Genomic DNA, 163385 nt, shown 5'->3' with positions numbered 1-163385 from the left:
CTGCGCACCGACGCCTATGGCGCCATCCGCGCCAACGAAGGGCTCTACCTCTCCAGCTGGGGCCAGCTCGGGGCCAGTGGTGATCAGCTCGATCTGCGCCCCGCCTTTCAGCAGCTCAGCACCGCACACGAGATGGCAGAATCGCTAAGCCAGAGTGCCGCCGGCCACAACGCCGAGCCGCTGGAGAGCAATGAATCGCTTAAAAAGGCGGGAGAGGATACCCGGTCACCCTACGGCAACAGTGAAGTCGCCGGCGGCGATCAAAGCACCGCCCGCGGCGCCGTCGACAGCGGCGGGCGTGGCCAGAGCCCCGGGTTAAAGGCCCCCTGGCTGCATGCCGCCGCCCCGGCCGGCATGACCCTGAGCACCCCGGAATCCACCCACCTGGCCCAGGGGCACTCGCTGGGCGTGACCTCGGGCGAGGACGTGAGCCTCGCCACCGGGCGCCACCTGATCGCCTCGGTCTCGGAGAAACTCTCCTTCTTTGTGCAACAGGCCGGCATCAAGCTCTTCGCCGCCCGCGGCAGGGTTGATCTCCAGGCTCAGTCCGACAACCTGGAAGCCACCGCCCGCCATAGCGTCGACGTCACCTCCAGCGATCAGAAGATCGACCTGGCCGCCGCCGAAGAGATCCTGCTCGTCAGCGGCGGCGCCTATGTACGCCTCAAGGGCGGCAATATCGAGATCCATGCACCGGGCAAGGTGGATATCAAGGGCGCCAGCAAGAGCTTTACGGGGGGGACAAATTTGATGCGTAGCATGTCAGATATGCCTGATGCTCAAGGGCCATTTGAAGAGTTTTTCATTTTGAAGGATAAATCATCGGGGGACCTCATCGAATATGCAAGATACCGAGTTGAAACTGCCGAAGGCAATGTCATTACGGGACGAAGTGACGGTGAAGGTAAAACTCAAAAAATACTTACAAGCCAGCCCGAAAAAATGAAGATAACGATACTTGATCGGTTTGATGATGCCGAAGGGGAATTATCTTGAGTCAGAGCGCACCCACAAACGGAGAAACCCAAACTAGGCTAAATGCCAAGGGCGAAGACGCTTATCATCAGCCAGCAGATCAGCTTTTTTATATGGTTGGCAAGGACACGATTCTTGCCGTGCCCAGCGACGATATGCCGAAACTTCTAAAAGAGATGCGTCTTCTAGAGAGTGTCATCGAAGCTCAACAGAATGCTATCGATCACCTCAAGAGCTGCCAAGATAAATATATAAAAATTAAGCAGGCCAATTACTTCAGGCCCGATAAGCAAATTATGTTGTCGGAGTCCGATAGTGCCGAATCACTTGAAAATAAAATTATCATCGCACAGGAAACGCTGGACAAAACCAATAAAGCGCTAATCCATGAAATAGAACCGTTAACCAAGCTTAGCGACAACACCAACCACATCAATGAATTGATTCCGATTCAGCGTCGTGGTGCAAATAGTTCTGTGGCTGGATTCAGAATGACCTATGTCCGGTCGGAAAAAATAAAAAACCATTGGCGCAAATATCAGCTCACTTCCAAAAAAGATACAGTTGGCGCTGATAATAGTGTGCTTACTAATGGACAGGTTGATTGGAAAAAACTCAAAAACCAACTTAGTGATATTAGTGGGCAAACCTCAATAAAAACTGATATCCCCTGGTTCGATGACTGGATGAAACTAGAGGATCAAAACAAAGAGCTTTTCCAATGGAGCAAAAATATTAATCAAGATCTTGAAACTGCTCGCTCTTATCAGAGTGGTAAGGATCATGATGTAGATAGTATCAAGGTAGATCTTGGCGCAGAAGCACAATTGATGCGTTGGTCCTATGGTGCGAGTGGCGTTAGTGGCGAAGCTAACCCCTTTAAGAAAAAGGCAGCTATCAAGGCCAGTGGTCATGCAGAGCTTATGCTGGCAGAAGCAAAGGCTTCTATTGACTGCTATGAGCCACCAGGTGGCTATATGATGGCTTTTGGTGATGTAAATCTTGGCATGCTGCGCTCTCACTCTATTTTAAGCGTGGCAGGGGGAGTGGGCGCCAGTATTGCGGCAGAACTTAACATTGATGCAGAGTTCAGCGGCAGTGGGGCCAAAGCGAGAGGTGCGAGGGGAACGTCTCGAAATCGAGGCATCCCCGGAAATAAAACAGTTGATATGGCTGTACCCGATAATAGCCAAGGGGGTGACCTCGGTGCTTTCATTGGTGGTCAACTCGAAGCGACTATCGCAGGTCAGGTTGAATGGAAAAGTCCTGAAAGCAAGAAATTTGAACCCTTTGCTAAAATAGCTCCCGCAGTAGCTTTACAAGGTGGCTTGGGAGGCGAGGCAACGCTGAAGATATCCTATCTTGGAGGAAAATTTAGAATATTTGCAAAAGCAGCTCTTTGTTATGGTGTTGGTGCTAAAGGAAAGTTGACATTAGAGGTTGATGCCAGCTTGATCTACGAGTTCATCAAATGGATAGCTTATCAATTAAAAAACATAAATTATGCTCGCTTGGATTTTATCGAAGATAGTGCATATGAAGTTCTTTCAGACATAATTGTGATGGCTATACAGTATGGCAAGAACGTCCAAAATTTTATGCTGGAAACATCAGGCCAAGTTCGCGAGGCAGCTTTCAGCGCCATTAATGATTTACAAGATAACCTTGAGGCCGCCGGAGAGCGTGGAGAGTTAGTTCAACGCATAAACTCTGACCCAGATATTCTACGCCATACAACACCAGATGCCAAAGGAGCAATATTGTATAGACTAATGCAGAAAAACGCTTTTGATGATTTCGATACTGCTAATCGCACCACAGACGTAAGCGACTTAAACTTTTGGCGCTTCGGTTATATGACCAATCGAAAAAGGGCTATAATCAACGTATTCACTTGGGTTCAATCAAAAGAAGAATATCACAATTTGATGCAGCGCATTACGCAAATGACAGGGGAAAAAACAAGCTTCGAAGAAGGAGAAAAAAAGCTTCTAAACTTTCTTGGTCGTGGAGAGCTTCCTGTTTTCTCAAGCAATTATCCCGAAAACTTGAAAAAATTTTATATGCAACTGCGCGATGTGGCTAACAAAGGTGATCCTATCTATCGTAACGACATGACTGAATATTTAACTCAAAATGACATTAGCACCGATTTTGAAAAGCCTTGTTTTAACGCAACCCAGTGCTTACCGCAAAATAACTCTAGGATTGTATAGATTGAAAGATAATTCAAGGCAGGCATAACATAATTCTCAGCCTGCCTTTTTAAAATTAGTTAATGGCACATCTAAAAGTAGTTTCAAATGCAGAGCGCTTGGACAGAAGCTTTTGTAATTGAGGGCTATCGGACAAGTTTGAAACATCTCTTTTCAAGTCAGGATTTGCTTTACTGCGCCTCATCGTTAACATTTCTTGCTGGCTAGAACCAAACCCACCTCCACGAAGAACTTTTTCTGTGCCATCCTGAGGCCCCATAGGATTTTTTTCTGGGGAGTTTGTGTAGTAGTCCTCGTTATACCAATCATTGACCCATTCCAGCCCATTAAGTCCCATTTGATAAATATCCAGTGAATTTGGTTGTATAGACGCAATTTCAAAAGCCTCGGGATCCTTTCCTTCAACTATAGTTTGTCTAATTTCATCTTCGCTAGGTACATTCTTTCCTCTTTGAAAAGTACCATCGTTGGTTGAAAACGGGGTAAATTTGCCACGGCCTCTGGCTGCATATTCCCATTGGGCCTCAGTAGGCAAAGAATAAGAAAGACCTGTCTGAGCACCTAGCCACTGACAATAGTCATGAGCTTGCTCCCAGTTGACACCAGCAGGCGTATCTGGAGCATAAAATCTTGAGCCAAAATCAGTGATGGTCAACTTAGGCTGGCCAGTAGAATTTGCATATATTTCAAAATCTGAATATGAAACCTGTTCACTACTAATATAGTAATCATCTAAAATTACTTTATGAATATTTTTATCGTCCTTATTAACACTGTAAGGCAGGTTTCCTACCGCCGGATCAATTTGCCCAAAGTCTCCCATTTGAAAGGAGCCGCCTTCAACAAGCACCATGTTGTCTTTCGTCTTCTGGATCAGCTTCTTAACAGCCTCTGTATTTTCTTTACTATCAGCCTGGCTGCCATTACAAGCAGTCATAGTCAGTGCCAGCAGTGAAATAAAAGTAGTTTTATAACGCAACATCAGAGTTTCCTCGCATCCTCTTAGAAACGACAATCCTGCCACAAAAATTTTCATTTAGTGATTGCTTCACTATCAGAATTTTACCAAGTAAGAGCGGTTGGCCCTCTACCGTAGTGCCGGTGGCGGCTGGGGCGGTGTCTTCGTGCCCCGTGTCGGTCAGGAAGTGCTGGTCGACTTCCTCGAGGATGATGCCGACCGCCCCCTGATCACCGGACGCATCTACAACGGCGAACAGAGCCCCGACTGGCACAGCAACGGCCTGCTCTCCGGCTTCGGCAGTCAGTACAACGAACTGGTGTTCGACGACGCCACCGACCAGGAGCGGGTACGGCTCAACTCCGAGCACTCCAAGAGCCAGCTCAACCTCGGCTATCTGATCCACCAGACCGGCAACCACCGCGGCGCCTTCCGCGGCACCGGCTTCGAGCTGCGCACCGACGCCTATGGCGCCATCCGTGCCAACGAGGGGCTCTACCTCTCCAGCTGGGGCCAGCTCGGGGCCAGCGGCGATCAGCTCGATCTGCGTCCTGCCTTTCAGCAGCTCAGCTCCGCCCACGAGCTGGCCGATGCCCTGAGTCAGAGTGCCGCCGGACACAACGCCGAGCCGCTGGAGAGCAATGAATCGCTTAAAAAGGCGGGAGAGGATAGCCAGTCACCCTACGGCAACAGTGAAGTCGCCGGCGGTGATCAAAGCACCGCCCGCGGCGCCGTCGACAGCGGCGGGCGTGGCCAGAGCCCCGGGTTAAAGGCCCCCTGGCTGCACGCCGCTGCCCCGGCCGGCATGACCCTGAGCACCCCGGAATCCACCCATCTGGCCCAGGGCCACTCGCTGGGCGTGACCTCGGGCGAGGACGTGAGCCTCGCCACCGGACGCAACCTGATCGCCTCGGTCTCGGAGAAACTCTCCTTCTTTGTGCAACAGGCCGGCATCAAGCTCTTCGCCGCCCGCGGCAAAGTCGACCTGCAGGCCCAGTCCGACAACCTGGAAGCCACCGCCCGCCACAACGTCGACGTCACCTCCAGCTATCAGAAGATTGATCTGGCTGCTGCCGAGGAGATTCTGCTGGTCAGCGGTGGGGCCTATGTGCGCCTCAAGGGCGGCAATATCGAGATCCATGCACCGGGCAAGGTGGATATCAAGGGCGCCAGCAAGAGCTTTACGGGCGCAGCAGAAATGACGCGCACCTTCCCAGAAATGCCTGAAGGCATTTGCGTGGAGTGCCTCCTTAAAAATCTGTCATCCGGCTCGCCTTTGGTCAGCGTGTCCTGACAGGAGAAATACCATGTGGCTGATAGATCGATATTCACAGGATTGGGCAGAAGAGACGCTGGACTGGATGGATCAATTGTCTCGGCGGCATCCTGAAGCGACTCCGTATTTTCTGATGGATGCTGCTTTTAACAAGGATGCCGTGCTGCCCTTTTTGCGTACCCACGTGGCGCAGGAACACTGGTATGCCCTGTATGCCGACGCACCCAATGCCAGTGACAGGGTGCTGGCTGTTTCCCCTATCCTGATGACGCTGCGCAACCTACCACGCGATCTCCTGATCGAGCTTTTCAGACTGACAGACGGCATGCCCATGCTCAGCCTGATTATCACGCCTGAACCGATGACGGCGCTGATCGAGCGCCTATCTGCCTTTCAGGTGGTCACGGTGCAGGAAATGCGATTTGTATTGCGTCTGAGCGATACCCGTCGGCTCCCACAACTTGTCGGGATGCTGAATGCGCAGCAGCATGCAGAACTTATGGGGCCGACCCTGACATGGTACTACGTGGATCGCGCGACACGCTGGCAAAGCCTGGCCCTGCCGGACTTTGTGGCTGAGCCACCGAGGCGGGTCGCGTTTGATGATGAGCAGACCGCTGATCTGCTGGAAATGAACACCATTGATGCCCTGATGGACACCATGCGGCGCGAGCAGACGGCCTGCTGTCTTGATTGCTTATCGCTTTAGCCGAACCAATGACGCAAGGAAAGATCGCATGACCTTTAAATCTCTGATGACGCTACTACTGATGCTGTTACCGCTTGCTGCCTGTAGTGAAAGCAGTGATAGAAACCGTGTCGGCGTCGGAGTCAGTGGCGTGAACTATACGGACCAGTCATTTGGAGGCTATGCCGTCCGTGAGCCAGGCGCAGAGAAAAGCAGTGCGGGGGGCGAACCGTTGGGGCCCTACAGTGCCGGTGGCGTCATGTGCTGTTACAACCTGCCGAAAGAGTGGCATGAAGGGCTTCAGGTTGAACTGGTGATTCGAATAGGCCTCAAAAGCACCACTTCCGAAGGTCGCTCTCGCGAATTTGCCGAGCGCAAGAAGAATGGCACGGTGAATGACTACATCAAGGTTGACGTACCGCGCTATGACAATGCCGATAACGCCATGCTCTGGGTCGAGATGTTACCCAAGGATCAATACAAGGTCGTGGTCAGTGACGTCGACCCGAATCATGACGACTGGCCGGGGGATATAAAGGGGTGGCCCGTGCCTTCGGATGAGTATCGGAACAAATTGATATTAGAGAAAATTGAGTCGAATGAAGGAGTCATTCGAAGTTTTGAGAAAGGCATTAAGGATCAAAAAGGAACTCCTGACCAAATAGAAGATTACAAACGTCATGTTAAGAATATAAACGAAGAAAATGATAATTTGAGGGAGCTGCTTAAATGAGCGCAAGAATTGCAGATGTTCTCGAAAATTCTTTTGCAGCCCCCTCAAATAGAGGCTCTTTTTTTAGTGTCGATGAACAAAACGTCATACAAAATAAGTATGAGCAGAGAGAAAAAGGTGATAATCCTCTTGCACCCTGCAACACCAATCTCTTTCTGGGCTTCTTCTTTGACGGCACCAACAATAATTTCGCAGACAGTCTGGAGCGAGGCGATAACAGTCAATCCAACGTAGCGCGCCTCTATGGTGCGTTTCCTGGCGTAAGTGTGCCCGGCGTACTGCCGGCGGAGACCGATTGGCAGACCAATGTTGCCGACTATGATAACTACTTCCGGATTTATCTGCCGGGCATCGGTACGCGTTTCGAGCAGGTCGATGATTCAGGAGAAGGCTTCTGGGATGCCATGCTGGGCGGCGGCACCGGTCGGCTGGGACAGGTCCGCATTACTTGGGCCCTGGCGCAAGCGATTAATACAATCAGTCGATATTTTACGGGGTCTCCATTTCTGATCAGCCATCAGCAGGCTGAAAATTTTGGGCAGATGGCGCAGCTGGGCAGCGCTTCATTAAGCAGCCACACCCGGCACGTGGAATACACCTTTCTGCATAGATGGCTCTCTACCCTGCACCAGGCGATTGCGCCACATATGCCGGACAAGGACAACTCCGGGCTGCCGCAGAACAAGGATCCGGGCATTGTCAAAAACATCTATATCTCGACCTTCGGATTTTCACGCGGCTCCGCTCTGGCACGGGTGTTTACCAACTGGCTGATTCAGCTTTGCGAGCTGGATGCCCGCATGACCGGTAACTCGGGACTAACGCTGGGCGGCTTCAGAGTCACGTTCGATTTTCTGGGACTGTTTGACACCGTGGCCTCGGTGGGGATTCCCAGCCTGATTTCCTTTGCCAGCGGTCACTTTTCATGGGCTGATGCAGAAAGAACCCTGAGTATCGACTCACGCGCAGGGCGCTGCCTGCATCTGGTCGCCGCGCATGAAAATCGCCGTTCCTTTCCGCTGGATTCCATCTACAACGACCACTCCATTCCTGCCAATGGCGAAGAGATCGTGTATCCGGGTGTGCATTCTGATATCGGTGGTGGATATGCTCCCCTCTGTCAGGGCAAGGGCGTTGACCCTCTAGGCAAGGACATGCTGTCCCGTATTCCGCTGGCCGAAATGTACCGTCAGGCACGCCTTTCAGGTGTGCCTTTCAAGCTTGAGCAGGCTGAATCCACAGTTATGGATAGTTTTAAGATTGATGCCGCCATGATAGGAGACTTCAATCGGTATATTGAAAAATGCGAAGTCGTTTCGGGTGAAACCGGCGGGATCGTACGTGAACATTGGAAGAAAACCATCGAATGGCGTTTTGATAACTATAGAAAGGGTGGTTTTTCTGTCCTTGATAGTTTTCAAAGAGCCTCTCAGTTTGAAAAGAATATGCTTCGAAGCGCTTACGAAGAATTTAAGCTGGAAGTTGAAAGACTCAACGAGTGGGAGAGATTGAGGGATAGAGGATGGTGGGAGCGAGCCAGAGATATCGTCAGGGATTATATGGTGATGTCTCCAGCATGGTCGTTGTATTCATATGTCGTTGATCGTGGCATCGATCCTTCCGTAGAAGATGACTGGGAAAGGGTATCCGAACTTAAAAAGGAAATGGATGTGCCCGATGCTTCCGTTTCCAGAATGATGGATGAATACGTTCACGATTCCATCGCTGGATTTCTTCCAGAGTGGGAAAGTCGTGATGAGGTCGTTACCTATCTCCAATCACTTATTGTGAGAAGAAATATTGTCGATTCTGATGATTTTGAAAGTCAACGAGGTGTCCATATCAGTGATCAGTGATCAGTGATCAGGAAAGGCAGTATGCCAATCTTTATGAAACAACAGGCAGAATTCCTGACATGGAGGATGTGGGTGGCCGTGAGTCCAATATCTTCGGTGGGGGCTATTTACGTTTCAGACGCATTTACGCAGGCGCGGATGATCAACTTCTGGCGATTCTCGCGCCTGAACACCAGCCAGGATATCGTGAGTCACTTTATGCCGCTAATAGCAATGGAAAGAATATTCAAAACGAAGCGGTATGACTATACCGCTCGTCATATTAGCAATGGTTAACTCAGCTCTGTTATGACTGATTGATCCGTCTAGCGGTCATCAACTTTATTGCCCTTACCCGCCTCCTCTGACGGGCAGAAGGTTCTAAAAGATATGAGCCTTTGCTTCCATGAGGCCCATCTGAGCTTCAACCATCAAAAATCAAAAAACACCGTTTCGCCCTCGCCCTGCAGGCGAATATCAAAACGATAGCGGGGGCCGTTATCTCCCTCTTCACGTCGGGCCAGCAGGGTCTGACGCCGGGTCGGGGATTCGATGGCATTGAAGATCGGACAGCCGGCGTTGGCATCATCTTCGTCTTCAAAGTAGAGCCGGGTGTTGAGGTGAATGTTGATGCCGCGTGCAAATACCATCAGGCTGATGTGCGGGGCCATCTGCCGGCCGTTGGCAAGTGCCACGGCGCCGGGCTTGACGGTCAGAAACTGCCATTCACCGTCGTTTTCCACCGTGGCCGCCGTGCGGCCAAAGCTGTTGAACGGTGCGTCGAGATCGAATCGGGGCTGATATTCGCCGTTGGCATCCGCCTGCCAGGCTTCCAACAATGCATCCCGTACGGTATCGCCGTTCCCATCGATGACCCGACCGACGACCTCGATGCGTTCGCCCTGCGCCTCGTCTCCGGCCATCCGGTTCCAGACTTCCTGCTCCCGCGGCGGCAGGCCGGCGATATCCAGCGCCAACCCGATATGAACGTAAGGGCCGGCCGTCTGTGAGGCGGTCTCCCTCAGCACGCCGTCTGCCATCGGTTGCGCGTTGGGCTGTTGCATGGCTGCTCTCCTGTTCACTTAGCGCTGGTTTTCAAACCAGGTTTGCAATTCACCGCGTACGACCAGATCGAAGCGCCAGGTCAGACAGTCCATGGTGCGGCTGTGCGCCATATCCAGCCGGCCGACCATGGTGGCCACGGCTTCGGGGTCACGCAGTGTCTGAACGATGGGGCACAGCGGGATCAGCGGATCCCCTTCGAAATACATCTGCGTGATCAGGCGGGTCGAGATGGCGGGCCCCATGACCGAGACGTGGATGTGGGCCGGTCGCCAGCTGTTGACGTCATTGGGCCAGGGGTAGGGGCCGGGCTTGATGGTACGAAATCGATACCACCCCTGCTCATCGGTCAGACAGCGCCCCACGCCGCCAAACCCCGGGTCCAGCGGCGCCAGATACTGATCCTTTTTATGCCGGTAGCGCCCGCCGGCATTGGCCTGCCACATCTCTACCAGCGTATGGGGAACCGGCTTGCCAAACTGATCGATCACCCGCCCATGCATGATGATGCGCTCACCGATCGGCAGCCCCGAGCGTTGTGGGTCCTCCCGAAAATTGAGCAGCAGATCGTTGTCATGCGGCCCCATGTGCAGGTGACGAAAATCCGGTCCTGAAAGTTCGGAAAGGGTCGGGGTCTGCAGACTGACCAGTGACTGACGCGGGGAGCGCGCCGCCGAAGTCTTGTAACCGGGCGTATGCGCCGCGGGATGCCAGTTGCGATCGCGCGGTACAAAGCGCCTGTTCTCTATATCCGACATGGCTTGATATCCGACATGGCTTGCGTCTCTTGAATGGATGGAGCGCTCGGCAGGTGGGCAGCGGTACGAAGACATGCCCAACAACAATTTGTTCGCGATATGAACACTTCTTTGTCATACGAACCAAACTATGGAGCCGGTCTGCAAAAGACAATCACCACTTTGGTCGCAGATCGGAGGCAGAGCAGGTCGCCTGCCGTGTCGGAGAACAGCGCGCCCACAAGCACCATTACTGCATGTGGCGCGATAATTGATCCCGCTTTTCAAGCAGTAGCGGCAGAAACGCCTCTCTCAAGCGCTGCTCGGAGACGCGCATGGCATTGGTACTGATATTGATGGCCCCGAGCAGCCGACCGGTCCCGGCATACAGCGGTACAGCCAGGGAGCGCAGACCGGAATCAAGCTCCTGATCCACCACGCAATAGCCATCACGGCGCACCCGGGCAATCTCGTCCCGAAAGGCGGTCATGTCGGTCAGGGTGTATTCGGTATGGGCTTCAAGCGTCACCCCTTCAAGCAGCGCATCAAGCGCGCTTTCTTCCAGCTGCGCCAGCAGGATTCGCCCCATCGAGGTATACAGCGCCGGCAGGCGGGTGCCCACGGATAACGTAATGGCCATCAGGCGATGGCGGGCCGCCGAGCGGGCGGCATAGACCACGTCGAGACCATCAAGCACGCCGAGTGAGGCCGATTCCCCGGTGTGCTCTGTCAGTTCTTCCAGCCCCTGCTGGACCACCGAGTGATAGTTGTTGGCCGACAGAAACGAATAGCCCAGCGACAGCACCCGCGGCGAGAGCTCGAACTGGCGCTTGCGACGCGTCACATAGCCCAGCGAATGCAGGGTCAGCAGAAATCGGCGCGCCCGGGCCCGATTCATGCCGGTGCGGGTCGCCACTTCACTGAGCGTCATGCTGCGATGTTCCTGATCGAAGGCCGAAATGACTTCCAGACCGCTGGCCAGCGCGGTCACAAAATCTCGATCGTCCGGCGTGATCGCGGCATCGTCGTCGCCGTCGGTCGGCTTCACCATCCAGGGGTTCTCCTGAAAGAAGGGGGTCAAGGGCAATCCAAAACGGCCGGCACCAGCACTCGCCAGCCGTCAGAGCGCATGCCAGGATAGGGCTGTTCGCTCAACGTACAAAAGGTCGCAGAGTATCTGGACCAACGCAATAGTGGGGAGACATCATGGCCGTGGCCTTTCTACACCACCCCTTCATGAGCCAGGCAGCACGCCAGCATTTTGACAGCGCGGCCCTGATTGACGCCATGCTCCGCTTTGAGCTGGCGCTGGCCGACAGCGAAGAGCACCACGGCGTCCTGCCCGCCGGTACCAGTGACGCGCTGCGCCGGCATCTGAGCGATCACGCCTTTGATCTTGAGGATCTTGAGGCCGGTACGACCCTGGGCGGCAACGTCGCCATACCCTTTGTGCGCCAAGCCAAGGCGGCGCTGCCAGAAGCGCTGCGCGGCCATTTCCATTTCGCCGCCACCAGCCAGGACGTGCTCGACAGCGCCCTGATGCTGCTGAGCCAGACCCGGCTGCCCACCCTGCTATCGCTCACACGGCGCTGCCTGACCGCACTCGCGGTGCTGATGGATCAACACCGCGATACGCCGATGATCGGGCGCACCCTGATGCAACAGGCGCTGCCCACCACCTTTGGCGTCCGCGCAGCTCAGTGGGCATGGCAGCTCGACGAGGCCAGAGCGCGTCTGGATGACCTTGTCACGGCACGGTTGCCGGTGCAGTTCGGTGGCCCGGTGGGCATCCATAACGGCCTGGAAGACGGGCTAACCATCATGGAAACGCTGGCCGCCTCACTCGGGCTGCGCGCGCCACTGCTGCCCTGGCATACCGATCGTCAGCCAATCCACGCCCTGATCACGGCACTGGATGCACTGGCCGTCGCGACGGACAAGATCGCCTCGGATGTGGCCCTGCTGGCCCAGAGCGAGATCGGCGAGCTCAGCGAACCTGCAGGCGACGGCGTGGGCGGATCGTCGTCAATGGCCCACAAGCGCAACCCGGTACGCTGTGCGCTGATTCGCACCGCGGCCCACCACATCCACGGCCATACCGCCACCGTCATTAATGCCGCCAGTCAGCCGCTGGAGCGCGGCCTGGGCGACTGGCACAGCGAGTGGACGCCGCTCATCGAGAGCCAGCAGCTGCTGGAAGGCGCGCTGACCCAGCTTGCCGTTCTGCTGGAAGGGCTGGAAGTCCACGACGACGTCATGGCGGCAAGACTCGACGCGCCTGGCGTGGCAAGCCGGCAAGACGCCGACAGCCATCATGCGCAGATCGACCGAATACTGGCACACCTGGCCCGTTAGCCGATCTCGACGCTTCCTCATTTGATATGACCTTGTTATAGACCTTGGTCGCACGATCGCTGCCGCCGGCTTTGCTCGCCGGCGGTTTTTTATCTTTTTAAAACAATAATCTGCTGATCAACGCTTGATGTCACTGCGCAGCCGTCGGTCTGGCACCTCCTATTGACGCCCTGTTGAACGCCGCCCTAACCTTGTTCGCAAGGCAAAATTAAAGTTCACATAGCGAACAAAGAGGGCCGTCTCATGGCTGAATTTCTCTCGCTTCACGAGGCCATCGCCCGCCACGTTCACGATGGCGATATCGTAGCGCTGGAAGGATTTACCCACCTCATCCCGTTTGCTGCCGGCCATGAGATCATCCGTCAGAAGCGCCAGAACCTGACGCTGATTCGCATGACACCCGATCTGCTTTATGACCAGATGATCGGTATGGGCTGCGCCTCGAAGCTGATCTTCTCCTGGGGTGGCAATCCGGGCGTCGGCTCCCTGCACCGTCTGCGCGACGCGGTCGAAAAGCACTACCCCGCGAAGCTCGAGATCCTTGAGCACAGCCACGCGGCCATGGCGTGCGCCTGGGAAGCCGGCGCGGCCGGGCTGCCACTGGCCGTACTGCGTGGCTATCTGGGCAGTGACCTGCCGCGGGTCAACCAGGACATTCGCCACATCGACTGCCCCTTTACCGGCGAGCGCCTCGCGGCCATTCCGGCCAACCGGCCCGACGTGACCGTCGTTCATGCCCAGAAGGCGGACCGGGCGGGCAACGTGCTGATCGAGGGCATCATCGGCGTGCAGAAGGAGGCCGTGCTGGCCGCCCGCCGCAGCGTGGTCACCGTCGAGGAAGTCGTGGACAGCCTTGAGGCCACGCCCAATGCCTGCGTATTGCCCGCCTGGGCCATCAGCGCCATTGCGGTGGCTCCCGGCGGCGCGGCGCCCTCCTACACCCACGGCTATTACGCTCGCCGCAACGATGTCTACAAGCAGTGGGACGCCATCGCCCGGGACCGCGATACCTTCCGCCAGTGGATGGAAGACAACGTCATGACCGTCGAAGAAGGAGTGTCTGCATGAGTGATGGATCCCCTGGCCATGACAACACGACGGCCCACGACTACACCGCCACCGAGATGATGACGGTAACCGCCTCGCGCGCACTGACCAATGGCACTACCTGCTTTGTCGGCATCGGCCTGCCCAGTGAAGCCGCCAATCTGGCCCGACTGACCCACGCACCCGATACGGTATTGATCTACGAATCCGGTACCCTGCAGACCCGCCCCGATGTGCTGCCGCTCTCCATCGGCGATGGCGAGTTGTGCGATACGGCGCTGTCGACCGTATCGGTACCGGAGATGTTTCGCTACTGGCTGCAGGGCGGCCGGGTGGATGTCGGCTTTCTCGGCACCGCCCAGATCGACCGCTATGCCAATCTCAACACGACCCTGATCGGCGACTACCGCGAACCGAAGGTACGCCTGCCCGGCGGCGGTGGTGCGCCGGAAATCGCCACCAACTCGCGCGAAGTGTTCGTGATGATCAAGCACTCCGCGCGGGCCTTCGTTGAAGAGGTCGATTTCATCACCAGCCTCGGTTTCGGCCGCGACGGCCGCGCTCGTGACGATCTGCACCCGGAGACCGCCCGCCACACCGGCCGCGGCCCCACGCTGGTGATCACCGATCTGTGCCTGATGCGACCTGACCCAGACACGCACGAGCTGGTGGTCACCTCGATCCACCCGGGCGTCACCCGCGAGCAGATCATCGAGGCCACCGGCTGGTCCGTGCGGTTTGTCAACGCGCCCGAAGCCACGCCCGAGCCGAGCGCGCATGAGGTCCAAGTGCTGCGCGAGCTCAAGGCCCGTACCGAGCGCCATCATGCCGGCCACCACGAGGAGGCAAGCGCATGACGGATGTCTATCTCTGCCATCCCCGACGCACCGCCGTGGGCAAATTCGGCGGCGCGCTTTCAAGCGTGCGCCCCGATGACATGGCCGCCCGCATGTTTGAGGCCGTACTGCGTCAGGCCCCCGGACTCGACCCGGCCGCCATCGATGACGTCATCATGGGCTGCGCCAATCAGGCCGGCGAGGACAACCGCAATGTGGCACGCATGGCGGCGCTGCTGGCCGGCCTGCCGGACAGCGTGCCGGGCACCACCATCAACCGGCTGTGCGGCTCCAGCATGGACGCCATCGGCACCGCGGCGCGGGCGATTCGCGCGGGTGAGGCCGAGCTGATGCTGGCTGGCGGGGTCGAGTCGATGTCGCGCGCGCCCTACGTGATGGGCAAGGCGGACAGCGCCTTCTCCCGCGGCCAGACGATGGAGGACACCACCATCGGCTGGCGCTTCGTCAATCGCTTGATGAAAGCGCGCTTCGGCACGCATTCGATGCCCGAGACGGCCGAGAATGTCGCCGAGCAGTTCAATATTTCGCGCGGGGATCAGGACCGCTTTGCCCTGGCCTCCCAGCAGCGCACCCGACAGGCGCAGGACAGCGGCCGGCTGGCACTCGAGATCGAACCGTTTGAAGTGGCCCGGCGCAAGCAGCCACCGCTGACGTTTGATACCGACGAACACCCGCGCGAGACCACGCTTGAAAAGCTCGCCGGTCTGCCCACGCCCTTTCGTGAGGGCGGCAGCATCACCGCCGGCAACGCCTCCGGCGTCAATGACGGCGCGGTCGCCATGCTGGTGGCCAGTGAGGCCGCGGTGAAGCGCTTCAATCTCACGCCGATGGCCCGCCTGCACGGTATGGCCATCGCCGGGGTCGAGCCGCGCATCATGGGCATGGGACCGGTGCCGGCGACGCAAAAACTGTTACAACGGCTGGGCATGACGCTGGATCAGCTCGACCACATCGAGCTGAACGAAGCCTTTGCCGCCCAGTCACTGGCCTGTCTGCGTGAGCTGGGGATTGCCGACGATGATCCGCGGGTCAATCCCAACGGCGGGGCCATCGCCCTCGGCCATCCGCTGGGCATGTCGGGCGGTCGCCTCATTGCCAGCGCCATGCACGAACTCGATCAGCGCGGCGGCCGATTTGCCCTGTGCACCATGTGCATTGGTGTGGGTCAGGGCATTGCCACGGTGCTGGAGCGGGTCTAGCACCGGCTGACCCCTTCAGTGCCATCGGGAGGTGCCGGCTCTGGTGCCTCCATCCCGGCAACAAGACGATCAGGAGCGCCATATGGCATTCATACAATTTCAGGGCCGTACCATCGCCTGGCGTTTGCTGGGGCCGGAAGCAGCGCCACTGGTCGTGCTGGCCCATCCCCTGGGCATGAGCCAGAGCGTGTGGGATGACGTGCTGCCCACCCTGTTACGCCGCTATCGCGTTCTCACCTGGGATCTGCCGGGCCACGGCGGCAGTGCCCCTACCACCGACACCCCGACCCTCGAGGCACTGGCAGAAGAACTGCTGGCGCTGGTGGCCGAGACTGGCGCCGAGCGCTTTCATTTTGTCGGTACTTCGATCGGCGGTGCGCTGGGCCAGCATCTGCTGGTGCACCACGCCGAGCGTCTGGGCGCCGTGATGCTGACCAATACCGGCGCGACCATCGGCACGCCGGAGAACTGGCACGACCGCGCCACGCGGGTGCGCAGTGAAGGACTGGCCACGATGGCCGGCGAACTGGCGCCACGCTGGTTCAGCACTGCCACGAAAAACAACACCGCGCTGGTCGAGGGTTGGCGTGCCCAGCTGGCCCGCACGGATGATGAAAGCTACGCACGGCTGTGCGACATGCTGGCAAGTGTCGACATGCGCGAGGCGCTCAAGGGTCGCCCCGAGCATGACGATCTCTACCTGCTCGGCGGCAGTGACGATCTCTCCACGCCCCCGGAAACGCTCAGGGCACTGGCCGAAGCGCTGGGTGAGCCCCCGCTGGAGATTGTCGATGAGGTCGGCCACGTTCCATCGGTTGAACAGCCTGAGCTCGTCGCTCAGCGGCTCATGACGTGGCTGGCCCCGCGCCGCGATCATGTCGGCCTGCACGGTATCTCCTTTGACGAAGGGCTCGAGACCCGCAGGCGGGTACTTGGCGCCGAGCATGTCGAGCGCGCCTCGCAAAACGCCACGACGCTCGATTCCCCCTTTCAGCAGATGATCACCCGCTTTGCCTGGGGCGAGCTGTGGGGCAGTCAGGAGCTTTCCGTGACCGAGCGCAGCCTGATCACGCTGGCGATTCTGGCGTCGCTCGGGCGCGACGGCGAGCTGGTGCTGCACCTGAAAACGGCCCATCGCACCGGCGTCACCGAGGCAGAATTGCGTCAGGTCCTGATGCATGTGGCCACCTATGCCGGCGTGCCGGCGGCCAATCACGCCTTTGGGCTGGCGAAACAACACGGCTGGGGCGATCAAAAAGCCGCTCCCTGAGGCGCCTCGCCCTCTGTCCCAAACCTTCGTCTCCGATCCTGTGATCACACACCGGCCGAACCGGGCCGGTGTGTCCTGTCAGTCCCTGCCGCTCTTTTTTAAATCAGCCTCCATATCGCCTGCCCTGATGGATGGGCCATTTTGAAATGATTTGACGTGCGTCAATAAATGAACAGCGTTCGCCTGGCACAATGGGCTCAGGCACTTACAGGGGTCGGGTCAGGCGCATCATGCCTTGAGGGGAGCCCGAACCACTTCAGAAAAACTGTTCAGGGGAACCAGACACATGCGCGCGCTGCCGCTTATTTCCATTGCCGCTCTGGCACTCGGGGCCACCATGGGCACCGCCCAGGCCGCTGAATCCACCTACGGCCAGGGTGACTTTTTCACTCGTGCCGGCCTTGCCAAGGTGTCACCGAAGGATGACAACGGCGATTACGATTCACTGGGTGTGGACAAGGTCGATGTCAAGGACGGCCGGGGCTTCGCCATCACCTTTGGTTATCGCTTTCTCGACAAATGGGGTGTAGAGCTGCTGGCGGCGCAGCGCTTCAAGCATGACTTCGATCTCGACGGGGAACATGGCGGTTCGGTCAAGCACCTGCCCCCGACCCTGACCCTGCAGTATTACCCGCTGGGCGGGACCGATGCGCGCGTGCAGCCTTATGTGGGTGCCGGTATCAACTACACCCGCTTCTCGGCTGAAGACGTCAATATCGAGGGCGCCAGCATGGACATGGACAATTCATGGGGCTGGGCCGGCCAGGTGGGTGTCGACTTGCTGATCAATGATCACTGGGCCATCAATGCCGCCGCCTGGTATCTGGACATTGACTCCAACGTCACGGCCAATGCCGGCGGCGAGACCTACAAGACGCATCTGGATATTGATCCGGTCGTCATCATGAGCGGCATCAGCTACCGCTTCTAATCCACCGACGTTGTAACGATCGACCCTTTTTGCACCGCTCTCGACCGGTGCTGACCCGACGGTTTCGGCCTGCCGTCGGGTTTTTTTATTGTTTCTGCTCCCCCCTCCTTTTCTGCCCCCCCTCTTTATTGTCTTGCATCTCTCACCGCTGTCCTCCCGGGAGGGTGACTGCCGTGCAGAACCCCATCAGTGTTCTTTCATCAAGGCAGGGCTCGAAAACGCAGGACGCTCGCGGTTAATATCGAGACATTGCTTGCCCATCGGAATCTGCTCATGCCCTTGTCCGCCGCCTTTTGCCGTCCCCTGCACCCGATCAAGCGCCTGCGTGATGCGTCACTGCTGATCGCCGTTCTATGGCTGGCCGGTTGCGCCGGCACTCCCGAGATGCAGACCAGTGACATGATGGGCTCCATCTCGGAGCATCAGGATCTCTCGATCGAGCGGGTACTGGTGATGAATTACGCGCGCGATGCGCTGGGGATACCCTATCGCTACGGCGGCACGACGCCTTCTGGGATGGATTGCAGCGGCCTGACCCAGGCCAGCTTTCTGGCTGCCGGCATCGAGATTCCACGCACCTCACAACAGCAGTTTGACGGCCTGGAGCGCATTGATCGCGCCCGTCCCGGCGACCTGATGTTTTTTGGCTCCGGGGGGAGCGTTGGTCACGTCGGGATCTACATGGGCAACAATCAAATGATTCATGCCCCCGGCAGCGGGCGCGAGGTCAGCATCGCGAACCTGGGCAATCGCTATTGGCGTAGCCACTATCGCGGCGCCGCGGCGCCGGCCCCCTGAACGAACGCGCATTACAAGCCAACATCTGTCACGCAAGAGACCTCACATGACATCTTCAACATGCTATCGATGGCTGGCGGTACCCGCTCTGTTACTGACCCTGACCGCCTGTGACCAGAACGGCGATGACCCGAGCGTTGATCAGTCCGATACCACACAGCAGCCCACGGCAGAGACCGCCGGCACGCAACAGACAGATCTGTCGCCGACGTTCGTCAATCGCACGATCACGGCACCGGATTGTCATGGCGATGAGTGCACCAGCGTCGAAGTGCACATGATTCGATTCGACAGCGACCCGCAGCTTTCCAGCGAGATCGAGCGTCGTCTGGTCCATATGGGCAGCCCGATCAGTGACACGGCGGTGGATGAAGACAGCCTGCCCTCGACGATAGACGCCTACGCCGATAGCTTCTTCAATCTGAGCGCCCAGGCAAGCGAAGGGACAGGCCAGCCGAGTCGCTACGATGCCGTCCTTGAAGCCAGGGAGATCGGCCATCACGACGGCCTGCGAATCCTCGAGCTTCAGAGTTATGTCATGACCGGCGGCGCCCACGGTATGCCGCTGGCAGCGTATATGGTCATCGATGAGAAGAGTCGTCAGGTCCTGACGCTGGATGACATGCTGCAGCAGGGTCAGCACCCCGCCTTCGAAGCGGCACTAAAAAACGCCTGGCAGGACTGGATTGAAAACAGTGACCAGGCGCAGGGCCTCGAGCCGCAGGACTGGCCGTTCTCCCCGAGCGACAACGCCGCACCGATGGAAGATGGCATGGCCGTCACCTACGGCGTCTACACGCTCGGGCCCTATGCCATCGGCATGCCGACGCTGACCATTCCCTACAGCGACCTTGAAAACGTGCTCAAGCCGAGGTTTCTGCCCGAATCACCGACCTCCTAGCCTCGTCGGCTCCGGGACCTGTCCCGGGGCCGGCTCATCCGACGTGCCTGCCTGACGGCGCTCAAAACCCATACTTCACGGGATCGCGCCTGCCATCTTTCTCGCCGATGGCTGAGGGGTCTTAAAACTTTCCGATCCCGCTCTGGCGCAACAATCGTCTAACGTCACGCGCTTTGGTGCCATCAGGCACACTTCGGCACACTTGCCCCCGCACGTCCCTACCAGGATTCATGAAGACCCGTCTCTTTTGTCGCCGTCATCGGTTGTTGTCGCTCGTTGTCGTCACCTTGACCTGTGAAGCGGCGCCGCGGCCTCTCGATAACAATATTGCCAGGGAGTAGTGAAGATGCGAGCCATTGCGACCGTCTCTCTCAGCGGTGATCTGGGCGCCAAGCTCGAGGCCGCGGCCCGGGCCGGCTACGATGGCATTGAAATCTTTGAAAACGACCTGCTCTCCTGGGGTGGCACCCCGGAAGACGTACGAGCACTGGCGGCGTCGCTGGGCCTTTCCATCATCGCCCTGCAACCCTTTCGGGATTTCGAGGCCATGCCCGAGCCGCAGCGCCGCCGCAATCTTGCCCGCGCCGAACGCAAGTTCGCCCTGATGAAAGCGCTGGGCACCGACTTCATGCTGGTCTGCAGCAATACGTCACCATCAAGCGTGAACGACGATGCCCGCGCCGCCGAGGATCTGCGCGAACTGGCCCAACGCGCGGCTGCGCATGGTCTGCGTATCGGCTTCGAGGCGCTGGCATGGGGGCGTCATGTCAATGACTACCGCCACGCCTGGGCAATCGTCGAGCGTGCCAATCACCCAGCGCTGGGTCTGGTGCTGGACAGCTTTCATGTGCTGGCACCCGGACTGCCCATCGCACCGATTGCTGATATTCCGGGCGAGCGCATTTTTCTGGTGCATCTGGCCGATGCGCCCCTCATGCAGATGGACCTGCTCAACTGGAGCCGCCACTATCGCTGTTTTCCCGGTCAGGGTGGACTGGACATGGCGGGATTCATGGCGGCGCTGGAACGCACCGGCTACGCCGGGCCGCTGTCGCACGAGATATTCAATACCGATTTTCGTATGGCCTGCGCGCGCGACACGGCCCTTGATGGCATGCGCTCGATGATTCTGGCCGAGCACCTGCGAAACCGGGCGCGGATCTGTGACGCACTCGCGACGCCGCCAGGCTTTCAGGGCATCCATTTTCTGGAGTTCACGCTGGAGGAGGCGCAGGCCAGAGCACTGGGACAGATGCTGTCCATGCTCGGCTTTTGCCATGTCGGCCACCACCGCTCCAAGAACATCGAGCTCTGGCGCCAGGGGAACATCCATATGGTGCTCAACATGGAGTCCCATACCTTTGCGCATACCTATCGACTCATGCACGGCCTTTCGGTGTGTGCCATCGGCTTTCGTGACCACCATCCCGAGCAGACCATGGCGCGTGCACACGCCTATCGGGCCTGCGCCTTTGAAGGCCCCACAGGCCCCGGTGAGCTGCGTCTTCCGGCCATTCGCGGCATCAATGACAGCCTGATTTATCTGGTCGACCCCGATACAGCCCACGACCGACAGTGGCGTACCGACTTCACCCTGCTTGAGACATCTGGCCACCCTGATGCCGGCATCACCGGCATCGATCATCTCTCGACGGCCGTGGCCCCCACGCAGCGACTGCGCTGGCAGCTCTTCTTTCGCACCGTGTTCGATCTCACGGCCAGCACCGAGCACGAAATGGCCGACCCCAATGGTCTGGTCTTCAGTCAGGCGCTGGTCAGCCAGGATCACACCATTCGTCTGGTATTGAATACGTCACCGGCCGGTGAAACGCTGCCGGGACGTTTCATGAGCGAGGGTCGGGGCGGTATTCAGCAGATCGCGCTGGCGACCGACGATATCTTCGCCACGCTTGATCGTCTGAGCGCCAAAGGCCTGAAAATGGTGCCAATACCGGATAACTACTACGACGATCTGGCGGCCCGCCTCGAACTGGACGACGCCCTGCTGGAAGCCATGCGCGTGCGACACATCCTTTATGATCACAGTGAACACGGCGAATTCTTTCACGCCTATACCGATCGGTTTGCCGGACGCTTTCATTTCGAGATCATCGAGCGTCGCGGTAGTTACACCCAGTTTGGTGCGGTCAACGCGTCAATCCGGCTGGCAGCTCAGTCGCGCCTGCACGCAGCGACGGCCCCTTCCTCTTTCGGCACCGATCACTCGTTCGTGCAGTGAGGCGTGGTGCAACCGCATGGATAGCGTGGCACGATGGCATTTTGACCCGGCCTGCGCCGCGTCACGCCCCACCTGCCCGGAGTCACGATGAACGTTTTGATCCTCAACGGCCCCAACCTGAACCTGCTGGGCAAGCGCGAGCCGGATATTTATGGCTCCGAGACGCTTGCCGACATTGAAAACGCCATTCGCCACCGCGCCTTCGACAAGGGCATGGCCACCGATTTTCTACAGACCAATCACGAAGGGGTGATGCTTGATCGTATCCATGAGGGGCGTGAGCAGTTCGATGCCATCATCATCAACCCGGCGGCCTGGTCGCACACCTCGGTGGCGCTGCTGGACGCGCTCAAGGCGTTTGAAGGGCGCGTGATCGAAGTGCATCTGTCCAACATCCACACGCGTGAAGCGTTTCGCCACCACTCCTGGATTTCGGCGCGCGCCGAGGCGGTCATTGCCGGCATGGGGAGCTTTGGCTATCTGGCGGCGATCGATTTTCTGGCGCGCTGACGATTTCAAAAGAGCGTTGAGCGGTCCTGTCATCGTCTCCAGACAAGGATAATTCATGAGCAGCATCGTCGAGGCGCTGGCGCCGCTCTTTGCCCTGATCGCACTGGGTGCGGTGCTGGGCCGGGCGGGCTTTCCCGGTGGTGACTTCTGGCCACGCCTCGAACGCTTTATCTACTACCTGCTGTTTCCGGCGATGCTGGTGGCCACGCTCGCCACAGCTGATGTCAGCCAGGTGTCGGTGCTGCCGCTGGCCATCACGCTGATCGGCACCATGGTCGTGCTGGGTGGGGCGCTGTGGCTGGCGCGTGCTCGTCTTGCGCTGTCGCCGCCGGTATTCACCTCGGCCTTTCAGGGCGTGGTGCGTTTCAACACCTATGTCGGCGTGGCCGGTGCCGCAGCACTATACGGCGAGGCGGGTCTGACGGTGGCAGCCGTTGCTATTGCACTGATGGTGCCCACGGCCAACATCCTGTGTGTGATGGCCTTTATCGTCTCCGGGACGCAGGGGCCGGCCAGCGTCGGCAGGAGTGCGCTGGCACTGGTGCGCAACCCGTTGATTCTGGCCTGTCTGGCAGGCATTTTGCTCAATGTCAGCGGCATCGGTCTGCCCGGTATCAGCCAACCGGCGCTGGAGCTGCTGGGGCAGGCGGCCCTGCCGATGGGTCTGGTGGCGGTGGGCGTGGCGCTGCGCCCTCAGGCGCTGTGGCGCGGGGGTCGAGCGTTCTGGCTGTCGAGCGGACTCAAGCTGGTCATCACCCCGCTGCTGGTGCTGGGCCTGGCATGGCTGGTCGACCTGCACGGCGTGGATCGCCATGTCGCGCTGCTCTTTGCCGCGCTGCCCACCGCAACTTCGGCCTATATCCTGGCCCGACAGCTCGGCGGGGATGCCGAGCTGATGGCCGCCATCATTACCGGGCAAACCCTGCTGGCGATGCTGGTCATGCCCATCATGCTTCAACTGCCTGGCGCCCCCTGATCCACTATGCTTGTGGAAAGACGCTATTTTTCGGGAGGCCGCCCATGGCTGAACTGACGCTTTTCTATGACGGCAACTGTCCGCTCTGCGTCAACGAAATCAATCATTTGAAAAGACTCGACCGTGCGCAGCGTATCGTGTTTGAAAACATTCACGCCGAGGATTTCACGAAGCGCTATCCTGACGTGGATCGCGAGGAAGCCAGTGCTCTCCTGCTGGGCGACGTCCACGGCCAGCGCATTCGTGGGCTGGATGTGACGCATCGCGCCTGGTCACTGGTCGGCCGCGGCTGGCTGACGGCACCGCTGCGCTGGCCACTGATTCGGCCCATCGCTGATCGGGTCTATCTCTGGTTTGCCCCCAGGCGCTATCGCATCTCGGGCTGGCTGACCGGTCGGCAGCGCTGTCAAAGCTGCGAAACCGGCCAGTGCGATATTTCCAAAAAACCCTGACGCCCGCCCCCTTCAAAACCTGCCAGCCAGCATGGCGCCCTGTCTGTTGAACGATTCGAAGACAGGGCGCCAAAGAATGGACCAACGCCGGTTCATCCGCGCCGACGCCGCCAGATTGACCAGGCGATGAGGATCACCAGCGCAACACCTGCACCGACCATGCCCACCCGCGCCAGCATCAGCAGCGGCGAGGTTGCCCCGCCCTGTCGAAGCTCGGCCACCCGGGCCGCATCGGTATGCACATCGCTTCGGCCAAAGGCGTGCATCACGTAGTTGGTAACCTCGGCAATCTCGGTATCAGAGAGTTCCTCGTCAAAGCCGATCATCGCCTGCCCCTGATGCGGCCAGACACCTTCCAGAATCGCCATGCTGACGTTATCGGCCGTGGGCTTTTTCAGCACCGGATGCCCTTTCAGGGCCGGCAGGCCGTTGAGCCCCTCGCCCTGCATACCGTGACAGGTGGCGCAGCTGTCGCGGTAGACCCGCTCGCCCGGGCCGATCTTCTCAAGCGCTGCCGGCGTGTCATTGTCGCGAATCGGGCGCAGACCGGGCGCCGGGGTCGGGGCGCTCGTGTCGGGACTGTCCGGCAGCAGATAGGTCGCGATGGCCTTGATGTCTTCGGGCGTCATGCGCGAGAAGCTCTTGTCGATCGCTTCCAGCATCGGCCCTCCAGCCGTAGCGCCATTGTCGGCATGGCCGGTGGTCAGATATTCGATCAGCTGCTGCTGACTCCACTGGCCGATGCCGGTGTTCGGGTTGGCCGTAATGTCGGGCGCGTACCAGGTCCCCAGCGATGCGCCTTTGAGCGCCTGATCCTGCTTTTCGGCCATCAGCATGTTGCGCGGCGTGTGACAGGTGCTGCAGTGGGTCAGCCCTTCGACCAGGTAGGCCCCGCGATTGAACTGCTCGGATTTGTCCGGGTCGGGCGTAAAGGGCGTCTGGTCCAGAAAGAGCCCGTTCCAGGCCGCCATCGAGAACCGCAGGTTGAACGGGAATGGCAGATCCGTTTTTTCGGGGGCGTCGTCGACGGGCGCCACGCCGTGCATGAAATAGGCATAAAGCGCTGCGATGTCCTCATCGCGCATTCTGGCGTAGGCCGTATAGGGCATGGCCGGATAGAGCTGGCGCCCATCGGCGCGCACGCCATGACGCAGCGCCTGATCAAACTGCTCGAGGCTGTAGCTCCCGATACCTGCCGAGTCGGACGGCGTGATGTTGGTGCTGTAGATCACGCCCAGCGGGCTTGAAATCGCATGCCCGCCGCTGAAGGCCGGTCGCCCCTCCTCGGTATGACAGGCCGCGCAGTCCCCGGCAATGGCCAGGTACTCGCCGCGCTGAATCAGCGCCTGCTGATCATCGGCGCGGGCCACTCCCGCACCCAGTGACAGCGCCAGCATCCCCAGCGACAGCACTATCCTGCCGGCATCAGTCATGTCGGGTCTCCTCGACAATGCGGTCTGCCGTGCGCAGTGCCAGCGCCATGGCGGTCAGGGTCACGTTGCAGGTTCCGACGGTCGGCATGACACCCGTGCCGACCATGAAGAGATTGTCATGGCCATGGGCGCGCCCCCAGGCATCGGTGACGCTGGTGGCCGGATCATGGCCCATGGAGAGCGTGCCGGTGATGTGCTGGCGGTTGGAAAACGCGCCCGGCTTGCTGTGCTGAACGTTGGTGGCGCCCAGCTTTTCGGCAATGCGGTCATAGTACTGCCGCACTTGCTCGGTGCCCTTCTGCTCGTACGCTCCGACGCTCCAGTGCAGGCGCGGCGTGGGCAGGCCCATGTCATCCCTTTTATCGCTCAGGGTGACGCGGTTTTCCGGGTCGGGGAGCTGCTCGAGCGCATTCTTGATGCTCAGGCGACGGGCCGAGCGAAACCGCACCTGCTCTTCAAGTTCGCGGCCAAAGTAGCCCTCCTTGAGCAGCTCTTTCGTGACCGAGGCCACCTTGGAGCCGTTGGAGATATCGATGCGAAAGGGGGCATGCTCGCTGCGAAACTCGCCATCACGGAACTGACCGATCGAGCAGGGGCTTACCGGCCCACGGCCGGGCCAGAGCGGCTCGTCGGCATCGAAGGTCACACCGATGGCCGGGTGATCACAGAGATGGCGCCCGACCATGTCATGGCGGTTGGCGAGGCCCTCCGGAAACTGCTCACTGGCCGACATGAGCAGCAGTCGCGGCGTCTCGATGGCGTTGGCGGCCAGCACGAAGGTCCTGCCGGTCACCCGGTGACGGTTCTTGTCCCAGTCGTAGTAATTCGCCGCCGTGATACGGCCGTCGCGGTCATGCTCAAGCTGATAGACCACCGCTTCGGTGATCACCTCAACGCCGCTGTCCTCGGCCTGCTGCGCGGCGATGCCGCCATGATACTGGGCATCGATCGGGCAGATCGGCATGCAGTTGTTGTTGCCACAGCAGGCGGGCCGGCCATCGTAGCTGCGGCTGTTACGCCCTGTCGCATCATCGATGACCCGAAATTCAGGGGCCAGCCGCTCGGTCACACGCTGCTGCAGCCAGGACGCCGGCACACGTTCCATCGGGAAGGGTTGCTTGCGCGGCGAGCCGTTGTCAGGTTCACCACCAACGCCGGCGATGACTTCAGCCTGGTAGTAATAGTCTTCCAGATCGTCATAGCTGATCGGCCAGTCACGCCCTACGCCGTAAAGGCTTTGAGTGCGAAAGTCATTGGGCACGTTGCGCCACAGCTGCGCCGCCCAGTGCCAGGTGGTGCCGCCGAAGATTCGAATGTACTGCGCCTTGAACGGATGCGGCCCGGCCTGATCCAGATAGTCATTGGGGGTCGGGGTATAGCGCGGCTGCGGGGCCTGCGGTGAGTACGGGTACGGCGACATGAAATCGGATTTGAAGGCTGATTCACGATAGCGTCGAACCAGATCACTGCGCCGGATCTTCGGACCGGATTCCAGCAGCAGCACCGAACGGCCGGTACGGGCCAGGCGCGTCGCCAGCAGCGAGCCGCAGACACCGGCCCCGATGACGACCACGTCAGCGGAAATATCCTTGTTCATTCAGGGCATTACTCTTGAAGGGGGCGAGGCGGTGCCTGCCAGCTGCCACAGGGGCCATAGGAGAAGCTGGGCGGCACCAGCACATCACTCACGGCAACATTGGCCAGGGTATTGACGAAGGAGACGTAGAGCGCCTGATCGCCCTCCCCGACCACGCCCGTATACCATCCCGAAAGCATGGCGCGGGCGGTCGCTTCCTGAGCCGATTGATCCTCGGCAAAGGCCAGACGCGATGACGACAGCAGCGCCGGCTGCGCCTTCAAAAGCGCCTCGAGACGTGACAGTGCCTCGGGAAAATCCTGATCGGTGAGAAGGTGAGCATGCAGCAGTGCCCGGGCAAGATCGCCATCGAGATCCTCCCTGGCCGTCAGCGCGCTGGACACACCCATGAACCTGTCGAGCGTGTTTTGTGTTGCCTCGGAGGATGCCCGGGCACTGCTCAGAAAAAGCGTCTGACCGGCCACACCGGTCAGCGCAAACGCCCCTGCCACCTTGAGGACACGGCGACGTGAAAACTGGGTCATACCTGGGCCTGTTCTACAAAATAAATCGCCAGAGATGGGGGGCTCTGGCGATGGCAGGACAAGTCATGATCGCCGCTGCGATGCCTTGTCACGCCATGTGCACAATGGAAGGCGCGCAAGATACCTTAAATTAACCTTTAGACCAGCCCTCTCATGCGACTTTTTGGCACAGTACCTCCTGTTGTGGCATGACACCTGCCCGTTTTGAGGCCAGACCCGCCACAAGCATGGTCTGATGCGCCCGGATACCGGCGCCATTCTGGCCGTTTCAGGGCCGGGGCCGATACTACTCGGTCGAGAATCGATACACCGTGTGGCTTTCAAGTGTCTCGCCGGGCTGGAGGATGGTTGAGGGAAAATCCGACTGGTTGGGCGAATCCGGAAAATGCTGGGTTTCCAGTGCCAGCCCCGAACGATGACCGTAGGCTCGACCGCTTTTGCCGGTCACACTGCCATCCAGGAAGTTGCCCGAGTAGACCTGTAATCCCGGCTCGGTCGTCAGGACTTCCAGCACCCGCCCGCTTTCAGGCGAAGTAACGCGTGCCGCTCGCTCGGGGGTGGCGGCGGGTTCGCGTCTGAGCACGAAGTTATGATCATAGCCACCCGCTCGGGTCAGCTGTTCGTTATCCGTCTCGATACGTGCCCCGACTGGCGTGGGCGACGTGAAATCAAATGGCGTGCCGGCCACCGGGGCGATCTCGCCGGTCGGGATCAGCGTCTCGTTGACCGGCGTGTATTCGGCAGCCTCAATAGTCATGACATGATCGAGAATGCTGCCACTGCCCTCGCCGTTCAGGTTGAAGTAGCTGTGCTGGGTCAGATTGACCGGCGTGGCCTTCGTGGTGCGGGCGCTGTAATCGATGGCAAGTGCATCGTCATGGGTCAGGGTATATCGGACTTCGACCGACAGCTCGCCCGGATAGCCCTCTTCGCCATCGGCGCTGGTATAGCGCATCACGACACCGCTGCCCTCGCTCGAAGAAAACGGCGTGGCCTGCCAGAGCTTCTGGTTGAAGCCTTCATCGCCCCCGTGCAGATGGTTGGGCCCATCGTTGGTCGCCAGCTGATACGTCTGGCCGTCCAGCGAGAAACGCCCGTCGGCAATGCGGTTGCCATAGCGTCCGATCAGCGCGCCGAAGTAGGGATTGAGCGTTTTGTAGGCCGGCGACAGATAGCCTTCCAGCGAGTCGAAGCCGAGCACGATATCGGCCGTTTTGCCGTCACGGTCCGGCGTCTCGAGCGAGGTGATAATGCCGCCGTACTCGATCACCTCCATGCGCATGTGATGATCGTTGGTGATGCGATAGCCGTGCACGGTGCGCCCGTCGGGCAGCGTACCGAACACGAACTGCTCAACATTCGGCGGCATCGGCGCGGATGCTGCCATCGACTGACCGGTACCGGCGCAGAGCAGACCGGCGCTCAACCCCAGTGCAAACCGCAGGGACTGTCCTTTCATGGCACGCTCCTTTCAAAAAATGACAATGATGACGGCTCAGGCCCGCTGACGCCGCTGCTGCTTCCAGCGGTCGAACAGCACGGCCAGCAGCAGGATGGCGCCGCGCACCAGGTACTGATAGAAGGTCGGGACATTCAAAAGCCCCATGGCATTTTGCACGCACCCCATGATCAGAACGCCCACCAGTACACCGGTGATCGAGGCCACACCGCCGGAGAGCGCCACGCCGCCCAGTACACAGGCCGAAATGACCGCAAGCTCCAGCCCCATCGAGGTGTTCGGATCGCCAAGGCCCATGCGCGAGGTCAGAAGCACCCCGGCGATGCCGGCCACCAGCCCCTGCAGGCCGAATACGATGATCTTGAGCCGACGCACGTTGACCCCGGCCAGCGCCGCGGCCTCCGGATTGCCGCCGGTGGCCAGCACGTTGCGCCCGAAAGCGGTCAGGTTAAGCACCAGCCCGAAGATCACGAAACACAGGATCATGGTCCATACCGGCAGGGTTAGCCCCAGAAAGGAAGCGCTGCCCAGCTCGAAAAAGCCCGGCACGGTGATCATCACCGCATCGCCGCCGGAAGTGATGTAGGCCAGCCCGCGCACGAACTCCATGGCCGCCAGCGTGGCAATCAGCGAGTTGATGCCAAAACGGGCCACCACGAAGCCGTTGAAAACGCCCACCAGCGCGCCGGCGGCGACCCCGCCGAGAGCCCCGATCAGCACGCTTCCCGAGGCGCTGGTAATGACCGCCGCGCTGACGCCGGCAAAGGCGACAGTCGAGGCGACCGACAGATCCACTTCCCCCAGCGCCAGCACCAGCATCATGGTGGTGGCAATGGTGCCGATGATGGTCACCGACAGCAGCAGGCCGACCATGTTGCGCCCGGTCAGAAAGTCGGGGATCGCCACCGCCAGACCGATAAAGAGCACGATGAAGATGGCGATCAGCCCGGAGGTATCCAGCAGGGTACGCAGCGGCTTGATGAGCCCCTGGCGACCGGCGGGACGCGTCGTCTCCGTCTGGCCGCCCTCGGCAGCATGAACACTTTTGTGGCTACTCATGATTTGGTGTCTCCAGACATCGTATTGTTATTGCGCCGGTGGTGGTCGGGACAATCGTGGTCAGGACAGTCCTGCTCAGGAGGGCAGCGCCAGCCCCAGCAGCCGCTCGGGCGTGGCAGTGTCGCGATCAACGATGTCGACCAGCGCCCCATCGCGCATCACGCCAATGCGATCACAGATCGCGCTGACCTCGGTCAGATCGCTCGAGATGACCACCACGGCCTTGCCCTGATCGGCCAGGTCATACAGCAGGTTATAGATATCGCGCCGGGCGCCGACATCGATACCGCGGGTGGGCTCGTCCATCACGAACAGCTCGATCTGCTCCGAAAGCCAGCGCGCCAGAATGACCTTTTGCTGGTTGCCACCGGAGAGCGTGCTGATGCGAGTACGTGGCCCGGGCGTGCGGATGCTCAGCTTTTCGATGTAGTCGCGGGTGTTGTCCAGCTCGCGCTTCGGGTGGCGCCACAGCCCCATGCGCTTGAAGAAACGCCGGCAGCTGATGTTGAGGTTGTCGGTGACGCTGGCGACCGGAAAAATGCCCTGGGACTTGCGATCCTCCGGACACATGGCAATGCCGGCATGGATGGCCTGACCCGGCGAGTTGAACCGCCCGGTGCGACCGTTGAAGTGAATCTCACCGCCCTTCGGGGCTTCCACGCCGCATACCAGCCGCATCAGCTCACTGCGACCGGCACCGACCAGGCCAAACAGGCCGAACACCTCGCCGCGATGCACCTCGAAGCTGACCGGTGCCGTCAGACCGCGCCCTTCGAGACTTTCCACCGTCAGGATGACCTCGCCGATATCGCGGCGGCGATAGCCGTAGACGTCCTCGATATCGCGCCCGACCATTTCGCTGACCAGCTGGTCCTGGGTGAGCCCTGCCATGGTGTCGTGGGTGCAGATATGACGACCGTCACGAAAGACCGTGACGGCGTCGCACATCTCGAACACCTCTTCCATGCGATGAGTGACGTAGAGCACCACCCGGCCCTCATCGCGCAGGCGTTTGACGATGCGCTTGAGCTGGCGTGTCTCCTGCACCGACAGCGAACTGGTCGGCTCGTCAAAGGCAATGATGCGGGCATCACGCAGCAGCGCTCGACCGATCTCGATCATCTGCTGCTGGCCGATCGAGAGATCACGCACCTTCGTGGCCGGATGGACGCTGCCCTCGCCCAGCTCTTCGAGAATGGCCAGCGCCCGCTCGCGCAGCTGCCGGCGATTCACGATGCCGTAGTGCTGGGGCAGTTGCCCCAGCAGCAGGTTCTCCGCGACCGACAGGTTGGGCGAGAGCGTCAGCTCCTGGTAGATGATCGCGATGCCCTGGCGCAGCGCCTCGCGGGCGTTGGCAAACACATGGCGCTCACCGCCGATCCAGAGGGCGCCATCAGTGACCCGATTCACGCCGCTCAATACCTTGAGCAGGGTCGACTTGCCGGCGCCGTTTTCGCCCATCAGGGCGTGAACTTCCCCGGCACGGGCACTGAAGCTCACCCCATCAAGCGCCCGCACGCCGGGAAACTCCACGGTGACGTTTTCAACGGCCAGCCAGGGATCGTGCTCGACGGCCGTGGCAGAGGCACTGCTCATAGCTGCAGTTCCTCGCGGACGTCCTGCCAGTTGTCACGGGTCATCAGCGTCCCGGTCGTTTCAGTATTGGCCGGCGGCTCCTTGCCCTGGGCGATCCACTGATAGAGGTTTTCGGCGCTCTGGCGACCGTGCATGGTCGAGCTGACAGCGACGGTGCCATAGAAGCCGGTGGGCTTTTCACGCGAGAACTCGGCAAAGGCCGCGCCCGAGCCGTTGATGCCCACGCCGATGACCTGATCCGGCGACAGGCCGTACTGTTCGCTGGCGCGCACGCCCCCCAGCACGCTCTCCTCGTTGAGGGCATAAATCACCCAGTGATCGAATTTGCTGTAGCGGGCAAAGATGGGTGAGGCTGCAGAAAAGGCGCTGGTGGTATCGGTATTCTGCTGCGGGGCGTCGATCACGTTGTCCTTGTTGAACCCGGCATCAAGCAGTGCCTGGGTGGCGCCATCGGTGCGCTCACGCGCGGTGGGCAGCTCGTTGTTGGAGATGCGCAGGGCGCCGGTTGTCTCCATGTCCCAGCCTCGGCGCTTCATCTCCTCGGCGATGGCGTTGCCGACCTGCTGACCGATCTTGTAGCCCGACATGCCCAGGTGCGGCACCTCGGTCATGGGCTCGCCGTCGCTGCCGACAAACTGATCGTCCACCGTCACGACCTTCATGTTGTACTGCTTCGCCCGATTGGCGATCGCCATGCCAAGGCGCACGTCCGGCGGACAGATCACGAAACCCTGCGCCCCCTGGGCGTTGAGGTTATCGATGGCGCTGAGCACCTGCTGGCCGTCTTCACCGGCCAGACGCACCACGGTAAAGCCCTGCTCCTGCCCCAGCTCGGTGGCCGCGCGCTGCTCGTTGATAAACCAGGCCTGCTCGGGTTTTTTGACGATAAAGCCGATCTTGACGTTGTCATCGCTGGCATGCGCCATCCCCAGAGGCACGAGGGCCATGAGCGTGGTGGCAATGACGCGGTTCAGGGCGGGTAACAGGGGCATCGTGGACTCCGGGCCCTCGTGGGGCAGTTTGTTGTTCGTGAGTGGCCGGCCGCCGCAACAGACGAGGCATCGACACACAGGGCCAACATACGGTTTGACTCAATTGACGACTAATACGCCATGTAGTGAAAAGCGATACCCGGATTGCTATGAATCAGACGCTGACTCAGCAGACATGGCCCCTGTCACCCGCTCGCCTGCCACGGGCGCTGAGACTAAAGTTACGCTCGACTTAAGCCGCATGCTGCCGGTGCCGGAGTCGGCCGGAATCCCGGTTTCCACAACCATTCCGATATCAAAAAAAAGCCCGGCACCATGGCCGGGCAACATGACAGATTTCTTGAACCGGATGGGATTACTCCCAGGCCATCTCTTCGAGCTCACGCCCGCGCGTTTCCCGCACCATCCTGATGACGAAAAACACCGACAGCAGGGCAAAGAAGGCGTAGATGCCATAGGCCCCGGCCAGACCGATGCCGGCCAGCATGATCGGGAAGGTCATGGTGATGCCGAAGTTGGCCAGCCACTGGAAAAGCCCCGCCACCGCCAGCCCCGAACCGCGCATCTGGTTGGGGAACATTTCGCCGAGCATGACCCACATGACCGGCCCCCAGGAGGCGTTGAAGAACATGACGTAAATGTTGGCCGCCAGCAGCGCCACAATGCCCATGCTGTCGGACAGACGAAGCGAGCCGTCCACGATCGAGGCGGTCGAGAAGGCATAGGCCACGGTCGCCAGGGTCACCGTCATGCCGACCGAGCCGATCCACAGAATCGGCTTGCGGCCGACCTTGTCGATCAGGGCGATCGTGACCAGACACGCCGCAATGCTGACCGCGCCGCTGATGATGTTGATCATCAGCGCGTCGCTTTCGGTAAAGCCGACCGACTGCCACAGCACCGCGCCGTAGTAGAACACCACGTTGATGCCGACCAGCTGCTGGAACACCGCAAGGCCGATCCCCACCCAGACAATGCGATGGACACGCCCGGTCGCACCGTTGATCAGATCGGACAGCCCCGGCGTGCGCTCGCGGTTCAGGGAGGTGCGAATGTCGTCCGCCTTCTGGTCCGCCTCACGCTCGGCCATCAGCGCCTTGAGCACCTTGAGGGCCTTCTTGCCTTCGCCCTTGCTGATCAGAAAGCGCGGACTCTCCGGGATACCCAGCAGTGCCAGAAAGAAGATGGTGGCCGGAATCAGCTCCATCCAGAACATCCAGCGCCAGGCCTCGAAACCGCCCAGAAACTCGGCAGTGGAAGCCCCGGCAACCCGCGCCAGCACGTAGTTGCTGACAAAGGCCATGAAAAGACCGGTAATGATGGCAATCTGCTGGATGGTCGCCAGCCGGCCGCGAATGGCGGCCGGGGCCACCTCGCTGATGTAGGCCGGGGTCATGACGCTGGCCGCCCCGACCGCGATCCCGCCGAGAATGCGGTAGATGACGAACTCGAAGGAGCCCTGAGACACACCGGAGCCCCAGGCGCTGACGATAAAGAAGACAGCCGCCACGATCAGCAGCATCCGCCGCCCGAAGCGATCCGCCAGACGGCCGGCAAAGAAGGCCCCGCCGGCGCAGCCCAGCAGCATCGAGGCCACGTTAAAGCCGGTACCGGCGGCTTCGGAGTTGAAGGCCGCCTGCAGACCATCGACGGTGCCGTTGATGACCCCGCTGTCAAAGCCGAATAGAAAGCCGCCAAGCGCGGCAACACAGCAGATCACGAACACATAGAACTGCTGTTTACGACTGTCTTCATCCTGAACCGAAGTCTCTGACTGCATGGCAAAAGTCTCCTGGGGATTTGTTCTGTCAGAATCGTTGTTATTGAAGATCAAGGGCCGATCCACATTCGGCCTGACCCGAAGTTGCTACAACCAGCCGGCATCGACCCAGTAGTTGTGAGCCGTGCAGCCGCCAGCGGCATCTGAAGCCAGAAAGAGCACCATGGCCGCCACGTGATGCGGATGCAGGCGCACCTTGAGCTTCTGTTCCGCCACGATCTGCGCTTCACCCTCCGGGGTAAACCAGCGTGACTGACGCGGCGTTTTCACATTGCCGGGAATCACACAGTTGACGCGAATACCGTCACTGCCCAGCTCGCTGGCCAGCGCTCGAGTCAGACCTTCAATGGCCGCCTTGGCCGTCTCGTACAGCACCAGGCCGGGCTCGCCCAGATGCCAGCTGATCGAGCCCATGTTGATGATCGAGCCACGCCCCTGCGCCCGCATGCCGGCCGCAACGCCGCGTGCGGCCAGAGCCTGATGGCGTAGATTGACGGCCATGCGATCGTCCCAGTACTCGGGGGTCACATCCTCAAGCGTGTGTCGATCATCATTGGCCGCGTTGTTGACCAGCACCTCTACCGTGCCGATATCAGCCAGCGCCTGCTCGAGCGCCGCCGGATCGGTAAGATCGCAGCGATGAAAATGGACGTGCTCACCCAGCGATTCAGCCAGCAACCCGGCCTCATCAATGATGTCCAGAAAATGCACCTCGGCGCCCTGCTCGGCAAAGGCGCGGACAATACCTTCGCCAATGCCGGAACCGCCGCCGGTCACGACGACGCGGCGCTTTTTCAGATCGGGATAGATCGGGCATGTCATGGCGCTTTTTCCCATCAGGGTCGATTTAATTAAGAGTTCTTACCGGGCAGTGTCTACCGGCCTTCGGGATGCAGCCATTGGACATAGGTCGACGCACGACCATGGTCCAGGATCGGCTTGTCAGGCCCTGGAAGGCGCTCAATATAGATATGATGACCGGCGCCTTGCGGCGCCGTGATCGCAGAGGGCAGTCGCCTGCCTGTTCGTTATCGCCACCCGGGGCCCTGCCGCCATGACCCGACCCGCCAACCCACGCCCTGCCGGCGATCTCCACTCGCTGAAACAGCGCAATCGTCTGGCCATTCTGGACGCACTGCGCTGTCGACCCGACATGACCCGCACCGAGCTGGCCAGAGACACAGGACTGACCAAGGTGACCGTGGGCAGCGCCGTCATGAGCCTGCTGGAGAGCGGCTGGCTCGAGGAGGGCGAGCTGCAGCGCCGACGCGGCGGCCGCCCGGGGCGCTCGCTGTCCCTGAGTGAGCATCACCACCTGCTGCTGGGCGCAGAGATCGGCGTTCACGAGCTGCGGCTTGTGGCCTGTACGCTGTCAGGAGAGACGCTGTTACAGCGCTGTATTGCCCGGGCCGGCACTACGCCTGACGAAGCGGCCGCTCAGCTGGCCGGTGAAATCACCGCGCTGCTGGTCATGGAAGGGCTCAAGGCGCGTCAACTGCTGGGGCTGGGGGTTGCCCTGCCGGGGCCGGTCATGCCCAACGAGCCGCTGCTGGGGCTGGCCCCCAACCTGGGGTGGCACCGGGTGCGCTTTCTGGATCTGCTGGCAGGCCATCTTCCCGAGCTTCCCGGCATCCAGCTAATGGACAACGAGTCCTCGCTGGCCGCCTTTGGCGAGCTCTATTTCGCCCGCGATCATGCACCGGCCTCGCTTTTATTTGTCAGCGCCGATATCGGTATCGGCAGCGGCCTGGTGGAAAATGGCGCACCGCCACGCATCATTCGCGGCGTGCACGGCCTGGCCGGTGAAATCGGCCACACCCTGCTCGACCCGAACGGCGCGCGCTGCCACTGCGGCAATGACGGCTGCGCCGAGACGCTGGTCAGCGGCTGGCGCCTGCGTCAGCAGCTCGATATCGACGAGAGTGACGACCTGATCTCGGCCGTGACGGCGCTGCCGGCATCACGGACCGGCCCTGTGCTCGAACGCGCCGGTCAGGCCCTGGGCATGCTGCTGCACAATCTGCACCACACGCTCAATCCGGCCGCCATCGTGATCGGTGGAACGCTGACCGAACTGGGCCCCGCCTTCATGGCCCCGGCCCTGGCCCGCTTTGCCGCTACCCAGCGTCGGCTGCTGCCCGAAGCGGGGCTCATCACACCGCGGGTGCTTGCCAACAGCCGTCTGGCACCAGCCCGCGGCGCTGCGGCGATGGTCATGGCCAGCGCCCTGGCCGCTCTGGAACTCTCGCCCTGAGCTGACGTCCTTTGCCGACTTTTCCCCAGCATCGCTGTCTTCCCCAGCCCTGGTCAGGTCGACGCATCGTGACGCGGGCTTTACCATTAAAAACTGATATATCCTTTGACCGCCTCCCAGGAAGCCCTCATGTCATTGCTGAAGACGCTCAGACCCGGATTCATTGCGAGAGAGTTCATCACCATGTTTTGCACTTACTTCACCATCGCGGTCGTCGGTTCTCATTACGGGCTGTTAAGCGAAAACAGCATTGAGCACGAACTGTTTATGAGCGCATGGATCGCCACCAGCGTTCAGATCATGAATATTCTTGGATATTACAAAAAGCAGCGGGCAAAAAAATGCCGGGAGAATGGCCATGAGTCGGGGCAGGCCTGACATTCGGATGCTCGCCGCCCCGCCCAAGAGCATCAATCCGATATGTGCATGCGGCCAACGATTTGATAATCCCCGCCTTGATCTCCCTGTTCTCGTGTATGCGAGGCTTTCATGCCAGAGACCCTGCTCGGCAGCAGCCCTTTCACCGCCCGAACGTAAAAAAACCGCTCGACCCTGGCGGGCCGAGCGGTTCTGGTGACTGATCAGTCTCTGGTTTCCCATCATCACACCGGATGATGGGAGACGAGGCACGTTACTTGTTGGCCAGCGACGCCGAAGCGCCATTGCCCTGAGCGGCACCCTTGTCGGACTGCTCGCCCAGCGAGAGCCAGGTGTTGATCACGGTATCCGGGTTGAGCGACAGGCTGTCGATGCCCTCGCTCATCAGCCAGGCGGCAAAGTCCGGGTGGTCCGACGGACCCTGACCGCAGATGCCCACGTACTTGCCCTGACGCTTCGCGGCGCGGATGGCCATCGACAGCAGCGACAGGACCGCATCGTTGCGCTCGTCGAACTGCTCGGAGACCGTACCGGAGTCACGATCCAGTCCCAGGGTGAGCTGGGTCATGTCGTTGGAGCCGATCGAGAAGCCGTCGAAGTACTCGAGGAACTGATCCGCCAGCAGCGCATTGGAGGGCAGCTCGCACATCATGATGACCTTGAGGCCGTTTTCGCCGCGCTTGAGGCCCTGGGCTTCCAGCGTCTCGATGACGTTGCTGGCATCCTTGAGCGTGCGCACGAACGGAATCATGATCTCGACGTTTTCAAGCCCCATGACCTCACGCACCCGCTTGACCGCCTGACACTCGAGCGCGAAGCAGTCGCGGAAATCCGGCGACACGTAGCGACCCGCGCCGCGGAAGCCCAGCATCGGGTTCTCTTCATGCGGCTCGTACTGCTCGCCGCCCACCAGGTTGGCGTACTCGTTGGTCTTGAAGTCCGACAGGCGCACGATGACACGCTTGGGCCAGAACGCCGAGGCCAGCGTTGCTATGCCTTCGGCCAGACGCGCCACGTAGAACTCGACCGGATCGCTGTAGCCGGCAATGCGGCTCTTGATTTCGGCCTGCAGCGCCGGGGTCTGACGATCAAACTCCAGCAGGGCACGCGGGTGGATACCGATCATGCGGTTGATGATGAACTCCAGTCGCGCCAGACCCACGCCCTCGTTAGGGAGCGTTGCAAAGTCGAAGGCGCGGTCGGGGTTGCCGACGTTCATCATCAGCTTGAGCGGCAGCTCCGGCAGATCATCGATGGCAGCGCTCGTGACCTCGAACTCCAGCTCACCCTCGTAGATGTAGCCGGTATCCCCCTCGGCACAGGAGACGGTGACGTGCTGATTGGAGGACAGACGCTCGGTCGCATCGCCACAGCCGACCACCGCCGGAATGCCCAGCTCACGAGCGATGATCGCCGCGTGGCAGGTACGCCCGCCACGGTTGGTCACGATCGCCGCGGCACGTTTCATGATCGGTTCCCAGTCGGGGTCGGTCATGTCGGTGACCAGCACGTCGCCCGGGGCCACATCATGCATCTGGCTGATGTCGGCAATGATCTTCACCGCACCGGCGCCGATGCGCTGACCGATGGCACGGCCCTCGGCCAGAATCGGCCCGCGGGAGCTGAGCTGGTAGCGCTCCATGACCTGCTTGCGCGAGCGTACGGTTTCCGGACGCGCCTGAACGATCAGAAGCTCACCGGTATGGCCATCCTTCGCCCACTCGATGTCCATCGGACGCCCGTAGTGTTTTTCGATCAGCATGGCCTGACGGGCCAGTGCCTCGATCTCGTCATCGCTCAGGCAGAAACGGTCCTGATCGGCGGCATCTACCGGCTCGATGCGCACCTGCTTGCCGTGGGCGCGATCATCGGCGTAGACCATGCGCTCGGCCTTGGTACCCATGCTGCGGCGCACCACCGAGGGACGGTCGGCGGCCAGTGTGGGCTTGTGAACGTAGTACTCGTCCGGGTTGACGGCGCCCTGTACCACCATCTCGCCCAGCCCCCAGGCGGCCGTGATGAACACGACCTGATCAAAGCCGGATTCGGTATCAATGGTGAACATGACGCCCGAAGTGGCCAGGTCCGAACGCACCATGCGCTGAACGCCGGCAGAGAGCGCCACGCCCTTGTGATCGTAGCCCTGGTGGACGCGGTAGGAGATCGCGCGGTCGTTGAACAGCGAGGCAAACACGTGGTGGATCGCCTCGCGTACGGCATCCAGCCCCTGCACGTTGAGGAAGGTCTCCTGCTGTCCGGCGAAGGAGGCATCCGGCATGTCCTCGGCCGTGGCAGAGGAGCGCACCGCAAAGGAGGCGTTCGGGTTGTCGCCGGCCAGCTTCTCGTAGGCCGTGGCGATGGCGTCATCGAGTTCGGCCGTGAAGGGCGTATCGATCACCCACTGACGAATGCGCGTGCCGGCATCGGCCAGCGCCCGGGTATCGTCAATGTCGGTCTCGTCGAGCAGGGCGTGAATGCGCGCATCCAGCCCGCTCTGTTCCAGAAAGCGCCGCCATGCGCCGGCGGTGGTCGCAAACCCGTTGGGCACCTGAACCCCGAGGCTGGCCAGATGGCTGATCATCTCGCCCAGCGAGGCGTTCTTGCCCCCGACACGATTGACATCGTGCATGCCGACCTGGTCGTACCAGAGTACGTCCTCGTCTGCGTCATTCAGGCGATTTTCATCTGTCACCATGCGATCACTCATTTCTCGTCTCTCCCGACAAGCCTTGATGCCAATGTGCCAGTCACCTGCAAGGGTGCCGGCAGTGCCATTTCTGAAATCAACAACGTAAAAAAACGCCGCCCGGTGCGTGCATGGAGTGCCATCGCACGACCGAATAGAAACGACGTTTTTCAAATCCTGCCTGTCATTGGACAGTCGAGCAGAGCGTAATCATTTTCCGCGGCCTGCCATAGCCTTTGAGACAATTTTTAAGGCCAGGAACATTTTGAAAGACTACGACACGTCATTAACACAAAGTATTAAATTGTCGACTTATGTCTTTGAAATTTTTAATTAAACCGACAAGGATTTCAGCGCAAAAATTTACTACATGCTTTGTAGTGCGTGCGCAAATTTGACAAATAAGGTCGCATTGGCGTGGCCACATTTCAGCCCTGACCGTGGTTTAATGCTGGGTAAATCGTGCCTTTTATGCCGGGTAGAGAGGCTCTTATGCCAAAAACAGTGTTTTATATTTCCGATGGCACGGCCATTACCATGGAAGTTCTGGGCCACGCCGTTCTCTCCCAGTTTGATACGGAATTTACCCAGCGTACCTGGCCCTTTGTGGACACCCGGGAACGCGCTATCGAGATTCGCGAGCGCATCGACCGGATCTTTGCCGACACCGGTGAGCGCCCCATCGTCTTTTATTCGATCGTCAGTGATGAAGTCCGCCAGATCATCCTGTCGAGTCACGGCTTTTGCCATGACGTCATCGAATCCGTCATCGCCCCGCTCAGCGAAGAGCTCAACATGGCACCGCATCCGACGCTCCACCGCACCCACGGGCTCAATCAGCGCAATGTGGCACGCTATGACGAGCGTATCGCGGCCATCGACTACGCGCTGGCCCACGATGACGGCCTGTCATTGCGCCATCTCGAGCAGGCCCAGGTGATCCTGATCGGCGTCTCCCGCTGCGGCAAGACGCCCACGAGCCTGTATCTGGCCATGCAGTTCGGTCTGCGGGTCGCCAACTACCCCTTCATCGCCGACGACATGGACCGTCTGGCGCTGCCGCCGGCACTTAAAGAGCAGCGCGGCAAGCTGTTCGGGCTGACCATCAACGCCGACCGGCTCGCCGCCATTCGCAATGAACGGCGCACCGCCAGTACCTATGCATCGCTCAGGCAATGCCGGCTGGAGCTTTCCGAAGTCGAGGCGCTTTATCGTCGGCTGCGCATCCCCTATCTGGATACCACCAACTACTCGGTCGAGGAGATCGCCACACGCCTGATGGATACCCTCGGCATTGATCGGCGTATTTTCTAGCCGAGGAAAAGGACAACGACGGACGGCCCACGATGGCGGGCCGTCGAAAGGGACTGTGGCAAAGAAAGGGAACGCGGCAAAGGATCAGGACGTCAGCAGTTCGGCAAATCGCGCCATGTCGACATTGCCACCACTGACAATCACCCCCACACGCTTGCCCCTGAACTCGGCGGCCATCTGCCGCGCCGCAGCGAAACCGAGACAGCCGGTCGGCTCGGCCACCAGCTTCATGCGCTCGGCCATGAATGACATGCATGCCACCAGCTCGTTATCCGAGGCGGTCAGGATGTCATCGACATCGCGCTGAATGATCGGAAAGGTGATCCGGCCCAGATGCTGAGTCTGGGCTCCATCGGCAATGGTCCGGGGCGTGTCGATATGGACAATCCGACCCGAGCGAAACGATTGCTGCCCATCGTTACCGGCCTCGGGCTCGACCCCATAGACCCGGCAGTCCGGCGACATCGCCCGGGCGACCAGCGCAGAGCCCGACAGCAAACCACCGCCCCCCAGGCAAACGAACAGCGCATCCAGCGAGCCGACCTCTTCGAAGAGCTCCATGGCGGCCGTGCCCTGCCCGCAAATGACATCGGGATGATCATACGGCGGCACCAGTGTCAGACCGTGCTGCTCGGCCAGCGCCCGGCCGATCCCTTCACGATCTTCCGTGTAGCGGTCATACATCACCACGTGGGCACCGTACGCTCTGGTCGCGGTCACCTTGGCACCGGGTGCATCCTCGGGCATGACGATGGTCGCCGGGATCCCCAGAAGCCTGGCGGACAGGGCTATGGCCTGGGCATGGTTGCCGGAAGAGAACGCCACCACGCCGGCGTTTTTCTGCTCGGGACTGAACCTCGATAGCGTATTGAAGGCGCCACGAAACTTGAAAGCGCCCGTGCGCTGCAGGTTCTCGCATTTGAAAAATATCTGCGTCTCCAGCGCCTCATCGACGGTACGCGAGGTCATCACCGGTGTGCGGCGGGCGTGGCCCTCAAGTCGTTTTGATGCCGCCACTACATCGTCAAAGGTGGGAAGATGGTTCATGGGACTCCTCTCTCAGCGCGACTGTCATCTCACGCTTATCGTGGATAATATCGACGCCGCCCGCGGCGCCCCAACGAAGCCAGACAAGACATGATGCCACATCCAGGGTCTGGCTCGAGGTCGACGTTCAGGGTCAGCCCGGCAGCATCAGGTCCGGATGCAGGCCATCGCCGCCCGGCAGCATCAATACCCGGCTACGTTTTACAGCTGGTCATCATGGAGCAAAGATCATGACCCCTTCCCCCTCCGACAAGGCAAAACGCATTGTCGTGCTCGGCACCGGCGGCACCATTGCCGGCTCCTCCTCGAACGCCGGTGCCAATCTTGGCTATACCGCCGGAACGGTATCGGTCAATGACCTGCTGGGGGGCATCGCGGCACCGGATGGTTTTGTCCTGCACGCCGAGCAGGTCGCCCAGCTCGACAGCAAGGACATGGATGCCGCGACCTGGTGCGCCCTGCGTGAACGCTGCGAATACTGGCTGAACCAGGAGGATGTCGCGGGCCTGGTCATCACCCACGGTACCGACACTGTCGAGGAAACGGCGTTTTTCCTGCACTCGACGCTCTCCTCCTCCAGGCCTGTCGTGCTGGCCTGCGCGATGCGTCCTTCTACTGCGTTGATGCCGGACGGTCCACAGAATCTACGCGACGCACTGGCCGTGGCGGCCACCCCTGATGCCGCCGGCGTCACGGTGGTCTGTGCCGGCGAGATACACGGCGCGCTCGACGTGCGCAAGGATCACCCTTACCGCCTGAAGGCGTTCTCCTCCGGTGACAGCGGGCCCATCGGCTACGTGGAGGAAAGCACTGTACGACAGGTACGTGCCTGGCCACGATCGGAAGACCACGATCAGAAAGCCCTGCCGCGTCCCGAGCACTGGCCGCGCGTCGAGATCGTGTTGACCCACGCCGGCGTCAGCGGTGCCCTGATCGATCTGCTGGTGCAGGAACGAGAAAGCGGTGCGTCCGAGCCGGTGGCAGGCATCGTGCTGGGCGCTACCGGCAACGCCAGTCTGCATCAGGCACTTGAACAGGCTGCCCGGCGCGCCATTGAGCGCGGTATCGAGGTGAGGGTCGCTGCACGCTGCAACGAAGGTCAACTGCTGCCCACGCCGGAGGCTCCCTTCACGATCATGGCGGCGCTCTCGCCGGTGAAGGCCAGAATCGCCCTGATGCTCGAGCTGTGCCGCGGTCAAGACCGATGAGCGCTGCTGACCGCCGCGGCGCCCTTGAGCCTTGATCCGTCATTGACCCTTGATCAGCCGCCGGCGGCATTGAAGGCAAAATCGACCGGCACCGGTGAATCGATCGTGTGCACAGGGCCTTTCAGCGCGCCGCTTTGCGGGTCGATGTTGAACACCTTGATGGTGTCGCTGTTCTGGTTGCCGACATAAAGAAATCGCCCGGTGGGGTCCAGGTTCATGCCGCGCGGGATCTCGCCGCCGCTGGAAACCCAGCCGGTGTTGATCAGCTGCCCGCTGTCATCGTCTACCCGGAACACCGCAATGCTGTTCATGCCGCGATTGGTGGCGTAGAGAAAACGCCCCTGCGGATGGATGCGAAGCTCGGCAGTGGTATTGCTGCCGGTGGGCACTTCTCCCGGGTTGTCAGGATTGAACATTGGCCGTCCGAATTCACTGTCGACCGGCAGGGTCGATACCGAAGATGTGATGGCCCCCCGCCCCGTGATCATCATGTGCGCGTGCGCGCCTTCCTGACGGACCCCATCCGGCCCCTGCCCGTTGGGCGGCGATTCGACCAGGTCGCTCATCTCGAGAATCTCGCCGTTATCTCCCAGCGGAAAGACCGAGAAGCTGCCGGTGCCGTAGTTGGCCGCGAACAGGTAGCGCCCGGAGGGATGCACCGAGCAGTGACAGGTCCATGTCCCCCCGGTAAGCCGGGTATTGATAAAGGTCAGTTCACCACTGTCCGGGGCGATGCGATAGGCACTCACCCGTCCCAGGGGGTTGCCGTCGGCATCCGGGCCAAGCTCATTGACGCTGTAGAGATAACGACGATCCGGTGACAGAGCCAGAAAGGAGGGGTTTTCCGCCGCCATGGTCTGTACTGGCGTCAGCCCGCCCTGCACCGGGTCCATGCGAAAGACATAAATCCCGCGAGCCCGGCTCGGGGCCACACCCCCCGGTGCGGTATTGGGGCCGGTATAGGTGCCGACATAGACGTATTGCGCGCCACTGCCACTGGAAGCGGCCATCGCGCCGGTGGCTGACAACATCGGATACAGCGCCATGGCACCGGCGGCCATTCCCATCCCCTTGAGAAGTCGACGACGAATCTCGTCGATCAGTACGTGGTCGGTATCGCCTGACTGCCCGTTCATGTCATGTCCTGCCCGGTCGAGGAAAGCCTCAAGCATTGGCCCTCCCTCCCGAACCGACAATCCAGACCTTGGTGTACCTTCCGACATGGCGCGGTGAACGATCGGCATCAACGGCCCGCGCAATATTGTTCAATACGTCGCCTCCGGGACCCGGCAGGCTCTGCGCCTCAACAATGTCGGAGGTTGTACCGTGTCCCCTGCCCTGCTGCTCTCCATGGCCGCCTTCGCGCTGGCCGCCTCGCTGACACCCGGCCCCGTCAACCTCGTGGCGCTGAATGCCGGACTCAATCACGGTTTCAGATCGAGCCTGCGCCACGTCACGGGGGCAAGCCTCGGTTTTACCCTGCTGCTGGTGTTGATCGGACTGGGGCTTCAGTCGCTGTTTGAGACGCTGCCGCTGGCCGGTGTGGTGCTGCGCTGGGTCGGCGTGGCCTTTCTACTCTACATGGCCGCAATGCTTGCGCTTTCCAAAGACCGTGAAGCGAATGCCGTACCGTCAGCGGCGCCCTCATTCTGGCAGGGCGCGCTGATGCAGTGGCTCAACCCCGAGGCGTGGGTAGCCTCCGCCGCGGCCGTCAGCGCCTATACCCGGGAGGTCATCCATCTGGCGGTGCTGGCCGTCATCTTTTTGATCCTGTGTCAGGCCAGCGTCAGCATCTGGGCGGCGATGGGACACTGGCTGGGCGCACGCCTGACCCGGGCACACCATCTGCGACGGCTCAATCAAGCGATGGCGGCGCTGCTGGTGGCCAGTGCACTGGCCATGGCCCTGATGTCGCCCGGCGATACTGCCGGGGCGTCGCCGCCGTCACTTTTTTGAAGGTGCGTTGAAAGTGGGCCTGATCGGCAAAGCGACAGGCGAGCGCAGTCTCGGCAATGTCCGCACCGCGCCTGAGCGCACGCTGGCCCCAGCGAATGCGACAGTCGATCAAAAAGGCGTGGGGCGTGATGCCGTAGTCACGGCGAAAGCCGCGAATGAGGGTAAAGCGTGAGCATCCCACTGCATGGGCCACCTGCTCGAGACTCAGGGAGGAGAGACAGTGCTGTCGAATGAACGCCGCCGCGCGGGCCGTGATGTCGCGCTCGCGCGAATCGGTGTGGGGTGAGATGCCCAGCACCTCGAGCGCCTGATCGATCACGGCTTCGATCTCGCCAGCCTGCGGCGACTGACCTGAATCGAACAACCTTTCGGCCAGTTCAACAAGCGCCTGATAAAGCACCGGATCGCGACTGACACGCTGGACCAGCGGCTGAAAGGCTTTCTGACAGCCCGGCTGACGTGCCGCCAGCCACTGCGGATCGATATAGAGCATGAGATAGGACCAGGGGGCGGCGTCGCTCGGATTGCAGGCGTGTATCTCGCCCGGGTTCATCGCCACGATGCTTCCCCGTGACACCGCCGCCACGTGCTCGCGCCCGTCATGACGGTACTCGTAGTGGCTGTGTCCGCCCAGCACCGCGCCCAGCGACAGGGTGTCGTGGCTGTGGCGGGCATAGCGCACCGCGCGGGCGTCACGGGTCAGGCGCGCCTCCAGCCATGGCACATCCGGGTGGCGCCAGAACCGCATGTCATGAACGTGTCGCGCCATTGATGGGTGTCCGTTTTGCTGATCCCGTATCGGTTATACCCGAATATCCGCCGGTCCGCGTATTTCAACTTCGATACGCACGCCGGTATCGCGCTCTTCATTGGAGAAGCCATCAAACGTGCTCAGATCGCCGAAATCCAGCCCGGTCAGCGCCTCGATGCGTGCCACGCTGCGCTGATAGGTGCGGTACTGTCCGAACACGAACCCCAGCTGGTCCAGCCCGTCGCCCTGTTCGATCATGTAGGCCGTGGCCGAGGGGCGACCGTCATCGCCCATGAAGGCCACCACCTTCCAGTAGGCCTCGGGAATCCGGATGCCGCGATAGAGACGATCATCCGGGTCGAAAATCGGACCGGAGAACACCGTGATGCGCTGGCGATCAGCGCGGGCATTGTCGAGCAGATAGTCCTCAAGGCCCAGCCAGGTCTGCTGGTTAAAGCCCGCGAGCTGTGGTGTGGCATTGGTGAAATAAAAGGTGTCGTCATTGGCCTGCTCGGCCTCGTCACCCCAGTTGGGCGCGGTGCGGCGGACCAGATGACCGCGATCGAGCGGATTGCGGCTGTAAAGATCCGGCCCGGCCTGTAGCGATGGATCAATACGCGGATCAAAGCGCCAGTGATCACTGCCGCGGGGGACGCTGACCAGCGCGCTGCTGTCGATATTCACTGCCGTAAACAAAGCCAGCCGTCGGCTTCGAGACATGACCAGCGAAAAATGGGTGTAATCGAGCCGCCCGTCCTCTCGCCCGAGGACCGGGGTGACATCTTCGGCCAGCGCCTCGTAGGGTAACGGCAGGGGTACCGGCATGTCCTTGAGAAAGTCCGGGGCATAGCCCTGGCGCGTGGATAGTTCTTCCACGGTGGCGGTACGTGCCGTGGGTGGCTCGGCCAGCACCATGGCGGTGGGGTCGATCAAACGGCGCATGTCACGAAGAACGGGGCGGTGCTCGGCATGGGTCATGGGGCGCTCCCTGGCAGGTGATGTTTCAAGCCTGGCAGAGATGGCGCTCAGGGTTGAGCCGTTTCAAGAGATCGCCGGGTGAGATGGTCATACAGCGCGTCGGCCGGCATGGGGCGGCCGAAGAGATAGCCCTGACCGAAGTGACAACCCTGCTGCGTCAGATTTTCGGCCAGACGCGCTTCCTCGATGCCCTCGGCCACCACCGCCATGCCCAGTGACCGGCCCATGGCGATTATCAGGCGCACGAGATTGTCCTGACGAATCTCTTCGGCCTCGAAAAAGGAGCGATCAATCTTGATCTTGTCGACATCCAGCCGGGCGAGATGATAAAGCCCGGAATAGCCGGTACCGAAGTCATCCAGCGACACGCGCACGCCCATCTCGTGCAGCCGGTTGAGGTTCTGCTGCACCACGCCCAGCCGCTCGATGAGCACGTTTTCGGTGATTTCGACCTCAAGGCGCTCGGCCGGAAATCCGTGTGACTCGAGCAGTGCCGCCATCTGCGCCGTGAAGTCCTCGTTTTCCAGATAGGAAGCGGTGATATTGACCGCCAGAAAGCAGGTGCCGGGCCACTGCCGGACGTCACGCATTGCGCGATCCAGCAGCTGACGGGTCATCGCCGGCATCAGCCCCAGCGTTTCAATCAATGGGATGAACTCATCGGGCGGTACCAGACCGCGCTCGGGATGCTGCCAGCGGGCCAGGATTTCAACGCCTACCGTGTCACGGCTTTCAAGCGCCACCACCGGCTGATAGAACGGTACGATCTCGCCATGGTCCAGCGCCTGACGCAGACGCTGGGCGCGTTTGGCCTCCTCCTGCTGTGCCTCGTTCAGACAGTCGCTTTGCATCCGTATTGTCTCGCCGGCCCGTCTGGCGTCATGCATGGCACCGTAGGCCGTCGCCAGCAGCTGATCTGCCGTCAAAGCGTGCTGGGGGGCAACAGCAATACCGATGGTCGTATCCAGCGCAACCCGCCGGTGGCCGCAGACCAGCGGTTGCCTGACCTGTCGCTGCAGCGCCCGGGCCTGATCGAGCAGCTCGCTCGCACTCAGTGCGCCGGTCAGGGCAATCACGAACTCATCGCCTCCCGGGCGCCCCAGAAGCGGATCCCCCACGGTGCGGATACTGTTGAGCCGACCGGCAATGCGTCGAAGGGCATAGTCCCCTGCGGTGTTGCCGTGGGTATCGTTGATGGTCTGAAAGTCCTGAATATCGATGACCAGCAGGGCCGTCTGCTCCAGCTGCGGATGCAACCGGGCGTGCAGCCGGGTCATGAAATATCGCCGGTTCATCAGCCCGGTCAGGGCATCGTAGCGGGTCAGATGATTATTGCGCGCGCGCGCGGCCAGAAGCTCGCGATAGCGCCGCCGCAGCCGCCAGATCAGGCGCAGGGACAAAAGTCCCGGCAGCGCCATGGCAATGCCGGCAAATCCGGTACAGGTCAGAATGAAGCGCCAGCGAGCAGCGGTATCAAGATCCGGTGGCTCGCCCCAGCCCATGAAATGAAAGACCAGTGTCTCCAGCCAGAACTCCCAGATCAGGGCAATCAGAAAGAGTGTGGCGAGCGTGGCAGCAAAGAGCGCAAGCCACTGGCGCAGAAGATAACCTTTGGTTCGCATGAGCAGAAGTACCGAAGCGGCGTGGCGAGACTGACAGTATTTTTAAGAAAAAACTAATACCGAGACAGACCTATCGGCCGCTACTGTAGTCTTCTAAACCCCGCGTTCATACCTTTGTAGGACAGGCGTTTCCCCACCGAAAAGAACTGGCTGAAAACCCGCGCCTGTCGATGCCGGCGCCGGTTGAGTCAGGGCGGGGTTGAAAGAGTCGAGCGAGAATCGACGGGGTCAGGCCCGCGAGTGCCGATTGATCCGGCCGCGCATGCGCTCGCGCAGGGAGGGCGCCGCCAGGCGATGCAGATCGTGAGGCGTACAACGCACGACCCGGCCGTGCATCCTGATCAGGCAGTCACTGCCCTCAATGCGCACCGGATGTATATCGCGCTGCACCAGTCTTTCCATTTCCTGCGACGTCAGACCCAGCATGAGCGTTGCTCCGTAACCGTGGATGGCATCTGTCAGGCGCAGCATGGCCAGTACGGATGTCACGGTGATGACGTCTTGATAACAGTGTCATGACTTCGAACGCCGACAGCGCTCGGAGCAGTAGATCACGCTGTCCCAGTTGCGGGCCCACTTCCTGCGCCAGGTGAAGGGGCGACCGCACACCGGGCAGGTCTTGGTCGGCAGGTCGGATTTTTTCTGCATCAATGTGCTCGTGCCGGGTCTGGCGTGGATGTCATGGCAGGCGTGCCGATCCAGTTCAGGATGCCGAGCTGCTCGGGAATATCCTCACTGAGCAGGTGCGTGAGCGACAGCGCACTGGCCGAGCGGCAGCCGCCGTCGTGTAGAAGCTGTGCCTGACGGCCATTACGCCCGGTCCAGGTCACGGTGTAGTGCGACATGTCGGTAATGCGTACCCCGCAGCCGCTGGAGTCGCGCTGCTGATCCATCACCGGCTGCCAGGGGGCGAGGGTACGCTGAAGCTGCGTGAACGCCTGCGCGCCGTTTTGTCGGGCCTGCTTGCCGTAGACCTGTGTATGCTGCCGACCAATAAACGTGGTAGTGCCATCGGCGCGCACCTCAACGGAATAGACCGGGCAGAAGCCGTGACACGGACCGACCTCATAGCGAATGCTTTCCAGATCACCGGCGCGCGATTGAGCGCTGTCGCGCAGATCCGTCGGGCGAACCTGACCGCTACCACCGGCGCATCCCGCCAGCAGGACAGCACTCGCCACAAGCGCGGACAGACAAAGGGTGTTCATGGATATCTCCCGAAAACAGGCCGCATCGAACGAGGCGGCATCTTTCAAGCGTAGACCGACACGCTCAGGCCTTGCCCGGCGGGTGCAGGTTTTCGCCCCAGCGCGGCATGCCGTCGATCTCGATATCGAACAGGTCGAGCGCGCGCGCCACGCTGTGATCGACCATCTCCTCGAGGGTGGCCGGCCGGGCATAGAAGGCCGGCACCGGGGGAAACAGAATGGCGCCCATTTCGGTCAGGGTGGTCATGGTACGCAGATGCCCCAGATGCAGCGGCGTCTCCCGCAGCATCAGCACCAGCCGGCGGCGCTCCTTGAGCACCACGTCGGCGGCGCGCGAGACCAGGTTGGTCGTGGTGCCGGCGGCGATCTCCGACATGGTCTTGACCGAGCAGGGCGCGACCAGCATGCCCAGCGTGCGAAAGGAGCCGGAGGCAAGTGAGGCGCCGATATCGCCGACCGGGTGCACTTCATCGGCCAGCGCGAACAGCTGCTCACGGGTGATGCCGGTCTCGTAACGACGGGTCAGCTCGGCGGATTTTGATACCACCAGATGCGTTTCAATCTCCAGCGGCCTGAGCAGCTCCAGGGCGCGCGCGCCGTAAACAAAACCGGTCGCACCGGTAATGGCGATGATCAGGCGACGGCGAGTCATCAGGGCTCCCTGAGGTCGTATAAAAGGACGTCAGCCCATTGTAGCCGGGCGCGGCGTCATTCACATTGATGCAGCGTGTGGTCCCTTGATAGATCAAACACGGCGAGATCCTCGGCCAGCATCAGCGTGGCGCCAAAGTGCGCGCGTGCTTCCTGCTCGATCTCGTCGATGCAGTACGCCCCTCCCGGACGGCTGGCGTAGCGCGGACTGAAATGGGTCAGGATCAGTCCCGCAAGCCCGGCCCCTTCAGCAAAGGCGGCAATGCGTGCGGCACTGCTGTGGCCGTGATCCGTGCCCTGACGCTCGATCACTGCCTCGGTATAGGTGGCCTCGTGCACCAGAACATCCGCTTCCCGACAGATCGATGCCAGCAGATCGGGCGTATCGTTATCGCCGGCCACTACCAGCCGCCGCGGCGTGCGCGAGGGCAGACGATAGTCTGCGCCGTCAAGATGGCGCCCATGATCATCGACCGCCGTCTCGCCGCGCTGAAGCTGACCCCAGATCAGCCCCGGCGCAATCCCTTCCGCCATGAGCAGCGCCGTATCCAGCGACGCCTCGATATGGCGCTCCTCAAAGGCATAGGCGTAGCACTCCACCACATGAGAAAGCGGCGTGGCGCGTACGGTGACATCGGCAAGGCTCAAGGGCGCCTCGACCAGCGTCGAGGCCTCGACGTGGATCAGCTCGAAGTCGAAAAACAGCCCGGTGGTGGCCTTCATTGCCTCGATATACTCCCGCACGGCCGGCGGCCCTACCAGGGTCAGCGGGGCCCGGCGCCCGGCCATCGAGGCGCTGGCCAGCAGTCCCGGCAGGCCGTAGCAGTGATCGGCGTGAATATGGGTGATCAGCACCGCCTCGAGCCGGGCCAGGCTCAGAGGCGTGCGCATCAGCTGATACTGGGTGCCCTCGCCGCAGTCGATAAGCGTCCAACGCCGCTGGCCTTCGGCCTGAAGGGCCAGGGCACTGACATGGCGGGTTCGGGTGGGCATGCCGGCAGAGGTGCCCAGAAAGCGCAGTTGCATGACAGGACCTTGTGGTATCAAACGAGTGCGGTATTGAACGAGACAGGGTGATGATCATCATGCCGGACGCTATGCTGGAAAGCACTCATGTCAACGCCTGAACGAGGAGCAGATGATGAAACAGTGGTTCATGCCGGCCCTTCTGGCCGCGGCACTGACGGGAGGTGGCGCGCAGGCGGGCGAGATCAACCCGGCCGCCAACCCGCTGCTGGCCGACAAGTGGCAGTCGCGCCCGCTGATCATGGTGCCCCCGAGCGCTGACAACAGCGACTACGAGCGCATGCGCGGCATTATCGAAACGCAGCGTGACGCCTTCAATGATCGTGAAATGGTGCTCTACACGGTCGAAAACGGCGACGGCATGAAAAATGGCCAGGCGCTGACCGAGGCCGAAACCGATGCGCTGCTTCACTCGCTGGATCTTTCATCGCAGGGACCGCTGACCACGGTGCTGGTCGGCAAGGACGGCGGCAAGAAGGTCGAGCAGCAGGGCTTTGTCGACCCGCGCCAGCTGTTCGACACGATCGACAACATGCCGATGCGCCGCGCGCGTCAGTAGGCCGCCACCAGGCAGGCCATCAACAGATAACAACCGCCGGGAGAGCCATGATGCGCTGCGCGATTCTCGATGACTATCAGCATGCGGCACTTGCCATGGCTGACTGGACACGGCTTGAAGGCCGCGTGGCCATCACGGTCTTTCACGACCATGTTGGTGATGAAGAGGCGCTGGTCGAACGGCTCTCGCCTTTCGAGGCCATCGTCATCATGCGCGAGCGCACGCCTTTTCCGGCCTCCCTGCTGGCGCGCCTGCCGGAGCTTGAGCTGCTCATCACTTCAGGGATGCGCAACGCCGCCGTCGATCTCGAGGCGGCGCGCGCGCGGGGCATCACGGTGTGCGGCACCGACAGCCATCCGGCGCCGCCGACGGAGCTTGCCTGGGCGCTGATACTGGGGCTTGCACGTCATCTCCCTGCCGAGCATCACCACTTCACCACCGGTGGCCCCTGGCAGAGCACGGTGGGCATGACGCTGGCCGGCCGTACGCTGGGCCTTCTGGGGCTCGGCAGGATCGGTACGCGCATGGCGATCATTGCTCAAGCCTTTGGCATGAACGTGCTGGCCTGGAGCGAGCATCTGACGGCGGCGCGCTGCGATGAGGTGGGCGTCAGGCTTGCCGAATCCAAACGGGCGCTGTTGAGCGCCAGCGATATCGTGTCGATTCATCTGGTGCTGAGCGAGCGCACCCGTCACCTGATCGACCGCCAGGCGCTTGCGTGGATGTCGCCTTCGGCGCTTTTGATCAACACCTCACGCGCGGCAATCGTCGATCAGAGCGCGCTGATCGAGGCGCTCGAGGAAGGCCGGATTGCCGGCGCGGGGCTGGATGTCTTCGAGCAGGAGCCGCTGTCGCTCGATCATCCCCTGCGCCGACTGCCCGGTGTGCTGGCCACGCCGCATCTGGGCTACGTCAGCGACACCAGCTATCGCACCTGGTTTGGCCAGACGGTTGAAAATCTTGAGGCCTGGCTTGCCGGCACGCCAATCAGGCGCCTCTGACCGGGTCTGACTACATCTGGCGCGGGACCGGGTCGCTGTCCACGTCCTGTGAATAGCGCCGTGTCTCGTTGGCAAAGTCATAAAAACCCGGCTTTTCCGTCATGTAGATCTCTTCGGTCATCACCATGCAGGACTGGTCATCGAAGGTGCCGGCCGTAAATGCGTAGGCGTTGTCCGAAGTGTGGCGAAAATAGAGCTGGCTGCCGCAGCGCAGGCAGAAACCGCGCTCGCCCTGATCGGAGGAGTGATGGATCCCGACCGGCGAGGCCTCGTCAAAGACCGGCTCACCCTCACAGACCACGCCCAGCATGGGGCCACCCGTGGCCTTGCGACACAGCGAACAGTGACAGACATGCACCTCGCCGCCATGGCGCACCGTAAACCGCACCTGACCACACAGACAGCCACCTGCCCTTTCCGTAATCTCGGTCATGCTCCCTCCCTGAATGCATTGTCCTGCAATGATGATTACCGTTGGTGCCTGATGTCCGAACTCGAACCTCCGATGTGGCACCCTTCAGCACGCTCAGCACCCGGCTATCATGCCTGACGCACGAGCCATCACCATATGCTTTAAAGCTGATAAAAGCATTACGGGATGACGGATCATCACCGCACTCGGAGCCGGTGGCCTGCTACGCTCAAGAAGATATTTCAACCTGATCTCCGGAGTCGCGCATGACCATGGAACTCTACCTGCTGGGCTGGACGCTGGTGCTTGCCATCGTTCAGATCATGCTGCCTGCAATGTATCGCAACCGTGAAACCGGCATTGATTACAATGCCGGTCCACGCGACAAGGAAGGCCCACCGATGGGTGTGGTAACCGGGCGGCTCTTTCGCGCGCAGAAAAACCTGTTTGAAACCCTGCCGCTGTTTATCGGTGCCATCCTGATTGCTCATGTCGGCCAGCAGGAAGGGGCGATGACAGCCTGGGGTGCCTGGCTCTATTTTCTCGCCCGCATCGCCTACGTACCGCTTTACGCCATGGGCATCCCCTACATCCGCTCGATGGTCTGGGGCATCAGCCTGCTCGGGCTCGTGCTGGTGATCCTGCCCGTAATCTTCTAGGGGGATTCTTCAGGCCTCGCAGCGCCAGCATCACAACGCCCGGTGTGACCGGGCGTTGTAACGGGACAGCCCCTGTGTCAGGACGCCTCGTATAACAGACATAAAAATGCCGCCTTGAAGGGCGGCATTTCGGAATGACTTGTATGGCTCGCCGCGTATCAGGCGGAGACGCGCTGGCCCATCTGCTGATCGTTGATGGGGCGGCTCTCGCGGGCCATCATGAGCGTCAGCGTTCTGGACTTGTTGAGCGTCTGCATGGCGAAAGACGGTGAGTTCAGGTCGTTCCAGTGACCCACGGTGTCCAGAAACTCGCCGCACTCGGAGCAGGTGATCTCGTCCCACTCGTTGCAGGTATCCATCGGAGTGTGTTGATCGTGACCACAGCGTGTGCAGGAGATGTAATGTGTCATGATTCAATTCCTTCCCTGGTGGTGTCACCGGCCTTCCTGGCCGGTATCAGTGGCAATCCTTGCCGTGGCCATCCTGGCCCGATTCTGCGGCAGTCCCTGCCGTGGCGCTCCTCGCCATTCGGATCAACGTCCCTGTTGATCCCGGGTCAGCGTCCCTGCTGACCGTGTAGACACACTCTGGCATAGTGCCGGGCAATGTACAAGCCTTGTACACTATAATTTTTTGTAACCGTTAAACTCAGGCCAGGAAAGGATTTTCATCACGTCATGCATGACATTTTGACGACGATCTGCTGACACGCCTGCCGTTTTTTTTCATGTCTTGTACAACACTGTTTTCTTATTCCGCCATCGCCGCTATCCGCGCCATGACGACCCTGCAGGCAGAAGCTGCCGTGCCCTACGCCATTGATGACGGTTGATCCAGATTTTCGGGTCCGAAGGAATCCGGCAGCAGGGCTTCCATGTCGTAACGCTTGAGCGGTCGGCCGTCACCATCCACCACCACAATCTCGGTGCCGGGGGTAGCGAACTCGCGAATCCGCTGACGACAATCCCCGCAGGGCGTGCACAGCGCCTCGCCGGGGCCGATGATGTAGATCGCCCTGATCCGGCGCTCGCCGGAGGCGACCAGCGAGGCTATGGCACCGGCCTCGGCACAAAGGCCCTTGTAGTTGGCACTTTCCACGTTACAGCCGGTATGGATCACATCACCTTCGCTGACCAGAAGCGCGCCTACCGGATGGCGGGAATAGGGGGCGTAGGCGTTGTCACGTACGGCAATGAGCTGCTGGCGCAGCTTTTCGGGAAGCGGAGCAAGGGCGGGCTCGGTCATGAGACTCTCCTGACAGTCGAAAGTCGCCATTGTCGCAGCCCCTTTGAGCGGGGAACAGTCACGCCATATGGCGTTCGGATCGGTCAATGACCGATACCGGCGTCGCCCATGCTCTGCCCGGCGGCGCAACGAGAACAGGATTTTCAATAGCGACGGTTAGGATGAAAGGGTCGGACCATTTGATCCATTGCCCGCGGACGACCGGCCTGCTCAAGTGAGCGTTTCGACCGCGATCCGGCACTGATGCGCTCAAGGAGATTTGACATGGCAGCCCATGACGCGACCGCCCGGCACTCACGCGGTCTGACGCTTGCAACCCTCGGTATTGTGGTTCTGAGCTTTGACAGCCTGCTGGTAAGACTGGCCGCCACCGACGGCTGGAACATTGCCTTCTGGCGCGGCGCGCTGATGGCGCTCATCATGGGCGCGCTCTACTGCCAGCCCCGGCGGCTGGCCACCCTCAACGCCCAACGCGGGGCATCGCTGATCTCCGCCGGGCTGCTGGCCGCGATCTCGCTGCTGTTCGTGATGGCAGTAATGCATACCCGGGTGGCCAATGTCGTGGTCATCCTGAGTACGGCACCACTGTTTGCAGCGATCTTTACCCGCCTGTTCCTGCAGGAACGGGTCGCGACGAGAACCTGGGTGGCAATCGGTCTGGCCATGCTGGGACTGGTGATCGTCTTTGCCGGCTCGCTGACCGGGGAGGGTCTGCTCGGCGATCTCTACGCGCTCGGCGCCGCCATGGCGGTCGGCGCCAATCTGACGCTGCTGCGACGCTATCCGGTGCTGGATCGGCTGCCGCTGATCGCCGGCGGCGGCGTGATCACGGCCGTGATCGCCTGGCCGATGGCCACGCCGCTGGCACTCGAACCCCGCAGCTATCTCGTGCTCGCCCTCATGGGACTGGTGCAGATGCCGCTGGCCACGGCGCTGATCAACAACGCCACCCGCTATCTGCCCTCCGCTGAGGTGGCGCTTTTTTACCTGGTCGAGGCCATTCTCGGCACGCTCTGGGTCTGGTGGCTGCTCGGTGAAAACCCGCCCGAGGCCACGCTCTATGGCGGCCTGCTGACGCTGGTAACGCTGCTGGTCAACGGCTGGCTGGGACTGCGCCGCGCCCGCGGCCGCCGGATTGCGGCCGCATCCTATACCGGGTGATTTACCCGGATACGGCCGCGAAGGTTACCGACTCGCCAGCGCCCCGGCCATTGTTGAATTCGTGCCGGGCTCAGGGGGTTCCTGCGTGCGACGCCCCTGGAACTGTTCGGGCCGGATAACGGCCTCCAGCAGCTGTCGCGCCTCCGGCTGCCAGAGCACGATATCGGCCGGACCGCGCGGGACAAACTTCAGCGACTTGCGCTTTTGCACCAGCGCCATCACCGGCACATCGAGTGCCGCGCCGATATGCAGCGGCCCGGAATCCGGACTGATCATATAGCGGGCATGGTGCAGCATGGCGGCGAAGGTACGTAGCGGCCGGGGCCGGCAGAGCGCGCCATACTGCCCCGCGCTGACCCTTTGCTCGAGCGTGTCGGCATGGCGCAGCTCCTCGGGGCCGACAAACACCACGTAGCGCTGCCCGGCGGATTCAAGGGCATCGATGCTCTCCTGCCAGAAGCTCAGGGGCAGTCGCTTGTCGAGATGCCCGCCGACAAACAGGGCCACAAAGGGGGTCGCGCGGCCGGTGTCATCGAAGTCGATCCCCAGCTCTTCAAGTTCGCCGCGGCCGATGCTGCGCTCGCCGTTGCTCAGGGTCATCAGCGGGCGATCGCGACAGGGCGTGCCCAGGGCCCGGGCAAACATCTGCGGAATGTCATAGGCGTGCGCCTGCTCACCGTTGACCTCGATATCGAACCAGTGCTGGCCGCGCTTGCCCTTGCCCATGGTATAGCGGCTCTTGATGCAGCGGGCGAAGATCAGACCGGTCAGCGAGCTGGGCCCGGCCTGCACGGCCAGATCGTATTTTTCCTTTCTCAGGCGCCGGAGCATGGCGGGAAAGCGCCAGGGACGGGTAATGGCATCGCGTGACAGGGTCAGAAGATGGTCCACGCGCTGATGGCGAAAGAGCGTTTGCGTGTTGTCGGTGGTGAGCAGATCAATCTGCGCCTCGGGAAAGCGCTGTCGAAACGTTTCAATAATGGGCGACATGATCAGGGCGTTGCCGATGCGATAGTTGGGCCGTACCAGCAGTATCTTGATCGGTCCGTTGAGGCTATCGATCTCCACCGTGTCATTTTTTTGCAAGCATTTTGTCACAAGGGCGGTCATGCCTCGCCGCGCGCCCTTCTCGATACCCTGCGCCATTTTCTTTAAAAAAGTGTTGGTCCGAATCGCTGTTTTCAAAGACATCGAATCACCTGATCAGGGCATGTCAGGCAGGAAAACCCCACCTTAATTAACGGTTTATTAAAAACTTTCGCGCCACATTACCGACGTTAAAAGACCACAATGTCAGCAAGACGTTCCAGGTTTCAAGAAACTCTTCCTGAAAAAACAGGCTTTAAAATGAAGAAATTATTAAAACAAGTATTCTGATATTTTCTAAATCAAGAGCGCCTTTTATATTGCCGATTAACGTCCTTTAATCAAACAATGTTTTTAAATATCCGGGCGATTCACCCGGTGCTTTTTCGCTGAAGGACCGGCGTTGCCATACCCGGTCTGCTTTTGTCACACCGGCACCTGCCGAGACCCGCAAAAGACAGGGCCGCCTGTCCGGGTCTATGCTGAACATCATCACCAATACGGGGGGAACGACTCTTGACTACAGGCAAGAAGGTAGAGCGTGACGTCGATTGCTGGCTGACCGACATGGATGGCGTGCTGGTGCACGAGAACAAGGCCATTCCCGGAGCGGCGGAGCTGATCCATCAGTGGCGGGAGAAGCAAAAGCCGTTTCTGGTACTGACCAACAACTCGATCTATACCCCGCGCGATCTCAGCGCCCGGCTGGCACGCAGCGGCATCGATGTGCCCGAAGAGCAGCTCTGGACCTCGGCGCTGGCAACCGCCGCCTTTTTAAAGGATCAGTCTCCCAATGGGTCGGCCTTTGTCATCGGCGAGGCCGGGATTACCACCGCCATGCATGAAGCGGGCTTTGTCATGACCGACACCGACCCGGACTACGTGGTGCTGGGTGAAACCCGGACCTATTCGTTTGAAGCGATCACGCGCGCCATTCGCCTGATCAATGAAGGGGCCCGCTTTATTGTCACCAATCCGGACGTGACCAGCCCCAGCCAAGAAGGCCCGCTACCGGCTACCGGTGCCGTGGCCGCACTGATCACCAGCGCCACCAAGCGCGAGCCCTATGTGGTCGGCAAGCCCAACCCGATGATGTTTCGCTCGGCGCTTAACAAGCTGGGCGCGCACTCCATGCGTACCGGCATGATCGGCGATCGCATGGATACTGACGTGGTCGCCGGTATCGAGGCCGGGCTTCATACCGTGCTGGTACTGACCGGCATCGCCGACCGCTCCGAGGTCGAACGCTACCCGTTCAGACCCAAGGAGATTCTCGATTCGGTGGCCGATCTGCTGGAAAATGACAGACCCCGAAAGGGCGCACAAAAGTCTGAAAACAACGCGCCGGGCTCTGATACCGTGGAATGACGCAACGCCCGGGCAGCGCTTTGCAGGACAGGCTCCCTGCCCGGGCGCATTCTGTTTTATCGACGCCCAACGCTCATTTTCTGCCATTGCCATGCAGGAATCCGAAAGCGATGCTGTCAGGCACGTCATCTCCTTCGGAGTCCTGTCATGCTGACCCTGCGCCCCGGCCATGAACGTGGTCATGCCGATCACGGCTGGCTCGAAAGCCATCACTCCTTTTCCTTTGCCGGTTATGTCGATCCGGATCATGTACACTTCGGCCCCCTGCGGGTGATCAATGAAGACCGCGTGGCCCCCGGTGGCGGCTTTAGCCAGCACGGTCATCGTGACATGGAGATCTTTTCCTGGGTGCTTTCCGGCGAGCTGGCCCATCGCGACACGCTGGGCAACAGCGCCAGCATTGGCCCGGGACGCGTGCAGCTGATGACCACCGGTACCGGCGTGGAGCACAGCGAGTTCAATCACAGCGATCACGAGCCGGTGCATTTTCTGCAGACCTGGCTCTTCCCACGCGAAACAGGGCTGGCACCGCGCTACAGCGAGGCGGACTTTCCCGCCGCATCCAGACACAACCAGCTGCGCCTGATCCTCTCACCCGATGGCCGCGACGGGTCACTGCGCATCGAGCAGGACGCCTTCATTTATGCCACGCTTCTGAACGGTGATACCGCGCTGACCCACCCGCTGGCGCCCGGCCGACGCGGCTATCTCCATCTCATTCGGGGCCAGCTTGAGGTCAACGGTCAGCCTCTCGAGGGCGGTGATGCGCTGATGCTGGAGGAAGAAACGCAGATCACGCTGGCCCGCGGCCGCGACGCCGAAGCGCTGGTCTTCGATCTGCCCTGAATCGACAATCTGCCCTGAATCGTCAGTCTGCCCTGAATCGACAAAGGACCTCGTTGTGTTCGATGATCACGTCAGATCATGGTTATTACTGCGAGGGCATCATGGCAGCATCGAATCAACCGGCATCCCGCCTGGCCACCGTCTACAACTACGGCTCGATCAACATCGATCACGTCTATCGCGTACCGCATCTGGTGCGACCGGGTGAAACGCTCTCCAGCACCGACTATCAGATCGTGCTGGGGGGCAAGGGCGCCAATCAGACCATCGCCCTGGCACGCGCCGGTGGGCAGGCAAGCCACTGGGGGCAGCTCGGCCGGGCTGATGACTGGGCGCTGGAGACGCTAAAGGACGCCGGCGCCAACATCGACAACGTGGCGCTGCTTGAAAGCGCCAGCGGCCACACCGTCATTCAGGTCGACGACGACGGAGAAAACGCCATCGTGCTGTTTGGCGGCACCAATCAGCGCTTCACGCCCGAGCGGATCGGCGAGCTGATCAACGGCGCCGACAGCGACGGCTGGCTGCTGCTGCAAAACGAGTGCAACGCCATCGAGGACGTCATTCGTCAGGCGCTGGCGCGCGGGCTGAAGGTCGCCTTCAATCCGGCGCCGATGACACCGGCCATTCGTGAACTGCCCCTGAGTGAGCTGTCACTGCTGTTCGTCAATCGCGGCGAAGCGGCCGCGCTGGTCGAGCTGGAAGAGGACAGCGATGCCGATACCCTGATCGAAGCGTTGCAAACGGCGCTGCCGGGCGTCAATATCGTGCTGACGCTGGGCTCGGAAGGGGCGTGGCGCCTCGATGGCGAACGCGGTGACACCCTTTATCAGCCGGCGCGGCCGGTCCAGGCCGTCGACACCACCGGTGCCGGCGACACCTTCATCGGCTATTATATGGCCGCCCTGCAGGCGGGCTTTGACGACACCACCTGCCTGGAGCGGGCCACCGCAGCCGCCGCGCTGGCCGTGCAGCGTGCCGGCGCGGCCACCGGCATTCCCACCGTCGAGGAGGTCGAGACCTTTCTGCAGGTGGCCGCTCGCCAGCCGTAGTGGCCGCTCCCGGGAGACTCATGGCAGCAAGAATGCGCCTGACCATAAAAAAGCCCCGCCGATGGCGGGGCCTTTTGCATGCAGACCGGGCGATGTGACTACTGACCGGTCATCTCCGTGAGCATGGTTTCGATCAGGTCAAGGCCTTCGTTGAGGACCTCGTCACTGATGGTAACCGGCATCAAAAAGCGGATCGTGTTGCCGAAAATACCGCAGGAGAGCAGGATCAGGCCGCGTTCACGCGCCGTTTTGCAGAGTTTGCCGGCAAGCTCGGCATCCGGCTCGCCGTCGGGGCGGACCAGGTCGATGGCCGCCATGGCCCCCAGATGACGCGAATTGCGCACGACATCAAAGCTGCGCTCCCACTGCTGGAACCGCTCGCCGAGCTTCTCGCCCAGTGCCAGGCTCTTCTCGAGGATGTTCTCCTCTTCGAACACCTCCAGTACGGCCAGCACGGCAGCGCAGGACACCGGGCTACCGGTGTAGGTACCGCCGAGCGAATTACCGCCCGAAGCATCCATCACGCGGTCGGTGCCGACCACGGCAGAAATCGGCATACCATCGCCCATGCTCTTGGCCATGGTCATGATGTCAGGCTCGACGCCGGTGTGCTCGATGGCGAACAGCTTGCCGGTACGGCCAAAGCCGGACTGAACCTCGTCAACGATCAGCAAAATGCCGTGCTCGTCGCAGATCTCGCGCAGCGCCTTCATGAAGCTCGGCGACGCGGCATGGAAACCGCCTTCGCCCAGCACCGGCTCGATGACGATCGCGGCGGTGTCCTTCGGATTGGCATCGGTCTTGAAGGTCATTTTCAGCCCGCGCAGCGCCTCTTCCTCGCTGACACCGATTGATTCGACCGGATAGGGCGCGCGATAGACCTGTCCCGGCATCGGGCCAAAGTCGGTACGATAGGGCGCGACCTTGCCGTTCATGGCCATGGTCATGAAGGTACGACCGTGATAACCGCCGGTGAAGCAGATCACACCCGAACGACCGGTCGCCGCACGCGCCACCTTCACGGCGTTTTCCAGCGCCTCGGCACCGGAGTTGGCCAGCATGACCTTGGCATGCCCACGTACCGGCGTGAGGTGGCTGAGCTTCTCGGCCACCTTCACGTAACCTTCATAAGGCATGACCGTCTGGCAGGTGTGCATGACTCGATCGAGCTGCGCCTTGACCGCCTCGACCACCTTCGGGTGGCGATGGCCGATGTTGAGCACGCCGATACCGCCGGCAAAGTCGATAAAGCGCTTGCCATCGACGTCCCACAGCTCGGCGTTTTCGGCGCGGTCGGCGAAATGGCCGTCCATGCTTGCCGCGCCGTTGGCGACATAGCGTTTTTTCAGCTCATTGAGTTCACTATTATTCATGCGCGATCTCCTTTGATGTGCAGCGATTAAAGGCCGCCAAGACAGACATACTTGAGCTCGGTAAACTCCTCCAGTCCATGGTGCGAACCTTCCCGACCCAGCCCTGACTCCTTGATTCCGCCAAAGGGTGCCAGCTCGGTCGACAACAACCCTTCGTTGACGGCCACCATGCCGTACTCCAGCGCTTCCATCACATGCCAGATGCGCTTGTAGTCGCGGGCATAGAAGTAGGCCGCCAGGCCAAAGGGCGTATCGTTGGCCATCGCGATGGCCTGATCATCCTGGTCAAAGCGAAAGACGGCTGCCAACGGCCCGAAGGTCTCCTCATGGGCGACGGCCATATCGGGCGTCACATCGGCCAGCACGGTCGGGGCGTAGAACGAGTGTCCCAGCGCGTGCTTCTCTCCGCCCTCCACCAGTCGAGCGCCCTTGCCAAGCGCATCGCTGACGTGATCACTGATCTTGTCAACGGCGCCCTGATTGATCAGCGGCCCGATCGTGGTGCCTTCCTCGAGACCGTTGCCGACCCTGAGTTCACGAACACGGGCGGCCAGTTTCTCGACGAAGGCGTCGTACACGCCGGACTGCACCAGAAAGCGATTGGTGCAGACGCAGGTCTGACCGGCGTTGCGGTATTTCGACGCGATGGCGCCCTCGACAGCAGCATCGAGATCGGCATCGTCAAAAACGATAAAGGGCGCGTTGCCGCCCAGCTCCATGGCGGTCTTCTTGACCGTGGAGGCACACTGCGCCAGCAGCGTCTTGCCCACCGGGGTCGAGCCTGTGAAGGAGACCTTGCGCACCCGCGGGTCCGTGGTCAGCACCTCGCCCACGGCGGCGGGACTCTGGGCGGTGACCACATTGATGGCGCCTTGCGGGATACCGGCTTCCAGCGCCAGCGCGGCCAGCGCCAGGGCGGTCAGCGGCGTGGCCTCGGCCGGTTTGATCACCACCGTGCAGCCGGCGGCCAGCGCCGGGGCACACTTGCGGGTGATCATCGCCAGCGGAAAGTTCCAGGGCGTAATGGCCGCGACCACGCCGATCGGCTCGCGCACCACCAGAATCCGCTTGTCCGCGCCGTGACCCGGCAGGGTTTCGCCGGCGATGCGCTTGGCCTCTTCAGCGTAGAATTCGATGAACGAGGCGCCATAGCCGACTTCCCCGCGGGACTCTGCCAGCGGCTTGCCCTGCTCAAGCGTCATCAGGCGCGCCAGTCTGTCGGTGTTTTCAACTACCAGATCGAACCAGCGACGCAGCAGCCGAGAGCGCTCCTTTGCCGGCGTTTTTCGCCAGTCCGCCAGTGCCGTCTCGGCCGCGCCGACCGCCTCACGGGTCTCCTCGGCACCCAGGTCGGCCACATTGGCGATCAGTTCGCCGGTGGCCGGGTTGTTGACCGCAAACTGTCGAGCGCCTTCCTTCCAGTGCCCGCCGATCAGCGCGGCGGCCCGCTGGCTTTTGAATTCAATGTCCTGCATGTGGACCAACCTCACTTTTCAAGGATTCAGCGCTGATAAACGTCCTGCATGACCCGGTCACTGAACGCCCGCCCGTAGCGATTGAGCGCGAAGAAATACATTGCAAACCCGAAGACCATCCAGCCGCCGAACACCCCCCACTCGATGCCGGTCAGCGCCGACGGACTGCCCGGCAGGTACAAAAAGACCATGCCCAGCGAGAGCACGACCGCCAGCACGCCGACCACCTGACCGTTGCCCACCTTGAAGGGACGTTCCATTTCGGGCTCGCGCTTTCGAAGCACCAGAAAGGAGAGCGCCACGACCAGATAGGCGATCACGATGCCCAGACCGCCGGCATCCACCAGCCACACCATGGCCGGACGGCCCAGAAAGGGCGCGATCGCCGACAACAGCCCCATCATGATGATGGCGTTGGTGGGCGTCTTGTACTTCGGATGCAGCCTGCCGAGAAAGGCCGGTAGCATGCCGGAGTGCGCCAGCGCATAGATCGCCCGCGACCCGCCGATATAGAATGCGTTCCAGCTGGTGATGATGCCGGCGATGCCCGCCAGTACCATCAGCTTGCTGCCCCAGACGCTGCCCATGACAGCCGCCATGGCATCCGGCACCGACAGCGACGTGCCCTGCAGCGCGTCGTGATCGAGCATCAGACTGGTCCCCAGCACGATCAGCGCATACCAGACCACTGCCATCAGCACCGAGGCGATCAGCACCTTGCCGATATCACGAAACGGCAGATCGATCTCCTCGGCGGCCTGCGGGATGACGTCAAAGCCCACAAACAGGAAGGGCACCATGATCAGCACCGCCATGATGCCGCCGACAAATCCGCCGTTGGCCTCATGGTTAAACAGCGGCGTCATGTTGGCCGCCTCGCCGGTAAAGAGCGCGCCGGTGATGAACAGCACGCCCACGACCAGAATCAGCCCGGTCACCAGCTTCTGGATCAGCGCCGCGGTGGTGATGCCGACATAGTTGATCGCCATCATGATCAGTGAGCCGATGACGCCGACCGCGACCCAGCTGGCCTTGACGTCCCAGCCGGCCACCGTCCAGAGATGGCCCACGTCATAGCCGGGGAAAAGCTGCTCGACCACGGTGGGCAGGGCCACCGCTTCAAAGGACACGACGCTCATGTAGCCCAGCACGATACTCCAGGTACAGACGAAGGAGGCGAAGTGCCCCAGGGCGCGATAGCTGTAGACGTGTTCACCGCCCACCTTGGGCATGGCGGCTGCCAGTTCAGCGTAGGTCAGTCCCACCAGCAGCACGGCAATGCCGCCGATGATGAAGGCGATGATCGCGCCGAGGCTGCCGGCATCGAGAATCGCTCCGCCGGTCAGAACGATCCAGCCCCAGCCGATCATGGCGCCAAAGGCCAGGGCCAGTACGTCCGCGCGGGCCAGAACGCGTACCAGTTCGCGTGATGTTGTGGTGCTCTGCATAGTGTTATCCGTAATTGTTATGGACAGTCAGGGCAGTCGGAGTCTCTGTTGGGCATCGGGCCTTGTTGTTGCTCCTGAACACACGCTACCACTGTCCGGCGCTTGAGAGGTGGACCACTCGGGCGTTTGACTGGACCACTGCGCGGCCCGCCGACCATAATGACGCTCCACGCCCTGCCGGAAGGGATTTTGACCATGCTGCGATCCGTTGAAGAGGCGCTGGGCGACATCGATGACGCCTGGCAGCGCCAGCCCGCCCGGCTGAGCAAGCAGGTACGTCTGGAGCAGGCGCTGATCGAGCTGATCGAATCCCTCTGGGAGGACGGCCAGCGTCTGCCGGCCCATCGCCATATCTGTCAGCGACTGGGACTGGCCCGCAGCACGCTGGCCGGCGTCATGGAAAACCTGCAGAGCCGCGGACTGCTGGTGACCCAGCACGGGCGCGGCAGCTGGACCCAGCGAAGTGTCACTGCCACCGAACACGCGACCACACCGGAGGCCGGACTTTCGCAGCGCGCCCGGGCGCTTTTGCATACGGCTGCCGTCAGCCCGGTGCAAAGCGGTGCCTTCGTGCCCGGCATTCCCGACATTGCCCGCTTTCCGATGCGGCGCTGGCGCGCGCTCTACGCCACCCTGACCGTGCCGCACAACGCGCTGCTGCTCTCCTACTCCAGCGGCGGCTACGGCCCGCTGAAACGCGCCATTGCCGATTTTCTGCGCCGCTGGCGCGGCATCGAGTGTGCGCTCGAGCAGATCATTATCACCGATGGCACCCACCACGGCCTCGAGCTGTGCGCGCTGGCCCTTGCCGATCACGGCGACCGGGTGGTGATGGATTCCCCCTGCTATTGGGGCGCACGCAACGTCTTTCAGGCCGCCGGGCTGGCCATCTCGCGGTGTCGCTGGCAGCCCGGCGTCGGCTATCGGGATCTGCCGAAGGCTGCGCATGCCCCGCGTCTGCTGTATCTGACCGGCGCGCGCCACTACCCCTTGAGCGTTTACATGCCGGTGGAGGACAAGCGCGCACTGGTCGAGCGCCTCGCCCCCGAAGTGATCATCGAGGACGACTACGAGTTCTTTGACCGCCGCCACCGCGATCTGCTCTTCTCTCCCGACAATGGCCGCTGCCTGCTGGCCGGCTCGTTTTCCAAGCTGATGTTTCCGGGGCTGCGACTCGGGTATCTGGTCGTGCCGCGCACGCTGAGCGGCGCCATCAACCGGGTCAGAAGTGAAGTGTTTCGTGAAGGCCGCATGCTGGATCAGGCCGTGCTGGCACAGTTCATGGCCGATGGCGACCTGGACCGCTGGTGTCGGCGCATCAACCGCGATTACCTTCAGCGCCAGCAGACCCTGCATGACCTTCTGGTCGATCTGCCGGGCGTGGTCGATGTCTCGCCGCCGGCCGGCACCATCACGCTGTGCGTCATGCTCGCCGAGCAGATCGATGACGTGCGCCTGAGCCGCTATCTGCTCAATCAATACCGGCTGGTGGTCAGACCGTTGAGCCTGGTCTGCAGCGACGATGATCCGCGCCGCGGCCTGGTGCTGGGGGTCGGCATGGTAGAGGGCGAGACGCTGGAGCGGCTGGGCCGCCAGCTCGCCGAGGGCATTCGCCGATTTGTCGAGCGCCCCTGAGCGCCACGCCCCACGGGAAGCCATCCCGGATCATGATCACGCGTTCTGACCGAGGATATTTCCTGTCGAATCTGCATTTCCTGTCGAATCTGCATGGCCTGTCGACGCCTCATCGGGCGTGGCCGGCACCTCATCGCGGATACGCGCTTCCGTCTCGGGGTCGAACGCCACCATGCGCGAGACATCAAAGGCAAAACGGGTCGACTGGCCCGGGCTCAACGGCGCACCGGGACGCATACGCGCGTTGATGCTGCGCCCGCCCAGTTGGGTCACCACGTAGAGATCGGCACCGGTGGGCTCGACCAGCGCGATCTCAAGTGTGGCCTCATGGATGTCGCCATCCTCGCGGTTGGCGCTGGCCGGATCTGTGATCGCCTCCGGACGCAGGCCAAGCATCACGTCGCGGTCACACCACGCCTCGAGCGCGGCGCGATCCCGCACGATCGGCAGCGTGACATCGCCCGCAGGGGCGGCGATGCGGGCCACCAGCCTTCCCTCGTGGCGTGTGATGCGGGCGGTGACCAGATTCATCGACGGCGAGCCCATGAACCCCGCCACGAAAAGGTTATTGGGATCGTCGTAGACCGCCTGCGGCGTGCCCAGCTGCTGCAGCTCACCGCCGCGCATCACGGCGATGCGCGTGGCCAGCGTCATCGCCTCGATCTGATCGTGGGTCACATAGACGATGGTGGTGCCCAGGCGCTGATGGAGCTGCTTGATCTCGGTGCGCATGTCGACGCGCAGTTTGGCATCCAGATTCGACAGTGGCTCGTCGAACAGAAAGAGCTGCGGTTCGCGCACCAGCGCGCGCCCCATCGCCACGCGCTGACGCTGCCCACCGGAGAGCTGGGCCGGCTTGCGATCCAGCAGGTTCTCGATCTGCAAGAGCTCGGCGGCGCGCTGGATCGCCTCGCGGCGTCTGGCCTTCGCAACCTTGCGCATCTCGAGCCCGAAGCCGATGTTGCCGGCCACCGTCATGCTGGGATAAAGCGCATAGGACTGAAACACCATGGCGATATCGCGCCGTGACGGATGCACATCGTTGATCCGCTCGCCGTTGAGCAAAAGCTCGCCTTCGCTGATGGCATCAAGCCCCGCGATCATGTTCAAAAGGGTCGACTTGCCACAGCCGGACGGTCCGACCAGCACCAGAAAATCGCCCTTCTCGATGGCAATGTCGATGCCCTTGAGCACGTGGGTGTCGCCAAAGCGCTTGTGGACGTTGTGAATATGTAAAAAGCTCATGAGTGCCTCAGCCCTTGACCGATCCCGACATCAGACCGCGCAGAAAGTATTTGCCCGCCAGGATATAGACGATCAGCGTCGGCACCGCCGCCACCATCGCCGCCGCCATGTTGACGTTGTACGCCTTCACCCCGGTGGAGCTGTTGACCAGGTTGTTGAGCGCCACCGTGATCGGCGCGCTGTCGCCGGAGGTAAAGGAGACGCCGAACAGGAAGTCGTTCCAGACGTTGGTAAACTGCCAGATGATCGTCACCACGATGATCGGCACCGAAGCCGGCAGCAGAATGCGAAAGAAGATGGTGAAAAAACCGGCGCCATCGAGCTTGGCAGCGCGCACCAGCTCGTCGGGGAAGCTCTCGTAGAAGTTGCGGAAAAAAAGCGTCGTGAAGCCGATCCCGTAGACGATGTGCACCAGCACCAGCCCCGTGGTGCTGTTGGCGATGTGCAGGATGCCGAGCACCCGCGCCATCGGCAGCAAAATGATCTGAAACGGAATGAAGCAGCTGAATAGGATCAATCCGAAGACGATCTTGTGGCCGCGAAAGCGCCATTTGGTCAGCACGTAGCCGTTGAACGCACCCAGAAGCCCCGAGATCAGCACCGCCGGCACCACGATTTTGATGCTGTTGAAGAAATAGCCGTGCACGCCGCTGCACTCGAGCCCGATGCAGGCACTGCCCCACGCTTCGCGCCACGGCGCAAACGTCCATGTGTCGGGCAGCGCCAGCATATTGCCCTGATGGATCTCTTCAAGCGGCTTGAACGAGGTCACCAGCATCACGTAAAGCGGCATCAGATAGAGGATCGCAAAGACCGCGAGCACGGCGTAGAGCAGCGCCCGACCCAGCGTGTTGCGACGCGCAACGGTAGCTCCGGCACTCATGATCGCGACTCCCGCAGCTCGCTGTAGAGATAGGGGATGATCAGCGCGGCGATCACCGCCAGCATGAATACGGCACTGGCCGCAGCGATGCCCATTTCGTTGCGCGAAAACGCATAGGAGTACATGAAGGTCGCCGGCACCGCGGTCGCATTGCCCGGCCCGCCGCCGGTCATGGCGACGATCAGGTCAAAGCTCTTGATCGCCAGATGCGCCAGCACCACGATCGCGCTCAAAAACACCGGGCGCAGCTGGGGAATGATGATGCGGCCGTAGATTTTCCAGGTCGGCGCGCCATCGATCTGAGCGGCCTTGATCATTTCGCCGTCGATGCCCCGAAGCCCGGCCAGAAACATCGCCATGATGAAGCCGGTCGCCTGCCAGACCGCCGCGATCACCACGGTGTAGATCGCCATATTGGCGTCGATCAGCCAGTTGAAGCTGAAACTTTCCCAGCCCAGCGAATGCATGGTGCGCTCAAGCCCCAGCCCCGGGTTGAGAAACCACTGCCACGCCGTGCCGGTAACAATGAACGACAGCGCCATCGGATAGAGATAGATGGTGCGCAGCGCTCCTTCGGCGCGGATGCGCTGATCCAGCAGGATCGCCAGCAACAGGCCCAGCGCCGTACAGGTGACGATATAGAGCAGTCCGAACACCCAGATGTTGTGCAGCGCGATGCCCCAGGTCCATGAGGACCACAGCCGCGACCACTGCCGGGTGCCCGCCCAGGTATAGTCCGGCAGCATTCCCGAGTTGCTGAACGAGATGTATGTCGTCCAGAGAATGAAGCCGTAAACGAAAAAAAGCACCAGCACGAACGAAGGCGACAGCACGAGTCTGGGCAGCCAGTGCTGCAGGCGCTCGCGCGCGCCGCCTCGCAGGGAGGGGGGGGTCGACATCGATCACCTCGGATTCAGGATCATGGCCCCGCCGGAGCTGGCGGGGCCGGACGGATCAAATCAGGCTGATCAGGAGCGCGCGCCCTGTACGACCATTGCCAGCTGCTCGGCGGCCACATCACTGGGCATGTCGCTGTTGACGAACGAGGAGACGATGTCAAAGACCGCGTTCTTGACGCTGGCCGGCGCGGCGTAGCCGTGCGCCATGCTGCCCATCAGCGTGTCGCTCTCGGCGGCCGCCTTCGCCTGCTCATAGCCGCGCTGGGCACAGGCATCGAGCTTGTCGGCCAAGAGGTCGGTACGCGCTGGCACCGAGCCCTTGAGCTGGCTGAAGGTCATCTGGAATTCCGGCGAGCCGATGATTTCGGCCATGGTGCGCTGCATCGCCTGCTGCTGATCGTTGTCATTCTTGAACATGATCATCAGGTCGCTGTTAAAGGTCACCGCGTCCTGCGTGCCCGGCGTGCGAAAGCACATGAAGTCCTGCTCCGGCTCGAGACCGGCATTGAGGAACTCGCCCTTGGCCCAGTCGCCCATGATCTGATAAAGCGCATCGCCGTTGATGACCATCGCCGTGGCCAGATTCCAGTCACGGCCCGGAGAGTTGTCGTCCTTGTACTGCAAAAGCTCCCGGAAGCGATCAAACGACCTGATCATGGTGTCGGAATCGAGCGCTTCGGGGTCGAGATCGATCATGGCGCGGCGATAGAAGTCGGCACCGCCGGTCGCCAGCACCACGTTCTCGAACACGGTCGCGTCCTGCCAGGGCTGTCCGCCATAGGCCAGACCGGTATGACCGGCGTCCTGGGCCTTCTTCATCGAGGCCATGAATTCTTCCCAGCTACCGGGCTGCTGGATGCCGAGCTCATCCATCATCGACTTGTTGGCCCACACCCAGTTGGTCGAGTGAATTTCAAACGGTGCGGCGATCCAGTGACCGTCGCTTTTGGCAAAGTGCTGGATCGGCTGCGGGAAGACCTCGTCCCAATTGCCGGCGCTGGCCACATCATCCAGCGAGCTCAGCGCATCGCGGTCTGCCCAGTCCTGGGCGTCATAGCCCAGCACCTGCGCCGCCGTTGGCGGGTTGTTGGAGGTGATGCGCGAGCGCAGCACGGCCATGGCATTGGTGCCGGCACCGCCGGCGACCGGCATGTTCTGCCAGCCGATACCGTCGTCGGCCAGCTGGTCCTTGAGCGCGCCCAGCGCCTTGGCCTCTCCGCCGGAGGTCCACCAGTTGAGCACTTCGACCTCGCCCTTACCGGTGCTCTCCTGAGCGAAAGCCGTCGACGACAGCGCAATGGCCAGCGGTATGACACCGGCCATCAGGCACTTGTTGAACATGATTGTCATGGCGTGCGTCCCTTGTGTTGTTGTTAAGCAGGGTTTCAGTCAAGGTGGGTCGGTGTTGTTGTGTCGGGGCTCTACGGTGACTGCCGCGGACCCGGTCTGTCACAAACTATTACTCAGGCATTAGCGCCTCACAATACAACCATTGACCAAGGGCCCTCGCCTTGAGCCGCTCACCCCCTGCGCGCGCTCTTGCATGAGACGCACTGCTATGATGGCGGTTTCTGACGGGCAGAATGATCTGCCGCTCACCTTTTGATACTGGAGGCACCATGGCGCAGCAGCCCGCTGTCACCGCTCCCCCACCGCTGATCTGCTTTCAGGGCAACTGTGCCGGTCGCAACGCACTGGGCATGACTGGTGCGCTCGCGCTGGGCCGGCAGCTCGCGACGACGCTCGACATTCCCCTGCAGACACTGGGCGCCGCGGGCCAGGCGCTGCCGGGTGACTGGCAGCAGGTGCTCAGGGCCATTACGCCCGACTTCCTGTCGATCGCTCGCTATCTTGAGAAAACGCTGGCCGCCGGCAAGCGTCCGGTCCTGACCATGAGCCGCTGCGCCGGGGGGCTGGCGACCCTGCCGGTGGTCGCCCGTCAGTACCCCGAGGCCTGCATCGTCTGGTTCGATGCCCATGGCGATCTCAACACGCCGGAAACCTCGGCGTCGGGCTATCTCGGTGGCATGGTGATTGCCGGCGCCGCAGGACTCTGGGACAGCGGGCTGGGCAGCCATCTGGCGCTGGATCAGGTCATTCTGGCCGGCGCCCATCAGCTCGACCCCGGCGAGCAGGCGCTGATCGATGACGGGCGTCTTCGCCACCTGACGCCGGCCGAGCTGAGCGTCGAGTCGCTCAAGCGCGCCATCAACGGCCGCCCGGTCTATATCCATATCGATTGCGACGTGCTCGAACCCGGCGTCGTGCCCACCGATTACCAGGTCAAAGGAGGGCTTGCGTCCGAGACCCTGACCGCGCTGATGACGGCGCTGGCCGAGGAGAATGTGGTCGGCCTGGAAGTGGCCGAGCTTCAGTCCCACTGGCCGGACAGCGAGACGCCGGCGGATCTGACGACGCTGGTCGAGATATTGAAACCCGTGGCGCAGAAGCTGCTGGTTGAAGCACCGCCATGCGCGCGCTGATCCACGATTTCGAGACCGCGGGCGGCAGCGCCCGTCACTGCGGTGTCGTGCAGCTGGCGGTGCTGGGCGGCGTATTGCATACCGACGGCCGGTTTGAATCGCAGTGGCAGCACAGCGCCCACTACCACCCGGGCGGGTCGATTGACCCGGCCACCACCCGAGTGCACGGCATTCATGACGAGGATGTCGCTCAATGTCCCGACTATCGCCATGGCATCCCGCCGGTCTACCGGGAGGCCACCCGTCAGGGATTTGATGCGCTGGTAATGGGCTACAGCAATACCGGCTTTGACAACGTGATCGCCCGCCGGCTGGGCTGTCGCCCGAGGCGCAGCCTGGATCTGTTCATTCCCGCCTATCGACTCAAAAAGCGCGACGGTCTGGAAAGTGCCTCGCTGGGCCACATGTATCGCGAGCTGACCGGCGGTGAGCCGACCCATGCTCACGAGGCGCTTTTCGATGTCACCATGACCGCAGCGCTGGTCACGCCGCTGATGGCGCGTTTCGGCTTTGAGGACTTCGCCAGCTTTCTCGACTGGGCCACCGTCGGGCAACCGGTGCCCGGCCTGCGCCTGCGCTTCGGGCCATCACGGGGCAAAACGATCGAGTCACTCGATGACGATGCCCTGACCGCTGCGCTGAACGGCTGGCGCGGCGGTAATATCGATGTGCATGCCTCACTGGACGCTGAATACACCCGGCGCGGCCTGACCCTGCGACCCGAGCAGGGCCGTCTTTTTTGAATTGCCTTCCGAAAGGATCACGTCATGACGCCCGTCATTCAGGAAGAACCCACCGGCTGCGGCATCGCCGCCTGCGCAGCGCTGGCCGGGCTTGACTACGACACGGCCCGAACCCGCGCCGCCGCGCTGGGCATTCATGCCAACGATCGCACGCTCTGGTCACAGACGTCGCATGTCAGGGCACTGCTGGCACACCTGGGCATCGAGGTGCTTGAAGGGGAACAGCCCTTTATCGGCTGGGACGCACTACCGGGCCGGGCGCTGCTGGCCATCAAGTGGCGCCTCATCGACGGGGTGCCCTTCTGGCACTGGGTAGTGTTCGTGCGCGAGGCGGGAGAGAGTGTGGTGCTGGATTCGAAGGCAGCGCTCAGACACAACGTGCGCCGTGACTTCGGCCGCATGAAACCGAAATGGTTTATAACCATCGGTCCGAACTGAAAAAACCGGAGCCCAGGGGCTCCGGTTTTATCCGCAACGGCATGGTCGAATCAGATGTCCAGATTCGCGACCAGGGCGTTTTGCTCGATGAAGTCACGACGCGGCTCGACTTCATCACCCATCAGGGTATTGAACATCATGTCGGCGCCGATGGCGTCCTCGATGGACACCCTGAGCATGCGACGGCTGTCCGGGTCCATGGTGGTTTCCCACAGCTGATCCGGATTCATCTCGCCCAGGCCCTTGTAGCGCTGGATGCTGAAGCCGCGGCTGGCCTCGGCCATCAGCCAGGTGAGAATGTCGTGGAAATTCTCGACCGATTTCGAACGCTCGCCGCGGGCGACGTAGGCGCCCTCTTCCAGCAGGCCATCCAATGCCTGATTGAGCGCCACCATGGCGGCATAATCGGCTGACTGGAAAAAGCCCAGCCCCAGAGGATAGTCGGTTTCCACGCCGTGGGCGTTGAGCGTAGCCGCCGGCAAAAAGAGCCCCCGCTCCTCGTTGTATACCAGGCGGAAGGTATAGCGCGGGCCGCCTTCATAGGCGATGCGTTCGTCCAGATCGGCCTGCAGCGTCTCGATCCAGCCCTGCATGGCGTTTTGATCCGCCAGCATCTCCTCGCTGACCGGCGCGGCATAGATCAGACGCTTGAGCACGTCGGCCGGGTAGACGCGGGCCAGACGATCGAGACGATCCATCACGTCGCGGTACTGATGCACCAGCTTCTCGAGATGCTCACCGCCGATGCCGGGGGCGTCGGCGTTGACGTGCAGCTGCGCACCGTCAAGGGCGGTGGTGGTCAGGTGCTGGATCAGCGCGGCCTCGTCCTTGAGATACATCTCGTTCTTGCCGCGCTTGATCTTGTACAGCGGCGGCTGGGCGATGAAGACGTGGCCGCGCTCGATCAGTTCCGGCATCTGACGGAAGAAGAAGGTCAAGAGCAGGGTGCGGATATGCGAGCCGTCGACATCGGCGTCGGTCATGATGATGATCGAGTGATAGCGCAGCTTGTCGGCGTTGAACTCCTCGCGGCCGATACCACAGCCCAGCGCGGTGATCAGGGTGCCCACCTCGGCGGAGGAGAGCATCTTGTCAAAGCGCGCCTTCTCGACGTTGAGGATCTTGCCCTTGAGCGGCAGGATCGCCTGGGTGCGGCGATCGCGGCCCTGCTTGGCGCTGCCGCCGGCAGAGTCACCCTCGACCAGGTAGAGCTCCGAGCGGGTCGGGTCCTTCTCCTGACAGTCGGCCAGCTTGCCGGGCAGGCCGGCAATGTCGAGCGCGCCCTTGCGGCGGGTCATCTCGCGCGCCTTGCGGGCGGCGTCACGGGCACGGGCGGCGTCGAGCATCTTGTTGACGATCGCCTTCGCCTCGTTCGGGTTTTCCAGCAGATAATCGGACAGCTGACGACTCATCTCCTGCTCGACGGCCGTCTTGACCTCGGAGGAGACCAGCTTGTCCTTGGTCTGCGAGGAGAACTTGGGATCGGGCACCTTGACCGAGATGATCGCGGTCAGACCTTCACGGGCATCGTCGCCGGAGGTGGTCACCTTGGACTTCTTCTGCAGCTCCTCGGCCTCGATGTAGCTGTTGAGGCTGCGGGTCAGCGCGCCGCGAAAACCCGCCATGTGCGTGCCGCCGTCGCGCTGGGGAATGTTGTTGGTGTAGCAGAAGATGTTTTCGCTGTAGCTGTCGTTCCACTGCATCGCCACTTCCACCGCGATGCCGTCCTCACGCTCGGCATTGAAGTGGAACACCGGATTGATGATGGTGCGATTGGTGTTGAGGTGATCAACGAAAGCGCGCAGACCACCCTCGTAGTGGAACAGCTCCTCGCGGCCGTCGCGCTCGTCGAGCAGACGGATCGCCACACCGGAGTTCAAAAACGACAGCTCCCTGAGGCGCTTGGCCAGAATGTCGTAGTGAAACTCGATGTTGGCAAACGTCTCCGCCGAGGGCTTGAAGTGAATCTGGGTGCCGGAGCGCTCGGTGTCGCCGACAACCGCCAGCGGCGACTGTGGCACGCCATGTTGATAGACCTGCTCGTGCACCTGGTTCTTGCGCCAGATGGTCAGCTTGAGCTGCTCGGAAAGCGCGTTGACCACCGATACGCCCACGCCGTGCAGGCCACCGGACACCTTATAGGAGTTGTCATCGAACTTGCCGCCGGCGTGAAGCACGGTCATGATCACTTCCGCCGCCGAGACCCCTTCGGAGTGGATATCGGTCGGGATACCACGGCCGTCATCGGAGACGGTGATCGACTCATCGGGGTGGATGGCGACCCGGATTTCGCTGCAGTGTCCGGCCAGCGCTTCGTCGATCGAGTTATCGACGATCTCGAACACCATGTGGTGCAGACCGGTGCCGTCATCGGTATCGCCGATATACATGCCCGGGCGCTTGCGTACCGCGTCCAGCCCCTTAAGAACCTTGATACTCGATGAGTCGTAAGCCTGTGGTTCGCTCATTGATGCTCCCGGGTCATCGTGCCGTCGGCAGGTGTGCCAGACGACCGTGTTTCACGTGAAACCTTCTGACGTCAGTGGCATCGCTCCAGTGCCCCTCGAGCGAGGCGGGTTCGATACCGGTCAGAAAGGTCTGACAATTCATCTGTTCCAGCAGCCGGCAAAAGGCGCGACGGTGCTGCATATCGAGTTCGGCGGCCAGATCATCGATCAGGTAAAGGCAGCGGTGGCGCCCTTCCTGCTCCAGAAGCCGACCCTGCGCCAGTTTCATGGCGCTGACCACCAGCTTCTGCTGGCCTCTGGACAGCACCTCGGCGGCCGGATAGCGCCCCATGCGCAGACGCAGATCGGCGCGCTGGGCGCCCTGCTGGGTAAACTTCATCTGCCGATCAGTCGCTACGCTCTCGAGCAGTATCTCCTCGAGCGCACGGTTTTTATCCCAGCCGCGATGGTAGCGCAGGCTCAATTCCGGCAGCTCGATCAGCTCGGCAAGCGTTGCGTTGAACACATCGCTAAAGCGCGCCATCCAGTCACTGCGCATGCTGTCGAGCCGATCGCTCCAGCGCGCCAGTTCGCGGCTCCAGAGCGCCAGCGACTGCTCATCAATTCTATCATGTCTGAGCAGCGCATTCCGATGTTTGAGCGCCCGTCTTGCGCGGCGCCAGACCTCAAAAAAATCGGGATGAACGTAGAACACGCCCCAGTCGAGAAATTCCCGTCGCGCCGCCGGTGCGCCCTCGATCAGGCGAAAGGCGTCCGGGTTGATCAGCTGCATGGGCAGATGGCGCGCCAGCTCGGCGATGCGTTCCACCCTTTCGCCGGCCACTCGCACGCTGAGGCCGTCACCGTCGCGACGACGCTCCACACCCAGCGGCAGCACCGGATCGCCGCTCAGGCGGCCAAAGAGCGTCAGCGTGTCCTGATCGTGGGTGATGGCGTGCTTGAGCTGACGGGTGCGAAACGAGCGCCCCATGCCCAGAATGTGCAGGCCCTCGAGCAGACTGGTCTTGCCGCTGCCGTTGTCGCCGAAAATCAGATTGACGTGCGCCCCGGGCTGCCATGTGACCGCCGGCAGGTTGCGCAGGCCCTGAAAGTGCAGATGTTCAAGCGGCATGGCGATCCGAAGGGGACGCGCGCCCGGCCGGAGCCGGGCGCTGTTGTGACAGACGATTGCGACAGACGATCTGGCAGGAGGATCAGAGCCGCATCGGCATGACGACGTACATGGCGTCGCCGCCACCGGGGGCTTCCAGCAGCGCACTGCTGTTGGGATCGGACAGCGTCAGCTGAACCTGATCGGTGTCCAGTACGCTGAGCACGTCGATCAGATAGCCGACATTGAAGCCGATCTCCAGCGCGCTGCCGCTGTAATCGATCGCCACGTTCTCTTCGGCCTCTTCCTGCTCGGGGTTATTGGCCAGCACCCGCAGGTTGCCCGCCTCCAGATTAAGGCGCACGCCGCGGTACTTCTCATTGGAGAGAATGGCGGTTCGCGAGAGCACCTGACGCAGCTCGCTGCGCTCGGCCAGAATCTGCTTGTCGCCGCCTTTCGGGATGACCCGCTCGTAGTCCGGGAACTTGCCGTCCACCAGCCGCGAGGTGAAGGTGTAGGCACCGGTGCGCACGCGCAGGTGGCTGGCGCCCAGCATCAGCGTGACCGGCTCGTCACTGTCGTCGAGCAGACGCGAGAGCTCGACCACGCCCTTGCGCGGCAGGATCAGACGCTGCGGCTCTTCGAGGGCAATCTCGGCGCTGCGCGAGCAGACCGCCAGACGGTGACCGTCGGTGGCCACGGTGCGCACCAGATGGTCACGCAGCTCAAAGAGCATGCCGTTGAGGTAGTAGCGTACGTCCTGCTGGGCCATCGCAAAGCCGGTGGCGTCGATGAGCTGCTTGAGCGTGCGACGCGGCAGCGTCAGCTCGGCGTTGACCTGACCTTCATCGATGCTCGGGAACTCGGCGGCCGGCAGGGTCGACAGCGTAAAGCGCGAGCGCCCCGAGCGCAGCAGCGCCCGGTTTTCCTCAATGGTCAGGGTAATCTCGGACTGATCGGGCAGCGACTTGCAGATGTCCATCAGCTTGCGCGCCGGAACGGTCACCGAGCCGCTCTCCTCGATGCTCGAGGGCGCTACGCGGCCGATCAGCTCGACCTCGAGGTCGGTGCCGGTCAGCGACAGCTCCTCGTTGTCTGCGCTCAGCAGGACGTTGGAGAGCACCGGCAGGGTCTGACGGCGCTCGACCACCCCGGCCACCAGCGTCAGCGGGCGCAGCAGGGCTTCACGCGAAATGGAAAATTTCATGGGGCTCCACTCTTTTCAGGCTCTTGTTCCGGCCACGGTGTTGTCGTGTCGGTCACGGCGGATGACGTTGCGGCGGGCTCGCTCACCGGAACAGCCATCAGCTGGTCAAAAGACGCAGCAGGTTCTTGTAGTCCTCGCGGATGTCGGAGCTCTCTTCGCGCAGCTCCACCACCTTGCGACAGGCGTGCAGTACCGTGGTGTGATCGCGCCCGCCAAAGGCGTCGCCGATCTCGGGCAGACTGTGGTTGGTCAGTTCCTTGGCCAGCGCCATGGCGACCTGCCGCGGCCGGGCCACCGAGCGCGAACGGCGCTTGGAGTGCAGATCGGCCACCTTGATCTTGTAGTACTCGGCCACGGTGCGCTGGATGTTGTCCACGCCGACCTGCTTGTCCTGCAGCGCCAGCAGGTCCTTGAGCGACTCGCGGATGAACTCCTGGTTGATTGGCTGCCCCATGAAGTGGGAGTCGGCGATCACCTTCTTGAGGGCGCCTTCCAGTTCGCGCACGTTGGAGCGGATCTTCTGGGCGATGAAAAACGCCGCATCGTGCGGCAGATCGGCCTTCGCCTGCTCGGCCTTTTTCATCAGAATCGCCACGCGTGTTTCCAGCTCCGGTGGCTCGATCGCCACCGTCAGCCCCCAGCCAAAGCGCGATTTCAGGCGCTCCTCGACGCCACTGATCTCCTTGGGGTAGCGGTCCGAGGTCAGAATCATCTGCTGACCACCTTCCAGCAGCGCATTGAAGGTGTGGAAGAACTCCTCCTGGGAGCGCTCCTTGCCGGCAAAGAACTGGATATCATCGATAAGAAGCGCATCGACACTGCGATAAAAACGCTTGAAGTCGTTGATGGCGTTGAGCTGCAGCGCCTTGACCATGTCGGCCACGAAACGCTCGGAGTGCAGATAGACCACCCGGGCGTTGTCGCGCAGGCCGGCCAGATGGTTGCCCACCGCGTGCATCAGGTGCGTTTTACCCAGCCCCACGCCACCGTACAGAAACAGCGGGTTGTAGGCACCGCCGGGGTTTTCGGCCACCTGACGCGAGGCGGCCCGCGCCAGCTGGTTGGACTTGCCCTCGACAAAGGTTTCAAAGGTGAAGCCGGGGTTGAGACCGCTCTGGTGGCGAATGCTGCCCTCGACCTGCACCTGACGCTCGCCGCTGTCGCTGCGCCGCCCGCCGGTCGTGTTGCCGGAGGGCGGCGCGGCCGGAATCTCACGCTCATCCTGATAGTCACCGCGCGGGGAGGTCGGCGGCGAGGGCGGCATGGGGGCCGAAGCAGTGCGGGTCACGCCTGCCGACCAGGTTTCCGGTGCCGGCTGACCGGCGCTGCCCTGCGGCGCGGCGCTGCTCTGCTCACCGGAGGCGGCAGGCTTCGGCGCGGGATTGGACACTGTCCGGCGGCTGCCGATATCCAGTGACACCTTTGGCGGGCGACCCTGCGCCAGCTCGCGCATCAGCTCGTTGATACGTTTTAAATACTTGTCATTGACCCAGTCGCGCACGAAGCGGTTGGGGGCCAACAGGGAGAGTTCGTGGTCACTGGAACCGCTTTCGGCCTGCAGGGGACGGATCCAGGTATTGAACTGCTGTGAGCTCAACTCATCCTGTAAATTGTCAAGACATTGCTGCCAGAGAGCGATGGACACACGCGACCTCTTGATGGTGAGTCGTGCAAATGGGGCGGTAGTGTAACGCTCGACGCCGGGGTTATCCACACCGGATTGGGTGGCGAAAAGGGTTGTGGATAACCTTATCCTCGCTGTTTGGGCCTTCCCTGATGCCGCTACCGCCCTCCTGGAAGAAGAGCCCTGAGCTTGTGCACAAAGTTATACACAGCCGGATCATTTTTGTGCGTGGATAAAAATTGCACGTGATCGTTGAATTCTCTAGAATCCCGGCTCTTGACCCCCGTGCGCCTCGATTTTGAGGGCATCGGTGTCACCGGTCACTCAAGTCTCAATTCGGGAATCACCATCATGAAACGTACTTTTCAGCCCAGCGTGCTCAAGCGCAAGCGTAACCATGGCTTCCGCGCCCGCATGGCCACCAAAAACGGCCGTCAGGTCATCTCGCGTCGTCGCGCCAAGGGCCGCAAGCGCCTGAGCGCCTGATCCCCTTCAAGGATCAGCTCATGACCAATCAGGGATTTCCCCGCGGTCTCAGAATCCTGACCGCAGGGGAATACCGTCATGTTTTTGAACATGCCAGTTTCAGGATTCACGGCAAGGGACTTCTGGCACTCGCCACCCCCAACGATCTCGGTCACGTTCGTGTGGGACTGGTGTTCAGCAAGAAGAACGTGCGCCGAGCCGTGGATCGCAACCGTCTCAAACGCTTGACTCGAGAATCGGTGCGACTGCGCCAGCAGTGGTTGCCGGCGGTGGATATCGTTGTGCTGTCGCGCAAGGGCGTCCACGAGATCGACTCGGAAACACTGGCCAGACAGCTTCACGGTATGTGGCGACGCCTTGAAAAGGACGTCAAACGTCAGCTGGAGCATCAGCAATAATACGAGGCGCGACGAACCGTCGAGTGCGACCCGTCGTTTTCTTGCGCCGCGTCGACATTTTCCCACCGGGCAATCCCAATGGATCTGAAACGACTTCTTTTTGTCATCCCGCTGGCCGTACTTGCCTACCTGATGATCATTCAATGGAGTAATGATTACGGGCACGACGACCGACCGGATGAAGCGCCTCCTGCCCTCTCCCAGCAGAACAGTGACGTTGCCCCCGGTGAGCAGTCACTTGATGCCCCCGATACCGCCAGCACGCCAGCGTCCGTCGACATGTCGGACAATGCTGCCGGCGGCGACGATAACGCCAATGCCCAGAACACCCGTCTGATCAGCGTCCGCACCGATGCACTCGATCTTCGCATCGACCCGCGCGGTGGCGATGTTGTCTATGCCGCCCTGCCCAAACATCTGCAGCGCCTTGGCAGCGATGCCCCCTTCATTCTGCTTTCCGACGATCAGCGACGCAGCTATATCGCCCGTTCCGGACTGCAGATGGAGGGCCACCAGGGCCGGATTACCTTTACGCCCGAGCAGACCCGCTATCAGCTGGGCGATGATCAGCAGTCGCTTCAGGTCGACATGAGCGCGACCGTCAATGGCGTGGACATCATCAAGCGCTTCACCTTCGAGCGCGACAGCTATGCGATAAAGGTCGACTACCTGATCGACAACACCTCGCAGACGCCCGTCAGTGCCCGCTTTATCGGCCAGCTGGCGCGTGACAACAGCGACGATCCGACCAGCGGTGCCGGTGTCGGCATGCACGCCTATCTGGGGGCGGCCTTCTCCTCGCCGGATGATCACTACCAGAAGGTCAGCTTCGAGGACATCCAGAACGGCAGCTTCAACAATACCGACGTGCGCGGTGGCTGGGTCGCGATGATTCAGCACTACTTCACCGCGGCCTGGGCGCCCAATCAGGATCAGCAGAACCTGTACTACGCCGATGTCGACCAGCGCGGACGCAACGTGGCGGCCTTTGCCAGCCCCAGCCAGACCGTCGCTCCGGGTCAGAATGGTGACCTTTCCGCCACGCTCTATGTGGGTCCCAAGGAGCACGAGCGGCTCGAAGCCGTGGCACCGCATTTACAGCTGACGGTCGATTTCGGCTGGCTGTGGTTCCTCGCCAATCCGCTGTTCTGGCTGCTCACGCATATTCATGCGCTGATCGGCAACTGGGGCTTCTCCATCATCCTGCTGACCGTGCTGGTCAAGGCCGTCCTCTTCCCGCTCTCCGCCACCGCCTACAAGTCGATGGCCAAGATGCGCAAGATGGGCCCCGAGATGCAGCGCATCAAGGAGCAGCACGGCGACGATCGCCAGAAGATGTCGCAGGAGATGATGAAGTTCTACCAGAAGGAGAAGATCAATCCTCTGGGGGGCTGTCTGCCCATCGTGATCCAGATGCCGGTGTTCATCGCGCTCTACTGGATGCTGATGGAGTCCATCGAGCTGCGCCATGCGCCGTTCATGCTGTGGATTCATGACCTGTCGGCTCAGGACCCCTACTTTATCCTGCCGATCATCATGGGTCTGACCATGTTCCTGCAGCAGCAGCTCAACCCGACACCGCCGGACCCCACCCAGGCGAAGATCATGAAGATGCTGCCGATCGTCTTCACCTTCTTCTTCCTGTGGTTCCCGGCAGGCCTGGTAGTTTACTGGATCACCAACAACCTGCTGTCGATCGCGCAGCAGTACTTCATTACCAAACGCATCGAGCGTCAGGGCAATGAGAAGGAAAAGACGGCCTAGACCGGGCGCCGTCCTCTCCTGAAAACCCCTGCCCAGGCAGGGGTTTTTCTTTATCCGCCACCGATGACCATGTTGTGACACAATGACGCCCAGCCGCATCTCCTGCTGATTACGAAACGCCCCGGGCCGTCATACCATGTCAGACAGCGCTGTCATTGCCATCGAACTCTCTGCCGTCGTCATTGCCATGGAGTCGGCAACTCCCACCGTATTGCTCACCTGCCCTGATGATCGCTGCCGCGCGCCGATGCTGCCGGCCGGCGACTTCGATCCCTGTCACCATCGAACCTTTGAACTGGGCCTGCGGGAGCGAGTGGCTCGCCAGACCGGCCTGGCACTCGACTACGTCGAGCAGCTCTACACCTTTGGCGATCAGGACCGGCTCGAGGAGGATTTTCAGACACAGGAGATCACCCGGCATATCTCCATCGGCCACCTGGGACTGGTCTCCAGCCAGCAGACCCTGCTCGACAGTCGGGCCGTCTGGGCCAGCTGGTACGATCATTTTCCGTGGGAGGACTATCGCCACGGCCGTCCGGCGATCATCGACATGATCATCGCCCCGGCGCTGAAACGCTGGATGACAGCAAGCGATGACGACACCCAGCGCGAAAGGCGACACCAGCGCGCGCAGCTGGCCTTCGGCCTTGACGGTGCCCGCTGGGTCGATACCCGGGTGCTGGAACGTTTTGAGCTCTTGTATGAGGCGGGACTGGTGCCTGAATCACAGCGTCACGGGACGGCCGAAGTGGTCACCGCCCTGCCGGGCGAGCCATTGATGTCCGATCATCGCCGCATTCTGGCCACCGCCATGGACCGCCTGCGCGGCAAGCTGCGCTATCGCCCGGTCATCTTTGATCTGCTGCCCGAGCATTTCACCCTCTCCCAGCTGCAGCTGACCATTGAGGCGATCATCGGCTGTCGGCTGCACAAGCAGAACTTTCGTCGAGCGCTGGACCGCACAGGTCTGGTGGTGCCGACCGGCGCGGTGGATACCACCACCGGCGGCCGCCCGGCCGAGCGCTTTCGCTTTTGTCGCGAGCAGTGGCGCCAGCAGATGGCGCCGGGCGTGCAGACCCCACTGACCCATAGTGAATACTGACGCTTCAAGCATTATCGGGAGACTCTGACGTCGGCCAGAACGTCGCGATCAATATGATCAACACCCCGGCAGCAGGGACGATCAGCGGCCACCAGAGCTTTAGTGCCCAGAGCACCAGTACGCTGAAGCCACACCATAGCAGTGGAATCATCAGAAGCCCCCATCGCCAGCGGCGGGGCCACGCCATCAGCAGCACCGCCGTGGTAACCGCCGTCATGTCCGGTGTCACACCGGGCAGCGCCAGCGCCTGCCAGGTACCGGCCTCGAGTGCCGTCATCAAGGACAGCGCCAGCAGGACTGCAACCCAGCAGATCAGCACGACAGGACCGATACCGACCGGTGGCACACGAAGGGCCAGCAGCACAAGCAACAGGGCCTCCAGCGCAAAGAGCCAGGCAAAAGGGCCCACCGGCCAGTTGATGGGCGCATAAAACTGCAGCATGAAAATCGCCGCTGTCAGTCCCCATCCGGCCGCCATGGCTACAGGCACCAGTCGCCGGGCTCGGGGCGGCGCTCGCCACAGCAGCAGGGCCATGACCAGCCAAGCGACGGGCACGGCCCAAAACCACGGTTCGAGTGCCAGGTGTGTGCGTTCGAAAAGGCGCAGATAGACCTCGGGCGTGAACATCAGAAAATCGTTCAACGCATAGTCCATCCGTCATATCTCCTGAAAGTCATTGATCATGCGCTGACGCTGCGTCTCGTCGGGCAGTTGGCCGTAAAGCGCGTCCATGTTCTCGCGCATGTGTGCCAGCTGTGTGGTGGCCGGGATAGCGCAAGTCATGGCCGGGTGTGACACGATGAATCTGAGAAAAAAGTCGGCCCACCCCGAGACACCGGCGTCCCCGGCCCACCCCGGCAGGGGTTGCGACCGGACGCGATCAAACAGGCGTCCGCCCTGAAACGGCCGGTTGGCGATCACGGCAATCCCCTTTTCACGCGCCAGGGGCAGCAGTCGCGCTTCCGCCTCGCGATCAGCAATGTTGTAAGTCAGCTGAACGAAATCCAGCGGTTCCCGCGTCATGATCCGCTCGAGTTCTTCATGTCGCCGACCGTGGGAGGTGGTCACACCGATATAGCGCAGCCGGCCCTCTGCCTTCATTGCCTGAAGTGTTTCCAGATGCCCTTCCCAGCCAAGCAGATTGTGTACCTGCATCAGATCAAAGCGCCCCACGCCCCACAGCGCCTCGGATTCGGCGACGGCGGCCCGGGTATCGCGCTCGTCACGCGTCCATACCTTGGTGGCGGCGAACAGGTCATCACTGCGATCCAGTCGCTCGACCAGCTCTCCCACCACCGATTCGGCGGAGCCGTACATGGGAGAAGCATCCACCAGCCTGCCGCCGCTGTGAAAAAAAAGCTCGAGAACCCTGGCGCGCTCATCGAGCAGCACCGGATCGTTGCCGACGTTGAAGGTGCGCCAGGTGCCCATACCGATGACAGGCAACCTCTCACCGGTCGAGGGAATGGCCCGGGTGATCGGTGACTCGTGTTGCCCTGCCAGGGTCCGGGGCCAACGCACCGCTACCCCCGTGGCTGCCAGCCCGAGAAGAAAATGGCGTCGCCGTATCGGTAACCGCATGAGGCTCTCCCGAAAGGGGTCAGATCTCCTTTATAGGTCATGGCGCCCGATCAAGGCGAACCGCGCCGCCGGAAGCATCAGCCTCAGCCAGGCCTTTTCCGCTTTTGTTCACATTGTTCAAAAGGGCTGAAAACGATAGGCTATTAAATACTCATATTGAGTATATACAAAGGAGCCTGCTCATGACCGTGACGCTCGCCCAACCGAAAGTGACCGCCAACCCGGCGATTGAATCGCTGCTGCCTTCTTATGACGCCGAAGTGGCCCGGCGCACCGATGCCCTTTATGGTCGAGTGGAAGATCATGTCAGCGCCAGTGACTGGCCGGAAATCGCCCGCCGCGTTGATGTCATCAAATGGCTTCAACGAGAACAGGATGCCGTGATTCTGGCGCACAACTACATGCCGCCGGAGGTCTATTCGCTGGTCGGTGATATCCGTGGCGACTCGCTGGCACTGGCGCGCGAGGCGGCCAAAAGCAGGGCGCGCACCATCGTTCAGGCCGGGGTGCACTTCATGGCCGAAACATCAAAGATTCTCTGCCCTGACAAGCACGTACTGATCCCTGATACGCACGCTGGCTGCTCGCTGGCTTCCTCGATCAGTGGCGCGCAGGTGCGAGCGTTGAAGGCACGCCACCCGGGCATACCGATCGTGACCTACGTCAACACCAGCGCCGAAGTGAAGGCCGAATGTGATATCTGCTGCACCTCCTCCAACGCTCTCAACGTGGTAGAGGCCATCGCCAACGAATGGGGCGTGGATCAGGTCATCATGCTGCCCGATGAACATCTGGCACGAAACGTGGCCGCACGCACCCATGTATCGATTCTGGTCTGGCAGGGCAGCTGCGAGGTACACGAACAGTTTACGCCTGCACAGGTGGGCGCCGTCCGCCGCCGCCATCCCGGTGTGCGTGTGCTGGCGCATCCGGAGTGCCCTGCCGGCGTCCTGGAAACCGCCGACTTCTCGGGGTCTACGGCCGCGCTGGAGCGCTGGGTCGATGACCACCACCCGGAACAGGTGCTGCTGCTCACCGAGTGCTCGATGAGCGATAACCTGATCAGCCGCCACCCGGAGATCGAGTTTGTCCGCAGCTGCAACCTCTGCCCGCATATGCAGCGCATTACGCTGGACGGCATTCTGGCTTCACTCGCCTTTGGCCAGCATGAAGTGACGGTCGATGAGGCCATCGCCGCCCGCGCCCGGCGCGCCATCGAGGCAATGCTGGCGCTGCCGGACCCCGCCACGCCGGCCGACTTCACCCGACCGACCCGCACGGCTCATGTCGAGGTGGTGTCATGACCAACCGGCCACATGCCATTGCGCCGCTGCCGAACGTCCTTCTGGACCCCATCGTGACCGCCGCGCTGCTGGAAGATCTGGGGCGCGGGGGCGATATCACCAGCGATGCCCTGATGGATGCCGATCACACCAGCCGCCTGCAGCTGCGCCCCCGCCGCTCCGGCGTACTGGCCGGCATGGACGTGCTGGCCCGCGTGCTCCATCACGTCGATACCGATATTCACCTTGAGGTCCATCGCCATGACGGCGAAAGGCTCGAGGCTCTTGAGCCGATCGCCACCCTCGAAGGTCCGACCCGCGCGCTGTTGACCGCCGAGCGCACCGCGCTCAACTTCCTGACCCGACTGTCCGGCATCGCCACACTCACCCGCACCATGGTCGATCAGCTCGAAGGCTGCCGCGCGCGTCTGGCCTGCACGCGCAAGACCACACCCGGCCTGCGCGCACTGGAAAAGCGCGCCGTGCGGCTGGGGGGCGGCGTCAATCATCGTCTGGGACTGGATGACGCCATGCTGATCAAGGACAACCATATCGCCGCAGTCGGCAGCATTCGGGAAGCGCTGGCACGGGCCCACGCGCAGCTGGGGCACCTGCGCATGATCGAACTGGAAGTCGACACCCTAGAGCAGCTCGAAGAAGCGCTCGAGACGCCGCCTCATGCGATTCTGCTCGACAACATGTCTCTTGATGACCTGCGCCGGGCCGTCGCGATGACCCGTGGACGCTGCCTGCTGACCGCCTCAGGCGGCGTCGATGGCCAGCGTCTGCGCGAGATTGCCGACACCGGCGTGGACCTGATCGCCATGGGTGCGCTCACCCACTCCGCGCCGCAGCTGGACATCGGGCTGGATGCCGTCAGGTAGCCCGGGAAAAGTGACGCAGTAAATAGATGAGGAAAAGAGGAAATGAAGGCGAGCCACCGGGGAGGCTCGCCTGACAATCATGGCTCAAAGCTGATAGGCATTGGCCCCGGCGCCGGCCAGGTTCCCGGCATCGACGATGAGATACTCTTCACGCAGCGACTTGCCGGCGAGGAAATTCTGCAGGATTTCCAGCGTTCCGGCGGCATAGCGGGTCTGGGCCGACAGCGAGGTGCCGGAGATATGTGGCGTCATCGCATGATTGGGCATGCGCCGCCACGGATGATCCACCGGCGCGGGCTGCGGGTACCACACATCGCCCCCGTAACCTGCCAGCTGCCCGGACTCCAGCGCCCTGACCACTGCCTCACGGTCGCAAAGCCCGCCGCGCGCGGTGTTGACCAGATAGGCGCCACGCTTGAATTTCGACAGCAGCGCGTCGTTGATGAACCCTTCGGTCGAGGGGTAAAGCGGCGTCTGAACGTTGACGATGTCGCAGACGCTCACCAGCGATTCCGGCGAGTCGTGATAGGTCAGACCGAGCTCGCACTCGATATCCTCGGACAGACGGTGCGGATCGTAGTAATGCAGCGGTGTATCGAAGGGCTTCATGCGACGCAGGACCGCAAGGCCGATACGACCGGCACCGAGGGTACCAAACTGCATCCCTTCGATGTCGTAGCTGCGTGATACGCAGTCAGCGATGTTCCAGCCGCCGTTGATGGCAATCTGGTGCGACGGCACGAAATTGCGGACCAGCGTCAGCGCGGTCATGACCACGTGCTCGGCCACACTGATCGAGTTGGAGAAGGTCACCTCGGCCACCGTGATACCGTGCTCGGCCGCCGCCTTGAGATCGACGTGATCCGAGCCGATACCGGCCGTCAGCGCCAGCTTGAGCTTCGGTGCCCGGGCAATGCGTTCCGCGCTGAGGTAGGCCGGCCAGAACGGCTGAGAAATCACGACATCAGCGTCCGGCAGATGGCGCTCGAAGACCGAATCGACGCCCTCCTTGTCACTGGTCACGATAAGCTCATGACCGTTGGCCTGCGCCCACGAACGCAGCCCCAGCTCACCGGAGACGCAGCCGATCAATTCGCCGGGGGAAAACCCCGGATCTCCCTCCGGAGAAGGCGCTGTCTGGCCGTTGGGATAGCCCGTGATTTCGGGGATATCGTCACGCGCATAACGCGGTGGATAGCCGGTCACCGGATCGGGATAAAGAACACAGAGAATCTTGGCCATGTCATGGCTCCGGGTCGGTCAAAAAAAGGATGTCGCTTCACGACCCGAGCATCCCCGCCTGCCCGCCATGGGTTCAAATCGTTTGTTCGGATGTCATGATAAGTGCTGCTTATCTAACCGGTAAGCTACTGAAATAAAACTAATATAAAAGATCCAGCGTCTGCGTATGGTCCCAGATGGCACTGGCCACAGCCGGTGGGTTGTCCTGACTCAGACGAATGAGGCTGATGGTGGCGCAGGGCTGATCGGCGATCGGATTGAGCCGAACACCGCCGTCCATGAAGTAGTCCGGCAGGGCACTGGCAGGGGCGATGGCATAAATCTGTCCTTTTCTTACCTCCTCATGGATGATGCTCGGGGCATTGGTTTCCACCACCACACGCGGTGTGACGCCTGCCGCCTGAAAGCATCCATCCAGAATATGGCGATTGTGCATGCCCTTGTTGAACAGACATAAGGGCAGCTCGCCCAGCTCGTGCCATTGGAAATGACGCTCGGGAGGGATGGCACAGCTCTCGCCGGAAAGCAGCACGAACGTTTCCCGGTACAGGCCGAGCGTCTCGAACCCCTGCTGAAAGCCATGCTCGGTATAGGCGAGCGCCAGGTGCAACTCCCGCTCCTTCAGGCGTCGCGCAATCTCCTGAGTACTGAGCGATAGAATCTCCAGCGTCAGATCCGGCACCACGCGCCGATATTCAGCGGCCAGCGTCGAGATCGCACGCAGTGCTGACGGTACGGCGCCAATGGCCAGGTGACCGCCTGAAATGCGCTGTGCCAGCGCCGCCTCCTGACGCAATCCATCAAGCGAGTTCAGCGTTTGACGTGCCCACTTCAATACCCGCAACCCTTCATCGGTCAGGCCCTGAAAGCGCCGGTCGCGCTGAACGATGGTCACCTTGAGTTCCTCTTCCAGCTGGCGAATGCCCGCCGAAAGCGCCGGTTGCGACACACGACACGCCTCGGCCGCCCGCGCGAAATGACGATGCTCTGCCACCGCCACGAGATAGTGCAGTTGCCTGAGAAACATGATGGCCTCGTGGGTCCGGGTTTATGGACAGTCCGTGCTCTTGCGCTAAAACCACAGGATTCAAGGATACCCGGCCCCATGACAGATCATGATGATAAAAACGTCGATCACCGGTGCCGGTCGCGACGCCTTCATGGTCGGTTGATGGCATGAAGCAAAGGCGGCTCCGGCGGTAGACGTGTTGCGACAGGAGGCGGCCTGTATGACAAAAAGGCACAGAGGCACTGGCATGGAGCCTGCTAGAATGGCGCACAGATTCTGTCGTCACGCTTCTCAAAGGATGAAGAGATGAGCATCGATCCCAATGCAGGGCAGCTGCCCGACGAGCATCGCCTCGCCCATCTGCCGCGTCTGGTGTCGCGCTACTACAGCGAGCGACCCGATGTGTCGGATCCCGCTCAGCAGGTGGCCTTTGGTACTTCCGGCCATCGCGGCTCATCGCTGAAAACGAGCTTCAACGAGTGGCACATCCTGGCCACCACCCAGGCGATCTGTGACTACCGCCGCGATCAGGACATCACCGGGCCGCTGTTTATCGGCATGGACACCCACGCGCTGTCCGAGCCGGCCTTTGTTTCCGCCCTTGAAGTGCTGGCCGCCAACGGCGTCGACACCCGCATTGATGCCGGCTGCGAGGAAACCAATGGCGAACCGGGCTATACGCCCACCCCGGCGCTGTCCAATGCCATCCTCAACCACAATCGCGATCGCACGAGCGATCTGGCCGATGGCATCGTCATTACCCCATCGCACAACCCCCCGGTGGATGGCGGTTTCAAGTACAACCCCACCAACGGCGGCCCGGCCGACACCGGCATCACCAAATGGATTCAGGAGCGCGCCAACGCCCTGCTCGCCGCCGGGCTCGAGGGCGTCAAACGCGTCTCTTATGCCCAGGCGCTCGCCGCGCCGACCACGCAGCGATTCGATTTCATCGACAGCTACATCTCGGGCCTGGACCGGGTCATCGACATGGCGGCCATCCGTGATTCGGGACGCACCTTCGGGGTCGATCCGCTCGGTGGCGCCGGCGTGCACTACTGGACGCGCATCGCCGAGCGCTACCAGCTGCCGCTGGAAGTGATCTCCACCACCGTGGACCCGACCTTTCGTTTCATGCGGCTGGACTGGGACGGCAGGATCCGCATGGATTGCTCCTCGCCGCATGCCATGGCCGGTCTGATCGAAAACAAGGATCGCTTTGACGTCTCCTTTGCCTGCGACACTGACCATGACCGTCATGGCATCGTCGCGCGCTCGACCGGCCTTTTGAATCCCAATCACTACCTGGCAGTCGCGATCGAGTATCTCTTTACTCACCGCCCGCAGTGGGGTGAAGGCGCCGCCATCGGCAAGACGCTGGTATCGTCCTCCATGATCGACCGCGTCGCCAAAGGCATCGGCAGGACCGTGGTCGAGGTCCCCGTCGGCTTCAAGTGGTTCGTGGATGGCCTGATGGACGGCAGCCTGGGCTTTGGCGGTGAAGAGTCGGCCGGCGCCTCGTTTCTGACCTTCGACGGTCAGCCCTGGTCCACCGACAAGGACGGCATTATCCTCGGCCTGCTGGCGGCAGAAATGACCGCCGTGACCGGCAAGGACCCGGGCGAGCGTTATCAGGCGCTGACCGAGCGTTTCGGCGCACCGGTTTATGCCCGTGTGGATGCCCCGGCGGACCGCGACCAGAAGGCAAGGCTGGGCAAGCTCTCTCCCGAGCAGGTCACGGCTTCGGAACTGGCCGGCCATCCCATCACCCGCAAGCTGACCGAAGCCCCCGGCAACGGCGCCGCCATCGGTGGCCTCAAGGTAGAAACCGACGCTGGCTGGTTCGCGGCACGCCCCTCGGGCACCGAAGACGTTTACAAGATCTACGCCGAAAGCTTTGAAGGCGAAGACCATCTCAAGCGCATTCAGGAAGAAGCCAAGGCGCTGGTGGACGGCGTTCTCAAGGGCTGATCACCGCTCCAGCACCATGACAAGGGCCGGCCATTGCCGGCCCTTTTTACGTCACAACGGCTGAAGGGCGTGACGAGCCCTGCACGACGGACCTTGTGTATTACTGGCCGGAGTTGTCCGGACGCTCCATCTCAAAGCGTACGTCTTCATTGATGGTGTAGTAGGTGGCAGGCCCCCCGGCACGCAGAATGGGCTCGGCGGCGGCCGTCTGATAGATGCCGTCCGCCAGCAGGTGCTGATCGATGTGGACGCCCACGACCTCGCCCAGCACCAGCCAGTTATCGAGCTTTTCGCCGTCGGCGGATTCAAGCCGGATCAGCTGGCTCAGCCGGCACTCGAACGAGACCGGCGCTTCCAATACCCGCGGCACCTTCACCACACTGGATGCGGCCGGCGTCAGGCCGGACAGCGCAAATTCATCCACATCACTGTCCACGCTGGCGCTCGAGGTGTTCATCTTCTCCGCCAGCGCGCGCGTGGCCAGATGCCAGCAAAACTCACCGGTGGCCTCGATGTTGGCCACGCTGTCCTTCCAGCCGGCGCTGGCAAAGCCGATGATGGGCGGCGCAGCGCAGAAAGCGTTGAAAAAACTGTAGGGTGCGAGGTTGAGTCGGCCCTCGTCATTGTGCGAGGAGACCCAGCCGATCGGGCGCGGGGCAATGATCGCCTTGAAGGGATCGTGCGGCAGGCCGTGGCCCTTGCGCGGCTCGTAGAAATGGAACTGCTCGGTCATGAAACGCTCCGGTATGGTGGTTTCGATTAGTCTGCGAACCACTATAGCAACGACCGAAGCCCTCGGCAGGGGCGATGACCGGCGCTTGCAGCGTTGGGTCCCAGCGCTGACAATCGATGCCCTATCATTCATGCCGCCTCTGCCGGCTTTGACCCTTTCGGAATTCGCATGCTCGATCAGGACACCATCAGCGCGCTGGCCACCCCGCCCGGGCGCGGCGGCGTCGGCATTATCCGCCTGTCCGGCGCCAGAACCGCCGGGATCGCCCGCGCCATGCTCGGGTTTGACCCCGAACCCCGGCGCGCCCACTACGTCCCCTTCCTGGGCAATGAAGGTCAGGTGCTTGATGAAGGCATTGCCCTGTGGTTTCCCGGGCCGCACTCCTTTACCGGTGAAGATGTGCTGGAGCTGCAGGGCCACGGCGGCCCGGTCATCATGGACTGGCTGCTGGAGCGCACCGTACAACTCGGCGCGCGGCTGGCACGGCCCGGCGAGTTCTCCGAGCGCGCCTTCTTGAACGACAAGCTCGATCTGGCCCAGGCCGAGGCGATCGCCGATCTGATCGAGGCCAGCTCGCGCGCGGCGGCCGAAAACGCCCTGCACTCGCTGCAGGGCGAGTTCTCGAGTCGGGTGCAGGCACTGGTGCAGCAGCTCATTGAGCTGCGCATCTTCGTCGAGGCCGCCATCGACTTTCCCGAGGAGGAGATCGACTTTCTCGGCGATGGCCGCGTCGCCGAGATGCTGGCAAGCGTGCGGGCAAGTCTTGCCGAGGTGCGCGCCAGCGCCGCCCAGGGGGCGCTGATGCGCGAGGGCATGAGCGTGGTGATTGCCGGGCGCCCCAACGCGGGCAAGTCGAGCCTTTTGAACGCGCTGACCGAGCAGGAGACCGCGATCGTCACCGACATCGCCGGCACCACCCGCGACGTGCTGCGCGAGCATATTCACCTTGATGGCATGCCGCTGCACATCATCGACACTGCCGGCCTGCGCGACACGCCGGATGCGGTGGAGAAAATCGGCGTGCAGCGCGCCTGGGCGGAGATCGAGAAGGCCGACCGGGTGCTGTTGATGGTCGACAGCCGCGAAAGCGACACGCTCGACCCGATGGCGATCTGGCCCGAGTTCGTCGAGCGCCTGCCCGACCCGTCACGGCTGACGCTGGTGCGCAACAAGATCGACGAAAGCGGCGAGACCGGTGACCCCGATCTTGATACCACGCCGCCGGTGATTCGCCTGTCCGCTACCACCGGTACCGGCGTGGATCACCTCAAGACGCACCTGAAGGCGGTGATGGGCTTTCAGTCGACCAGCGAAGGGCGCTTCTCCGCGCGTCGACGCCATCTCGACGCCCTCGACCGTGCCGGTCAGGCGCTGACCCACGGAGCAGATCAGCTGTCCGGGGCCGGGGCCGGCGAGCTGCTGGCCGAAGATCTGCGCGCCGCTCAGGACGCACTCGGCGAGATTACCGGCGAGTTCACCGCCGATGCGCTGCTCGGCGAGATTTTTGGCAGCTTCTGTATCGGCAAGTAACACGCCAGGAAGGATCAACATGCAGGAACGCTCCACACGTAGGGGCGTTTTTACCAGTGGAAGAATGCTTCAATTTTCAGCTTCAGCGAAAGTAAATACGGCTTTACCAAGTTTTATTGGCTAAGCACAAACTGAGCTTTTAACTGGTTTAAAAGCTGAAAGGTAGTGATATACGGTACGCCGAAGGCATCGCAGATATTTGGAATTTTGACCTTGGTACTGTTCTCGGGAACAGGTATCTCATGAGTAACGATAGTACCGCCAATAACAGCCGCTGTTGCGATGAGCCAAGGGTCTGCCTTACTGAGGAACTCCGCCACAAATTCTTGCTTTTTCCCTTTCAGCTCAGCTACATGCTGAGCTACTTCTGCAAACTTCTGCTGAATATCATCATCTGAAACTGGGATGAAATGGTCTTTCCTGTCCTTCACCCAATCCGAAAGCTCGTCATCTCCATCAGAAAGTTCATCATAAACCGTGCGGATGCTCGCCAGCGCTGACAGTGCATACTGTTGGTCAAGCCACGCCCAATAAGCTGGACAAAATGACATCTGATAATAAAAATTTTTTGCCTGAATATAGGTGTTAGCATCCAGCAAATACATTAGACACCTAACTCTTTGGCATATTTGGTTATTCTGTGAGGCTTCATGTTTAGCAGGCTGCCTGCATCCCGAAGAAGCACACGTCCACTAAGGGCCTCACTGACTAGGGCCTTCGAAAAGGCTTCGCTGATTTGCCCTTTCTGAGTCCGATAGTAGGGAATTTTTCTTTCTGTTTTTTCTCGATTTTTATAGCGTTCCTGAAGCTCATCGACATATGCCTGATAATCGCTTCGAGAAATTTTCCCCAAAGTTAGGGCCCGCCTAGCAATAACCCATGTACTTACTCGAAAACGGGTTTCCAAGACTGGCAGGTTATCCTTCCAATTGCCTGCAGCTTTCCAGTGCACGTTAAACTCAATCTCAGGAACCAAAAATTCCGCTGCAACTGCATTGCAGAACACTTCTTCTCTTTGATGAGTATCCGGGCTGCCGTCAGAAACACCACTTTTACCGATCCATACATGCGCCAATTCATGGATTAAGGTGAACAAGCGTGCGGCTGGGGCATCGGCCTGGTTGACGAAGATCACCGGTGTCAGAGGATCGGAAATGGCAAAGCCGCGAAATTCTTGAACAGATAGCGGACGAGAGTGATGACGGATGAATCCCTGCCGCATAACTAGGATGCCCGCCTCTTCGATTTTGCGGATGAGTAAGCGCCAGTAATCTTCCCAATTACCTCGCTCGGGATAAGCTGGTATACCGAAAACTTGCCGCATGTCCTGGACCACATCATGGATATTAGAGCGAGTAGTGAACCGACCAACATATGGGTTGCGTTTCACGCCTTGGTCTCGGAGATACTCCGCATACCATTCCTGCCGTCTCAGAACAATCTGAGCCATTTCGATAAGCTCGGAAGAAGGTCGGTCATGATGATGCCCATCGACAGTCCGAAGATCTGGTAACGGTAACGTCTCTTCCGGAGGCTGCTTCAGATAGAGATAGCCAAACGGAATATGGGTTTTGGCGGCAAAATCCTGAGCTTGCTTGAAAGTCGGCGATTTCTCCGCTCGCTCCCAAGCATCGAGCTTGTCATCTGGCACTCCTAACTTGGATGCCAGAGCAGACACACTAAGTTGTGACCGCTTCCGGGCCCAGATTAGGATATCTGGGTTGATTCTGGCGTAAGTGGTGACCATGACTGCTGCTCGGAACAAGATTTGTCAGGGCGTAGTGTAAGCTTATACGGTTTAGGAGCCAACTGGTGCACTTGCCCACGAGAGCGCCGAACCATGGGTTAATGAAACTTGAAAAAGCTTAAAATTTGCGGTTTTCGGCTCATTCTATCTAGCGTCCCCTAGAAAGATGTTGTCCAAAGAACAACCAGATCGACTTTATAATTTATATTAGCAAATGTCCTTTATCACAAAAATGAGTGCGACATACATGAAACATTGCGTGTCCTTTCATCGGCTATGCTCGTGGAATAGTTATGCCGCTTGATCACGTATTCGATTCGGATGACGTCGTTTTCAATTACATCCTGCTCGATGTCTTCACCGAGACCTCCTTTCAGGGCAATCCACTAGCCGTGTTTCCCGAGGCCGGCGCCCTGAACCAACAGACCATGCAGCGCGTGGCCCGCGAACTCAATCTATCAGAGACCGTGTTCGTGACCGCCACCGCCATGCCGGGCGTGTTCGACCTGCGCCTCTTTACGCCGCTTCAGGAGCTGTCCTTTGCCGGGCATCCCACCATTGGCACGGCCTGGCTGTTACGTGAGATTGGCTGGCATGACGATCAGACACCGCTGGTTCTGCGCGAAAAGGCAGGCGATGTGCCCATCCGTTTTGACGGCGACAACGCCTGGCTCAGTACGCCTGAGCTGCCTGCCTTTCAAAAGGACAGGCTGTCAAAAGCTGACGCGGCACACCTTCTGGGGCTTTCGGAGACAACCATCGCGAGCGAGCCGGTTATAGGTTCCTGCGGCTCGCCCTTTCATCTCATTGAGCTGACCGATCTCGACGCGCTGGCCTGCGCACAGGTGGATACCACCGTACTGCGCGCCTGCTGTTCCGGAATGGAGACCAGCTCACTGTATCTTTACGTCCGCCTGGCGGATCGCCGGGTGCGCACGCGCATGCTGGCGCCTCTGACAGGAACACCGGAAGACCCCGCCACCGGCAGTGCCGCCGCACCGCTGGCCGGCTATCTGGCACAGCAGTCATCAGACGACGGTACGCTGGAATACACGATCATGCAGGGAATCGAGATGGGCCGACCCGGCCGCATCGCGGTACTGGTCGACCGGGCCGACCAGCAGATCACGGCCGTCCACGTCGGTGGAACGGCCGTGATCATCGGGGAAGGACGGCTGTATTTATAGAGTGCGGCGGTTTATGGAATACGGCCACGAGGCTTGAATCAAACCGCCCGGGCGCGTTTTTCCTGACGGCGCGCCAGCATCCAGATCGCAAAACCACCCAGCGCCAGCAAACAGCCCACCACACCGGTCGAGCGAAAACCAAAGCCCAGCGCCAGTGCCAGACCGGCCAGCCAGGGACCGAGGGCATTGGCCATGTTGAAGGCCACGTGGTTGAGCGCAGCGGCCATGTTCTGCGCCTCACCGGCCACATCCATCAGCCGGGTCTGCAAAATGGTACCCAGTGCCCCACCGATGCCGATGCAGAACACATCAATGGTGATCAGCCATGGGTTTCCCGCCACCAGCGGGAACGCGCCCAGCGCCAGTGCACTCCAGATCAGCAGACCACCGGCCGTCGGCATCAGTGAACGATCGGCAAAGCGCGGTATAACGACGTTGCCGATGGTCATGCCCAGGCCAAATACGGCCAGCACCAGCGGAATGCTGGCCGACGACATCTGCGTGACCAGATCCAGTGTCGAGGTCAGGTAGGTATAGACCGAGAACATGCCGCCAAAACCCACGGCGCCAATGGCCAGTGTCAGCAGTACGGCGCTGTTTTTCAGTGCCCGCAGCTCGCCCCTGGCACTGTGCTCACTGGCCACCCCGGTTCTGGGCGCAAACAGCGCAATCATGGAGACGGTCAGAAGGGCCAGCGCCGTCACCAGCCAGTACCCCCAGCGCCAGCCGACAGCGTTGCCCAGCCAGGTCGCCATGGGCACACCGACAATGGTCGCCACTGTCAGACCCAGCATCACCATACCCACAGCACGCGTGCGCTTGCCACTGGCGACAACCGACGCTGCCATCAGCGCTGCCAGCCCGAAATAGGCACCGTGCGGCAGACCGCTGAGAAAACGAAAGATCACCAGCGAGCCGTAATTCGGCGCCAGTGCGCTCAGGCCGTTACCCAGCGCAAACAGCGCCATGAGTATCAGCAGCAGCCATTTACGATCGATACGGGCCGCCAGTACCGTGATCACCGGCGCGCCAATCACCACCCCCAGCGCGTAGGCACTGATAACATGGCTGGCCGTGGAAGGATCAATGTGCATGTCATGCTGAATGAAGGGCAGCAGACTCATGGTGGCAAACTCGGTGGTCCCGATGGCAAAGCCACCGGTCGCCAGTGCCAGAAGAACAAGCAGTGGATGGGTGTGACGAACCATGATGCCTCGCACGTTGACAAACGATCCTCATCGCACCCGGTGACAGCACCGCGTGGGCAAGGGATCAATATATGGATCAGGGAATCGGACACAGCGACAGCGGCTCAGAACCGGCTACCGGTTATACTGCCCGGAATATCGAATCGAACCGGGATTTTAGACTATGGTCGCAGAGTCACGCCACGGCGAATACAAGGTCCCCGGCGGAAAACTGCTGGTGGTCGATCTTGTCCTCGATAAGGACCGGCTCTCCTCGGTGCGTCTGTCGGGGGATTTTTTTCTTGAACCCGATGAGGCACTTGATGCCATCGACCAGGCCCTGACAGGCGCCAGCGTTTCCCTGAGTGCCGGAGAACTGACCGAGCGAATTCAACGGGCGCTGCCGGAAGGCACCACCATGGTGGGCATCTCTGTGCCGGCCATCGCCACCGTTGTACGCCGGGCACTGGCCAGGGCGTCCTCCTGGACGGACCACACCTTTGGTCTGATCCATCGTGCCGCCGAATCACCCGCGCTGCACATGGCACTTGATGAAGTATTGACCCATGAAGTCGCTGCCGGCCGGCGCGGCCCGACCCTGCGCGTGTGGGAGTGGGATCGTCCGGCCATCATCATTGGCAGCTTCCAGTCGCTGTCCAATGAAGTCGACATGGGCGCTGCTCATGAACTCGGCGTTGATGTGGTCAGGCGCATCAGCGGTGGTGGCGCCATGTTCGTGGAGCCCGGCAACACCATCACCTGGTCGCTGATCGTGCCGGAGACGCTGGTCGAGGGCCTTTCTTTTGTCGAAAGCTACGCCTTTCTCGATGAGTGGGTCATTCAGGCCCTGGGCGACATGGGCATTCGAGCGTGGTACGTCCCGATCAACGACATCACCTCGGAAGGGGGCAAGATTGCCGGCGCGGCGCAAAAGCGTCTCAATGGCGCGGTGCTGCATCATGTCACCATGGCCTACGACATTGACGCCGAGCGCATGACGCAGGTATTGCGCATCGGCCGTGAAAAGCTCTCGGACAAGGGCACTGCCAGCGCCGGCAAGCGGGTCGATCCACTGCGCCGCCAGACCGGCCTGTCACGCGAGGCCATCATCGAACGCATGGCGGCCTCCTTTGGGGCGCGTTTTACCCTCACGCCTGACGATGTCCGTTCGGATGAGATGGTCGCGGCGCAGGCGCTGGCTGAATCAAGGTTTCAGGATGCAGCGTGGCTGCACCGGGTGCCGTAGACCGGTGGGCTGATAAAAAACGATGTCGGGTCAGTCAAAGACAATATCGGCGGCCTTGTGCTCGGCCTTGTGCTCGGGCTCTACATGGATGGTGATGCGCACCTCACCCAGTGCCTGACGAAGCCCGGCCTCGATACGGTCGCAGATTTCGTGGGCATGAAACACCGTGGTTTCACCGGGAACCACGAGATGAAAATCAACGAAGGTGGCGCGCCCGGCATGGCGGGTCCGCACGTCGTGCGCCTCGACGGCGCCCTCCCCGGTGATAGCGATGACGTGGTGGATCAGCTCCAGAGTATCGGGCGATACGGCTTCATCCATCAAACCGCTCAGGGATTCCTGAATCACTTTTGCGCCCGACCAGAGAATATTGACGGCCACGATAATCGCCACCAGCGGGTCGAGCAGCCACCAGCCAGTCGTCATGGCCAGCACCACCCCCACGACAACACCACCCGAAGTGACCACGTCGGTCAGGAGATGGCGCCCGTCAGCCACCAGTGCCGGTGAACGCTCGCGCCGGCCCACCCGGATCAGCACGCGCGACCAGACAGCATTGATCACGGTGGCCGCCAGACTGATGACGATCCCCAGGGCCGGCAGCTCGAGCGGCTGCGGATCCATGATGCCGGTGATGGCCTCGCGCAGGATCAACAGCGCGGCGATGATGATCATCACGCCTTCCAGCACGGCGCTGAAAAACTCTGCCTTGTGATGGCCATAGGGATGATTGTCATCGGCCGGCATGGCGGCCACCCGAATGGCGATCAGCGCGGCCACGGCCGTGACCACATTGACCATGCTTTCAAGCGCATCCGAGAGCAGGGCCACCGAACCGGTCAGCGCATAAGCCAGTGTCTTGAGCCCAAGGACCGAGAAGCCCACCAGCAGGCTGCCCCAGGCAAGTTTCATTGTGGTCGACAAGACCCCATCCTCAAGGTATCGAGCGCCATAGCGTAATGGTCGTCAGGAGTGTGAACAACGTGAATTCCACGTCTCAATGACCGGATAAACCGCCTGAAGGCGTGCCCCTTTGTTACACTGCCCGGGAAGTGCCTTCTCCCTTTCAACTTTCTGGTCCGATCCAACGTTCATGGCGCTGCGCCGACTACTGCTCGATTTTCTGAACACCCACCGTCGCGCCTACCTGCTGGCCATCACGGTGCTGCTGATGGTGGGGCTTCTCAACATGGCACTGCCCTGGTGGGCCGGTCGCATCATCGATGCCCTCAACGAAGGCCGTGTCGACATGCCCGGTCTGTGGCGCAGTACCGCAATACTGGTTGCGGTGGCACTGGCGATGTATGGGCTGCGCTATCTGTGGCGCATGCTGCTCTTTGGCGCGTCCTATCAGCTGGGCGTGGCCCTGCGCGATCGCTTCTATGAAAAGCTGACCCGGCTGGACCCGGGCTTTTTCCAGCAGCGCCGCAGTGGGGATCTGCTGGCGCGCTCGACACAGGACATCGATGCCGTTGAAGTCGCTGCCGGTGAAGGGGTGCTGGCAAGCGTGGATGGGGCGCTGACGATGATCCTGGTGCTGGCGATGATGGTGTTCGTGATCGATGCACCACTGGCGCTGATCGCACTGATTCCCTTTCCCTTCATGGCCTGGGGTTTCTATCGGGTCGCCAGCCGGGTGCAGGGCTATTTCGGTCAATCGCTGGAATGTTTTTCCGCGCTCAACGACCGCACCCAGGAAGCGATTGCCGGACTGCGACTGCTGCGCCAGCACTCGATGATCGAAGACGAGATCGAAGACTTTGATCGACGCGCCGAGGCCCACGCCCGCGCCAACTATCAGGTGCAGCGCATGGAGGCGCGCTACGACCCGGTGGTCTTTCTGGCGCTGGGCAGCGCGACGCTCGCGACCATCGTGGCCGGCAGTTGGCGCTTTTTGAGTGATGCCATCACGCTGGGAGAACTGACCAGTTTTACGCTGTATCTGGTCCAGTTGATATGGCCGATGTTTGCGCTGGGCTGGTGTCTCAATATTCTTCAGCGCGGTGAAGCCGCCGCGCGACGCCTGACCGAGTTCTTTCACGAGCGCGAGACCATCAGCGATGAGGGCACGCTGACCCGGGTATCCTCACCGGCGCTTCACATCCACATCGAGACCTTTACCTATCCACTGGCGAACACACCAGCACTTTTTGATCTGAGCCTCACCGTTGCTCCGGGCGCCAGCGTGGGCATTGTCGGCGCCATCGGCAGCGGCAAGTCGACCCTGATTCGCCTGCTGCTGCGCCAGTATCCGCTGACACACGGCAAACTGACGCTGGGTGAGCAATCCCTGAGCGATTATCAGCTCGGCACCCTGCGCTCGATGTATGCCTATGTCCCTCAGGACCCGTATCTCTTTGCCGCCACGCTGGGCGAGAACGTGGCGCTGGGGGTCCCGCACGCCAGTGAAGAAGACATCCGGGCGGCCCTGACGGCAGCGGCCTTCGGACCGGACCTGGAACGCCTGCCCGATGGCCTCGACACCCGCATCGGGGAACGCGGCGTCACCCTTTCCGGCGGCCAGCGCCAGCGGGTCGCCCTGGCACGCGCACTGCTCTCCCCGGCCCCCATCCTGCTGCTGGATGACACGCTCTCGGCTGTGGATCAAACCACCGAACAGGAGCTTTTGGCCACCCTAGAGGCCGAGCGCGACCGCTCCTGCCTGATCGTGAGCCATCGGCTGTCGGCCGTGCGCCACGCTGATCATATCGTGGTGCTGGATCAGGGGCACGCCGTCGAACAGGGACGGCATGAGTCGCTGCTGGCCCAGGGCGGCCATTACGCCCGACTGTGGCAGGAACAGCAGATTCGCAGCGAGGGGACGCGATCATGATCAACCGTCGCCTGCTTGCACTGATGCTGCAGCCACTGATGCGCGATCGTCGCCGTCTGCTGCTGGCCTTTATACTGCTGCTGACCGCCACCGCCATGGATGTGCTGGGCCCCTGGCTGATCAAGCACTACATCGATACCTATCTGGTGCCGCGGGATCTGCGCGTTGAACCGCTGGCCCTGCTGCTGGTGCTGTATGTCGTCAGTCAGGGACTGGCCGCGCTGGGACGCTATCTGCAAACGCTCTATTTTGCCCGCATTGCGCTGGACGCCGTGCATGCCCTGCGCCGGCGCGTCTTTCGCCACGTCATGCATTTACCCCAGCACGTCCATGACGCCACCCCTACCGGTGAAATGGTGGCAAGGGTGACCAATGACACCGATGACCTGCGCGAGCTCTACGTCGAGTTTCTGGCCACCGTCCTGCAAAACCTGATGCTGTTGATCGGCATCCTGATCGCCATGGCGCTGATGGATATAAAGCTGATGCTGATTGCTGCCACCCTGATTCCGGTGGCGGCCGTGATCATCTGGGGCTATCAGCGCGTCAGCGGCCCGGCCGCCATGGAGGTGCGCCGCCTGCGTGCGGGGCAGAATGCCCGCATCAACGAGGCGATCGGCGGCATGAGCGTGCTGCAGGCCTTCAATCAGACCGAGCGTTTTCGGATGCGATATCACGACCTCAACGTGGCGCAATATCATGCCCGGCTGCATACCATCCGTATTTCGGCGCTGTTATTGCGCTCGGCGCTGGATCTGGTGGGTGTGATCATTCTGGCCGCGCTATTGATCGGTTACGGCGCCGACAGTCTGGTGGACGGGGCGGAAATCGGCGTGCTCTACGCCTTCGTGACCTGGCTGGGGCGCGTGTCCGAACCACTGATCGAAATCACCCAGCGTTTTAACATCTTTCAGCAGGCGGGCGTGGCCGGTACACGGCTGCTGTCACTGCTGGACCGCCCCCGGGCCGCCAGCGGCAACGATCACCGGGCGATCGAATCGGCCGACTACCAACTCGAGTCGCTGACATTCCGCCATCACGGCGCCGAGCGTCATACGCTTGAGGACATCACGCTCGAGATTCCCGAAGGCCGCTTCATCGGACTGGTCGGCCCTACCGGCAGTGGTAAATCTACCCTGCTGGACCTGCTGGGCGGCCTGCAACCGGTGACCGGTGGTCGACTGCTGCTGGATGGTCGCCCCATCGAGACGCTGGCGCCATCGGTGATCAATACGGTGATGGCCAGCGTGCCGCAGGAGCCCTTCATTCGATCGACCACGCTTCGCGACAACCTGCTTATGGGGATCGAAGCGGATGAGTCCGCCATGGCCCGTGCCATCGATGAAGCCCAGCTGCGCGAGCTGATCGACCGCCTGCCCGATGGACTTGAAACCCCGCTGGGTGAGCGGGGACTAACGCTCTCCACCGGCGAGCGTCAGCTGCTGGCACTCGCCCGGGCGCTGTTGCGTCAGCCGCGCATTCTACTGCTGGATGAGGCCACCGCCAGCGTCGACAGCCTGACCGAGTCGCGCCTCAACCGGGCGCTGGCGGCTCTCAAGGGCCGGGTGACCATGGTGGTGGTGGCCCATCGACTCTCCACCGTCGCCGGCGCCGACGAGGTCGTGGTGATGCAGACCGGTCATATCACCGAACGCGGAGCTCCACGGCAGCTGCTCGAAAACCCGGGCGGTGACTATTATCGTCTCTGGCATCAGTCCCCGGCCGTCAATGGCTGATGCCACGATTTATCACCATTCGATGTCTTGCCGTGAGGGGCTGTCGATGCTATTTACATACCACGATGAATGTTTATCCGCCACGACCGGATCCGGGGAGCGTGACATATCCGGTCAGTCGTGACAGGGCCTGATCGTCGTGACAGGCTATGATTGACAGGTATTAATACTGTTGTGACCGGACGGTCACGACCGGCATCCGCCACCCCATCGCCCCGAACCGAATTCGGAGAGAATCATCGCCACGCCATCCGTGTCCTCACTGCCGCTGCGGGTCTGTCACGAGTGCGATCTGGTCAGTGCCGTACCGCCGCTGGCGTGTTCGGAAAGTGCCCGCTGCCCGCGCTGTCAGCACGAGCTGATGGCCCGCAAGCGCGCGCCGGCCCAGCAGTCGCTGGCACTCGCCATCGCAGCGGTTGTGGCGCTGGTGACCTCGCTGGCCTTTCCGTTCATCTCGTTTTCTGCACGCGGTATCGAGCGTGCCATCAGCCTGACGGATGCCGTGGCCATTCTCTCAACCGGCAACTACACCCTGCTGGCGGTAGTGCTGTGGATGGTATTGCTGCTGCTGCCAATGCTCTATCTGGGGATGGTGATCGTGATACACACGGCACTGTTACTGGATCGAAGACCGCCACGCGGTATGTTGATGCTGCGCACCCTGCGCCATATCGAGCACTGGATGATGGCCGATGTGTTTCTGATCGGCGTGCTGGTAAGCCTGGTCAAGATCCTGTCGCTGGCCAGCATCGGCTTTGGCGTCTCCTTCTGGGCCTTCTGTCTGTTTGTGGTGCTGATGCTTCTGATCACGCGCAGCGTGGATCGTGACTGGCTCTGGCAGGTCATGGCGCCGGAGCCAACGCCGCCGGCCCATGCCACCACGGGCCGTACCGCGGTGAGCCAGAAGCTGGCAGGCTGTCCGGTATGCGGCACGGTCAACGACTACCATCATCACGAGCCGTGCTACTGCCGGCGCTGCGGCGAGAAACTGCACATGCGCCGTCGCCACAGCGTCCAGAAGACCCTAGCGCTGCTGGTGGTTTCGGTACTGCTCTACATTCCGGCCATGGTGCTGCCGATCATGACCGTGTCGAGCCTCAACGAGACCACCACCCAAACCGTTATCGGCGGAGTACTGCTGCTGCTCGATCATGGCGACTACCCCATTGCCGCCATCATCTTTCTGGCCAGCGTGGTCATCCCGGTGGCCAAGCTGCTGGCGCTTTTCTGGTTGTGCATCAAGGTGGGGCGGCCACAGCCCTGGCGGCCCGAGGTGCGCATGACCCTGTATCGCATCACCGAATTCATCGGCCGCTGGTCGATGATCGATGTCTTCGTGGTCGCCCTGCTGGCCGCGCTGGTGCAGCTGGGCGTGCTGATGCACGTCTCTGCCGAGCCCGGCATCATTGCCTTCGGCGCCGTGGTGATTCTGACCATGATCGCGGCGATGAGCTTTGACCCGCGCCTGATCTGGGACGCCGCCGATCATGCCGACCTTGAATACGACGTTTCTGACAAAAACGACCCTGAACACGACAACATATCCACATTCTCCCTTCAGCCGGTGGTTGCAGGGAAAGCACAGGACATGGGGCAATGAGCGAGACCGGGACCACCGCGCAACGAAGGAAGCATCGTCACATCTCGCCGGTCTGGCTGATCCCGCTGATCGCGCTGATGATCGGCGGGTGGATGCTTTATCACACGCTGGCCTCGCGCGGGCCGGAGATCACGCTGATCATGAACAACGCCGAAGGCATCGATGCCGGCAACACCATGATCAAGGCGCGCAACGTCGACGTCGGCGAGGTCACCTCGGTATCGCTTTCCGAGGACACCTCACACGCCGTGATCAAGGCGCGCATGAACCCGGGCACCGGCCGGCTGCTTAATGACGACACTCGCTTCTGGGTGGTGAAGCCGCGTATCGGCCGTGAGGGCATCAGTGGCCTCAACACCGTACTGTCGGGCGCCTATATCCAGCTGCAGCCGGGCAATTCGGACCAGGAGCAGGACAGCTTCGAGATGCTCGAGCAGCCGCCGGTGGCCCCGCCGGATGCCAAGGGGCTGCGCCTGCATCTGACCAGCGCGGCCGCCGGCTCGCTCAACGTGGGCGACCCGGTCCTGTTTCAGGGGTTCACCGTGGGTCGGGTCGAGAACCTCGAGTTCGATACCGAAGATCGGGTGGTGCACTATCAGCTCTTCATTCAGGAGCCCTACGAGGATCTGGTCACCACCAACACCCGCTTCTGGCTGGCCTCCGGCATCAATTTCGATCTGAATTCGGAAGGATTCTCGCTGGGGCTGGGCTCGCTGGAGTCACTGGTCAGTGGCGGGGTCACCTTTGGCGTCCCGGAGGACATTCCACCGGGCGAGCCGATCGGCGCCAACAGCGATATGGTCTTCTCCCTGTACAGCGATGAAGAAAATGCTCTGCAGGGCAGCTTCAGCCACTATCTGCGCTATGTGGTGATGATCGATGACACCGTGCGCGGGCTCTCCCGCGGAGCACCGGTCGAATATCGCGGCGTGCGGATCGGCACCGTGGATACCGTGCCCTACCGCATCGATCTGCTGCAGGAAAACCAGGTCGAGGGCTTTCGCATTCCGGTACTGATCCGCATCGAGCCGCAGCGCCTGCAGGCGCAGGTCAACGAGGCGTCGATCAAGGAATGGCGCGCGCGCATCAAGGCCATGTTCGACAACGGCCTGCGCGCCTCGCTCAAGACCGGCAATCTCTTCACCGGGGCGCTCTTCGTGGATACCAACTTCGTTGACAATCCGCCCGAGCAGAAACTCACGGAGTACAACGGTGTGACCGTGTTCCCCAGCGAGCCCGGCAGCTTTGCCCAGATCGAGCAGAAAGTGACCGGCCTGCTCGACAAGCTCAATAATCTGCCGGTGGAGTCATCGCTGAACCGCCTGGATGCCACGCTTGCCAGCTCCGAATCGCTGCTCAACGAGCTCAACGACACCGCCAGCAGCCTCAATGAGGTGCTCGACGACGAGAGCACCCGTGGCCTGCCCAGCGACGTTCAGCGTACGCTGCGCAGCATCGAGCAGACGCTGTCGAGCTATTCAAGCGAGGCACCGGCCTATGGCGAGCTGACCTCGACACTGAGAAGTCTTGAACAGCTGATGCGCTCGCTGCAGCCGGCGGCGCGCACCATCAGCGAGAAACCCAATTCGCTGATTTTTAATCGCGGCGAGATTCAGGATCCGCAACCGAGGGCCCGCCAATGATGATGCAACTTCTCAACGCGTCCCGTCGCGGCACCGCACTGGTGACACTGACAGCGCTGGCCGGCTGTGCCGGTCAGGCCACCGAGTTTCACCGCTATACCCTGCCGGTAGCCGATCAGCGATCCGCCACATCCGGGGTGTCGCTGCCGGAGAGCGCGCCGACGGTGGCGGTCTCCTCGGTACGGCTGGCGGACTATCTCGACGGCCAGGGCGTGGTCTATCAGACCAGCGATATCGAGGTAAACGAGGCGCAGACCAACCTGTGGGCCGACAGCCTGAGCGCTCAGCTCACCCGCAGCCTGCAGCGCACGCTGAGCGAACGGCTGCGTAATCATCGCGTGCTGGGCGAAACGCTGGCCGGCGATCGCGCCGACACCGGTGTGCGAGTCACGCTGTCGCAGTTTCAGGGCCGCTATGACGGCATGGCGGTGCTGGCCGGCCAGTATCAGCTGCGCGATGCCGGCGGCAGCCTGCTGAGCCAGCGGCATTTCGAATTGCAGCGCCCGCTGGAAGACGATGGCTATCCGGCGCTGGTGCGCACCCTGTCACAGGGCTGGGAGCGCGTAGGCGAGCAGATCGCCACCGAAATTACCCGTCAGGAGCAGATGGCTTCCCGCAGCGACGCCGCGTCCGGTCGCACGTCAACGCGCACGGCGCCGACCGCCTCGCCCTGAACCGCTGCGGTGTCAGGCCGTATTTGAAATGACAGGTTTGACATGACAAGGGCCCGCCATTACCCATGGCGGGCCCTTTTTGTCTCGTTGACGCCGCAATCAGAGGGTTTCCGGCATCCACCAGTCGCTGACGTGCGAGGCGCCGTCACCGTACAGCGTGGCCAGCGCGTTGAAGGCCTCATCAAGCTGCGTCTCCAGCTGCCAGGGCGGATTGAGCATCAAAAGCCCCGATCCCTGAAGGCCGCGCTCATTGCCCTCCCCACGGCGGGTCAGCTCGCTGCGCCACACCTTGGCAATACCGCGCGAGCGAATGCCGTCCAGCAGACGCTGATGGCGATGATCACCCAGCAGCGGATACCAGATCAGCACGATGGCATGGCGCATCTGACGCACGACCTGTGAAAGCGTCGAGGCAACCATTTCGTATTCGTCCTTCACCTCGTAGGAGGGATCAATCAGCACGCACAGCCGCGGGGTGCGCACCGGCAGCTGGTGCACCAGTCCCTCCAGACCGTCGCGCCTGAGCCTTCGGACGTGGGGCGTTTCGAGAACGCTATCCTCAAGATGACGATGCTCGCCGGGATGCAGCTCATAGAGGGTCAGACGGTCGTTGGCGCGCATGGTGCGGGCAAACCACCAGGGCGAGCCCGGATAGCAGGACAGCGTAGTGGCGTCTTCCTGAAGCGTTGCCAGCGCGTTGCACCAGCGCCTGATCAGGCCCATCTGCTGCTCGCGGGCCTGCCACAGTGGTAAGACGCCGTCGCGGTACTCGCCAAGCCTTGCAGTCTCGGTGACCGAGAGCGGGTAGTACCCGCGTCCGGCATGGGTATCGATCAGGCTCAGCGCCGAGTTCTTTTCCGTGAGGCGCTCGATCAGCGCGAACTGGGCCAGATGCTTGTGCACGTCGGCAAAGTTGCCGGCATGCCATGCATGTTGATAGGAAAGCACGCTCGCTCCTTGAAGGAACATCGCCGCAGTCACGGGACTGCGGCGATGATATGGCCGGCAGCAGGGCCGGGCAGGGGATCAGCCGTTGCCGTTGGGTACCAGCGTGACGGTCACGCGACGGTTCTGCGCGCGCCCTTCGGGCGTATCGTTGCTGGCCACGTAGTTGCTGGCGCCGTAGCCCTGTATGATCAGGCGATTGAAATTGACCCCGCCGCGGGCGAGATAGTTGCCCACCGCCTGGGCGCGCAGCTCGGACAGGCGCTGATTATAGGCCGCGGCACCGGTCGAGTCGGTATAGCCGGCAATGTTGACCAGGGTATCAGGATACTCGCCGAGCACCTTGATGACGCCATCCAGCGGGGCATGAATCTGCGAGGACAGCTCGCTGGAATCGCTGCCGAAGGTGATGGCACTGGGCATGTTGAGCTGAATCTGATCACCCACGCGATTGACGCTGACACCCGTGCCCTGCATCTCACGACGCAGTTTGGCTTCCTGGGCATCCATGTAGTAGCCGACACCGCCACCGGCAGCCGCACCCACGGCAGCACCGATCAGGGTCTTGTCGAGACGGTGGTTGCCACTTTTGGTCGCACCGGCCACGCCGCCGACCAGTGCGCCAATGCCCGCGCCCTTGGCCAGACTCGAGGTCTGCTGCTCGTTGGTGTAGGGGTTGGTAGTGGTACAGCCCGTGGCGGCCATGACCACGGCCAGTGGTGCCGCCATCCAGATGCTTTTCTTCACGTCCTGCTCTCCTGTGAATACCGTGCGGGGCATGGCCCCGTAACTTCCTGAACCGGCGAAGCCGTGATGGCCGCGCCGCAAGGCCCGTCATGAACGAGCCAGAACCGAATCATCGCACAGCGCCAGCAAATCGTTGAGAAACAAGCGTCCCAGCGGCGTGGCCTGAATGCGCGAGCGTGTCTCAAACATCAGCTCGCGAGCGATGGGGGCTTCAGTGTGAGCGTCCAGACGCGTCTCGTCGAGCCCGGTGTGCTGCTGCCAGAGCGCACTGGGCACGCCGTCGCTCAGGCGCAGAGCGTTCATCAAAAACTCGAGCCCGCGCTCATCGCGCGACAGCAGGCGATGGCCGGCCAGAAATCCGCGCGGGTCATGATGGCGAGCCAGATAGGTGTCGGGCTGACGGGTTTTCCAGCGCCGCTCGATGTCGAGTCCCTGAGCCCCGGGTCGTGAGACCTTGCCATGGGCACCGGCGCCGATGCCCAGATAGTCACCAAAGCGCCAGTAGTTCAGGTTATGGCGCGCCTCGTTTCCCGGGCGTGACCACGCCGAGATCTCGTAGCACTGAAAGCCCGCCGCCTCCAGGCGCGCCTGCCCGGCGTCCTGAATGTCGGCGAGTACATCCTCTTCGGGCAGCGTCGGCGGCTGTGAATAAAAAGCCGTATTGGGCTCAAGCGTGAGCTGATACCAGGAAAGATGCGAGGGTGAAAGTGCCAGCGCCTGATCGATGTCAGCCAGCGCACTGGCCATGTTCTGACCCGGCAGGCCGTGCATCAGATCGATGTTGATGTCGTCGAAACCGACCTCGCGCGCCGTGGCAATGGCCCTGACGGCCTCGCTGGCGTCATGGATGCGTCCCAGCCGCTTCAGCGCGTCGTTGTCAAAGCTCTGCACCCCCACCGACAGGCGATTGATGCCGGCGCGACGAAAATCGGCAAAGCGCTCGCGCTCGAAGGTGCCCGGATTGGCTTCCAGGGTAACCTCGATATCCGGTGCCAGCGCCATGCGCTCGCCAATACCGGCCAGAAGCCTTTGATAGCCTTCGCCGCTGATCAGACTGGGCGTGCCGCCGCCGATAAAAATCGACGTCAGCGCCCGGTTCTGGACGTCGGGCAGCTCGGCGTCCAGATCGGCCAGCAGGGCATCGATATAGGCCGCTTCAGGCAGCGCCCGGGTCAGCGTGTGCGAGTTGAAATCGCAGTAGGGGCACTTGCGCACGCACCATGGGACATGGATATATAGTGCCAGAGGCGGCAGGGACAGCATCAGCGCTCCAGCTGCTCGAGCAGGGCTGCAAGCGCGCGACCGCGATGGCTGATCCGGTTCTTGAGCTCTGACGAGAGTTCAGCCACGCTGAGGCCCTGCTCGGGTACCCAGAACAGGGGGTCATAGCCAAAGCCGCCCTCGCCACGCGGGAGGGAGAGGATTTCTCCCGGCCAGCTGCCCTGAACGATAATGGGCACCGGATCCTCGGCATGGCGCATATAGACAAGCACGCAGTGATAATGCGCGCCACGCTGGCCCTCGGGGACGTCGGCCAGCGCCTTGAGCAGCTTGTCGTTGTTGGCTCTGTCGTTGCTGATCCGGTCATCGCCCTGCGCGCCGCTGTAGCGTGCCGAATAGATGCCCGGGGCACCGCCCAGCGCCGTGACGGCCAGTCCCGAATCATCGGCCAGTGCCGGCAGCCCGCTGCCCAGGCAGGCAGCACGTGCCTTGAGCAGGGCGTTTTCGACAAAGGTCAAGCCGGTCTCCTCAACGGCCGATATACCGTGCTCGGCCTGAGAGGTCACCTCCCATGCCAGCGGTTCCAGCAGCTCGCGGAACTCCCGTAGCTTGCCGGCGTTGTTGCTGGCGACAACGAGAGAGCGTGTAGCAGACATAAGGCATGATCCCTTGGTGTGATTGACGACGGTATTTTAAAGCGCCATGTCATCACACTGGAACAGATTGTTTCGGATTTACCGACCGAAGTAGACCTGGCGTGTTACAAATAGCGTGATGTTAACCAACGAAATGGCCGTCAAAACAGCGCCTGCCCGAGCGATGCTCCAGACGCCGTTTAAGGGTAAGCTTGAGCAAAGCCTCGTCGTTGGCTGTCACAACATGAGCTGATGAACGGGCATCAAGGGGGCACCGTGGAAAGTGACGTGGAAAGTGAAAAGCAGGTAGTCGTACTACTGGTGACCGAGATCAACCCGCAAAGCGAACTGTTCATGCAGTACGTGCGGGACAGGATCGGTTGTGAGGTGGAAACCCTGGCGCCGCGCGATCCGGTGCCGGAAGAGGATGACGTGCAGCGCGTCGTGCTGCTGGATGCCGATCATGTCAACGAAAAGGACATGTATCACTGGGAAGAGAGCGCCGCCAGCGACAGTGCCACGCTGACGCTGGCCGCCTTCAACCTTGCCGACGAGAATCAGGCCGTCAACCTGGCGACCACTTTCCGTCTGCAGGGCGTCTTTTATCGCCGCGACTCGCTGGCCCTGATCTGCAAGGGCATTGCCAAGCTGATCAACAATGAGCTGTGGATGTCGCGTAACCTGATGACGCGACTGATTCGCTTCTATCGTCGTCAGCAGATCAATGCCTTCCGTCCGGCCAACGGCCTGACGCATCGTGAGCTCGAGATCCTGCGGCTGCTGGGGACCGGCGCGTCCAATACCGAGATTGCGGGGCAGCTGTTTGTCAGCGAGCACACGGTCAAGTCGCACCTGTACAACATTTTTCGAAAGCTCAAGGTGCGCAACCGCATTCAGGCCATGAACTGGGTACGCCAGAATCTGGGCGGGGCCCCCCTGCCACCGGCGTCACGCAGCACGACGCCAAGCTCCTGAGCCCGCAACACAAGACGTTGTGACATGAAAGGGGCGCCCCCGGTATCCACTCCGGGGGCGCCCCTTTTGCTCGTCATGATCGCCTTGAATTCAAAAAGCGTCAGTCACGACCATCACGCCGCCTGCGGTGTCGGTCGCAGGGCAGGATAGCTGGCCGTCAAACCATTGACCTGTTTGAGTTCCACCACGATATCGCGCTCGTGTGAGGAATAGACGAAATTATCGATGTCCTCCTGAATATCCGGATCGATGAATCCCGCCTCTCGGGCGTCGATGATCAGATGGCTGCCATCCATGACCTGATCCAGATAGCTGCGCACCTTGTCCCGGTTGAGAAAGGAGATATCCGTATGGAAACGCAGCAGCGCGTTGCGATCATGGTACGTAAACGACACTGAAGAGTGATAGTTGGCATGCACCAGAAAATAGAGGCCGCACAAAAAGCCAACGATAACGCCCTCCAGAAGATTGGTGAACATGATCGCGATCACGGTCACGACAAACGGGATGAAACGCTGCCAGCCCTGTCGATAGTGCGTCAAAAGCGTGGCCGGACGCGCCAGCTTGTACCCGGTATGCACCAGCACGGCTGCCAGACAGGCCAGCGGAATCAATTCCAGTGCACTGGCCACAAAGGCCACACTGCAAAAAAGCAGAATGCCGTGTACAAAGCTTGAAAGACGCGTACGCCCGCCGGCCTGCACGTTGGCAGAACTGCGTACGATCACGGCCGTGATCGGCAGGCCACCGACCATGCCGCTGACGATATTGCCAATGCCCTGAGCCTTGAGCTCACGATGCGGGGGCGAGTGGCGCTTGAGCGGATCAATCTTGTCCACAGCCTCAAGACTCAACAGTGTTTCCAGACTGGCCACCAGCGCCAGCGTGACCGCCGTGATATAGACCTGAGGCGTCAATAGACCATCAAGACTCGGCAAATGAAGCTGTCCGATGAAATCAGCGGGTCCCCCCAGCCCGGGCAGCGAGATACGCTGCTCCTCGCCCAGGGCCCCGGGCAGCCCCATCCCGGCGGCGAGTCGATCCAGAACGATGGCCGTTACCACCGCCACCAGAGGTGCCGGAAAACGCTTGATCACTGCCGGCATGAAAGGTTGTTCCCAGCTCACCAGAATGATCAGGGAAATGATGGCAATGGCAAACGCGACCGGCGAGAACCCGGACATCAGGGCGCCCGCATCCAGCAGGGAAGCATCGTTGTCCTGCGCAAGTCCCAGTGCCAGCGGAATCTGATTCAGGATCAGAATCAATCCGATGGCCGCCAGCATGCCCTTGATCACCGCAGAAGGGACGAAAGCACCTATTTTCCCCAGCCTCAGAAATCCGAAGATGACCTGTAATATGCCGGCCATGACCGTGGCCAGAAACAGCCCCCCCAGTCCGATCTGCTCGACAGCACCCAGCACGATCACGGTCAGACCGGCAGCAGGACCGGAAACGCTCAATGAAGAACCGCTGAAAAGGGAAACAACCAGCCCGCCCACAATACCGGCGATCAGGCCGGAGAGCGGGGGCGCCCCCGAAGCCAGCGCAATACCCAGACACAGCGGAATGGCGACCAGAAAGACGACTATGCCGGCAGGTAAATCCTGCGGCAGCGTTTTCAATGAAAAACCCCTGGTCATATCATCGATCTCCTGTTGCAAAATACTGATGAAACCACCAGATGGTTAGCCTGCATCGCGCAGAAAAGTATGATTTTCATCACCATCCCACCGATGAATTTCCTGTAACCGACCGGTTTCCAAAGCGTAAATCATGCCGTGAATGGAAGGCCGACGACGCTCTGACCATTGATCCTTTATCAACGTCAGTTCACTGAGCATACGCACCTGCTCCATGACGTTGAGCGCCACCAGGTGATTGAGACGCTCGCCCTCATCACGGATGCTTTCCAGTGTTTCAGCGTTTTCCCGACGCACCTGCCGGATGGCTTCAAGGTGATGATCAAGATGCCCCAGACCGGTATTTTCGTCTGTCATTGCCGCCTTGACGCCGCCACAGCAGTGATGGCCGCACACCACAATGTGGTTGACCTTCAGTACGGCAACTGCGAACTCCAGAACACTCATGAACCCGTCTTCATGCGGGCAGACCCGATTGGCCACGTTACGATGGATGAACATTTCACCCGGCGCAGCGTTACAAAGCTGCTCGGCAGGCACTCGACTATCGGAACATCCGATCCACAGAACGTCGGGCGACTGTCCGGATTTCAAACGATCGAATATCTCCGGACTACGGTGACTTATTTCACTGGCCCAGGCCTGATTTTCCAGCAACAATCTCTCGACAAAACGCATCCGGCGCTCCTCTATTTTGTTACGAAACGGTAACAAGTACGTTTCAAATACATCTCCAAGCGCAATTTCCTGTGCACAATGCGCCATTTGGTGTAGATGCACGTTTTGACCGCTCTCATTCAAAAATCGATCGCTCTATAATCGGAACCATCTTCAGTGCCCGGTCACGTCGGCTATCGGTACGATCAAACGAACCACTATTGCGTTTCGTTTAATCGACCTTGAACGTTAGTCGCAAGAGCTTAATCAGCTCTGAACCTTAAGTGCTTTTAAGTAGTTGTTTTGTTTATTTTTTTACTTAATCTTACTTAGCGTGAAGGGTGCCCGATCCGGCGCGCCGGAATTTGGCACACCCCCCAGTTTTGATCGCTATCGGGTGTCTGAAGGCCTTAATACTTCTTACCAGTTACCAGGGCCACTTTCATGGATGTGACAAACACCGCACTGATCATGGTGACCAAAGGCAGCCCCCAGAATGAGCTGTTTCTGGATTATCTCCGTCAACAGCTGGGCTGCCACGTACAGCAGCTGCCGACCGATGAACCTCCAGAGCTGCCCGAGCATCTAAAGGGTTGCCGTGTCGTGGCGCTGCTTGATGATGACCATCTGGAAGAATCCGTACTGCGCGACTGGACCCAGCAGCTGGGTCAGTACGACGAGGCCATCTTCACCGCCTTCAACATGAGCGATGAGGACCGTGCCGTGTCACTGATGATGCGCATGCCGCTGCACGGCATCTTCTATCGGGGAGATTCGCTGGAGCTGATCAGCAAGGGCATTCGCAAGCTGTTCGAGGGGGAGATGTGGCTGTCGCGCCCGCTGATGGAGCGCCTGCTGTGCGCCTACTGGCACCGCCAGCATGACGAGCAGCTGCCATTGGCAAGCCTGACACCGCGCGAACAGGAGATTCTGGGACTTCTGGACAGCGGCGCCAGCAATCTGGATATCGCCGATCGCCTGTCCATCAGCGAACACACGGTCAAGTCACACCTGTATCACGTGTTCAGAAAGCTCAAGGTGAGAAACCGGGCCCAGGCGCTCAACCTGCTGCGCCAGCAGCCCACCGCCGTGGTGGCCGCGCCCCGGACGCGCCGGGACTCGGCCTGACCGACACCGCTTTCAGCGCCGGTCAGTTCAGACGCAGCCGCTCGCGAATCAGCGACACCAGCGTCAGATTGGCATCCTCGGCCGTGGTATCCAGATGAATCAGATAAGCCAGCTCATCCTCGCCAAAAGCGTCACGCGAGGCGAGCTGGTGATCCAGCACTTCAATACCGGCCTCCGACACTTCCCCTCGTCGATCCCGACGCCGTCGTAGCCGATCCCGCAGGGTGGCATCATCCGCCTCGAAACTGATCAGAAGCGCCGCCAGCCCCCGCTTTTCGGCCTCGTGTCGCAGCCGATCACGCTGTGAGCGCTTGAGCATGGTGGCATCAATACAGACCGGGTAGCCGGCCTCCATCAGCGTACCGCTCAGGGTAGCCAGACGCTCATAGGTCTGGCGGGTCATCTCCTCGCTGTAAATGCCGCCCGCCACGCTCGAGCCGGAATCGGCATCAAAGGAGAGTTGGCACAGGCGCTTGCGCTCGACATCGGAGCGCAGACGTATGGCGCCCAGCGAGCGCACCACCTGTTCGGTAAACCGGCTCTTGCCGCTGCCCGACACGCCCACGCTGATCAAAAGCCAGGGAATATCGATCTCGCTGTAGCGCTCGGCCAGCGCGATATAGCTGCGATAGTCCGACAGCGCCGCGTCCCGGTCCGCCGGATGCAGGTCCGGCTGCTGCTGGCGAAAGAGCGCGACCTTGGCCCGCACCATGGCCCGATAGGCCTTGTACCAGGGCAGCAGACGCACCAGCTCGTGATCGCCGCTGCCTTCCAGATAGCGATTGAGCACGTGACTCGACAGCGCATGCTCACCGCGCGCCTCGAGATCCATCAGCAAAAAGGCCAGCTCGCAGCAGACATCGTTGTAGCGCAGGTCGTCGTTGAACTCGATACAGTCAAAGATCAGCGCCCGCCCGTGGTGCTGTACCACGTTGGCCAGATGCACATCGCCATGCGTTTCCCGCACGAAGCCGTCACGCTGGCGCTGTGACAGCATCGGCGCCAGGCGCTGATAAAGCTCCTCGGCGCGCTGGGCCAGTTCGTCGAGACGGCGCAGATCCTGAGGATCATCCAGCAGCGGCCGGATCTGATCGAAGTTCTGTACTACCGGCGCGTTCACGGCCTCCGCCGAGCCAAAGGGGCTCTCCGGCGACACCCGCTCGGCGCGCTGATGAAAGGCGACCAGCTGATCGACCATGTCATCCATCATCGATCTCGTCAGCTCGCCGTTGGCCTGCAGCGTCGAGAACAGCCCGGCATTGTCGAACTGACGCATGCAGATGGCGTATTCAAACGGTTCGCCCTCGCCATCCAGCACCGGCGCCTCGGGGGTGCCGCTGATGGGCACGACCCGCTCATAAAGATCGCCGGCCAGCCGGCGATTGAGCCGTACCTCGTCATCACAGAAGCGACGACGCCGTGCCAGCGTTGAAAAGTCCAGAAAGCCGAAATCCAGCGGTTTCTTGATCTTGTAGGCGTAGTCACCGGTCACGATGACCCAGGAAATATGGGTCTCATAGACCTGCAGGCTCGACACCTCATGATTGAAAAACCGCCCGCTTCTCAGCGCGCTGATCAGTGACTGACTCAAGGGGATCACTCCGGCTCGATAAAGGGATTGCGCCCGCCGCAGTGACCGGTGGGCGTGACGAAGCGCCCCGGGGGGCGCCAGGATTCAGCTCATGGTGGCAAACACGGCCTCGGCCGCCTCGAGCGTGGCGTTGATGTCCTCGTCTTCGTGCACACTGGACATGAAGCCTGCTTCGAACGGTGACGGCGCCATGTAGATGCCACGATCCAGCATGGCGGTAAAGAACGCGCGGAAACGCTCGACGTCACAGCCGGTGGCGGCGGCGAAGTCGTTGACCTCGCTCTGCTCGGTAAAGAAGATGCCGAACATGCCGCCAGCGCGATGAGTGATCAGCGGCACACCGGCGGCAGCCGCCCGCGACTCGAGGCCATCACACAGGGTGTTGACCCGCTCGCTCAGACGCTGGTGGAAATCGGGCTGACGAATCTTTTTTAGAAGCGCAATGCCGGCGGCCATCGCCAGCGGATTGCCGGCAAGCGTTCCAGCCTGATAGACCGGCCCCAGCGGCGAAAGATGTTCCATGATGGCCCGCTTGCCGCCAAAGGCGCCGACCGGCATGCCGCCGCCGACAATCTTGCCCAAGCAGGTCAGATCCGGCGTGACGTTGTAAAACGCCTGCGCACCACCAAGCGCCACTCGAAAGCCGGTCATCACCTCATCAAAGATCAGGACCGCGCCGGCCTCGTCGCACACCTCGCGCAGACATTCCAGAAAACCCGGTACCGGCGGAATGCAGTTCATGTTACCGGCCACCGGTTCGACGATGACACAGGCGATCTGGTCGCCGATCTCGCGGAAGCACTCGCGCACGCCCTCGATATCGTTGTAGGAGAGCGTCACGGTGTGCTCGGCCAATGAGGCCGGCACGCCCGGCGAGCTGGGTTCGCCATGGGTCAGCGCGCCCGAACCTGCCTTGACCAGCAGGGAATCCACGTGGCCATGGTAGTTACCCTCGAACTTGACCACCTTGTCACGGCCGGTATAGCCGCGGGCCAGCCGGACCGCCGACATGGTCGCCTCGGTGCCGGAGTTGACCATGCGCACCATGTCGATCGACGGCATGATCTCGCAGATCAGCTCTGCCATGTCGGTCTCGACCGCCGTGGGAGTCCCGAACGAAAGACCGTCTTCAAGCCGGTCACGCACGGCACCCAGCACGTCCGGGTCGGCATGACCGGTAATCATCGGTCCCCACGATCCGACGTAGTCAACATAACGCCTGCCTTCGACATCAAACAGGTAGGGGCCGCGGGCGCGTGATACGAACATGGGCGCACGCCCCATGCCCTTGAAGGCACGCACCGGAGAGTTGACGCCGCCGGGAATGCGCTGCCCGGCACGGGCAAAAAGCGTCTCGGAAGTAACGGTATCCATCGTCGCGCTCCTGTGGAAAAAGAAAGGGTAGACCCGGCCCGGAGGGTGGTCTACAGGGTTCGGTTTATCCACACCCGGTGATTCAGGATCCGATCGAACCCGGTGTGGATAACCCTAACCATGAAAACTCTGATTGAGCCGATGAACCGCAGCACCGGGGTCCTCATGGCCGAAAATCCCGTGCACCAGTGCAATCAGATCGGCACCGCCACTGACCGTGGCATCGATATTGTCGGCATCAATACCGCCGATCGCCACTCGCGGCAGGCCGAACCTTGCCGCCTGCTCCAGAATCGACAGATCCGCCGGCGGCGCGTCGGGTTTGGTCTGTGAGGGATAGAAGCGACCAAAGGCCAGATAGCTGGCACCCTCGCCGGCGGCCTGCTCGGCAAATTCGAGGCTGCCCTGACAGGTGGCACCGATGATGGCATCGGGCCCCAGCACCTGTCGGGCCCGGGCAATCGAGCCGTCGCTGCGTCCCAGATGGACGCCAACACCCAGCCGCCAGGCCAGGGCGGCATCATCGTTGATGATCAAGGGCGTCTCATACTGATCGCACAGCGCCTTGAGGGCGCGCGCCTGACGTTCGCGACGGCCTTCATCGCCGGACTTGTCACGGTACTGCAACAGCGCAATACCGGCGTCCAGTGCGCCCTCGCACCGATAAATGAGTGTGGCGTCATCCGGCATCAGATGCGCATCGGTCAGCGCGTAGAGTCCTCGCTGCCACTGGGACATGTGGCGCTCTCCTGGTTGAATGAATGACATCGACCGATCAGGCGGTCGGGCAGGGCCTGGCCGCGACCGGGTCGCAGGGCGCTTTCAAGACTCTGCCAGGTAAACTGCTGTGCCTGCCGGCAGGCCTCTTCCAGCGCATCGCCCCGGGCCAGCGCCGCGGCCGCAGCGCTGGCCAGCGTGCATCCCGAGCCGTGATAGTGGCCCGGCAGACGCGGCCATGACCACGACTGCACGCCGTTGCGGGTATACAGCTGATGGGTCACGTGAGGCTGCTGGCGCGCTTCGGCCATGTCTGCACCCGTGGCCAGTACGGCCCTGGCACCGGAGTCCAGCACCCGCGCTGCCTGGTCGGCTACCGCCTGATCCTGCAGATCGCTTCCTGCAAGCACCGTGGCCAGCCGCGACAGCTCCTGCAGATTGGGCGTGACCAGATCGGCCAGCGGCAGCAGACGCTCGGCCATGGCGGCCATCAGGATCTGTCCGGACAGCTCGCGCCCACCGCCGGCTTTCAGGACCGGGTCGATGACGATGGGCAGGTGCGAATGCGCCGCACACAGGGTGGTCACCGCCTCGAGCGTCGAAAGATCCGCTATCAGGCCAACCTTGATGGCGTGAACATTACAGTCTTCAAGCAGCCCCCGGGCCGTGGCCAGAATTTCCTCGCCCGGGCGCGGCATGACAGCCTGCACATCGACAGTCGTCTGACGTGTCAGCGCCGTGGGAACGGTCAACGCCCAGCCGCCCATGGCGCGAACGGCCTCGGCATCGGCGATCAGCCCGGCCCCACCGGTCGGGTCGTGACCGGCCAGTACCAGCACGCAGGGCAAGGCCATCAGAACGGCTTGACCACGGACAGGATGACGATGGCCATCAGAAGGATCGCCGGGATGACGCCAAAGACGCGGTAGTAGCCGCCGCCGCGACGATTGGTCCCGGCCGCGAAGCGCTTCATGTGTGCCTTGCAGATATGATGAAAGCCGATCAGAAGCACGACCAGTACGGCCTTGACGTAAAACCAGCCCGCGGTCAGGTAGTACTGAAAATCAAGCGCCAGAAGCCAGATCCCGAAAATCAGCGTCAGGATCATGGCCGGCGTCATGATGGCGGCGTAAAGCTTGCGCTCCATCACCTGAAAGCGGGTCGAGCCCTGCCCGTCGTTCTGGCGCAGCGCATGAGCGTGATAGATAAACAGCCGCGGCAGATAAAAGAGCGCGGCAAACCAGCCGGTAAATGAAATGATGTGAAGGGCCAGCACCCAGGCATACATAGGCTCATCCTCGATCGCGTCGGTCAGGTCGTGTCTGATGGTGATGTCCATCAGTGATAGTAGTTTTCAATGGCTTCCCGGGTAATGATACCGGAAACCCGATGCATCATCGGCGCGGTAATGTGTCTGACGTACAGAGCATCCACCCTTTGATCATCAAGGCACGCAAAGGCCTCTGAAAGCGTCGCCTGCAGATCGATGGGCGCCAGTTCCAGCCGCTTGCCCGCAATTTCGAGCAGATTGACGCTGTCCTCCTGATCCACACCGGCCTCGCCCTTCTCCTCCATTGCACGCGCCATGTCTGCTGCCAGCAGAGCCAGTGGCGCCTTGCCCGGCTCGCGGTCAGCCTTTTGCTGATCGCTCTGACGGTGGATCAGAAGCCACGTCGGTCGAGCGTCCAGAATGCTGCGCGCCCGCTCCCGGCTGATCACGGCCGCGGTCACGGTGACGCTGCGATCCATGACGGCACCCACCCCGACCCGCGACAGGGCCTGCATCAGGGGCTGCTGCAGCGGATGCTGAGTGCTGCCCTGACGGGGCATGACATAAAATCCCTGAGTGCGCCAGAGAAGGCGTGCGGTCAGCGCCGCACTCAGTACGGTCAGCATGCCGTACAAAATGATATCAGGGCTGTGTGTCAGCTCCAGCAGAGCCATGATCGCCGCCAGCGGTGCCTGCAGCACGGCGCCCATCATGGCGGCCATGCCCATCATCACGTACAGGTTGGGTTCTCCTGCCATCGAGGGTAAAAGCGCCGAGGCCCCGAGACCAAAGAGTGCCCCCGCCGCCGCACCGATCACCAGTGTTGGCCCCACGATCCCCACCGGAATGCCGCAGGCCACGGTCACTGCGGTCAGCAAAAGCTTGCCGACCACAAGGACCAGCAGGATGTTCACGTCAGTCTGTCCGGCCAGAATCATGTCAACGCTGTCGTAGCCGATGCCCTGCACCTGCGGATAGACACCGGCCACCGCACCGGTCAGCGCGCCCGCGATCAGGATGCGAATGCCCCAGGGGATACGGGTCAATCTGTCGCCCATGCAGGCCAGCCGAATAAAGCCCCCGGCCATGACACCGATAACCAGCGCCATGAGCAAAAGCCAGGGGATATCGAGCAGACGCGGCTGAATGACAACGGGCAGCATGAAGGCCGGCGCCGAGCCAAAATGCAGCTGCGTGATGACGGCGCCTGTGGCCGAGGCCAGCATGACCGGCATGAAACCGGTCAGGGTGTACTCCATCATCACCACTTCCATGGCAAAGATCACCCCGGCGATGGGCGTATTGAAGGAGGCCGAAATACCGGCGGCCACGCCGCAGCCAACCAGCACGCGCAGACTATTGTGCGGCAGCTTGAGCAGCTGACCGATCCAGCCCGAGGCGCCAGCACCCAGATGGACCGATGGCCCCTCGCGCCCGGCGGACAGTCCGCCCAGCAGCGAGATGACGCCAACCCACCATTGGTTGAACCAGTTGTCACGAGCCATGACGCCCTGATGGTAGGAAAAGCGCTCGATCACGTGCGTAATGCCGATGCGACGCGCACTTTTTTTCTGCCAGCCCAGTCCCAGGCCAATCAGGATCACGGCCGCCATTGGCAGTCCCGTGCGAACGGCCACGGGCAGGGCTTCAAAGGCCTCGGCGTCCCCGCCCGGCATCAGCGCCAGTGCCCCCAGCTCGATCAACTCCCGAAAGGCGATCATGATCAGTCCGGTCAGCGCACCGGAAATGACCGCCAGCAGACACAGCTGTGGCAGGGCGTCGACACTGGCCAGCTGGCGTCGGAAATTTTCAAGATTCAGACGTGATGTATCCAGAAAACGGCGCGGCAAGCTTGCTCTCCCCAGCGGCAGAATGACGAGGTCATGAAACACCACGCGCATCAGCCTATCATTGTTTATGCCGCTGGCCCCCATGATCTCCCGAGCCCTGTCGGTTGACCATTGACAGAGGGGGTGCCGATAATGGTGATCATGACAGTCACAAGGCTGATCCATTCCTGACACATCTCATGTGTGTCATCTCAGAAGGAGGCCGCGATGAGCGGAGCAGAATCCTTTGTTCCGACCCCGCTTGTCTTTACCGATGCTGCTGCAGGCAGAGTCAGGACGCTGATCGAGGAAGAGCACAACCCGGCTCTGAAACTGCGCGTCTACGTAACGGGAGGCGGCTGTTCGGGCTTTCAGTATGGTTTCGATTTTGCAGAAACCGTCGGCGAAGACGATACCATCATCGAAAACGGCGATGTCGCCATGGTCATCGACCCGCTGAGCTATCAGTATCTGGTCGGTTCCACGGTGGACTTCGAAGCCGGTCTGGCCGGTGCCCGCTTTTTGATCAAAAATCCCAACGCCACCACGACCTGTGGCTGTGGGGCATCCTTTACAGTCTGACGTCCCGCGATGACGCCCAGGCGTCTGTCGGCTTTCGACAGACGCCTTTTTTATGCCCGATTGATTACCTCCTCCTGCACCAGGAACGCGCCTGCCCCTGTGGACAGTTTTTGACGCCCGGGCTGCCCCACTGCTTTGAAAGCCGCCTGTGACGGGCTTTTCAACGATCGAATCTACAATGACGCCTTTCTTGACGAGTATGGGGAGAATCCTCCCTGAGCCCGGTTGATCATGCGGGGATAAATTCAGCTGTGAACAAGTCGCAGGGTTATGCACACCCCGTACAGGGCCTGCCCCAGGGAAACCCGCAGTTTGCCCTGCGTTTCATTCACGTCCCAGAAAGCTGTTTTATTTACGGAAAAAATGCTTTTCCACAGAAAGGCTCAATACCAGTAATCACAACCACAACAGAACTTCTTATTTAAAAAAGATGTTTTATTAATTAAAGACCTTCTGTCGGGTGAAAATCCGTGCGTGGAAAACCCTGACGCTTGTTCACAGCCACGTTATAATGCGCGCCATTCAATACGCCTTATCCCCAGCCCCTCTTCGGGCATGTGGGTATCGACACGCGCTGATCAGTCGGGTGTCACGTTCATCTTCAACCCCTCGAGGTTTTTCACGTGGATTATCCGGACCGCTTTGACGTTATTGTCATCGGTGGTGGTCATGCGGGTACCGAAGCCGCACTGGCCGCCGCTCGCATGGGCTGTCAGACCCTGCTGCTCAGTCACAACATCGAAACGCTGGGACAGATGTCCTGTAATCCCGCCATCGGCGGCATCGGCAAGAGCCATCTGGTCAAGGAAATCGATGCGCTCGGCGGTGCCATGGCGCTGGCCACCGATCAGGGGGGCATCCAGTTTCGAACCCTCAACTCCCGCAAGGGTCCGGCGGTACGTGCCACCCGGGCACAGGCCGATCGCGTGCGCTACAAGGCGGCCATTCGCTATATCCTCGAAAATCAGCCCAACCTGTCGATCTTTGCCCAGTCCGCCGACGATCTGATCGTCGAGGGCGATACGGTTCGCGGCGTGCTGACCCAGGGCGGCATTCGCTTCATGGCGGAAACCGTGGTGCTGTGTACCGGCACCTTCCTGGGCGGTGTGATTCATATCGGCATGCAGCACCACAGCGGTGGTCGCTCGGGCGATCCGGCCGCCAACGCGCTGGCTGCGCGCCTGCGCGAACAACCCCTGCGGGTAGCACGTCTCAAGACCGGCACCCCGCCACGGCTGGATGCCCGAACGGTCGATTTCTCGAAGCTGGCCGAACAACCCGGCGATACGCCGCGGCCGGTGATGTCCTACATGGGGCGGCGTGAGATGCATCCCGATCAGGTGAGCTGCTTCATCGCGCACACCAACGAGCGTACCCACGACATCATCCGGGCCAATCTGGATCGCTCGCCGATGTACTCCGGCGTCATCGAGAGCACCGGCCCGCGCTACTGCCCCTCCATCGAGGACAAGATCCATCGCTTTGCCGACAAGCAAAGCCACCAGATCTTTATCGAACCGGAAGGGCTTGATACCCACGAGCTCTATCCCAACGGCATCTCGACGTCGCTGCCCTTTGACGTGCAGCTTGACGTGGTACGCTCGATCGAGGGACTTGAGCGCACCCACATCGTGCGCCCGGGCTACGCCATCGAATATGACTTCTTCGACCCGCGCGATCTGAAGCACTCGCTGGAAACGAAGGTGATTCACAATCTGTGGTTTGCCGGTCAGATCAACGGCACCACCGGCTATGAGGAAGCCGCCGCCCAGGGACTGCTGGCAGGGCTCAACGCCGCTCGGCGCGTCAAGGGGCAGGAGGCCTGGTGGCCGCGGCGTGACGAGGCCTACATCGGCGTAATGGTGGATGATCTGATCCGCATGGGTACCCAGGAGCCCTATCGCATGTTCACCTCGAGGGCGGAATATCGTCTGCTGCTGCGCGAGGACAACGCCGATCTGCGTCTGACTGAAACGGGTCGCCAGCTGGGGCTGGTGGATGACCAGCGCTATGACGCCTTCCAGCAAAAGCGTGACGCCATCGAGACCGAGCGCAAGCGCCTCGATCACGTCTGGATCCAGCCCGGTAGCGATGCGGCCAGAGGGCTTGCCGATCGAGTGGGGGCGCTGTCGCGTGAACATCGCCTGAGCGATCTGCTGCGCCGTCCCGAGCTGACCTATGACGACATCGCCCCGCTGGCCGAAGGCGCACCGGAAGATCCGCTGGTCCGCGAGCAGGTGCAGATCCAGGCCAAGTACCAGGGCTATATCGATCGCCAGAGCGAGGAGATCGAAAAGCTCCGGCGCCACGAGTCCACCCGGCTGCCTGAGGAGCTTGAATACGATCGCATCGACGGACTGTCCAGCGAGATTCGCCAGAAGCTCAAGGCAGCCCGCCCAGAAACGCTGGCCGAGGCCGGGCGCATTCCGGGCGTGACGCCGGCGGCCATCTCGATGCTTTTGATTCACCTCAAAAAGCGCAGTAATGCGTCCAGGGTCAGGACGGCCACCTCATGAAGGCCGGTGTCGAACGCCGTCTTGACGACGGCATGACCGCCCTCGGGCTGAGTGTTGAGCGCGAGGTTCGCGACCGGCTGCTGGCCTTTGTGGCGCTGTTGCACAAGTGGAATCGGGCCTATAACCTCACCGCCGTACGCGATATCGACGCGATGGTGACGCGCCATCTGCTGGACAGTCTGGCGATTCTGCCGCAGATCGAAGGCCCGAAGCTTCTGGATGTCGGCAGCGGTGCCGGCCTGCCCGGCATCGTGGTGGCCATTGCGCGCCCCGACATAGCCCTGACCTCGATCGACAGTAACGGCAAGAAGATCCGCTTTCAGCGCCAGGCCGCCTTCGAGCTGGGGCTTGGTAACGTCACACCGGTACACGATCGGGTGGAGGCGCTGGCCGGGGTTACCTTCGAGCAGATCACCAGCCGCGCCTTTGCGGCCCCGGCAGAGTTTGTCACCCTGACCCGGTCACTGCTGGCCGAAGGCGGGCACTGGCTGGCCATGGCAGGTCGCGTGGATGACATCACGCTGCCGGACGACGTCCGACTGGTGCAGACTTGGGCACTGCAGATTCCCCAGGAGCCTGCCCAGCGTCATCTCTTGAAAATGGACATTGCCTGACAGGGCCCTGCGATCAATACACAAGGAATTCTCTCTTGACCCGGATCATTGCGCTGACCAACCAGAAGGGTGGCGTTGGCAAGACCACAACTGCCGTCAACCTGGCCGCCGCACTGGCATCGCTGAAAAAACGGGTGCTGCTGGTGGACATGGACCCGCAGGGTCACGCCACCATGGGCAGCGGTATCGACAAGCATGCGCTCTCCAACGGCAGCTCGCTGGACGTGCTGCTGGGCGAGCTGTCGGCCGCCGAGGCCATCGTGGACTGCCCCAGTGCCGGTTACCAGCTGCTGCCGGCCAATGGGGATCTGACCGCCGCCGAGGTGGATCTTCTCGAGCGCGAGGGGCGCGAACGCTGTCTGGATCGCGCCATCGAAACCGTGGCCGACCGGTTCGATGTGGTATTGATCGACTGCCCGCCCTCGCTCAACATGCTGACCGTCAATGCTCTGACCTCGGCACATGGCGTACTGATTCCGCTGCAGTGCGAGTTCTATGCCCTGGAGGGGCTTTCGGCGCTTCTGGATACCGTCGAGCAGATTCGCGACAGCGTCAATCCGGCGCTGGCGCTCGACGGTATCGTCAGAACCATGTTCGACAATCGCAACAGCCTGACCCGGGATGTCAGCAAGCAGCTGTCGGACTACTTCGGTGACGATCTGCTCAAAACGGCCATTCCCCGCAATATCCGGCTTGCCGAAGCGCCCAGCCACGGGCTGCCGGTCAATCGCTATGCGCGCATGTCCCGGGGCGCCCATGCCTATCGGGTACTGGCCAAGGAACTGATTCGCAAGCTGTCGCTGTAATCCGGACAACACGGTCAAAACATCGATTCGTGAGCGCTGATGTCTTTGATGTCAGCATGTGTTGTTATTCCCGCATGGCCTGAACGAGGAACTGTTCATGACGCGTAAACGCGCACTCGGAAGAGGACTGGACGCACTGATTGGCGCCGGCGCCCGGCAGCGTTCACAGACCCAGAACCCCGACGGTGGTTCTGCCGAGGTGGCAGTGACCGCATCTCCCCTGATTGACAGCCGCGAACGTCTCGAGCGTCTTCCGCTGGCGGAGCTGACGCGTGGTCGCTACCAGCCGCGACGCGAAATGCAGCCCGAGCGGCTTGAAGAGCTTGCTGCCTCGATCAGAACCCGTGGTGTCATGCAGCCCATCGTGGTCCGCCCCCTGCCCGAGAGCAGCGAGGCCCGCTACGAGATCATTGCCGGTGAGCGTCGCTGGCGCGCCGCGCAGATGGCCGAGCTGGATGTCATCCCGGCGGTCGTACGCGAACTCGATGACGAGACTGCGCTGGCGCTGGCGCTGATCGAAAATATCCAGCGCGAGGACCTAAACCCCGTCGAGGAGACCGTTGCCCTCAAGCGGCTGATGGATGAATTCTCCCTGACCCAGCAGCAGACGGCGGACGCCGTCGGGCGTTCGCGCGCCCAGATCGCCAATATGCTGAGGCTGCTGTCGCTGGAAGACGAGGTGCAGACGCTTCTGGCACGCGGTGACATGAACGTTGGCCACGCCCGCGCCCTGCTGGCGCTCAAGGGCAAGCGTCAGCGCCAGGCAGCGCAGGAAGTGGTCGAACGCGAGCTGACCGTGCGTCAGACCGAAGCGCTGGTCAAAAAATATACTGATGTCTCAAACGAGAAGAAAAAGGTCGCGGACAAACCTTCGGGGGATGTGGGCAGTCTGGAAAATCAGCTGGCGGAGCTGTTGGGTGCGCGCGTCCAGATCAGCCACGGCAAGACCGGCAAGGGCAGTCTGACGATTCGTTACACAAGCCTTGACGAGCTTGATGGTATTCTCTCGCACATCCGCTGATACGTGGCGCTTAAACACGACTTAATCCTGTATTGTAAACTGCGGCGCTTTGACACAGGATCGGGTCGTTTTGGTGCAGATCAGCTTAAAGCCCGCGATTTTCGATGCCAGTGACGTTGATGCCATCGGGGGGCTTCCTTATAATCCGCCTGCCCGGCGCGATGAGTCGAATATCTCGGGAATGCATAAAACCAATGCAACAATCCAGACCCGCGATTCCGGCGGCGCCGAAGCGTCCAGGAATTTACAGACTGCTGGTGGTTCAACTGGGCGTTACGCTGGTAACTGCAGCACTTCTGACATTTGAAACGGATTCATCCCTGGCGCTGTCAGCGCTCAAGGGTGGCCTCGCAGGGCTTTTGCCCAACGTGTATTTTGCCTGGCGTGCGTTCTTGTACCGCGGGGCCCGTTTTCAACGTCAGATGATTCGCAGTTTCTATCGAGCCCAGGTGGGTAAACATCTGCTGGCCATTTTGCTGTTCACGGGCATCTTCGTGATGTCGCCACCGCAGTCTCCGCAGTGGTTTTTCGTGACGTTTGCACTGGTTCAGTGCGTCTACTGGCTGACCCCCTGGCTGATCGGCAGGCCCGGCTCCCATTAAAATCGATTCAAGGCAACGTTATGGCAGGCAACGCACCGACTTCGACCGAGTACATTACTCACCACCTGCAGAATCTGACCTTCGGTCTGCACCCCGATAATGGCTGGTCCTTTGCTCACGGCGCCGAAGAAGCCCGCGAAATGGGATTCTGGGCCATCAATGTGGATACCATGGGCTGGTCGATCGCTACCGGGCTGCTGTTTCTGTGGCTGTTTCGCTACCTTGCAAGGACCGTCACCAACGGTGTGCCGTCCGGTCTGCAGAACGCCCTTGAAATGGTATTCGAGTTCTCCAACGGCATCATTCGCACCAGCTTCAGCGGCCACAGCAAAATGGTCGGGCCGCTGGCTCTTACGCTGTTCTGCTGGATCTTTTTCATGAACAGCCTCAAGTGGCTGCCCATCGATCTGGTCCCGCAGATCGCCCACAAGCTGGGCATCGAGTACATGCGCATCGTTCCGACCAGTGATCCCAACGCAACGCTGGGCATGGGCTTTGCCATCTTCCTGCTGATCATTTACTACAGCATTCGCAACAAGGGCTTCAGTGGCTTTGCAAAGGAGCTCTCGTTTCGTCCCTTCAACCACTGGGCGCTGATTCCCTTCAATCTGGTACTTGAACTGGTCGTTCTGATCGTCAAACCCATCAGTCTGGGACTGCGTCTTTTCGGCAACATGTTTGCCGGCGAGGTCATCTTCATCATGATCTCCCTGCTGCCCTTCTGGGCCATGTGGGTGCTGGATGTGCCCTGGGCGATTTTCCACATTCTGGTCATCACCCTGCAGGCCTTCATCTTTGCCGTGCTGAGTGTGGTGTACCTGAGCGCTTGCTTTGAAGAGCACTGATCCAATAACAACACTAGCTTCAAAACCCTTTTACCCCTTGTCTGAAAAAACCTGAAACAGGAGCCATTCCATGGAACTCGTCTACATTGCTGCCGCCATCATGATCAGCGGTGCTGCCCTCGCAACCGGTATCGGTTTCGGTCTGCTTGGTGGCAAGCTGCTCGACTCCACCGCGCGTCAGCCGGAACTGGGCGACCAGCTGCAGACCAAAACCTTCATCATGGCCGGTCTGCTTGACGCCGTTCCCATGATCGGTGTGGGTATCGCGATGTACCTGATCTTCGTTGTTGCCGGTTAATCAAACGCTGAACGCCGGGCCGCTTGTGCTCGGTGTCGCCGTTTCCGGCCATCACGAACCCGCAGGAGGTATATCCGCGTGAATATCAACATGACGCTTATCGGACAGATGATCGCCTTCGCGATCTTCGTCTGGTTCTGCATGAAGTATGTGTGGCCTCCGATCACGCAGGCACTCAACGAGCGTCAGCAGCGCATTCAGGACGGTCTCGAAGAAGCCGACCGTGCCCGTGCGGAGCTGCACAAGGCCAACGAACAGGCCGAGGAAACGCTGCGTGAAAGCCGTGAGGAAGCCGCTCGTATTCTCGAGAAGACGCGCAGCCGTGCCAATCAGATGATCGAGGAAGCACGCAACGATGCCCGCGCTGAAGGCGAGCGCATGATTGCCAACGCCCGCAGCGAAATCGACAGCGAGATTCAGCAGGCCAAGGGTGAACTGCGTGCTCAGGTGGCCACGCTGGCCATTCAGGGCGCTGAACGCATTCTCGAGTCCTCCATCGATGAGAAGAAGCATCGCGAGATGGTGGATCGACTCGCCGAAGAGCTCTGAGGAAACGCCACATGTCAGACCACATCACGCAGGCACGTCCCTACGCAAGGGCCGCTTTCGAGCTGGCCAGAGAAGACAGCACCCTGGATGGCTGGTCGGCGATGCTGGCCGAAGCCGCTCGTCTGACGGCAGACGAGCGCGTTGACATGCTGCTCAAGGACCCGCGTCGCACCCCGAAGCAAAAGGGTGAAGCCTTCATCGAGCTGCTGGGCGATCTGCTGCCCGAACGGGGGGCCAATTTCCTGATGGTGCTGGCCCGACAGCAGCGTCTGCCTGCCCTGGCATCGATGAGCACGCTGTTCGAGACAGAGCGTGCTGCTTTCGAGCAGCGTGTCAGCGTGGAGATCATCTCGGCCTTTGAGCTGGACGAGGCGCAAAAAGACAAGCTCGCACAGGCGCTCACCAAGCGTCTGAATCGCGAAATCACGATCACCACTTCGGTGGATAAAACGCTTCTGGGTGGCGTCGTCATTCGCGCCGGCGATACCGTCATCGATGGATCGGCGCGTGGGCGACTGGCACGGCTTTCCAGCGTTCTGAACCACTGAAGTCGAGGGACATGGCATGCAGCAACTGAATCCTTCCGAAATCAGCGACATCATCAAGGGCCGGATCGAGAATCTCGACCTTGATGCACAGGCGCGTAATGAGGGCACCATCGTTGGCGTGGCCGACGGTATCGTTCGCATTCACGGGCTGACCGATGCAATGTTCGGGGAAATGATCGAATTCCCGAACGATATCTACGGCATGGTTCTCAACCTCGAGCGCGACAGCGTCGGCGTTGTGGTACTGGGCGACTATCAGCAGCTTCAGGAAGGCATGACCGGCAAGTGCACCGGCCGCATTCTGGAAGTGCCGGTAGGCCGCGAGCTCATCGGTCGTGTCGTCGATGCGCTCGGCAATGCCATCGATGGCAAGGGCGATCTCGACACAAGCGAAACCGACGCCGTTGAAAAGGTGGCACCGGGTGTTATCTCCCGTCAGGGCGTTGATCAGCCGGTACAGACCGGTCTCAAGTCGATCGATGCCATGGTGCCGATCGGTCGCGGTCAGCGTGAGCTGATCATCGGTGACCGTCAGATCGGCAAGTCGGCGATTGCCATCGATGCGATCATCAACCAGAAGGGCAAGGGCATTACCTGTGTCTACGTGGCAGTCGGTCAGAAGCAGTCGACCATTGCCAACGTGGTCAGAAAGCTCGAAGAGCACGGCGCGATGGAGCACACCATCATCGTGGCTGCCGGCGCGGCCGACCCCGCTGCCATGCAGTTTCTGGCGCCCTACTCCGGCTGCACCATGGGTGAATATTTTCGCGACCGCGGTGAAGACGCCCTGATCGTCTATGACGATCTCTCCAAGCAGGCCGTGGCCTACCGCCAGATCTCCCTGCTGCTGCGTCGTCCGCCGGGTCGTGAAGCCTATCCGGGTGACGTCTTCTATCTCCACTCGCGTCTGCTCGAGCGTGCCTCGCGCGTCAACGCCGACTATGTCGAGAAGTTCACCAACGGTGAAGTGACCGGCAGGACCGGCTCGCTGACGGCGCTGCCGATCATCGAGACCCAGGGGGGCGACGTTTCTGCCTTCGTTCCGACCAACGTGATCTCGATCACCGATGGCCAGATCTTTCTGGAAACCGGTCTGTTCAACTCCGGTATCCGCCCGGCCATCAACGCAGGCCTTTCGGTCTCGCGTGTCGGCGGCAGCGCCCAGACCAAGATCATCAAGAAGCTGGGCGGCGGTGTGCGTCTGGCGCTGGCACAGTATCGTGAGCTGGCGGCCTTCTCGCAGTTTGCCTCAGATCTCGACGAAGCCACGCGCAAGCAGCTCGAACACGGTCAGCGTGTCACCGAGCTCATGAAGCAGAAGCAGTATTCTCCGATGTCGATTGCCGACATGGCGGTCTCGCTCTACGCGGCCAACGAGGGCTACCTCTCCGACGTACCGGTCGACAAGGTGCTGGATTTCGAGCGCGGTCTGCTCGATCACATGCGCTCCGAGCACGGTGAACTGATGGAGAAGATCAACAACACCGGCGGCTACGACAACGACATTCAGCAGGGGCTGAAAAGCGGCGTTGAATCGTTCAAGTCAACGCAGAGCTATTGATGATCCGGACCCTTCGGGGTCCGGACGCCCTGCGCTGATTGCTTAGGAGAGTATCGCTATGGCAGCCGGAAAAGAGATCAAGTCCCAGATCGGGAGCATCAAGAATACCCAGAAGATCACCAGCGCCATGGAGATGGTGGCAGCATCGAAGATGCGCCGCGCCCAGGAGCGCATGGCAGCCAGTCAGCCCTACGCCAGTCAGATTCGTCGGGTTGTCAGCCATATCAGTCAGGCCAATCCGGAATATCGCCACGATTATCAGATCGAACGTGAGGTCAAGCGTATCGGCTATATCGTGGTGACCTCGGATCGCGGTCTGTGTGGTGGTCTTAACAGCAACCTGTTTCGACGTGTACTGCAGGACGTACGGCAGTGGCGCGACAAGGGTGTTGGCGTGGCCTTCTGCGCGCTGGGCACCAAGGGCAGCGTCTTCTTTCGCAAGTATGGCGGCGATCTGCTGGCGGCCAACCGCAATCTGGGCGATGCGCCCGAGGCCAACGAGCTGATCGGCAGCGTCAATGTCATGCTGGAAGCCTTCGACAACGGCGAGATCGATCGACTGGATCTGGTGTACAACGAATTCGTCAACACCATGAGTCAGAAGCCGATCGTGCGTCAGCTGCTGCCGCTGCCCGAAGAGGAAGCCGATTCGCAGGCGTCATCGTCGCAGGAAACGATGAACACTTCGAAGGGCGGCTGGGGTTACGTGTACGAGCCGGACGCTCAAAGCCTGCTCGACAAGCTGCTGGTGCGCTATGTCGAGTCGCAGGTCTACCAGGCGGTGGTGGAAAATATTGCCAGCGAGCAGGCCGCTCGCATGATCGCAATGAAAAACGCCTCTGATAACGCTGGTGACATCATTGATGACCTGCAGCTTCAGTACAACAAGGCGCGTCAGGCAGCCATCACCCAGGAAATTTCCGAAATCGTGGGTGGTGCCGCTGCGGTCTAGGTCGGCCCGTCGGACAGTTATTTACAGGTTCAAGAGGAATCAGGATGAGCGGACGTATCGTACAAATCATCGGTGCGGTGATTGACGTCGAGTTTGACCGCAGCGAGGTCCCCCACGTTTATGAAGCCATGAATGTGGAAGAGACCGGCACCGTACTCGAAGTACAGCAGCAGCTCGGTGATGGCATCGTGCGTGCCATCGCCATGGGCTCTACCGAAGGGCTCAAGCGCGGCATGAGCGTCGCCGGCACGGGCGCCCCCATTTCGGTCCCGGTGGGTGAAAAGACGCTGGGCCGTATCATGAACGTGCTGGGTGAGCCAATCGACGAAGCCGGCCCTATCGGTGAAGAAGAGCGCAGCCCGATTCACCGTGCCGCTCCGAGCTTTGCCGATCAGTCGGCCTCCAGCGAATTGCTGGAAACCGGCATCAAGGTCATTGACCTGATCTGCCCGTTTGCCAAGGGCGGCAAGGTCGGTCTGTTCGGCGGTGCCGGCGTCGGCAAGACCGTCAACATGATGGAGCTGATCCGTAACATCGCTACCGAGCACTCCGGTTATTCGGTCTTTACCGGTGTCGGCGAGCGTACCCGTGAAGGTAACGACTTCTACTACGAAATGAAGGAGTCCAACGTTCTCGACAAGGTATCGCTGGTCTACGGTCAGATGAACGAGCCGCCCGGCAACCGCCTGCGCGTGGCCCTGACCGGTCTGACGATCGCCGAGCAGTTCCGTGACGAAGGCCGTGACGTTCTGCTGTTTGTCGACAACATCTACCGTTATACGCTGGCAGGTACAGAGGTATCGGCACTGCTGGGTCGTATGCCGTCCGCCGTGGGCTATCAGCCGACGCTGGCCGAAGAGATGGGCATGCTGCAGGAGCGTATCACCTCGACCAAGACCGGCTCGATCACTTCCGTACAGGCCGTTTACGTGCCCGCGGATGACCTGACCGACCCGTCGCCGGCCACGACCTTCGCGCACCTGGATGCCACCGTGGTACTGGCGCGTTCGATCGCCGAACTGGGCATCTACCCGGCCATCGATCCGCTGGACTCCACCTCGCGTCAGCTCGATCCACTGGTCGTGGGCGATGAGCACTACACCGTGGCGCGCGGCGTTCAGAACGTTCTGCAGCGCTACAAGGAGCTCAAGGACATCATTGCCATTCTGGGCATGGATGAACTTTCTGATGAAGACAAGCAGACCGTGGCACGCGCGCGTAAAATCCAGCGCTTTTTGTCGCAGCCTTTCTTCGTGGCGGAAATCTTCACCGGCGCGCCAGGCAAGTACGTGTCGCTCAAGGAGACCATTCGCGCTTTCCAGGGCATCCTCAACGGCGACTACGACCATATGCCTGAACAGGCGTTCTACATGGTCGGTACGATCGACGAAGCGATCGAGAAAGCCGACAGCATGTAAGGAGGGGCGCTCATGGCGACCATGCAATGCAATATCGTCAGCGCGGAGCGCAACATTTTCGCCGGCGAAGTCGAACGCGTTGTAGCGATCAGCGTCCTTGGCGAGCTGGGCATTCTGCGCGGGCATGAGCCGACGCTGACGGAGCTGAAGCCGGGGCCGGTTCGGATCATCCATGACGGTGGCGAAGAAGAAATCTACTTTGTTTCCGGTGGTTTTCTGGAAGTGCAGCCGAACATGGTCATCGTACTGGCCGACAGCGCCGATCGTGCTCGTGATCTTGACGCCGCCGAAGCGGAAAAGGCGCGCGACGAAGCTCGCAGTGCCCTGCAGGGCAAGAACAGCGAGATGGATTACCAGCAGGCGCTGGCCGAGATCGAGGCGGCTACCGCCCGGCTGCGGACCCTGTCCCAGCTGCGCAATCGTCGCGGCAACAGCTGAGTTCACAAAGCATTATCGCAACATGGTCACAAGCCATGGATGCGTTTTCCGGCGGCCTTCGGGCCGCCTTTTTTGTTTCTGGCATGCGCACCCGGAGCAATGCGATCGCGGTATGCCCTGATACACTATCCGTCAAAGGAATGATCAGGCATGACAGAGCATGTCATCTGTTGGGTGCATGATCGGTGATCGTTTTTCATTCAGCGTGGGGAGAGTTGTCTTTCATGTCCATTGATGTCGTGATTCTGGCTGCCGGACAGGGCAGTCGCATGCGTTCGCAAAAGCCCAAGGTACTGCACGAACTGGCCGGCAAACCCATGGTGCGTCATGTCATCGAGTCAGCCATGAAGGCTTTCTCGTCACCGCGACTGCACGTCGTTGTGGGCCACGGTGCCGATCAGGTGCGCGAGGCGTTGTCCGATCTGCCCATCAGCTTTGCCCTCCAGTCCGAGCAGCGCGGCACCGGCCATGCCGTGGCGCAGACTCTTGAAGGGCTGGGCGACGGTCCGGTGGTGGTTCTTTACGGCGATGTCCCCATGATTCAGCCGCAGACGCTAAGCACCCTGGTGGAGCGGGTTGATGATCAGCGCATGGGGCTTTTGACCGTCACCATGACCAATCCGCACGGCTACGGGCGTATTGTGCGCAACGACCAGGGGCTGGCCGTGGCCATCGTGGAACAAAAGGATGCCACCCCGGAGCAGCTCGAGATCAGCGAGTGCAATACCGGCATTCTGGCCGCCACCGGCGATCAGCTGCGGCGCTGGCTGCCGGCGCTGTCCAGCGACAATGCCCAGGGTGAGTACTACCTGACCGATATCATCGCCATGGCGGCGAGCGAAGGGATTGAAGTGGCTACTGCCGAGCCGGGGACGGCTGCCGAGGTGCAGGGCGTCAATGATCGGGTGCAGCTGGCCGCACTGGAGCGTATTCACCAGTCTCGCGAGGCCGAGCGGCTCATGCGCGAAGGCGCCAGCCTGGCCGATCCGAAGCGCATTGATGTGCGCGGCGAGCTGAGCGTAGGTCAGGATGTCTTCATTGACGTCGGCTGCATCTTTGAAGGTCGGGTCCATCTGGGCGACGGCGTGCACGTAGGGCCCTATACCCTGATTCGTGATGCCAGCATCGGTGAGGCCACCCGAATCGAGGCGCACAGCATGATCGAAGGCAGTGACACGGCGGGCGACAACGCTATCGGCCCCTTCGCGCGTCTGCGTCCAGGCACACGTCTTGAAAGAAAGGCGCGTATCGGCAACTTCGTCGAAACCAAAAAGGCGCACGTGGGCGAAGGCAGCAAGATCAACCACCTGAGCTACATCGGTGATGCGACCCTGGGCCAGGGCGTCAACATCGGTGCCGGGACCATCACCTGCAACTACGATGGCGTCAACAAGCACCGCACCGAGATCGGCAGCAATGTCTTCATCGGCTCCAACTCGGCGCTGGTGGCCCCGGTGGCCATCGGTGATAGCGCCACCGTCGCGGCCGGTTCCACCGTGACCGATACGGTCGACGACCAGGCGCTGGCGATCGCCCGTGCCCGTCAGATCAACAAGCAGGGCTGGACGCCGCCGCACCGCAGATAACGACTGTCCGGTCGAATGGAAGGAAATCCCTGCCGGGTGTCACACTGTCGTGTGACACCCTTTTTTATGCCGGTGTGTGCCCCTTCGAACATCTTCGACTTTAGGCGTATGTTTTTTGTGCCAAAAGCGCCAACAGGGCTTGACCTCATCGCGGCTGTGAGTTTTTATCCGAAACATAAATTCTTTCGGTTCGAAAGATAATCTTTTCAACTGTTCGGATAGCCGCCTTCTCATGAGTCGACGCCAGACCCCGCAGCGCCGGGAGGCCATTCTTGATCTGCTGGCAGCGCGCGGCGAGGTCGCTGTCGAGACGCTGGCCCAGCATTTCGAGACCTCGAGTGTGACCATTCGCAAGGATCTGGCCATGCTGGAAAGCGCCGGCCATCTGATCCGGCGCCACGGTGGCGCCACGCTGGTGCCGCGCGAGGGCGATCAGGGGCGACACCGGGTCTCGCCGATCAAGCAGGCGCTGGCGCGGGCGGCCAGCGAGCGCATTGTCGATCATGCGCGGCTGATCATCGACAGCGGCAGCACAACCAGCGCGCTGATCCCGGCGCTGGCCCATCGCACCGGGCTGGTGGTCATGACCAACTCGCTGGGGGTGGCGGGCGCGCTGCAGGCGCTGGATACGCCCCCTGCCCTGTTGATGACCGGCGGGACCTGGGACCCGCATTCGGCCTCCTTTCAGGGGCGGGTGGCAGAAAACGTGCTGCGCGCCTACGACTTTGATCACCTGTTCATCGGCGCCGACGGCATCGACCTGGACCGGGGCACCACCACCTTCAACGAACTGACGGGGCTGTCGCAGGTCATGGCCGAGGTGGCGCGCGAGGTCGTGGTGATGGCGGAATCCGACAAGATCGGTCGGCGCATTCCCAATCTGGAGCTCGACTGGGCGCAGATCGACGTCTTGATTACCGACGACGGTCTGGAAGACTCCAGCCGTCAGCAGATCCGTGACCGGGGCGTCGTGCTGATCTGTGTCAGTGCACCGACGCCATGACACCGTCGCAGACCGAATCCGGTCCGAGGCGGCGGTAATATTCGACATTTTTGACATTTCAGGAGAGAGAATCCATGTGTGGCATTGTGGGCGCGGTCGCTGACCGTCAGGTGCAGAATATTCTGCTGGAAGGACTCAAGCGTCTTGAGTATCGCGGCTATGACAGCGCCGGCATGGCCGTACTGTCGGCTGACGCAAGGCTGTCGCGCCAGCGCGCGGTCGGCAAGGTCGCCGCCCTTGAAGAGAAGCTGCAGGCCAGCAGCCTGCGCGGTCATGTCGGCATCGCCCATACCCGCTGGGCCACGCACGGTCGGCCGAGCGAAAACAATGCCCACCCGCACCAGTCCGGTGATCGCCTGGCAGTAGTGCACAACGGCATCATCGAAAACTACGAGCTGCTCAAGGCCGAGCTTGAAGGCCAGGGCTACGTCTTTCTCTCCGAGACCGACACTGAGGTCATCGCGCACCTGATGTCGCGCGAAGTGTCGCGTCATGACGATCTGCTGTCTGCCTTCCAGCACGTGGTCGACATGCTGGACGGTGCCTATGCGCTGGCCGTGACCCATGCCGACTATCCCGACCAGATCGTGGGCGCACGCAAGGGCAGCCCGCTGGTCGTGGGTGTGGGTATTGATGAAGCCTTCCTGGCGTCCGACCCGCTGGCACTGCTGCAGGTCACCGACCGCTTTATCTATCTGCAGGAAGGCGATGTCACGCGTCTGACCGTGGGCGGCGGGATTGAAATCTTCAACGCCAGCCAGCGCGTCGAGCGTCCCAGCGCGATCTTCGAGCACGGCGACGGCGCTATCTCGCGCGGCGACTATCGCCACTTCATGCTCAAGGAGATCCACGAGCAGTCCCAGGTCATCGCCAATACCCTGGAAGGCCGTCTGGGCGATCAGCATGTGTTCACCCGCATTCTGGGCGCTGAAGCCGATGACCTGCTCGATCGCGTCAGGAACATCCAGATCATTGCCTGTGGCACCAGCTATCACGCCGGCATGGTCGCGCGCTACTGGCTGGAGAAGCTGGCGGGCATACCGACCCAGGTGGAAGTGGCCTCGGAATATCGCTATCGCGAAGTGGTTGTCCCCGACGGCACCCTGTTCGTGACGCTTTCCCAGTCCGGCGAGACGGCCGATACGCTGGCAGCGCTGCGCCATGCCTCGCAAAAGGGCGGCTATCTGGCAAGCCTTGCCATCTGCAACGTGCCGGGCAGCTCGCTGGTGCGTGAATCCGACCTGACCCTGATGACCCAGGCCGGCCCCGAGATCGGTGTGGCCTCCACCAAGGCCTTTACCACCCAGCTGGTGGCGCTGCTGCTGCTTACTCTGGCCCTGCGCCATGCCCGTCAGGGCGACGACGAGGTACAGGCTCGTCTGGTCACGGCCCTGCGCGAGCTGCCGCGTCTGATCACCCGCGGTCTGGCACTGGACAGCGCCATCGAAACCATGTCGGCCGCCTTTGCCGAGAAGCATCACTCCCTGTTTCTGGGTCGCGGCACCATGTTCCCGATCGCGCTGGAAGGCGCGCTCAAGCTCAAGGAAATTTCCTACATCCATGCCGAGGCCTATCCGGCCGGAGAGCTCAAGCACGGCCCGCTGGCGCTGGTCGACAGTGACATGCCGGTCATCGCAGTGGCGCCCAATGACGAACTGCTGGAGAAACTCAAATCCAACCTGCAGGAAGTCCGCGCCCGGGGCGGTGAGCTGTTCGTTTTTGCCGACGAGCATGTAGCAATCAACGAAAGCGAAGGCGTTCATGTGCTGCGCATGCCGGCCGTCGATGATGTGATTGCCCCGATCCTCTACACCCTGCCGCTACAGTTGCTTTCCTACCATGTGGCCGTGCTCAAGGGCACTGACGTGGACCAGCCGCGCAACCTGGCCAAGAGTGTCACGGTGGAATAAAGTCAGCGCTGGCAAAGTGTGTTACGCCTCGTTGATTCGGGCATCGACCGATATGGTCGATGCCCGTTTTTATTAAAAAACAGCTGATCGAGAGGCTACCGGGAAAATGCTCTTGAAAGCCCCGAGCGCTCACAACATTGGTTGTGATCGAGCGAATGGTACTTTTTCTGATTCCTTTACGGTTAATACAGTATATTTCTTTGTTATAAACGTTATCATTTGCGTTGGCTGATGCGCCCTTTTGAAAAGCCATCGCTCAGTGTCTGCCGATTCCCGCTTGCAATTTCCAATACCGCCTGTGCGGTATTCGTCCCCGTCATGTCGGGCGTTGGTACATAAAAAATCCGCCCAAGGGAAGGGAACTCCATGTCTTCCATGCGATCCTCAAATCCAGGCGCCATGGTCGTGCTTATCGCTTCAGCGGTGGGCATTGCCATTGCACTTTATGCCTATCTCACACCGTTGACCGGCGTCAACGGTACGCTCGGTGCACTGATTGTCATTCTGACCTGTGCCGCCCTTGTTGTTCTGGCCCTCGGGCTTGCCCTGTGCGGTAAACGTGCCCTGCACAATCTTCTTCGGGTCGTGATTGTCGTCGTCATTATTGGTACTGCCTTTGCTGCCCTGCTGCTTCATCTCTGGTGGCTAGCCGTCGCCATGGCTGTTGCTCTGGTGGGACTGATGATCGATATCTTCCGCCCCTCACCCGCTCACCGCACGACTTCATGAGGAGCCCCGACATGATGAGTCTTCGCACAGGATTCAAGCGCCTGAGCACGCTGACCGCGCTGTCGCTCGCCGCCTTTCCTACCCTGCTGCTGGCCGCACAGCAGTCGTCCGAGCCTGATCAGCAGCCGAGCGCGTCTGCCGAACAGCCTGCAGCGCCCGCCGATCAGTCCGACCGGCAGCAGAACCAGCGCGCCAACGTGCCGCTGGTGCCGGACTCGCCGACCTGGAGCAGCTTCCACGGCCAGCTCAATGCCCAGAAATACAGCCCGCTTGATCAGATCAACGTTGATAACGTCGGCCAGCTCGAGAAGGTCTGGGAAGTACACACTGGTGACGTCTCCGATGGTTCCGGTGATACGCCGGCGACCGTCTGGTCGGCCACGCCGGTGTTTGCCAACGACACGCTCTACATCGGCACGCCCTTTTACAAGCTGATTGCCTATGATCCCGCCACCGGTGAAGAAAAGTGGCGCTTCGACACTCAGTCTTCCAGAGAAGCGCTGACCCAGCCGGTACTCAAGAACCGCGGCGTGGCCTATTGGGAAGCTGATGACCCGGTCGAAGGCGAGTCGTGCCAGAAGATCGTCTACATGGGCACCATGGATGCCCAGCTGTTTGCACTTGATGCCGACACCGGCAAGCCCTGTCAGGACTTTGCCGACAACGGTGTGCTCAATGTCGATCAGTGGAACACCATCAATCCCAAGTATCCGCTGTCGCTGCTGCAGCCGCCGACCATCGTGGGAGACCACGTTATCTTCGGCTGGGCCGGCAAGGACTGGGCCTATCAGGAAGCACCTCCGGGCACCGTCTTTTCCATCAATGCCCGCACCGGCGAGCGCGAGTGGACCTTTGAAGCGCTGCCCGAGGATGTCCGTGAAAGAAGTGGCACCGCCAACGTCTGGACCCACATGTCAGCGGACGAGCAAAACGGTCTGATCTATCTGCCGGTTTCCTCGCCGTCACCCAACTACTGGGGTGGAAATCGCAAGGAAGAGGTTCCGCTGGGCACTTCCACCACTGCCCTGGATGTCGAAACCGGTGAAGTGGTCTGGTCGCGTCAGTGGGTTCACCATGATATCTGGGACTACGATATCAATGCCGCGCCGACGCTGATGGACATCACTGTCGATGGTGAAGAGATTCCGGCCCTGGTACAGGGTACCAAGATGGGCTTTCTGTTCGTGGTCAATCGCCTGACCGGCGAAGATGTCTGGCCGATCGAAGAGCGACCGGTACCTCAGGGGGATGGCAGTGTCGAGGGTGAAGTCTATGCACCGACCCAGCCCTTCCCGACCAAACCGGCCCCGCTGCTGGATCAGTCCAAAAAGCCCGCAATCTGGGGGCTGGCGGATGCCGTCGGCTTTGGACAGTGTACGCGCCTGTGGGACGAGCTGACCTATGAAGGCATGTATACGCCGCCGACCACTCGCGGTGAAGGTGTGCTGGCCTATCCTGACAGCGCCGGTGGCGTTCAATGGGGCGGTGTGGCGTTTGATCCCGTCAGTCAGACGGCGATCGTCAATACCTCGCATATCGTCCAGACCATCAAGCTTTACAATCGTGAAGATTATGAAAAGGCCGACACCGGGTCCGGCAACGAAAGTGGTTTCTCTCCTCAGGAAGGTGCGCCTTACGGCATGCGTCTGAACGTGGCGAGCAACTGGCTGGGTATGCCGTGCTGGGAACCGCCCTTCGGTGAAATCGTGGCGATCGACATGCATACCGGTGACATCAAGTGGCGCAAGCCGGTGGGTGCCTCGCAGCAGTTTGGCTTTTTCATGCCGGAACGCTGGGGCTCGCCCACGATCGGTGGCCCGGCCGTGACCGCAGGTGGCGTCATCTTCATTGGCGCCTCCATGGATGCCAAGGTACGTGCCTACTCGCTCGAGACCGGTGAAGAGCTCTGGGAAGATCAGACTCAGGCCCCGGTGGTAGCCAACCCGTCGGTGTATGAATACAAGGGCCGTCAATACGTCGCCTTTGTCGCCGGTGGCAACACCATTCTCAAGGATCAGGTGGGCGATCAGATCGCCGTCTACGCACTGCCGGAAGACAAGCAGTAAGTTTCGGCAAAAGGCGTTGATCACGGGGCGTTCCTTTTCAGGAGCGCCCCGTTTTTCATGGTTTGAATAAAAGCCCTCTTGATGGGTGGGACCAATGTCGGCACGACAGACATCGGACCAACCGACGTCAGGGGCAACCAAAAAACGCCGGCACTTGTGCCGGCGTTTTTATGGGCCACCTCCTGCAAGGATCAGTCGGTTTTCATGCGCTGGATCAGGGCACCGCACTGACTTTTCTCGCCGGCGCTTGGAGAAATCAGTGCGCCCAGCGCGGCTACCGGTGCTGCCAGCGTCCCCAGTGCTACGGCGGCCGCACCCCGCGCGATCAGGGGCGCGGCTTCCACGCCGGGCGATGGGTTCTTGAAGGTGCCGCTGACATAGAGCGGCGTGCGCAAGGTAAAGATGCGAAAGCCCTTGCTCTCAGGCTTGATGGTCAGATCCATCTGTTCGCTGGCCAGATTCACCGCCCCTTCCACATTGATGATGGCGTTGTCGGTATCGATGGTAAAAATCCGCGGGCGCACCAGACCATCATTAAACTCAAGATCCGCGGCGGCACAGTGGATGGCAACCTCCTCATCGCCGAACAGCTCGCCGATCAGATAGTTGCCCACGTTGAGCCCGGCCAGCTCCATTAGATTGCGACTGATGCGCCCCTGTTCGATCAAAAGCTGAAGCTCACCGTCGCTCGAGCCCAGAAGCGCGGCTACCGAATTGCCTCGCCCTGTCAGAGTGGCATCTCCATTGATCTCTCCCAGCCCTTCAGTGAGATTACTGTCATTGGGTAGAATTTCGCTCAGGTGAAGACCACGAGCATGCATGTCGATGCGTGCCCGCAGGGGCGACTCCTGGCCGCTCAGGCGCAGGGTGGTATTGAGATGACCGCCGGCCACGCCAAAGCTCAGCGGGTCCATCAGGATCTCGCCGTTGTCCATGACCAGATGGGTAGACAGATCGCTCAGGGGCAGCGATTCACCGTGCACAATGTTTTGCGCGCGAAAGCGCACGTCGGCGTCCATGGTGTCCCAGCGGTCGGTATTGAACTTCGACACCGGCAGAACCCTGTCTGCGGGTTGGTCAGGATTGACCGAATTACCGGTGTCCTTGTTGTCGGCGCCCACCAGCGGAGCAAGATCGGCAAAGCGAAGCTGTTTCGACACCAGCTCACCGGTCAGTGTCGGTCGTGGTGCCCCGTTGACGTAGCGCAGGCTGCCGTGAATATCGCTGTCGCCGATCGTGCCGTCAAAGTCGCGGTATTCGTAGGTGCCGCCGTCGGGGTGATCCAGATCGGCCGTCAGGTGGCCCCGGGTGGCATAGGGCGGCGTCTGGGGCAGCACGATGCCGGTCAGGGCGTAGAGATCGCCCAGATTGTCACCGGCGATGCCGACCTGCAGATCCAGACCGGCAAGCGCCATCGGGTCGTTGAGCGTACCCACCACATCAAGTCGCGCATTGCCGGAGTGAAGATGCACCTCCAGCGGGAAGCGCCCGCCCTCACGCAGGGCCGTTGGACCGCCCAACCGGCCCTTGCCGTCCAGCGCACTGCCGCGCCAGGTGCCCTTGAGCTGCCAGGCAAAGCGGAAGTCGCGTTCGCCGAGCGCTGTGCCGTCTTCTGACGGGGATTGGCTATTGTCTGCCTTTTGCTTGTTGCTGTTCTTTTCCTGATCGCTGCTGCTCGTTTTTTGATTTTCGCCGGCCACCTCTTCCCAGCGGACCGGCTCACCCAGTGTTTCAAGCGTGGCGGTGGCGTCGATATCAAGCACCTGATCGTTGAAGGCGACCTGTACCCGGTCGACATCGGTCTGATCAATGGCAAATTGCCAGCCGCTGCCCTTGTCGTTCTGGTCACTGTCGCTGTCAGCGCTGTTGCCACCGCCGAGCTGCCAGTTGTTGTGAGTCTCATCGAGACGGCGCAGGGTAGCACTGGCATCGCGCACGACCAGATCATGCAGTGCGATGCGCTTGTGCAGCAGGGCGAGCGGGCGCAGGCTCACCGCTACATGGCCAATATGGGCCGTGCGCGCTTCTTCGGTGCCGGCCGCCACGCTGCGCGCCTGATTCAGTTCGGGCGGGTCGCCCAGCATGATATCGTCAGCGCTCAAGCGCGGCGAGAGATGCCAACTGTCCCACTGCCATGAAAGCCCCAGGTCGCCCTGAATGGCAAAGGGCCGCCCCAGCGCATCGGAGACGCGGTCATTGATCGTGGGTCTGAGCCAGTTCCAGCTCATCAGGGTCATGACAAGGGCAAGCAGTACCAGCAGGGCCACCAGGGCCCCCAGCGTCCAGCCGATGATGCGCATTGCACGCGACATGAGCGGTCCACCTCAACGGAATGTTATCTTTCAAAGCATAGACACCCCGCGCCGTCGTGGGTATTTCCCGTGTTTTATCGAGTACTGTCATGACCCATATCATTTCCATTCAAAGCCACGTGGCCTATGGCTATGTCGGCAATCGCGCTGCTGTCCTGCCGCTGCAGCGGCTGGGCTGCGAGGTCACCGCCATCAACACGGTGCAGTTTTCCAACCACACCGGCTATGGCGCCTTTACCGGCGAGGTCTTCACGTCAGCACATCTTCGCGAGGTGCTCGATGGTGTCGAGGCGCTGACCGGACTTCGTGACGTGCAGGCGGTGCTGTCGGGCTATATGGGGGATCAGGGCACCGGTCGCGCGGTGCTGGAGAGCGTGACGCGCGTGCGCGCGGCCAGTCCGGGGGCGCTGTACTGCTGCGACCCGGTCATGGGCGATATCGGCCGCGGCTTTTTCGTGCGCGAGGACATTCCGGCCTGGATGCGTGACTTTGCCGTGCCGGCCGCCGATATCGTCACGCCCAATCAGTTCGAGCTGGCCTTTCTGAGTGATCAGTCCATTCACACACTGGACGATGTTCTGACCGCCACGGCGCGTCTGCGCGACAGGGGGCCGAGTGTGGTGCTGGTCACCTCGCTGGATATCGAAGACAGCGCGGCGGAAACCATCGAAATGCTGGTGGATACCGACGCCGGCAGCTGGCGGATCGCCACGCCCCGCTTTGATTTTCCGGTCGCGCCCAACGGCGCCGGCGATTTCACTGCGGCGGTGTTTCTGGCCTGCTGCCTGCGCGATGAGGACGGGATTGGCGGCGAAGGGCCAGCGCGAGCGCTGGAGCGCACGGCCGAAGCGGTGCATGCGCTCTTTACCCATACCTGGCAGGCCGGCACTCGTGAGCTTGCCATGATTCAGGCCCAGAATGAGATCGTCGCGCCCCGGCAGCGTTTTGACGCTGAGCGGGTGCGCTGAGCGTGGCCGGCACCCTGCATCTGGGGCTGGCGATGTGGGCCAACGCCGACTGGCGCGGCACGCTCTATGGCCGCTACGCCGAGCCGAGCGATTCGCTGCCGGACTATGGCCGGGTCTTTTCCTGCGTCGAGGGCAATACCACGTTTTATAGCGGTGCGCCGCGCGAGGACGTGGTGGCCACCTGGGCGCGTCAGGCCCCCGAGCACTTTCGCTTCTGCTTCAAGCTGCCCTCACGGCTCACCCATGACCAACGACTGGTGGGCATCGAAGACGAGATGGATCAGTTTTTCGAGCGACTGGCACCGCTGCATGATCGTCTGGGGCCGACCATGATCCAGCTGCCGCGGGATTTCGGTGCGGATGAACTGCCCATGCTCGAAGCTGTCCTGAAACGCTGGCCGACGTCACTGCCGTGCGCCGTGGAAGTGCGCCACAGTGAATTTTTCCACAAGGGGACGGCCGAGCAATCACTCAACCGGCTGTTGATAACTCATGGTGCCGATCGGGTCATGCTGGATGCCCGCGCGCTTTTCGCTACCCCGGCGGGTGACGATACCCGGCTACAGCAGGCACAGCGCGAAAAGCCGCGCAGACCGCTGCATGTGCTGAGCACAGCGACGCAGCCGGTGGTGCGCTTTATCGGGCACTTTGATGACGCCATTAATCATGAGCGCTTTACGCCCTGGATCGAGCAGATGGCGCTGTGGATGGAACAGGAGAAAAGTCCTGTACTGTTTGTGCATACGCCGGATAATCGCGCCGCCCCGATACTGGCACGCGCCTTTCATGCCCGCCTTGCCGAGCGCATTGCCCTGCCCGCACTGGCAGACTTTGCCGGTGAGCGCCAGGAATCCCTTTTTTAGGGATCACTCTTATAATGTTACAACACGTGATGTAGTCGCCCACGCCTGTACAATGAGCGTCATCAATCGCTTCAGACGGGCTTTGTTGACACAATGGCCCCGGAAAACATCAACAATGAAGCACGGGCGTCGGTGAGTCGCGGTTTGTGATGTCAAACCGGCCCAGTCTGCCGACTTACAGGGATACACAGGGTAGTCTCATGACCAACAAGCCCCATTCACATGCGCAGTGGTCCTCGCGCATTGCATTCATGCTCGCCGCGGTCGGCTCTTCCGTCGGGCTGGGCAATATCTGGAAATTCCCCTACATGACCGGCGAGAGCGGCGGCGGCGCCTTCGTTCTCGTCTATCTGGTCTGCATTCTGCTGATCGGCCTGCCCATTCTGATGAGTGAATGGCTGCTCGGGCGGCTGGGTCAGAAAAACCCCATTTCGACCATGAACCGTATCGCCGGGCGCCTGAAACGCTCGAAAGCCTGGGTGCTGATCGGCGTCGGCGGCATTCTGGCCGCCTGGCTGATTTTGTCGTTTTACAGCGTGATCGGTGGCTGGGCACTGGCCTATATCCGCTACAGTGCGACTGCGAGCTTTATCGGGCTCGACGGCGAAGGCGTTGGTGCGCTGTTTAACGGGCTTCTGGGCAGTCCCGGTCTGCTGCTGCTCTGGCATAGTCTGTTCATGATATTGACCATTGCCATTGTGGCCGGCGGCGTCTCCGGCGGACTTGAGCGGGCCTCCAAGATTCTCATGCCGGCGCTGGCCGTGCTGCTGCTGGTGATGGTGGGCTATGCCGCGACCACGGGCAGCTTTGAAGCCGGGCTGGATTATCTGTTCAGCCCCGATTTTTCAAAGCTCACCGGTGAGGTGGCGCTGGCGGCCATGGGGCACGCCTTTTTCACCCTGAGCCTGGGCATGGGCATCATGATGGCCTATGGCTCCTATCTCAGTGACGACGTCAATATCGGGCGTACGGCGCTGACCGTGGTGATTCTCGACACGGTCATCGCACTGGCGGCCGGCATGGCCATCTTCCCGGTCGTTTTCGCCAACGGCCTTGATCCGGCGGCCGGCCCCGGGCTGATTTTCCAGACCCTGCCACTGGCCTTTGGCAACATGTCCGGTGGCGTGCTCTTTGGCACGTTGTTCTTTGTGCTGCTGGTGTTTGCGGCCTGGACCTCAGCGATCTCGCTTCTCGAACCGATCGTGGAATGGCTCGAGGAGAAGTCTCCCCTGAATCGTCTGACATCGGCACTGGTGGCCGGTGTAGCGACCTGGATTCTGGGCATTGCGGCGCTGTTGTCGCTCAACGACTGGGCCACGCTGACGCTTTTTGGCATGCCGATCTTTGACCTGCTCGACTATGTCACCAGCAAGATCATGCTGCCGCTGACGGGTCTGGCCACCATCGTGTTTGTCGGCTGGTTCATGGGGCGCGACGAAGTACGGGCCCAGCTCAACATGAACGGTATGGCCTTTGCCTGGTGGCGTTTCTCGGCGCGTTTTATTGCTCCGATCGGTGTCGCCATCGTGTTTGTCTATAACCTGTTTCATTAACACAGGATTCCTGCATTCTGCGGGCTCCATCGGAGCCCGCTTTTTTATGCCCTGATGAAAAAAAGGACACGACACCTGGCCACAGGGTTATCCACTGTCAATGAAAAATGTGGATAACTCTGTGGGAAAGGTGCACAACTCCTGTTCAAGCCGATGAATGCGTGCCAAAAATGACGCTATTCGTGGCGTTTGACCGAAAAGTGCTCTGTCAGAATGGACCGGTCAATATCGGCAGCAGTGACGCTGGCTGAATGAAATCCATCGGCCGCCGGCATCACGCGCTGCATGCACATGGATGTCTTTTCATGACCAGCAGTCAATCCGGCACCACCGACAGCGCTACCAAAGAGTCCTCCACCGGTCGTTCAACCGGCGTTCCCGGCAACCCCTCGACGGTGATCGGCATTGTGGTCAGCATGTTGCTGCTTATCGTCGTGGTGCTGTTTACCGCCCAGTCGCCCCTGAGTTTTTTCAATCCGGCCGGTCTTTTGATCGTGCTGACCGGGACGCTGGCCGCCACCATGATCAGCTATCCGATGCGCGAGATCCGCCGCGTGGTCGCACTGGTGGGCAGCATCTTTCGCCGCGAGCCCGATTTTATCCGCGAGGACATCGACGAGCTGGTAGCTCTGGCGCGGGAATGGATGCATGGCGATGCTCGTGCGGTCGAGCGGGCGCTTGAAAATACCCGTAACCCGTTTCTGCGTACCGGCATCAGTCTGGTCATCGACAATGTCCGCGAAGAGGAGATTCTCGATCTCCTGCGCTGGCGCATCACGCGTCTGCGTGCCCGGGAGCTGGCCGAGGCGCAGATCTTTCGCACCATGGCCACCTACGCGCCGGCCTTCGGCATGCTGGGTACCCTGGTCGGGCTGATCAACATGCTTGAGGTGATCCAGAACGGTGATCTGGCCGTGATTGGCCCGCGCATGGGGGTGGCCCTGCTATCGACCTTCTATGGCATTTTGCTGGCCAACCTGCTGTTCAAACCGATCGCGGTCAAGCTGGAGCGGCGCACCGAGGATCGTCTCATTGCGATGAACATGGTACTGGAAGGCGTTTCCATGATCTCGCGTCGTCGCCTGCCTTCCTTTATCGAAGCCACGCTCAACTCCTTTATCGGCGAAGCCCATGACGAGCTGGGTGAGCGTCCCCTGGTACGTGAACCGGAAGGCAGTGGAGGCCGTTCGCCGTGATGGATCACCGATCGTCGGGTTCCTCCGGTCAGGCCCGCCAGGCCGCACGCGAGCTGGTGCTGACGGCCGATCGCAGTGAGGAAAGCGATGGCTGGATGCTCAGCTATCTGGATCTTTTGACCCTGTTGCTGGTGCTGTTCGTGCTGCTGCTGGCCATGCGCGGCGTGGTCCCACAGGAGGATCTGTCAGCCTCAACCATGGTGAACAGACCCGCGGCGGTGATGGTCTCGCCAATAACACTTGCCGCCACGCAACAGCTGTCACCGGTACAGGCTGTGCCGGTCAACGCTACTGGCGTGCTGCCGTGGCTGACGGCCTCTTCCGTGGTGCCCACGCCCTGGCAGATGCTGCCGCCGGCCACAACGTCAGACACCCCCCGAACGCCGACAAGCGTGGACGTTCAGGCGGCACTGGCGGTCATGATTCCATTGATGGATCGGGACAAACCGACGGATGAGGCATCGGCACCTTCGAGCGAAGCCATGGCCATGGATCAGCGCCTGGCCGGCATCGAGGGCGTACAGGTGACCCGCGAGCGCGAACGTACCATCCTGCGGATCGAGGATCGTCTGCTCTTTCCCAGCGCCGATATCGATATCAGCGGCCAGGGCAGCGTGCTGCTGGACCGCCTCCTGCCGGCGCTCAGGGATTTTGACGGTGAAATTTCGGTGGAAGGCCACACGGACAGCCGAACCATCTCGACGGATCGGTTTCCATCGAACTGGGAACTCTCCGTTGGACGGGCCACGGCCGTACTGCGCTACCTGAGCCGGGGCGGTGTCAGGGCCACGCAGCTGCGGGCGATCGGCTATGGACCGACCCGGCCACTGGCCGGCAATAACACCGAGGCGGGGCGAGCCCAGAACCGACGGGTCGAGCTGGTATTGAGCCCGGCCGGTCCGCGACCGACCAGCCCCTAGGCGCCCTTTTGCTCCCTGCAATAGCGGCCGGCATGGCCGGCTGCTGTCCTCATCTGGCGGATCGTTGCTAACCAAAGTGGTGCAGGCGTTCATCCTCTTCGCTGAGCTGCGTTGCCAGCCTTCGCGATTCGAAGTGATCCTCGATACCGCGGCGGGCCTTCAGGGCGCGCTGTGCAGCGTGCTGGCGGCGTTTCTCGTTTTCCTTCGCATCGATATGCAGGGCGATATCGAGAATTTCGTTGCGAACGGCATTGAGTCTGGATTGATCAGCAGTCTGTTTTTGCATGAACGATGCACCCTTCGACATTGAAATGGATCCGGGACATGACACTGTGTCGACGTGACCATGAACGTGATAGTCAGCGTCGATCAGTGCTCGCACTCAGCGTATGATAGTGCTGTTGACAATTTTATGACGTACCGCAACAAAGAGCGTGCGTCAACCAGCACAGAGGATGCACCTTGAGCGTCACGCTTTTCGATGACCTTCGCGCCCGGCTGCCGGCCTTTCGCCGATCCGAACAGAAGGTGGCCCGTTTTGTACTGCGCAATGCCGATGAAGTCATTCATTTGCCGCTGGCCGCGCTGGCGGCACGGGTCGGGGTCAGCGAACCCACGGTGATCCGGTTCTGTCGCGCCATCGACTGCACGGGCTATCAGGATTTCAAGCTCAAGCTGGCGCAGACACTGGCGACCGGCGAGCAGTTCTCGGAATTTTCGATGAACGAAACCGACAGCGTGGCAGAGTTTTCCCGCGGGATCTTTGACTCCACCGTGGGCACGCTGCTGGGCGTGCGCGATCGCATCGATGCCACCAGCATGACCCGCGCCATCAATGCGCTTTCAGATGCCAGCCGGGTTGAATTCTACGGCTATGGTGCCTCCGGCGCGGTGGCCATTGACGCCCAGCACAAGTTCTTTCGTCTGCGCATCTCCACTGCCGCCTACTCCGATCCGCACATGCAGCACATGTCGGCGGTGACCCTGGGAGAGCATGACGTGGTGGTGGCCATCTCCCAGACCGGACGTTCCAGCTCGCTGCTCTCGAGCGTGGATATCGCCCTGTCTCATGGCGCCACGGTCATTGGCTTGTGTCCGGCGGATTCACCGCTGGCCGAGAAGTGCACCATCGGGCTTTATATCGATGTGTTCGAGGACAGCGAAGTCTATCGGCCCATGAGCTCGCGCATCGCGCATCTGGTGGTGATCGATATTCTCGCCGTTGGCGTGGCCAAGACCCGTGGCCCACAGCTGGCCGAGCATCTGGTGGCGGTCAAGCGCAGCCTTGATCCACTGCGTACGGCACGCCCCGACCCCTTTGATCGTGCCCGTCAGGAAAGCGCTCGTCCCCGTGGCAAGACCGACGACCAATAGGCCCCGGACGATGCCGGGAGAGGGACCATTGGTGCCGGATATGCTAGGGTAGAGGCTCCTTTTTGATCTCTTCTTTCAGGCCCGTTCCGGCCGATTTCCAGGGTATCTGATTTCATGGACGCCTCTGCGCTACTCGATTCGCTCAACTCCGATCAGCGCGACGCGGTCGGCGCCCCCCAGGGCAACATGCTGGTGCTGGCGGGCGCCGGCTCCGGCAAGACCCGGGTGCTGGTGCACCGCATTGCCTGGCTGATGGAGGTCGATGGCCTGTCGCCCTGGTCGATCCTGGCCGTGACCTTTACCAACAAGGCCGCCCGCGAGATGCGCTCGCGACTGGAGACGCTTTTAAAGGTCTCGCCGCGCGGCATGTGGGTCGGCACTTTCCACTCCATCGCCCATCGGCTTTTGCGCACCCACTGGCAGGACGCCGGTCTTGCCGAGCACTTTCAGATCATCGACAGCGACGACCAGCTCCGGCTGGTCAAGCGGCTGCTGCGCGATCACAACATCGACGATGAGCGCTACCCGCCCAAACAGGTGCAGTACTTCATCGGCGGCTGCAAGGAGGAAGGCCTGCGCCCGGGCGATATGGATGCCCACGGTGACGCCTACATGCAGCAGATGATCGAGCTCTACGAGCTGTATCATCTCGCCTGCGAGCGCGGCGGGCTGGTGGATTTCGGCGAGCTGCTGCTGCGGGCACTGGAGCTGTTGCGCGACAACGAGCGCCTTCTGCAGCACTACCGCGAGCGCTTTCAGCACCTGCTGGTCGATGAGTTTCAGGATACCAACACGCTGCAGTATGCCTGGCTGAGGCTGCTGGCTGGTGATCGCGCCTGCCTGACCGCCGTGGGCGATGACGACCAATCGATCTACGGCTGGCGCGGGGCGAAGGTCGAGAACCTGGCCCGCTTCCGTGACGAGTTCCACGATACACGCGTGGTGCGTCTGGAGCGCAACTACCGCTCGACCAGCGCCATCCTGGAGGCCGCCAACGCCCTTATTCGCCACAACAGCGGGCGTATGGGCAAGGATTTGTGGACCGACGTTGATCAGGGCGAGAAGATTTCCCTTTACGGCGGCTTCAACGATCTGGATGAAGCGCGCTTTATCGTCGATAGCATCAGTGCTCAGGTACGCGAGAAGGATCGTGCCCGCCGTGACATCGCGATTCTCTATCGTTCCAATGCCCAGTCGCGGGTGCTGGAGGAGGCGCTGATCCGCCAGGGTGTGCCTTATCGCATCTATGGGGGGCAGCGCTTTTATGAACGCCTCGAGATCAAGAACGCGCTGGCCTATCTGAGGCTTCTGGTCTCGCGCGATGACGATGCCTCGCTGGAGCGCGTCATCAACGTGCCGGCGCGCGGCATTGGCACCCGCAGCGTTGAACTGCTGCGCGCCTGGGCCCGCGATCAGGGCGTATCGTTGTGGCAGGCCCTCAACGACGCGCCGTCGAAAGGGCTTTTGAAGGGGCGGGCCGCCTCCAGCGTGACCACCTTCAGCAACCTGATTGATCAGCTCGACAATGACACCGCCGGGATGGCGCTGCACGAAATGATTGATCATGTCATCGCTCGGACCGGGCTGATCGAGCATCACCGCGCCGAGAAGGGCGAAAAGGGCCAGGCGCGGGTCGAGAACCTGGAAGAGCTGGTCAGCGCGGCGAAGGCCTATACCCAGGGGGACCCCTTCAGCCCGGTCAACGATGGCGAGGATGACTCGCTGGGCACCTTCCTGGCAGAAGCGGCGCTCAATTCCGGCGAGCACGAAGCCGACGAGTTCGAGGATGCCGTCCAGATGATGACGCTGCATTCGGCCAAGGGGCTCGAGTTTCCGGTCGTATTCGTGGCCGGCATGGAGGAGGGGCTCTTTCCGCACAAGATGTCGCTGGAGGAGCCGGGGCGTCTCGAGGAAGAGCGCCGGCTCTGCTACGTCGGCGTCACACGTGCGATGGAGAAGCTCTATCTGACCCACGCCGAATCGCGCCGCCTGCACGGCAAGGAGACCTTCCAGCGGCCGTCGCGCTTTCTGCGCGAGCTGCCCGAGACGCTGGTCGAGGAGGTGCGACTGCGAGGTCAGATTTCGCGGCCGGTCACCTCGCGTGAATCGTCGCCGCGTCAGGAGCAGGTCGACGGGGGGGATGCGCTGCCGAGCCTGTCGCTGGGCCAGCGCGTCAGCCATCCGGTCTTCGGGGAAGGCGTGGTGATCAACGCCGAGGGTCAGGGCCAGCGCGCCCGGGTGCAGATCAGCTTCGAGGATGAGGGCGACAAGTGGCTGGTGCTGGGCTTTGCCAAACTGGTGCCGCTGGGGTAACGCCCGCTGACAGGGGCGCACTCGTAAGCGATGTTCCGAAGCCGGTGTCATCAAAGTGTCATGACTGCTGCGCGATCCTTGTGCCAACATGTCGCTGCCGCGCAGTGCCCCTGATCCGTGAACGGAGTTCACCATGGACATTACCAACGACCCTCATAGCCAGCATATCTCGCGTCAGTTCAACCAGGAGCTGGAGTCGCTCAAGACCCAGCTGCTGGCGATGGGGGGACTGGTAGAGCGTCAGCTCAATGAGGTCATCGCGGCCCTGATGGAGGGCGATTTCGACGCCGCCGAGCAGGTGCGCAACCGTGACCGGGAGATCAACGATTTCCAGCTCGAAATCGACGATGAGTGCACCCACATTCTGGCGCGTCGCCAGCCCACGGCCTCCGATCTGCGCCTGGTCATGGCGGTCACCCGCGCCACGTCCGATCTGGAGCGCATGGGCGACGAGGCCAACAAGATTGCCCGTCACGCCCTGAGTCTGATCGAGGAGGGCCAGACCAGCCGCGGCTTTACCGAGATCCGCCATATCAGCACCCGCGTGCGTGACATGGTCCGTCAGGCCCTGACCGCCTTTGCCCGCATGGACGTCAGCCTCGCGCGGGAAGTGCTGGGCGAGGACGAGATCGTCGATCAGGACTATCAGACCGCCATGCGCTCGCTGGTGACCTTCATGATGGAGGACCCGCGCTCGATCAGCTCGGTGCTCAACGTCATCTGGATTCTGCGCTCGCTCGAGCGGATCGGCGATCATGCCGACAACCTGGCCGAATCCGTGGTCTATCTGGTCGAAGGCGAGGATATTCGCCATTCAAACAGCGCTCAGCCGCAGCAGGACAGCACCCCGAACGCGTAAGCTCATGCCCCTTCCCTGCCTGCTGGCCGGCCCTCTCCGTGACGGCCGGCGGGTGTGGTAATCTGCCTGCCCACCTCCTTTTGACGACTGGATAATCCTTCAATGGTGTATGCCGTCTCTGCGCTGGGGCGCGGGTTCTCCATGGTGCTCTCGCCCGGGCTTCGACGTTATGTCGTGATACCGCTGCTGGCCAATCTGGCCATCTACGCGCTGCTGTTCACGCTGGTGATCCAGCGCTTTTCGGGCTGGGTCAATTACTGGATGGCCAGTATCCCCGGCTGGCTCGAGTGGCTTGAATGGTTGATCTGGCCGCTGGTGGTCCTGTGTCTGATCATCGTGCTGGCCTTTACCTTTACGGTGCTGGCCAATCTGATCGCCTCACCCTTTTACGGCTTTCTGGCCGAAAACGTTGAAAAGCGCCTGTCCGGTCAGCAGGAGAGTATCGATGATCGCTCCCTGTGGCGTCAGGGCGTGGACAGTCTCAAGCGCGAACTTCAAAAGCTGGCCTGGATGGCACCGCGGGTACTGCTGCTGCTGCTGATCGGATTCGTGCCGGTGCTGCATCTGGCCGCGCCGCTGTGCTGGGCGCTGTTTTCCATCTGGAGCATGTCGATCCAGTATCTGGACTATCCGATGGACAACAACGGGGTGAGCTTCCCCGACATGAAAAAGCGTCTGAGCGCGCGCTGGTGGCCGACCCTAACCTTCGGCGGCGTGGTCTCGGCCCTGATCTGGATTCCGATCGTCAATCTGCTGGTCATGCCGGCCGCCGTGGCCGCCGGCGTCATGATGTGGCGCCGGCACTACATGGCGCTGCCCCCAGCCGGACAGGCGGCGCGCTAGTCATTCTGGTCTCGAGTCGGTAACCGGATGGCGTTCGACGTCACCGTGCGGGCTTGTAACCCCGCGTAACTCATGATACGAAGCGTGTCTGCGCGTCCGTACGGTGACCCGTGTCGTATGGCGTCTCATGGACCCTGATCACCGTCACGATGGAACCCTGCATGTCAAAACTTCCCCTCGTCGGCGCGGTGCTGGCCCTGCTGCTGGCCGGCTGTGTCTCGACGCCCTCGCCGGCGCCGACACCGGTGGTTGATACCGATGCCATCGATCGCATCTTCAGCAATGTGCCGGTGATTGACGACACGACCCCACCCCGGCGCTACAGCGCGGCACAAGGGGCGGCACTCGAGCGCCGCAGCGGTTATCGGGTGGATCACTCGGTGTCCTCAAACGGTCAGAACCAGCGCATTCGCTATCTGATCCTGCACTATACCGGCGGGGACGATGCGGCCGCCTTCCGGGCCCTGACCGGCGGCAGCGTCAGCGCTCACTATCTGGTCACGGCCACGCCCGGCGAGTTCCAGAACCAGCCGGTGGTCATGCAGCTGGTGGATGAAAACAAAAGGGCCTGGCATGCCGGCGTGAGCGCCTGGGCCGATCGCGTCAATCTCAACGACACCTCGATCGGCATCGAGATCGTCAATCGAGGTTACTACTCCTCGCCCGACGGTCTGGTGTGGGACCCCTACTCTCGCGCTCAGATCGAGCTGGTCAGTGCCCTGACCCGTGACATCGTCAACCGCTACGACATCGCACCGGAAAACGTGCTGGGCCACAGCGATATCGCGCCGGGGCGAAAGGTCGATCCGGGCCCGTTCTTTCCCTGGCAGCGGCTTTACGAGGCCGGCGTGGGCGCCTGGCCCGAGCGCCATGTCGTTACGCGCTATCAGCGCGAGCTGAGCGCCTCACCGCTGTCCATGTCGCAGCTGCAGCGCGCGCTGGGCATCTGGGGCTATCCGGTGAGCGTCACCGGCACATTCGATGACCCCACCCGCAAGGCGCTGGGGGCCTTTCAGATGCATTTCCGCCCGGCTGATACCCGCGGCAACGTGGATATCGAGAGCCAGGCCATTCTGCTGGCGCTGATCGAGCGGTATCACGGTCTGGGCGACGTTCGCACCGTTCGTCAGTAACGGCTTTTCTCAGTAACCAGGGGCTTGAAGTGACGGGCGCCGGAGGCGACAGCGACCTGTGACATGAAGCGCCGACACGTCAGGCCGGCGCGCTTTCCATGCGGGCGGCGGGGAAGATGCAGCGAAAGCAGGCGCCCTCGCCGGGCCGGCTTTCGATATCGAGCCAGGCGTCATGGCGCAGCAGCACGTGCTTGACGATGGCCAGACCCAGCCCGGTGCCGCCGCTGGCCACCGAGCGGCTCTTGTCGACGCGGTAAAAGCGTTCGGTCAGCCGCGGCAGATGTTCGGGGGAAATCCCCTCGCCGTCGTCAATGACTTCGACGGCGGCGCCCTCCTTGTCCCAGCTGCGATAGACGATGGTGATGTGACAGCCCGCGGGGGTGTAGCGCACGGCGTTATAGATCAGATTGGACAGCGCGCTGCGAAGCTCCTCGACGTCACCGTAAAGGCGTCGCCCTTCCTCGAGCCGACAGGTGATCTCATGGCTGCCGGCGGAGAGCTCCTGACCGTCCTCGGCAATCTGCTCGCACAGCGCTGCCACATCGATCGAGCGCTCGTTATGCTGATGGCGCTCGCTGGTTTCCAAACGGGAGAGGGTCAGAAGATCCTCGACCAGATGCTGCATGCGCACGGTCTGCTCCTGCATGCGCTTCAGGCCGCGTCCGAACGAAGCCGGTAGCGCGTCGCTGTTGTCCTGCCAGGTCTCGACATAGCCGGTCAGCACCGTCAGCGGCGTGCGCAGTTCGTGGGAGACGTTGGCCACGAAATCACGGCGGGTCTGTTCCAGACGCTGCAGGCGGGTCACATCGCGGATGATCAGCAATCGCTCGTCATCACCAAATCGGGTGATCTGACACGACAGCGTGCGCGCCTCGTTGGTAGGCGCGCTGATCGTGATCGGCTCGCTGTAGTCCATGTGGCGAAAGTAGCGGATGAAGGCCGGGTCGCGCAGGTAATTGGTCAGGTGATGCCCGCGGTCCTGGCCGTTATCCAGTCCGGTCAGGCGTTCGGCGGCGCTGTTCCACCAGTCCAGACAGCCGCGCGAGTCGAGCATGATGACCCCCTCGCTCATCGATTCGGCCGACTCCTGAACGCGCTTCAATACCGAGCGCAGGCGGCTTTGCAGCTGCTGCTGGCCCTTCTGATAGCGATAGAGCCGATCGAAGAGATCACCCCAGACGCCTTCACCGTCGGGCGGGCGCTGCTCTACCGGCGCTTCCAGCCAGCGATAGAGCCGTCTGAGATGGCGAAGGGTGAAGGCGAGATGGATAGCCAGCCCCAGAGCCAGTCCCCAGCCCGGATACCCCAGCAGCATACCCAGAATGGTGAAACAGACAGACAGATAGGCCAGGCGCCAGAGTTCATTGAGCCAGTAATGCATGCCGATTACCGCGACGAAAAGCGATAGCCGGTACCCCGTACGGTCTGCACCAGATGCTGATGGGCATCGCCCAGCACCTTGCGCAGGCGACGAATGTGCACATCTACCGTGCGCTCCTCGACATAGACGTTACCGCCCCACACCTGATCAAGCAGCTGGGTGCGGGTGTAGGCGCGCTCCTGATGGGTCATGAAAAACTGCAGCAGGCGGTACTCGGTTGGCCCGATCTCGAGTGCCTGGCCGTCAACACTGACGCGATGGCTGACCGGGTCGAGCAGCAGCCCGTCGACCTCGACCGTCTCCTCGACACCGGCCGGCGTGGTGCGGCGCAGCACGGCCTTGAGCCGGGCGATCAGCTCACGCGGTGAAAACGGCTTGGTGATGTAGTCGTCGGCGCCGCTTTCCAGCCCCTGAACCTTGTTGTCTTCCTCGCCGCGCGCGGTCAAAAGCACGATCGGGATGTCGCGGGTGGTGGATTCCCGCTTGAGCCGGCGGGCGAGATCGATACCGCTGACGCCCGGCAGCATCCAGTCGAGCAAAATCAGATCGGGACGCTCGTCGACCACCAGCTCGTGGGCCGTTTTGGCCTCTTCGGCCTCGAGGATTCGAAAGTCGGCCATCTCGAGTGCCATGGCGATCATTTCGCGAATCGGCGCTTCGTCGTCGACGATCAGAACAGTTCTGGACATGAATGGCTTCCCCTGCCGGATAGCGATGGCGACTGCCGGGACGATCAACGCAGGCTTTCGTCGTCGGCTCCGTCATGTGATCGTCATTCAAACGTCTTCATATGACAACTTTATGACAGGGGTGGCGGGTATGACATCGTCTTTTCGGAGAGGTCTAGGCCTGCCAGGTGGCCAGCGCGATGCCGGCAAAGAGCAGTATGCCGACCCAGTGATTGTTCAAAAAGGCCTGAAAGCAGCCCTCGCGACTGCGTGTGCGACAAAGACGCTGCTGATGCACGAATATGATCGCGATGGCGGCCAGCGCCGCCCAGTAGAAGCCGTCCAGCCCGGCCAGCCGACCCACGACCGCCAGCAGCATCAGCATCAATACCTGCAGTGCCCCCTGAATGATCAGATCCATACGGCCGAACAGCACCGCCGTCGACTTGATGCCGATTTTCAGGTCGTCGTCACGATCGACCATCGCATACCAGGTGTCGTAGACCAGCGTCCAGACGATGTTGGCAACAAAGAGCCACCAGGCCACGGCCGGTACATGCCCCTGCTCGGCGCCAAAGGCCATCGGGATGCTCCAGCCAAATGCCGCGCCCAGCACCACCTGTGGCAGATGGGTATAGCGCTTCATGAACGGATAGCTGGCCGCCAGCGCCGCAGCGCCAAACGACAGCATGATGGTAAAGAGATTGGTCAGACACACCAGCACGAAGGCGATCGCCAGCAGCACGCCAAACAGCGTCAGTGCCTCGCGCTCGCTGATGCGCCCGGTAGCCAGCGGCCGGTCGTGGGTACGCTTGACGTGGGCATCGAAGTGTCGATCGGCGTAGTCGTTGATCACGCATCCCGCCGCCCGCATGATGTAGACCCCGACGATGAAGATGATCAGATTGTGCCGCGTGGGCAGGCCATCGCCGGCCAGCCACAGCGCGGCCAGCGTCGGCCACATCAAAAGCCAGGTGCCGATGGGACGATCGAGGCGGGTCAGCCGCAGGAAGTCGGGGAGTCGAGCGAGGGGCGACGGCATCGTCGGGGCTCCAGTCAGCGTAAAACGAGAATGTCAGCGTGAAAACCTGAGTCTACCCGAAATGATCGGCCGTCGAGGCATCCGAATCCGGTCAGTACCGGCCATTGGAAAAGGCCTCATGCACGAAATACTCCTGCACCAGCAGCGTCGGGTGCGTGGTGCCCAGCGCAAACAGGGAGCGCCGACCCCAGACCACCGGCAGCGATAGAAAACCGGGCGCGGCGTGGGTCATTTCGATCGGCGAACGCTTTACCCTCGATTTGCGCGGCGCTCGGGCGGCTCTGGCAAAGAGCTGATGGCCAAGCGCCTGGGTACCCAGTCGGCTCATCCAGGGCGGGCAGTGATTGATCGCCATGACCGAGCGGGCCGCCACCAGCACCTCGCCTTCGGCTTCCAGAGTGACCTCCCGACGCCAGATGCGCTGACCGGCCGGCAGACCAAGGGCTGACAGCTCATCCTGCCGACCGCGCTCAAAGCCCTGGGCATGTACGGTGACCGTGACCGGGGCGTCGAAAAGCCGGGCCAGACGCAGGGTGAGCGAGTCCCGTGAGATGATCAGGGTTCTGAGCGGGTCTTCAAGCCATATGCCGGCCAGCGCGACCGGCTGCCAGCGTGTCAGTGACGGGGAATACCGGGGAGATTCGGGCATGAATGCAACATCCGAAAAGGGGACCATCGAGTATCTTTTTGTACCCGAAGGGTAAAAATATCATCCATTAGGCCGGATAAACGCCACAAAGTGCCATTTTGTGCAGTTTTGGCTGGCGTGAAGCGGGGCGGCGTTGCTAGTCTAGGCCCGTCGAACAGTGTTCGCCCTGCAAGGCCGGCCTCATGGCGCTGGTGCAGGGCAGTGAGCGACCCTTCGCACACCCGCTTGCAGTGTGCGAATTCGATATAACAATGGGCGGCACCAAAAAATCGCCATGTTATTGCCCAACCAGGAGGCGTTATGCGCAAACCAGAACTCGCCGCGGCCATTGCCGAGCAGGCGGATCTTTCAAAGGACAAGGCAGGTCAGGTACTCAACGTCGTACTCGACGAGATTACCCGCAGTGTGGCCCGAGGCGAAGATGTCACTCTGATCGGATTTGGCACCTTCACCGTACGCGAGCGCGCTGCACGTACCGGCAAGAATCCGCAGACCGGCAAGGAAATCCAGATCCCTGCCAGCAAGAACGTTGCGTTCAAGGCCGGCAAGGGTCTCAAGGACGCCGTTTCCAAATAATTCCTGTCACGGAATGACGGCGTTGATATCACCGGCTGCCCCAGGGCAGCCGGTGTTGTTTTGTCAGGCCGTGGCCTTTCGCGCGTGCCTGACACCCTCGGAGAGTTCGCGCACCAGCGCGTGCACGGCCCGGGTGCCGGCATCGACACTGTCGGCATGTTCGATGCAACTGATCAGCGCTGATCCGACCACCACGGCATCGGCAAAACGGCCGATACTGGCTGCCTGCTCGGCGCTTCGAATGCCAAAGCCCACCGCAATCGGCAGTTCGGTATGGGCGCGGATGCGTGTGATCGAGCGCTCGACGCTCTCCGGCGTGGGCGCGGCAGCCCCCGTCACCCCGGCCACCGAGACGTAGTAGATAAAGCCCGAGGTGTTTTCCAGCACCCGCGGCAGGCGCTTGTCATCGGTGGTGGGCGTGGCCAGACGAATGAAATCGATACCAGCACGCGCCGCCGGCAGGCACAGCTCACCGTCATGCTCCGGCGGCAGGTCCACCACGATCAGCCCGTCGATGCCCGCCTCCGAGGCGTCCTTCAGAAACCGTTCGACACCGTAGCGATAGATGGGGTTGTAATACCCCATCAGCACGATGGGCGTGTCCTGATCCTCGCGACGAAACTCGCGCACCATCTCGAGCGTTTTCTGTTGGGTGTGCTGCCCCTTCAGCGCGCGCAGGGCGGCCTTCTGGATCGACGGGCCGTCGGCCATCGGGTCGGTGAACGGCATGCCCAGCTCGATGATGTCGGCACCGGCGCCCGGCAGCCCCTTGAGCGTATCGAGCGAGGCCTGATAGTTCGGGTCGCCGGCCATGGTAAAGGTGACCAGCGCCGCACGATCTTCAGCCTTGAGCGCTTCGAGGCGGCGCGTAATACGTGTGGCCATTATTCGGTCTCCCCGGTTTTCTTCGCCACATCGTGCGGCGGCTGCATGTCATCGATCCGGCCGGGCTCGGCGGCCTCTACCGTGGTGTTGGGCAGTTTGTCGGTATCACCGTGCTGCTCGAGCCAGTTGGCCACGCTGGCCATGTCCTTGTCGCCGCGCCCGCTCATGTTGAGCACGATCAGATGATCACTCGGCAGATCAGGAGCGATCTTTCTCAGATGCGCCAGTGAGTGCGCCGACTCCAGCGCCGGAATGATGCCTTCAAGTTCACAGCACAGCTTGAAGGCCTCGATCGCTTCACTGTCGGTGATCGAGACATACTCGACGCGCTTCTGGGTGTGCAGCCAGGCGTGCTCGGGGCCAATGCCGGGATAGTCCAGACCGGCCGAAACCGAGTGGGCATCGGTGATCTGGCCGTCAACGCTTTGCAGCAGGAAGGTGCGATTGCCGTGCAGCACGCCCGGCTCGCCGCCGTTGAGGCTCGCGGCGTGTTCGCCGGTCTCGATGCCGTGACCGGCGGCTTCGACGCCGATCATGTGGACGCTTTCATCATCCAGCATCGGGTGAAAAAGCCCCATGGCGTTGGAGCCACCACCGATGCAGGCCATCAGCGTGTCCGGCAGGCGCCCTTCCTTCTCCAGCATCTGTTCGCGGGTTTCGCGCCCGATCACCGACTGGAAATCACGGACCATGGCCGGATAGGGGTGCGGCCCCGCCACCGTGCCGATCAGATAGAAGGTGGAATCCACATTGGTAACCCAGTCGCGCAGCGCCTCGTTCATGGCGTCCTTGAGCGTGCCGGTGCCGGATTCGACCGGAATGACCTCGGCGCCCAGCAGCTTCATGCGAAAGACGTTGGGCTGCTGGCGCTCGATGTCGGTGGCGCCCATGTAGATCACGCATTCCATGCCGAAGCGCGCCGCCACGGTGGCGGTGGCCACGCCGTGCATGCCGGCGCCGGTCTCGGCGATGATGCGCTTCTTGCCCATCTTGCGGGCCAGCAGGATCTGGCCGATGCAGTTGTTGATCTTGTGCGCGCCGGTGTGATTGAGATCCTCGCGCTTGAAATAGATCTTTGCACCGCCCAGATGCTCGGTCAGGCGCTCGGCGTAATACAGCGGCGTAGCCCGGCCGATGTAGTCGCGCTGGTAGCCCTCCAGCTCGCGGCGAAAGGCCTCATCGGTACGTGACCACTCCCAGGCTTCCTCGAGTTCGAGAATCAGGGGCATCAGGGTTTCGGCCACGAAGCGGCCGCCGAAATCGCCGTAGAAACCGTCGGCGTTCGGTCCCTGCGAGAAGCGTT

The 163385-nt window shown here is 61.3% G+C and carries 150 protein-coding genes and 1 pseudogene (1 of these 151 cut by a window edge); 82 read left to right on the top strand and 69 right to left on the bottom strand.

Going from position 1 to position 163385, the window contains the following annotated elements; genetic code table 11:
- Together BM079_RS09260 and BM079_RS09255 are read left to right on the top strand one after the other, a co-directional pair.
- On the top strand, window positions 1–996 hold a 996-nt coding region (locus tag BM079_RS09260; RefSeq protein WP_139215288.1), incomplete at its 5' end, for a DUF2345 domain-containing protein.
- Window positions 993–3191, top strand: coding sequence for a hypothetical protein (locus tag BM079_RS09255; RefSeq protein WP_090133211.1), 2199 nt, complete (start codon window positions 993–995; stop codon window positions 3189–3191). The genes BM079_RS09260 and BM079_RS09255, both read left to right, overlap by 4 nt.
- Window positions 3192–3246: 55 nt before the next feature.
- Here BM079_RS09255 and BM079_RS09250 read toward each other — a convergent pair whose 3' ends face one another.
- Window positions 3247–4227: a formylglycine-generating enzyme family protein gene (locus tag BM079_RS09250; protein ID WP_090133209.1), complete on the bottom strand. Its 981-nt coding sequence runs from the start codon at window positions 4225–4227 to the stop codon at window positions 3247–3249.
- Window positions 4228–4270: 43 nt separating this feature from the next.
- Here BM079_RS09250 and BM079_RS09245 point away from each other — a divergent pair, with 43 nt between their 5' ends.
- The 5 genes from BM079_RS09245 to BM079_RS09225 are packed head-to-tail and all read left to right on the top strand — an operon-like array spanning window position 4271 to window position 8947.
- Window positions 4271–5443 (top strand): DUF2345 domain-containing protein, encoded by a 1173-nt coding sequence (locus BM079_RS09245; protein ID WP_090133207.1) that lies wholly within the window; start codon window positions 4271–4273, stop codon window positions 5441–5443.
- Between the two features lie 13 nt (window positions 5444–5456).
- Entirely contained in the window at window positions 5457–6134 is a 678-nt protein-coding gene (locus BM079_RS09240; RefSeq protein ID WP_090133205.1) for a DUF4123 domain-containing protein, read from the top strand.
- A gap of 28 nt (window positions 6135–6162) precedes the next feature.
- Window positions 6163–6846, top strand: a complete 684-nt coding sequence (locus BM079_RS09235; protein WP_090133204.1) for a DUF3304 domain-containing protein — start codon at window positions 6163–6165, stop codon at window positions 6844–6846.
- The gene (locus tag BM079_RS09230; protein ID WP_090133202.1) at window positions 6843–8702 is read left to right on the top strand and encodes a T6SS phospholipase effector Tle1-like catalytic domain-containing protein; all 1860 of its coding nucleotides are present in this window, start codon (window positions 6843–6845) and stop codon (window positions 8700–8702) included. Before BM079_RS09235 ends, BM079_RS09230 begins: the two co-directional genes overlap by 4 nt.
- Window positions 8699–8947 carry a hypothetical protein gene (locus BM079_RS09225; protein ID WP_139215287.1) on the top strand — a complete coding sequence of 83 codons (249 nt, stop codon included), beginning with the start codon at window positions 8699–8701 and terminating at the stop codon, window positions 8945–8947. Before BM079_RS09230 ends, BM079_RS09225 begins: the two co-directional genes overlap by 4 nt.
- Window positions 8948–9112: 165 nt before the next feature.
- On the opposite strand, the gene pcaG is transcribed toward BM079_RS09225, so the two are convergent.
- The 3 genes from pcaG to BM079_RS09210 all read right to left on the bottom strand — a co-directional run bounded on the left by pcaG (window position 9113) and on the right by BM079_RS09210 (window position 11531).
- Window positions 9113–9745 carry a protocatechuate 3,4-dioxygenase subunit alpha gene (gene pcaG, locus BM079_RS09220; protein ID WP_380059430.1) on the bottom strand — a complete coding sequence of 211 codons (633 nt, stop codon included), beginning with the start codon at window positions 9743–9745 and terminating at the stop codon, window positions 9113–9115.
- An 18-nt stretch (window positions 9746–9763) separates the two neighbouring features.
- Window positions 9764–10501 (bottom strand): protocatechuate 3,4-dioxygenase subunit beta, encoded by a 738-nt coding sequence (gene pcaH, locus BM079_RS09215; protein WP_090133198.1) that lies wholly within the window; start codon window positions 10499–10501, stop codon window positions 9764–9766.
- Window positions 10502–10730: 229 nt separating this feature from the next.
- Window positions 10731–11531: an IclR family transcriptional regulator domain-containing protein gene (locus BM079_RS09210; RefSeq protein ID WP_090133196.1), complete on the bottom strand. Its 801-nt coding sequence runs from the start codon at window positions 11529–11531 to the stop codon at window positions 10731–10733.
- A gap of 155 nt (window positions 11532–11686) precedes the next feature.
- On the opposite strand from BM079_RS09210, the gene BM079_RS09205 reads away from it, so the two are divergent.
- The 12 genes from BM079_RS09205 (at window position 11687) to BM079_RS09150 (ending at window position 24015) form a co-directional block, all read left to right on the top strand.
- On the top strand, window positions 11687–12835 hold the full coding sequence (locus BM079_RS09205; RefSeq protein ID WP_090133194.1) for a lyase family protein: 1149 nt from the start codon (window positions 11687–11689) through the stop codon (window positions 12833–12835).
- Between the two features lie 243 nt (window positions 12836–13078).
- A complete protein-coding gene (locus tag BM079_RS09200) occupies window positions 13079–13903 on the top strand; it encodes a CoA transferase subunit A (RefSeq protein ID WP_090133192.1) in 825 nt (274 codons plus the stop codon).
- Entirely contained in the window at window positions 13900–14739 is an 840-nt protein-coding gene (locus tag BM079_RS09195) for a CoA-transferase subunit beta (RefSeq protein ID WP_090133190.1), read from the top strand. The genes BM079_RS09200 and BM079_RS09195 overlap by 4 nt, the downstream gene beginning before the upstream one ends.
- Entirely contained in the window at window positions 14736–15938 is a 1203-nt protein-coding gene (gene pcaF / locus BM079_RS09190) for a 3-oxoadipyl-CoA thiolase (RefSeq protein ID WP_090133188.1), read from the top strand. Before BM079_RS09195 ends, pcaF begins: the two co-directional genes overlap by 4 nt.
- Before the next feature lie 82 nt (window positions 15939–16020).
- Window positions 16021–17208: a bifunctional 3-oxoadipate enol-lactonase/4-carboxymuconolactone decarboxylase PcaDC gene (gene pcaDC, locus BM079_RS09185; RefSeq protein ID WP_090133186.1), complete on the top strand. Its 1188-nt coding sequence runs from the start codon at window positions 16021–16023 to the stop codon at window positions 17206–17208.
- Window positions 17209–17494: 286 nt separating this feature from the next.
- Window positions 17495–18139 (top strand): OmpW/AlkL family protein, encoded by a 645-nt coding sequence (locus tag BM079_RS09180; protein ID WP_090133184.1) that lies wholly within the window; start codon window positions 17495–17497, stop codon window positions 18137–18139.
- Between the two features lie 273 nt (window positions 18140–18412).
- The gene (locus BM079_RS09175) at window positions 18413–18937 is read left to right on the top strand and encodes a C40 family peptidase (RefSeq protein ID WP_090133318.1); all 525 of its coding nucleotides are present in this window, start codon (window positions 18413–18415) and stop codon (window positions 18935–18937) included.
- Window positions 18938–18983: 46 nt separating this feature from the next.
- Window positions 18984–19838 carry an RsiV family protein gene (locus tag BM079_RS09170; RefSeq protein WP_175489657.1) on the top strand — a complete coding sequence of 285 codons (855 nt, stop codon included), beginning with the start codon at window positions 18984–18986 and terminating at the stop codon, window positions 19836–19838.
- Window positions 19839–20184: 346 nt separating this feature from the next.
- Window positions 20185–22077 (top strand): bifunctional sugar phosphate isomerase/epimerase/4-hydroxyphenylpyruvate dioxygenase family protein, encoded by a 1893-nt coding sequence (locus BM079_RS09165; protein WP_090133178.1) that lies wholly within the window; start codon window positions 20185–20187, stop codon window positions 22075–22077.
- Window positions 22078–22164: 87 nt separating this feature from the next.
- A complete protein-coding gene (gene aroQ, locus BM079_RS09160) occupies window positions 22165–22587 on the top strand; it encodes a type II 3-dehydroquinate dehydratase (RefSeq protein ID WP_090133176.1) in 423 nt (140 codons plus the stop codon).
- Window positions 22588–22642: 55 nt separating this feature from the next.
- Window positions 22643–23563: an AEC family transporter gene (locus tag BM079_RS09155; RefSeq protein WP_090133174.1), complete on the top strand. Its 921-nt coding sequence runs from the start codon at window positions 22643–22645 to the stop codon at window positions 23561–23563.
- A 44-nt stretch (window positions 23564–23607) separates the two neighbouring features.
- Complete coding sequence (locus BM079_RS09150) at window positions 23608–24015, top strand: thiol-disulfide oxidoreductase DCC family protein (RefSeq protein WP_090133172.1); 408 nt, start codon at window positions 23608–23610, stop codon at window positions 24013–24015.
- Window positions 24016–24107: 92 nt separating this feature from the next.
- Here the strand turns inward: BM079_RS09150 and BM079_RS09145 are convergent, their stop codons facing one another.
- The 9 genes from BM079_RS09145 to BM079_RS09100 form a co-directional block, all read right to left on the bottom strand.
- The gene (locus BM079_RS09145; RefSeq protein WP_090133170.1) at window positions 24108–25448 is read right to left on the bottom strand and encodes a c-type cytochrome; all 1341 of its coding nucleotides are present in this window, start codon (window positions 25446–25448) and stop codon (window positions 24108–24110) included.
- On the bottom strand, window positions 25441–27045 hold the full coding sequence (locus BM079_RS09140; RefSeq protein WP_090133168.1) for a GMC family oxidoreductase: 1605 nt from the start codon (window positions 27043–27045) through the stop codon (window positions 25441–25443). The genes BM079_RS09145 and BM079_RS09140 overlap by 8 nt, the downstream gene beginning before the upstream one ends.
- A gap of 8 nt (window positions 27046–27053) precedes the next feature.
- Entirely contained in the window at window positions 27054–27569 is a 516-nt protein-coding gene (locus tag BM079_RS09135; RefSeq protein WP_090133166.1) for a sugar dehydrogenase complex small subunit, read from the bottom strand.
- Between the two features lie 286 nt (window positions 27570–27855).
- Window positions 27856–29028: an aldose epimerase family protein gene (locus BM079_RS09130; protein ID WP_175489656.1), complete on the bottom strand. Its 1173-nt coding sequence runs from the start codon at window positions 29026–29028 to the stop codon at window positions 27856–27858.
- Window positions 29029–29064: 36 nt separating this feature from the next.
- Entirely contained in the window at window positions 29065–30087 is a 1023-nt protein-coding gene (araH, locus tag BM079_RS09125; RefSeq protein WP_090133164.1) for an L-arabinose ABC transporter permease AraH, read from the bottom strand.
- A 75-nt stretch (window positions 30088–30162) separates the two neighbouring features.
- Window positions 30163–31683 carry an L-arabinose ABC transporter ATP-binding protein AraG gene (araG, locus tag BM079_RS09120; RefSeq protein WP_090133162.1) on the bottom strand — a complete coding sequence of 507 codons (1521 nt, stop codon included), beginning with the start codon at window positions 31681–31683 and terminating at the stop codon, window positions 30163–30165.
- A complete protein-coding gene (locus BM079_RS09115) occupies window positions 31680–32630 on the bottom strand; it encodes an arabinose ABC transporter substrate-binding protein (protein WP_245742927.1) in 951 nt (316 codons plus the stop codon). The genes araG and BM079_RS09115 overlap by 4 nt, the downstream gene beginning before the upstream one ends.
- Before the next feature lie 400 nt (window positions 32631–33030).
- Entirely contained in the window at window positions 33031–34455 is a 1425-nt protein-coding gene (locus tag BM079_RS09105) for a sugar porter family MFS transporter (protein ID WP_090133156.1), read from the bottom strand.
- Window positions 34456–34542: 87 nt separating this feature from the next.
- On the bottom strand, window positions 34543–35277 hold the full coding sequence (locus BM079_RS09100) for an SDR family NAD(P)-dependent oxidoreductase (protein ID WP_090133154.1): 735 nt from the start codon (window positions 35275–35277) through the stop codon (window positions 34543–34545).
- 232 nt (window positions 35278–35509) lie between these two features.
- Between BM079_RS09100 and BM079_RS09095 the strand changes: the two genes are divergently transcribed.
- Window positions 35510–36709: an ROK family transcriptional regulator gene (locus BM079_RS09095; RefSeq protein WP_090133152.1), complete on the top strand. Its 1200-nt coding sequence runs from the start codon at window positions 35510–35512 to the stop codon at window positions 36707–36709.
- Window positions 36710–36838: 129 nt separating this feature from the next.
- Window positions 36839–37087, top strand: a complete 249-nt coding sequence (locus BM079_RS09090; RefSeq protein ID WP_090133149.1) for a hypothetical protein — start codon at window positions 36839–36841, stop codon at window positions 37085–37087.
- Between the two features lie 253 nt (window positions 37088–37340).
- Here BM079_RS09090 and ppsA read toward each other — a convergent pair whose 3' ends face one another.
- Complete coding sequence (gene ppsA / locus BM079_RS09085; RefSeq protein WP_245742909.1) at window positions 37341–39794, bottom strand: phosphoenolpyruvate synthase; 2454 nt, start codon at window positions 39792–39794, stop codon at window positions 37341–37343.
- Window positions 39795–40265: 471 nt separating this feature from the next.
- Here ppsA and ppsR point away from each other — a divergent pair, with 471 nt between their 5' ends.
- Window positions 40266–41087: a posphoenolpyruvate synthetase regulatory kinase/phosphorylase PpsR gene (ppsR, locus tag BM079_RS09080; protein WP_090133147.1), complete on the top strand. Its 822-nt coding sequence runs from the start codon at window positions 40266–40268 to the stop codon at window positions 41085–41087.
- 84 nt (window positions 41088–41171) lie between these two features.
- Here the strand turns inward: ppsR and BM079_RS09075 are convergent, their stop codons facing one another.
- Entirely contained in the window at window positions 41172–42134 is a 963-nt protein-coding gene (locus tag BM079_RS09075; RefSeq protein WP_090133145.1) for a threo-3-hydroxy-L-aspartate ammonia-lyase, read from the bottom strand.
- Window positions 42135–42364: 230 nt separating this feature from the next.
- Between BM079_RS09075 and BM079_RS09070 the strand changes: the two genes are divergently transcribed.
- The gene (locus BM079_RS09070; RefSeq protein ID WP_090133143.1) at window positions 42365–43342 is read left to right on the top strand and encodes an asparaginase; all 978 of its coding nucleotides are present in this window, start codon (window positions 42365–42367) and stop codon (window positions 43340–43342) included.
- Window positions 43343–43395: 53 nt separating this feature from the next.
- Here the strand turns inward: BM079_RS09070 and BM079_RS09065 are convergent, their stop codons facing one another.
- Entirely contained in the window at window positions 43396–44478 is a 1083-nt protein-coding gene (locus BM079_RS09065; protein WP_175489654.1) for a lactonase family protein, read from the bottom strand.
- Window positions 44479–44668: 190 nt separating this feature from the next.
- Between BM079_RS09065 and BM079_RS09060 the strand changes: the two genes are divergently transcribed.
- Window positions 44669–45298, top strand: a complete 630-nt coding sequence (locus BM079_RS09060; protein ID WP_245742907.1) for a LysE family translocator — start codon at window positions 44669–44671, stop codon at window positions 45296–45298.
- Here the strand turns inward: BM079_RS09060 and BM079_RS09055 are convergent.
- From BM079_RS09055 to BM079_RS09020, 8 genes are all read right to left on the bottom strand, one after another.
- Entirely contained in the window at window positions 45198–46067 is an 870-nt protein-coding gene (locus BM079_RS09055) for a helix-turn-helix transcriptional regulator (protein ID WP_217639660.1), read from the bottom strand. The genes BM079_RS09060 and BM079_RS09055 overlap by 101 nt on opposite strands.
- 33 nt (window positions 46068–46100) lie before the next feature.
- Complete coding sequence (locus tag BM079_RS09050) at window positions 46101–47027, bottom strand: DNA/RNA non-specific endonuclease (protein WP_090133137.1); 927 nt, start codon at window positions 47025–47027, stop codon at window positions 46101–46103.
- Window positions 47028–47074: 47 nt separating this feature from the next.
- Window positions 47075–48649 (bottom strand): putative bifunctional diguanylate cyclase/phosphodiesterase, encoded by a 1575-nt coding sequence (locus tag BM079_RS09045; RefSeq protein WP_090133135.1) that lies wholly within the window; start codon window positions 48647–48649, stop codon window positions 47075–47077.
- Window positions 48650–48877: 228 nt separating this feature from the next.
- Entirely contained in the window at window positions 48878–49138 is a 261-nt protein-coding gene (locus BM079_RS09040) for a hypothetical protein (protein ID WP_139215286.1), read from the bottom strand.
- Between the two features lie 24 nt (window positions 49139–49162).
- Entirely contained in the window at window positions 49163–49297 is a 135-nt protein-coding gene (locus BM079_RS09035) for a DUF2256 domain-containing protein (protein ID WP_090133131.1), read from the bottom strand.
- Window positions 49297–49857 carry a DUF6438 domain-containing protein gene (locus tag BM079_RS09030; RefSeq protein WP_090133129.1) on the bottom strand — a complete coding sequence of 187 codons (561 nt, stop codon included), beginning with the start codon at window positions 49855–49857 and terminating at the stop codon, window positions 49297–49299. Before BM079_RS09030 ends, BM079_RS09035 begins: the two co-directional genes overlap by 1 nt.
- A gap of 64 nt (window positions 49858–49921) precedes the next feature.
- The gene (locus tag BM079_RS09025) at window positions 49922–50509 is read right to left on the bottom strand and encodes a UbiX family flavin prenyltransferase (RefSeq protein WP_090133127.1); all 588 of its coding nucleotides are present in this window, start codon (window positions 50507–50509) and stop codon (window positions 49922–49924) included.
- Between the two features lie 56 nt (window positions 50510–50565).
- Complete coding sequence (locus BM079_RS09020; protein ID WP_090133125.1) at window positions 50566–51534, bottom strand: ribonuclease Z; 969 nt, start codon at window positions 51532–51534, stop codon at window positions 50566–50568.
- 115 nt (window positions 51535–51649) lie between these two features.
- On the opposite strand from BM079_RS09020, the gene BM079_RS09015 reads away from it, so the two are divergent.
- Window positions 51650–52093: a DUF4174 domain-containing protein gene (locus BM079_RS09015; protein WP_245742906.1), complete on the top strand. Its 444-nt coding sequence runs from the start codon at window positions 51650–51652 to the stop codon at window positions 52091–52093.
- A gap of 47 nt (window positions 52094–52140) precedes the next feature.
- Window positions 52141–53094, top strand: a complete 954-nt coding sequence (locus BM079_RS09010) for a D-2-hydroxyacid dehydrogenase family protein (protein ID WP_090133123.1) — start codon at window positions 52141–52143, stop codon at window positions 53092–53094.
- Between the two features lie 10 nt (window positions 53095–53104).
- On the opposite strand, the gene BM079_RS09005 is transcribed toward BM079_RS09010, so the two are convergent.
- The gene (locus tag BM079_RS09005) at window positions 53105–53527 is read right to left on the bottom strand and encodes a GFA family protein (protein ID WP_090133121.1); all 423 of its coding nucleotides are present in this window, start codon (window positions 53525–53527) and stop codon (window positions 53105–53107) included.
- 245 nt (window positions 53528–53772) lie between these two features.
- Here BM079_RS09005 and BM079_RS09000 point away from each other — a divergent pair, with 245 nt between their 5' ends.
- The gene (locus BM079_RS09000) at window positions 53773–54165 is read left to right on the top strand and encodes an MAPEG family protein (protein ID WP_090133119.1); all 393 of its coding nucleotides are present in this window, start codon (window positions 53773–53775) and stop codon (window positions 54163–54165) included.
- 158 nt (window positions 54166–54323) lie between these two features.
- Here the strand turns inward: BM079_RS09000 and BM079_RS08995 are convergent, their stop codons facing one another.
- Together BM079_RS08995 and cdd are read right to left on the bottom strand one after the other, a co-directional pair.
- The gene (locus BM079_RS08995) at window positions 54324–54575 is read right to left on the bottom strand and encodes a hypothetical protein (RefSeq protein ID WP_090133117.1); all 252 of its coding nucleotides are present in this window, start codon (window positions 54573–54575) and stop codon (window positions 54324–54326) included.
- A gap of 400 nt (window positions 54576–54975) precedes the next feature.
- Complete coding sequence (cdd, locus tag BM079_RS08990; RefSeq protein WP_090133116.1) at window positions 54976–55410, bottom strand: cytidine deaminase; 435 nt, start codon at window positions 55408–55410, stop codon at window positions 54976–54978.
- Window positions 55411–55674: 264 nt separating this feature from the next.
- On the opposite strand from cdd, the gene BM079_RS08985 reads away from it, so the two are divergent.
- Window positions 55675–56571 (top strand): DMT family transporter, encoded by an 897-nt coding sequence (locus BM079_RS08985; RefSeq protein WP_090133114.1) that lies wholly within the window; start codon window positions 55675–55677, stop codon window positions 56569–56571.
- A 24-nt stretch (window positions 56572–56595) separates the two neighbouring features.
- Here the strand turns inward: BM079_RS08985 and BM079_RS08980 are convergent, their stop codons facing one another.
- Complete coding sequence (locus BM079_RS08980; RefSeq protein WP_175489653.1) at window positions 56596–57657, bottom strand: glycosyltransferase family 9 protein; 1062 nt, start codon at window positions 57655–57657, stop codon at window positions 56596–56598.
- Window positions 57658–58173: 516 nt separating this feature from the next.
- On the opposite strand from BM079_RS08980, the gene BM079_RS08975 reads away from it, so the two are divergent.
- From BM079_RS08975 to BM079_RS08965, 3 genes are all read left to right on the top strand, one after another.
- A complete protein-coding gene (locus BM079_RS08975) occupies window positions 58174–59025 on the top strand; it encodes an HAD-IIA family hydrolase (protein ID WP_245742904.1) in 852 nt (283 codons plus the stop codon).
- A gap of 147 nt (window positions 59026–59172) precedes the next feature.
- Window positions 59173–59871 (top strand): pirin family protein, encoded by a 699-nt coding sequence (locus BM079_RS08970; RefSeq protein WP_090133108.1) that lies wholly within the window; start codon window positions 59173–59175, stop codon window positions 59869–59871.
- A gap of 101 nt (window positions 59872–59972) precedes the next feature.
- On the top strand, window positions 59973–60923 hold the full coding sequence (locus tag BM079_RS08965; protein ID WP_090133308.1) for a ribokinase: 951 nt from the start codon (window positions 59973–59975) through the stop codon (window positions 60921–60923).
- Window positions 60924–61021: 98 nt separating this feature from the next.
- Here the strand turns inward: BM079_RS08965 and gabT are convergent, their stop codons facing one another.
- Genes gabT through BM079_RS08950 form a run of 3 tightly spaced genes read right to left on the bottom strand, consistent with a single transcriptional unit; the run spans window position 61022 to window position 65219 of the window.
- The gene (gabT, locus tag BM079_RS08960; RefSeq protein ID WP_090133106.1) at window positions 61022–62296 is read right to left on the bottom strand and encodes a 4-aminobutyrate--2-oxoglutarate transaminase; all 1275 of its coding nucleotides are present in this window, start codon (window positions 62294–62296) and stop codon (window positions 61022–61024) included.
- Window positions 62297–62322: 26 nt separating this feature from the next.
- Window positions 62323–63771: an NAD-dependent succinate-semialdehyde dehydrogenase gene (locus BM079_RS08955; RefSeq protein ID WP_090133104.1), complete on the bottom strand. Its 1449-nt coding sequence runs from the start codon at window positions 63769–63771 to the stop codon at window positions 62323–62325.
- A gap of 26 nt (window positions 63772–63797) precedes the next feature.
- Complete coding sequence (locus tag BM079_RS08950; RefSeq protein ID WP_090133102.1) at window positions 63798–65219, bottom strand: APC family permease; 1422 nt, start codon at window positions 65217–65219, stop codon at window positions 63798–63800.
- 195 nt (window positions 65220–65414) lie between these two features.
- On the opposite strand from BM079_RS08950, the gene BM079_RS08945 reads away from it, so the two are divergent.
- Entirely contained in the window at window positions 65415–66854 is a 1440-nt protein-coding gene (locus BM079_RS08945) for an aminotransferase-like domain-containing protein (protein WP_090133100.1), read from the top strand.
- A 36-nt stretch (window positions 66855–66890) separates the two neighbouring features.
- Here the strand turns inward: BM079_RS08945 and BM079_RS08940 are convergent, their stop codons facing one another.
- The 4 genes from BM079_RS08940 to BM079_RS08925 all read right to left on the bottom strand — a co-directional run bounded on the left by BM079_RS08940 (window position 66891) and on the right by BM079_RS08925 (window position 71231).
- Window positions 66891–68099 carry an ABC transporter ATP-binding protein gene (locus BM079_RS08940; protein ID WP_090133098.1) on the bottom strand — a complete coding sequence of 403 codons (1209 nt, stop codon included), beginning with the start codon at window positions 68097–68099 and terminating at the stop codon, window positions 66891–66893.
- A gap of 7 nt (window positions 68100–68106) precedes the next feature.
- Window positions 68107–68982 carry a carbohydrate ABC transporter permease gene (locus BM079_RS08935; protein ID WP_090133095.1) on the bottom strand — a complete coding sequence of 292 codons (876 nt, stop codon included), beginning with the start codon at window positions 68980–68982 and terminating at the stop codon, window positions 68107–68109.
- Complete coding sequence (locus BM079_RS08930) at window positions 68979–69881, bottom strand: carbohydrate ABC transporter permease (protein ID WP_090133093.1); 903 nt, start codon at window positions 69879–69881, stop codon at window positions 68979–68981. The genes BM079_RS08935 and BM079_RS08930 overlap by 4 nt, the downstream gene beginning before the upstream one ends.
- Window positions 69882–69950: 69 nt before the next feature.
- Entirely contained in the window at window positions 69951–71231 is a 1281-nt protein-coding gene (locus tag BM079_RS08925) for an ABC transporter substrate-binding protein (RefSeq protein WP_090133091.1), read from the bottom strand.
- A gap of 269 nt (window positions 71232–71500) precedes the next feature.
- Between BM079_RS08925 and BM079_RS08920 the strand changes: the two genes are divergently transcribed.
- The 3 genes from BM079_RS08920 to BM079_RS08910 are packed head-to-tail and all read left to right on the top strand — an operon-like array spanning window position 71501 to window position 73545.
- Entirely contained in the window at window positions 71501–72364 is an 864-nt protein-coding gene (locus BM079_RS08920) for an arginase family protein (RefSeq protein ID WP_175489652.1), read from the top strand.
- Window positions 72352–73107 carry a 3'-5' exonuclease gene (locus BM079_RS08915; RefSeq protein WP_090133085.1) on the top strand — a complete coding sequence of 252 codons (756 nt, stop codon included), beginning with the start codon at window positions 72352–72354 and terminating at the stop codon, window positions 73105–73107. The genes BM079_RS08920 and BM079_RS08915 overlap by 13 nt, the downstream gene beginning before the upstream one ends.
- A gap of 24 nt (window positions 73108–73131) precedes the next feature.
- On the top strand, window positions 73132–73545 hold the full coding sequence (locus tag BM079_RS08910; RefSeq protein ID WP_090133084.1) for a hypothetical protein: 414 nt from the start codon (window positions 73132–73134) through the stop codon (window positions 73543–73545).
- 50 nt (window positions 73546–73595) lie between these two features.
- Here BM079_RS08910 and gyrB read toward each other — a convergent pair whose 3' ends face one another.
- From gyrB to dnaA, 4 genes are all read right to left on the bottom strand, one after another.
- On the bottom strand, window positions 73596–76013 hold the full coding sequence (gyrB, locus tag BM079_RS08905) for a DNA topoisomerase (ATP-hydrolyzing) subunit B (protein WP_090133081.1): 2418 nt from the start codon (window positions 76011–76013) through the stop codon (window positions 73596–73598).
- A 13-nt stretch (window positions 76014–76026) separates the two neighbouring features.
- Window positions 76027–77124: a DNA replication/repair protein RecF gene (gene recF, locus BM079_RS08900; protein ID WP_090133079.1), complete on the bottom strand. Its 1098-nt coding sequence runs from the start codon at window positions 77122–77124 to the stop codon at window positions 76027–76029.
- 82 nt (window positions 77125–77206) lie between these two features.
- Window positions 77207–78310: a DNA polymerase III subunit beta gene (gene dnaN / locus BM079_RS08895; protein ID WP_090133077.1), complete on the bottom strand. Its 1104-nt coding sequence runs from the start codon at window positions 78308–78310 to the stop codon at window positions 77207–77209.
- A 97-nt stretch (window positions 78311–78407) separates the two neighbouring features.
- The gene (gene dnaA / locus BM079_RS08890) at window positions 78408–79955 is read right to left on the bottom strand and encodes a chromosomal replication initiator protein DnaA (protein WP_090133075.1); all 1548 of its coding nucleotides are present in this window, start codon (window positions 79953–79955) and stop codon (window positions 78408–78410) included.
- A gap of 330 nt (window positions 79956–80285) precedes the next feature.
- Between dnaA and rpmH the strand changes: the two genes are divergently transcribed.
- From rpmH to BM079_RS08870, 4 genes are all read left to right on the top strand, one after another.
- Window positions 80286–80420 (top strand): 50S ribosomal protein L34, encoded by a 135-nt coding sequence (gene rpmH, locus BM079_RS08885; protein WP_086623304.1) that lies wholly within the window; start codon window positions 80286–80288, stop codon window positions 80418–80420.
- Window positions 80421–80440: 20 nt separating this feature from the next.
- The gene (gene rnpA, locus BM079_RS08880) at window positions 80441–80818 is read left to right on the top strand and encodes a ribonuclease P protein component (protein WP_090133074.1); all 378 of its coding nucleotides are present in this window, start codon (window positions 80441–80443) and stop codon (window positions 80816–80818) included.
- Window positions 80819–80896: 78 nt separating this feature from the next.
- Window positions 80897–82582 carry a membrane protein insertase YidC gene (yidC, locus tag BM079_RS08875; protein ID WP_090133072.1) on the top strand — a complete coding sequence of 562 codons (1686 nt, stop codon included), beginning with the start codon at window positions 80897–80899 and terminating at the stop codon, window positions 82580–82582.
- 136 nt (window positions 82583–82718) lie between these two features.
- Window positions 82719–83684: an NUDIX hydrolase gene (locus BM079_RS08870; RefSeq protein WP_090133070.1), complete on the top strand. Its 966-nt coding sequence runs from the start codon at window positions 82719–82721 to the stop codon at window positions 83682–83684.
- A 4-nt stretch (window positions 83685–83688) separates the two neighbouring features.
- Here BM079_RS08870 and BM079_RS08865 read toward each other — a convergent pair whose 3' ends face one another.
- The gene (locus BM079_RS08865) at window positions 83689–84339 is read right to left on the bottom strand and encodes a hypothetical protein (RefSeq protein WP_090133068.1); all 651 of its coding nucleotides are present in this window, start codon (window positions 84337–84339) and stop codon (window positions 83689–83691) included.
- Between the two features lie 3 nt (window positions 84340–84342).
- The gene (locus BM079_RS08860; RefSeq protein ID WP_090133066.1) at window positions 84343–85266 is read right to left on the bottom strand and encodes an aldo/keto reductase; all 924 of its coding nucleotides are present in this window, start codon (window positions 85264–85266) and stop codon (window positions 84343–84345) included.
- Window positions 85267–85448: 182 nt separating this feature from the next.
- Here BM079_RS08860 and nadA point away from each other — a divergent pair, with 182 nt between their 5' ends.
- A complete protein-coding gene (gene nadA, locus BM079_RS08855; RefSeq protein ID WP_090133064.1) occupies window positions 85449–86570 on the top strand; it encodes a quinolinate synthase NadA in 1122 nt (373 codons plus the stop codon).
- Window positions 86567–87433: a carboxylating nicotinate-nucleotide diphosphorylase gene (gene nadC, locus BM079_RS08850; RefSeq protein WP_090133062.1), complete on the top strand. Its 867-nt coding sequence runs from the start codon at window positions 86567–86569 to the stop codon at window positions 87431–87433. Before nadA ends, nadC begins: the two co-directional genes overlap by 4 nt.
- Window positions 87434–87517: 84 nt before the next feature.
- On the opposite strand, the gene BM079_RS08845 is transcribed toward nadC, so the two are convergent.
- Together BM079_RS08845 and BM079_RS08840 are read right to left on the bottom strand one after the other, a co-directional pair.
- Window positions 87518–88675 carry an NAD-dependent formate dehydrogenase gene (locus BM079_RS08845; protein WP_090133060.1) on the bottom strand — a complete coding sequence of 386 codons (1158 nt, stop codon included), beginning with the start codon at window positions 88673–88675 and terminating at the stop codon, window positions 87518–87520.
- Between the two features lie 139 nt (window positions 88676–88814).
- Window positions 88815–89702 (bottom strand): LysR substrate-binding domain-containing protein, encoded by an 888-nt coding sequence (locus BM079_RS08840; protein WP_090133058.1) that lies wholly within the window; start codon window positions 89700–89702, stop codon window positions 88815–88817.
- Window positions 89703–89990: 288 nt separating this feature from the next.
- Between BM079_RS08840 and pgm the strand changes: the two genes are divergently transcribed.
- A complete protein-coding gene (pgm, locus tag BM079_RS08835; protein WP_090133056.1) occupies window positions 89991–91655 on the top strand; it encodes a phosphoglucomutase (alpha-D-glucose-1,6-bisphosphate-dependent) in 1665 nt (554 codons plus the stop codon).
- 100 nt (window positions 91656–91755) lie between these two features.
- Here the strand turns inward: pgm and BM079_RS08830 are convergent, their stop codons facing one another.
- Window positions 91756–92388 carry a flavin reductase family protein gene (locus tag BM079_RS08830; RefSeq protein WP_090133053.1) on the bottom strand — a complete coding sequence of 211 codons (633 nt, stop codon included), beginning with the start codon at window positions 92386–92388 and terminating at the stop codon, window positions 91756–91758.
- Window positions 92389–92556: 168 nt separating this feature from the next.
- Between BM079_RS08830 and mnmE the strand changes: the two genes are divergently transcribed.
- The gene (gene mnmE, locus BM079_RS08825; protein WP_090133306.1) at window positions 92557–93918 is read left to right on the top strand and encodes a tRNA uridine-5-carboxymethylaminomethyl(34) synthesis GTPase MnmE; all 1362 of its coding nucleotides are present in this window, start codon (window positions 92557–92559) and stop codon (window positions 93916–93918) included.
- 113 nt (window positions 93919–94031) lie between these two features.
- On the opposite strand, the gene BM079_RS08820 is transcribed toward mnmE, so the two are convergent.
- On the bottom strand, window positions 94032–94523 hold the full coding sequence (locus tag BM079_RS08820) for a DUF4411 family protein (protein ID WP_090133051.1): 492 nt from the start codon (window positions 94521–94523) through the stop codon (window positions 94032–94034).
- Entirely contained in the window at window positions 94523–95665 is a 1143-nt protein-coding gene (locus BM079_RS08815) for an XRE family transcriptional regulator (RefSeq protein WP_090133046.1), read from the bottom strand. The genes BM079_RS08820 and BM079_RS08815 overlap by 1 nt, the downstream gene beginning before the upstream one ends.
- Before the next feature lie 293 nt (window positions 95666–95958).
- Here BM079_RS08815 and BM079_RS08810 point away from each other — a divergent pair, with 293 nt between their 5' ends.
- Window positions 95959–96852 carry a PhzF family phenazine biosynthesis protein gene (locus BM079_RS08810; RefSeq protein WP_090133044.1) on the top strand — a complete coding sequence of 298 codons (894 nt, stop codon included), beginning with the start codon at window positions 95959–95961 and terminating at the stop codon, window positions 96850–96852.
- 38 nt (window positions 96853–96890) lie between these two features.
- Here BM079_RS08810 and BM079_RS08805 read toward each other — a convergent pair whose 3' ends face one another.
- Window positions 96891–98060, bottom strand: a complete 1170-nt coding sequence (locus BM079_RS08805; protein WP_090133042.1) for an MFS transporter — start codon at window positions 98058–98060, stop codon at window positions 96891–96893.
- A gap of 163 nt (window positions 98061–98223) precedes the next feature.
- Here BM079_RS08805 and BM079_RS08800 point away from each other — a divergent pair, with 163 nt between their 5' ends.
- Window positions 98224–99285 (top strand): lipoate--protein ligase family protein, encoded by a 1062-nt coding sequence (locus tag BM079_RS08800; RefSeq protein WP_090133040.1) that lies wholly within the window; start codon window positions 98224–98226, stop codon window positions 99283–99285.
- A gap of 30 nt (window positions 99286–99315) precedes the next feature.
- Here the strand turns inward: BM079_RS08800 and BM079_RS08795 are convergent, their stop codons facing one another.
- A complete protein-coding gene (locus tag BM079_RS08795) occupies window positions 99316–100209 on the bottom strand; it encodes a cation diffusion facilitator family transporter (RefSeq protein ID WP_090133037.1) in 894 nt (297 codons plus the stop codon).
- Between the two features lie 169 nt (window positions 100210–100378).
- Between BM079_RS08795 and BM079_RS08790 the strand changes: the two genes are divergently transcribed.
- The 5 genes from BM079_RS08790 (at window position 100379) to BM079_RS08770 (ending at window position 107771) form a co-directional block, all read left to right on the top strand.
- On the top strand, window positions 100379–102118 hold the full coding sequence (locus tag BM079_RS08790) for an ABC transporter ATP-binding protein (RefSeq protein ID WP_090133036.1): 1740 nt from the start codon (window positions 100379–100381) through the stop codon (window positions 102116–102118).
- On the top strand, window positions 102115–103854 hold the full coding sequence (locus BM079_RS08785) for an ABC transporter transmembrane domain-containing protein (protein WP_090133034.1): 1740 nt from the start codon (window positions 102115–102117) through the stop codon (window positions 103852–103854). The genes BM079_RS08790 and BM079_RS08785 overlap by 4 nt, the downstream gene beginning before the upstream one ends.
- A gap of 253 nt (window positions 103855–104107) precedes the next feature.
- Window positions 104108–105454, top strand: a complete 1347-nt coding sequence (locus BM079_RS08780) for a paraquat-inducible protein A (protein WP_245742902.1) — start codon at window positions 104108–104110, stop codon at window positions 105452–105454.
- Window positions 105451–107097, top strand: a complete 1647-nt coding sequence (gene pqiB / locus BM079_RS08775; RefSeq protein ID WP_090133030.1) for an intermembrane transport protein PqiB — start codon at window positions 105451–105453, stop codon at window positions 107095–107097. Before BM079_RS08780 ends, pqiB begins: the two co-directional genes overlap by 4 nt.
- Entirely contained in the window at window positions 107094–107771 is a 678-nt protein-coding gene (locus tag BM079_RS08770; RefSeq protein WP_090133028.1) for a PqiC family protein, read from the top strand. The genes pqiB and BM079_RS08770 overlap by 4 nt, the downstream gene beginning before the upstream one ends.
- A 99-nt stretch (window positions 107772–107870) precedes the next feature.
- Here the strand turns inward: BM079_RS08770 and BM079_RS08765 are convergent, their stop codons facing one another.
- The 4 genes from BM079_RS08765 to rdgB all read right to left on the bottom strand — a co-directional run bounded on the left by BM079_RS08765 (window position 107871) and on the right by rdgB (window position 111340).
- On the bottom strand, window positions 107871–108719 hold the full coding sequence (locus BM079_RS08765) for a 23S rRNA (adenine(2030)-N(6))-methyltransferase RlmJ (protein ID WP_090133026.1): 849 nt from the start codon (window positions 108717–108719) through the stop codon (window positions 107871–107873).
- A 78-nt stretch (window positions 108720–108797) separates the two neighbouring features.
- Window positions 108798–109463 (bottom strand): OmpA family protein, encoded by a 666-nt coding sequence (locus BM079_RS08760; protein ID WP_245742900.1) that lies wholly within the window; start codon window positions 109461–109463, stop codon window positions 108798–108800.
- Window positions 109464–109550: 87 nt separating this feature from the next.
- Window positions 109551–110726, bottom strand: coding sequence for a radical SAM family heme chaperone HemW (gene hemW, locus BM079_RS08755; RefSeq protein WP_090133024.1), 1176 nt, complete (start codon window positions 110724–110726; stop codon window positions 109551–109553).
- Window positions 110726–111340 carry an RdgB/HAM1 family non-canonical purine NTP pyrophosphatase gene (gene rdgB / locus BM079_RS08750; RefSeq protein ID WP_090133022.1) on the bottom strand — a complete coding sequence of 205 codons (615 nt, stop codon included), beginning with the start codon at window positions 111338–111340 and terminating at the stop codon, window positions 110726–110728. The genes hemW and rdgB overlap by 1 nt, the downstream gene beginning before the upstream one ends.
- Before the next feature lie 255 nt (window positions 111341–111595).
- Between rdgB and BM079_RS08745 the strand changes: the two genes are divergently transcribed.
- On the top strand, window positions 111596–112294 hold the full coding sequence (locus tag BM079_RS08745) for a LuxR C-terminal-related transcriptional regulator (RefSeq protein WP_245742899.1): 699 nt from the start codon (window positions 111596–111598) through the stop codon (window positions 112292–112294).
- Between the two features lie 113 nt (window positions 112295–112407).
- Here the strand turns inward: BM079_RS08745 and BM079_RS08740 are convergent, their stop codons facing one another.
- Entirely contained in the window at window positions 112408–113937 is a 1530-nt protein-coding gene (locus BM079_RS08740; protein ID WP_090133018.1) for a SulP family inorganic anion transporter, read from the bottom strand.
- Between the two features lie 45 nt (window positions 113938–113982).
- A complete protein-coding gene (locus tag BM079_RS08735) occupies window positions 113983–114738 on the bottom strand; it encodes a carbonic anhydrase (protein ID WP_139215285.1) in 756 nt (251 codons plus the stop codon).
- Between the two features lie 300 nt (window positions 114739–115038).
- Here BM079_RS08735 and BM079_RS08730 point away from each other — a divergent pair, with 300 nt between their 5' ends.
- Window positions 115039–115722: a response regulator transcription factor gene (locus tag BM079_RS08730; protein ID WP_090133014.1), complete on the top strand. Its 684-nt coding sequence runs from the start codon at window positions 115039–115041 to the stop codon at window positions 115720–115722.
- A gap of 22 nt (window positions 115723–115744) precedes the next feature.
- Here the strand turns inward: BM079_RS08730 and BM079_RS08725 are convergent, their stop codons facing one another.
- The 6 genes from BM079_RS08725 to BM079_RS08700 form a co-directional block, all read right to left on the bottom strand.
- Window positions 115745–117322 carry a bifunctional aminoglycoside phosphotransferase/ATP-binding protein gene (locus tag BM079_RS08725; protein ID WP_380059435.1) on the bottom strand — a complete coding sequence of 526 codons (1578 nt, stop codon included), beginning with the start codon at window positions 117320–117322 and terminating at the stop codon, window positions 115745–115747.
- A 75-nt stretch (window positions 117323–117397) separates the two neighbouring features.
- Window positions 117398–118687, bottom strand: a complete 1290-nt coding sequence (gene hemL, locus BM079_RS08720) for a glutamate-1-semialdehyde 2,1-aminomutase (RefSeq protein ID WP_090133010.1) — start codon at window positions 118685–118687, stop codon at window positions 117398–117400.
- 114 nt (window positions 118688–118801) lie between these two features.
- Window positions 118802–119425, bottom strand: coding sequence for a thiamine phosphate synthase (gene thiE / locus BM079_RS08715; protein ID WP_090133008.1), 624 nt, complete (start codon window positions 119423–119425; stop codon window positions 118802–118804).
- On the bottom strand, window positions 119392–120258 hold the full coding sequence (gene thiD / locus BM079_RS08710) for a bifunctional hydroxymethylpyrimidine kinase/phosphomethylpyrimidine kinase (protein ID WP_090133005.1): 867 nt from the start codon (window positions 120256–120258) through the stop codon (window positions 119392–119394). The genes thiE and thiD overlap by 34 nt, the downstream gene beginning before the upstream one ends.
- Window positions 120258–120743 carry a protoporphyrinogen oxidase HemJ gene (gene hemJ, locus BM079_RS08705; protein ID WP_245742897.1) on the bottom strand — a complete coding sequence of 162 codons (486 nt, stop codon included), beginning with the start codon at window positions 120741–120743 and terminating at the stop codon, window positions 120258–120260. The genes thiD and hemJ overlap by 1 nt, the downstream gene beginning before the upstream one ends.
- Window positions 120743–122575, bottom strand: coding sequence for a chloride channel protein (locus BM079_RS08700; protein WP_090133003.1), 1833 nt, complete (start codon window positions 122573–122575; stop codon window positions 120743–120745). The genes hemJ and BM079_RS08700 overlap by 1 nt, the downstream gene beginning before the upstream one ends.
- A 156-nt stretch (window positions 122576–122731) precedes the next feature.
- Here BM079_RS08700 and erpA point away from each other — a divergent pair, with 156 nt between their 5' ends.
- The 17 genes from erpA (at window position 122732) to glmS (ending at window position 139752) form a co-directional block, all read left to right on the top strand.
- A complete protein-coding gene (gene erpA, locus BM079_RS08695) occupies window positions 122732–123085 on the top strand; it encodes an iron-sulfur cluster insertion protein ErpA (RefSeq protein WP_090133001.1) in 354 nt (117 codons plus the stop codon).
- Between the two features lie 623 nt (window positions 123086–123708).
- Window positions 123709–125601: a tRNA uridine-5-carboxymethylaminomethyl(34) synthesis enzyme MnmG gene (gene mnmG / locus BM079_RS08690; protein ID WP_090133000.1), complete on the top strand. Its 1893-nt coding sequence runs from the start codon at window positions 123709–123711 to the stop codon at window positions 125599–125601.
- Window positions 125598–126215: a 16S rRNA (guanine(527)-N(7))-methyltransferase RsmG gene (gene rsmG, locus BM079_RS08685; protein ID WP_090132997.1), complete on the top strand. Its 618-nt coding sequence runs from the start codon at window positions 125598–125600 to the stop codon at window positions 126213–126215. The genes mnmG and rsmG overlap by 4 nt, the downstream gene beginning before the upstream one ends.
- Before the next feature lie 35 nt (window positions 126216–126250).
- A complete protein-coding gene (locus BM079_RS08680) occupies window positions 126251–127021 on the top strand; it encodes a ParA family protein (protein WP_090132995.1) in 771 nt (256 codons plus the stop codon).
- Between the two features lie 97 nt (window positions 127022–127118).
- Window positions 127119–128042 carry a ParB/RepB/Spo0J family partition protein gene (locus BM079_RS08675; protein WP_090132992.1) on the top strand — a complete coding sequence of 308 codons (924 nt, stop codon included), beginning with the start codon at window positions 127119–127121 and terminating at the stop codon, window positions 128040–128042.
- Between the two features lie 194 nt (window positions 128043–128236).
- On the top strand, window positions 128237–128644 hold the full coding sequence (locus BM079_RS08670) for an ATP synthase subunit I (protein ID WP_175489651.1): 408 nt from the start codon (window positions 128237–128239) through the stop codon (window positions 128642–128644).
- Between the two features lie 20 nt (window positions 128645–128664).
- Window positions 128665–129489, top strand: a complete 825-nt coding sequence (gene atpB / locus BM079_RS08665) for a F0F1 ATP synthase subunit A (protein WP_090132988.1) — start codon at window positions 128665–128667, stop codon at window positions 129487–129489.
- 70 nt (window positions 129490–129559) lie between these two features.
- On the top strand, window positions 129560–129787 hold the full coding sequence (atpE, locus tag BM079_RS08660) for a F0F1 ATP synthase subunit C (RefSeq protein WP_086621131.1): 228 nt from the start codon (window positions 129560–129562) through the stop codon (window positions 129785–129787).
- Between the two features lie 78 nt (window positions 129788–129865).
- Window positions 129866–130336: a F0F1 ATP synthase subunit B gene (locus BM079_RS08655; RefSeq protein WP_090132986.1), complete on the top strand. Its 471-nt coding sequence runs from the start codon at window positions 129866–129868 to the stop codon at window positions 130334–130336.
- An 11-nt stretch (window positions 130337–130347) separates the two neighbouring features.
- A complete protein-coding gene (locus BM079_RS08650; protein WP_090132984.1) occupies window positions 130348–130884 on the top strand; it encodes a F0F1 ATP synthase subunit delta in 537 nt (178 codons plus the stop codon).
- A gap of 16 nt (window positions 130885–130900) precedes the next feature.
- A complete protein-coding gene (atpA, locus tag BM079_RS08645; RefSeq protein ID WP_090132982.1) occupies window positions 130901–132445 on the top strand; it encodes a F0F1 ATP synthase subunit alpha in 1545 nt (514 codons plus the stop codon).
- Window positions 132446–132503: 58 nt separating this feature from the next.
- Window positions 132504–133397, top strand: coding sequence for a F0F1 ATP synthase subunit gamma (gene atpG / locus BM079_RS08640; RefSeq protein ID WP_090132980.1), 894 nt, complete (start codon window positions 132504–132506; stop codon window positions 133395–133397).
- 44 nt (window positions 133398–133441) lie between these two features.
- Window positions 133442–134815, top strand: a complete 1374-nt coding sequence (gene atpD, locus BM079_RS08635) for a F0F1 ATP synthase subunit beta (protein WP_090132978.1) — start codon at window positions 133442–133444, stop codon at window positions 134813–134815.
- 12 nt (window positions 134816–134827) lie between these two features.
- On the top strand, window positions 134828–135253 hold the full coding sequence (locus tag BM079_RS08630) for a F0F1 ATP synthase subunit epsilon (RefSeq protein ID WP_090132975.1): 426 nt from the start codon (window positions 134828–134830) through the stop codon (window positions 135251–135253).
- A gap of 224 nt (window positions 135254–135477) precedes the next feature.
- Window positions 135478–136839 (top strand): bifunctional UDP-N-acetylglucosamine diphosphorylase/glucosamine-1-phosphate N-acetyltransferase GlmU, encoded by a 1362-nt coding sequence (gene glmU, locus BM079_RS08625; protein ID WP_090133299.1) that lies wholly within the window; start codon window positions 135478–135480, stop codon window positions 136837–136839.
- Between the two features lie 232 nt (window positions 136840–137071).
- Window positions 137072–137842 carry a DeoR/GlpR family DNA-binding transcription regulator gene (locus BM079_RS08620; protein ID WP_090132973.1) on the top strand — a complete coding sequence of 257 codons (771 nt, stop codon included), beginning with the start codon at window positions 137072–137074 and terminating at the stop codon, window positions 137840–137842.
- A 74-nt stretch (window positions 137843–137916) separates the two neighbouring features.
- Entirely contained in the window at window positions 137917–139752 is a 1836-nt protein-coding gene (gene glmS, locus BM079_RS08615; protein ID WP_090132972.1) for a glutamine--fructose-6-phosphate transaminase (isomerizing), read from the top strand.
- 215 nt (window positions 139753–139967) lie between these two features.
- Here glmS and BM079_RS16725 read toward each other — a convergent pair whose 3' ends face one another.
- Entirely contained in the window at window positions 139968–140129 is a 162-nt protein-coding gene (locus tag BM079_RS16725; protein WP_175489650.1) for a hypothetical protein, read from the bottom strand.
- Window positions 140130–140151: 22 nt separating this feature from the next.
- Between BM079_RS16725 and BM079_RS08610 the strand changes: the two genes are divergently transcribed.
- A complete protein-coding gene (locus BM079_RS08610; protein ID WP_245742925.1) occupies window positions 140152–140481 on the top strand; it encodes a hypothetical protein in 330 nt (109 codons plus the stop codon).
- Between the two features lie 11 nt (window positions 140482–140492).
- Entirely contained in the window at window positions 140493–142547 is a 2055-nt protein-coding gene (locus tag BM079_RS08605) for a pyrroloquinoline quinone-dependent dehydrogenase (RefSeq protein ID WP_090132970.1), read from the top strand.
- Window positions 142548–142738: 191 nt separating this feature from the next.
- Here the strand turns inward: BM079_RS08605 and BM079_RS08600 are convergent, their stop codons facing one another.
- Window positions 142739–144859, bottom strand: coding sequence for an AsmA family protein (locus BM079_RS08600; RefSeq protein ID WP_090132967.1), 2121 nt, complete (start codon window positions 144857–144859; stop codon window positions 142739–142741).
- A gap of 89 nt (window positions 144860–144948) precedes the next feature.
- On the opposite strand from BM079_RS08600, the gene pdxY reads away from it, so the two are divergent.
- The 5 genes from pdxY (at window position 144949) to BM079_RS08575 (ending at window position 150359) form a co-directional block, all read left to right on the top strand.
- A complete protein-coding gene (pdxY, locus tag BM079_RS08595) occupies window positions 144949–145827 on the top strand; it encodes a pyridoxal kinase PdxY (RefSeq protein WP_090132965.1) in 879 nt (292 codons plus the stop codon).
- Between the two features lie 32 nt (window positions 145828–145859).
- Window positions 145860–146690: a DUF72 domain-containing protein gene (locus tag BM079_RS08590; protein WP_175489662.1), complete on the top strand. Its 831-nt coding sequence runs from the start codon at window positions 145860–145862 to the stop codon at window positions 146688–146690.
- A gap of 200 nt (window positions 146691–146890) precedes the next feature.
- Window positions 146891–148243, top strand: a complete 1353-nt coding sequence (locus BM079_RS08585) for a sodium-dependent transporter (protein WP_090132961.1) — start codon at window positions 146891–146893, stop codon at window positions 148241–148243.
- Window positions 148244–148659: 416 nt separating this feature from the next.
- A complete protein-coding gene (locus BM079_RS08580) occupies window positions 148660–149439 on the top strand; it encodes a motility protein A (protein WP_245742923.1) in 780 nt (259 codons plus the stop codon).
- Entirely contained in the window at window positions 149439–150359 is a 921-nt protein-coding gene (locus BM079_RS08575) for an OmpA family protein (RefSeq protein WP_090132957.1), read from the top strand. Before BM079_RS08580 ends, BM079_RS08575 begins: the two co-directional genes overlap by 1 nt.
- A 67-nt stretch (window positions 150360–150426) precedes the next feature.
- On the opposite strand, the gene BM079_RS08570 is transcribed toward BM079_RS08575, so the two are convergent.
- On the bottom strand, window positions 150427–150645 hold the full coding sequence (locus tag BM079_RS08570) for a PA3496 family putative envelope integrity protein (RefSeq protein WP_090133296.1): 219 nt from the start codon (window positions 150643–150645) through the stop codon (window positions 150427–150429).
- 176 nt (window positions 150646–150821) lie between these two features.
- On the opposite strand from BM079_RS08570, the gene BM079_RS08565 reads away from it, so the two are divergent.
- The 5 genes from BM079_RS08565 to BM079_RS08545 all read left to right on the top strand — a co-directional run bounded on the left by BM079_RS08565 (window position 150822) and on the right by BM079_RS08545 (window position 156881).
- Entirely contained in the window at window positions 150822–151733 is a 912-nt protein-coding gene (locus BM079_RS08565) for an SIS domain-containing protein (RefSeq protein WP_090132955.1), read from the top strand.
- A 114-nt stretch (window positions 151734–151847) separates the two neighbouring features.
- Window positions 151848–154046 carry a DNA helicase II gene (gene uvrD, locus BM079_RS08560; RefSeq protein ID WP_090132952.1) on the top strand — a complete coding sequence of 733 codons (2199 nt, stop codon included), beginning with the start codon at window positions 151848–151850 and terminating at the stop codon, window positions 154044–154046.
- Window positions 154047–154179: 133 nt separating this feature from the next.
- Window positions 154180–154905, top strand: a complete 726-nt coding sequence (phoU, locus tag BM079_RS08555) for a phosphate signaling complex protein PhoU (RefSeq protein WP_090132950.1) — start codon at window positions 154180–154182, stop codon at window positions 154903–154905.
- A gap of 102 nt (window positions 154906–155007) precedes the next feature.
- Entirely contained in the window at window positions 155008–155748 is a 741-nt protein-coding gene (cysZ, locus tag BM079_RS08550) for a sulfate transporter CysZ (RefSeq protein WP_090132948.1), read from the top strand.
- Between the two features lie 161 nt (window positions 155749–155909).
- Window positions 155910–156881, top strand: a complete 972-nt coding sequence (locus tag BM079_RS08545; protein ID WP_090132946.1) for an N-acetylmuramoyl-L-alanine amidase — start codon at window positions 155910–155912, stop codon at window positions 156879–156881.
- A gap of 79 nt (window positions 156882–156960) precedes the next feature.
- On the opposite strand, the gene phoR is transcribed toward BM079_RS08545, so the two are convergent.
- From phoR to BM079_RS08525, 4 genes are all read right to left on the bottom strand, one after another.
- On the bottom strand, window positions 156961–158262 hold the full coding sequence (gene phoR, locus BM079_RS08540) for a phosphate regulon sensor histidine kinase PhoR (protein ID WP_090132944.1): 1302 nt from the start codon (window positions 158260–158262) through the stop codon (window positions 156961–156963).
- A 5-nt stretch (window positions 158263–158267) separates the two neighbouring features.
- Complete coding sequence (phoB, locus tag BM079_RS08535; protein ID WP_090132942.1) at window positions 158268–158951, bottom strand: phosphate regulon transcriptional regulator PhoB; 684 nt, start codon at window positions 158949–158951, stop codon at window positions 158268–158270.
- A gap of 154 nt (window positions 158952–159105) precedes the next feature.
- A complete protein-coding gene (ubiA, locus tag BM079_RS08530; RefSeq protein WP_090132940.1) occupies window positions 159106–159972 on the bottom strand; it encodes a 4-hydroxybenzoate octaprenyltransferase in 867 nt (288 codons plus the stop codon).
- A 91-nt stretch (window positions 159973–160063) separates the two neighbouring features.
- Window positions 160064–160621 carry a chorismate--pyruvate lyase family protein gene (locus BM079_RS08525; protein WP_175489649.1) on the bottom strand — a complete coding sequence of 186 codons (558 nt, stop codon included), beginning with the start codon at window positions 160619–160621 and terminating at the stop codon, window positions 160064–160066.
- 273 nt (window positions 160622–160894) lie between these two features.
- On the opposite strand from BM079_RS08525, the pseudogene BM079_RS08520 reads away from it, so the two are divergent.
- Window positions 160895–161197 (top strand): annotated as a pseudogene (locus BM079_RS08520) (HU family DNA-binding protein); the annotation flags it as partial.
- A gap of 63 nt (window positions 161198–161260) precedes the next feature.
- Here the strand turns inward: BM079_RS08520 and trpA are convergent.
- Window positions 161261–162082, bottom strand: a complete 822-nt coding sequence (gene trpA, locus BM079_RS08515; RefSeq protein ID WP_175489648.1) for a tryptophan synthase subunit alpha — start codon at window positions 162080–162082, stop codon at window positions 161261–161263.
- Window positions 162082–163385, bottom strand: partial view of a tryptophan synthase subunit beta gene (trpB, locus tag BM079_RS08510; protein WP_090132934.1) — the 3' portion only. It continues 25 nt past the right edge of the window; the window shows 1304 of its 1329 coding nt (coding positions 26–1329); its start codon lies beyond the right edge, outside the window; its stop codon occupies window positions 162082–162084. The genes trpA and trpB overlap by 1 nt, the downstream gene beginning before the upstream one ends.

This window comes from Kushneria avicenniae (genome assembly GCF_900112585.1).
Lineage (GTDB): Bacteria > Pseudomonadota > Gammaproteobacteria > Pseudomonadales > Halomonadaceae > Kushneria > Kushneria avicenniae.
Note: the sequence above shows the minus strand (reverse complement) of the source record. Positions and strands in the feature narration are given on the sequence as shown.

What these genes read in the sequence shown, in the direction of transcription:
- BM079_RS09250 (WP_090133209.1), bottom strand. Translation starts at nt 4,227, where the DNA reads ATGAAAATTTTTGTGGCAGGATTGTCGTTTCTAAGAGGATGCGAGGAA.
- BM079_RS09240 (WP_090133205.1), top strand. Translation starts at nt 5,457, where the DNA reads ATGTGGCTGATAGATCGATATTCACAGGATTGGGCAGAAGAGACGCTG.
- BM079_RS09235 (WP_090133204.1), top strand. Translation starts at nt 6,163, where the DNA reads ATGACCTTTAAATCTCTGATGACGCTACTACTGATGCTGTTACCGCTT.
- BM079_RS09230 (WP_090133202.1), top strand. Translation starts at nt 6,843, where the DNA reads ATGAGCGCAAGAATTGCAGATGTTCTCGAAAATTCTTTTGCAGCCCCC.
- pcaG (WP_380059430.1), bottom strand. Translation starts at nt 9,745, where the DNA reads ATGCAACAGCCCAACGCGCAACCGATGGCAGACGGCGTGCTGAGGGAG.
- pcaH (WP_090133198.1), bottom strand. Translation starts at nt 10,501, where the DNA reads ATGTCGGATATAGAGAACAGGCGCTTTGTACCGCGCGATCGCAACTGG.
- BM079_RS09210 (WP_090133196.1), bottom strand. Translation starts at nt 11,531, where the DNA reads ATGGTGAAGCCGACCGACGGCGACGACGATGCCGCGATCACGCCGGAC.
- BM079_RS09205 (WP_090133194.1), top strand. Translation starts at nt 11,687, where the DNA reads ATGGCCGTGGCCTTTCTACACCACCCCTTCATGAGCCAGGCAGCACGC.
- BM079_RS09200 (WP_090133192.1), top strand. Translation starts at nt 13,079, where the DNA reads ATGGCTGAATTTCTCTCGCTTCACGAGGCCATCGCCCGCCACGTTCAC.
- BM079_RS09195 (WP_090133190.1), top strand. Translation starts at nt 13,900, where the DNA reads ATGAGTGATGGATCCCCTGGCCATGACAACACGACGGCCCACGACTAC.
- pcaF (WP_090133188.1), top strand. Translation starts at nt 14,736, where the DNA reads ATGACGGATGTCTATCTCTGCCATCCCCGACGCACCGCCGTGGGCAAA.
- pcaDC (WP_090133186.1), top strand. Translation starts at nt 16,021, where the DNA reads ATGGCATTCATACAATTTCAGGGCCGTACCATCGCCTGGCGTTTGCTG.
- BM079_RS09180 (WP_090133184.1), top strand. Translation starts at nt 17,495, where the DNA reads ATGCGCGCGCTGCCGCTTATTTCCATTGCCGCTCTGGCACTCGGGGCC.
- BM079_RS09175 (WP_090133318.1), top strand. Translation starts at nt 18,413, where the DNA reads ATGCCCTTGTCCGCCGCCTTTTGCCGTCCCCTGCACCCGATCAAGCGC.
- BM079_RS09170 (WP_175489657.1), top strand. Translation starts at nt 18,984, where the DNA reads ATGACATCTTCAACATGCTATCGATGGCTGGCGGTACCCGCTCTGTTA.
- BM079_RS09165 (WP_090133178.1), top strand. Translation starts at nt 20,185, where the DNA reads ATGCGAGCCATTGCGACCGTCTCTCTCAGCGGTGATCTGGGCGCCAAG.
- aroQ (WP_090133176.1), top strand. Translation starts at nt 22,165, where the DNA reads ATGAACGTTTTGATCCTCAACGGCCCCAACCTGAACCTGCTGGGCAAG.
- BM079_RS09155 (WP_090133174.1), top strand. Translation starts at nt 22,643, where the DNA reads ATGAGCAGCATCGTCGAGGCGCTGGCGCCGCTCTTTGCCCTGATCGCA.
- BM079_RS09150 (WP_090133172.1), top strand. Translation starts at nt 23,608, where the DNA reads ATGGCTGAACTGACGCTTTTCTATGACGGCAACTGTCCGCTCTGCGTC.
- BM079_RS09145 (WP_090133170.1), bottom strand. Translation starts at nt 25,448, where the DNA reads ATGACTGATGCCGGCAGGATAGTGCTGTCGCTGGGGATGCTGGCGCTG.
- BM079_RS09140 (WP_090133168.1), bottom strand. Translation starts at nt 27,045, where the DNA reads ATGAACAAGGATATTTCCGCTGACGTGGTCGTCATCGGGGCCGGTGTC.
- BM079_RS09135 (WP_090133166.1), bottom strand. Translation starts at nt 27,569, where the DNA reads ATGACCCAGTTTTCACGTCGCCGTGTCCTCAAGGTGGCAGGGGCGTTT.
- BM079_RS09130 (WP_175489656.1), bottom strand. Translation starts at nt 29,028, where the DNA reads ATGAAAGGACAGTCCCTGCGGTTTGCACTGGGGTTGAGCGCCGGTCTG.
- araH (WP_090133164.1), bottom strand. Translation starts at nt 30,087, where the DNA reads ATGAGTAGCCACAAAAGTGTTCATGCTGCCGAGGGCGGCCAGACGGAG.
- araG (WP_090133162.1), bottom strand. Translation starts at nt 31,683, where the DNA reads ATGAGCAGTGCCTCTGCCACGGCCGTCGAGCACGATCCCTGGCTGGCC.
- BM079_RS09115 (WP_245742927.1), bottom strand. Translation starts at nt 32,630, where the DNA reads ATGGCCCTCGTGCCTCTGGGGATGGCGCATGCCAGCGATGACAACGTC.
- BM079_RS09105 (WP_090133156.1), bottom strand. Translation starts at nt 34,455, where the DNA reads ATGCAGTCAGAGACTTCGGTTCAGGATGAAGACAGTCGTAAACAGCAG.
- BM079_RS09100 (WP_090133154.1), bottom strand. Translation starts at nt 35,277, where the DNA reads ATGACATGCCCGATCTATCCCGATCTGAAAAAGCGCCGCGTCGTCGTG.
- BM079_RS09095 (WP_090133152.1), top strand. Translation starts at nt 35,510, where the DNA reads ATGACCCGACCCGCCAACCCACGCCCTGCCGGCGATCTCCACTCGCTG.
- BM079_RS09090 (WP_090133149.1), top strand. Translation starts at nt 36,839, where the DNA reads ATGTCATTGCTGAAGACGCTCAGACCCGGATTCATTGCGAGAGAGTTC.
- ppsA (WP_245742909.1), bottom strand. Translation starts at nt 39,794, where the DNA reads ATGAGTGATCGCATGGTGACAGATGAAAATCGCCTGAATGACGCAGAC.
- ppsR (WP_090133147.1), top strand. Translation starts at nt 40,266, where the DNA reads ATGCCAAAAACAGTGTTTTATATTTCCGATGGCACGGCCATTACCATG.
- BM079_RS09075 (WP_090133145.1), bottom strand. Translation starts at nt 42,134, where the DNA reads ATGAACCATCTTCCCACCTTTGACGATGTAGTGGCGGCATCAAAACGA.
- BM079_RS09070 (WP_090133143.1), top strand. Translation starts at nt 42,365, where the DNA reads ATGACCCCTTCCCCCTCCGACAAGGCAAAACGCATTGTCGTGCTCGGC.
- BM079_RS09065 (WP_175489654.1), bottom strand. Translation starts at nt 44,478, where the DNA reads ATGAACGGGCAGTCAGGCGATACCGACCACGTACTGATCGACGAGATT.
- BM079_RS09055 (WP_217639660.1), bottom strand. Translation starts at nt 46,067, where the DNA reads ATGGCGCGACACGTTCATGACATGCGGTTCTGGCGCCACCCGGATGTG.
- BM079_RS09050 (WP_090133137.1), bottom strand. Translation starts at nt 47,027, where the DNA reads ATGACCCATGCCGAGCACCGCCCCGTTCTTCGTGACATGCGCCGTTTG.
- BM079_RS09045 (WP_090133135.1), bottom strand. Translation starts at nt 48,649, where the DNA reads ATGCGAACCAAAGGTTATCTTCTGCGCCAGTGGCTTGCGCTCTTTGCT.
- BM079_RS09035 (WP_090133131.1), bottom strand. Translation starts at nt 49,297, where the DNA reads ATGCAGAAAAAATCCGACCTGCCGACCAAGACCTGCCCGGTGTGCGGT.
- BM079_RS09030 (WP_090133129.1), bottom strand. Translation starts at nt 49,857, where the DNA reads ATGAACACCCTTTGTCTGTCCGCGCTTGTGGCGAGTGCTGTCCTGCTG.
- BM079_RS09025 (WP_090133127.1), bottom strand. Translation starts at nt 50,509, where the DNA reads ATGACTCGCCGTCGCCTGATCATCGCCATTACCGGTGCGACCGGTTTT.
- BM079_RS09020 (WP_090133125.1), bottom strand. Translation starts at nt 51,534, where the DNA reads ATGCAACTGCGCTTTCTGGGCACCTCTGCCGGCATGCCCACCCGAACC.
- BM079_RS09015 (WP_245742906.1), top strand. Translation starts at nt 51,650, where the DNA reads ATGAAACAGTGGTTCATGCCGGCCCTTCTGGCCGCGGCACTGACGGGA.
- BM079_RS09010 (WP_090133123.1), top strand. Translation starts at nt 52,141, where the DNA reads ATGATGCGCTGCGCGATTCTCGATGACTATCAGCATGCGGCACTTGCC.
- BM079_RS09005 (WP_090133121.1), bottom strand. Translation starts at nt 53,527, where the DNA reads ATGACCGAGATTACGGAAAGGGCAGGTGGCTGTCTGTGTGGTCAGGTG.
- BM079_RS09000 (WP_090133119.1), top strand. Translation starts at nt 53,773, where the DNA reads ATGACCATGGAACTCTACCTGCTGGGCTGGACGCTGGTGCTTGCCATC.
- BM079_RS08995 (WP_090133117.1), bottom strand. Translation starts at nt 54,575, where the DNA reads ATGACACATTACATCTCCTGCACACGCTGTGGTCACGATCAACACACT.
- cdd (WP_090133116.1), bottom strand. Translation starts at nt 55,410, where the DNA reads ATGACCGAGCCCGCCCTTGCTCCGCTTCCCGAAAAGCTGCGCCAGCAG.
- BM079_RS08985 (WP_090133114.1), top strand. Translation starts at nt 55,675, where the DNA reads ATGGCAGCCCATGACGCGACCGCCCGGCACTCACGCGGTCTGACGCTT.
- BM079_RS08970 (WP_090133108.1), top strand. Translation starts at nt 59,173, where the DNA reads ATGCTGACCCTGCGCCCCGGCCATGAACGTGGTCATGCCGATCACGGC.
- BM079_RS08965 (WP_090133308.1), top strand. Translation starts at nt 59,973, where the DNA reads ATGGCAGCATCGAATCAACCGGCATCCCGCCTGGCCACCGTCTACAAC.
- gabT (WP_090133106.1), bottom strand. Translation starts at nt 62,296, where the DNA reads ATGAATAATAGTGAACTCAATGAGCTGAAAAAACGCTATGTCGCCAAC.
- BM079_RS08955 (WP_090133104.1), bottom strand. Translation starts at nt 63,771, where the DNA reads ATGCAGGACATTGAATTCAAAAGCCAGCGGGCCGCCGCGCTGATCGGC.
- BM079_RS08950 (WP_090133102.1), bottom strand. Translation starts at nt 65,219, where the DNA reads ATGCAGAGCACCACAACATCACGCGAACTGGTACGCGTTCTGGCCCGC.
- BM079_RS08945 (WP_090133100.1), top strand. Translation starts at nt 65,415, where the DNA reads ATGCTGCGATCCGTTGAAGAGGCGCTGGGCGACATCGATGACGCCTGG.
- BM079_RS08940 (WP_090133098.1), bottom strand. Translation starts at nt 68,099, where the DNA reads ATGAGCTTTTTACATATTCACAACGTCCACAAGCGCTTTGGCGACACC.
- BM079_RS08935 (WP_090133095.1), bottom strand. Translation starts at nt 68,982, where the DNA reads ATGAGTGCCGGAGCTACCGTTGCGCGTCGCAACACGCTGGGTCGGGCG.
- BM079_RS08930 (WP_090133093.1), bottom strand. Translation starts at nt 69,881, where the DNA reads ATGTCGACCCCCCCCTCCCTGCGAGGCGGCGCGCGCGAGCGCCTGCAG.
- BM079_RS08925 (WP_090133091.1), bottom strand. Translation starts at nt 71,231, where the DNA reads ATGACAATCATGTTCAACAAGTGCCTGATGGCCGGTGTCATACCGCTG.
- BM079_RS08920 (WP_175489652.1), top strand. Translation starts at nt 71,501, where the DNA reads ATGGCGCAGCAGCCCGCTGTCACCGCTCCCCCACCGCTGATCTGCTTT.
- BM079_RS08915 (WP_090133085.1), top strand. Translation starts at nt 72,352, where the DNA reads ATGCGCGCGCTGATCCACGATTTCGAGACCGCGGGCGGCAGCGCCCGT.
- BM079_RS08910 (WP_090133084.1), top strand. Translation starts at nt 73,132, where the DNA reads ATGACGCCCGTCATTCAGGAAGAACCCACCGGCTGCGGCATCGCCGCC.
- gyrB (WP_090133081.1), bottom strand. Translation starts at nt 76,013, where the DNA reads ATGAGCGAACCACAGGCTTACGACTCATCGAGTATCAAGGTTCTTAAG.
- recF (WP_090133079.1), bottom strand. Translation starts at nt 77,124, where the DNA reads ATGCCGCTTGAACATCTGCACTTTCAGGGCCTGCGCAACCTGCCGGCG.
- dnaN (WP_090133077.1), bottom strand. Translation starts at nt 78,310, where the DNA reads ATGAAATTTTCCATTTCGCGTGAAGCCCTGCTGCGCCCGCTGACGCTG.
- rpmH (WP_086623304.1), top strand. Translation starts at nt 80,286, where the DNA reads ATGAAACGTACTTTTCAGCCCAGCGTGCTCAAGCGCAAGCGTAACCAT.
- rnpA (WP_090133074.1), top strand. Translation starts at nt 80,441, where the DNA reads ATGACCAATCAGGGATTTCCCCGCGGTCTCAGAATCCTGACCGCAGGG.
- yidC (WP_090133072.1), top strand. Translation starts at nt 80,897, where the DNA reads ATGGATCTGAAACGACTTCTTTTTGTCATCCCGCTGGCCGTACTTGCC.
- BM079_RS08870 (WP_090133070.1), top strand. Translation starts at nt 82,719, where the DNA reads ATGTCAGACAGCGCTGTCATTGCCATCGAACTCTCTGCCGTCGTCATT.
- BM079_RS08865 (WP_090133068.1), bottom strand. Translation starts at nt 84,339, where the DNA reads ATGGACTATGCGTTGAACGATTTTCTGATGTTCACGCCCGAGGTCTAT.
- BM079_RS08860 (WP_090133066.1), bottom strand. Translation starts at nt 85,266, where the DNA reads ATGCGGTTACCGATACGGCGACGCCATTTTCTTCTCGGGCTGGCAGCC.
- nadA (WP_090133064.1), top strand. Translation starts at nt 85,449, where the DNA reads ATGACCGTGACGCTCGCCCAACCGAAAGTGACCGCCAACCCGGCGATT.
- nadC (WP_090133062.1), top strand. Translation starts at nt 86,567, where the DNA reads ATGACCAACCGGCCACATGCCATTGCGCCGCTGCCGAACGTCCTTCTG.
- BM079_RS08845 (WP_090133060.1), bottom strand. Translation starts at nt 88,675, where the DNA reads ATGGCCAAGATTCTCTGTGTTCTTTATCCCGATCCGGTGACCGGCTAT.
- BM079_RS08840 (WP_090133058.1), bottom strand. Translation starts at nt 89,702, where the DNA reads ATGTTTCTCAGGCAACTGCACTATCTCGTGGCGGTGGCAGAGCATCGT.
- pgm (WP_090133056.1), top strand. Translation starts at nt 89,991, where the DNA reads ATGAGCATCGATCCCAATGCAGGGCAGCTGCCCGACGAGCATCGCCTC.
- BM079_RS08830 (WP_090133053.1), bottom strand. Translation starts at nt 92,388, where the DNA reads ATGACCGAGCAGTTCCATTTCTACGAGCCGCGCAAGGGCCACGGCCTG.
- mnmE (WP_090133306.1), top strand. Translation starts at nt 92,557, where the DNA reads ATGCTCGATCAGGACACCATCAGCGCGCTGGCCACCCCGCCCGGGCGC.
- BM079_RS08820 (WP_090133051.1), bottom strand. Translation starts at nt 94,523, where the DNA reads ATGTATTTGCTGGATGCTAACACCTATATTCAGGCAAAAAATTTTTAT.
- BM079_RS08815 (WP_090133046.1), bottom strand. Translation starts at nt 95,665, where the DNA reads ATGGTCACCACTTACGCCAGAATCAACCCAGATATCCTAATCTGGGCC.
- BM079_RS08810 (WP_090133044.1), top strand. Translation starts at nt 95,959, where the DNA reads ATGCCGCTTGATCACGTATTCGATTCGGATGACGTCGTTTTCAATTAC.
- BM079_RS08805 (WP_090133042.1), bottom strand. Translation starts at nt 98,060, where the DNA reads ATGGTTCGTCACACCCATCCACTGCTTGTTCTTCTGGCACTGGCGACC.
- BM079_RS08800 (WP_090133040.1), top strand. Translation starts at nt 98,224, where the DNA reads ATGGTCGCAGAGTCACGCCACGGCGAATACAAGGTCCCCGGCGGAAAA.
- BM079_RS08790 (WP_090133036.1), top strand. Translation starts at nt 100,379, where the DNA reads ATGGCGCTGCGCCGACTACTGCTCGATTTTCTGAACACCCACCGTCGC.
- BM079_RS08785 (WP_090133034.1), top strand. Translation starts at nt 102,115, where the DNA reads ATGATCAACCGTCGCCTGCTTGCACTGATGCTGCAGCCACTGATGCGC.
- pqiB (WP_090133030.1), top strand. Translation starts at nt 105,451, where the DNA reads ATGAGCGAGACCGGGACCACCGCGCAACGAAGGAAGCATCGTCACATC.
- BM079_RS08770 (WP_090133028.1), top strand. Translation starts at nt 107,094, where the DNA reads ATGATGATGCAACTTCTCAACGCGTCCCGTCGCGGCACCGCACTGGTG.
- hemW (WP_090133024.1), bottom strand. Translation starts at nt 110,726, where the DNA reads ATGCTGTCCCTGCCGCCTCTGGCACTATATATCCATGTCCCATGGTGC.
- rdgB (WP_090133022.1), bottom strand. Translation starts at nt 111,340, where the DNA reads ATGTCTGCTACACGCTCTCTCGTTGTCGCCAGCAACAACGCCGGCAAG.
- BM079_RS08740 (WP_090133018.1), bottom strand. Translation starts at nt 113,937, where the DNA reads ATGACCAGGGGTTTTTCATTGAAAACGCTGCCGCAGGATTTACCTGCC.
- BM079_RS08730 (WP_090133014.1), top strand. Translation starts at nt 115,039, where the DNA reads ATGGATGTGACAAACACCGCACTGATCATGGTGACCAAAGGCAGCCCC.
- hemL (WP_090133010.1), bottom strand. Translation starts at nt 118,687, where the DNA reads ATGGATACCGTTACTTCCGAGACGCTTTTTGCCCGTGCCGGGCAGCGC.
- thiE (WP_090133008.1), bottom strand. Translation starts at nt 119,425, where the DNA reads ATGTCCCAGTGGCAGCGAGGACTCTACGCGCTGACCGATGCGCATCTG.
- thiD (WP_090133005.1), bottom strand. Translation starts at nt 120,258, where the DNA reads ATGGCCTTGCCCTGCGTGCTGGTACTGGCCGGTCACGACCCGACCGGT.
- hemJ (WP_245742897.1), bottom strand. Translation starts at nt 120,743, where the DNA reads ATGGACATCACCATCAGACACGACCTGACCGACGCGATCGAGGATGAG.
- BM079_RS08700 (WP_090133003.1), bottom strand. Translation starts at nt 122,575, where the DNA reads ATGCGCGTGGTGTTTCATGACCTCGTCATTCTGCCGCTGGGGAGAGCA.
- erpA (WP_090133001.1), top strand. Translation starts at nt 122,732, where the DNA reads ATGAGCGGAGCAGAATCCTTTGTTCCGACCCCGCTTGTCTTTACCGAT.
- rsmG (WP_090132997.1), top strand. Translation starts at nt 125,598, where the DNA reads ATGAAGGCCGGTGTCGAACGCCGTCTTGACGACGGCATGACCGCCCTC.
- BM079_RS08675 (WP_090132992.1), top strand. Translation starts at nt 127,119, where the DNA reads ATGACGCGTAAACGCGCACTCGGAAGAGGACTGGACGCACTGATTGGC.
- BM079_RS08670 (WP_175489651.1), top strand. Translation starts at nt 128,237, where the DNA reads ATGCAACAATCCAGACCCGCGATTCCGGCGGCGCCGAAGCGTCCAGGA.
- atpB (WP_090132988.1), top strand. Translation starts at nt 128,665, where the DNA reads ATGGCAGGCAACGCACCGACTTCGACCGAGTACATTACTCACCACCTG.
- atpE (WP_086621131.1), top strand. Translation starts at nt 129,560, where the DNA reads ATGGAACTCGTCTACATTGCTGCCGCCATCATGATCAGCGGTGCTGCC.
- BM079_RS08650 (WP_090132984.1), top strand. Translation starts at nt 130,348, where the DNA reads ATGTCAGACCACATCACGCAGGCACGTCCCTACGCAAGGGCCGCTTTC.
- atpA (WP_090132982.1), top strand. Translation starts at nt 130,901, where the DNA reads ATGCAGCAACTGAATCCTTCCGAAATCAGCGACATCATCAAGGGCCGG.
- atpG (WP_090132980.1), top strand. Translation starts at nt 132,504, where the DNA reads ATGGCAGCCGGAAAAGAGATCAAGTCCCAGATCGGGAGCATCAAGAAT.
- atpD (WP_090132978.1), top strand. Translation starts at nt 133,442, where the DNA reads ATGAGCGGACGTATCGTACAAATCATCGGTGCGGTGATTGACGTCGAG.
- BM079_RS08630 (WP_090132975.1), top strand. Translation starts at nt 134,828, where the DNA reads ATGGCGACCATGCAATGCAATATCGTCAGCGCGGAGCGCAACATTTTC.
- glmU (WP_090133299.1), top strand. Translation starts at nt 135,478, where the DNA reads ATGTCCATTGATGTCGTGATTCTGGCTGCCGGACAGGGCAGTCGCATG.
- BM079_RS08620 (WP_090132973.1), top strand. Translation starts at nt 137,072, where the DNA reads ATGAGTCGACGCCAGACCCCGCAGCGCCGGGAGGCCATTCTTGATCTG.
- glmS (WP_090132972.1), top strand. Translation starts at nt 137,917, where the DNA reads ATGTGTGGCATTGTGGGCGCGGTCGCTGACCGTCAGGTGCAGAATATT.
- BM079_RS16725 (WP_175489650.1), bottom strand. Translation starts at nt 140,129, where the DNA reads ATGGAAGACATGGAGTTCCCTTCCCTTGGGCGGATTTTTTATGTACCA.
- BM079_RS08610 (WP_245742925.1), top strand. Translation starts at nt 140,152, where the DNA reads ATGGTCGTGCTTATCGCTTCAGCGGTGGGCATTGCCATTGCACTTTAT.
- BM079_RS08605 (WP_090132970.1), top strand. Translation starts at nt 140,493, where the DNA reads ATGATGAGTCTTCGCACAGGATTCAAGCGCCTGAGCACGCTGACCGCG.
- BM079_RS08600 (WP_090132967.1), bottom strand. Translation starts at nt 144,859, where the DNA reads ATGTCGCGTGCAATGCGCATCATCGGCTGGACGCTGGGGGCCCTGGTG.
- pdxY (WP_090132965.1), top strand. Translation starts at nt 144,949, where the DNA reads ATGACCCATATCATTTCCATTCAAAGCCACGTGGCCTATGGCTATGTC.
- BM079_RS08590 (WP_175489662.1), top strand. Translation starts at nt 145,860, where the DNA reads ATGTGGGCCAACGCCGACTGGCGCGGCACGCTCTATGGCCGCTACGCC.
- BM079_RS08585 (WP_090132961.1), top strand. Translation starts at nt 146,891, where the DNA reads ATGACCAACAAGCCCCATTCACATGCGCAGTGGTCCTCGCGCATTGCA.
- BM079_RS08580 (WP_245742923.1), top strand. Translation starts at nt 148,660, where the DNA reads ATGTTGCTGCTTATCGTCGTGGTGCTGTTTACCGCCCAGTCGCCCCTG.
- BM079_RS08575 (WP_090132957.1), top strand. Translation starts at nt 149,439, where the DNA reads ATGGATCACCGATCGTCGGGTTCCTCCGGTCAGGCCCGCCAGGCCGCA.
- BM079_RS08570 (WP_090133296.1), bottom strand. Translation starts at nt 150,645, where the DNA reads ATGCAAAAACAGACTGCTGATCAATCCAGACTCAATGCCGTTCGCAAC.
- uvrD (WP_090132952.1), top strand. Translation starts at nt 151,848, where the DNA reads ATGGACGCCTCTGCGCTACTCGATTCGCTCAACTCCGATCAGCGCGAC.
- phoU (WP_090132950.1), top strand. Translation starts at nt 154,180, where the DNA reads ATGGACATTACCAACGACCCTCATAGCCAGCATATCTCGCGTCAGTTC.
- cysZ (WP_090132948.1), top strand. Translation starts at nt 155,008, where the DNA reads ATGGTGTATGCCGTCTCTGCGCTGGGGCGCGGGTTCTCCATGGTGCTC.
- BM079_RS08545 (WP_090132946.1), top strand. Translation starts at nt 155,910, where the DNA reads ATGTCAAAACTTCCCCTCGTCGGCGCGGTGCTGGCCCTGCTGCTGGCC.
- phoR (WP_090132944.1), bottom strand. Translation starts at nt 158,262, where the DNA reads ATGCATTACTGGCTCAATGAACTCTGGCGCCTGGCCTATCTGTCTGTC.
- phoB (WP_090132942.1), bottom strand. Translation starts at nt 158,951, where the DNA reads ATGTCCAGAACTGTTCTGATCGTCGACGACGAAGCGCCGATTCGCGAA.
- ubiA (WP_090132940.1), bottom strand. Translation starts at nt 159,972, where the DNA reads ATGCCGTCGCCCCTCGCTCGACTCCCCGACTTCCTGCGGCTGACCCGC.
- BM079_RS08525 (WP_175489649.1), bottom strand. Translation starts at nt 160,621, where the DNA reads ATGCCCGAATCTCCCCGGTATTCCCCGTCACTGACACGCTGGCAGCCG.
- trpA (WP_175489648.1), bottom strand. Translation starts at nt 162,082, where the DNA reads ATGGCCACACGTATTACGCGCCGCCTCGAAGCGCTCAAGGCTGAAGAT.